The 230,686-nt window shown below is 63.8% G+C and carries 205 protein-coding genes, 6 tRNA genes and 4 pseudogenes (2 of these 215 only partly in view); 68 read left to right on the top strand and 147 right to left on the bottom strand.

Annotated elements, in window-relative coordinates; genetic code table 11:
• On the top strand, window positions 1-255 hold the 3' portion of the coding sequence (locus CJ028_RS19535) for a DMT family transporter (RefSeq protein ID WP_105036817.1). It extends 120 nt beyond the left edge of the window; only the last 255 of its 375 coding nucleotides appear in the window; the start codon falls outside the window, past its left edge; the stop codon is at window positions 253-255.
• Here CJ028_RS19535 and CJ028_RS19530 read toward each other — a convergent pair.
• Both CJ028_RS19530 and CJ028_RS19525 read right to left on the bottom strand, forming a co-directional pair.
• On the bottom strand, window positions 252-2,150 hold the full coding sequence (locus CJ028_RS19530) for a Na+/H+ antiporter (protein WP_105036816.1): 1,899 nt from the start codon (window positions 2,148-2,150) through the stop codon (window positions 252-254). The genes CJ028_RS19535 and CJ028_RS19530 overlap by 4 nt on opposite strands.
• 30 nt (window positions 2,151-2,180) lie before the next feature.
• Window positions 2,181-3,110: an aldo/keto reductase gene (locus tag CJ028_RS19525; protein ID WP_105036815.1), complete on the bottom strand. Its 930-nt coding sequence runs from the start codon at window positions 3,108-3,110 to the stop codon at window positions 2,181-2,183.
• A 367-nt stretch (window positions 3,111-3,477) separates the two neighbouring features.
• Between CJ028_RS19525 and CJ028_RS19520 the strand changes: the two genes are divergently transcribed.
• Window positions 3,478-4,509, top strand: a complete 1,032-nt coding sequence (locus CJ028_RS19520; protein ID WP_105036814.1) for a hypothetical protein — start codon at window positions 3,478-3,480, stop codon at window positions 4,507-4,509.
• Window positions 4,510-5,057: 548 nt separating this feature from the next.
• Here the strand turns inward: CJ028_RS19520 and CJ028_RS19515 are convergent.
• Entirely contained in the window at window positions 5,058-6,392 is a 1,335-nt protein-coding gene (locus CJ028_RS19515; protein WP_205684100.1) for an NAD(P)/FAD-dependent oxidoreductase, read from the bottom strand.
• Window positions 6,393-6,516: 124 nt separating this feature from the next.
• Between CJ028_RS19515 and CJ028_RS19510 the strand changes: the two genes are divergently transcribed.
• The 3 genes from CJ028_RS19510 to CJ028_RS19500 all read left to right on the top strand — a co-directional run bounded on the left by CJ028_RS19510 (window position 6,517) and on the right by CJ028_RS19500 (window position 8,907).
• Complete coding sequence (locus CJ028_RS19510; protein ID WP_148666448.1) at window positions 6,517-7,383, top strand: hypothetical protein; 867 nt, start codon at window positions 6,517-6,519, stop codon at window positions 7,381-7,383.
• Between the two features lie 739 nt (window positions 7,384-8,122).
• Window positions 8,123-8,482, top strand: a complete 360-nt coding sequence (locus tag CJ028_RS19505) for an ArsR/SmtB family transcription factor (protein WP_105036965.1) — start codon at window positions 8,123-8,125, stop codon at window positions 8,480-8,482.
• Complete coding sequence (locus CJ028_RS19500; RefSeq protein ID WP_105036811.1) at window positions 8,479-8,907, top strand: SRPBCC family protein; 429 nt, start codon at window positions 8,479-8,481, stop codon at window positions 8,905-8,907. Before CJ028_RS19505 ends, CJ028_RS19500 begins: the two co-directional genes overlap by 4 nt.
• 207 nt (window positions 8,908-9,114) lie before the next feature.
• Here CJ028_RS19500 and CJ028_RS21790 read toward each other — a convergent pair whose 3' ends face one another.
• The 4 genes from CJ028_RS21790 to CJ028_RS19480 all read right to left on the bottom strand — a co-directional run bounded on the left by CJ028_RS21790 (window position 9,115) and on the right by CJ028_RS19480 (window position 11,458).
• A complete protein-coding gene (locus CJ028_RS21790; RefSeq protein WP_276309406.1) occupies window positions 9,115-9,246 on the bottom strand; it encodes a hypothetical protein in 132 nt (43 codons plus the stop codon).
• Window positions 9,243-9,767, bottom strand: a complete 525-nt coding sequence (locus CJ028_RS19495) for an RNA polymerase sigma factor (protein WP_105036810.1) — start codon at window positions 9,765-9,767, stop codon at window positions 9,243-9,245. Before CJ028_RS19495 ends, CJ028_RS21790 begins: the two co-directional genes overlap by 4 nt.
• Window positions 9,764-10,366: a hypothetical protein gene (locus CJ028_RS19490; RefSeq protein ID WP_105036809.1), complete on the bottom strand. Its 603-nt coding sequence runs from the start codon at window positions 10,364-10,366 to the stop codon at window positions 9,764-9,766. The genes CJ028_RS19495 and CJ028_RS19490 overlap by 4 nt, the downstream gene beginning before the upstream one ends.
• 879 nt (window positions 10,367-11,245) lie before the next feature.
• The gene (locus CJ028_RS19480; protein ID WP_105036807.1) at window positions 11,246-11,458 is read right to left on the bottom strand and encodes a hypothetical protein; all 213 of its coding nucleotides are present in this window, start codon (window positions 11,456-11,458) and stop codon (window positions 11,246-11,248) included.
• A 275-nt stretch (window positions 11,459-11,733) separates the two neighbouring features.
• Here CJ028_RS19480 and CJ028_RS19475 point away from each other — a divergent pair, with 275 nt between their 5' ends.
• The 3 genes from CJ028_RS19475 (at window position 11,734) to CJ028_RS19465 (ending at window position 13,532) form a co-directional block, all read left to right on the top strand.
• Window positions 11,734-12,324, top strand: coding sequence for a TetR/AcrR family transcriptional regulator (locus tag CJ028_RS19475; RefSeq protein ID WP_161499031.1), 591 nt, complete (start codon window positions 11,734-11,736; stop codon window positions 12,322-12,324).
• A 1-nt stretch (window position 12,325) separates the two neighbouring features.
• Window positions 12,326-12,685 (top strand): DoxX family protein, encoded by a 360-nt coding sequence (locus CJ028_RS19470; RefSeq protein WP_105036805.1) that lies wholly within the window; start codon window positions 12,326-12,328, stop codon window positions 12,683-12,685.
• A 298-nt stretch (window positions 12,686-12,983) separates the two neighbouring features.
• A complete protein-coding gene (locus CJ028_RS19465; protein WP_105036804.1) occupies window positions 12,984-13,532 on the top strand; it encodes a hypothetical protein in 549 nt (182 codons plus the stop codon).
• Window positions 13,533-13,958: 426 nt separating this feature from the next.
• Here CJ028_RS19465 and CJ028_RS19460 read toward each other — a convergent pair whose 3' ends face one another.
• Entirely contained in the window at window positions 13,959-14,900 is a 942-nt protein-coding gene (locus CJ028_RS19460) for a DMT family transporter (protein ID WP_105036803.1), read from the bottom strand.
• Between the two features lie 72 nt (window positions 14,901-14,972).
• Between CJ028_RS19460 and CJ028_RS19455 the strand changes: the two genes are divergently transcribed.
• Window positions 14,973-15,890, top strand: coding sequence for a LysR family transcriptional regulator (locus CJ028_RS19455; protein WP_105036802.1), 918 nt, complete (start codon window positions 14,973-14,975; stop codon window positions 15,888-15,890).
• A 124-nt stretch (window positions 15,891-16,014) separates the two neighbouring features.
• Here CJ028_RS19455 and CJ028_RS19450 read toward each other — a convergent pair whose 3' ends face one another.
• The 6 genes from CJ028_RS19450 to CJ028_RS19420 all read right to left on the bottom strand — a co-directional run bounded on the left by CJ028_RS19450 (window position 16,015) and on the right by CJ028_RS19420 (window position 24,624).
• Window positions 16,015-18,876, bottom strand: coding sequence for an FtsX-like permease family protein (locus CJ028_RS19450; RefSeq protein ID WP_105036801.1), 2,862 nt, complete (start codon window positions 18,874-18,876; stop codon window positions 16,015-16,017).
• Window positions 18,877-18,941: 65 nt separating this feature from the next.
• Complete coding sequence (locus tag CJ028_RS19445) at window positions 18,942-19,667, bottom strand: ABC transporter ATP-binding protein (protein ID WP_105036964.1); 726 nt, start codon at window positions 19,665-19,667, stop codon at window positions 18,942-18,944.
• A 35-nt stretch (window positions 19,668-19,702) separates the two neighbouring features.
• Entirely contained in the window at window positions 19,703-20,332 is a 630-nt protein-coding gene (locus tag CJ028_RS19440) for a PadR family transcriptional regulator (RefSeq protein ID WP_105036800.1), read from the bottom strand.
• An 883-nt stretch (window positions 20,333-21,215) separates the two neighbouring features.
• Window positions 21,216-23,390 carry an ABC transporter permease gene (locus tag CJ028_RS19430; RefSeq protein ID WP_105036798.1) on the bottom strand — a complete coding sequence of 725 codons (2,175 nt, stop codon included), beginning with the start codon at window positions 23,388-23,390 and terminating at the stop codon, window positions 21,216-21,218.
• On the bottom strand, window positions 23,387-24,100 hold the full coding sequence (locus tag CJ028_RS19425; RefSeq protein WP_105036797.1) for an ATP-binding cassette domain-containing protein: 714 nt from the start codon (window positions 24,098-24,100) through the stop codon (window positions 23,387-23,389). Before CJ028_RS19425 ends, CJ028_RS19430 begins: the two co-directional genes overlap by 4 nt.
• Window positions 24,097-24,624 (bottom strand): PadR family transcriptional regulator, encoded by a 528-nt coding sequence (locus CJ028_RS19420; RefSeq protein ID WP_105036796.1) that lies wholly within the window; start codon window positions 24,622-24,624, stop codon window positions 24,097-24,099. Before CJ028_RS19420 ends, CJ028_RS19425 begins: the two co-directional genes overlap by 4 nt.
• A 142-nt stretch (window positions 24,625-24,766) precedes the next feature.
• Between CJ028_RS19420 and CJ028_RS19415 the strand changes: the two genes are divergently transcribed.
• From CJ028_RS19415 to CJ028_RS19405, 3 genes are all read left to right on the top strand, one after another.
• On the top strand, window positions 24,767-25,291 hold the full coding sequence (locus CJ028_RS19415; protein WP_105036963.1) for a GNAT family N-acetyltransferase: 525 nt from the start codon (window positions 24,767-24,769) through the stop codon (window positions 25,289-25,291).
• A 427-nt stretch (window positions 25,292-25,718) separates the two neighbouring features.
• A complete protein-coding gene (locus CJ028_RS19410; protein ID WP_105036795.1) occupies window positions 25,719-26,636 on the top strand; it encodes a hypothetical protein in 918 nt (305 codons plus the stop codon).
• Window positions 26,633-27,022 carry a GntR family transcriptional regulator gene (locus CJ028_RS19405; protein WP_105036794.1) on the top strand — a complete coding sequence of 130 codons (390 nt, stop codon included), beginning with the start codon at window positions 26,633-26,635 and terminating at the stop codon, window positions 27,020-27,022. Before CJ028_RS19410 ends, CJ028_RS19405 begins: the two co-directional genes overlap by 4 nt.
• 691 nt (window positions 27,023-27,713) lie before the next feature.
• Here CJ028_RS19405 and CJ028_RS19395 read toward each other — a convergent pair.
• The 4 genes from CJ028_RS19395 to CJ028_RS19385 form a co-directional block, all read right to left on the bottom strand.
• Window positions 27,714-28,319, bottom strand: coding sequence for a GNAT family N-acetyltransferase (locus CJ028_RS19395; RefSeq protein WP_105036792.1), 606 nt, complete (start codon window positions 28,317-28,319; stop codon window positions 27,714-27,716).
• A gap of 650 nt (window positions 28,320-28,969) precedes the next feature.
• Entirely contained in the window at window positions 28,970-29,179 is a 210-nt protein-coding gene (locus tag CJ028_RS20745) for a hypothetical protein (RefSeq protein ID WP_129590549.1), read from the bottom strand.
• 251 nt (window positions 29,180-29,430) lie between these two features.
• A complete protein-coding gene (locus CJ028_RS19390) occupies window positions 29,431-29,643 on the bottom strand; it encodes a P-loop NTPase family protein (protein ID WP_129590548.1) in 213 nt (70 codons plus the stop codon).
• A gap of 130 nt (window positions 29,644-29,773) precedes the next feature.
• Window positions 29,774-30,577, bottom strand: coding sequence for a hypothetical protein (locus tag CJ028_RS19385; protein WP_105036790.1), 804 nt, complete (start codon window positions 30,575-30,577; stop codon window positions 29,774-29,776).
• A gap of 462 nt (window positions 30,578-31,039) precedes the next feature.
• On the opposite strand from CJ028_RS19385, the gene CJ028_RS22115 reads away from it, so the two are divergent.
• On the top strand, window positions 31,040-31,411 hold the full coding sequence (locus CJ028_RS22115; protein ID WP_105036789.1) for a DNA-processing protein DprA: 372 nt from the start codon (window positions 31,040-31,042) through the stop codon (window positions 31,409-31,411).
• 745 nt (window positions 31,412-32,156) lie between these two features.
• Here CJ028_RS22115 and CJ028_RS22010 read toward each other — a convergent pair.
• The 5 genes and pseudogenes from CJ028_RS22010 to CJ028_RS19355 all read right to left on the bottom strand — a co-directional run.
• Window positions 32,157-32,507, bottom strand: a pseudogene (locus CJ028_RS22010) (TnsA-like heteromeric transposase endonuclease subunit); the annotation flags it as partial.
• A gap of 360 nt (window positions 32,508-32,867) precedes the next feature.
• Window positions 32,868-33,125, bottom strand: a complete 258-nt coding sequence (locus CJ028_RS21785; RefSeq protein ID WP_276309408.1) for a DeoR/GlpR family DNA-binding transcription regulator — start codon at window positions 33,123-33,125, stop codon at window positions 32,868-32,870.
• Window positions 33,106-35,496: an ATP-binding cassette domain-containing protein gene (locus CJ028_RS19365; protein ID WP_105036786.1), complete on the bottom strand. Its 2,391-nt coding sequence runs from the start codon at window positions 35,494-35,496 to the stop codon at window positions 33,106-33,108. Before CJ028_RS19365 ends, CJ028_RS21785 begins: the two co-directional genes overlap by 20 nt.
• The gene (locus tag CJ028_RS19360) at window positions 35,459-37,636 is read right to left on the bottom strand and encodes an alpha/beta hydrolase family protein (RefSeq protein WP_105036785.1); all 2,178 of its coding nucleotides are present in this window, start codon (window positions 37,634-37,636) and stop codon (window positions 35,459-35,461) included. The genes CJ028_RS19365 and CJ028_RS19360 overlap by 38 nt, the downstream gene beginning before the upstream one ends.
• A 14-nt stretch (window positions 37,637-37,650) precedes the next feature.
• Window positions 37,651-38,415: an SDR family oxidoreductase gene (locus tag CJ028_RS19355; RefSeq protein WP_105036784.1), complete on the bottom strand. Its 765-nt coding sequence runs from the start codon at window positions 38,413-38,415 to the stop codon at window positions 37,651-37,653.
• Between the two features lie 165 nt (window positions 38,416-38,580).
• Between CJ028_RS19355 and CJ028_RS19350 the strand changes: the two genes are divergently transcribed.
• The 4 genes from CJ028_RS19350 (at window position 38,581) to CJ028_RS19335 (ending at window position 41,278) form a co-directional block, all read left to right on the top strand.
• Window positions 38,581-39,093: an NfeD family protein gene (locus tag CJ028_RS19350; protein ID WP_105036783.1), complete on the top strand. Its 513-nt coding sequence runs from the start codon at window positions 38,581-38,583 to the stop codon at window positions 39,091-39,093.
• Window positions 39,086-40,030 (top strand): SPFH domain-containing protein, encoded by a 945-nt coding sequence (locus tag CJ028_RS19345; protein WP_105036782.1) that lies wholly within the window; start codon window positions 39,086-39,088, stop codon window positions 40,028-40,030. Before CJ028_RS19350 ends, CJ028_RS19345 begins: the two co-directional genes overlap by 8 nt.
• A gap of 3 nt (window positions 40,031-40,033) precedes the next feature.
• Window positions 40,034-40,798: a glycerophosphodiester phosphodiesterase family protein gene (locus tag CJ028_RS19340; RefSeq protein WP_276309405.1), complete on the top strand. Its 765-nt coding sequence runs from the start codon at window positions 40,034-40,036 to the stop codon at window positions 40,796-40,798.
• Window positions 40,799-40,909: 111 nt separating this feature from the next.
• On the top strand, window positions 40,910-41,278 hold the full coding sequence (locus tag CJ028_RS19335) for an RNA polymerase-binding protein RbpA (protein ID WP_105036781.1): 369 nt from the start codon (window positions 40,910-40,912) through the stop codon (window positions 41,276-41,278).
• Between the two features lie 52 nt (window positions 41,279-41,330).
• On the opposite strand, the gene lnt is transcribed toward CJ028_RS19335, so the two are convergent.
• The 9 genes from lnt to CJ028_RS19285 form a co-directional block, all read right to left on the bottom strand.
• Entirely contained in the window at window positions 41,331-42,887 is a 1,557-nt protein-coding gene (gene lnt, locus CJ028_RS19330) for an apolipoprotein N-acyltransferase (protein ID WP_105036780.1), read from the bottom strand.
• Between the two features lie 7 nt (window positions 42,888-42,894).
• Complete coding sequence (locus CJ028_RS19325; RefSeq protein WP_105036779.1) at window positions 42,895-45,354, bottom strand: DEAD/DEAH box helicase; 2,460 nt, start codon at window positions 45,352-45,354, stop codon at window positions 42,895-42,897.
• Between the two features lie 38 nt (window positions 45,355-45,392).
• A complete protein-coding gene (tatC, locus tag CJ028_RS19320) occupies window positions 45,393-46,145 on the bottom strand; it encodes a twin-arginine translocase subunit TatC (protein WP_105036778.1) in 753 nt (250 codons plus the stop codon).
• Between the two features lie 45 nt (window positions 46,146-46,190).
• Window positions 46,191-46,448, bottom strand: a complete 258-nt coding sequence (gene tatA / locus CJ028_RS19315) for a twin-arginine translocase TatA/TatE family subunit (RefSeq protein ID WP_105036777.1) — start codon at window positions 46,446-46,448, stop codon at window positions 46,191-46,193.
• Between the two features lie 46 nt (window positions 46,449-46,494).
• Window positions 46,495-46,809 carry a hypothetical protein gene (locus tag CJ028_RS19310; protein WP_105036776.1) on the bottom strand — a complete coding sequence of 105 codons (315 nt, stop codon included), beginning with the start codon at window positions 46,807-46,809 and terminating at the stop codon, window positions 46,495-46,497.
• Between the two features lie 3 nt (window positions 46,810-46,812).
• Window positions 46,813-48,957: a helix-turn-helix transcriptional regulator gene (locus CJ028_RS21570; RefSeq protein WP_240607429.1), complete on the bottom strand. Its 2,145-nt coding sequence runs from the start codon at window positions 48,955-48,957 to the stop codon at window positions 46,813-46,815.
• 70 nt (window positions 48,958-49,027) lie between these two features.
• Window positions 49,028-49,966, bottom strand: coding sequence for an FKBP-type peptidyl-prolyl cis-trans isomerase (locus CJ028_RS19295; protein ID WP_105036775.1), 939 nt, complete (start codon window positions 49,964-49,966; stop codon window positions 49,028-49,030).
• A gap of 121 nt (window positions 49,967-50,087) precedes the next feature.
• Window positions 50,088-51,089, bottom strand: a complete 1,002-nt coding sequence (locus CJ028_RS19290; protein WP_105036774.1) for a tRNA (adenine-N1)-methyltransferase — start codon at window positions 51,087-51,089, stop codon at window positions 50,088-50,090.
• Window positions 51,086-51,853 (bottom strand): HAD family hydrolase, encoded by a 768-nt coding sequence (locus tag CJ028_RS19285; RefSeq protein WP_276309404.1) that lies wholly within the window; start codon window positions 51,851-51,853, stop codon window positions 51,086-51,088. The genes CJ028_RS19290 and CJ028_RS19285 overlap by 4 nt, the downstream gene beginning before the upstream one ends.
• Before the next feature lie 81 nt (window positions 51,854-51,934).
• Here CJ028_RS19285 and CJ028_RS19280 point away from each other — a divergent pair, with 81 nt between their 5' ends.
• Complete coding sequence (locus tag CJ028_RS19280; RefSeq protein ID WP_105036773.1) at window positions 51,935-52,909, top strand: proteasome assembly chaperone family protein; 975 nt, start codon at window positions 51,935-51,937, stop codon at window positions 52,907-52,909.
• A gap of 47 nt (window positions 52,910-52,956) precedes the next feature.
• Here the strand turns inward: CJ028_RS19280 and mshC are convergent, their stop codons facing one another.
• The 3 genes from mshC to CJ028_RS19265 form a co-directional block, all read right to left on the bottom strand.
• Window positions 52,957-54,294: a cysteine--1-D-myo-inosityl 2-amino-2-deoxy-alpha-D-glucopyranoside ligase gene (gene mshC / locus CJ028_RS19275; RefSeq protein WP_105036772.1), complete on the bottom strand. Its 1,338-nt coding sequence runs from the start codon at window positions 54,292-54,294 to the stop codon at window positions 52,957-52,959.
• 62 nt (window positions 54,295-54,356) lie between these two features.
• The gene (locus CJ028_RS19270; protein WP_105036771.1) at window positions 54,357-55,211 is read right to left on the bottom strand and encodes an undecaprenyl-diphosphate phosphatase; all 855 of its coding nucleotides are present in this window, start codon (window positions 55,209-55,211) and stop codon (window positions 54,357-54,359) included.
• An 89-nt stretch (window positions 55,212-55,300) separates the two neighbouring features.
• A complete protein-coding gene (locus CJ028_RS19265) occupies window positions 55,301-56,650 on the bottom strand; it encodes a M20/M25/M40 family metallo-hydrolase (protein WP_105036959.1) in 1,350 nt (449 codons plus the stop codon).
• Between the two features lie 124 nt (window positions 56,651-56,774).
• Here CJ028_RS19265 and CJ028_RS19260 point away from each other — a divergent pair.
• Window positions 56,775-56,859: transfer RNA gene (locus tag CJ028_RS19260), tRNA-Leu, on the top strand.
• A gap of 94 nt (window positions 56,860-56,953) precedes the next feature.
• Here CJ028_RS19260 and CJ028_RS19255 read toward each other — a convergent pair.
• The 4 genes from CJ028_RS19255 to CJ028_RS19240 all read right to left on the bottom strand — a co-directional run bounded on the left by CJ028_RS19255 (window position 56,954) and on the right by CJ028_RS19240 (window position 60,480).
• Window positions 56,954-57,787 carry an ABC transporter permease gene (locus CJ028_RS19255; RefSeq protein ID WP_105036770.1) on the bottom strand — a complete coding sequence of 278 codons (834 nt, stop codon included), beginning with the start codon at window positions 57,785-57,787 and terminating at the stop codon, window positions 56,954-56,956.
• A gap of 28 nt (window positions 57,788-57,815) precedes the next feature.
• Window positions 57,816-58,802: an ABC transporter ATP-binding protein gene (locus CJ028_RS19250; RefSeq protein WP_105036958.1), complete on the bottom strand. Its 987-nt coding sequence runs from the start codon at window positions 58,800-58,802 to the stop codon at window positions 57,816-57,818.
• Between the two features lie 43 nt (window positions 58,803-58,845).
• A complete protein-coding gene (locus CJ028_RS19245; RefSeq protein ID WP_240607427.1) occupies window positions 58,846-59,997 on the bottom strand; it encodes a LolA family protein in 1,152 nt (383 codons plus the stop codon).
• Window positions 59,998-60,099: 102 nt separating this feature from the next.
• The gene (locus tag CJ028_RS19240; RefSeq protein WP_105036769.1) at window positions 60,100-60,480 is read right to left on the bottom strand and encodes a hypothetical protein; all 381 of its coding nucleotides are present in this window, start codon (window positions 60,478-60,480) and stop codon (window positions 60,100-60,102) included.
• A gap of 94 nt (window positions 60,481-60,574) precedes the next feature.
• Here CJ028_RS19240 and CJ028_RS19235 point away from each other — a divergent pair, with 94 nt between their 5' ends.
• Window positions 60,575-61,453, top strand: coding sequence for a hypothetical protein (locus tag CJ028_RS19235; protein WP_205684098.1), 879 nt, complete (start codon window positions 60,575-60,577; stop codon window positions 61,451-61,453).
• Here the strand turns inward: CJ028_RS19235 and CJ028_RS19230 are convergent.
• From CJ028_RS19230 to CJ028_RS19225, 3 genes are all read right to left on the bottom strand, one after another.
• Window positions 61,450-62,385 (bottom strand): nuclease-related domain-containing protein, encoded by a 936-nt coding sequence (locus CJ028_RS19230; RefSeq protein WP_105036768.1) that lies wholly within the window; start codon window positions 62,383-62,385, stop codon window positions 61,450-61,452. The two genes, CJ028_RS19235 and CJ028_RS19230, sit on opposite strands and share 4 nt — an antisense overlap.
• A 247-nt stretch (window positions 62,386-62,632) precedes the next feature.
• Window positions 62,633-62,797 carry a hypothetical protein gene (locus tag CJ028_RS21115; protein ID WP_167395152.1) on the bottom strand — a complete coding sequence of 55 codons (165 nt, stop codon included), beginning with the start codon at window positions 62,795-62,797 and terminating at the stop codon, window positions 62,633-62,635.
• 103 nt (window positions 62,798-62,900) lie between these two features.
• Window positions 62,901-63,611 (bottom strand): SOS response-associated peptidase, encoded by a 711-nt coding sequence (locus tag CJ028_RS19225; RefSeq protein ID WP_105036767.1) that lies wholly within the window; start codon window positions 63,609-63,611, stop codon window positions 62,901-62,903.
• A gap of 59 nt (window positions 63,612-63,670) precedes the next feature.
• Between CJ028_RS19225 and CJ028_RS19220 the strand changes: the two genes are divergently transcribed.
• Complete coding sequence (locus CJ028_RS19220) at window positions 63,671-64,507, top strand: DUF3097 domain-containing protein (RefSeq protein WP_105036766.1); 837 nt, start codon at window positions 63,671-63,673, stop codon at window positions 64,505-64,507.
• A gap of 309 nt (window positions 64,508-64,816) precedes the next feature.
• Window positions 64,817-65,020: a transcription antiterminator/RNA stability regulator CspE gene (gene cspE, locus CJ028_RS19215; protein ID WP_035840308.1), complete on the top strand. Its 204-nt coding sequence runs from the start codon at window positions 64,817-64,819 to the stop codon at window positions 65,018-65,020.
• 93 nt (window positions 65,021-65,113) lie between these two features.
• Here the strand turns inward: cspE and CJ028_RS19210 are convergent, their stop codons facing one another.
• A complete protein-coding gene (locus tag CJ028_RS19210) occupies window positions 65,114-65,593 on the bottom strand; it encodes an Lrp/AsnC family transcriptional regulator (RefSeq protein WP_092107921.1) in 480 nt (159 codons plus the stop codon).
• Between the two features lie 118 nt (window positions 65,594-65,711).
• Between CJ028_RS19210 and CJ028_RS19205 the strand changes: the two genes are divergently transcribed.
• Complete coding sequence (locus tag CJ028_RS19205) at window positions 65,712-66,914, top strand: trans-sulfuration enzyme family protein (protein WP_205684097.1); 1,203 nt, start codon at window positions 65,712-65,714, stop codon at window positions 66,912-66,914.
• 30 nt (window positions 66,915-66,944) lie between these two features.
• Here CJ028_RS19205 and CJ028_RS19200 read toward each other — a convergent pair whose 3' ends face one another.
• On the bottom strand, window positions 66,945-68,762 hold the full coding sequence (locus CJ028_RS19200; RefSeq protein WP_092340139.1) for a DEAD/DEAH box helicase: 1,818 nt from the start codon (window positions 68,760-68,762) through the stop codon (window positions 66,945-66,947).
• Between the two features lie 81 nt (window positions 68,763-68,843).
• Here CJ028_RS19200 and CJ028_RS19195 point away from each other — a divergent pair, with 81 nt between their 5' ends.
• On the top strand, window positions 68,844-69,632 hold the full coding sequence (locus tag CJ028_RS19195) for an SGNH/GDSL hydrolase family protein (RefSeq protein WP_105036763.1): 789 nt from the start codon (window positions 68,844-68,846) through the stop codon (window positions 69,630-69,632).
• Window positions 69,633-69,697: 65 nt separating this feature from the next.
• Here CJ028_RS19195 and CJ028_RS19190 read toward each other — a convergent pair whose 3' ends face one another.
• Window positions 69,698-70,939 carry a D-alanyl-D-alanine carboxypeptidase family protein gene (locus CJ028_RS19190; protein ID WP_105036762.1) on the bottom strand — a complete coding sequence of 414 codons (1,242 nt, stop codon included), beginning with the start codon at window positions 70,937-70,939 and terminating at the stop codon, window positions 69,698-69,700.
• A 45-nt stretch (window positions 70,940-70,984) separates the two neighbouring features.
• The gene (locus CJ028_RS19185) at window positions 70,985-71,794 is read right to left on the bottom strand and encodes a TrmH family RNA methyltransferase (protein WP_105036761.1); all 810 of its coding nucleotides are present in this window, start codon (window positions 71,792-71,794) and stop codon (window positions 70,985-70,987) included.
• 130 nt (window positions 71,795-71,924) lie between these two features.
• On the opposite strand from CJ028_RS19185, the gene CJ028_RS19180 reads away from it, so the two are divergent.
• Together CJ028_RS19180 and CJ028_RS19175 are read left to right on the top strand one after the other, a co-directional pair.
• Window positions 71,925-72,878 (top strand): Sir2 family NAD-dependent protein deacetylase, encoded by a 954-nt coding sequence (locus CJ028_RS19180; RefSeq protein ID WP_105036760.1) that lies wholly within the window; start codon window positions 71,925-71,927, stop codon window positions 72,876-72,878.
• Window positions 72,879-72,884: 6 nt separating this feature from the next.
• Window positions 72,885-73,538: a histidine phosphatase family protein gene (locus tag CJ028_RS19175; protein ID WP_105036759.1), complete on the top strand. Its 654-nt coding sequence runs from the start codon at window positions 72,885-72,887 to the stop codon at window positions 73,536-73,538.
• A gap of 80 nt (window positions 73,539-73,618) precedes the next feature.
• Here the strand turns inward: CJ028_RS19175 and CJ028_RS19170 are convergent, their stop codons facing one another.
• Together CJ028_RS19170 and CJ028_RS19165 are read right to left on the bottom strand one after the other, a co-directional pair.
• Window positions 73,619-74,692 (bottom strand): glycosyltransferase family 4 protein, encoded by a 1,074-nt coding sequence (locus CJ028_RS19170; protein ID WP_105036758.1) that lies wholly within the window; start codon window positions 74,690-74,692, stop codon window positions 73,619-73,621.
• On the bottom strand, window positions 74,689-75,630 hold the full coding sequence (locus CJ028_RS19165) for an alpha/beta fold hydrolase (RefSeq protein WP_105036757.1): 942 nt from the start codon (window positions 75,628-75,630) through the stop codon (window positions 74,689-74,691). The genes CJ028_RS19170 and CJ028_RS19165 overlap by 4 nt, the downstream gene beginning before the upstream one ends.
• Window positions 75,631-75,746: 116 nt before the next feature.
• On the opposite strand from CJ028_RS19165, the gene treS reads away from it, so the two are divergent.
• The 4 genes from treS (at window position 75,747) to CJ028_RS19145 (ending at window position 79,783) form a co-directional block, all read left to right on the top strand.
• Window positions 75,747-77,444: a maltose alpha-D-glucosyltransferase gene (gene treS / locus CJ028_RS19160; RefSeq protein ID WP_105036756.1), complete on the top strand. Its 1,698-nt coding sequence runs from the start codon at window positions 75,747-75,749 to the stop codon at window positions 77,442-77,444.
• A gap of 122 nt (window positions 77,445-77,566) precedes the next feature.
• Window positions 77,567-78,271 carry a GAF and ANTAR domain-containing protein gene (locus CJ028_RS19155; RefSeq protein ID WP_205684096.1) on the top strand — a complete coding sequence of 235 codons (705 nt, stop codon included), beginning with the start codon at window positions 77,567-77,569 and terminating at the stop codon, window positions 78,269-78,271.
• A gap of 28 nt (window positions 78,272-78,299) precedes the next feature.
• A complete protein-coding gene (locus tag CJ028_RS19150) occupies window positions 78,300-79,013 on the top strand; it encodes a GAF and ANTAR domain-containing protein (RefSeq protein WP_105036754.1) in 714 nt (237 codons plus the stop codon).
• An 83-nt stretch (window positions 79,014-79,096) separates the two neighbouring features.
• Window positions 79,097-79,783: an exonuclease domain-containing protein gene (locus CJ028_RS19145; RefSeq protein ID WP_105036753.1), complete on the top strand. Its 687-nt coding sequence runs from the start codon at window positions 79,097-79,099 to the stop codon at window positions 79,781-79,783.
• Window positions 79,784-79,870: 87 nt separating this feature from the next.
• On the opposite strand, the gene CJ028_RS19140 is transcribed toward CJ028_RS19145, so the two are convergent.
• The 3 genes from CJ028_RS19140 to glgA all read right to left on the bottom strand — a co-directional run bounded on the left by CJ028_RS19140 (window position 79,871) and on the right by glgA (window position 82,334).
• The gene (locus CJ028_RS19140) at window positions 79,871-80,122 is read right to left on the bottom strand and encodes a type B 50S ribosomal protein L31 (protein WP_092107894.1); all 252 of its coding nucleotides are present in this window, start codon (window positions 80,120-80,122) and stop codon (window positions 79,871-79,873) included.
• Between the two features lie 167 nt (window positions 80,123-80,289).
• Window positions 80,290-81,072 carry an ABC transporter ATP-binding protein gene (locus CJ028_RS19135; RefSeq protein ID WP_105036752.1) on the bottom strand — a complete coding sequence of 261 codons (783 nt, stop codon included), beginning with the start codon at window positions 81,070-81,072 and terminating at the stop codon, window positions 80,290-80,292.
• Between the two features lie 80 nt (window positions 81,073-81,152).
• Window positions 81,153-82,334 (bottom strand): glycogen synthase, encoded by a 1,182-nt coding sequence (gene glgA, locus CJ028_RS19130; protein ID WP_105036751.1) that lies wholly within the window; start codon window positions 82,332-82,334, stop codon window positions 81,153-81,155.
• 79 nt (window positions 82,335-82,413) lie between these two features.
• Here glgA and CJ028_RS19125 point away from each other — a divergent pair, with 79 nt between their 5' ends.
• A complete protein-coding gene (locus CJ028_RS19125; protein WP_105036750.1) occupies window positions 82,414-83,658 on the top strand; it encodes a glucose-1-phosphate adenylyltransferase in 1,245 nt (414 codons plus the stop codon).
• On the top strand, window positions 83,655-84,308 hold the full coding sequence (serB, locus tag CJ028_RS19120) for a phosphoserine phosphatase SerB (protein WP_105036749.1): 654 nt from the start codon (window positions 83,655-83,657) through the stop codon (window positions 84,306-84,308). The genes CJ028_RS19125 and serB overlap by 4 nt, the downstream gene beginning before the upstream one ends.
• A gap of 26 nt (window positions 84,309-84,334) precedes the next feature.
• Here the strand turns inward: serB and CJ028_RS19115 are convergent, their stop codons facing one another.
• Complete coding sequence (locus CJ028_RS19115; protein WP_105036748.1) at window positions 84,335-85,045, bottom strand: beta-ketoacyl-ACP reductase; 711 nt, start codon at window positions 85,043-85,045, stop codon at window positions 84,335-84,337.
• Between the two features lie 178 nt (window positions 85,046-85,223).
• Here CJ028_RS19115 and CJ028_RS19110 point away from each other — a divergent pair, with 178 nt between their 5' ends.
• From CJ028_RS19110 to CJ028_RS19100, 3 genes are read left to right on the top strand one after another with little or no spacing between them, the layout of a single operon-like run.
• On the top strand, window positions 85,224-85,517 hold the full coding sequence (locus CJ028_RS19110; RefSeq protein ID WP_105036747.1) for a DUF3099 domain-containing protein: 294 nt from the start codon (window positions 85,224-85,226) through the stop codon (window positions 85,515-85,517).
• 26 nt (window positions 85,518-85,543) lie between these two features.
• A complete protein-coding gene (locus CJ028_RS19105; protein WP_105036955.1) occupies window positions 85,544-85,783 on the top strand; it encodes a hypothetical protein in 240 nt (79 codons plus the stop codon).
• Window positions 85,780-86,628, top strand: coding sequence for an SURF1 family cytochrome oxidase biogenesis protein (locus CJ028_RS19100; RefSeq protein WP_105036746.1), 849 nt, complete (start codon window positions 85,780-85,782; stop codon window positions 86,626-86,628). Before CJ028_RS19105 ends, CJ028_RS19100 begins: the two co-directional genes overlap by 4 nt.
• Before the next feature lie 6 nt (window positions 86,629-86,634).
• Here the strand turns inward: CJ028_RS19100 and CJ028_RS19095 are convergent, their stop codons facing one another.
• The 3 genes from CJ028_RS19095 to CJ028_RS19085 form a co-directional block, all read right to left on the bottom strand.
• Window positions 86,635-87,876 (bottom strand): glycosyltransferase, encoded by a 1,242-nt coding sequence (locus tag CJ028_RS19095; protein WP_240607426.1) that lies wholly within the window; start codon window positions 87,874-87,876, stop codon window positions 86,635-86,637.
• A 59-nt stretch (window positions 87,877-87,935) separates the two neighbouring features.
• Window positions 87,936-89,534: an ABC-F family ATP-binding cassette domain-containing protein gene (locus CJ028_RS19090; RefSeq protein ID WP_104192730.1), complete on the bottom strand. Its 1,599-nt coding sequence runs from the start codon at window positions 89,532-89,534 to the stop codon at window positions 87,936-87,938.
• 107 nt (window positions 89,535-89,641) lie between these two features.
• Window positions 89,642-90,271, bottom strand: a complete 630-nt coding sequence (locus CJ028_RS19085; protein WP_105036745.1) for a TetR/AcrR family transcriptional regulator — start codon at window positions 90,269-90,271, stop codon at window positions 89,642-89,644.
• 236 nt (window positions 90,272-90,507) lie between these two features.
• Here CJ028_RS19085 and CJ028_RS19080 point away from each other — a divergent pair, with 236 nt between their 5' ends.
• Window positions 90,508-92,379: an HNH endonuclease signature motif containing protein gene (locus tag CJ028_RS19080; protein WP_105036744.1), complete on the top strand. Its 1,872-nt coding sequence runs from the start codon at window positions 90,508-90,510 to the stop codon at window positions 92,377-92,379.
• A 90-nt stretch (window positions 92,380-92,469) separates the two neighbouring features.
• Here CJ028_RS19080 and CJ028_RS21040 read toward each other — a convergent pair whose 3' ends face one another.
• Window positions 92,470-92,619, bottom strand: coding sequence for a hypothetical protein (locus CJ028_RS21040; protein ID WP_161499030.1), 150 nt, complete (start codon window positions 92,617-92,619; stop codon window positions 92,470-92,472).
• Window positions 92,620-92,683: 64 nt separating this feature from the next.
• Here CJ028_RS21040 and CJ028_RS21850 point away from each other — a divergent pair, with 64 nt between their 5' ends.
• The 3 genes and pseudogenes from CJ028_RS21850 to CJ028_RS19070 all read left to right on the top strand — a co-directional run.
• On the top strand, window positions 92,684-93,145 hold the full coding sequence (locus CJ028_RS21850; RefSeq protein WP_338064152.1) for a hypothetical protein: 462 nt from the start codon (window positions 92,684-92,686) through the stop codon (window positions 93,143-93,145).
• 34 nt (window positions 93,146-93,179) lie between these two features.
• On the top strand, window positions 93,180-93,557 hold the full coding sequence (locus CJ028_RS21845; RefSeq protein ID WP_338064151.1) for a hypothetical protein: 378 nt from the start codon (window positions 93,180-93,182) through the stop codon (window positions 93,555-93,557).
• Window positions 93,554-96,094 (top strand): annotated as a pseudogene (locus CJ028_RS19070) (polynucleotide kinase-phosphatase); the annotation flags it as partial. The gene CJ028_RS21845 and the pseudogene CJ028_RS19070, both read left to right, overlap by 4 nt.
• A gap of 72 nt (window positions 96,095-96,166) precedes the next feature.
• Here the strand turns inward: CJ028_RS19070 and CJ028_RS19065 are convergent.
• The 5 genes from CJ028_RS19065 to sufB form a co-directional block, all read right to left on the bottom strand.
• A complete protein-coding gene (locus tag CJ028_RS19065; protein ID WP_092107875.1) occupies window positions 96,167-96,496 on the bottom strand; it encodes a metal-sulfur cluster assembly factor in 330 nt (109 codons plus the stop codon).
• A gap of 4 nt (window positions 96,497-96,500) precedes the next feature.
• Window positions 96,501-97,265, bottom strand: a complete 765-nt coding sequence (sufC, locus tag CJ028_RS19060; RefSeq protein ID WP_105036743.1) for a Fe-S cluster assembly ATPase SufC — start codon at window positions 97,263-97,265, stop codon at window positions 96,501-96,503.
• Between the two features lie 63 nt (window positions 97,266-97,328).
• Window positions 97,329-97,655, bottom strand: a complete 327-nt coding sequence (locus CJ028_RS19055) for a non-heme iron oxygenase ferredoxin subunit (RefSeq protein WP_092340113.1) — start codon at window positions 97,653-97,655, stop codon at window positions 97,329-97,331.
• A 2-nt stretch (window positions 97,656-97,657) separates the two neighbouring features.
• The gene (sufD, locus tag CJ028_RS19050; RefSeq protein ID WP_105036742.1) at window positions 97,658-98,905 is read right to left on the bottom strand and encodes a Fe-S cluster assembly protein SufD; all 1,248 of its coding nucleotides are present in this window, start codon (window positions 98,903-98,905) and stop codon (window positions 97,658-97,660) included.
• The gene (gene sufB, locus CJ028_RS19045; RefSeq protein WP_104129095.1) at window positions 98,906-100,324 is read right to left on the bottom strand and encodes a Fe-S cluster assembly protein SufB; all 1,419 of its coding nucleotides are present in this window, start codon (window positions 100,322-100,324) and stop codon (window positions 98,906-98,908) included. It abuts the gene before it with no gap.
• Between the two features lie 354 nt (window positions 100,325-100,678).
• On the opposite strand from sufB, the gene CJ028_RS19040 reads away from it, so the two are divergent.
• Together CJ028_RS19040 and CJ028_RS19035 are read left to right on the top strand one after the other, a co-directional pair.
• On the top strand, window positions 100,679-101,623 hold the full coding sequence (locus CJ028_RS19040) for a COX15/CtaA family protein (protein WP_240607425.1): 945 nt from the start codon (window positions 100,679-100,681) through the stop codon (window positions 101,621-101,623).
• A 95-nt stretch (window positions 101,624-101,718) separates the two neighbouring features.
• Complete coding sequence (locus CJ028_RS19035; RefSeq protein ID WP_105036741.1) at window positions 101,719-102,306, top strand: hypothetical protein; 588 nt, start codon at window positions 101,719-101,721, stop codon at window positions 102,304-102,306.
• 46 nt (window positions 102,307-102,352) lie between these two features.
• Here CJ028_RS19035 and CJ028_RS19030 read toward each other — a convergent pair whose 3' ends face one another.
• Window positions 102,353-103,273 carry a heme o synthase gene (locus CJ028_RS19030; protein WP_105036740.1) on the bottom strand — a complete coding sequence of 307 codons (921 nt, stop codon included), beginning with the start codon at window positions 103,271-103,273 and terminating at the stop codon, window positions 102,353-102,355.
• A gap of 342 nt (window positions 103,274-103,615) precedes the next feature.
• On the opposite strand from CJ028_RS19030, the gene tkt reads away from it, so the two are divergent.
• The 6 genes from tkt (at window position 103,616) to pgl (ending at window position 111,981) form a co-directional block, all read left to right on the top strand.
• Complete coding sequence (tkt, locus tag CJ028_RS19025) at window positions 103,616-105,709, top strand: transketolase (RefSeq protein WP_105036739.1); 2,094 nt, start codon at window positions 103,616-103,618, stop codon at window positions 105,707-105,709.
• A gap of 109 nt (window positions 105,710-105,818) precedes the next feature.
• Window positions 105,819-106,946 carry a transaldolase gene (gene tal, locus CJ028_RS19020; protein WP_105036738.1) on the top strand — a complete coding sequence of 376 codons (1,128 nt, stop codon included), beginning with the start codon at window positions 105,819-105,821 and terminating at the stop codon, window positions 106,944-106,946.
• Window positions 106,946-108,547, top strand: a complete 1,602-nt coding sequence (locus CJ028_RS19015) for a glucose-6-phosphate isomerase (RefSeq protein ID WP_105036737.1) — start codon at window positions 106,946-106,948, stop codon at window positions 108,545-108,547. Before tal ends, CJ028_RS19015 begins: the two co-directional genes overlap by 1 nt.
• Window positions 108,548-108,686: 139 nt before the next feature.
• Window positions 108,687-110,228 carry a glucose-6-phosphate dehydrogenase gene (gene zwf, locus CJ028_RS19010; RefSeq protein ID WP_105036736.1) on the top strand — a complete coding sequence of 514 codons (1,542 nt, stop codon included), beginning with the start codon at window positions 108,687-108,689 and terminating at the stop codon, window positions 110,226-110,228.
• Window positions 110,225-111,187: a glucose-6-phosphate dehydrogenase assembly protein OpcA gene (locus tag CJ028_RS19005; protein WP_105036735.1), complete on the top strand. Its 963-nt coding sequence runs from the start codon at window positions 110,225-110,227 to the stop codon at window positions 111,185-111,187. Before zwf ends, CJ028_RS19005 begins: the two co-directional genes overlap by 4 nt.
• Window positions 111,188-111,189: 2 nt before the next feature.
• Complete coding sequence (gene pgl, locus CJ028_RS19000) at window positions 111,190-111,981, top strand: 6-phosphogluconolactonase (RefSeq protein ID WP_105036952.1); 792 nt, start codon at window positions 111,190-111,192, stop codon at window positions 111,979-111,981.
• 77 nt (window positions 111,982-112,058) lie between these two features.
• On the opposite strand, the gene CJ028_RS18995 is transcribed toward pgl, so the two are convergent.
• The 10 genes from CJ028_RS18995 to uvrA form a co-directional block, all read right to left on the bottom strand.
• Window positions 112,059-112,427 carry an RNA polymerase-binding protein RbpA gene (locus CJ028_RS18995; protein WP_092107849.1) on the bottom strand — a complete coding sequence of 123 codons (369 nt, stop codon included), beginning with the start codon at window positions 112,425-112,427 and terminating at the stop codon, window positions 112,059-112,061.
• A gap of 144 nt (window positions 112,428-112,571) precedes the next feature.
• Window positions 112,572-112,823, bottom strand: a complete 252-nt coding sequence (gene secG, locus CJ028_RS18990; RefSeq protein WP_105036734.1) for a preprotein translocase subunit SecG — start codon at window positions 112,821-112,823, stop codon at window positions 112,572-112,574.
• Window positions 112,824-112,950: 127 nt separating this feature from the next.
• Complete coding sequence (gene tpiA, locus CJ028_RS18985; RefSeq protein ID WP_205684095.1) at window positions 112,951-113,751, bottom strand: triose-phosphate isomerase; 801 nt, start codon at window positions 113,749-113,751, stop codon at window positions 112,951-112,953.
• Window positions 113,742-114,956 carry a phosphoglycerate kinase gene (locus tag CJ028_RS18980; protein WP_105036733.1) on the bottom strand — a complete coding sequence of 405 codons (1,215 nt, stop codon included), beginning with the start codon at window positions 114,954-114,956 and terminating at the stop codon, window positions 113,742-113,744. The genes tpiA and CJ028_RS18980 overlap by 10 nt, the downstream gene beginning before the upstream one ends.
• Before the next feature lie 10 nt (window positions 114,957-114,966).
• Window positions 114,967-115,974, bottom strand: coding sequence for a type I glyceraldehyde-3-phosphate dehydrogenase (gene gap / locus CJ028_RS18975; RefSeq protein WP_105036732.1), 1,008 nt, complete (start codon window positions 115,972-115,974; stop codon window positions 114,967-114,969).
• A gap of 96 nt (window positions 115,975-116,070) precedes the next feature.
• Window positions 116,071-116,697 carry a superoxide dismutase gene (locus CJ028_RS18970; protein WP_105036731.1) on the bottom strand — a complete coding sequence of 209 codons (627 nt, stop codon included), beginning with the start codon at window positions 116,695-116,697 and terminating at the stop codon, window positions 116,071-116,073.
• 124 nt (window positions 116,698-116,821) lie between these two features.
• Window positions 116,822-117,811 (bottom strand): DNA-binding protein WhiA, encoded by a 990-nt coding sequence (whiA, locus tag CJ028_RS18965; protein ID WP_105036730.1) that lies wholly within the window; start codon window positions 117,809-117,811, stop codon window positions 116,822-116,824.
• A gap of 81 nt (window positions 117,812-117,892) precedes the next feature.
• On the bottom strand, window positions 117,893-118,768 hold the full coding sequence (gene rapZ, locus CJ028_RS18960; RefSeq protein WP_105036729.1) for an RNase adapter RapZ: 876 nt from the start codon (window positions 118,766-118,768) through the stop codon (window positions 117,893-117,895).
• 73 nt (window positions 118,769-118,841) lie between these two features.
• The gene (uvrC, locus tag CJ028_RS18955) at window positions 118,842-120,740 is read right to left on the bottom strand and encodes an excinuclease ABC subunit UvrC (protein WP_105036728.1); all 1,899 of its coding nucleotides are present in this window, start codon (window positions 120,738-120,740) and stop codon (window positions 118,842-118,844) included.
• 13 nt (window positions 120,741-120,753) lie between these two features.
• The gene (gene uvrA / locus CJ028_RS18950) at window positions 120,754-123,621 is read right to left on the bottom strand and encodes an excinuclease ABC subunit UvrA (RefSeq protein WP_105036727.1); all 2,868 of its coding nucleotides are present in this window, start codon (window positions 123,619-123,621) and stop codon (window positions 120,754-120,756) included.
• Between the two features lie 135 nt (window positions 123,622-123,756).
• Here uvrA and CJ028_RS18945 point away from each other — a divergent pair, with 135 nt between their 5' ends.
• From CJ028_RS18945 to CJ028_RS18935, 3 genes are all read left to right on the top strand, one after another.
• Complete coding sequence (locus CJ028_RS18945; protein ID WP_105036726.1) at window positions 123,757-124,365, top strand: PadR family transcriptional regulator; 609 nt, start codon at window positions 123,757-123,759, stop codon at window positions 124,363-124,365.
• Entirely contained in the window at window positions 124,362-125,090 is a 729-nt protein-coding gene (locus CJ028_RS18940) for an ABC transporter ATP-binding protein (protein ID WP_105036725.1), read from the top strand. Before CJ028_RS18945 ends, CJ028_RS18940 begins: the two co-directional genes overlap by 4 nt.
• A gap of 71 nt (window positions 125,091-125,161) precedes the next feature.
• Entirely contained in the window at window positions 125,162-127,927 is a 2,766-nt protein-coding gene (locus CJ028_RS18935) for an FtsX-like permease family protein (protein ID WP_161499029.1), read from the top strand.
• Window positions 127,928-128,031: 104 nt separating this feature from the next.
• Here the strand turns inward: CJ028_RS18935 and uvrB are convergent, their stop codons facing one another.
• From uvrB to polA, 6 genes are all read right to left on the bottom strand, one after another.
• Window positions 128,032-130,095, bottom strand: coding sequence for an excinuclease ABC subunit UvrB (gene uvrB / locus CJ028_RS18930; RefSeq protein WP_105036723.1), 2,064 nt, complete (start codon window positions 130,093-130,095; stop codon window positions 128,032-128,034).
• 47 nt (window positions 130,096-130,142) lie between these two features.
• Window positions 130,143-130,790 carry a dephospho-CoA kinase gene (gene coaE, locus CJ028_RS18925; protein ID WP_105036722.1) on the bottom strand — a complete coding sequence of 216 codons (648 nt, stop codon included), beginning with the start codon at window positions 130,788-130,790 and terminating at the stop codon, window positions 130,143-130,145.
• A 48-nt stretch (window positions 130,791-130,838) separates the two neighbouring features.
• Window positions 130,839-133,133, bottom strand: coding sequence for a response regulator (locus CJ028_RS18920; RefSeq protein WP_105036721.1), 2,295 nt, complete (start codon window positions 133,131-133,133; stop codon window positions 130,839-130,841).
• A 307-nt stretch (window positions 133,134-133,440) separates the two neighbouring features.
• On the bottom strand, window positions 133,441-134,895 hold the full coding sequence (gene rpsA / locus CJ028_RS18915; RefSeq protein WP_092448535.1) for a 30S ribosomal protein S1: 1,455 nt from the start codon (window positions 134,893-134,895) through the stop codon (window positions 133,441-133,443).
• Between the two features lie 238 nt (window positions 134,896-135,133).
• Complete coding sequence (locus tag CJ028_RS18910; protein ID WP_105036720.1) at window positions 135,134-136,810, bottom strand: DUF885 domain-containing protein; 1,677 nt, start codon at window positions 136,808-136,810, stop codon at window positions 135,134-135,136.
• Between the two features lie 74 nt (window positions 136,811-136,884).
• Window positions 136,885-139,557 (bottom strand): DNA polymerase I, encoded by a 2,673-nt coding sequence (gene polA, locus CJ028_RS18905; RefSeq protein ID WP_105036719.1) that lies wholly within the window; start codon window positions 139,555-139,557, stop codon window positions 136,885-136,887.
• 53 nt (window positions 139,558-139,610) lie between these two features.
• Here polA and CJ028_RS18900 point away from each other — a divergent pair, with 53 nt between their 5' ends.
• The gene (locus CJ028_RS18900) at window positions 139,611-140,036 is read left to right on the top strand and encodes a hotdog fold thioesterase (protein ID WP_105036718.1); all 426 of its coding nucleotides are present in this window, start codon (window positions 139,611-139,613) and stop codon (window positions 140,034-140,036) included.
• Here CJ028_RS18900 and CJ028_RS18895 read toward each other — a convergent pair.
• Window positions 140,033-143,524, bottom strand: a complete 3,492-nt coding sequence (locus CJ028_RS18895; RefSeq protein ID WP_105036717.1) for a TM0106 family RecB-like putative nuclease — start codon at window positions 143,522-143,524, stop codon at window positions 140,033-140,035. The genes CJ028_RS18900 and CJ028_RS18895 overlap by 4 nt on opposite strands.
• A gap of 118 nt (window positions 143,525-143,642) precedes the next feature.
• Window positions 143,643-144,248, bottom strand: coding sequence for an ANTAR domain-containing response regulator (locus CJ028_RS18890; protein ID WP_105036716.1), 606 nt, complete (start codon window positions 144,246-144,248; stop codon window positions 143,643-143,645).
• Window positions 144,249-144,286: 38 nt separating this feature from the next.
• On the opposite strand from CJ028_RS18890, the gene CJ028_RS18885 reads away from it, so the two are divergent.
• Window positions 144,287-144,369, top strand: a tRNA-Leu gene (locus CJ028_RS18885).
• Window positions 144,370-144,602: 233 nt separating this feature from the next.
• Here CJ028_RS18885 and pyk read toward each other — a convergent pair.
• The 15 genes from pyk to rpe all read right to left on the bottom strand — a co-directional run bounded on the left by pyk (window position 144,603) and on the right by rpe (window position 161,773).
• Window positions 144,603-146,048: a pyruvate kinase gene (gene pyk, locus CJ028_RS18880; RefSeq protein WP_105036715.1), complete on the bottom strand. Its 1,446-nt coding sequence runs from the start codon at window positions 146,046-146,048 to the stop codon at window positions 144,603-144,605.
• 66 nt (window positions 146,049-146,114) lie between these two features.
• Window positions 146,115-147,572, bottom strand: a complete 1,458-nt coding sequence (locus tag CJ028_RS18875; RefSeq protein ID WP_105036714.1) for a glutamate synthase subunit beta — start codon at window positions 147,570-147,572, stop codon at window positions 146,115-146,117.
• A complete protein-coding gene (gene gltB / locus CJ028_RS18870) occupies window positions 147,565-152,142 on the bottom strand; it encodes a glutamate synthase large subunit (protein WP_105036713.1) in 4,578 nt (1,525 codons plus the stop codon). Before gltB ends, CJ028_RS18875 begins: the two co-directional genes overlap by 8 nt.
• A gap of 149 nt (window positions 152,143-152,291) precedes the next feature.
• Window positions 152,292-153,293: a prolipoprotein diacylglyceryl transferase gene (gene lgt, locus CJ028_RS18865; protein ID WP_240607468.1), complete on the bottom strand. Its 1,002-nt coding sequence runs from the start codon at window positions 153,291-153,293 to the stop codon at window positions 152,292-152,294.
• Between the two features lie 105 nt (window positions 153,294-153,398).
• Window positions 153,399-154,247 (bottom strand): tryptophan synthase subunit alpha, encoded by an 849-nt coding sequence (trpA, locus tag CJ028_RS18860; RefSeq protein ID WP_105036711.1) that lies wholly within the window; start codon window positions 154,245-154,247, stop codon window positions 153,399-153,401.
• Window positions 154,244-155,455 carry a tryptophan synthase subunit beta gene (gene trpB / locus CJ028_RS18855; RefSeq protein WP_105036710.1) on the bottom strand — a complete coding sequence of 404 codons (1,212 nt, stop codon included), beginning with the start codon at window positions 155,453-155,455 and terminating at the stop codon, window positions 154,244-154,246. The genes trpA and trpB overlap by 4 nt, the downstream gene beginning before the upstream one ends.
• Window positions 155,456-156,226 carry an indole-3-glycerol phosphate synthase TrpC gene (gene trpC / locus CJ028_RS18850; protein WP_105036709.1) on the bottom strand — a complete coding sequence of 257 codons (771 nt, stop codon included), beginning with the start codon at window positions 156,224-156,226 and terminating at the stop codon, window positions 155,456-155,458.
• 19 nt (window positions 156,227-156,245) lie between these two features.
• The gene (locus CJ028_RS18845; RefSeq protein ID WP_105036708.1) at window positions 156,246-156,467 is read right to left on the bottom strand and encodes a DUF6704 family protein; all 222 of its coding nucleotides are present in this window, start codon (window positions 156,465-156,467) and stop codon (window positions 156,246-156,248) included.
• Between the two features lie 74 nt (window positions 156,468-156,541).
• A complete protein-coding gene (locus CJ028_RS18840) occupies window positions 156,542-157,219 on the bottom strand; it encodes a Trp biosynthesis-associated membrane protein (protein ID WP_105036707.1) in 678 nt (225 codons plus the stop codon).
• The gene (locus tag CJ028_RS18835) at window positions 157,219-158,775 is read right to left on the bottom strand and encodes an anthranilate synthase component I (protein ID WP_105036706.1); all 1,557 of its coding nucleotides are present in this window, start codon (window positions 158,773-158,775) and stop codon (window positions 157,219-157,221) included. The genes CJ028_RS18840 and CJ028_RS18835 overlap by 1 nt, the downstream gene beginning before the upstream one ends.
• A complete protein-coding gene (gene hisI, locus CJ028_RS18830; RefSeq protein WP_105036705.1) occupies window positions 158,772-159,137 on the bottom strand; it encodes a phosphoribosyl-AMP cyclohydrolase in 366 nt (121 codons plus the stop codon). Before hisI ends, CJ028_RS18835 begins: the two co-directional genes overlap by 4 nt.
• Window positions 159,137-159,898: an imidazole glycerol phosphate synthase subunit HisF gene (hisF, locus tag CJ028_RS18825; protein ID WP_105036704.1), complete on the bottom strand. Its 762-nt coding sequence runs from the start codon at window positions 159,896-159,898 to the stop codon at window positions 159,137-159,139. The genes hisI and hisF overlap by 1 nt, the downstream gene beginning before the upstream one ends.
• Window positions 159,899-159,919: 21 nt before the next feature.
• Complete coding sequence (hisG, locus tag CJ028_RS18820; RefSeq protein WP_105036703.1) at window positions 159,920-160,759, bottom strand: ATP phosphoribosyltransferase; 840 nt, start codon at window positions 160,757-160,759, stop codon at window positions 159,920-159,922.
• A 70-nt stretch (window positions 160,760-160,829) separates the two neighbouring features.
• On the bottom strand, window positions 160,830-161,093 hold the full coding sequence (locus CJ028_RS18815; protein ID WP_105036702.1) for a phosphoribosyl-ATP diphosphatase: 264 nt from the start codon (window positions 161,091-161,093) through the stop codon (window positions 160,830-160,832).
• Entirely contained in the window at window positions 161,090-161,773 is a 684-nt protein-coding gene (gene rpe / locus CJ028_RS18810; RefSeq protein ID WP_105036701.1) for a ribulose-phosphate 3-epimerase, read from the bottom strand. Before rpe ends, CJ028_RS18815 begins: the two co-directional genes overlap by 4 nt.
• Before the next feature lie 83 nt (window positions 161,774-161,856).
• Here rpe and CJ028_RS18805 point away from each other — a divergent pair, with 83 nt between their 5' ends.
• From CJ028_RS18805 to CJ028_RS20740, 3 genes are read left to right on the top strand one after another with little or no spacing between them, the layout of a single operon-like run.
• Window positions 161,857-162,297, top strand: coding sequence for a ribosomal maturation YjgA family protein (locus tag CJ028_RS18805; RefSeq protein ID WP_105036700.1), 441 nt, complete (start codon window positions 161,857-161,859; stop codon window positions 162,295-162,297).
• A 38-nt stretch (window positions 162,298-162,335) separates the two neighbouring features.
• Window positions 162,336-162,656, top strand: coding sequence for a hypothetical protein (locus tag CJ028_RS18800; protein ID WP_105036699.1), 321 nt, complete (start codon window positions 162,336-162,338; stop codon window positions 162,654-162,656).
• Window positions 162,656-162,799 (top strand): helix-turn-helix domain-containing protein, encoded by a 144-nt coding sequence (locus tag CJ028_RS20740; protein ID WP_129590547.1) that lies wholly within the window; start codon window positions 162,656-162,658, stop codon window positions 162,797-162,799. The genes CJ028_RS18800 and CJ028_RS20740 overlap by 1 nt, the downstream gene beginning before the upstream one ends.
• Before the next feature lie 108 nt (window positions 162,800-162,907).
• Here the strand turns inward: CJ028_RS20740 and CJ028_RS18795 are convergent, their stop codons facing one another.
• The 19 genes from CJ028_RS18795 to CJ028_RS18705 all read right to left on the bottom strand — a co-directional run bounded on the left by CJ028_RS18795 (window position 162,908) and on the right by CJ028_RS18705 (window position 183,223).
• Window positions 162,908-164,392, bottom strand: a complete 1,485-nt coding sequence (locus tag CJ028_RS18795) for an RsmB/NOP family class I SAM-dependent RNA methyltransferase (protein WP_105036698.1) — start codon at window positions 164,390-164,392, stop codon at window positions 162,908-162,910.
• The gene (fmt, locus tag CJ028_RS18790) at window positions 164,389-165,306 is read right to left on the bottom strand and encodes a methionyl-tRNA formyltransferase (protein WP_105036697.1); all 918 of its coding nucleotides are present in this window, start codon (window positions 165,304-165,306) and stop codon (window positions 164,389-164,391) included. Before fmt ends, CJ028_RS18795 begins: the two co-directional genes overlap by 4 nt.
• Window positions 165,307-167,319, bottom strand: coding sequence for a primosomal protein N' family DNA-binding protein (locus CJ028_RS18785; RefSeq protein ID WP_105036696.1), 2,013 nt, complete (start codon window positions 167,317-167,319; stop codon window positions 165,307-165,309).
• 13 nt (window positions 167,320-167,332) lie between these two features.
• Window positions 167,333-168,526, bottom strand: a complete 1,194-nt coding sequence (gene metK, locus CJ028_RS18780; protein WP_105036695.1) for a methionine adenosyltransferase — start codon at window positions 168,524-168,526, stop codon at window positions 167,333-167,335.
• A gap of 118 nt (window positions 168,527-168,644) precedes the next feature.
• Window positions 168,645-169,871 (bottom strand): bifunctional phosphopantothenoylcysteine decarboxylase/phosphopantothenate--cysteine ligase CoaBC, encoded by a 1,227-nt coding sequence (coaBC, locus tag CJ028_RS18775; RefSeq protein ID WP_105036694.1) that lies wholly within the window; start codon window positions 169,869-169,871, stop codon window positions 168,645-168,647.
• A gap of 37 nt (window positions 169,872-169,908) precedes the next feature.
• Window positions 169,909-170,169, bottom strand: a complete 261-nt coding sequence (gene rpoZ, locus CJ028_RS18770) for a DNA-directed RNA polymerase subunit omega (protein ID WP_092107764.1) — start codon at window positions 170,167-170,169, stop codon at window positions 169,909-169,911.
• Window positions 170,170-170,283: 114 nt separating this feature from the next.
• The gene (gene gmk, locus CJ028_RS18765; protein WP_105036950.1) at window positions 170,284-171,204 is read right to left on the bottom strand and encodes a guanylate kinase; all 921 of its coding nucleotides are present in this window, start codon (window positions 171,202-171,204) and stop codon (window positions 170,284-170,286) included.
• Complete coding sequence (pyrF, locus tag CJ028_RS18760; RefSeq protein WP_240607423.1) at window positions 171,197-172,123, bottom strand: orotidine-5'-phosphate decarboxylase; 927 nt, start codon at window positions 172,121-172,123, stop codon at window positions 171,197-171,199. Before pyrF ends, gmk begins: the two co-directional genes overlap by 8 nt.
• Window positions 172,120-175,407, bottom strand: coding sequence for a carbamoyl-phosphate synthase large subunit (carB, locus tag CJ028_RS18755; protein WP_105036693.1), 3,288 nt, complete (start codon window positions 175,405-175,407; stop codon window positions 172,120-172,122). The genes pyrF and carB overlap by 4 nt, the downstream gene beginning before the upstream one ends.
• Entirely contained in the window at window positions 175,407-176,687 is a 1,281-nt protein-coding gene (gene carA, locus CJ028_RS18750) for a glutamine-hydrolyzing carbamoyl-phosphate synthase small subunit (RefSeq protein WP_105036692.1), read from the bottom strand. Before carA ends, carB begins: the two co-directional genes overlap by 1 nt.
• A gap of 1 nt (window position 176,688) precedes the next feature.
• The gene (locus tag CJ028_RS18745) at window positions 176,689-177,228 is read right to left on the bottom strand and encodes a PH-like domain-containing protein (RefSeq protein ID WP_104192783.1); all 540 of its coding nucleotides are present in this window, start codon (window positions 177,226-177,228) and stop codon (window positions 176,689-176,691) included.
• Window positions 177,221-178,558, bottom strand: coding sequence for a dihydroorotase (locus CJ028_RS18740; protein WP_105036948.1), 1,338 nt, complete (start codon window positions 178,556-178,558; stop codon window positions 177,221-177,223). Before CJ028_RS18740 ends, CJ028_RS18745 begins: the two co-directional genes overlap by 8 nt.
• 4 nt (window positions 178,559-178,562) lie before the next feature.
• Window positions 178,563-179,525, bottom strand: a complete 963-nt coding sequence (locus CJ028_RS18735; RefSeq protein ID WP_105036691.1) for an aspartate carbamoyltransferase catalytic subunit — start codon at window positions 179,523-179,525, stop codon at window positions 178,563-178,565.
• Window positions 179,522-180,064 carry a bifunctional pyr operon transcriptional regulator/uracil phosphoribosyltransferase PyrR gene (pyrR, locus tag CJ028_RS18730; RefSeq protein ID WP_105036690.1) on the bottom strand — a complete coding sequence of 181 codons (543 nt, stop codon included), beginning with the start codon at window positions 180,062-180,064 and terminating at the stop codon, window positions 179,522-179,524. The genes CJ028_RS18735 and pyrR overlap by 4 nt, the downstream gene beginning before the upstream one ends.
• 113 nt (window positions 180,065-180,177) lie before the next feature.
• Window positions 180,178-181,176, bottom strand: a complete 999-nt coding sequence (locus CJ028_RS18725) for a thioredoxin domain-containing protein (protein ID WP_105036689.1) — start codon at window positions 181,174-181,176, stop codon at window positions 180,178-180,180.
• Between the two features lie 89 nt (window positions 181,177-181,265).
• Window positions 181,266-181,685 carry a transcription antitermination factor NusB gene (nusB, locus tag CJ028_RS18720; RefSeq protein WP_092107754.1) on the bottom strand — a complete coding sequence of 140 codons (420 nt, stop codon included), beginning with the start codon at window positions 181,683-181,685 and terminating at the stop codon, window positions 181,266-181,268.
• Window positions 181,682-182,245 carry an elongation factor P gene (gene efp, locus CJ028_RS18715; RefSeq protein WP_092107753.1) on the bottom strand — a complete coding sequence of 188 codons (564 nt, stop codon included), beginning with the start codon at window positions 182,243-182,245 and terminating at the stop codon, window positions 181,682-181,684. The genes nusB and efp overlap by 4 nt, the downstream gene beginning before the upstream one ends.
• Before the next feature lie 106 nt (window positions 182,246-182,351).
• Window positions 182,352-182,786, bottom strand: coding sequence for a type II 3-dehydroquinate dehydratase (locus tag CJ028_RS18710; protein ID WP_105036688.1), 435 nt, complete (start codon window positions 182,784-182,786; stop codon window positions 182,352-182,354).
• A gap of 44 nt (window positions 182,787-182,830) precedes the next feature.
• On the bottom strand, window positions 182,831-183,223 hold the full coding sequence (locus CJ028_RS18705) for a hypothetical protein (protein ID WP_105036687.1): 393 nt from the start codon (window positions 183,221-183,223) through the stop codon (window positions 182,831-182,833).
• Window positions 183,224-183,462: 239 nt separating this feature from the next.
• Between CJ028_RS18705 and CJ028_RS18700 the strand changes: the two genes are divergently transcribed.
• From CJ028_RS18700 to CJ028_RS18690, 3 genes and pseudogenes are all read left to right on the top strand, one after another.
• Complete coding sequence (locus tag CJ028_RS18700) at window positions 183,463-184,860, top strand: GAF domain-containing protein (protein ID WP_129590546.1); 1,398 nt, start codon at window positions 183,463-183,465, stop codon at window positions 184,858-184,860.
• Window positions 184,861-184,948: 88 nt separating this feature from the next.
• Window positions 184,949-186,472, top strand: coding sequence for an acetaldehyde dehydrogenase ExaC (gene exaC / locus CJ028_RS18695; RefSeq protein ID WP_105036686.1), 1,524 nt, complete (start codon window positions 184,949-184,951; stop codon window positions 186,470-186,472).
• A 115-nt stretch (window positions 186,473-186,587) separates the two neighbouring features.
• Window positions 186,588-186,983 (top strand): annotated as a pseudogene (locus tag CJ028_RS18690) (DUF779 domain-containing protein); the annotation flags it as partial.
• A 414-nt stretch (window positions 186,984-187,397) separates the two neighbouring features.
• Here the strand turns inward: CJ028_RS18690 and aroB are convergent.
• The 11 genes from aroB to CJ028_RS18635 form a co-directional block, all read right to left on the bottom strand.
• Window positions 187,398-188,489: a 3-dehydroquinate synthase gene (gene aroB, locus CJ028_RS18685; RefSeq protein WP_105036684.1), complete on the bottom strand. Its 1,092-nt coding sequence runs from the start codon at window positions 188,487-188,489 to the stop codon at window positions 187,398-187,400.
• A gap of 10 nt (window positions 188,490-188,499) precedes the next feature.
• On the bottom strand, window positions 188,500-189,021 hold the full coding sequence (locus tag CJ028_RS18680; RefSeq protein ID WP_240607421.1) for a shikimate kinase: 522 nt from the start codon (window positions 189,019-189,021) through the stop codon (window positions 188,500-188,502).
• A gap of 19 nt (window positions 189,022-189,040) precedes the next feature.
• Entirely contained in the window at window positions 189,041-190,249 is a 1,209-nt protein-coding gene (gene aroC / locus CJ028_RS18675; RefSeq protein ID WP_105036683.1) for a chorismate synthase, read from the bottom strand.
• Between the two features lie 5 nt (window positions 190,250-190,254).
• Window positions 190,255-191,148 (bottom strand): shikimate dehydrogenase, encoded by an 894-nt coding sequence (locus CJ028_RS18670; protein WP_105036682.1) that lies wholly within the window; start codon window positions 191,146-191,148, stop codon window positions 190,255-190,257.
• A complete protein-coding gene (gene mltG, locus CJ028_RS18665; RefSeq protein WP_240607419.1) occupies window positions 191,141-192,328 on the bottom strand; it encodes an endolytic transglycosylase MltG in 1,188 nt (395 codons plus the stop codon). Before mltG ends, CJ028_RS18670 begins: the two co-directional genes overlap by 8 nt.
• A gap of 179 nt (window positions 192,329-192,507) precedes the next feature.
• Window positions 192,508-192,978 (bottom strand): Holliday junction resolvase RuvX, encoded by a 471-nt coding sequence (ruvX, locus tag CJ028_RS18660; protein WP_205684112.1) that lies wholly within the window; start codon window positions 192,976-192,978, stop codon window positions 192,508-192,510.
• A 98-nt stretch (window positions 192,979-193,076) separates the two neighbouring features.
• A complete protein-coding gene (alaS, locus tag CJ028_RS18655) occupies window positions 193,077-195,731 on the bottom strand; it encodes an alanine--tRNA ligase (RefSeq protein ID WP_105036681.1) in 2,655 nt (884 codons plus the stop codon).
• A 106-nt stretch (window positions 195,732-195,837) separates the two neighbouring features.
• On the bottom strand, window positions 195,838-196,071 hold the full coding sequence (locus tag CJ028_RS18650; protein ID WP_105036680.1) for a hypothetical protein: 234 nt from the start codon (window positions 196,069-196,071) through the stop codon (window positions 195,838-195,840).
• A gap of 83 nt (window positions 196,072-196,154) precedes the next feature.
• Complete coding sequence (locus tag CJ028_RS18645; protein WP_105036679.1) at window positions 196,155-196,526, bottom strand: DUF948 domain-containing protein; 372 nt, start codon at window positions 196,524-196,526, stop codon at window positions 196,155-196,157.
• 131 nt (window positions 196,527-196,657) lie between these two features.
• Window positions 196,658-197,287: a 30S ribosomal protein S4 gene (gene rpsD, locus CJ028_RS18640; protein WP_092107727.1), complete on the bottom strand. Its 630-nt coding sequence runs from the start codon at window positions 197,285-197,287 to the stop codon at window positions 196,658-196,660.
• A 201-nt stretch (window positions 197,288-197,488) separates the two neighbouring features.
• Window positions 197,489-198,826 carry a replication-associated recombination protein A gene (locus CJ028_RS18635; protein WP_105036678.1) on the bottom strand — a complete coding sequence of 446 codons (1,338 nt, stop codon included), beginning with the start codon at window positions 198,824-198,826 and terminating at the stop codon, window positions 197,489-197,491.
• 107 nt (window positions 198,827-198,933) lie between these two features.
• Here CJ028_RS18635 and CJ028_RS18630 point away from each other — a divergent pair, with 107 nt between their 5' ends.
• The 3 genes from CJ028_RS18630 (at window position 198,934) to CJ028_RS18620 (ending at window position 201,841) form a co-directional block, all read left to right on the top strand.
• Window positions 198,934-199,734 carry a peptidylprolyl isomerase gene (locus CJ028_RS18630; protein WP_240607418.1) on the top strand — a complete coding sequence of 267 codons (801 nt, stop codon included), beginning with the start codon at window positions 198,934-198,936 and terminating at the stop codon, window positions 199,732-199,734.
• A 111-nt stretch (window positions 199,735-199,845) separates the two neighbouring features.
• Window positions 199,846-201,078 carry a DUF349 domain-containing protein gene (locus CJ028_RS18625; protein ID WP_105036676.1) on the top strand — a complete coding sequence of 411 codons (1,233 nt, stop codon included), beginning with the start codon at window positions 199,846-199,848 and terminating at the stop codon, window positions 201,076-201,078.
• A gap of 124 nt (window positions 201,079-201,202) precedes the next feature.
• Window positions 201,203-201,841, top strand: a complete 639-nt coding sequence (locus CJ028_RS18620) for a type IV toxin-antitoxin system AbiEi family antitoxin (protein WP_105036675.1) — start codon at window positions 201,203-201,205, stop codon at window positions 201,839-201,841.
• On the opposite strand, the gene CJ028_RS18615 is transcribed toward CJ028_RS18620, so the two are convergent.
• The 16 genes from CJ028_RS18615 to CJ028_RS18540 form a co-directional block, all read right to left on the bottom strand.
• Window positions 201,838-204,093 carry a RelA/SpoT family protein gene (locus CJ028_RS18615; protein ID WP_105036674.1) on the bottom strand — a complete coding sequence of 752 codons (2,256 nt, stop codon included), beginning with the start codon at window positions 204,091-204,093 and terminating at the stop codon, window positions 201,838-201,840. The genes CJ028_RS18620 and CJ028_RS18615 overlap by 4 nt on opposite strands.
• Window positions 204,094-204,265: 172 nt before the next feature.
• Window positions 204,266-205,279, bottom strand: coding sequence for a protein translocase subunit SecF (gene secF / locus CJ028_RS18610; RefSeq protein ID WP_105036673.1), 1,014 nt, complete (start codon window positions 205,277-205,279; stop codon window positions 204,266-204,268).
• Window positions 205,279-207,015 carry a protein translocase subunit SecD gene (gene secD, locus CJ028_RS18605; RefSeq protein ID WP_105036672.1) on the bottom strand — a complete coding sequence of 579 codons (1,737 nt, stop codon included), beginning with the start codon at window positions 207,013-207,015 and terminating at the stop codon, window positions 205,279-205,281. The genes secF and secD overlap by 1 nt, the downstream gene beginning before the upstream one ends.
• Before the next feature lie 147 nt (window positions 207,016-207,162).
• Entirely contained in the window at window positions 207,163-207,549 is a 387-nt protein-coding gene (gene yajC / locus CJ028_RS18600; RefSeq protein ID WP_105036671.1) for a preprotein translocase subunit YajC, read from the bottom strand.
• A gap of 119 nt (window positions 207,550-207,668) precedes the next feature.
• A complete protein-coding gene (ruvB, locus tag CJ028_RS18595; protein ID WP_105036670.1) occupies window positions 207,669-208,733 on the bottom strand; it encodes a Holliday junction branch migration DNA helicase RuvB in 1,065 nt (354 codons plus the stop codon).
• Window positions 208,730-209,398, bottom strand: coding sequence for a Holliday junction branch migration protein RuvA (gene ruvA / locus CJ028_RS18590; protein ID WP_105036669.1), 669 nt, complete (start codon window positions 209,396-209,398; stop codon window positions 208,730-208,732). The genes ruvB and ruvA overlap by 4 nt, the downstream gene beginning before the upstream one ends.
• Window positions 209,395-210,036, bottom strand: a complete 642-nt coding sequence (ruvC, locus tag CJ028_RS18585) for a crossover junction endodeoxyribonuclease RuvC (RefSeq protein ID WP_105036668.1) — start codon at window positions 210,034-210,036, stop codon at window positions 209,395-209,397. The genes ruvA and ruvC overlap by 4 nt, the downstream gene beginning before the upstream one ends.
• A 4-nt stretch (window positions 210,037-210,040) precedes the next feature.
• Window positions 210,041-210,805 carry a YebC/PmpR family DNA-binding transcriptional regulator gene (locus CJ028_RS18580; RefSeq protein ID WP_105036667.1) on the bottom strand — a complete coding sequence of 255 codons (765 nt, stop codon included), beginning with the start codon at window positions 210,803-210,805 and terminating at the stop codon, window positions 210,041-210,043.
• 76 nt (window positions 210,806-210,881) lie between these two features.
• Window positions 210,882-211,451 (bottom strand): DUF1697 domain-containing protein, encoded by a 570-nt coding sequence (locus CJ028_RS18575; protein ID WP_105036666.1) that lies wholly within the window; start codon window positions 211,449-211,451, stop codon window positions 210,882-210,884.
• Window positions 211,452-211,526: 75 nt separating this feature from the next.
• On the bottom strand, window positions 211,527-212,171 hold the full coding sequence (gene pdxT, locus CJ028_RS18570; RefSeq protein WP_439099061.1) for a pyridoxal 5'-phosphate synthase glutaminase subunit PdxT: 645 nt from the start codon (window positions 212,169-212,171) through the stop codon (window positions 211,527-211,529).
• Window positions 212,172-212,182: 11 nt separating this feature from the next.
• The gene (gene pdxS / locus CJ028_RS18565; RefSeq protein WP_105036665.1) at window positions 212,183-213,085 is read right to left on the bottom strand and encodes a pyridoxal 5'-phosphate synthase lyase subunit PdxS; all 903 of its coding nucleotides are present in this window, start codon (window positions 213,083-213,085) and stop codon (window positions 212,183-212,185) included.
• Window positions 213,086-213,189: 104 nt separating this feature from the next.
• Window positions 213,190-213,807 (bottom strand): HIT family protein, encoded by a 618-nt coding sequence (locus CJ028_RS18560; RefSeq protein ID WP_205684094.1) that lies wholly within the window; start codon window positions 213,805-213,807, stop codon window positions 213,190-213,192.
• 1 nt (window position 213,808) lies between these two features.
• The gene (gene thrS, locus CJ028_RS18555; RefSeq protein WP_240607465.1) at window positions 213,809-215,794 is read right to left on the bottom strand and encodes a threonine--tRNA ligase; all 1,986 of its coding nucleotides are present in this window, start codon (window positions 215,792-215,794) and stop codon (window positions 213,809-213,811) included.
• 208 nt (window positions 215,795-216,002) lie between these two features.
• A tRNA-Val gene (locus CJ028_RS18550) sits at window positions 216,003-216,074 on the bottom strand.
• A 42-nt stretch (window positions 216,075-216,116) separates the two neighbouring features.
• Window positions 216,117-216,190 (bottom strand) — tRNA-Cys (locus tag CJ028_RS18545).
• Between the two features lie 60 nt (window positions 216,191-216,250).
• A tRNA-Gly gene (locus CJ028_RS18540) sits at window positions 216,251-216,322 on the bottom strand.
• 405 nt (window positions 216,323-216,727) lie between these two features.
• Between CJ028_RS18540 and CJ028_RS18535 the strand changes: the two genes are divergently transcribed.
• A tRNA-Val gene (locus CJ028_RS18535) sits at window positions 216,728-216,803 on the top strand.
• Window positions 216,804-217,976: 1,173 nt separating this feature from the next.
• Complete coding sequence (locus CJ028_RS18530; RefSeq protein ID WP_161499027.1) at window positions 217,977-219,191, top strand: MFS transporter; 1,215 nt, start codon at window positions 217,977-217,979, stop codon at window positions 219,189-219,191.
• A gap of 82 nt (window positions 219,192-219,273) precedes the next feature.
• Here CJ028_RS18530 and CJ028_RS21565 read toward each other — a convergent pair.
• Window positions 219,274-219,462 (bottom strand): annotated as a pseudogene (locus tag CJ028_RS21565) (transposase); the annotation flags it as partial.
• 417 nt (window positions 219,463-219,879) lie between these two features.
• Between CJ028_RS21565 and CJ028_RS18520 the strand changes: the two are divergent.
• The 3 genes from CJ028_RS18520 (at window position 219,880) to CJ028_RS18505 (ending at window position 224,699) form a co-directional block, all read left to right on the top strand.
• A complete protein-coding gene (locus tag CJ028_RS18520; protein ID WP_161499026.1) occupies window positions 219,880-221,883 on the top strand; it encodes a (d)CMP kinase in 2,004 nt (667 codons plus the stop codon).
• Window positions 221,880-223,142, top strand: coding sequence for a phosphoenolpyruvate--protein phosphotransferase (gene ptsP, locus CJ028_RS18515; RefSeq protein ID WP_240607464.1), 1,263 nt, complete (start codon window positions 221,880-221,882; stop codon window positions 223,140-223,142). The genes CJ028_RS18520 and ptsP overlap by 4 nt, the downstream gene beginning before the upstream one ends.
• Window positions 223,143-223,244: 102 nt before the next feature.
• The gene (locus tag CJ028_RS18505) at window positions 223,245-224,699 is read left to right on the top strand and encodes a hypothetical protein (RefSeq protein ID WP_129590543.1); all 1,455 of its coding nucleotides are present in this window, start codon (window positions 223,245-223,247) and stop codon (window positions 224,697-224,699) included.
• Window positions 224,700-224,951: 252 nt separating this feature from the next.
• Here the strand turns inward: CJ028_RS18505 and CJ028_RS18500 are convergent, their stop codons facing one another.
• From CJ028_RS18500 to CJ028_RS20730, 3 genes are all read right to left on the bottom strand, one after another.
• Complete coding sequence (locus CJ028_RS18500) at window positions 224,952-225,935, bottom strand: hypothetical protein (RefSeq protein WP_129590542.1); 984 nt, start codon at window positions 225,933-225,935, stop codon at window positions 224,952-224,954.
• A 202-nt stretch (window positions 225,936-226,137) separates the two neighbouring features.
• On the bottom strand, window positions 226,138-227,292 hold the full coding sequence (locus CJ028_RS18495) for an FAD-dependent oxidoreductase (RefSeq protein WP_105036656.1): 1,155 nt from the start codon (window positions 227,290-227,292) through the stop codon (window positions 226,138-226,140).
• Window positions 227,276-227,668: a hypothetical protein gene (locus tag CJ028_RS20730; protein WP_148666446.1), complete on the bottom strand. Its 393-nt coding sequence runs from the start codon at window positions 227,666-227,668 to the stop codon at window positions 227,276-227,278. The genes CJ028_RS18495 and CJ028_RS20730 overlap by 17 nt, the downstream gene beginning before the upstream one ends.
• Before the next feature lie 840 nt (window positions 227,669-228,508).
• On the opposite strand from CJ028_RS20730, the gene CJ028_RS18480 reads away from it, so the two are divergent.
• A complete protein-coding gene (locus CJ028_RS18480) occupies window positions 228,509-229,222 on the top strand; it encodes a M50 family metallopeptidase (RefSeq protein WP_105036654.1) in 714 nt (237 codons plus the stop codon).
• A 36-nt stretch (window positions 229,223-229,258) separates the two neighbouring features.
• Window positions 229,259-229,912, top strand: coding sequence for an SDR family oxidoreductase (locus tag CJ028_RS18475; protein ID WP_105036653.1), 654 nt, complete (start codon window positions 229,259-229,261; stop codon window positions 229,910-229,912).
• A gap of 28 nt (window positions 229,913-229,940) precedes the next feature.
• On the opposite strand, the gene CJ028_RS18470 is transcribed toward CJ028_RS18475, so the two are convergent.
• Window positions 229,941-230,513, bottom strand: a complete 573-nt coding sequence (locus CJ028_RS18470; protein ID WP_105036652.1) for a hypothetical protein — start codon at window positions 230,511-230,513, stop codon at window positions 229,941-229,943.
• Window positions 230,514-230,601: 88 nt separating this feature from the next.
• A protein-coding gene (locus CJ028_RS18465) for a YqjF family protein (RefSeq protein WP_105036651.1) crosses the window boundary here: on the bottom strand, window positions 230,602-230,686 show its final stretch. Its footprint extends 647 nt past the window's final position; the window shows 85 of its 732 coding nt (coding positions 648-732); its start codon lies off the right edge, out of view; it ends in the stop codon at window positions 230,602-230,604.

Below are 230,686 nucleotides of genomic sequence, written 5' to 3'. Positions count from 1 at the left end.
CTCAGCATGGCAGGTCTGGCCTGGGCGATGCGCGAAATCTCGATTGGGACGGCCTACGCCGTGTGGGTTGGCATCGGCGCAGCTCTAACGGTGGCCTGGGCAATGATCAGCGGGGACACCAGCGTCTCCTGGCTGAAGATCGCTTTGCTTGTCGGGCTCATCGGCTGCGTCGTCGGTCTCAAGCTCGTGGACACCCCGACCGAGGCTGCAGGCCTCGGGGACACGGCCTCTGGCGTGTCGACGAGCACGCGCTAACCGACAATCTCGTCAACGTAACACCAACGCCACAATTCCCGCGGCTCGGCGCTGCACATGGTGGGGTGGCCGGACTCGTGAAAGTGCCGGGTCGCGTGCTGCCCCACGGATGAATCGCAGCACCCCACCTTGCCGCACATTAGGCACATCCGAAGGTGAACCGGGGTGGTACCTTCGCGTACACAATCGGTGCATTCCGGGTTGGGCGGCACTGGATGCTCACCGACGGCCTGTAAGTGCTCGCAGCCGCCAGCGCCCAGGGGGACTCCAGCGGTGTCGGGCCGGATCGCGGAATGGGTTTCAGCGCTGAAATCGATGCCCAGGTCGTCGGGCGAGGTATCCAGCATGGATTCCTCGACATCAAGCATCTCAAGCACCTCGCTGATCACCTCGTGGGCATACTCGCCCGAACGGCGTAATTTCAGAACCCGGGCGCGCTCTGCATCGAGCATCGCCAGCCGCAGTTGTACGTAGCGCTTGCTGGGAGTGCGGTCGGCAAGCTCTGACCGTCCCAGCCGCTCCCAGGCCGCTCGATTGCGTTCCTGGGTGCGGCGTTCGAGCATGTCGAGCACCTCCGGCGGATCGTCGGGCCGGGTGTGTCGGCGCAGGTGTTCTATGCCCGCAGCGGTGGCCTGATCCATTAGCGCGGCCTGGCTGAGCGCATCCGCCTTGGTATCCGGACCACGCACACCCAGGATGCGTACCAGCCACGGCAGGCTCAGGCCCTGCACAACCAGGGTTCCTGCCACCACCCCCAGAGCCGCGAGAACGAGGACGGGACGGTGGGCGACGTCTTCTGGCAGGGCGAACACCGCGGCCAGGGTGACCACACCACGCATGCCGGCCCACGACACAATGGTAGGCAATTGCCAGGGTGGTGCGGGGTCAGCCTTCCGAATTTTTGGTATCAAGCGAGGTAGATAAATGGCCGGGAACACCCAAATGGGGCGCAACACCAGCACCGCGACGAGGATGACAGCACAGGCGCCCCAGACTCGCCCGGCACCGAGCGAGTCGCCGGAAGTTGCTTCAATGATTGACCGCACCTGTAATCCGATCAGCAGAAAAACAGAGTTCTCAAGCAGAAACTGCACCGTGGCCCAGTTGCTGCGCTGGCTCAGTCGCGACGCGCCGCCCGGCATGGCGGGTGTCTTGGTGCCGATCACGAGGCCGGCCACAACGACAGCCAACACGCCAGATGCGTTGATCTCCTCAGCGGGAATATAGGCAACGAACGGGGCCGCTAGCGACATGGACGTGTTGATGGCCACGTTGCGTACCCGTTTTCGGATCTGCAGCAGGATCCAGGCAGCGATCAGGCCGATCAGGACACCCCCACCGGCGGCAAAAGCGAGGTCTGACGCCACTTGCCAGACGGTGACGCTGCCGCCAATGGCGACGATCGCCGTGCGAAGAAGCACCAGTGCGGTCGCATCATTGACCAACGACTCACCCTCCAGAAGGCTCACAACCCGCCGCGGGAGTCCAACTCGACGCGCGATCGTGGTCGCCGCCACCGCGTCCGGGGGAGCCACCACCGCTCCGAGGGCTAACGCCGCAGCCAGGGGAATTTCTGGGATCAACCACCAGACGATCAGGCCGATGGCCACGGTACCAAAAATGACATATCCGACTGACAGCAGGCCGATGGACCGCAGGTTTGTGCGGAATTCAACCAGGGAGGTGCGGATAGCCGCCGCGTACAGCAGCGGAGGAAGAATTCCCACCAACACCAGTTCTGGATCCAACTTCACCGCTGGAATGAACGGCAGGTAGGAACCGATGACACCGACCACCACGAGCAGCAGTGGAACAGAGAGGTTCAAGCGTCTAGCCAGGGCGCTGGCCGCGCACACGACGACGACGAGAGCGAGAAGACCGAGTGAGACATCCATTCTCTACCGCCAAGGGTTTCAGGGGCCAGACTACGGCAAGATATGTCCAGCGGCTGTGAAGAGCCGATACCACTCTTCCCGGGTGAGGGCGATATCAGACCCTGCGGCCGAATCGAGCAGATGGTGCACGCTGGTCGTGCCGAGTACCACCTGCATGTGGGCAGGATGACGAGTGATCCAGGCCACGGCGATGGCAGCCGGGGGAGCATCGTAGGTTCGAGCAAGGTCATCGATGACCTCGTTCAATGCGGAGTAATTTTCTCGATCATTCAGAAAAATACCATCGAAGAAGCCCTTCTGAAACGGCGACCAAGCCTGCAGCGTGATGTTGTTCAGACGGCAGTAGTCGAGAATGCCGTTGTCCCGGTCGATGGACTGGTCCAGGCCAGCCATGTTGGCCGAGACGCCGGCGGCGATCAGGGGCGCATGCGTGATGCTCAACTGCACCTGGTTGACGATGAGCGGCTGGGCCACTGAGCTTTTCAATAGCTCGACCTGCCCCGGAGTGTGATTGGAGACGCCGAAATTAAGTACTTTTCCCGCATCGTACAGAATGTTGAACGCTTCGGCGACCTCGGCGGGTTCCACAAGAGCGTCCGGGCGGTGCAGCAGCAGCATGTCGAGATAATCGGTCTTCAACGCCGTGAGCGACTCATCGACTGAGCTAAGGATATGCTCCCTGGAGAAGTCCCAGAAGCCCGATCGAATACCGACCTTTGATTGGATGGCGACACTGGCCCGATCCTGCGCCGAAAACGTCACAGCGTCCCCGAAACGCCGCTCGCATTCGTGGGGCTCACTGCCATACACGTCGGCGTGATCGAAGAAGTTTATTCCAGCGTCTCTGGACGCTCCAACCAAGGATCGGATTTCTTCGTCGGCGAGAGGAACGATCCGCATTAGCCCCAGAATGATGTTGGAGACTTCAAAGTCTGTATTCGGTAACGCCATTGTCTTCATACCTCCAGTCTGGGTGCAGACGGGCCAGAACAACACCCCCGGTACCTGTCCCGTCTCATCTAAAGTGAGGCAGAGATCGCCGGAATTTCGCCGCTGCCTCATTTTACGAGACACGGAATTCGACCGTCTGTCTCATCTAAGTTGAGGCAGATCGCAGAATCATGGCACTTCCGGTGCCTGGCTACGCCTGAGCGGAACGATCGAATTCTGCGGTGCAAACTGGGCCAAGGGCTGTTGCGTTTGACGCCCGGTCATCGGGCTTAATGTCGGGACACTCAAACGGGCACCGTAGCAATCCGGTGTGGTCAGAACCGCCAGCTTCCGGGGGAGTGTCCGTAGGGGGTCCGGCTTGCGGGCGCCTGAATCCATGTTCGGCAAGACAGCAAATGTTGCGCTTGGCTACTCGGTCGACCACCAGCGAGATGAGCTTCTAACCCTGCAGCTGATCCACCGGGCTGAGGATGCCCAAGGGGGCGAGAGTTGGCTCTCGCCAATCACCGCCGTAGGTTTTGTTCCCACGAGCCAGTTCTTGCTCTGCGACATAATCGGGGGCATGACTTCGATGGATGAGCAAGAGGCCCACCGGGCGGAGTACGAGCGCCTACAGAAGATGCTGAAGAACCATCCTGGCAAGAAGGCCGACCAGTTGATGGCCGATGTTCAGCGGACCTTTCGACCCTGGTACCAACGGTCTGTCGAGCTTCGGGCTCTGCTTCACCACGGCGAAACTGACGAAAATATGCAGAACGAGTTGATGCGAAACATCCCTCCACTGGACGGTCGTGAGCAGTATGTGGGCGCCCTGGACAGTGCGTTAATTGCGTATTTGGGGGCCATGGGAGCTGTCATCGACGTGGCGCGTCGCGTTGCCAAAACGCTTGGCAACCCGTTCGAAGAGAGCTACAACGAGCAGTCAATGCTCGTTCGAGCAATCGATGGGGTGACTGTGCTGCGGGACTTGCGGAACTACATGCTGCATTACGGGTCCGCCCCTTGGCCGTTCAGCGGCCGGATTACGCCTGACACTCGAACGACTGAGGTCGGATTGACTAGCGAGGTACTGGCTGAGTGGAAGGGTTGGAAGGCCGATTCACGGGCTTATCTGAATAGTCGAAAGTCAGTCCGTCTGATCAGCGTTGTCGCCCCTTACGAGGCGGGCATGGTCGCACTCTTCGAGTGGTTCAACATTGAGTTCTACCGGGTAGTTCAGCCCGACCTAGACGCGGCGAACAAACTCGTTCGCCAATTGAATCTTCATCTGACAGGCGGGGTGACGGACGGGAAAGACTGGCCCGAGCGCATGGCGCACATTCAGGAGAATCTGCGGCGAAGCAATGCAGGGTTACCGCAGTTCAACTACGAGACCGGCCTTCCGTTCCCCGACGACGCTAAAAGTTGAGCGAGTGCGCCCGGCGAATCGCGTGGTGAGCGATGCTTGGCCGCCCGCGCCGACCAGTTCGCGAAAGCCACGGCGGTTCTCATCACTCCGGCTGAGAATTCGATCTTGTTGCGTGTCGTTGAAGTCGCGAGTCGGGAGCATCGACGTGTTGGGTAACGGTGTGGCACCCACCGGCATCGAGGCGGGACGCGACAGAATCAACCTGTGCCGCGTGGCGCCATGGCGGATGGCCACACAACGTAGTCTCGACGCTTCCGCACAGTGATTTGACGGCCCAGTCCACAACTGGCTTATGGGACGTTCCGGCGGCGTCTATGAGGGGCTACCTGGATTCACCCGCCGAAGCCTGCATGTCCTCGTGAAGCCGCACAATTGGAACTGCCTACAGCACCACCCAGATTCCATAAGATCCTCACCCGGCTCCGAACCAACGCGCTCATCCAATGCCGGAAACGCAGCAACAGTTGCACTGTCACCGCGGACGGGACACGCGTGACGATCTTCTATGCGAAAGTCCTCGCCCGGCTTCTCCGCCCGCTGATCGCCGCCTAGTCACGCCTCACCCGTAAAAGGCCAAGGCGGCCCAAAGGGCGCCCATAGCCGCGCGCGCTCAGTGCGGCGCCCCGCACGATGGCTTCCTTGTACAGTGCCGCGGGCCGACCGACGAGGACGAATCCGGTGGGGTGGTCGTCAGGGTGGAGGAACTGGATAACACCGTCGCGCCGACCGAGCGAGAGGCATTGGAAGACGTAGCGGAAGCGGAACGGCCGCGGGATTTCCCCACGCAATCGGGCGGCGATGGCAGTTGCCGCGTACTTTCCCATGGGGATCGCGGTGGCGCACGCCATTCTCAGGGGGCGATTGTCCGAACCTTGCGCGGCGCCCGCATCCCCGACGGCATAGATGTCTGGATGAGAGGTCGAACGCAAAGTACCGTCGACCAGTATTCGCCCGTCGGCATCAACGTCGATCCCGGCTTCCCTGGCGATCGGCGAAACACTGAAGCCGAGTGCCCAGATCGCGGCATCGGCCGCAAGCGTCTCGCCGCCGTCCAACAGGAGGCTGTCGTGGCGTACTTCCGTGACGATCACGTCATCGCGAACGACGACCCCTAGCCGCTCGCACACACGATGCAGGCGGCGGGCCGCCCGTTTCGAAAGCCAGCCACCCAGCGGGCGCTGGCCAATCAGCGTCACGCGCAGATTCGGCTGGCTTTCCGCCAGCTCGGCCGCGACCTCGATGCCGGTCGCACCGTTCCCGACAACGACGATATCGGCGTTGGATCCGGCCACTTCTAGCACGCGGTCCCGGATCTTCGTGGCGTTGCTCCAATTGCTGAGGGCAAGGGCGTGCTCAGCCGCGCCCGGAACCGCAGAACACGAACTCATGCTGCCTAGTGCGTAGACCAGCGTGTCATACGGCAGTGTTCGTTCACCACCGTCGATGCGGACACCCACTTCCCGCCGCACCAGATCCACATGGCTCGCGCGCCCGATGACCACGCGGATTCCGGTGTGCGTCAGTAGCGATGCCAGCGATCGTTCCGCGCGTTCCTGGCCGACCGTTCGCTGGTGCATGCGGACCCGCTCGACGAAAAAGGGAGAATCGTTGACCATGGTCACGATCACCTCGCCCTTTCGAAGCCGACGGACGATTCCGGTCGCGGTGGCAAGGCCGGCGTAACCGGCTCCGAGAATGACGATGTGATGCGTCACGAGCCTGCTTTCTTCCCACTTGATTCGTTTTGACGGTTGCTCAATCCCTTTGAGCAGGACCTTGGAAGTGTCCCGGGGATTATGCCGCCATTTCGTTGACGTCGTCGCCAGGCGGCTCGACCGAGCCGCGAGATCGACGCACGCCCGTCCCGCAGATGCGACGTCCACCTGGGAGTTCCAGCGCTCCGATCCAATCGTTCTTCTCGCTCATTCATCCATGGTACGTCAGGCAGACTTAAAGCTGAACGGTGGACACCCACCAAACGTCCGTTCAAGGTTCCCCTTAAGAGACGTGCTGTCGGTATCCCGGTGCGGTTTACGCGTCGGAGTGGTTGGTGAGAGGATCTTTTGTATGGGGGCGACTGAGGACGATGAACTGCGTGGCCTGCAAGCACGGGCCTACGGTCGAAAGGCCGACATCCATCACGACTTTCCAGCACAAGTGCGGCTTCAGGAACTCGAGGACGCGAGACGGCAACTAGCGCCGCAACTTCTCGATGCGGTTATGCCCCCGGAGCCTACCGTCGATCCGATCGACGTGTCCGGCAGCGAAGAAGAGTCCCATCTCGTCGACGACGAGCAGGAACGCCCGACTCACGAATTTTTGAGACGTTTTGCTCGCCTCGCTCTTGCCGTTGGGGATCGACTCGCCCGTGTCCGTCGCTCGACCGTGCTGATTGCGCTCGGTCTCGCCGTCATCGCGAGCGTCATCGCGGCCGCCCTCATTCTTGTCGAGCGGGTCCAGCCCGATCCTCTCCAGACCGGAGCCGACCAGGTCGCCCGACTATCAATCGATCCCAGCTATCAGGTCCCCGGCATGTTCCAGCACATCGCACCTGAAGGCGATGCTGCGCAGGCCTTCCACGAGTTCTACGGGCTTCGTGCAGTCGTCGCGGCCGGCGGCTGGTTCGGTAGCGGCGCAGAGGACGAGTGCCTGAGCGTCTTCTTGGCCGCGGACGGCGAGAACTCCGACTCAAATTCATTCTCGGGGCGGGTCAGGGGCGGTTGTGCAGCGGGACCGTTTCCGGCGATGACCCAGTTGATGGCGGACGACGACGACCTTCCCGGCGAACTGCAGTCGGCGTTCCCGGGACCGACCGCCCTGCAGTTCGTCTACGACAAAGCGAACCAGGAGATCGTGATCTACGCGGGCGAATAACGATACCGAACGGGCCCCCGTGCGAGGCAACGTCCAAGGGTTTAGTGCGTCGAGACACGTCGATATCGCGACGACGATACGGCGGAGATAGGGGGAAAATTGGGCATGTGCTGTCCTGTGCTAGGAGCCTGACCGTAGTCGTAGCCATTTTCGCGCTGACTGGATGCGCAGTCTCGGCTCCAAATGCTGGTGATACAGCATCTGGAACCTCGACGCCGCAAGTGAGTGACGCGCCGGTCGAAATTGACTCTGACACACTCGTCCTTCCGGCCGCGTCTGAAGAATGAGTAGCGACCACCTTGCGCAATGGATTCCGCAGGCGACGGATTGACCAGACATTTGGGCTCGGCGGCCGGGGCTTCTGGCGTCGAGCGTCCGCGATCCCGTCGCGACTCTTGCATGTTGACTCAGCTCGCACGTGACCAAATGGGTCCAGCGCTCCTGCCGTCCCGTAGAGGGTTCCTCAGCGGCACAGCGACGGCGAACTCGGCCGCCGGGTGGTTTAGCCCCAGATCTGTCGCGCTCGACGTCCCGCTTGCGGCATTAGCTAATCACCCGCGAGGGGACAACGATTCTTTATGGTGCGACTCGCGATGTGCTCCGCTGCCTTCTTCGACCCTCGCGTTCCTTCGACCCGGCCCAGAAGAGAGGTGGCCCTGGGCTTGACGGGGAAACGCGCGATGCCTTATATTCAACTTATCAGTTCTATACTAGCCAGTTGAATACAAGATTGGACAACATGCCCACGGACCAGCTCAGCCGCACCTTCGCGGCCCTCGCCGACCCGACGCGGCGCGCCATCCTGGCGCGCCTGGCGGACGGCGAGGCGACAGTTGGGCAGCTAGCAGAGCCGTTCGCGATGAGTTTCGCAGCGGTGTCGAAACACCTCCGGGTGCTCGAAGCCGCGGAACTGGTCAGTCGAGGTCGGAATGCGCAGTATCGCCCCGCGACGCTTGACGCTCGACCGCTGGCGAATGCCTGCGCGTGGATCGGCGACTACGCGAAGTTCTGGGGTGCCAGCTTCGATGCCCTCGGTGACGTCCTCGCTGAGATCACGACCACCGAAACAAGCATGACCGACAAAGGAGAAACCTCATGAGCAACCCCGTCAGCATCACCCGCACCTTCCCCGCAACACCCGAGCAGGTCTTCGACGCCTGGACAACGCCTGCTTCTTTCGCGGTCTGGTTCGGGACGGCCGCGGTCCCGGTCGACGATGTCGAGATGAATGTCCGTGTCGGCGGCGGGTGGAAGGCGACCATGCACCTGCCCGACGGCAGCCTGAAGCACTGGGTTGGCGAGTTCACAGAGGTGAATCGTCCGACGCGGCTCGCCCTCACCCTCACCGACCAGCCCGATGATCCGGCCCGCGAGCCCGTCACCGTCGATATCGTCGCCGTCGACGGCGGCGCCATGATGACAATGGTGCAAACCGCCCAGGGCTTCGACGACGCGTCGAAGGCGGCCCTCACGGCCGGATACACCGCGTTCTTCGACGATATGGAGAAGCTGCTCGTCCGCTAGACGGGCACCCGCCGTGTCAGCGCGTTGCGAGGGCGACACTGACCGCAACCCCACCCCGACCGAGTCGTCAAAGTCGAAGCCCGCAACCAGGTCCGCTCAGGGTTCCACCTACGGGATCTGAACAAAGCTGGCGATCGCCTGCTCAGGCGTCCCGGTCGTCGTTCGCGTTACGGGCGGTGTCCTGCGCCGCGCGCCGGTGCCTGGCGGTCAGGGCGTAAGCCGAGCAGCGCGCCTCAGTCCCGCATCCTGATCGAGCTCGGTATAGGTCGTTGGAATCTCGATCGACGTAGTGCCGGTCAGTTCGACGGCGGCGGGGTCGACCGTCTTGTGGAGTCTCATTGAATGAGCTCGACCTGGCTGCCCAGAACGTGGGCTAATTCCCGCTTCGCGCGATGGTACCGACTGCGGACCGTTGACGCCGGCAACCCCAGATACTGGCTAATCTCCGCCAAGCTAAACCCGTCCCAGTGGACTGCGCGAATGACTTCCGAGAGGTCCGGGTCGAGGCGTTGGATCGCGTCCAGAACGTCCAGAACGTCGAGACCGGCAGCGGCATCGTTGTTGGCAGGCAGCACACCCACTGACTCGCGTAGGCGCTCGGCGAGGCGCGAACGGCGCCGTTCTCCACGTGAGTGGTTGAGGACGACATTGCGTGCGATCCCGAACAGCCACATTCGTGCCTCGACGGGATTGGTCGGGACTCTCGCCGCTCCTTTCCACGCGGCGATCATGGTGTCCGAAAGGGCGTCCGGCGCGTCGTTGCTCCCGACGCGGCGTTCGAGGTACCGCAGCAAGTCTCTCGCGTTCTGGTCTAGTGCGTTGGTGAGGCGTTCGTCGCGTGCCCTACGAACAGCACTCACTGATTCGTGCCCTCGCAGGTGATGACGCCCTCGAAATAAGGTCGCTGAGCGCTGTGGAACCCGTGCTGTTGGAGGTCGGCGTCCAGCTCGTCGGCCATCACACCCACCACCCCCGAAGAGTATCGACGGTCGCGGTCGCCTTCAGGAGTCTGTGCCAGTGTTTCCCCGTGGACGGCAACGACTCGTGCGTCGACCTGCGCAGTCGTCGGAACGGGTGCAGAGGCAAAGAAGGCGCGGGCCGCGTCCATGATCTCGGGATCTGCGTTCTGCAGGTTCCCGATCAGGTACTCGCACTGCGCGCCGCTGGGAAGAGTGATCTGCATCGTCGCGTCCGGCTGTTGCGCCCAGGAAGGCCACTCAAAGTTCGTGACGGCGGCCGCGACCCCGGTACCCGCGAGGACCAGTGCGAGCGCGACGCCGGAAATGGCAAGCCGCCGGCCCAGACGACTCGTGACATCCCGAGCGGCTTCAAAACGCGCAGCTCGAGTGGCTTCCTGCAAGGCTGCGTCTGTCATCAGCGCCGAGAGTGGCGCCGGCGCCGCGGCGCGATCGAGCAGATCGTTGAGTGCATCGTCGCGAAAACTCGAGGACGGATCCATAGGAACTCCTTACATCGGGGATGTCTACACACTGAATATGTCCACCTGGCGCCGAAACGACGACGGCCCACACTCAATTGGACCGCGACTGGCGTCCGCCACGATTTTTCCGTACTGCTCAGCGCGCAAGCGAGCCGATCACGTCCGTCCCGGTGAGGGTTCCACCTACGGGATCTGAACAAAGCTGGCGATCGCCTGCTCAGGCGTCCCGGTCGTCGTTCCCCGTGCGGGCAGAGGACGACCGGCGCCAAGATTGCCGCCAGGTGCTCACCTAGGAACCGAAGTTCGGCTAGGCGGTTGGATCAGCGGGCGCACCGTCTGCTTCAATGGGCCTTCCCGTGGGACGAGCATAGTAAGCCCATGGAAACCACATTGTTCCTATTCGATGCCATCCTTCACCCTCTAATCGGTGTCGGCTGGATCCGAATGCCGCGACTCGGAGGTGTTCCCATTGCTCATTAGATTGGATGACGTCGTGGAAGTACATTCCGTAGCTAATTGAATGCCACCCAGTGCGTCCAGCTTCGGCTAGCGCGTCCATCTCGTCAAACGCCGTCAAGGGATAAAGTCGACGTTTCTGGTCAGAAGAATGAGTGTCGGTACTGTCGAGAACCCGCCCGAATCTCTGCTGAGCTGCTTGCCGACTCATGCCAAGTTGCTGCCCGATGCGCTCCCAGCTCACGCTCGCCTGACGAGCGGATGCGACTGCAAACTGCAAAAGCTGAGCTATTTCCTCAGCGCTCCGGGATGTCAGATCGATGAGGTCAAGATAGGAGTCGGGCTCGTGTTCAAGGCGCCCCGCCAGAGTTGAATCGACTGACGCAATTGCGTCTGACAGGGCGCGACGCAGGCCGTCGTCGGTCTGCTCGGGTTCTTCGTTCACTGGTCGCGGGGTGGCTTGGCGGGTGCGATCACTACTGCAAGGGAAGCCCCCGCTGCGCCGAGCAGCAACACGGCGACGACGATCAATATGCTCTTGATCACAATGGAAGCAACGAGAAGCGTGGAAAGGGCGATGCCAACGGAAGCAAGCGCGATAAATGTAGCGGTGAATGCTGCCCGAGATTTTAGGGCCGAATTGTCGTGAACCATGTGTCAATCTTAGATTGACTGGCGCATTTGTCAACCGTGAATTGACATGCGGCGCTCATTGGTTGCAATCCGTGGACTTTCTGACTCCATCGTAAATAACCTTGACCCGCCGTCCCGCAAGGGGTTCCCCTTTCGGGAACGGACTCAGAGCCAGCGATCGTATGCCCAGGTGTGCCGGTGGACTTCCGGCTTACGGGCGGCACCGAACCAATTCCGTCACCTCGCCGACGACACGATCGCCATATCGCCTTGAAAAGGGGAGCTATAATCTGAACATGTTCACCGAACACGTTCACTCAAGGGCTCAAGCACGCGACACGTCACGCATGAAAGTTCTGAGCGCTGCTGAGGACTTATTTGTGCGGCACGGTTTTGCGTCCACAACCATTCGACAGATCGCCGCAAGCGCTGCGGTCAGCGTTGGCACTGTGATGGCTGTTGCCGACAAGAATGGCCTGCTCGTGGAGATCTTCGATCGGAAGATCGCCAGCATCCAGCCCTCGCCTTATGACGCGCCGATCGCGCAGGACCCTGCTGCAGAGATCATCGACATACTCGGTTCGTTTGTACGATTCTTCGCAGCACAGCCAGATTTGGCGCGCGCTTACACTGCCATTCTTGTTGGCGGGAAACACCCGTCGGTGATCTTTGCCGAGTTGACCGGCGTACTCATAAAACAGGTGTCGGACGTACTCACTCGCGCTGGCCACCCTGCGACAAATGCCTCCGCGACAGCCCGCATCATGCACCGCGCATATCTCGGTGAAGTCTTCATCTGGGCGGGCCAGGGTAATTCAAAACCGGACAGCACCCTGACTGAGCTCGAGAAAACGGTGCGCTACCTCGTCAACGGAAAGGTTGCCTGAAATGGATCCGCTCCCCGAGCCCTGGTGGCTGGAAGTTGCCCTTGCTGCAGCCCTAGCAGTCGACGTCGGCATGTCAATCAAGCCGCCAAAGTTCATCCGCGACTGCTTGAACGGAGTGGGGTTTCCGCGCCAGTGGTGGTGGACGCTCATCGTCATCAAATCCCTCGCCGTCACCGGGCTGCTCGTCGGGCTCGCCATTCCAGGAATCGGCCTAGCAGCCACGGTTGGCGTCATCGTCTATTTCTCGTCCGCAGTCGTAGCCCACATCCGCGCGCGCTTCCTCGGCACAGAGCTATGGATCAATTGCCTGGGCTTCATGGCATTCGCCATCGCGACCCTGCTCTTCGGGTTTCTCTTATGACACGCCCGCAGAGGGTTCGTCTTGCGGGCCGTCCGTGCAGACTGTTGCAGCCGGTCTCCCTGACGATTTCCCCGAACGTGGGGATGTTCAGAGGTCAGTGTGCATCGATAGTTGTGCCGGATGCGTTGAACGTTCTTTAAAGAATGAACTTGCTGGGCAACATCACGTGGAGACGGACGCCCCGTGAAGACCGGATTTTCTCGACCCCGATTGGCCGGGCTCCGGCCTCATGACGTCGCTCTGCTCGAGCGGCTTGAGCGCTTCGTCATCCTTTTCACCCTTTGGGTAGCCTGAGATCATGTGGGACACCATGAGCGCCAGCCGCGAAAAGCGCGAGGAATTACATGAGGCATATGTCCGGGAGTTGAAACCGGCGGAGGCGCATCTTCGGAATCGGTTGAGCGGGCCGGGCGATCCGCAACTTGACGGCAGCGTCGAAAGCCTGGACGCCGTGAACGAATGGTTCCTGATGCACATCAAGGAACCGAAAGAGATGGGAACGGCTGATCTGCCGTCTTGGTGGGACCCGGCAAGACCCACAGCCGAGAGCGGTGTTCCGGGAAGCGGTCCATTCACGTCAAGTCAGCTTGAACTGATCAATGAGGTGCAGGCATATCTCGGTGAAGTGTTGACTACCGCTATCCCCGATGCGCACTGGGTGATTTATAAGGGCCACAAGCGTGATTTCAGGAATGGGTTGACGATGCTGGAGGTGGGGAGAGGGCGACCTCTTCCCGTGCGTGATGTCGTATATAAAGAAGCGCTCGGCATTGTTCTGTCTGGGCGCGAGGTGGCAGTTGACACGTTGTCTTCATGGGTGCGGGAAGAGTTGGCCGCATTGGCCTGAACTCAGGTGGGACGCCATGAGCGCCAGCCGCGTGTGGCGTCATTTTATGGCGAAACGTTGAACGCTTTCCAATGTCGGCGCGAGGTCCCGGTCGAGCGACTCTTCGAACTCGTGCGGACGGTTTTGGCTGTCTGAGGAATTTACATTGCGCGAGTCCGAGCCTTCGATCAGTCGACGTGGTCTGGACGAGCAGCTACGGCTGCGCTGCAGGAGCGCGACCTCTCCGGATTGCCTCCGATTCTCGGGCTCCAGGGCGCCTTCGGTGAAGGGGCCGGGTTGCCCAATCCAGGTCCCTCGGCCGAGATCAGATTCTCAGGGGTTGCTGCCCGTTCAGGGTTCCCTGACTGGGACTGGAACGCGCGCTGGATGACTCGGATGTGCCGATCGCGGACTAGCGTTTCAGACAGTTCCCGCTGCTCGTCCTCTTCATTTTGTAGTCGACACTCGTGACTCTTGGCGGTCGGGTGGGTTGACGTTGAGGCGGTGCCTTTGCTCGATGGAGCGGCCCCACGTTGTTCCGGCGAGGATAAGGGCGATACCGAAATATCCGGCGGGTGCCACGCTGTCGTGAGCGATCGTGATCCCGACGATTGTGGCCCAGATTGGCTCGGTTCCGAGGAGGAGGCTGACTCTGGATGGCGATGTGCGCCGGACCGCCCAGGTTTGTACTAGGAAGGCGAAGACTGTGCAGGCGAGAACGAGGTAGAGGAAGAGGACTGTACGTCTGGCGTCGAGCTGGGCAAGGAAGTGCGGGATCGCTTCCCCGTAGAACAGTGACGTCGCCGAGAAGAGCGTCGCGCAGGTGGCCAGTTGCACCGTGGTGAGGTGAAGCGAGTCCATCGGTTTGTTGATCGTGAGTTTGAACATCGTGGTGACGTGGAGGGCGCGAACGATTGCCGCAACGAGGATGAGTAGGTCGCCAAGGCTCGGCGGTTGGAATGCGCCGTTGCTGGCGAGAAGTGCGACTCCGGTGATGGCAATCATGGCGGCGAAGAAAAACCTGCCGGGCAGCCGTCGACCGGATGCCGCGGAATCAAGAATTGGGGTGAAGACGATCGTCAGGCTGATTATGAGTCCGGCATTCGTGGCTGACGTATGGACTATCCCGAAAGTTTCGAAGGCAAACACAGCAGCCAACACAATCCCGAGGATCACCCCCACCCGCAGCTCTGCTGCGGTCACACGGTTCCGCCTTGCGGCCACGATTGCCGCCATGATGGCAGCGGCGAGCATCATGCGTAGCGCGAGGAGTGCCACCACGGAATTTGGCGTGACCAGTTCTTTGGCTACGAGGTATGTCGATCCCCACGATGCGGCGACCAGGAGTAGGAGCAGGTCGACACGGAATCGGCTGAGTAGAACAGTCATTCCTCAATCGTCCAGTTTGACCTCGCGTAAGACAAGAAAGGAGTTTCGTGACGAATGGTTTAGTTTGAACTTATGGAACTAGGTCAGCTTCGCGCATTGAGAGAGTTGGGTGACCGGGGCAGTATTGCCGCCGTCGCTGCGGCGCTATACGTCACGCCGTCGTCGGTCTCGCAACAGATCAGCGCCTTGCAACGTCACTCAGCCGTCCCGTTGACGTTCAAGTACGGACGGCGGACGGCACTCACCGATGCGGGGCGCGCCCTAGCGTTGGCAGCGATCGATGTGGAAGTGGCGCTCGAACGCGCCGGACAGGCAGTAGCACGCTTTCAGGGCGACCCGTTGGGCACCGTTTCAGTGGCGGCCTTCCACAGTGCGGGCCGGGCGGTCTTCGGTCCACTGATCACCGCCTTGAACAGCTCCGATCAGCCTGACGTCCGGCTGAGCGATTTCGACGTGGCTCAGGAAAATTTCCCCCCTCTCACGGCCGAACATGATCTCGTCCTCGCGCACCGGCTGGTCGGCAGCCCGTCATGGCCAGGGTCCGTGCGTGTGGAACCTCTCCTGTTCGAGCCTCTGGACATTGCCGTCCGGCGCGATCACCGACTAGCAGCGAAAGTTGCGATCGAACCCGCGGATCTCCACGACGAGGCATGGGTGGCAGTGCAGGAAGGCTTCCCGCTCGAGCAAGCTATCACCGTGATTGCGGGCATCGGCGGCAGCGAAGCACGCATCCTGCACCGGATCAACGAGTTCCTCGTTGCTGCCGCTGTTGTCGAAGCAAGCGGCTGCATCGCCCTGATGCCGCGGTACACAACCGACATCCACGACCACCCGGACCTCGTCCTGCGTCCGCTCGCCCATCCCGGGCTGGGCCGGCACATCGACTGCCTCGCTCGACCCGAAACACTCGAGCGAAACAACGTGAAGGCAGTCCTATCGCAGATCAGGACGATCGCCATGAGCCTCACCCGGCGACCGCCTACCGTGTAGCCGGATACGTCTTCAACCTCAGGCGTCCCGCAGAGGGTTCGACTTCGGGCACATCGCAAGACCGCAATGCTGTTGGCGTGTGAAGTAGTTCTGGCGGTTCGCGGGGCGGCCCGACGGGCACCGATTACTCGATTACGGCTCGGTACACCTGAGCTTTTCGACCGGGGAAGAGCCAGCTTACGCAGGCGATGGCAAACGGCAAGAGGATGGCAATGGTGATGATGAGCAGCCACGGCGCCGCGAAGGAGGTTCCGGACCCCGGAAGCGTCAGCGCGATCGGTAGGATTAGCCCGATGGCAGCGCCCAGGACAGCTCCGGTTCCGGCAATCATCACGGCTTGCCAGAATCCGAATCCGCGCTGCACGCGCGGACTGCTACCAACTGCCGCCAGCGTCGCCTGGTCACGACGCCCGTCGAAGCGTGCGAGCCCGATCGCCACGGCAGCCGCGCCGACGGCAATCAGTGCGCTCAAGCCCAGGAGCCCCCAGGACAGGGCGTCTGATGCGGTCGTCGGCCCGCGCTCCACTTCGGCCCAGTATTGACCGGGTTGTTGGATCAGCGTGCCAATCGCCGCGTTGAGCGCATCCGTTTGGCTATCTGTCGGCAGTGAGGTGGTGGAGGCGAGAACTATCGAATCGGCATAGTCGAGCCCGAGCTTCTGAGCGGTCTGCTCGGAGATGAATATGCCGAAGTTGATCGGAAGGGCGGCCTCGTTGACCACCGCGTTGATGCTCACGCTTTTTGCGCCGTCACCCATTCCCTCGCCGAAATGGTCCTCTCTATAGGACTCCTGCCACGATGCGGCCGTCCACCATGCCATCGTCACCTTGCCGTCGGCCAGATACTCCGGATAGAGCGAGACTGCTTCGCCATTCGCCAGCGCATCCTTGGCCGCTTGGGTTGGTTCCGAACCCAGGACGAGCGCCAGATCGGTCTCATCGCCGACCATGATGTGGTCTTGGCCACCAAAAGCAACGATGCCGCTCGTGACGAACGAGTGCTGACACCGCCAGTCGGCTTCCATCTCCTTCAAGGCCTTTCGCGCAGCCTGGTTCGTTAGCGGACCATCCCACGCGGATATGGCGGAGCACCGGTTGGCCGGAGGGAGAGCGAGAGCGGGCACGAGTTGAGCCGCCTCTGTGTCGGACAGTCGAGTGTCCAGCGACACCGGGCGTCGAGGATCCGCGACGCTCATGAGCGTGCGCACCGTGTCGACGTCCACGGAGGCCCGTGCCGCAGCGACGAACGCGTCCGGCTTGGCAAAAGTCGTATCTGTGCGTGTCTCCTGATCCCGATAGTTGAGCGTCAGCCGCACCTGTCCTGGCATGGTCGAATACTGATAGTTGTCGCGGTTGGTCGTTTCGTTACTCGTCATCATCGTCATGGCGAAGACGGCGGCGAATACCGTGGTCATGATCACGGCCAAGGCAGGAATGCTTCGGCCGGTATTGCGTGCGGCATCTCGGGATGCCAGTCGGGCAGCGACTCCTTTTTTCGAGAGCAGTCGCGCGAGGAGTCGGAGTACGAGTCCGCTGCATAGGAGTAGACCGAGCTGAGCCAGGATCGGCCCCGAGAGCAACATTGCGAACAGCGCCCCGTAAAGTACGCCCGTGGAGTCGAGGAAGCCCTGATCGGCCAGAACGATGTTCAGAATGCCGCCAAAGAGCGTTATGGAAATCCCGACCAGCACGGCGATGATGCCAATGATCGGTCGTCGTTTGCTCGGGTTGGAGCGACGTCTGGCACCGCGCAAAGCAGCGATCACGTCGAGTTTCGAAGCGCGGATTGCGGGAACGACGGCGCCGGCCCATCCGATTAAGATGGCGAAGATGGCGATGCCGATCATGGCGGGCCACCAGAGGTGGTAGCCGAAGTACATGGTCGCGCTGCCGTCGTCGGTGAGCAGCATGAACACCGAGCCAGCTCCAATGCCGACTCCTGCCCCCGCGATGCCGCCGAGCGCGCCGAGGACAACGCCATTTGCCGCGATGATCGAGAAGATGGTCGAACGGTTCGCGCCGACGCTGGCGACCGTCGCAAGCGAACGCTCCTGGGCCCTGGCACCTACTGCGAATGCGGCACCCGCGAGGAGCATCACTTCGAGGAGACCGAATCCCATGATCAACCCGGCGACCACGATCCAGGTGCCGAGGGCGTTAACGTCGCTCACGGCGGGAGGCGCGGCAGCCGGAGGCGGATTTTCGAAGACATCACGCGAGAGCGCGACAATGCCGTGCTCGTTCAGCTTTTGAACTTGTGCCCAGTCAACAATCGTGTCTGGAAGGTAGGTGTACGCTCCCGGATTGTTCTCGGCGCCTGTGTCTCCGCCGAAGGTTCCGGGAAATCCGAACAGAGTCTGACCGCTGGAGGGCTGGGTGCGATCATCGAGTTCGCCAACCACAGTGACCGTCTTCTTCACCGGTGCAAGCAGCTCGGCCTCATCGCCGAGGCTAAGACCCAACCGGTCTAGCATCGCTGCGGACACCAGCACCTCGTTCGTGTTTTGAGGAGTCTGGCCAGCCGTCACGTCATAGTGGCCCGCCATCGACGGGTCCCAGGTTTCGCCCTCCACGGCATTCAGTACTGCTACACCGGAGCGGGTTTTCGCCGTCACTGACGTGGGGAAAACGGGGATCATCCGGGTGTCGGCTGGGAACAGTGCGCGCAGTTCGACCGGCTCGGTCTCTTCGCCGATTGAGCCCCTGGACATCATCGAGAACGGGTCTTGTTGGATGCTCCTGCCCGGCATAGAGAGCTGAATCTGAGCTTGTGTGTGCCCGAGGGTGACGGCCAAATGTTCTGCCGTCGTCGCCACCGTGCTCGGGATGATCAGGGCGATGGCGGCCATTCCGGCTACCGGCAGCGCGACCAGCGCGACGATCAGTGCGCTGCGACCCGGAGACCGGGCGCTCGACCGGCGGGCGATTCGCAGGGCGACCGTTGCCCGGCGGAGGGCGGCGAGGAGTCGGGGCGGAGTGCTTGCCATGCTGGGGCCCCGGTGTGGTCCTGCCGGGGCGGCTTGCGCGGGAGCGCGGCGGGTTCCAGAACGTTTCATGTTGTGCGCCGTCCGGCGAGTAGTGATTCGGGATGATCGCGTACGTGCTCGTCCACGATCCGGCCATCTCGGAGGAACACAATGCGATCGGCCCAGGCCGCGTGGCGTGCGTCGTGGGTGACCAGAATGCCGCCGGCACCGGCATCCACCCGGTCGCGCAGCATCCGCAGGACGCCCTCCCCGGTAGCGGAGTCGAGGGCGCCGGTGGGTTCGTCGGCGAGGATCAGGCGTCTGGTGCCGACGATGGCGCGGGCGATCGCGACCCGCTGCTGCTGGCCACCGGACAGGTCATCGGGGAAACGCTGCGCGCGGTCCTTCAGCCCGACCGCCGCGAGTGCGTCGAGGCCGGCCGTGCGCGTCTTCCGGCGAGGCCATCCGTCCAGTTCGAGCGGCAGGGTGACGTTTTCCAGGGCGGTGAGCGTCGGGATCAGATTGAAGTCCTGGAACACGAAGCCAAGCGTTCGGCGACGCAGGACGGCAATTTGCGCGGAGGGCAGGTCGGAGAGCCATTGGCCCTCGATGACGACTTCACCGCTAGTCGGCTGGGTCAGCCCACCGGCGATTGTCAGCAGGGTCGATTTGCCCGAACCAGACGCACCCATGATTGCGACGAGCTCGCCGCGGGATACCGTGAGGTCAATGCCGGAAAGGGCCATGACGGAGGTCTCGCCCTTGCCGTAGTGCATGGCGACCCCGTCGAGGCGCAGAAGTTCATCGGGCATTGTGGGGCGCGTCGAACCAGCGGCGAGGTGCGTGCTCATCGCGAACCAGCGACCTGTGCGTCGTTATCCGCAGCCGCCCTGACCGGTCGGCCGCGTTTCGGCGGTTCCAGCTTGAGCTGCATCGGCGCCATCAGACCGGCGGCGGATGCCCGTGCCAGCCTGGCCTCCGAATGGTCCAGCCAGCGCACCTCGGCTTCTGCGGCGAAGATGAGCGAGTCGACGACGAGCTGCCAGGCGAGGTCTCCGGCGGACTCCGGCTCGCCGCTCGCGTTCTTGGTCTTCGTCAGATCCTGCAGTGTGCGCAGGCTCCCACGGCGCTGCACCTGGATCACTTCGGAGATGTCTACACCGGGCAGGGTGACCGCGATGGCCAGCTTGATCGCGAGCTCGTCACGCGCGGCAGCTGAGCGCACCACGGGAGAGCTGAGCCAGCTCGTGACTTCGGTGTGACCGGCATCCGTGATCTGGTAATAAACGTGGCCGTGATCGTCGGTGTCGCCCTTAGCGACGAGGCCATCGCGCTCGAGTCGGTCGAGAGTGTTGTAGATCTGGCCAACATTCAGCGGCCAGATCGACCCGGTCCGGCGGTCGAACTCCGTTCGCAGCTGGTAGCCGTAGCACGGTCCCTGATTGAGGATTGCGAGAAGGCTTTGACGAACGGACATAGGTGCTCCCTGAAGTTGCGTGTTGCGGTCGCGGAAGAGTAATGCAAACCACGTATCTAGTTACATAGTATTGATATACCGAGAATGCACCAAATCGGCCACGACACGCGGGAAGAGACACGTTCTAGACCGTGTTCTCGACGGTGGCAATGCATTAGCCACGATCGATGTACGGGAGATCCTCGTTTCCGCACCGCACGCGCCAGTCGCTAGCGGTGGGCCTTCCCGTTGAGGGTTCGGCTACGGGCACTGACTCTGTCAGGCTAGTGATTTCTTCAAACGCTTACCCCCGTGTCTGGCAGCACGTACTTTGTCAAGGAGGGGGTACACGAAATGCAACTGCAAAGACCGGCCTTTCCCGTGCTCCTCGCCGTGACTGCGCGGTCCTGGATCCTCGGCATTCCGTCGCTGGCCCTCATCGCCGTGGCTGGGCTTCAGTTCGCGATCATGTCCCATGCGGGTCTCGGAGAATCTTGCTATCAGATCCCCGAGCTAGGTAATCTGGCTCTGCCCCCACCAGGCTGGACTACTGACGGCGCATTTTCGTTCTTCCCCATTGGGGTCCAATGCTCCTATTTCACGAGCGATCATGAACTCCTCCTAGTACATACCCAGAGCAGCGTGTGGGACTGGGGAATCACATTCGCCGCGATCCTCGGAGTCCTGGGCTTTGCTCTCTTTCTGACGGCTCGACTCGCAACTCGACGGTCCTGGCACGAATCTCTCTGAAGAATTAGACCCAGACCGTCCCGTCGGGGGTTCCCCTTGCGGAGCGCGGCCACGTCCTGGCTAGGAGTGTCGAATCTTGGCGCAGATGCGGTGACTTCGAACCGCTGATTACCGCGCGTTTGATCGAGCTGCGCGATATTCGTAGCGGGGCCAACTATTCGTATCGGGTGCTTGTGATGTCTGTGTTCTTTGTGGCGCTGGCGAATGTTGTGAGGACGGAGAGCGTGGCGAGGATCAGGCTGAACGCGATGACGATGTAGTAGGAGGGACCGGGCCAATCGATGGTGCGCACCCCTGGGGAGAGCCCGGTTACGAGTGCCCAGGCGACGACGACACCAAAGCCGATGCATGCAGCAAACACGGTCGCCAGAGGGAGCGCGGTTTCGCTGGCGATGACGCGACGAAGGGTCCTGCTCGGCATTCCCATCAGTCGAAGTAGACCGAACACACGGCGGCGGGCGAGGATACCCGCGATCGTGGCTACGGCGAGGGAGATCACGGAGATGAGCGTGATGATGACGATTCCGATATTGGCGAGGCCGGCGAAGCTGTTCGCCAGGGTCGCCGTGTAGTTGGTTTGCAGCTCTGCGCGTGTGCTCGGCACGTTGTAGGACGCTATTTCGCTGTTGACGGCTGCCGTGCGGGCTCGCTCTAGACCTGCCGCGGTGCCGTCTGTGGCGATTAGAAGGATCGGATTGGCTAGTTCTGATTGCAAGATGTCGGGCGCTGCCGTGACGTTCAGAGGTTCGTTGTTCTCGAAGCCGGGCGTTATGCCGACGTAGTCGGTGGTGATGGTCGCAGCTTCTGCGGCGGTAAGTATGCCGAGGTGCAGGGCGTCGGACCGACTGAGATACGGCCCGTCATACTGTTGCAACGTGAAGGAAGCGAGCCCGACGTGTTCCACGCCGGGGGCGGCCGCGAGTGCCGAGATCTGTTTGTCGGTGGGGTCGGTGAGCGGACGATTGATGAGCGTTGACATGGACAGATGTGCGTCATCGTCGGCGAGAGCGGTCGCTTCTTCTACAGCTGTCACCGCGGTCGCGAAGACCGAGACGAGGAAGAGGGCGAGAACGAGGCCGCTGACGGATCGGAAAGTGGTGCGGGGTAGGAGCCGGATGCGATTGAACGCGATCACACCCGCTGCGGTGCGCGCGTGGCGCGTGGCTATCCGGCTGGTCAGGAAGGTGAGGTAGGGGCCGGCGATCAGTAACCCGATCGTGGTGAGCACGAATCCGGCGATGATGACGAGTTGAGAGTTCGGGATGATGAAGGCGACGCGGGGTGCGAGTGCTGAAGCAATCAACGCGCTGAGCCCGACGATAAGCGGTAGGACCGACACGAGTCGCGGTGTCCGCTCATGCTCTTGGCGTGAAGCACCGAGGGGGCCGAAGCCTGCTCGTCGTGCCCGGTGCCACGCCACGAGGGTGCTCCCGGCGATCGTGATGGCAATGATGACGGTGGCACTGATCGGGTCGACAAGAATGTCGGTAACGAAGAAGGTTAGGCCGTCGATCGGGACCAGCGCGGCCAGGGGCGCTAGCAGAATCGCGAGTATCACCCCGGCTATAGCGCCGAAGAGACTGGTCACCGCAGTCTCGGTCGCCGCGATGCGCGCCACGGCGGCGGGAGCTGCGCCAATGAGGCGAAGAGTGGCGAACCGTTCTCGTCGTTGCGTTGCCCCGAGCGCGGTCACAATGCTCACCAGGAGCAGCACGGGGATGAGGATCGCGATTGCGCCGATGATCGCGAGGGTCAAGTAAGCCCAGTTTCCACCGAACAGCGCTCCGGTGAATGCAGTCACAACGGTGACGTTGGTCTCCGTAGCGAGGCGTTCGGGGGTTTGCCCGACGATGACAACGAGGGAGTCCGGGCTCGCCAATGCGGTCTCCGGGATCTCGCCCTCGGGAGTGCCGTACCGGTCGCCCAGCTCGTTGGAGGGAACCGCAGTGATGAGGTCGATGAGCGCCGGCGAGGCAAAGTATTGTCCGGGCTCGGGGAAGTGGTCCATTCCAGGAATGCGAACAGTTGAGCCAGGTTCTGCGGCGACTGTGACGAGCGTGATGGACTGACCCTGGTAATAATCTCCCGACATGGTGGCAAGGACCTGACCTGACGCCGACGGGCTCGTTTGGTCGGTCAGCTGCACTGCAGAGGGGCCGCCGAGTTGTGTCCACGCGGAGCGGAGTTCTCGCTGGTGTATTCCGTTGTACGCGCCCCAAATCAGCAGCAGGAGTGTGACTCCGACAGCGACTCCGGCCGAGATCCCCAGGAGGCGCTTTTTCGCGTCCCCGTTGTTCACGGTCAGCAGTCTGGTGAGTTGGAAGCTCATAGCCGGAGCGCTTCCGCGCTCTGTCCGGCCGTGATGCGGCCATCCCGGACAATGACCTCCCGATCCGCATACGACGCGGTTCGGGGGTCGTGGGTGATGATCACTACGGTGGTCCCAGTCGCCCGCGCCAGCTCGGTCAGGGTGACCATCACGTTCTCCGCAGCCAGCGAGTCCAAGGACCCCGTCGGCTCATCGGCGAAAACCACTTGGGGTGCCGTGACCAGGGCACGGGCGATCGCGACTCTCTGTGCCTGGCCGCCGGAGAGCTCGCCGGGGAGCTTGTCGCCGTGTCCGTTCAAGCCCAGACGGTCCAGCCAGGTCGCAGCCTGCCGCAGCGCGTCACGCCGTTTCACCCCCGAGAGCATAAGGGGGATGGTGACGTTATCGATCGCGGTCAAATCCGGAAGCAGCTGACCGAACTGAAACACGAATCCGAAGTCGCTCAGCCGTAACGCAGAACGTGCGGCTTCATTGAGCGCTGTGATTTCGACCTTGTTGTAGGTGACGGAGCCGGTATCAGGCTTCAACACCCCAGCCAGGACGTGCAGCAGTGTCGACTTTCCGGATCCCGATGGCCCCATTACCGCAACGATCTCACCGGCATGAATATCGATATTTACGCCCCGCAGCGCTTCGGTGCCGCCGAACGCGACTCGAAGGTCCCGGCCCGATAACAGCGGTCCGGCAGGTTCGTGCAGCTGCATTCTCATGCGCCGGCCACCTGCGCCCGCAACTCGGTCAGGCGAGCGCTTGTGAGGTCGATCCATCGCAAGTCAGCCTCGATGTGGAACATGGCATGGTCGCACACCAGAACCTTGATGAGATCGGCACCGCGTTTTGCCGCTGTCAGTTCCCGAAGTCGTTTCATGTGCTCTGCGCGCTGCCCGTCCAACAGGCGTCCCGCGTCATCACCCAGCAACAACGCGATGACTGTTTTGGCGAACAGGTTTCTCTGCAGTAACGGCTCGGGAGCGTCAGGGGTGAACATCCACGTAGCAACCCGCGCCCGTCCAAGCTCGGTGATCTCATATCGCTTCCGGTCGGGTCCCCCTCCCGGTTGCTCACCGAGCAGATCGATCAGGCCGTCACGTAGAAGACGCGCGAGAGTCGCGTAGACCTGCCCGAAGGCCAGCGGTTTCTCCGCACCGAAGAACCGGTCGTAACCGTGCTTCAAGTCATAGCCGTAGCTCGGTCCGGTACCGAGCAGGCCCAAAAGAGTCTGCGTGTTGTCCATAAACACGACTATACACCACACGTATACTTGAGGTGTATAGACGCACCGTCGTGGTCGTAGTCACCCCGAAACGTGACCGTCCCGTATGGGGTTCCCCTTTGCGGGCGCGGGTGATTTGAGTCGCGTGTGGCAGCATTCTCTAATGCCTGCTACTACTCGACTCATATCCGTCAACGATGTGGAGCGCCTCGCCGACCTTCAGCTATCCAGTCGGCTTTTCTTAGCTCCATGGGACCCAATCCGCGCGGACCCCTACTTCACGGTGGCAGGTCAGCAGGCGGAAGTTGAAAACGCGCTCGCTCGGCACGGCCGAGGCGAGGCCGTGCCACACGTGATTCTCGACGAGGATTCGCAGGTTGTAGGTCGAATCACGTTCAGTGGGATCACCTACGGAGCCTTTCAGTCCTGCAACATGGGCTACTGGGTCGCTCAAGAGAGCAACGGACGTGGCTATGCCACCAACGCAGTTCGAGCGATGACCGCACTGGCATTCAAAGAATTGAGTCTGCACAGAATCCAGGCCGAGACGCTGATCCCCAACGCGCGCTCCCAACGAGTCCTCGAACGCGTGGGCTTCGTGCGCTACGGAACTGCACCCAAATACCTGAAAATTGCGGGCCGGTGGCAGGACCATCTCATGTATCAGCTGCTCACCGATTCCCATTAAACGGGCAACTTCGCCCACGCCGTTCCAAACCCAGTACCGCAAGACGTTCCCTGCGGGCAGGTTTGGGCCGATCCCAGCAAGTCGAGAACTCCACCGAACCCTCCTTGAAGGTGCCGCCTCGAAGAGGTCCAGCAGCAAGCTACCTCGGAAGCACGTCAGTTCAGGCGCGTCGTAAGCGGAGTGCCGCGACGCATCCGCGTTGAGAATGTGTTCTTGCCTGGTTCAGGCGATGACTAGATGCGTCAGCATTGCGTGGGCGCTTGCGTCGGGGCCCGCCCTCCGGAGGACGGCGAGCGATGTACGCGTGGCCCACGCTGTGTGAATGACATGGCGCATTCGCATTGAGCCCGGCCTCACCTGCAACTTGTGGCAATCAGATGATACAGAAGTGTATTGTTCAGGTAATACAGAGGTGAGGGGTGTCGAGATGACTTGGTTTTACTTCGTGGTACTGGGTCCGGTGTTCGCGGGCATCCTTCTCGCCCTGGTGTGGTGGCTGATTTGGGGGCGTAAGAGGCAGCTCGCCGGCGGCGGTGTGGGAGCGTTCACTGTGGCGGCGGGCTTGCTTCTTGGCGGCGGCGCCGTTGCCTTGCTGCTGCTCGGTACCGGGCTGTTTCCGCTACATCTGCCACCTGAATACTTTGTCTGGTATCACAACTACCGATTCACGAGCCCACTTCTGCTCGGGATCGTCGGGATGGTTCTTCTCGCTTTCCCGGTTTACGGTCGAAGCGGGCGGGGCGTTGCGGATCTCACACCACGGACGCCGCTGACTTTTGCGCGAGGCTGGTGGTTCGTCGCCCCTGCCCTGCTTCTGGCGCTCATCTTCAGCGTTACCGTGACGGCCGGTGCCGCCTCCCAGCCGGACCCCAGCACTGGCCAATACACGATGTACCTTGTGGACCTTGGGGGCGGACGTGAAATGGGCTCGAGTATCTACGGGTGGTACAACTCCATTCCGTCGCTGATTCTGATCGGCGTCCTGATCATTGTCACCATCGTGGTCCTGATGCTCATCGCTCGACCCACACCGGCCGCCAACCGCGAGCACGACGTTCACATTCGAACTTTCCGCACGGGAAACGTTCTTGCGATCGGAACCAGTGCCCTACTCATGCACCTCGGGTTCATACTCAGCTCACTCGCCAGCACCGTATCGATTACATCCTCGTTCCCGACCTCGAAGGGAAGTGTGACGTTCTGGACCACGTTTGCTGGGCTACAGCCAGTGTTCGCTGGCGCATCCGCTGTTGCCGCGGTGATCGGGTTAGCGCTGTGCGTCGCTGTCGTCCTCTCAGCGATTCCGGCGCGGCGGTGGGCACCGGCCACGGTCACAACCCGATGATCACCCTGTCAGGATCTGCCCCGCCCACGGAGCAGATCCGCGATCAAATCCGCGGGCTCATCGCGTCGGGTCGACTCGCAGCCGACGAGCGCCTTCCCTCGGTCCGTCAGCTCGCGAAGGACCTCGGCGTCGCCCCCGGCACCGTAGCAAAGGCATACAAGGCGCTCGAAACTGAGGGCTACCTCACGGCCCGTACCGGTGGAGGCACCCGTGTGAGCCGGAGCGCCACGACAATACCGCGGCCAGTGTTGGACGTCGCCCGGCAACTCGCGGCAACCAGCACCCAGGCCGGCATCGGGCTGGACGACACCATCCGTATCCTCCGTGCAATCTGGCCCGAGCAGTCAATTCAACCCCCAACATCGGACGCGTTCAGGGCGCGCTGAGCGAGCCACCCGGGAAAGAGCTCATGACTCGTTGATCGTTCCCTACGCGGAATGAAGCCAGAGTTGTCATTTGACCGTTCGGATGTGGCGGTCGCCGTTTCTAGGGTTTGCCCGACTCTGTCGGGCATCGGTTTCTCGCGCCCGGTCACAAGTGCATTCCTTCGTGTCTGTCAGCGAATACCCTGTTCATAAGGGAGCACACGATATGCAACTGCACAGACCCGCTTTCCCTGTAGCCCTTGCTGTATCTGCGCGGTCTTGGATACTTGGCATTCCTTCTGTCACCCTCATAACCCTGGCCGAGCTTCAGTTCGCGTCTATTTCTCACGCGGGCATCGGCGAATCGTGTTATCAGAATCCTCACCTTGGTAATTTGGCTCTGCCCGCGGCCAGCTGGACCGCAGACGGTGTCTTTTCGTTTTTCCCCATCGCCGTCCAATGCTCCTATTACACGAGCAAACACGAACTCCTTCTAGTGCACACCCAAGCGAGCGTGTGGGACTGGGGAATTACCTGTGCCGGCATCCTTGGACTCCTAGGCGTCACACTCTTCTTGACCGCCCGGCTCGCCACTCGACAGACGTGGAACACTCTGCCCTGATGAATCATGCCGCGGTCGTCCCGCAGAGGGTTCGTCATTCGGAGTGAGGTCCTTGCGAAATCGAGCGGCTGAGCTGGCGATGTGACGCAATTACTGGAGGGACAACTTCCTCGTGGCCAAAGAATGCCGAAGTCCCACGCGCACGGCTGGCCATTCACTAGCAGTAATCGAGAACACGACTGTGTCGCGGAGAGCACCGTCCGGTCCAACCGAGTGACTGCGCAGTACTCCATCTTCCTTGGCGCCTAAAGCGGCTATTGCCTTTCGTGATTGGCGGTTGTGCCAGTGAGTGCGAAACTCTACGGCAATGCACTTCAAATCGTCGAAGGCGTAAGTCAGTTGGAGAAGCTTGGCCTCTCGGTTCGCACCCGTACCTTGAGCGCTTCCAGCCAGCCAAGTAGAGCCGATTTCCAATCGCGGGGCATCAGCGCTCGGATTCATAAAGGTCGTCATGCCAACGATTCGCCCCGTTGACGCAAGCCGAGTGGCCCAAGGGAGCATCTTTCCCCGCTCGTGCAGGCTGAGTCGGCGTTCAACCTCCGCAGCCATCCCTTCCGGGCTCGGTATGGATGTGTACCACGTTCGCCAGAGTTCGCCCTCGTTCGCAGCTTCACACAGCTCGGCTAGGTGATCGAATGAAAGAGGCTCAAGAGTGACGAGCAGTCCTGAGAGCGTGGGCGATTCCAAGAGATCCATGGTCCGACACTATGGCACCGGGAAAACCTATTGCGTTCCGGTTGGCGTGCGCATCAATACTGAACCCGCAGAGGGTTCCTCTACCGAAACAGAACACGAGCCTCGATTGACCGTTCTTATGTCCCGGTCAACGACTATGGCCCGATTGCAGCGTCCATTTGCGAGGCGGTCCCTGGGCAGTTCGTCGGAGTACAGTCTGGGGAACGCAAGCACTACCGACTGGGCTTCGATTGGACGTTACGGTGACTTTCGTTATTGGCGTTCTTTTTGTCGGTGCGGGTCTTGCTTTATCGACGCGTTCGGGGATTCTCGAGGCGCGAGCCGCAGGTGGGCGACAAATCCCGCTGTGGAAAACCGACCCACGATACCGACGCCCGCGGGCCAGCGTCCTTGTGCAAATAGCGGCGACGCTCCTCGTCGGAATTGGAGCAGCCTTCTTACTCATCGTCTGGGGAGCGGGCGCCATTCTCTTGATCTGTTCGGTGTACGTGCCCCCGTTGGTAGTCATCGCGATTCACAACAAATCCACCCGAATTGGCCAGTAGCACGCGATCCCGTGGGACGTTCCCCATTTGGCCACGGTGAGTCTGTCGTGGGCGGAAGCAGTCGGACGTCCTCCGGCCAGACCTGCTAGGAAACCAGAGGCCGTCCTATCCTGCCGAGCCCGTGTTCCGAACTGCCCGGTGGCCGACGAATCCCGCAACGATGAGGCAGATACCGCAGACCGCAGTAAAGTACGGGGCGAGTCGGCTCGGGTCGAAAAAAATGAGCAGCACGTCGGCAACTACAAGGAAAATGCCGACGATGCCGATCGTCAGGAACACCCTTGCTGCTGCGGCGGGGTTCAGTCTTCTGGTCATGGCCACAGGCTAGCCAGCTCTGCGATCGGTGCGCGAGGTAGAACGTCAGTCTCTCTAACCTGTCCTCGATACCGCAGCGCCGGCGGCTGCTCGTTCCTGGTTGAACCCACGCTCCCGCTCCGCTCGTCCCGTAAAGGGTTCCCCTGCGACACAACGTCGGCGAACTCGGGCGCCAGGTAGTTTGGCCCCACACCTGTGGCTTTCGACGTCCGGCTATCGGCCGTCTGCCGGACGGATGGTGGAATCGTCTACTACCGGTCTTCGAGGACTCGGGTGACGATGGCACTGACCGTTTCGGACCTTCCAATTCGGCGCTCCCGAACAAAACTGAGCGGTTGCCATCCGTGGTACCAGGCGGCCATGTCCTTGACTGTGAAATCGACGGTCTTGGAACGAGATCGGTGGCGTTTGATCGTGTCCTCAAGACTGAGGTCGAAAGCGTAGAAGCGGGCATCGTTAGTCATGGATCGAACGCGTGCGAGCATAGGCTAGTACCGGCCTGCATTGAAGATTCCGTCCAGGATCACATGCTGCCCGGCAGCCAAACAGTGTTTCATATGGGGGTTCCTCGCACCATGGCCGTTGAGTTTGTCTTTAAACGTCGGAGTGATTACCAATGGTGCCTGCATGCGGAGGCAACGGTGATGGGTTCACATGATCACCGTGCAGACTCAGATCGGCATCAGGAGCAATTAGCATTGCTTCAAGTTCGCGATTTTCTTGAATTGTCTTGGCGAGTTCGGTCGTGCCTCCGATAACTGTGAAGTTGAAGTCATGATGGTTGGCCATGAACCATGCGCGGTCGTCAGGCCATAACATGTTCGGAGTCAGAGAAGCACCTTTTCCCCACTCGATCACGCCCACTTGCGCAGCCGTCACGAGTTCGGATCTCGGGAAGCGAGCAAGCAGGTATCTTTCGCCTTGTATGACCGCGGTATGGCCGTCGCGGATGAGCGTTGCGGTTTCCGGCCCGAGCGCCGTGCTTCCAGTGGCTAGTGGCTCCCATCCAGCCCAATAAGCGGCCGTGATGCTCCCACTGGTGGTGCTTGCTGACAGGGGCCGTGTAACTGCTGCAAATTCACTGACGCTGAGTAGCCGGTCTTCGGGAGGACGCACGATACGCCCGTCAGGTAGCTGCATGACGCCTTCGGTGTTACCGATGATCGAGGTCCACTGCATAGCGGGGTGCACGGTGGCGCCGGTAGCTTGAGCAACGGCGCCCCAGCTCACTGCGGTGAAGCCTGTTCCTTCCATGGAAATGACCGTTATCGCCACACCAGGGTGAAAAATTCGCAGGTAGGCTTCGTAGCCGCCTGGGACGGTGCCTATGACGCGAGCAGAAAACTCAAGCGCAATATCAATCCAGTCGGCCTCGGCCGCACCGGTTATGAGTTGCACGGTTCCCTCCGTTCGTACGCACAAACCGGTTCGCGTCCACAAAAAGGTGAAGGCCTACTTCGGTTATGCGACATCGTCACGATTCTGGGCCCGAAGTAACCGATACCTTTGCGGTATGTGGCCGCTCATGCGATCACAGGCTGGCACACTTTCCTTTAAGGCGCAGCAGAACCGCCATTCTGAAATGAAAGAACACCGCCATTTCGCGGCAAAAGCCACATGTATGACCTAACTTTTCTTCGGGGCCCGCTGGGCGAGGTTGAAGATCTCGGCCAGGTCGTCTTTGCTCGGTAACGCGTTCGAAAATACGCCGGACGCAGCGGAACGCAACGCTGTTCCCACGGGCCTGGTGCGAGGTTTGTCCGTAGTGGGAACCACCATGAGGGAGACGAATGCGCCGAGGCTCGGGCCCCTGGGTGTAGCTCGTATTCAGATCGAGGAGGCACTGCCCTGACCGAGACCATGGACGACGAGCGCGACGCGAGGATGACGCTCGCGGCACTCTCCGAGCCCGGCGACATCGTCACCGGAACACTGGTCGCCCGGTTCGGCGCAACCGTCGTCGTCGAAGCCGGGCATCGCTCCGGCTCGCTCAACGTCGCCGGGCAAGCCCACTCCCTGGGCCGGCCCGTCGGCGCCGTTCCCGGCCCGGTAACGAGCGCTGCAAGCGCCGGATGCCATCTTCTGATCCAAGAGGGCATCTCGAGCCTGGTCATCGACGCGCAAGATGTGACGGACCTCTTGGACTCCACGGTTGGCTTCTCCGGCGACCGCACGTTCGCGTACTGTCCCACGAGACGGTTCAGCCGGACCGGCCCGGACCTCCGGTTCTAACCGATCACCGCCGAACGGAGGCAGCATTCATGAGCACACCGCGACCGCAGGGCCCCTTCGGCGACGACTCTCGAATGCGATGAGCCCGTAATGCTGTCTTCCGTTCGCCAGTCAGCTGTTTACTTACGCACCGGCGTCGACGAATAAAGTGTCTAAGGACGCAATCGGCAACTTCGCGCGACCTCTCAACCAGCGGCGGAACGCGTCTCGATCATTCAGTAGTGACCGCGAGACCACCCAGGCGGAGTCCTCGACTCTGCGGCCGATGGGTTCAACTGTCGGCAGGATGAGGTATGTTTCGGAGGAGGCGCGACCGCGAACTCCGTGTCGAAGCATCCAATGCAGATGCTCGTTCGCGGCAGGTTCGACCGCTACATTTTCCGGCCAAACTTCCTTCAACCAACCGTCGAGACGTGGCTCGAGCTGTGCAAGCACCTCAGCCAAGAAGTGTCGCTCTGCGACACCGGGAGCGGTTGCACGAATGCGTTCAACATCTCCTGGAAACGCCATGCCGTACTCGGCAGCCCAGGAACACGCCTCCAACAAAGCCCTGTCGGACGCGCTTCTGATCGGCTGGTTCGGAGCCAGTTGAAGCGTTCCAAGAGAACTCGTCTTGTGACCCAATGCGGACATAACCCAGAGGGCGGAAGCCAGAGCTCGACCGTTGACGAACGCAACCTGCCTTATGACCATGGTGCGATGTTACGCCCGAAGCCGTCGGTTGTGCCGGCGGGACGTACGCGAAAACGAGTTGGTCGGCCTCGAACACTCGGGATTCTGGCCGCACGTCGACAACGATGGCGCTCCCGTCCGCGTGGCGGACGAAGAAATCCGGGACATGCGAACTTTGGGGGAGTGACGCCGGCATTTGCATCCGAAACGGTTGGGAGGAGATGCCGGTGACCCGAGGATCGAAGTCCAAGCACATCAGTTGGTCGCGTTCGCACCAGGATTCAAAACCAACGTGACGTTCGTTTGTCGCGCACCACCACAACCCGCCGAAATTCCGTTGCCCCTTATAGGTCGTCGTCGGGCGGGTCGGCGTTTTCGAACGGGACCATCCACCTGTCGTGGAGGCTTCCCTGGGCCGGAGCAGAGGAATACTGTTCCCTGAAGGTCAAGGTTCCTTCACCACATTCACGCCCGGCAACGAGGTCGGACGCCGCCACGGCACGTCCCATGACCAAACAGTAAGCAGAGAATGCCTCAAGTTAGGTGAGACACGCCGCACAATGCCTCAACTTAGGTGAGACAGGAAGGCCTAATGCCTCAACTTACGTGAGACAGGAAGGCCTAATGCCTCAACTTACGTGAGACGGAAAGGCCTAATGCCTCAAGTTGCGTGAGACTGCCTCATGATAGATGAGACAGGACAGTACCGTTGGACGCCACGGGACCGAGGCGACCAGGTCGAGGCGCTCTAATCTCTGCTTGCTGACATAATGTGCATTATCGGTCATGCGGCTGCGCGCTCACGACGCTCAGCGTGGAGTTCGGCGTTGACGACCACGTCGTTGAAATCGGCCAGGTCAGCAACGTGATAGAGACCATTGGCCTGAAACTTGCTGTCGTCCAGCAGCAGCACCTTGCGATCGGCCCGCGCGAGCAGCGCCCGCTTCGTCTCGGCGGCCGCAGTATCCGGGTGAAAAAGGGCGTCATTCTTCTGCCAATGACCGGGCGCGCCGGCGGCCGGGTCAGGCTCCGACGTAGGCAGCGAGATGCTGGCCGGTCAGGGTAGAGCGCCCGGCCACGAGGTCGGCCGGTGTTCCCTCAAACACGATTTGGCCGCCGTCGTGGCCGGCCCCAGGACCCAGGTCGATGATCCAGTCGGCGTGCGCCATGACAGCCTGATGGTGCTCAATCACGATGACGGACTTGCCCGAGTCGACGAGCCGGTCGAGCAGACCGAGCAGATTCTCAACGTCGGCGAGGTGGAGGCCTGCGGTCGGCTCATCCAGAACGTATACCTCGCCCTTGTCGGCCATCTGAGTGGCGAGCTTCAGGCGCTGGCGCTCACCGCCGGACAGTGTCGGCAACGGTTGGCCGAGGCGGAGGTAGCCGAGGCCGACATCGGCCAGGCGCACCAGAATGGCATATGCGGCCGGAATCCGAGACTCCCCCACACCGAAGAACTCCTCGGCTTCGGTCACCGACATCGCCAGAACCTCACTGATGTCGCGTCCGCCCAGGTGATAGTCCAAAACGGATGCCTGAAACCGCTTACCCTCACAGACCTCGCAGGGAATAGCGACGCCGGCCATTATTCCAAGGTCCGTGTAGATGACGCCGGCACCGTTGCAGCTCGGGCACGCCCCCTCGGAATTGGAACTGAACAGGGCAGGCTTCACCCCGTTAGCCTTCGCGAATGCCTTGCGGATCGAGTCGAGCATACCCGTGTACGTCGCCGGATTGCTGCGCCGCGAGCCCTTGATCGCACCCTGGTCGACGGACACCACGCCGTCCCGCCCCGAGACTGATCCGGTGATCAGTGAGCTTTTCCCCGACCCGGCGACGCCGGTCAGCACTGTCAGGACGCCGAGCGGAATATCGACGTCGACGTTGGTCAGGTTATGCGCGCTCGCGCCGCGCACCTGCAGAACTCCCGAGGGCGCACGCACTGTCGGTTTCACGGTCGCGCGGTCATCCAGGTGCCGACCGGTCAGCGTGCCGCTGGTTCGAAGCCCGGCGAGGGAACCCTCAAAGACCACCTCGCCGCCGTCCGTTCCGGCGCCCGGGCCGAGATCGATGACGTGGTCGGCGATCTGGATCATCTCCGGCTTGTGCTCGACAACGAGCACGGTATTGCCCTTATCGCGAAGCTGCACCAGCAGGGCGTTCATACGCTGGATGTCGTGTGGGTGCAGTCCGATGGTCGGTTCGTCGAAGACATAGGTGACGTCGGTGAGGGAGGATCCGAGGTGACGGATCATCTTGGTGCGCTGCGACTCACCGCCGGAGAGAGTACCGGAGGCCCGGTCGAGGGACAGGTAGCCCAGCCCGATCTGCACAAACGAGTTCAAGAGGAGACGCAGGGCTGTAAGCAGGGGCGCGACGGACGATTCGTTCAGACCGGTGACCCACTCGGCGAGGTCGCTGATCTGCATGGCACAGGCATCCGCAATGCTGATCTCGTTGATTTTCGACGATCGGGCACCCTCGTTGAGTCGGGTGCCGTTGCAATCGGGGCAGACAGTGAACGTGACCGCTCGCTCGACAAACGCGCGAATGTGCGGCTGCAGGGTGTCGACGTCTTTGCTGAGCATGGATTTTTGAATCTTCGGAATCAGGCCTTCGTAGGTGAGGTTGATTCCCTCGATTTTGATCTTGGTCGGCTCCTTGTGCAGGAGGTCGGCCAGTTCCTTCGTGGTGAAGTCCCTGATCGGTTTGTCGGCGTCGAAGAAGCCACAACCGTTGAAGATGCGACCGTACCAGCCGTCCATGCTGTAGCCGGGGATCTTCAGTGCGCCACCGTTGATGGTCTTGCTGTCGTCGTATAGGGCGGTCAGGTCGATGTCGGTGACCGAACCCCGCCCCTCGCAGCGCGAACACATGCCCCCGGTGATGCTGAAGCTGCGGCGTTCCTTCACGGTCGCTCCGCCGCGTTCGATCGAGACCGCGCCCGCTCCGCTGATCGAGGCGACGTTGAACGAATAGGCCTGCGGCGAGCCGAGGTAGGGCTGGCCGAGTCGGCTGAACAGGATGCGCAGCAGCGCGTTCGCGTCGGTGGCGGTGCCGACGGTGGAGCGCGAGTTGGCGCCCATCCGCTCCTGGTCGACGATGATGGCGGTCGTCAGGCCGTCGAGCACATCGACGTCAGGCCTGGCCAGGGCAGGCATGAAGCCCTGGACGAACGTGCTGTAGGTTTCGTTGATCATGCGCTGGGACTCGGCCGCGATGGTGCCGAATACGAGCGAGCTTTTTCCGGAGCCGGACACCCCGGTGAACAGGGTCAGTCGGCGCTTCGGAATCTGAACGCTGACATTCTTGAGATTGTTTTCGCGTGCGCCCTGCACGCGGATCAGATCGTGACTGTCTGCGACCTGGCGTTCAGCTGCCGGGGTGCTTGCTGTAGTGGTCTCGCTCATCGGTTCTCCTGTGATTATTGGCACTTGGCAGGTGTCGGGCCCACCAGTCCAGAATAATCTCGAACCGTTGCAAACGGTGCCGGGGGCGACCGGTGCGGCTGAGGTCGTGGTTCTCCCCCGGGAAAACGACCAGTTCGGTCTCCACTCCCCCACGTTTGAGCGCAGCGTAGTAGCGCTCGCCCTGCGACAACGGGCAGCGCAGGTCCTGCGCGGAGTGCAGCACCAGGGTCGGGGTTTTCACCCGGCCGACCAGAAACTGTGGGCTTTGAGTCTGCAGCAGGGCGGCATCCGTCCCGGCGTATTCGTCGCCGAAGAAGTCGCCGATGTCACTGGTTCCGACGAAGCCTTGTGGATCGAGAAAGCCGCGTTCCACGATGGCCGCCGCGAATCGGTGGTCATTGGCGATCGTCCACGCGGTCAGATAGCCGCCGTAAGACCCACCCATGATGCCGACGTGGTGGGCGTCGAGGGCGGGCTCGGCGCTGAGAGCGCCGTCGAGAAAGTCCAGTACGTCGGCCAGGTCGAGGGTTCCCATGCGCTGGCGGATGGCGCGCCCGTGGGCTTCGCCATAACCGGATGACCCGCGCGGGTTGCAGAGGACCACCGCGTAGCCCGCGTCGACGTAGACCTGGGTCTCATCGAGGAGCGCGCCGGTATATTGGGCGTACGGGCCGCCGTGAATGGTCAGGAGCACCGGATGCGGTCCCGGCCCGGCAGGAGTGTGCACCCAGCCGTGCACTGGATAGCCGTCTCGTCCAGTGACCGTGAGTTCGATTCCGGGGACCAGGCCGGTGGCGCGCAGGGGTACCGAGAAATCGGTGAGGCGTTTCGGCGGGGTCTCGGGCGTTCGAGTACCGGAGAGGACCGGGCGAACCAGAACGAGGTCACCGGAGGTACCGGCGGACTGCACCGCGACAACGACAGCGTCGCCGCACGCATCCATAGAGCTGGCGACGGTGGCGCCGCAGTCGAGTGACTGCGCCTGCCCATCCCGCTCGACGCGAATTAGATCAACCCGGCCGCGACTGCCCTGCAGTACGAGCACGGAGCCATCTGCCAATGGACTGATTCCGCCGGTGGCATCGAGGTCTAACAGATCCTGGTCGGTCTGCTGCGGATCCGTCACGCGGATCGGTGCTGAACCGTTGTCGGCGCCACCGCTGCGGTACAGGGCCGTCACCCGGCCGACGAAGTCCAGGCCGGTCGCACCAACGTCGGTTGCGAGCAGCCAGAGGCTACCGTCCTCGGCGCAGGCCAGCGCCGAGATACTGAGGTTCCCGGCCGCTGGCACGACGGTGCGAAGCGGAGCGATGGTGCCGTTTGCAGCGGTATCGGTGCTCTCGCTGAGTGTGAGTTCGACCACTTCGCTGCGGAGGTCGTTGTCCCGGCCCGCATGACGCGCCGAGATGGTGAGGAGACCGGAACCGTCGGGCGAGAAGGTGAGTCCGGAATGATCGAAGTCCCCCTCGGTTAGCTGGCGGGCGACCGGAAGCCCGGTCACCATTCTGGCCGGCTCCGGAAGATCCGGTGTTGGCGCAGTGCCCGGCTCGTTGCCTGACTTTGCCCGGGGTGCGTCGGCCACGGACGGAGCGGCGGCGGGTGTTGGTTCGCCCCAGACATCCGGTACCACGGCGAGGAACACGTGCACGCGGCGGTCGTTGGTGTAGCCGACCCCGTTCGATTTGTAGCGCACGGTATCGAAGCGGCGAGCCGGTTCCGATTCGGCCGACAGACCGGCAACCGTGCCGTACCGCCCCTGCTCGGGGACGCGCGCCAGGAACGCGATCCGGTCACTGGTCGGATGCCAGCGAAAATCGGTCACGCCGAGAGCCGCGTCGGTCATGACCAGGGGCTCGCCCCCGGCCGCATCGACAACGTGCAGCTGCGCGGCGCCGCCGGCATCGGCACGGAGAAACCCGATCAGGTTGCCATCCGGCGAAAACCGGGGTGCCGAGTCACGAAAACCGCGCGTGATGCGACGCGGAGCCGGCTCCCCCATCAGCGCGACGGTCCAGAGCTGGCCGACGTAATCATCCGCTAAAAAATCGGCGTGCACCCGGGAGAACACCGCCCGCGAACCATCGGGATGGATCGTCGGGCGCGACAGCGACCCGAGGAGTGGAAGATCAGCAGCCTTCATCGGTTGATTGCGCGCTACTCGCCGGCGAATCCGGACGTGTCGCCGACCAGGCGAGTGTTACCGGCCGGGACCGGTTCGATCGCGGCCAGGGCGATTTCCGCCGCGAACTCGCTCACGTTGTACAGTCGACCGGCCGCCTCCTTCCGGGCGTCGAGGGCACCCGGGTTGGACCGTTCGAGCAGCGTCGCCGTGATGGTGCCCTCGATCATGTCTCCGGAAACCACGACGAATCCGATACCGGACTCTTCGAGCTGGGGAATGACGGCGCGCAGGGCGTCTTCACCGGCGCGTTTGCTGCGGGCGACCGGCTCATACTCCGACATGGTGGGTGTGGTCTTGATGAAGTGGGCCTGGTGGCTGGTGACGTAGACCACCCGGGAATCGTCACCGAGCAGGGGGATGGCGCCGTTGAGCAGATTGACCTGGGCGTCACGATTGAGCTTGATGGCGTAGTCAGGCGCCATCCCACTCTCCATGCCGCCGGATGCGTTCATCACGAGAATGTCAAGGCCGCCGAATTCGCTCATGATGGTCGCGAACATCGCGGCAACCGATGCCGGATCAGTCAGGTCGGCGCCGACCGTGATGGCGTCTCCCCCGGCGGCGCGAATGGCATCGCGAAGTTTGTTCGCGCGTACCTCCTTATTGCGGTAGTTGATGACGACGCGCGCACCGGCCTCGGCAAAAAAACCGGCGGTGTCGGCACCGATACCGCGGGACGAGCCGGTGACGAGTACGCGCTTGCCCTCGAGTGATCCTGCTGCAAGTGGATTGGTCACGCGTGCTCCTCAAGAATTCGGTCTGTTTGGTCCATGATGAAGGGTGACCTGATCGGCCACTACCTGCGCTTTCGACCTTATCAACAAGCCTCGGCCGCTCCGCCCGCGTATTGTCGCCCGCACCTGCTAGTTTCGAGGTGAAACGGAATGTGGAGGGTGTCACACATGGTCGATCTGACCGACTATCTCTGGATCTTGTGGCTCGTGTTCATTCTCGTGGCCATCACCATCGAACTGCTAAGCCTGGAATTCACGTTCCTGATGATCTCCATCGGCAGCCTGGGCGGTTTGGCCGCCAATTTGCTCGGCCTGGACTGGTGGCTTCAGATCGTCGTCGCCGCCGGACTCTCGGTGCTGCTGTTGCTGACCATCCGACCGTTCCTGTTGCGGGCTCTGCGCAAGGGCGGCGATCCGGCCCTGTCGAATATCGACGCCCTGATCGGAATGAGCGGCCGGGTCCTGTCGACGGTGACCGAAACCGGCGGGCTGGTGAAACTGGCCAACGGTGAGACCTGGACCGCTCGGCTGCTGACGTCCCGCCCCGGGCTTGGCGCCTCCGGTACCGCGAGTAGCGGCACCGCAGCATCCGCTGAACCGGGCCAGCCGGTCACCGTGCACCTCATCGAAGGCTCCACCGCCGTCGTCATCCCCGCCGAAAGGACCCAGAACAATGCTTGACCCCGCAGCTTTCATCGGTCAGATCTTCGTGATCGCCCTGCTCGCCGTGTTGGCGGTGTTCGTCATCGTCATTCTCGTGCGCGCCATTCGCATCATTCCGCAGGGTAACGCCGGGGTGGTGGAGCGCCTCGGCAAGTATCATAAGACGCTGCTGCCCGGTCTGAATCTGCTCGTGCCGTTCGTCGACCGAGTGCGGCCGCTGCTTGATATTCGCGAGCAGGTAGTGTCGTTTCCCCCGCAGCCCGTAATCACCGAGGACAACCTCGTGGTCTCTATCGACACGGTCGTCTACTTTCAGGTGACGGATGCCCGCGCCGCCACCTACGAGATCAACAACTACCTCGGCGCGGTCGAGCAGCTCACCACGACCACCCTGCGCAACGTGGTCGGCGGGTTGAACCTTGAAGAGGCATTGACCAGCCGAGACAACATCAACAGCCAGTTGCGCATCGTGCTCGACGAGGCTACCGGCAAATGGGGCATCCGCGTGGGCCGAGTCGAACTCAAGGCCATCGAGCCGCCCCACTCCATCCAGGATTCCATGGAGAAGCAGATGCGTGCCGAACGTGATCGTCGTGCGCTGATCCTCACCGCCGAGGGCACCAAGCAGTCCGCTATTCTCACCGCTGAGGGCGCCCGCCAGGCCGCCATCCTCGAAGCCGAGGGTGACGCCAAAGCTGCCGTGCTGCGCGCGCAGGGTGAGGCCGAAGCCATCACCACGGTCTTCAAGGCTATTCACGATGGAGACCCTGACCCGAAGCTGCTCGCCTACCAGTACCTGCTCACCCTGCCCAAGCTGGCGGAAGGCAGCGCCAACAAGCTGTGGATTGTGCCGAGCGAACTCACCGAGGCCATGAAGGGAATCGGCAGCGCGTTTGGTGCCAATACCCAGAACCCCTCGACCGCACCCGCCGCATCCGCAACGCCGCAAGCCTAGGCGGTGGTCGAGAACGCCCCGTCAGTATTTCTGGATGCACCGCACCCTAGGGTTTTTGCCCATCGCGGTCTAGCGCAGGAAGCGCCGGAAAACACACTTCTCGCCTTCGTGAAAGCGTTGGCCGGCGGGGCCACCCACCTCGAAACCGACGTACACGTGTCGCTCGACGGTGTGGCCGTGATCAGCCACGACCCCGACTTGACTGCGCTCGGCCGGGACGTGCGCATCGACCAGCTGACCCTGACCGAACTGAAACGCATCAACCTCGGTTTCGGTCAATCGTTCACGTCCCTCGCCGATGCCCTCGAGGCATTCCCATCGGCCCGGTTTAATATTGACATCAAGACGGATGCCGCCGTCGAGCCCGCCGCTCGGGCCATTCGCCACCAGCAAGCCACGCCGCGGGTCCTCGTGACCTCGTTCAACGAACCACGCCGCCGTCGGGTGGTCGATCTGCTGCCCGGCGTGGTGTCCTCCGCCTCATCACCGCTCGTCGTCCGCGCCGTCGCAGCGATGAACTTAGGCCTCACGTCGGTAGTTCGTCGCACGCTGGCGGGCTGCGTCGCCGTGCAGGTACCAGAATGCGCCGGGCCGGTTCGAATCGTGACGCCCCGTTTCATCGCGATGATGCATCGGGTGAATATCGAGGTGCATGTGTGGACAGTGAACGACCCGGCAGACCTGATTCGACTGCTTGATCTGGGTGTCGACGGCGTCGTCACGGATCGCACCGATCTTGCTGTGGCGGCCATTAGTCGTCGAACCTGAGAATTACCTCCCAGAACGGGGGGTCCGGGAAGGTTAACACCCAGCTTGATGGTTTACAAATGTGACAGCATCGTGGTCGAATTGTGATCGCGAGCGAGAGGAGACCACACTATGGCTGACCGCAGTTTGCGTGGCATGAGATTAGGCGCACAAAGCCTACAGAGCGAAGAAGGCGTAACCTTCTCCCCCCGGGTTCCGCACACCTACCGGTGTGAAACGTGTGGGCGTGAGACGGTAATGATTTTCTCGGCCGAAGCCGAGCCTCCGGATGAATGGGAATGCAAATATTGCGCACGGACGGCGACCCGACTGGTCGATTCCCTGCCGGTGATCGTTGACCACTCCGACGAGAAGATTCCTCGGACCCACTGGGACATGCTGCTGGAGCGACGCACCAGAGACGAACTCGAAGAACTGCTCGAAGAGCGCCTCTCCGTGTTGCGCCTGCGCCGTGGTGGCCAGCAGAAGATCGGCGCCTAACCGCCGGTTCCACCCCAGACGACCCCGCACTTCGTGCCGGGGTCGTTGTTGGTTAAAGCCGTGTCAGCAAAGCGGCGCGCGCCAAGCTGCGACGTTGGCATCCAGCGGCGCCGAAGCAGAGCGCCAGCCCGGCCAGGCCGAGCCCCGACACGAGCCACTCGACGCCCCGGCCGGCGACCATCGCCGGCGTGATGCTGTCACTGAGCGGCACCGTTTGCACCATCGCGCCGGCCGTGAAGGTCGGCAAGCTGTCCTGGGTGTGCCCGTCGGGAGTGATGATGGCGCTCGATCCGACCGTGGAGATGTTCACTACAGTACGGGAGGTCTCGATCGCGCGCAGCCGGGCAATTGCGAGCTGCTGCACGCTCTCGTCGGTGTGCCCGAAATCGGCATTGTTTGTTTGGGCGAGAATGATCTGGGCTTTATCGTCGATCATCTCGTGCACCAGCTGGTCGTCGGCGATATCGAAACAGATAGCGATCCCGGCCAGGACCCCATTGATATCGAAGATATTGTCACGGGTGCCGATGCCGTAATCCCGGCCGATGAGGTCGATTAGCTCCGGGGCGAAAGGGCGCCAGAAGGCCCGATCCGGCATATATTCCGCAAAGGGCACCGGGTGCACTTTGTCGTACACGTCGACGGCACCGCGGCCCGCTTTCCACAGCAGCGAGCTGTTGTAGTAGGTGTCCCCCGGCTTGGTGATGGTGCCGGTGATAAGCGGGGCATCCATTTCGGCACTGATGTAGTCGAGCACCTGCGCGGCTGCCTCGGAACGGGTGGGATCGATGTCGCTCGCGTTTTCCGGCCAAACCACGAAATCGACCCTCTCGCCGATCAGCGGCAGGGTGGCCGAGGTATGGTCCTGCAGAATCTGCCCCGGTGAATTCTCCGCAAACAGGCCGGCATCGGCGTTGCCCTGCACGGCGGCGAGGCGAACCTCGCCGCTGTGGATGGTCGGCCAGGACGGGACGGCGAGCACCAGCGCGACGGCACCAACGGCGATGCCCGTGCGCAGCGTGCGCGCCAGCTCGGGTTCGCGGAACAACTGCACGACCAGGGCGCTCAGCCAGACCACGATGAAGCTCAGGCCGGAGAAGCCGACCCAGGCCACGAGCGGTCCGAACGGACTCTCCGACTGGGAGAGCGCAACGCGGCCCCAGGCAAAGCCGCCGTAGGGCCAGACCGCGCTGATTGCCTCCCTGGCTGTCCACAACCCGGCAACGATGACCGGCACCAGACCGAGACGACCCCAGACGCTCGGCCAGACCCGGGGACCGTGCCGCAGAACGACCGCGGTGAGCCCGAGCCCGACGGCGAAGAACAGGCTCTCCAGCCCGCCGAGCGCGAACCACGGCACGAGACCGAGGTACAGGGTGATCCAGAAGATATGAATCAGCCAGAACGATAGTCCGGCGACCAGACCAACGAGTAGCCCGGTCGCGAGGCTTCGACCGAGCAGCGCCAGGAGCATGAGCGCCACCCCCACCGGCGCGAGAAACCACCAGTCGCGATCCGGGAAACCGGCATCGAGAACTGCTCCGGCACCGGCCGCGACCAGGACGGATGCCCACAGCGGCAGGCTAAACGCACGCTCACTCCCCCACATGGCGGGTTCAGGCCACCGAGGAGTAGGCGACAATGCCGCGTCGGATCGCGTCCATCGCGGTGCGTGCTGTCGGCCCGACGTGTCCGTCGCCGGCAATGCTCAGCTGGTCGAGCAGGTCGATGGTCTGTTTGGTCCAGCGCACGAAATCGCCGGCAGCCATCTCAGCCTCGTAGAGCACGTCGGCAAGGGATGCGCCGCGTGCCCACTTCCACATGGCGAGGCTGAGGCCGACCGCGAGCGGGTTGCTGCCGGGCAGTTTGTGGTCACGCTCGAGGTCGTCAATCCGACTCCAGAGGTCTTGCGTCTCGTCCAGCGCCGGGCGGAACGGCCCCGTCGGCAGGTAGCGGGCATCGATGAGTCCCTCTTCGCGTCGCGGTTCGAAGACAAGCGCACAGGCCATCGCTGCGAGGCTTGCGGCATCGAGTTCGTTCCACAGGCCTCGGCGCAGAGATTCGGCGACCAGCAGGTCCCGTTCGGCGTAGATGCGGCGCAGGATACGTCCACTCTCGCTGAGTGCGATCGTGCCGCTGGCATCGGATTGGAGATAGCCATAGCCGAGCAGAACGTCGGTCACACGGTCGAAGACGCGGGCGATGGCTCCGGTGCGCTGCGAGATTTGCTGGTTGAGGGCATCCGTTTGGCGCTTGAGTTTGAACCAGCGTTCCGCCCAGCGGGAGTGTGCTTCTCGATCGGGACAGTGATGGCAGCCGTGGGCGCGCATCTGCTTGCGCAGGCTGGCGACCTCCCGCTGTCGTTTGTCGCGTTCACCGCGCAAGGAGTTGTCGGCTTTGGCACCCTCGCGTTCCACCTCGGTGAGGCGACGGCGAATAGCAGAGTACTCTTCAAAATTACCCAAGTGGCAGGTCATGCTGGTCTTGAACCCGGCCAGGGATTCCTCTTGCTGGCGCACGGAGCGGGCCAGGTCGACGACGGCGCGGTCGGCCTGGAACTGGGCGAACGAGGACTCAAGCACACCGCGAGTACGCGTGACGCCGAACTGGTCGATCAGGTTGACGCCCATGTTGTAGGTGGGTTTGAAACTCGAATTCAGCGGATAGGTGCGCCGGGAGGCGAGCGAGGCTACGGCCTGCGGGTCCAGTCCCTGGGCCCACTGGATGACCGAGTGGCCGAGGGTGTCGATTCCGCGGCGACCGGCCCGACCGGTGAGCTGCGTATACTCCCCCGGGGTGATCGGTACGCGAGCCTCGCCGTTGAATTTCTCCAGTTTGTCGAGTACGACCGTGCGGGCGGGCATGTTGATGCCGAGGGCGAGCGTTTCAGTGGCGAAGACAGCCTTGACCAACTTCCTTTGAAAGAGCTCCTCGACAACCTCCTTGAACGCCGGCAGCAGACCGGCGTGGTGCGCAGCGACTCCGCGTTCGAGCCCGTCGAGCCATTCGAAGTAGCCGAGCACGCCGAGATCTTCGTCCAGCAGGGTGCGGCATCGGTCGTCGACGATCTGGCGGATTTCTTCGCGTTCGTGTTCCTGAGTCAGGCGTACGCCCGAGCGGAGCACCTGCCGAACGGCCTGGTCGCAGCCGACCCGACTGAAGATGAAGAAGATAGCTGGCAGCAGATGTTTACCGTCGAGCATGCGCACGATGTCCCCGCGGTCCATCCGTCCGGCGTCAAACTGGGGGCGTTGCTTGTCATGACCCCGGTACCCCCCGGATTGACTGCCCTGGCGACCGGATCCTCGGCCGCGCCCGCCGGCCGAACGTCCGCCCGCGTGCGCCAGGCGCACGAGTTCGGGATTGACCCGATGCGCGCCGATCAGCCCCGTGGAGTCGAACAGATCGAGCATATTGTTCTTGACCAGCACGTGCTGCTCGAGCGGAACCGGCCGCTCCTCAGAAACGATCACGTCGGTCTCACCGCGGACGGCCTGCAGCCAGTCACCGAATTCCTCCGCGTTCGACACTGTCGCGCTGAGCGATACCATGCGCACCGGCTGTGGCAGGTGGATAATCACCTCTTCCCAGACAGCTCCGCGAAAACGGTCCGCGAGATAGTGCACCTCGTCCATCACCACGAAGGCCAGGTCGGTCAGTAAATCGGAATCGGCGTAGAGCATGTTGCGCAGCACTTCGGTGGTCATGACCACGATGCGGGCCCCCGGGTTGACGTTGCTATCTCCGGTGAGCAATCCGACCTGGTCCGCACCGTACTCGGCCACGAACTCCTGAAACTTCTGGTTGCTGAGGGCCTTCATCGGAGCCGTGTAGAACACCTTTGCCCGGGACCGCTGCATCGCCAGGTAGATCGCGAATTCGGCCACGATCGTCTTGCCAGCTCCGGTCGGGGCGGCAACGAGCACGCTGTTGCCGGCCTCCAGGCACGCGCAGGCTTCACGTTGGAACGGGTCGAGGTCGAAGCCTAAGCCGCTCTCGAAGCCCTGCAGGAGCGGCTTGGCGGCCCGGATGCGCGCAGCCGAGTACCGATCGGCCGGCGATTGCGTGTGCGTCACGTGATCCTAACAATTGCTACAGCGTGTCTCGCGACAGCTTAGAGCGCGAATTCTTTCTCAAAGGCGAGCACTTTTTTGGCCGCGCGTCGATCGTGCAACCAGGCGATACCGTAGGCGGCGAAGTACAACATGACCATGGGAATGGCCAACAGGAACATTGAGACCACGTCGGCGGCCGGGGTGGCGATCGCCGTGAACAGCACGATGACCAGAATGGCGATCCGCCAGGACTTGATGATCGACGCTGCGCTGATGACGCCGGCGAAATTAAGCAGCACGATAAACACGGGCAGCACGAACGCGATGCCGATCGCCACTACGAGTTTAAGCACAAAGTCGAAGTAGCCCTGAGCGTTGATGAACGCGGAATCCTCTGGCGGGGCGAACCCGGTCATGAGCTCGACCACGTGCGGCAAGACGATCCAACCCGCTGCGCAGCCGGCCAGGAACAGCGGAATGGCCGTGAACAGAAACCCGAAGGTGTATTTCTTCTCAGTTCGAGTGAGCCCCGGCACCAGGAAGGCGAAGACCTGATACAGCCACACGGGGCTGGAAACTATCAGACCAACGTAGAGAGAAATCTTGAGTTTGAGGTCGAAGGCACTCGTGATATCGGGGTAGTTGATCTGGGCATTCCGATGCTGCGCCTTGATGATGGCGTAAATCGGTTCCCGCAGCTGATCCCAAACAAAATCGGAGAGGAACCAACCGATAACGGCTCCAATGAGGAGGCCGGCAGCAGCCAGGTAGAGGCGCTTGCGCAGTTCGATCAGGTGTTGCCCCAATGACATCTTTCCTGCTTTGGTCGCACTCCGCTCGGCGCGGACCATGCGGCGCTAAGGCTTCGCGGCGGGGTCGGTTGGGCCGACCGCGGTGGAGCCGGCCGTGCCGGACGCGTCGTCTCCCGTGGTGCTCGTCGACCGAGCAGGGGTGCTGGGGTCGGGATCGACCGCGTCGCTCTTGATCTCACTCTTGAAGATCTTCATGGACTGGCCCAGGCTGCGAGCGAGTCCGGGGAGCTTGGGCGCACCGAAGAGAAGCAGTACGACGACGAGGATGATCAGGAAATGCCATCCGGTCAGGTTTTGCAGCATGAGGGCGTGTCCTCTGTCTTAGCGAGTAGTGCAGCGGGCGTGGCGGTTAGCGGGCGTTCTGGATCAGTTTACCCCGCACGATCCGCCCATCGCGACGCATCTGGTTGCGGTGGGCCCGTTCTGCTCGCAATTGCTCGACCTTTCCGAGCAGCACGGCCGAATCGGCGAATACGGCCAGGTCTCCAGGAGCGGAAGCGGCCGATCGATCGAATTCCCCTGTGGGCAGCTGATCGCGGAGCGATTCCAGCGCTCGCAGGGTACCGCGGGCCTTACGGAACAGCGTTACCGCAAACCAGCCGAGCACAGCGAGCAGTCCCAGAGCCAGAACGCACCAGATGAGCAGCCACGACCACCACGGCATCCGCTACTCCGCCTTCGACCGGCGCTGATGATCGTCGGCGTACTGGGCGAACCCGGCTGCCGCCCAGTCAGCGACCACCTGGCGTGATTCGGCGGGTTCGAGAACGGTGACGATGCCGGCCAGGCCGGTGACCAGGCGCTTGAGCGCGTGGGAATGGGCGACGCGCAGTGTGATGCGAGTGCGTTCGCCCGATCCGACCGGCTCTGCTCGTTCCGGGCGGTAGTCCGCCAGCAACGGCAACGCCGTGGTCGGCAGCTCGAGTCGAACATCGACGTCTCTGGTAGAGGCCTGAAACAGTGTATTGGGCAGAACCAGGTCGGCCGGGTGCGTGCTGCGTGGCACGTCCGTCACGCGCGGTTCGCTCATGCGGTCCAGTCGGAACGTGCGCACGGCTTCGCGAAGATGGCACCAGCCGCGCAAGTACCAGTCGTTATCGACGGACTCAATGCGCAGCGGGTCGACGAGCCGGTGTTCCTGGTCGCCGCGAGCGTTCAGATAGTCGAACTCAACCTGCATCTGCGTGCTGAGCGCCGTCTGCACGATGTTTCGGGTGGTTCCGGCATCGCGCTGTGCGACGGCCACCTGGGTCGGGGGTGCCGATGCGCTGCGGGTCAGCTTGGCCATCAGCGATGCGATGGCGTCGGTATCGGCGTTGTCGGGCAGCGCTGACAGGTATTGCAGGCCGGCGATTAGCGCTGCGGCCTCGCGGGCGGAGAATCGCGGGGAGTCGTCGATTGCGACCTGGTGGGTGAGCACGATCCGATCGTTTGTCTCGAATTCGTCCCACTGAATGTCAAACAGGTCGCCGTGCAGGTACTGGCGTGTTTCCCCGGGGATGCCGGACAGTGCGATCAGGCTGACCAGTGCACGAACTCGTTCCGCCGACAGCCCGAAATGCTCCGCCACCTCGGTGACGGTGACGCTCCCCCGGTCGATGAGGTACGGAACGAGGGATAGCAGCAGCGTGAGCTGGTCACCGGCTACCCGTGGCTGGGAAGCTGCACTCGACCGCGCGCGGAGCGACGGTGTTCGGCGGCGAGGCGTGCTTCCGGAAGAAGCTGCGGGCAGCGGGCCTGAATGAGCGTCCGTGGTTGCGAGCAGCCGATTCTCCACGGCAGTGCGTAAGGCGAGCGGGCTCTCGACGAATACCTCCGGGCCGAATCCGGCTAGTTCGTCGGCGAGGATATTCAGGTCGGTGAAGTGCAGGCTGCGCTCGAGTCCCGTGGACTGCTGGACCGGGGAGGCTGGGTGCTGCATTTCCTGGCGCGCGCCGAGACGCACAGCGGCGTCGGATCCGGGCACCACGACGATGCGGGCGATATTACCCGCCCAGAGGGCCTCGAGCTCGGCCAGGGCTCGAGCGCTGTCGGTCGCACCGTCGATGACCGGACCCGGCGTCACGGTGGAAACGACAGCCGCTGTGCTGACAACTGCGACTGAACCGACGATACGAGCCAGCAGAAACGTGCGCGGTTCGTGAACGGTCTCATCCGCGGCGTACAGGTGCCAGCGGCCTTCGTGCTGCACGAGCGCGCGCGGAGCCACCACACGACGCACCGGCGTGGTTTCCCCCGGCTTGAGGTACAGAAAAGCCACGACCTGCGCACGGTCGAGCGCCTTGCTGAGCGGTTCGAAACTCGCATCGCGCGTTCGCAGCAGGGGCGCGTAGCCGAGTACCGGTTCACTCGACTCCACACCCAACGAGTTCAACTTCATTAGGGCACGGCGGGATTCCCCGGATAGAGATCCTTCGCGCCACACCGTGCCGGCCAGTTTCAGCAGGGAAACCTCGCCGGGCGTGAAGGTCACGTCAGCCGGCAGGTCGTAGAGACCCTTCGGTATTCGATACCGCAGAAAGTGGTTGCTTCCCGGGTCGTCCGGGGGCTCAATCGTCTCGAGCGGAATGCCCAACTCACGCAGGTCGTCCTTGTCTCGCTCAAACTGGCGCTCCAGGCTCTCGTTCGAACCGGAGGATGCATAGCGCTGGCGGTAGCCCTGCACGTTTTGAAGGATATCGGCCTTGGTCAACCCCGAATCCGTTGCCACGAGGGCCAGGACGAGGCTGAACAGTCGCTCAGGAGCCGTGATCGCCGATGGCTTGAGAACGGTTCCCTCGGTCGAATCGGGATGCGGAGGCGTCGAAGTCACGGTGTGATTCTATCGTCCGAACCAGGCGTCAGACGCGGTGGCACGGGCGCGGTGGGTTGAGCCTCGACAATCAGTTGACGCCCAGAATGTCCACCGCATACACCAGCGTTGAATTAGCCGGAACCTGGCCTTGCGCCGCTGCGCCAAAGCCCAGGGCGGGCGGAATAACGACGACCAGCTGCGAGCCAATGGTCTGACCAGAAATCGCGGTCGCCAGGCCCTGGGGAAGGTCGGAAAGTGGCACCACCCGAGGAGTTCTCGTCGCCCAAGTGGAATCGAAGACCTTGTCACTCGCCCATGACAGGCCGGTGTAGTGGATCACGACGGTAGCGTCTGACGCGACTTTCTCGCCAGTTCCCTTCTTGAGCACACCGAATTCCAACTCCTTCGGCACATCAGCGGAAGGAAGGACGATTCCGGGGGTGCCGTCGGCATCCAGGACTACGGCAGGAAGACCGTTGGCGACGGCCTGGTCGGCTCCATCGGCTCGCGGCAGGAATGCCTTCACGATGTCAACGACGAAAACGAGGGAATCCGTCGCGCCAACGCGCAACTGATCGTTGACACCGATACCGTCGTCCGGCGCGATGACGACCGCGATGCGCTCACCCACGCGCGCACAGACCAGACCGGCGACAATTCCCGGAATGGTAGCGTCACCCAGACCGAGCGCTATGGCCGTACTGCCGTCGAAAGCGCTCAGTTGCAGGGGCTCGCCGGTCGTGCCGTTGTACAGGTTCGACTCGACGGAGACCATCTGGCCGGGAAGGATCTTCTGCCCGGAACCCGCGATGATTTCGGTGCGCTGAGTGGTGGATGACTTCAAGGGTGTGGGAAAGCTGACGTCCGGAACTGCGCCAAAGTCCCCGTTCACCGAGACCAGTTTCGAAGCAGCGCCCGAAGGTGCCCCGGTTTCACAGGATGCCTGAGCAGTGCCGGGGGTGGCACACGCCGTCAGTGCCGTCATCACGAGGCCGGCGGTGATGATCAGCGCGGATGCTTTGCGCACAGGTCCTTCTTTCGGTACAGGGTGGTGCGCAGCGTGGATCTGTTGCGCGGGTGTGAGGTGGGTGCGGTTGAAACTGGGGCGCAGGCTTCGGCGTGGTACAACCTGAAGGGCCGAACCTATCCTAACCGGCGTCGAGGTCTCGAGCCTTGGAGAGCTCCGCGCTGGATCCCGCGGCGCGCACGCGTTTGCGCATGACCTTCGCGCTGACGTTGCGCTCACCGAGCGCTCCCGGCGTCCAGGCTTCGACATCGGCGTCGCTGAAGTCCGTCTTCGACGGACGCCGTTTCAATTCGGGCAGGATCGTGTCGGGAGCGAGGCGACGAGCTGTGATCAGGAAGCCGGTGTGGCCGATCATCCGGTGGTCGGGTCGTACCGCGAGACCTTCCACATGCCAACCGCGAATCATCGTTTCGTTGGAATCCGGATTGGTGTACAAGCCGGTACCGCGGATGGCCTCGGCCACGCGAGACAGCTGCGTCACCGTGGCGACATAGCACAGCAGCACTCCACCGGGCTTGAGAGCGTCTGAGACGGCGCCCAGGCATTCCCAGGGGGCCAGCATGTCGAGGACGACCCGGTCGACGCTCTGGGACGGCATGGTGTCGGGAAGCGTCTCGGCGAGGTCCCCGAGCGTGATGGTCCAGTTTTGCGGATCGTTTCCGAGAAAGGTGGCGATGTTGTCGCGGGCGACGTCGGCGAATTCTTCACGCCGTTCAAAGGATGCGAGGCGGCCGGCCGGTCCGATGGCGCGCAGCAGCCAGAGTGAGAGCCCCCCCGAACCGACGCCGGCCTCGACCACGGTGGCGCCCGGAAAGATGTCCGCCTGCGCCAGAATCTGGGCAGCATCCTTGGGATAGATGATGGCGGCACCGCGTGGCATGCTCATCACGAAGTCCACGAGCAGCGGGCGCAGCGCGAGGTGTTCGACGCCGACGTTGTTGGTGACGACCGAGCCGTCCGGCTGACCGATGATGTCGTCGTGCGCGAGAATGCCGCGATGGGTGTGAAAGGTCAGGCCTTCCTGCAGGGTGATGGTGTTCATGCGCCCTTTGGGCCCGGTGAGTTGCACCCGGTCGCCGATGCGGAAGAGTCCACTATTTTGAATAACCTGGTTGCTGCTCATGCGAGTGGTGCGCTTTCGTTGCGGGCGAACCCGATGGGGGCGAGAGGATGAACGGGAGCGGCTGAATCGGAATGCTCCGACGATTGAAACAGCTCCGCAATGTCGTGGATCGTTCGCCCGTCGAGCGTCGACCAGCGAGTGTACACGGCGCTCTCCGGCAGGTCGACCTGGTGGGGAACTGCGATGGTGATGGTGCCAGCAGCGACAGCGGATGCGACACCGGGCACGGAATCCTCGATCGCGATGCATTCCGCCGGGTCGACGCCGAGTCGCGCGGCGGCGACCAGGTAGGGATCCGGATGCGGCTTGCTGTTTTTCACCATGTCGCCGGCGACGACAACGTCGAAGGCGGCGAAATCGATGAGGTCGATGATCTGGCGGGCCATGCGCTCCACCGACATGGTGACGAGCGCGGTCGGTACGCCGGCGATCTTCAGTTGCTGCAGGAGCTCACGAGAACCTGGACGCCAGGGAATACCGTGTTCGGCCAGCTGTTCCTGCACGCGGTCGGTGAGGCGCGCGACGATGGCATCAGGCGTAAGGTCTACGCCTCGGGCTTGCAGGATCGCGGCCGAGTTCCACAACCCGGACCCGACCAGCAGCATTCCGTCATCGTGGGTCCAGACGCCGCCGAATTCGGCCACCAGCTCGGTTTCCGCACGCATCCAATACGGTTCGGTGTCAACGATCGTGCCGTCCATGTCCCACAGAACGGCGGCGGGAAGGGAAGCGGGCGTGGGCAACGGCAGAGGAAAAACATTCACGGGGTTCAAGTGTAGGGCCACCGCCTATCCTTGACTGAAGGCCCTCCACGCGGAAGGCACGAGGAATTGAGGACAAACACGGTGGCTGACGGTAATGGGTTTCTGGGCGGACGGCTGCTGGTCGTTGCTTTCGAAGGCTGGAACGATGCCGGCGAGGCCGCGACCGGCGCGGTTCGCGCGCTGAAAGACCTTCTCGACGTCGAGATGATCACCGAGGTCGATCCGGAGTTGTACTTCGACTACCAGTTCAACCGGCCGACGGTGTCAACGAATGAAGCTGGCGTGCGCGCGCTCGGCTGGCCGAGCGCAATCATGTACGGTCCGACGACCCCCGGTGCGGCGAATGTGCCGCTGGCCGAAGACGCGCAGCTGCGGGTCAGTGGAACGAATGCCGGCAATATCTACCTGCTGATCGGGACCGAGCCGTCGCGCAGTTGGAAGAGTTTTGCTGCGGAGATTCTCGACGCCGCCCTCGCCGCTGACGTGAGCGGCGTCGTGTTCCTCGGCGCGATGCTCGCCGACGTTCCGCACACCCGGCCCATTTCGATCTTCGTGTCGAGTGATAACACCCAGGTGCGCGCCGAGCTGCAAATCGAACGCAGCAATTACGAGGGGCCCGTCGGGATTCTCAGCGTCCTGTCGGACGCCGCCGAGACGGTGGGCATTCCTACCCTGTCGATTTGGGCATCCGTTCCCCACTACGTGCACAACGCACCGTCGCCCAAGGCGATGCTCGCGTTGATCGACAAGCTGGAAGAGGTCATCGACGTGGTGATACCCCGGGGCGCATTGGTGACCGAGGCGGCCGAATGGGAGAGCGGGATCGATGTGCTGGCCGGCGAGGACGAGGAGATGGCCGCCTACATCGCTCAGCTGGAGCAGGCCCGCGACACCGTTGACTCGCCGGAGGCGAGTGGCGAAGCGATCGCCCAGGAATTCGAGAAATACCTGCGCAAGCGCGGCACCGACGGACGCGACGGACGCGACGGACGCGATGGACGTGCCGACGGCCGTCCCGACGGCCCCGGTACCAGGCCAGACGGGCCACGGCACTAAGCACCGGCACTCGACCCCGGTTCAGCGGCACGCGCACGTCGTGGTGCCTACAGGGCGACGCCGAGCAGCGCGCTGATGGCCTGATTGACCAGTCCGACGTCATCGATCGGCTTGGCGACCGCGTCATCGATGAGCTGCAGGGCCGCTGGCGTATCCAGGTCATGGCGGAGCGCCAGGCGGAGATCGCCCACCAGAGCGGCCGCCGAACCAGATGTCGCCGTCACGTCAGCGCTCTCGGAGGCGTTCGCGGCTGCAGTGCCGACCGACGCAGTGCCGACCGACGCTGCGCCGACCGACTCTGCGCCGAAGGCCGCAGACCAAATGGACAGGCGCTCGACGGCCTCATCCAGAAGAGCCGCGGTCCACTCCCAGTCCGTGCGGTAATGGCGGGCCAGCAGAGCGAGTCGAATCGCTCGGGGATCAACATTCTGGGCACGAAGTCCCGAAACCAGAACGAGGTTGCCGAGCGACTTGCTCATCTTCTCGCCGCGGTAAGCGACCATGCCGGTGTGGCTGTAGACCCCGGCAAGCGGATGCCCGGACAACGCCTCGGCGTGCCCGGCACTCATATCGTGGTGCGGAAAGATCAGGTCTGACCCGCCGCCCTGCACGGTGAAGTCCGTGCCAAGTTCCTTGAGGGCGATGACCGAACACTCGATGTGCCAACCGGGGCGCCCAGCGCCCACGGCCGATTCCCAGGCCGGTTCACCGGCACGCGCCGCCTTCCAGAGCAGCGGGTCAAGGCGATCGCGCTTGCCCGCCCGGTCGGGGTCTCCCCCGCGCTCGGCGAACAGGCGGAGCATGCTGGCCTGGTCGAGGTTGCTTTCGTCGCCCAGGGTCCACTCGGTGCTGGCTTCGGCGGCCTGAATGTCGAAGTAGAGGTCGGCGGCGATGGTTCCGTCGGCGCCGGCGATGGCGTCGTCGGTCGGCACCGGGTAGGCCAGTCCGGCTTCCTGCAGCAGCGCGACGGCAGCGGCGACCTCGTCGATGACCTCGGTCACGGCGACAAAGTCGTTCGGCGGAATGATTCCGAGAGCTTGCATGTCGGTGCGGAAGAGTTCAACCTGCGACTCGGCCAGGTCGCGCCAGTCGACACCGGTGGCGCTCGCGCGCTCCAGGAGCGGGTCGTCGACATCCGTCACGTTCTGGGCGTAGTGCACGCGAAACCCGGCGTCGATCCAGACCCGCTGCAGGGTGTCGAAGGCGAGGTAGGTGTTCGCGTGGCCGATGTGGGTTGCGTCGTAGGGCGTGATGCCGCAGACGTAAAGGCGGGCGGCATCGCGCGGTTGGGCCAGCACCAGGCTGTCGGTTTTTGTGTCGTGGAGCCAGGGTGCACCCGACTCGCCGGGGACAGAGTCAATTTCGGGTCGTTCCCATGCACGCATTCAATCAGCCTAGCTTTCCCTGGGCAGCGCTTCGCGCGCCGGCCTGGCCGGGCTCGCTACTGCTAAGCCGAGATGACGTTGGTGCCGAGGAGCACGAATAGCACGATGCCGAGCAGGATGCGATAGATCACGAACGGCAGAAAGCTGCGCTTGGAGATGTAGTTCATGAAGAAGGCGATCACGCCGAGACCCACGAAAAAGGCGATGATCGTTGCCACGAGGGTTTCGAGCGGTCCGAAAATTTCTGGAGTGCAGGTGGTCGCGCCGGCCAGGCAGGGATCGGCGATGGACTTGTAGACCTGGTAAAAGCCGCTGCCGAGCACGGCGGGAATCGCCAGCAGGAAGGCGTAGCGGGCCGCAGCGGCGCGCTCGTAACCGAGGAACAGCCCGGCGGTGATGGTACCGCCTGACCGGGACACCCCTGGGATGAGCGCGAGAGCCTGGGCGAAACCGTAGATTGCGCCGTGCCCGTAGGTGATGTCCTGCAGTCGGCGCCGCTTGGCACCGACTTGGTCGGCGATACCGAGCAGAATTCCGAAGACGATGAGCATGGTGGCGGTGATCCAGAGCGAGCGCAGCACGGTCTCGATCTGATTCTGAAACAGCAGGCCGAGAACGATGATGGGCAGCGAGCCCAGGATGATCAGCCAGCCCATGCGGGCATCCGGATCCTTGCGGGAAACCCGACCGGTGAGAGATTTCGCCCACTGGCCGATGATGCGCACGATGTCACGCCAAAAGAAGATGACGACCGCAGCCTCGGTACCGATCTGGGTGATGGCCGTGAACCGAGCCCCCGGGTCTTCACCGGTGCCGAGAAACTGGCCGACGATGGTGATATGGGCGCTCGACGACACCGGAAGGAACTCGGTCAACCCCTGAACGAGGCCCAGGATGATGGCATTCAGAAAATCCACACGCTTCGCTTTCTCGGATTACTCGGAATATTCGGGCTACTCAAATTGTCCAGCGAGCCCGGACGCACCTGGGTCAGGCAGGGCTCAGGTCAATAGCTGGACAGCAGGTCGGTCAGAACCTGCCTGCCAAACACTAATGCGTCCAGCGGCACCCGCTCATCCACCCCGTGGAACATTGCAGGAAAGTCCAAGTCAGCCGGGAGGCGAAGCGGTGCAAAGCCGTACCCCTTGATGCCGAGGGTACTCAGCGCCTTGTTGTCCGTTCCTGCCGACAACAGGTACGGCAACACCGGTGCCCCGGGGTCGTGGCGCTCCAGGGTGCCCACGACCGCCTCGATCAGGGGTCCGCTGAATTCGGTCTCCAACCCGATGTCGCGGTGCATCGTGACGATCTCTATGTCGGAACCGACAATCTCCTGAATCTGGGCGAGTACGAGGTCTTCCTCGCCCGGCAGCGAACGAATGTCGATGAGCGCTTCGGCCATATCGGGGATTACGTTGTGCTTGTAACCGGCGGTCAGTCCGGTGGGGTTGGCCGTCGTGCGCAGGCTGGCCTGGATGAAACCGGATGCTGTGCCGGTAGCCAGGGCGAGCTCGTCGGGGCCGACCCGTTGCGGATCGACATCGAGAATGCGGGCGATTTCGCCGAGCAGCTGCTCGGTCGTATCGGTCAGGCGAATCGGCCATTCGTGCCGCCCGAGTTTCGCCACGGCCTCCGCGAGCCGGGTGACGGCGTTGTTCGGGTGCATACGGGAGCCGTGTCCGGCCTCACCGCGCGCGACGAGCTTGACCCAGATCAGCGCCTTCTCCCCGGTTTGCAGCAGGTAGGCACGTTTGCCGCCGAGAGTGATCGAGTAGCCGCCGACCTCGCTGATCGCTTCGGTGGCCCCGTCGAACAGGTGCGGATGCGCTTTGACTAGAAAGTGCGAGCCGAGCACGCCGCCCGCCTCCTCATCGGCGAAGAACGCGATGACAAGGTCACGCTCCGGTGCGCCTTGGGCGCCGATCACGTCCTGCAGCGAGGCCAGGATCATCGCGTCCATGTTCTTCATGTCGACAGCGCCACGACCCCAGAGCAGTCCGTCCTTGATGACGCCGGCGAACGGGTCGACGCTCCAGTTGGCCGCGTCGGCCGGTACGACATCGAGATGACCGTGCACGACCAGGGCTGGTCGCGACGCATCGCGTCCCTTCACCCGCGCCACCACACTGGTGCGGCCCGGTTCGGAATCGAACAGCTCGGGTTTCAGGCCGAGGGCGCGCAGCTTCTCGGCCACGTACTCGGCGGCATCCGTTTCGCCGTTGGAACGCCCCTCACCGTAGTTCGTGGTGTCGAAGCGGATGAGATCCCGCGCGATCTTCGCAGTCAGATCAAGTTTCTGGGCGAGCGCTATCGGCGGGCGAGCCACTGATTCAGCGGATTTTGCGGCCGGGGGCATGTTCGAAAGGGAAGCCATGGTCAAACGCTACCCGTCGGCACCGGTGCCGGTGACACAACGGGGGTTCTAATCCGTGCTAAGTTATTACCTCGGCAGCCGGTTCATCCGGAGGCCGTTTCACCCAGTCCGGGTGGCGGAATTGGTAGACGCGCTGGCTTGAGGTGCCAGTGCCCGTTAAGGGCGTGTGGGTTCAATTCCCATCTCGGACACGGAGATTTCTTTCGAGAGATCAACGAGGACTGGTTGAGACAGTTCACAGGGCCGGATCCATTGGATCCGGCCCTGTCTCGTTGCTAGGCTCCGTCAGGACAGGATGTCCTTGGTCACGAACCGGCTGTAGGCCAACGCCCCGAAAATGGCCAGGTAGCACAGCTGCAGGATCGCATTCTGCCCGAACGAGCCGAGGTCGAGAGGCTGCCGCAGCAGGTCAGCGAAACCGAGCCAGTAGTGGCTGAACAGCCACGGGTGCAGCCAGGACAGCTGCGGGATGACATCGAGGATCTGCGCGACCACCGAGACCACGATCGTCGCCGCCATGGCCCCGACGGGAACGTCGGTGAGCGTAGAGATGAACAGCCCGATCATGGACAGGCCCAGCAGGGACACCGTGACATAGGAGGCCACCAGCAGTGAGCGCGCGAGCGATTCGCTGACGCTGATGGTGTCGCCGGAGAGCAGCGTGACTGGACCGACCGGGAACAGTACCGCCCCGATGATCGCTCCGGACACCGTGAGGGTCAGCGTCGCCACCAGGCAGAACAGGGCAGCTCCGGCGTATTTGACGAGCAGGAGCCGCACGCGGCCGGCCGGCGCCACCAGCAGGTAGCGCAGGGTGCCGAGGCCGGCTTCCCCGGCGATGGTATCCCCCGCGACCACTCCAATGGTCAGCGGCAGGAACAGCGGAATGGCAACGACCATCGCGGTGAAGCCGACGAACAGGCCGTTCTGGGTCACTCGATCCAGAAACGGCGGTCCTTCCCCCGGGGCCAGTGCCTCCGACGACAGTCGCACGGCCACAGCGAGCAGAATCGGGATGAGGGCCACGGCGGCCAGCATGGCGCAGGTTCGGCGTCGACGGAACAGTACCGAGATTTCGGAACCAAGCAGCGACCATCCGCTGCTGCTGCGCTTTGGCATTACGCTCGGTCGCGCACCTCGCCGCACGTCACTGGACGACATCGAACCCCTCCCCGGTCAGAGCGACGAAGCGTTCCTCGAGGCTGGGGTCCTCGATCGCGAAGCCGCGAATGCGCACCCCGCCGGCCACGAGAGCGGTCACGATCGCCTCAGGGAGCCAGCTATCACCGACCAGCGGTGCAACCACGACGTTCGGGTCAGGATCGTCCAGCGGAGCGCGCGTTGGCTCCAGCCCCAGGTGGGTCAGTACGCGGAGGGCGCCCGCGGTATCCGGTGTGCGCACGCGTATCCGGGCCTCCCCAACTGCGCGCAGGGCGGCCAGGGTGCCCTGCGCAACGATGCTGCCGGCGCTCATCACTGCAGCGTGCGTGCACATCTGCTCGACCTCGGCCAGCAAATGGCTGGAGACGAACACGGTCGTTCCCTCGGCAGCCAGGGAGCGCACGAGGCTGCGCACTTCCCGGGTGCCCTGGGGGTCGAGGCCGTTTGTGGGCTCATCGAGGATGAGCAGCTCCCTGGGGAGCAGCAGGGCGTTGGCAATGCCCAGCCGCTGCTTCATGCCCAGTGAATAGGCCTGCACCTTTTTGTCGGCGGCGTGGGTGAGGCCCACGCGTTCCAGGGCCAGGTGCACCCGGGCGCGGCGGGTCTGACCTGGCGCGTGCCGATCGGCGGTGTCCAGCCGGCGCAGATTGGCCGCCCCGGAGAGAAAGGGATAGAACGCGGGACCTTCAACCAGGGCGCCGACGCGGGGTAGCACCTCGTGCAGCCCGGCCGGCATGCTCTGGCCGAGCACGGTGATCGTTCCGCTGGTGGCCTGGCTGAGGGCCAGCAGCATACGAATCGTGGTGGTTTTACCGGAACCGTTGGGACCGAGAAAACCAAATACGGAGCCGCGGGGAACAGTGAGGTCGATGCCGTTAACCGCAGTTTGGCGGCCAAACCGTTTGGTGAGACTCCGACTCTCGATGGCGAGGCTCTGGGCGGGCGGGGTGAGCTCCGGGGTGACGCTAGTCACGGTATTGTTCGAAACGTTGCCGTGACGACCGCTGCGATGCGGGTCACTCGGCGGCGGCCTGGAGCTGCGCCAGTGGAACTGCACCGGCGAAGACGCGACCGTCGGCGGCCAGGAATACCGTCAGGAGCGACGTGGTCAGGGCTCGTCCACCCGCGACGGTTTCGGTGAGCTGCTCGAGCATGGGGTTATCGCCTAACTCGGCCGGTACTGCGGTGGCGGGCACCTCGACGATGCTGGACCAGCCCGTGCCCGTGACGACCGGGGAATCCACCGCTGCCGGGCTGTGGTCGCCCGGGTGGCTGTCGGTAGCGCTGTCAGCGCCGTCGGGCCTGGTCGGTAGTGCCTGCTCCGTCACCGCGGCGGTGGCCGGCGGCACGAAATCGAACAGGTCAGCGTTCGGAGCCGCGAAGTCAATGGCGGTGAATCCCACCATCAGAGCCGGAGCATTCTGCCCCTGAGCTTCGACGGTCACCTGCAGCGGCAGGCCGGTCTCAGAGTCCACCGCGATCGAAACGGATGCGACGAGGGTGTCGGTCGTTTTCGGAGTCAGCACCAGCTGATAGACGCTGCGCCCGGCGACCCGGGTGTCGGTGCCGACCGAGACCGTTGTACTCGGGTCTAGGTTTTCAAGAAAACGCTCGGCGACCTGAGCCGGAGTCGACAGGTCGGCCGGGAGCTTCGAGTCGAGTTCAGCGGCCTTCGACTGGGCGGTGGCCAGAAGATCGGCCGGAATGCTCAGGTGGGTCGCCGCGTTGGTGCTCGAGTCGTACAACCAGACGTCGCTGCCGTTGTGCACGACATCGCGTTCAGCCATGCGGTCCTTGATTTGTACGCGGGACTGGCTCTCGCCACCGACGTACACGCGAAACTCGTGGGAGCCGCTGAGCAGTTCGATGGCCGTGCTCACGGCATCGGCCGACGACATCCCGGCACCGGAATCGCTCGTGCCTTTCGGCATGGCCCCTGACATGCCCGCGCCCAGGTCGAGACTGGGCAGGCCAAGATCAGTGGATTGGGCGACCGTTCCCGAGAAGGTCGACACCGTGCTGTCGTTGACCAGGAGCAGAACCTGCTCGGCCGTCTTGTCGGGCAAATCGACGGCAGCACCGGCCGCAAGCGGCACGGCGATGACAGCTGCGACGACGACGGCAGGTACGACGACGGCCGGAAGCCACTTCAATGATTTGCGGGACATGGTCAACGACCCGATGCGTTCAGATTCATACCTGGATCGTACGCCCCTTGCGGTGCCCATCGGCTGCCCGATCAGCGTACTTTCAGCAGCGCGGAGGGCGGGTCAGCTCGGTTCGGGCGGGCTCAGCGCCTCATCGGTGATGCCGATGAACTGGCTGCCGATGCCGTCACACTCGGTGCGGCCAAAGCCGGCGGCCGGTTCGGGCAGTTCATCGAAACCGTGGTTCGAACAACTGATGTAGGTAAACGTCGGCCACCACTTCTTGGGGCGTACAGCTTCGGTGTATCCACAGATCGTGCAGGTCAATTGCACCCAAACGGGCTTCTTTCCGGTGCGATTGGCGCGCGACTGCACCAGCCAGGCCGGCGGTTCGGCCTCGAGTTTGGCGAGTTGGCCCTCGCTGAGGCGCGACGGGATCCCGTGGCGTGCCGCCATTTCCAGCGGTATGTCCAGGCGCAGTGCTACTTCTCGTCGCGTAATCATCTTTCTACAACGATAGGCGTTTGGTTGGCCGGGCGCAGCATCCACTACAAGCTGCGGCCCGATTCAGCTGCGACCCTTGTGGAACAATGGCGACATGCCTGCTCCCCTGCCGCCGCTCGGACTGCTCCTCGATGTCGACGGCCCGATTGCGAGCCCGATCACGCGCACCATTGCGACGCCGAGCATTCTCGCGGACCTGATCACTCTGGCGGCCGGACACGTACCGATCGCATTCATCACCGGGCGTTCAGCCGACTTTATTCGGGAACAAGTTGTCGATCCGCTCGTCGAGGCAGGGCTGCCTGAGACCTTTCGCATGTACGGCGTCTGTGAAAAGGGCGCGGTGTGGTTTCCGATCGGGCCTGACGGCATGGGGGACGTCATCGTCGATCAGAGTGTTGCCCTGCCGGCGTCCGTCATCGACGACGTGCGTCAGCTGGTTGTTGACTCGTTCGCAGCCGAGATGTTCTTTGACGAGACCAAGCAGGCGATGATCTCGGTCGAACAGCGCACAGATGTGAGCCATGCGGACTTTCTCGCCCGCCAATCTGCATTCAACGACGCCGCTTTTGCGCTCATGGTGAACCATGGGCTCGGCGTGCGTCTCGACGATCGCCGGTCGCCCGACGAATCTGGTCAAATTCCGTTTCGGCTGGACCCCACCATCATCTCAACCGATATCGAGTCGGTCACGCTCGACAAAGACCATGCCGCGAAGCGAGCCCTCGCCCACTTCTCCAAGAGCGGCCCGTTGCCCCGACTCTGGCGATCAATGGGCGATTCCCGCAGCGACTATCGCATGGCCGATCACCTGCACGAGGCCGGCTACGACGTATCCCACGTCGACGTACGCCCGTCCGACGGCATTCTGGATCGGCCGTACCCCGTGATCGTGATCGGCGACCAGATCCACGACGAGGCAGGGGCAACCTTTCTGCGGTACTGGGTGAAGAAGCTGGCCCTGCCGGCCTAGGTATTCACGAAGCGGATGCCGTTTTGCAGGGTGCTGCGCAGCTCGAAAACTTTCTCGAAGCTGCCGCGTTCCATACCGGTCAGTCCCTCGCGCAGCACGCCGACCAGGCGGGACCGCGGAATCACAATGATCATCGGTCGCCTGCCCCGCTTGGGCAGCGAGACCGGTCCATCAAGGGTGCCGTCGGGAAGTACGACGATCAGCGCGGTGAAGCGTACCTTCAGCGTTCGACTGATCGAGCGGGCGGCATCCTCGAACTGGTGAATCGGGCGATCCTCCTCCGGCAGTTCATCGCCGACCAGTTCGCCGCGGCGCAACTGCACTTGGCCGCCCCAATCTTCAGAGAGCAGACCGAAGAGTCCGGCCGGGCCGAGGACGATGTGGTCGAGTTTGTCGGTCTGACCCCCGGTGTCGATGTCGTGCCAGGCCGTGAAACCAATGCCGAGATTGGCCACAAGCTGGGCTGTGGCCTCTTCGGCCAGCGCCTTCGCCAGGCAGTGCCGCACAAGTTTCGGGGCGCTGCGAATCAGCGCGGGGGCGTACGGATCGCTAATGACCGTGCCGCGGCCAGCCCATTCGCGCACTAAATCGAGGTATCTCAGGCGCGCCTGGCCGCCTGGGTGGCCGTGCATGCGGGTTTTCAGGCTGGATTTGGTGGCGGGGCCGCGGGCGGAGGGGGCGGCGTAGGCATCCGCCGGAGCGGACTGCTCTGGATCACCGAAGCGGCGACGATCGTAGGCGGCCCGGTTCTCCGGACTGCCGATGCGTTCCCAAGCGAGCTGCACGGCATGGAATTTGGTGGCGCTGCCGCCGACATCGGGGTGGGTCTGACGCAGTAGCAACCGATAGGCGCGACGCAACTCATCCTCGGTCGCGGTTGGGCTCACTCCGAGGACCTCGTAGGGGGTGGATGCGGCCGGGCTGTCTTGCATCCTGGGCGGGACCTCTCGTATTCGACGACAATCGATGCGAAATCGACCGAGAACCCACAATACAGTGCGATTCTGACACTGCGCCGAGCGTGCGCTGTGCGGGTGACCGGTCCATTCTGGACCCGATCAGCCTGTGACCATTGAGTCCTATTGGCCGGGCTCGCGAGCCTCGGCGCCATCGTCGTGCTGCTGCTCGGGACCTCGTGGCTGGGCAGTACAACTAGACGGCCAACCAGCGGGCCTGAGCCTAGTTGCGCAGCAGGTGAAATGGGATGGCCATGGCGATGGCCACGCACAGGATTCCGCCGATGAAAATCGGCGCCATCAGCGAGGTGACCGAGAAGGCCAGGCCGAACAGCCAAAAACCGAAGACGAAGATCGCAAACGCGACGATGAAGGCGACAATGTTCATGGCTGTTCCTTTCAGTGCAGCGCCCGCGCAAGTGTGCAGCCACTGATTTGAACGTACAGAGTATTAGTACTAAATCGAGCGTACCGGTTGGGGCCGAGTGCGATTACATCGAATCGTTGTCGACCGGCTCGATCAGTTCGGGGCCGTTACCCGTTAACGGCGCAACCTGGTAAAAGTTGAGCGATTCCACCACCTCGCGGGACGCCGCCACTGCGGCATCCACCAGGGATTGATCGCCCTCGGTGGCGGGATCCAACCACTGGTCCCACCAATCCTCCGGCAGGGCGACCGGGGTGCGGTCGTGAATCTGCGCGAGCGGGCCCTGGGCCTCCGTGGTCAAAATTGTTGCTGAGAGCACCCACCGAGCCGGATCGGCGTCAGCGGCGGCCGGATTCTTCCACCAGGAATACAGGCCGGCTAACGCGAGCGGCAGGCCATCGTCCGAGTGGATGAAGTACGGCGTTTTGACGGTGCCTTCGGTGTGCCACTCGAAGTAGCCGGTCGCCGGAACCAAGGCACGCCGTGACCTGACACTGGTCTTGAACGTCGGCTTTTCAGCGGCGGTTTCTGCCCGAGCGTTAAAGGTCGGAAATTTCGACGTCGGTTCGGTCGCAAAAGACGGGATCAGCGACCAGCGTGCCGATTCCAAGCGGCGCACGGCCGGGTCGGTGCGTTTGGATTCGAGCACGATCGGAATCTGCTCGGTAGGCCGGATGTTCCACGACGGCTCCGGGAGGTTCTCCCCCTCATGCTCGACATCGAACATGGCCGCCAGATCCGGCGCCGTATCGGTAATGATGAATCGACCACACATATTTTCAGAATACCGCGTCCTACCGGGGCGCAGAGCGGACGTCGGCTAGCGTCGATGCAATGGACGATCGATACAGTGCAGACGTGCTCTCCCCCGGCTGGCGCGACGCCGGCCGCATAATCATTCCGACCCAGGAGGCCACCCGTGACCTGGTCGTCGAAGAAATCGCCACCGGATTCTGCGGTGCCGTCATCCGCGTGGAGAAGAAAATCGTCACACTGGAAGATCGGCACGGCAAACTGCGTCTGTTTCCGCTCGGTTCCGGCTTTCTGATCGACGGGCGCCCGGTCACCCTGATCGCTCCGACAATGGCCGCGGCGCTGGGACGCGTACGCACGGCCTCGGGCTCGACCGCTGTGCCGAACGCTCCGGCCCGGATCGCTCGCGCCAGCCGCATCTTTGTGGAGGGACGGCATGACGCCGAGCTGGTGGAAAAGGTCTGGGGCGCCGACCTGCGCATCGAGGGGGTCGTCGTGGAATACATCGAGGGTGTCGATAATCTCGACGAAATCCTTCGAGAATTCCGTCCGGGCTCGGGGCGTCGGGTGGGAGTTCTGGTGGATCACCTCGTGCCGGGCTCGAAGGAGAGCCGCATTGCCGAAGCGGTGGCGCGCGGGCCGTATGCGGCGAGCGTGCTGGTGGTTGGGCATCCGTTCGTCGACGTCTGGCAATCTGTGAAACCGGCCCGGGTGGGCCTCACGGCGTGGCCGGAGATACCTCGGAGTGTCGAGTGGAAACACGGCATCTGCGACGCGCTTGGCTGGCCGCGCGAGGAGCAGGCCGACATCGCCAGGGCCTGGCAGCGCATTCTCGGCCAGGTGCGCACGTTTGCCGACCTGGAACCGCAACTTCTCGGCCGAGTGGAACACCTGATCGACTTTGTGACAGCCGAGTGACACGCCGGGAACAGTATTTCGCGATGCTCCCAGAGGGCCGGCTGCCAGTGGTAGACCCGGAGTTCACCGTTTTTTTACTGCAAACGTAACGCTTTCATGTCAAAAAAGCTGGGAATTCCGAAACCATCCAGACATGTGGGCTAGTGTTGGACTCGAAGTTGTAGTGCTTGCACGTCTTAAACGCACTGATCGTGATTCATCTGGATCGTAGTCAGTGCGCCACATTCCTTTCGGAAGCGGACGACGAATACCGCGACGAACGGTCCCGACAGTCGGGGCCGGTCTAACACTCCTGGAGGAGTTTTACAAATGGCAACAGGTACCGTGAAATGGTTCAACGCTGAAAAGGGCTTCGGCTTTATCGCACCCGACGACGGAAGCGCCGATGTTTTCGCGCACTACTCCGCGATCGCGTCGAATGGCTACAAGTCCCTCGACGAGAACCAGAAGGTCGAGTTCGAGGTAACCCAGGGCCCCAAGGGTCCTCAGGCCGAGAACATCCGCGCCCTCTAAATAGAGCTTGCGAAGAACGCCTCCCGCTCACGCGGGGGGCGTTCTTGTTTTAAGCGGATGCGCCCGCCCGCTGATGCCGGGGCAGGCCACCGGTTACTTCACCAGGTCCTGCCAGCCATCGCCGTCGACATACTCAAAGATGAGGTTGGTCTCGGTGTGGGCGACTGCCGGATGCTCGGCCAGGTGCTCGAGCACGAAGTCACGCAAGTGGGACGCATCCGCTGCGGCCACGTGCAGCAGGTAGTCGTCGGCACCAGCCGTGTGGAACAGCCCGATCACACCGGGCCAGTGCGGGGCGGCGTTCCGAAAGTCGTCGATCTGCACCCGGGCGTGCTTGGCCAGCCGCACCGAGATAAGCGCCTGCAGGCTGGCACCAAGGGCAGCCAGGTCGATATTGGCCCGGTAGCCACGAATGTGGCCGAGCTGCTGCAGGCGACGCAGGCGCAACGACACAGTGGACTCGGCAACGCCGATTTCACTGGCCAGGGCAGCTCCCGAAGCCCTGGCATTGACCGACAGGGCGCGCAACAGCGCGCGGTCAACCCGATCAAGTTCCGGCTTCTTCGATTCCATCAACAGACTCCCTCGTTACTAAGGAGTTTATGCGATTCGGGTCTTGGATTTGCAAGGGTCTGCAGGGTCACTTGCGCGGGCGCACAGAATCTGTTTCTGTGAGGGCATGCTGCCACCGATGTCACATATTGAAACCCTTGCCGTGCATGCCGGAATGGACGGCCTCACCGAGGCCAGCGTTCACGTTCCGAGTATCGACCTATCCACCACCAATCCGCTGCGCGGCGTGGAGTCCGGCGGTGAGTCGTACGAGAATCTCGCGACCGGCGGAACCCCGAAACCAGGGGACTCGGCCGTGTACCAGCGCCTCTGGCAGCCCGGAGTCGCCCGCTTCGAAAGCGCGCTCGCGGCGTTGGAACAAGCCGAAGGCACAGTCGCCTTCGCGACCGGAATGGCCGCCCTCACCGCGACCCTGATCGCGACGGTCACCGCCGGCAAACCGCACATCGTCGCCCTGCGACCGCTGTATGGTGGGACCGATCACGTCCTGGCGAGCGGGCTGCTCGGCACAACGGTCACCTGGACCGATCTGGTCGGGCTGACCGCGGCCATCCGCTCGGACACCGGCCTGGTCATTCTGGAGACGCCGGCCAACCCGACCCTTGAACTGACCGATATTCGGGCGGTCGTCGACGCGGCCGGCGACGTGCCGGTGCTGGTGGACAACACCTTTGCCACTCCCGTACTTCAGCGTCCGCTGCAGTGCGGCGCCACGCTCGTGCTGCACAGCGCAACCAAGTTTCTCGGCGGACACGGCGACGCCATGGGCGGGACTGTCTCCGGGCCCGACGAGTGGATGGTGCGCCTGCGGCAGGTGCGGGCGCTCACCGGTGGGCTGCTGACCCCGTTCAATGCCTACCTGCTGCACCGCGGATTGCGTACCCTTCCGGTGCGGGTACGCGCCCAGCAGGCGACGGCGGCGGAAGTGGCGAGTCGACTGGCTGGACACCCGGCTCTGGTGCGTGTGCTCTACCCCGGCCTGCCCGGCCAGGATCCGCAGGGGTTGATCGGGCGGCAGTGCTCGGGCGCCGGGTCGCTCCTCGCCCTAGATCTCGGCGGCTACGCGGCGGCCCTGCGTTTCACCGAGGCACTGCGTCTGATCACCCACGCCGTGTCGCTCGGCGGTGTCGACTCCCTGGTGCAGCATCCGGCGTCACTCACGCACCGACCGGTCGCGCCCGACGCCCGGCCGGCCGCCGGGATCGTGCGGATCTCCATTGGGCTGGAGCACGTAGACGACCTGATGGACGACATTCTGACCGCCCTGTTGGTGGCCCGGGTGCCGGTCGGTGCGGGCAGCAGCTACGGTGAAGCCGGCTAGATCGGGCAGCCGCTCGGGAGTTTCGCTGAATCAGCTGCGGCCGAGGCGCCGGCGCAGCAGGTCGATGCGCATCTGCAGCTGGGTGACGCTGGCCTGGGCAACGGCAGGCCCGCCACAGATTCGCCGCATCTCGGCGTGGATCATGCCGTGCGGTTCATTAGCCAGCTTCGACCACATGCCGACCAGGCTCGACAGCAGGGTGCGCTGTTCCTTGAGGGTGCGATACAGGGGCGGCGGCTCAAGCGGGGCGATTTCACCGGTCACCGGGTCTTTGCGCTTATCGGTGGAGCGCTTGGACTGCCGCGACTGGCGTTGCCGAAGCAGCTCAGAGACCTGCTCCGGCTCGAGCAGGCCCGGGATACCGATGAAGTCGAACTCCTCGTCGGTGCCAGGCTCAGCCAGCTCGCCGAATTCATCTCCGTCGAACATGACCATGTCGAAGGTGGCCTGGGAGTCGAGGGCCTGCCAGGTGAAATCGTCCAGGCCGAGGTCATCGGACGCTTTCTCCTCCTTGTTCGCCGCGGCGACCATGGCGTCTTCGGGGTTGTACATGCCGTCGTCGCCGTCTTCACGGTTGCTGCGATCGAGGGCGTGGTCGCGTTCCAGCTCGAGCGCGTTGGCCAGGCTGAGCAGCCCGGGAACGTTCGGCAGAAAAATGGATGCAGTCTCACCGCGTCGCCGCGCCCGCACAAACCGGCCGATCGCCTGGGCGAAGTACAGCGGGGTCGCTGCGCTAGTCGCGTAGACGCCGACGGCGAGGCGCGGAACGTCGACGCCCTCTGACACCATGCGCACAGCCACCATCCAGCGGCGGGTGTTCTTGGAGAACTCATCGATGCGGTCGCTCGCCTCCTTCTCGTCGGACAGCACGATAGTGACCGGCTCGCCACAGATGTCCTCGAGGATGACCGCGTAGGCGCGTGCGGTGGTCTGGTCGGTGGCGATGACGAGGCCGCCGGCATCCGGTATTCCGTGCCGCACTTCGGTCAGGCGCGAGTTGGCGGCACGCAATACGGAGGGGATCCACTGGCCGCTCGGCTCGAGCGCGGTGCGCCAGGCCTGGCTGGTGATGTCCTTGGTATTGCCCTCGCCGAGCTTGGCTTCCATCTCGTCGCCGGCGCGGGTGCGCCACTTCATGTGCCCGGCGTAGACCATGAACATCACCGGGCGCACGACGCCGTCGGCCAGGGCGCGCCCGTAGCCGTAGGCGTAGTCGCTCTGCGACATGCGGATGCCGTGCTTATCGGGCAGGTAGCTGACGAACGGGATGGGCGAGGTGTCCGAGCGGAACGGAGTGCCGGTAAGGGACAGACGGCGAGTGGCCGGGCCGAAGGCCTCGCGGATGGCGTCGCCCCAGCTCAGGGCGTCTCCTCCGTGGTGGATCTCGTCGAGGATGACGAGCGTACGACTCGACTCGGTGAGCTGCTTGTGGAGGGCGGCACGCGCCGCCACCTGCGCGTAGGTCACCACGACGCCGTGGTAGTGGCTGCCGTAACTGCGGTCGGCGTTCTTGAACATGGGATCCAGACGGATGCCCGCGCGCGCCGCGGCATCCGCCCACTGGTTCTTGAGATGCTCTGTCGGCGCCACGACGGTGATGCGATCGATGGTGCGCCGGGACCGAAGTTCAGCAGCGAGTCGCAGGGCAAACGTGGTCTTGCCGGCGCCCGGCGTGGCCGCGGCCAGAAAGTCGCGCGGTTCGTGCACGAAATAGGCTTCAAGCGCCTCGGCCTGCCAGGCACGCAGTTTGCCGGCGGTGCCCCAGGCGGCGCGTTCGGGGAAGGACGGCGACAGGTGTTCGGCTGCACTCGTTCCCTGTGCGGGACCGAAAACCGATGGAGTATTCACTTCTGACAAATCTACCAAAGGCCACCGACGTTCGCGTGCGCCGGGTTCGACCAGCGGGGGCTGTTCAGACAGAATGGGTCGATGACGAAGCAACAGCATCCATGGTCGCGCTACGTCGCGCTCGGCGATTCATTCACCGAGGGCATCGGCGATCCGGAAGAGCAGAGCCCCGGCGGGCACCGCGGCTGGGCTGACCGGGTCGCCGAAATTCTCAGTGACGGCACCGAGGATTTCGCGTACGCCAACCTGGCCGTGCGCGGCAAACTCATCCGGCAGATTGCCGATGAGCAGATCGAACCAGCTCTGGCCCTGCGCCCGGATCTGATCACCATCTCGGCTGGCGGCAACGACGTGATTCGCCCTGGAACCGACCCGGACGTCATCGCGGCCCGCTGTGACGAAGCCATTTCCCGTTTGACCAGCGACGGCGCGACGGTCGTGCTGTTCACCGGCGCCGATGTGGGCTTCTCCCCCGTTTTTCGCAGCATCCGCGGCAAGGTCGCCATCTACAACGAGAACATCCGCGCGATCGCCACGAAGTACGACTGCATAGTGGCCGACATGTGGCAGCTCACCGAGATTCAGGACCCGCGCAGGTGGGCGCCCGACCGATTGCACCTGAACGCGCTCGGGCACCACACGGTCGCGCGCATGGTGTTGCAGACCCTCAACGTGCGCAATTCCCTCGAACCGAGTGAACCCGAGCCGATGCCGGGCACCACCTGGCGACAGGCTCGCACGGAAGACCTCGCCTGGGCTCGGGAATACCTGGTGCCCTGGGTGCTGCGCCGGGTGCGCCACCAGTCCTCTGGCGACCACGTGCTGCCCAAGCGGCCCGATGCCGGCCCGTTCACGCTCCCCCCGGTCTGACCGGAGTTTCCCGCATTCGTTTTGATGCAGTGCGGCGTGAAACGTGCCGGTCGATCGGGTGCGAGTCAGCCGGCCGCGAGTTGGCCGGGGTGCCCCATGCGCCATGCCGGACCGGGGTCGGCCAGGGTCTGGTGGAGTTCGAGCGGCACGGCTATCGTCGTCGGTGTTGCGCCACCGATCGTGAACATCACGTCACCGACCTCGTCACCGGCCCGGCCGAGCTGCACATCATCGGCCGTCACCGCTCCGGTGATCGGTGAATCCGACCAGACCAGAACGGATGCCGCCTTCTCGGCCACGATGTTGCTCTCATCACCCCACTCGGTCGTGTAACTGCCGAACACGGCACCTTCTTCGGCGAGGACCACCTCATGAAAACCGGGCTGCACGCTCTCGATCAGCGCGCCGATTGCCGAGTTGAGCTCGGAGTGCGTGTCACCGCCGAGCACCACCCCGACGAGGGTGACCGTGCTGGTGCCGACCGTGAAATCGGTCGAGAACAGTAGGCAGGCGCCAGCGACATCCGTTGTACCGGTCTTGATGCCGTCAACCCCGTCGCGCCCCAGCAGCTTGTTGGTGTTGGTGATGGTGCCGATGACTGGCAGGACCGCCGAGGGGAGGGCGACGATTTCGGCCAGGGCCGGGTGGCCGACGACCAGTTTGCCGATCTCGACCAGGTCGGCCAGGCTGCTTACGCTCGACGAGGAGAGGCCACTCGTGTCGGCGATACTTGTCCGGCTCAGGTCGTTGTCGGCCAGCCAAGTTTTCGCAGCCGTCAGGTAGTTGTCCACGGATCCGTACGCCCACGCCGCGAGGGAAGATGCATAGTTGTTGGCCGACGGCAGCAGCATCGCCTCAAAAGCCTCACGTTGGGTGAGCACCATTCCAGAGACGACCGGTGCCACCGAACCGTTCTCGGCGATCGCGTCGTAGTACCTGTCCACGTCGGCGTCGGTGAAGGTAATGTCGGGTCCGTCCTCACCGGCAGCGAGTGGCTTGGCATCGAGGATGACCAGGGCCGTGACCATTTTGGTGATGCTCGCGATCGGCACTGTGTCCTGCTCGCCGGTCGAGGCCAGAACGCCGGGAAAACCCACCGCCCCGATGGCACTCTCGCCGAAGGTCGGCCAGGTCGGTGCAGCCGCCGGTTGGGTGAGTGCGGCCGGTTGCACGAGGGCTGCTGCGCTGCCCGGTACGGGGGCCAGGTTGGTGGCGCCGACATAGCCGATTCCGCCCACTACAACGAGGAGAACACTGAAGACGGCCAGCCTTCGGCGCCGGAGGAGGACACGCCGGGAGGGAGACATCCGTTCAGCCTAACTTCTTCGTGGCGCGCAGCCGGCCCGCCGAGATCACGAGCGAACTCGCAGGGCGTAGAGCGCGACCGCGCTCGCTGAGGCGACGTTAAGCGAGTCGACGCCGTGCAGCATCGGAATTGTCACGACCGTGTCGGCGGCAGCCAAAGCGTGCTGGCTGAGCCCGTCGCCCTCGGCACCGAGGATGATGGCGAGCCGTTCGGGTGCCGACTCGGCAAACACGTCGAGCGAGACCGCATTGTCGGCCAGCGCCAGGGCGGCCAGGTGGAAGCCCTCGGCGTGCAGCAGGGGGGTGGCCACGCTCCACTCCGGCAGCCGGGTCCACGGCACCTGCAGTACGGTGCCCATGCTCACGCGCACGCTTCGTCGGTACAGCGGGTCGGCACAGCGCGGGGTGATCAGTACGGCGTCGGCGCCGAGCCCGGCCACCGAACGAAAGATGGCTCCGACGTTGGTATGGTCGACGATGTCCTCGAGAATCACGATCCGGCAAGCCGTCTTGATCAGCGCTTCGACCGATTGCAGTGCGGGGCGGTGCATGGCGGCGAGGGCACCGCGGTGCAGGTTGTAGCCGGTGAGCTGCTCCAGCACGCTAGCCTCACCCACGTAGACCGGCACGTCGGGCCAGTCGGCCAGAAGCCGCTCGGCGTCTGGCATCCACTGTTCCTGAATCAGCAACGACCGCGGCTGATGCCCGGCGTTCAGCGCCCGGGCGATCACCTTGGGTGACTCAGCGATATACAGGCCGCCGGCTGGCTCAAGAACACGGCGGAGGGCGACATCGGTCAAACGCGAATAGTCGGCGAGACCCGGGCTGGACAGGTCGGTGATGCGGGTGATCTGCACGAAAAAGTGCCCTTCGATATGAGAGATTAAGCCCAAGCCTGACAGCTGGGGAGACAAACAGGAAAACAGACGAGTTTAGAATCAAGGGACGAGCAGCTGTTATTGCTCAACAGCTACGAAAGGAGCGCCGATGACCGCCGACTCGGCTCTGCCCAGCGACGCGGCTGCGAACGGCCCTGCCGTGGACGGTACGGTGTTGCTCGACGCGCTCGAGCCCGCCGACGCCCCCGACACCGCCGCGGCGCTCGCCTCCGCGCTCGCGCTCGATTCGGAACGGGTAGTGGATACCGTCGCGGCCCTGCTGCGCGGCAAACGTGCCGCCGTGCTCACCGGTGCCGGCCTCAGCACCGATTCCGGCATTCCGGACTATCGCGGCGCGGGCGCACCGACGCGAACTCCGATGAACTTTCAGACCTTCGTCGCTGATGAACGGTCACGCAAACGCTATTGGGCCGGCAGCCACCTGGGCTGGAAGGTGTTTCATCGGGCCGAACCAAACCTCGGACACCGGTCGCTGGTTCAGCTCGAAAGCGCCGGGGCCATTGCCGGAGTGATCACCCAGAATGTCGACGGTCTGCACACCCGCGCCGGTTCACGCCATGTCGTCGAGCTGCACGGGTCCCTCGACCGGGTCATCTGTCTGGCCTGTGGGCAGGCCTTCGGCCGTGACAGTATCGCCGCGCGACTCGAATCGGACAACCCGGTGCTCCGCAACCCGGACAGCATCCGCATCGCTCCCGACGGCGATGCCGACGTGGGAAATATCGACGACTTCGTCGTTCCAGCGTGCACGGTCTGCGGAGGAATGCTGAAGCCGAACGTGGTCTTCTTCGGCGAGCTCGTTCCGACCGAAACGTTTCTGGAGGCATCCGCTTTGATCCAGAGCGCGGACGCGCTCATTGTGGCTGGGTCATCGCTGGCGGTTAATTCCGGAATCCGGCTGGTCGAACAGGCACGCCGGCGCAAGCTGCCGATCATCGTCATCAACCGCGGCGTGACCAAGGGTGACGGGCGTGCCCTGCACAAGCTCGAGGCCGGCACCTCCGAAACTCTCGCCGCACTCGCCGACCGTCTGCTGGGCTGACCGCTCGTGTCTGCCCAGCGAAGCCCCGATCCATCGGGTGAACCGGCCACGACCACGTTCTCCATCGTGCGTCACGGTCAGACGGACTGGAACCTGCATCACCGCATCCAGGGCAGCACGGACATTCCTCTCAACGACACCGGGCGGTCCGAGGCTGCTGCCGCCGCTGCAAGATTGCAGGACCACCGCTGGGACTCCATTGTGACCAGCCCGCTGCTTCGGGCCGCAGAGTCAGCCCGCATCATCGCGGCAGAGCTCGGGCTGGGCGAACCGCTCATTGTTCCCGCGCTCACCGAACGCCACCACGGTGCCATCGAAGGGCTCACCTTTGTCGAGCGCCAGCACCGCTTTCCCGATGGCGTCGTTGTTCCGGGCTTGGAAACTCGGCGCGACGTCGTCGATCGAGTGCTCGCCGCACTGGCTGCGCTCGCGGCAGGGCGCGCAGGTCAACGGGTGCTCGTACTGAGCCACGGCGGCATCATCGGCACGCTGTTGCGCCACGTCACCGAGGGCGAGCGGCCGCGGCACGGTGAATTCATCGCGAACGGGTCCGTGCACGATTTTCGGTGGGAGAACGACCAACTGCTGCTGACCCACTTCGATGCGACTACTCGGTCTCCCGGTGACCGCGGCGAGGCTGCGGCGTCGCCGGTGCTCTGACCGGTAGCTAACCGCACGGATGCCGCGAGTCACGCTGGACCCGCGTCGTTGCGCAGCTCCCGCGCGGCGTGAAAATACAGCTACGGGGCAGTCGGAACAGTTCCCTCGAGCACCCCGAGCAGGGTGCGGGCGGAGGCCGCCCAGGTGAACCGAGCGGCTTGCTCAATCGAGCGCGCGGAGCGCGCGGCCCACTCCCCCGGCTCCGCCAGACGCCGAACGGCGTCAGCAATGGCCTCCACACAGCGCGGGTCGAAGTACAGCGCGGCATCACCACCGATCTCCCGAAAGATCGGAATGGCGCTGACCACGACGGGGATGCCGAGGCTCATCGCCTCGACCAGGGGAATCCCGAAGCCCTCATCGAGCGACGCGGTCACGAGGGCGGTAGCCGAGCGCACCAGGGCGTGGTATTCCTGATCGGTCACCCCGTCGTGAAAGACCAGCCGAGCTTGCGGAGCCAGGCGGGTCAGCCGGGTCCGTTCGGTCACCGACACCCGGCTGAGCAGGTGCAGTTCGTACTCCGGCAGATCGGCCAGGGCCAGCACGAGAGTGTCCAGGTTCTTGTACGGCATGAAAGAACCCATATAGATCAGACGGGTGGTCGCCGGGATGCTCCGATGGCTGGGAATGCCCGGAACGGTGTCAGCGGCGTTCGGCACCACGGTGACCGGACGCCGGGTGAGATGATGCTCTGTGATCAGTGAACGGGTGGTCTCGGACACCGTCACGATGCCGTCGGCGCCGTTCAGCAGCATCCGTTGTGGCCACCAGGAGAGGTGGTAAGCACGCCAGAGCAGTCGGATGAACGGCGACAGGTCACGCGGGGGCGTGCGATTGCGGTAGTAGATGAGGTCGTGCACGGTCAGGAACAACCGGTACTTTCGGCCCCAGGATCCCATCGTCTGCATCGGACTGAACACGACGTCGGGCTTCAGGCGGTTGACCGACCGGGCGATGAGTGGTTCGAGCAGGCTGGTCGGGGCGCGCACCAGCTGCCATGGCAGCGCCGGCAACATGACGAGTTGACGATGGTCACTTATGAGCATGGTGAGCGGATGCAAGCGGCCCAACTCGGTCACCAGCCCGGCCGTGTAGCGGCTGATGCCGTCATGGTGGTCGAAGCGAACGTACCGGCAGTCGACGACGATTCTCACAGCGCCAGCTCCTCGGCCATGAATTCCCGGATGAACACCGCGGCCGGTTTTGGTTGTTCGTAGTGGATCAGGTGCCCGACGTTGTCGATAACCCGCAACCTGGCGTTGGGAAAGAGCGTCTGCAGTCGATATTGCGCCGCGAGCGGGGTGATGTCGTCTTTGTCGGCCGCGATCAGCAGCGTCGGCTGAAGGATGCAGGCAGCGAACTCGCTCACATCGTGGCTGACTGAAGCCGTGAACGCATTCATAACGACCTGGCGGTTGGCGAAGGCACTGAAATAGCGGTCGTGTTGACTGTGGATCCAGCGGCGCAGAGCCGGATTGCGCGTTTTGGCCATGCTGACGCTCATGATGCGCACGATGGCACGGTTCTGCAGCAGCGCGTAGCCCCAGCGCTCCGGCAATTTCGCCCCAGCCCAGTAATAAAAAACAGCGAGCCGGGTTAGCACCCCACGCGGCCCCGACAGCGCCGGCGCCGCGATCGGATTGACCAGGATGATCTCATCGGCGGTCAGCCTGTCTGCAGCCGCCGCCGCCGCCGCGACCACGATCGAACCGAACGAATGGCCCAGCACCACCAGCCGACCGGTCGGGGCGATCACGCCGAGGAATCCCTGAATCCAGCCGGCGTACGCCGCGAGGGAATGGACCCCGTCGGGGAACGCAGCAGACTCGCCGAAACCGGGCAGGTCGGGTGCCAGGATGCGCAGCGCGGGCGTTTGTGGGTCGCCGTTCAGCAACTCAGCCACGACCAGTTGCAGCCCGTGGTGGTCGCCACGAAAGCCATGCACCAGCACGAGCGTGGTCGCAGCAGCGGGGTCACCGTAGTCCCAGTACCGCGTGTCACTGCTCTGCCCGTCGGTGCCGGGAACGGATGCGGTGAGCTCGCGCACCGGGAGGCTCTGCAGAAGCTTGTCGTATGGAGAAGAAACGATCATCGGCCCTAGTTTAGGCGCGAGACTTCGGCCAGGCTGGACGTGCACCGGGGTGGTCGATCTAGACTCTAGCCACCACTTGCATCGAGAGAGCCCTTTGCCGGGACGGAAGGAAAGCCGTGAGCTTTACCGCACCCATTCAGTTGCCCGGTTTGGCCCTCGATCCGCGGTGGTATCGACGCGCCGTCTTCTACGAGGTAATGGTTCGCTCCTTTGTGGACAGCAATGCCGACGGCTCCGGCGATCTGTCGGGTCTGGTGTCAAAGCTTGATTACCTGCAGTGGCTCGGCATCGACGCACTGTGGATTCCGCCGTTCTTCAACTCCCCGCTGAAAGACGGCGGCTATGACGTTTCCGATTACCGAACCATTCTTCCGGAATTCGGCACCCTCGAAGAGTTCAAGGACCTCGTCACCAAGGCGCACGAACGCAACATGCGCATCGTGATCGACTTTCCGCTCAATCACACGTCCGATCAGCACGAGTGGTTTCAACAGTCCCGCGAAGATCCTGACGGGCCATACGGGGACTTCTACGTCTGGAGCGATACCGACGAGCGGTATCCGAATATTCGCATCATCTTCACCGACACCGAAGAATCGAACTGGGCCTTCGACCCGGTTCGTCGTCAGTTCTTCTTTCACCGGTTCTTCTCGCACCAGCCCGATCTCAACTTCGAGCTCCCGGCCGTGCAGGAGGCCATCTTCGATGTCATTCGCTTCTGGCTCGACCTCGGCGTTGATGGCTTTCGACTGGACGCGATCCCCTACCTGTTCGAATCGGAGGAGGGCAACGGCGAGGGTGAGCCGCCGACCCACGAGTTCGTCAAGCGGCTGCGGGCCATGGTCGACCGCGAGTATCCCGGCCGGGTCATGATCGCCGAAGCGAACCAGTGGCCGCGTGAGGTCGCCGCCTTCTTCGGCACCGACGACGAACCCGAATGCCACATGGCGTTCGACTTTCCGGTGATGCCGCGCATCTTCTATTCCCTACGCTCGCAGCAAGCGAACGAGCTGGTGCGGGTACTCTCCGAAACAACCGACATTCCGGACGGTGCCGGCTGGGGCGTGTTCCTGCGCAACCATGACGAACTCACCCTGGAAATGGTGAGCGAAGAATACCGCCAGGCCATGTATGGCTGGTACGCCTATGACCCACGAATGCGCGCCAATATCGGCATCCGCAGAAGGCTGGCGCCGTTGCTCGATAATTCTCGGGCCGAGCTGGAACTCGCCCACGCCCTGCTGTTCGCCCTGCCTGGCAGCCCGTTTCTGTACTACGGTGACGAAATCGGGATGGGCGACAATATCTGGCTTCCCGACCGGGACAGTTCACGCACACCGATGCAGTGGACTCCCGACCGTAACGCCGGATTCTCGGATGCCGATCCCGGCAAGCTGTTCCTGCCCATTGTGCAATCGCTCGTGTACAACTTCACCCAGACCAATGTGGAGTCGCAGTTGGCCCAGTCCGGGTCACTCCTGCACTGGATTCGCAACGTGATCCACGTGCGTAAGGCGCATCCAACTTTCGGGCTGGGCACGATTCGCGTGCTCACCACCAACCATGAATCAGTTCTGGTGTTCACCCGCAGTTATGCGGGATCCGGCTCAATGTTCGGCGACCAGCCAGAGACCGTCATGTGCGTATTCAGCTTCTCCCACAACCCGGTGGCCTTCACCATCGACGACATCGACATGGCTGGAACCCGGTTGTACGACCTGTTCGGCGGCGCAGTCTTCCCCAGTTTCAATGACGAGGGCTCGCTGACCCTCACTCTTGGCGCACAAAGTTTCTATTGGCTGCACTGCGGCTGACCGCTGGAGCCGCTGGAGTGCCAAGGTGCAACTGATTTCGGCGCGAACTTTCATTGTCGCGGTCGCTTTCACGACGTAGTCTTGGATCAAGCAAGCCATCGCCCAAGGTCTGGAGTCCGGTCGTGGCTGAATGGTCTAGTTCAGAAGGCGGCGTCGAGGACACTGCGGTGTGCGCCCATTTTCTCGACGTCTTACCCGTGACTGGTGCTGCTGTGTCCGTTTTCGGCGGTGCGATGCCCGAATCGATCGTCTGTGCCACCGATCGCCTCGCCGCTCGACTCGATGAACTGCAATTCGATCTCGGTGAGGGCCCCCGTTGGGAGGCAGCCCGAACCCGACTGCCCGTTTTGGAACCTCAAGTCCGTGAGGCAGAGCATCCACTATGGCCGGTCTTTCACACCGCCCTGATGGACACAACGGTCGAGGCGCTCTACGTTTTCCCCCTCATTCTCGGAGCGCTCAACGTCGGTATCGTCGAGCTGTACAGCACGACTGCGGGGGTAATGGATCGCGCTGACCGCGCGAAAGCGCTGGTCCTGGCCAACGAGACCGCCTGGAACCTGCTCGACCATCTGCTCCGGATGCAGGCGGCCGCTGCCGGCGAAACATCGGAGACTTCCACCGCGGACCCGGTCTCCACCGGATCCCCGCTGTCGCGGCGGGAAATTCACCAGGCCACCGGAATGGTGCTGGTGCAGATGAACGTCACACCGACGGAGGCCTTGTTGCTGCTCCGCGCACACGCCTTCGCCCACGGCACGACGGTGCGCGCCATCGCAGGCGACGTGGTGGCCCGACGACTGCAATTCACCCCGGAAACCGACTAAAAATCAGAAAAGGTCTTAGAATTTCTTCATGGCCACTATGACTCGCGCCTCGCTGGTGAGCGCCGCGTTCGTGAAATTGACGGACACTCTGGTGGGCAAATATGACGTTCTCGATGTGCTGCATACTCTGGTCGAGGAGTGCGTCGAGTTGCTCGACGCCACTGCGGCCGGCCTGCTGCTGGCCGACCCGAGCGGAGAACTCCAGGTCGTCGCCTCCACCAGCGAGGAGAGCTACCTCGTGGAGGTTCTACAACAGCAGGCTGGGGCTGGTCCCTGTGTGGACTGCTACCTCACCGGTAAGGTCGTCACCCTCGGAGACATCGCCGCATTCGACAAGACCTACCCGGATTTTGTGGCCGCTGCACTGTCTCAGGGCTTTCGCTCGGTGCACGCCATCCCGATGCGCGTGCGCGATCGGGCAATCGGTGCGCTCAACCTGTTTCGTGAAGCCACCGGTGATGTCACCCCCGAAGACGCCGCGATCGGGCAGGCCATGGCCGACGTCGCAACCATCAGCATTCTGCAGGAACGCACCGTGCGTGAAGACGGCGTCGTCAATGAACAGTTGCAGCGGGCACTGAACAGTCGCATTCTGATCGAACAGGCCAAGGGCGTCATCGCCCAGATCAGCACGGTGAATATGGACGAAGCGTTCAAGCGACTGCGAGCGGATGCCCGCGCGAACAATCGCACCATGCACGAGAGCGCCGAGAACGTCATCAACCGGCGTATACAACTCTGATTTCACACGACTGACCTCGCTGTGAGTCAGAGCACCGGCCGGCCGCGCGGATGGCTGTCGGTGGTCGCCCCTATGGTGGAAGTATGAGCACCTGGAGCGATCACCTCGCCGTATTCGACCTTGAAACCACCGGCATCGACGTGGAAACCTGCCGCATCGTGTCGGCCACCGTTGCCGTTCTCGACGCGAGCGGCACGGCCGTTGAGCGCATCGATTGGCTGGTCGATCCGGGCATCGACATTCCAATCGGAGCTACCAACGTGCACGGCATCACGACGGAGCGGGCCGTGGAACACGGGCGGGTCGCCGCCGAGGCCGTAGCCGAGATCGTCACAGCCCTGCGCGGACACCTGAGCGACGGCCTGCCCATCGTGGCCTACAACGCTCCTTACGACCTCACCCTGCTCGATCGTGAGGCCCTGCGCTACGGCATCGCCCCGTTGGACTCCCCCAGTCCGGTCGTAGACCCCCTGGTTATCGACAAGGCCGTCGATAAGTATCGCAAGGGCAAGCGCACCCTCGAGGTCACGAGCGCGTTCTATGGTGTCGCTCTGGACGATGCCCATGATGCCGGGGCCGACGCGATCGCCGCCGGTCGTGTCGCCCAAGCCATTCACCGGGCCCATGAAGGCGCTCTGCCGGCCACTCTCGACGAACTGCACGCGTTGCAGGTCACCTGGTACCGCCAGCAGGCCGAAAGCTTTCAGGAGTACATGCGGCGCGGTCGCGACCCAGAATTTCTGGCGGACACCGCCTGGCCAAAGCGCTGAGCGCTCCCCGCTGACGGACACACAGAAAAGGCGACCAGCCGCAGCTGGTCGCCTTTCTTGATGAAGACTTCGTTCACAAACCTGGTGCTATTTGCCGAAGCCCTTGTAACGCGAGTTGAACTTCTCCACGCGGCCGGCGGAGTCCATGATGCGCTGCTTGCCCGTGTAGAACGGGTGCGACTCGGAGGAGATTTCCACGTCGATGACCGGGTACGTGGTTCCGTCTTCCCATTCGATGGTCTTCTTGCTGGAGACCGTCGAACGGGTCAGGAAGGTCGCGCCGGAGGCGAGGTCGCGGAACACAACGGCAGCGTACTCGGGGTGAATGTCAGACTTCATGAAGATTTCCTCTTGCACTTCTGGTGAACAGACTTGTAACTGGTCACAGTGCTGTTCAATTGTTGGGCCCCGCCGTCTGGGATAACGACAAGCTGGTTGGCCAGATGGCCAGCCATTTACTTTAGCAGAAAGAGCGCGCCATCGACGGCCGTTCGGGGAGTCTGGGTTCAGACCGCACGCGCCGAGTAGCGGCCGTCGGTCTCGGACAGTTCGACCGCGAGGCCGAAGGTGTCGGTCAACGCTTCGGCGGTCAGCGCCTCAGCAATCGGCCCTGCGGAAACGACCTTGCCGCCTGACAGCAGCAGCACGTGGGTGAATCCGAGCGGAATCTCTTCGACGTGGTGGGTGACCATGATGATGGCCGGAGAGTTTGGTTCCTGGGCGAAACCGCCAAGCAGCTGCAAAAGCGACTCTCGAGCGCCGAGGTCGAGGCTCGCGGCGGGCTCGTCGAGCAGGAGGATTTCCGGGTCGATCATCACTGAGCGGGCAATCTGCACCCGCTTCTGTTCGCCGTCACTGAGGGTGCCGAACTTACGGTCGGCAAGGTGGTCGAGGTTCCATTCCTGCAGCACGCGCTGGGCACGCCGTTCGTCGATGGCCTCGTATTCTTCGTTCCAACGACCGGTGACCGAATAGGCCGCCGTCATGACAACGTCAAGGACCTTCTCGCTGACCGGGACCCTACGGGCCATGGCGGTCGAGGCGAACCCAATGCGGGGCCGCAGCTCGAAGACATCCGTTCCGCCGAGCGTCTCATCGAGCACCTCGGCCTGACCGGTCGAGGGGTGCATGAAAGCGGCGGCGATCTGCAGCAACGTGGTCTTACCGGCGCCGTTCGGGCCGAGGATGACCCACCGTTGATCGTCATCGACGCTCCAATTCACTGAGTCGAGGATGGTGGTGCCACCCCGGACGACCGAGACATCGGTGAAATGCAGAACGTTGACCATACAGCCATGTTATCGGGCGGGGCCGGTGCGGAAAGACGCCGGGCCAGCCCCGGCGGCGTGCCCGGCTTCCCTCACGCCCGTCAGAGCAGAGACGCGTAGATCTCCCGGGTGCGGGTGGCGATCTGGCTCCAGCCGAATTCCCGCTCGGCGCGCAGTCGGCCGGCGCGGCCCATTTCGGCGGCGCGGGCCGGGTCGCTCACGACCTCGGTGAGTGTGCGAGCCAGGTCGGCGACGAACTGATCGGGGTGCAGCGGGGTGCCGGTGCCGTCGGTGAGTTGCTCGATCGGTACCAGACGCCCGGTCTGGCCGTCGGCGACAACCTCGGGGATACCGCCGGTGGCGGTACCGACGACTGCGAGCCCACAAGCCATTGCCTCGAGGTTGACGATTCCGAGTGGTTCGTAGATGGACGGGCAGACGAAAACCGTGCCTTGGGTGAGCACCGCAGCAAGCTCGGGCTGGGCGAGGAGCCGGTTGATCCAGACCACTCCGGAACGCTCGCGTTGCAGCGCCTCGACGCCCGCGGTCACTTCAGCCAGGATTCCTGGGGTGTCGGGTGCACCGGCGCACAGCACGAGCTGCACCTCGGGCGGCAGCAACGCGGCGGCGCGCAACAGGTAGGGCAGGCCCTTCTGCCGGGTGATGCGACCGACGAAGACAACGGATGGCCGGTCAGGATCGATTCCGAGGCTCTGCACAAAATCTTCGTCTCGCGTCGGCTTCCAGCGCTCGAGATCGATGCCGTTGTACACGGTGTGCACCCGACTCGCATCGAGTGCCGGGTAGCTGCGCAGGATGTCGCGACGCATGCCGTCACTGACGGCGATGACGGCATCCGCTGCTTCAAAGGCGGTTTTCTCGATCCAGCTCGACACGCGGTAGCCGCCGCCAAGTTGCTCAGCCTTCCACGGGCGCAGCGGTTCGAGACTGTGTGCGGTAACGACGTGCGGCATGCCGTGCAGCATTTTCGCGAGGTGGCCGGCCGCATTCGCATACCAGGTGTGGGAGTGCACCAGGTCGGCGCCAGCGGCGTCTTCCGCCATCTGCAGGTCAACGCCGAGGGTGCCAAGCGTCGCGTTCGCGGTAGATAATTGTGCTGGAACGTCGTATGCGAAGGTGTCGGGATCGCTGCGCGGCGCGCCGAAGCACCGTACGGACACCTCGATATCGTGTCGAAGGGCACGGACCAGTTCGGTCACATGCACACCAGCTCCCCCATAGATTTCGGGGGGGTATTCCTTGGTCATCAGATCCACTCGCATGGAGCAAAGGTAGCGCAGCCGGGCCCGACCTAGACCCACGGTGCAAGTGGCATTGCCGGGTAGGCCCTACTCTGTACACATGAAGGCCAAGAAGATCTTTGGAATCGTGCTCGCCGGTGGAGAGGGAAAACGGCTGATGCCGCTGACCGAGGACCGGGCTAAGCCCGCGGTCCCTTTCGGCGGGCATTACCGTCTGGTTGATTTCGCCCTCTCTAACCTCATCAACTCTGGCGTCACCCAGGTTGTCGTGCTGACGCAGTACAAGTCACACAGCCTGGACCGTCACGTCTCGCAGACCTGGCATGTATCTGGTGGCTTGTCGAACTCCTACATCGCCTCGGTGCCGGCGCAGCAGCGCCTCGGTAAACGGTGGTTCAGCGGGTCGGCCGACGCCATTCTGCAGAGCCTGAACCTCATTCACGATGAAAAACCCGACATTGTGGTCGTGGTCGGTGCCGACCACGTGTATCGCATGGATTTCAGCCAGATGATCGACGCGCACATCGCGTCGGGACTGGCAGCTACGGTTGCGGCGATTCGTCAGCCGATCGGCCTGGCCGACCAGTTCGGCGTCATCGAAGTGGATGCCGCCACGCCGGATCTAATTAGCGACTTTCGCGAAAAGCCCAAGGATGCCGTCGGACTCGCCGATGCGCCGCACGAGGTGTTCGCCTCGATGGGCAACTACGTCTTCAACACCGACGCCCTGATCGAGGCGGTACTGCGCGACGGTGAGCGCACCGATTCGAGTCACGATATGGGCGGCGACATCATTCCCGACTTCGTCTCACGCGGCGATGCCGGCGTGTACGACCTGAAGCGCAACGAGGTGCCCGGTTCCACCGATCGCGACCGGTACTACTGGCGCGATGTGGGAACCATCGATTCGTTCTTTGAGGCGCACCAGGACCTCATCTCGGCGTTACCTGTGTTTAATCTGTACAACCACGAGTGGCCGATCTTCAGTATGCAGCTGAATTCGCCTCCGGCCAAGTTCGTGCGGGACGCCCACGGCGCCCTGGGGACCATGATCGATTCGATCGTTTCCCTGGGCTGTGTGATTTCCGGTGCTCACATCGAACGCAGCGTGCTGGGCCCGTGGACCTCGATCGGTTCCGCCTGCGAGGTCGTGGACTCGATCGTGTTCGACCGGGTGCAGATCCGGCCGGGAGCCATCGTGCGGCGTGCCATCCTCGACAAGGAAGTCATCGTCGAGGCCGGTGCCACAGTCGGTGTCGATCGCGATCGTGACCTGGCACGAGGCTTCAGTGTGACCGAGTCCGGCATCACCGTTGTCGGTAAGGGCGTGCTCGTTACTCCGTGATCCTCGCTTCTGCTCCAACTTTTCTGGTCGTACTCGACGCCGACTCCACCCTGATCCAGGACGAAGTGATCGAGTTGTTGGCTGATGCTGCTGGCTCACGCGATCTTGTCGCCGACGTCACCGAGCGTGCGATGCGCGGCGAACTCGACTTCGCCGACAGCCTGCGCGAACGGGTTTTGACCCTGGCGGGACTGCCCGACACCGTTTTCGCCGAGGTGGGGCGGCGCATCCGCCCGACCGAGGGAGTGCACGAGCTGATCGCCGGCATTCACGCCGGCGGGGGCGTCGTCGGCGTTGTCTCCGGCGGTTTTCACGAGCTGCTCGACCCGCTCGCGGCTGAGCTGGGTCTGGACCATTGGCGGGCCAACCGACTCGAAGTGCACGGCGGTTACCTGACCGGACGCGTGCTCGGCCCGATTATCGACGCCGAGGCGAAAGCGGTTGCCCTGCGCGAATGGGCCGACCAGCGCCGCATCATTTTGTCGCAGACGATCGCCGTCGGCGACGGCGCGAACGACCTGCGCATGATGGACGCCGCCGGACTCGCCGTCGCGTTCAACGCCAAGCCGCGGGTGAAGCGCGAGGCGGACCTCGTGATCGAGAACTGCAATCTCAGCCAGGTTCTGCCGCTGCTCGGTCTGCGCGGCTGACGGCGCCCGTACGTGCTCGGGTGGGCTTAGTGGCCCATTCCCAGGCCGCCATCGACCGGAATGACGGCACCCGAAATGTATGCGGCGTCGTCGCTGGCGAGCCAGGCGACCACGCGGGCGACCTCTAACGGAGTGGCAAAACGGCCGGCCGGAATATTGCGCTTGTAATCCGCCTGCTGCGCTTCGGGCAGGGCTGCGGTCATGTCGGTTTCGATGAAACCGGGAGCAACGACGTTCGCGGTGATCCCGCGGGCACCGAGCTCACGGGTGACCGAGCGGGCCAGGCCGATCAGGCCGCTCTTCGATGCCGAGTAGTTCACCTGCCCGGCGGAGCCGTAGAGCCCGACGACGCTGGAGATGAGCACGATACGGCCGAAACGAGCCTTGAGCATGCCCTTGCTGGCGCGCTTGACGACGCGGAACGCCCCACTGAGGTTGGTATCGATGACCGAGGTGAAATCATCCTCTGACATGCGCATGAGCAGGGTGTCACGGGTGATACCGGCATTGGCGACTACGACCTCGACCGGGCCGTAGGTCGCCTCGATCTGGGTGTACGCGGCATCGATCGACGCGGCATCCGTCACGTCAGCACGCACGGTGAGGCTGCCGGCCGGCCCGTGACCGGACCGCGACGTCACAGCGACGCGGTGTCCCTGGGCGAGGAATTCTTCCGCGATGGCAAATCCGATGCCGCGGTTGCCGCCGGTGACGAGCACTGTTCGAGCCGTTGTCATGAAGTTCCAAGTCTGTTGATTGCTGGCATTCCGGGCCGCCGGGCGAGGAAGACGAAATACCCGGCAGATTCAAGTTTAAGGCGTGCAACAAACCAGCCGTGCAGTCGTAGGCTTGTTGAGGCGCAATTCTTGCACCCGCGAACCCACTGATGAACCCCCTCACGAACCCGATGGACCCATGAAGCAGCAGTCGATCACCTCGCTCCCCGCCTCCCCGGAGGTCGAACGACGCAACCGAATGATCAAATATTCGATTGCAATGGGCATCCGTGTCGTCTGTATTGTGCTGATGCTCTTCGTTCACGGCTGGTGGCTGGTGGTCTGCGCCATCGGTGCAATCGCCCTGCCCTACTTCGCCGTCGTCGTAGCGAACGTGAAGATCGCGCCGCGCGGCGCCGAAGTGATTCGACCCGGCAGCGTCGAGATCTATACCGGCACCGAAAGCCGCACCTCAGACGACGAGGTCAAGTGAGTGCTCGCGCGGCTGCATCCGGCCCCATGATTGGGCTGGGCGCACCCCTGCAGTCGTCAACCTGCTCCCGGGCTGACTGCCGTGATGCTGGGCGTTGGCGGCTGGACTGGCGCAACCCGCGCATCCATTCGAGCGATCGGGTGAAAACCTGGCTGGCCTGCGATGAGCACGTCGACTACCTGAGTGAGTTTTTGGCCGCGCGCGATTTCCCGCTCGTGGTGAGTCCTCTTGCTGCCGCGCCCGAGCCGGTCGGAGATGCACAATGACGGGCTGGAAGTTTGCCTTCAGCCGTCGCTGGGCCGGGTATCTCGCACTCACCATTCTCTTTGCGACGGTGTGTTCCGGACTCGGCGTCTGGCAACTGGCTCGGCGCGACCAAGCCCTTACCGAACTGTTCAAGATCGATTCCAACTTCGACTCGAACCCGATTCCCGTCACCGAGGCTCTTCCCGAGCTGACCGACTTCGACGAATCACAGAAGTGGATGCCGGTGGAGCTGACCGGCACCTACCTCACCGACGACGAGATGCTCGCGCGCAACCGCCCGCTCAACGTCAATCCGGGTTTCGAAGTGCTGACCCCGCTGCTCCTCTCCGACGGCACGATCTTCATCGTCGATCGAGGCTGGCTGCCTACCGGACAAGAGCAGGATGCTCCGGACACGGTGCCGGCACCGCCGACCGGAACGGTCACCGTCGTCGCCCGGCTCAAGGCCAGTGAACCCGACCTTCCCGGGCGCACCGCCACTGGTGATCAAGTGGCGACGATCAATCTCACCACCATTGCCGCACGCCTCGACCAGCCCACCTATACCGGAGCCTACGGCCTAATGGACACCGAGAGTCCGTCTGCCACCGAGAAACGTCCGACAGCCGTCGCAAAACCAATCCGAGACGAGGGACCTCACCTCTCGTACGCGTTCCAGTGGTTCGTTTTCGGCCTGCTCGCCTTCGTCGGTCTCGGTTGGGCGCTGCGCGAGGAGTATCGCAGCGTGAACGCCGAAGATCCCGACGAGCGCGAACGCGCCGATGAGCGTGCCCGCAAGCGGGCGGCGAAACCGCGCAATGATGCCCAGATTGAGGACGAGCTGCTCGACCGGCAACGGATTTAGCGCGCTTCAGGCGACGGCGCGGTGCTGCTGCCGAACCTCGGACGGCTCATCGAGGAGTGCGCGGTATACCCGAACCAGAGACGCTGCCGAGCGACTCCAGTCCAGCCGAAGCGCATGCTCGCGAGCGGCCTGGGACAGTTCGACCGCCCGCGTCGGGTCGGTCAGGATCTGCGCCATCGCATCGGCCCAAACCTGCGGATCGCGAGAGTCCAGAACGAGTCCGGTGACTCCGTCGACGACCGCCTCGCGCAGTCCCCCGGCCGCCGAAGCGACGACTGGTACGCCGCTCGCTGCCGCTTCCAGTGCCACCAGACCGTAGGTCTCCGAGTGCGACGGTACGAGGACCAGGCGGGCACCGCGAAACAGTTCGGCCAGGTTCGCGTGGGACTGCGGACCGACAAATCGAATGTCTGACAGGCCGGACCGTTCAGCGAGCTGGCGGAGTTCGTCAACGTATCCGGCATAGTCGACCGAGGCATCGCCGGCAATTACCAGCTCGGGTCGGCGGTTCTTTGGAAGCGCTGCGATGGCGTGAATGGCCAGGTCAAGGCCTTTCAACGGCTGGAGCCGGGCCGCGACGACGGCGTAGCCACCGGCGGTCGCATTGGCCGGCGGCTGGTGAAGACGCGCAGGTGAAAACAGCTGGCTGTCCACGCCAGGGAGCACAATGCTGATTCGGTTAACCCGGCCCCCGAGCCGCCCGGAAATCGTTGCGGCCTCTGCCGCACTGATAGCCACCAGGGAATCCGATTCTCGAGCGAGCCAAGCCTCCCCAAGCATCCGTCCCGGCGATTCGGCTCGTTCACCGGCCGACAACGGCGTACCGTCCTCGGCAGCGATGCTGTGAAAGCTTTGCACGTGCGGAATGCCCCAGGTTCGCGCGACCGGCAGCGCGGCCACGCCTGAAAACCAGTGATGCGAGTGGATGATGTCGAAAGGTTCCAGAGCGGCGATCGCGGCCCCGAAGTCCTCGATATACGTCTCGTGGTCGCCCTTGGCGAGGGTAACGGCGGGGCCGGCCTCTAAGAACTGCAGGACGACACCCGGCGCCAGAGACTCCCAGAGCGGCTGCGCCGACGACGAACGCCGGGTAAGGATGGTCACGCTGTGGCCGAGCGCTCCGAGAGCCTCAGCTTGATGACGCACCACCACGTTCATTCCGCCGGCGTCGCCAGAGCCAGGATCAGTGCCGGGTGAGGTGTGCAGGCAGACCAACGCGATGCGTAATGGTTTCTCGAGCGGAAACACGCACGGGTCCTTTTCTTGAGGCGAACCGGCACCACCCCACGCCGAATCGGTGAGGGTGGTTAGGACAACTCAATCAGGTCGAGGTAGTCCTTGTTCCAGTGGTCTTCCGTTCCCTCGGGCATGATCAGCACCCGCTCGGGGTTGAGGGCCTGTACTGCGCCCTCATCGTGGCTGACCAGCACAACGGCACCGGCGTAGTGCGCCAGGGCATCGAGGATCTCTTCACGGCTGGCCGGGTCGAGGTTGTTTGTGGGCTCGTCGAGCAGCAGCACGTTGGCGCCGGAAACGACGATCATGGCCAGGGCCAGACGGGTCTTCTCGCCACCGGAGAGCACACCGGCCGGCTTGTTCGAGTCGTCACCGGTGAACAGGAACGAACCGAGCACCCGGCGAGCTTCCATCTCCGTGATGCTCGGTGAGGAGGAGACCATGTTCTCAAGCACCGAACGCTTGACGTCGATGGTCTCGTGTTCCTGCGCGTAGTAGCCGATGCGCAGGCCGTGGCCGGGTTCAATCGAACCGGTGTCGGACTCATCGACGCCGGCGAGCATGCGCAGCAGTGTGGTCTTGCCTGCGCCGTTCAGGCCGAGAATAACGACCTTGGACCCACGGTCAATCGCGAGATCGACTGCCGTAAAGATCTCGAGCGAGCCGTAGCTCTTGGACAAGTCCTTGGCCATGAGCGGTGTACGACCACAGGGTGCCGGCTCGGGAAAGCGCAGCTTGGCGACGCGTTCAACTGCGCGCACGGCGTCGAGCCCGGACAGCAGTTTCTCGGCACGAGCCACCATCTGGTGGGCTGCGGCGGCCTTGCTGGCCTTGGCCCCGAACTTCGCGGCCTGCAGCTGCAGGGTCGAGGCTTTCTTCTCGGCGTTGGAGCGTTCCTTCTTGCGGCGGTCGGCATCCGCTGTGCGCTGGAGTAGGTAGTTCTTCCAGTTCATGTTGTAGATGTCGATCATCATGCGGTTCGCATCGAGGTAGAACACGCGGTTGACCGTCTCGCCGACCAGTTCGATGTCGTGGCTGATGATGATGACACCGCCCTTGTAGTTCTTGACGAACTCGCGCAGCCAGGCCACCGAGTCGGCGTCAAGGTGGTTGGTGGGCTCATCGAGGATCATCATCTCGGCCGCCGAGAACAGGATCCGGGCGAGTTCGATGCGGCGACGCTGACCACCGGAGAGGGTACTGAGGGCCTGGTCGAGGATATGGTCTGGCAGCTTCAGGTTGCTCGCGATGGAGGCGGCTTCGGCTTCGGCTGAGTAGCCGCCAAGACCGTTGAATTCGTCGGTCAGGCGACCGTATTTCTTCATGGCGGCTGCACTGATCTTGGGATCGGGGTCGGCCATAGCCAGGCTGGACTCGTGCATGCCCAGCGCGATAGTGCCGAGGCCGCGGGCATCGAGGATGCGGGTGCGAGCGAGCATGGTCGGGTCGCCCGCACGCGGGTCCTGCGGCAAATATCCGATCTCCCCCGAATGACTAATCGAACCCTTGGTCGGGTTCGTCTCCCCCGCGAGCGTCTTCGTCAGGGTCGTCTTGCCGGCGCCGTTACGACCGACGAGGCCGATCTTGTCACCGCTCGCGACGCGGAAGTTGACGCCCTCCATGAGCACGCGGGCTCCAACGCGGATTTCGAGATCTTGCACGTTGAGCACAGCAATAGTCCATTCGAAGTGTTTGTACGGGTGTGAAGTGTGAGTGGGCCAGAGCGGTCCAACTCACTAGTATATTTGCCTTCAGGCTGTGCTCGGCACACGGATGCCTAAAGCAGGGCCGCCAGAAGCGACTTTTCCAGCCAGTTCAGGTAGGCCTCGGTCGACCAGCCGAGCGACAAAACGAGCGAGCGATAGGTCTGCGGATGGGCCAGCGCCCACATCGTCGCCGCCGCCTCGTGGTCGCTCAGTCCCCCGCGCAGGCCGCGTTTCTCGCGCAACGCCGCCGCCACCTCACCGAAGCCGTGAAGCCGCGCCGCATCGCGCTTCTGCTCGAACTCCCCCACATCGGGGTCAACGACCGCAGCTTCGCTGACAATGCGCAGAATGCCCGAGGTGCGCTCGTTCACCAATGCGCTTGAACGAGCCAGAATGCGGATGACCTCGGTAGCGGTGCGTGCTTCGGCAATGCGTTCCCTGGTCACTCCCGACAGCAGCGCCGGCGCCCCCGGCTCAGCGGCCACCCGATCCAGCACCGCGGCGAGCAGCTCAGCCTTCGACCCCACCGAGTTGTAAATCGTCTGAACTACCACGCCGGCCTCCCCCGCAATGGCCGCGACCGACGTGCCGACGTAGCCGCGCTCCAGCATCAACCGCCCGGCCGCCATAACGATCTCCGACCGTGTGCTGGCGGCCTGGGCCGTCCGCCGCCGAATCGCTCCGTTTTCCCCTGTATCCATACAACTAGCATAACGTTCTAGTCACTAGATCTAGTTACTAGTAGCAGCCGTTCGGCGTCGAAAGTTCGGTGTACAAGTCGTCTTGAAACTCGAGGAAAATGACCGGTTCCGGTCCGAGGGACAACACTCGCCGGTCTGGGAAACGTGAGTGTCAGTGCGAATTCAGCTTCGCATGGATATCCCAATTTATTTGAGAATGCCTCGACTTCAGGGGTTGGGCTTGGTACACTTGTTCTATGAGCCAGAGCGGCGACACCCCCCAGCCGGGCCTCGTCGATCCGTTCTTCGCCGCCCACGGTTACTGGCCTTCCGCGCCCGAGGAGCGTGCCGAGTTTGATGCGTTCTGGGCGCTGTGTCAGGCCGACTTTCGGGTCGAGATCGCCGAGGGCCTTGGGCAGTTCGCTCCGTACGATGCCCTCGAAGACGTCGATACTGCGCCCGTCAGCCCGGACCCCTTCGTAACGGACCCCTTCGCAGCGAATGCTGTCGGTTCGGAGTCTGTTGGTCCGGAGCCTGTCGGCCGGGCGTCCTACCGCCGTGAGATGCCGGCGGGCCCGCCTCTGCCGGCCGGCCTGGACCTGACCGAGGTCTTTGCCGCTGTGCCGCCCGAGCACCGGTTCGTTGACGACCTGCGTGAGGAGTTCCTCTACATCGAGTACCTCCGCACCGAGCATGACAGTGACGACGAGCCGGGCCAGCCGATACCGTTCGACAGCAGTGCGGCTGACAGTGGTCCGGCCGATAGTGGTCTGGCCGACGTTTTGAGTCCGTTCCAGCGGCATCAGGCGCAGTTCGTTGACCGGGTGCTCTACTTCGAGAGGGTCATCGCGTGGGCGCAGGCGAGCAAGGCTGAGGTTCTCACCGAGGCGTGGGACTACACCACTAACACTGCCGAGACCGGCCGCCCCCAGGCCGGTCGCGAGCATGAGCATGACTGGGACGCGACCTTCGCCGCGCAGCAGGGCCTCGTGGCGGAGATGGCGTGTGCGCTGCGCATTCCGGGCGGTACCGCGTCCGGGCTCCTGCAGGAGAGCCGGCAACTGGTGGTCGAGCGGCCCGATACTCTCACCGCGCTCCGCGCCGGAGACATTTCCCTCCGCCATGCCCGCCGAGTGCTCGAGCAGCTCGGTTCCGTGCCGCAGCCCGCCCGCGCCGAACTCGAGGCGATGTTGCTGCCGCACGCCAAACGCCTCACCGCGACGCAGTTCGACGGCAAAGCCCGCAAGCTCCGGGAACGGTTCCACCCTGACAGCATTACCGTGCGCCGCGCCAAGTGCCTCTCCGATCGCCGGGTGCTGTTCTTCCCCGACAAAGACGGTATGGCAACGCTCTGGTTGCGCGCCGCTGGCGACGACCTGCAAGGTATCTATACCCGGGTCACCGACGCCGCCCTCAGCCTGCAAGGCCCGGGCGAACCCCGCACCCTCAGTCAGCTGCGCGCCGACGTCGCCATCGACCTCCTCCAGCAGGGAGTCACCGGCAGCGGCCTCGGCGCCGGACTCACCGCCAACGTCAACATCACCGTCCCGGTCCTCACCCTCCTGGGAAAAAGCGACGAACCCGGCGACCTCGAAGGCTACGGGCCGATCGACCCGGAAACCGCCCGGCGCCTCGCCGGCACGGCGACGAGTTTCCTGCGCATCCTCACCCACCCGCACACCGGCATTGTCCTCGACGTCAGCGCCACGCCGTTCCGGGTGCCGGCGAGTCTGAAGAAATATCTGCGGCTGCGGGATGGCACCTGCCGCTTCCCCGGCTGTAACCGCTCCGCCGGCCACAGCGACCTCGACCACACCGTCGACAAACAATTCGGCGGCCCCACCACCGCCACCAACCTGCACTTCCTCTCCCCGGCGCACCACAACCTGAAGCACTTCAGCGACTGGACGGCCGTCGCTGACCCCGACGGAACCCTGCACTGGACCAGCCCCGCCGGCAAGCACTACGCCACCGACCCCGCCACCCGAATCAGCCCCCACCTACAACAAACCGCGCCACCAGAACCCCCGCCACCGCCGGGCGCGCCAGCACCACCACTCGTGCCCAACCCGTGGACCTCCGCCTGGGACACCGACAAAGCCGGGAACCCTGACCCCCACCCGTTCTAGTGTCCGTCGACGCAGCACTCACGCTGAGGGCAGCAATGAGGCTGGCGACAGCCAGCATCGTCCATCGGGCAGGCAGTCGGGTTGCCATGCTCAGGCGCGCGTGATCTTGCGACCGAAGGCCGCGAACGCGCCCAGTCCGGCACCGATGGCGGCGAACACGAGTGCTGAATTGCTGAGACCGAGGGCCAGCCCGCGGTCGTCGACGACCTCGTTGTGATCAGTGCCAAGCCACGGGTACATGCGACACAGCCGCAACGGGCATCAATAGACTGGCGGCTACTGTTTGCCTGAAGGAAGGATCCTCGTGCTCGTCACAGTCACCTCGACCGCGCCTGCCGCATCCAATCTGAGCCACCTGCTTCGAAAGCACCCGGACCGTGCGCAGGCATTTCCGCTCAGTGTCGGCACGGCGCACGTTTTCTACCCCGAGGTCTCCGATGAGCGCTGCACAGTGGCGCTGCTCCTCGAGGTCGACCCCATCGGGCTGGTGCGCGACAAGCGCTTCCGGGGAAACGACGCGGCCACGCTCGCCCGTTACGTGAAGGACCGGCCGTATGCGTCCTCTTCCATGATCGCCGTCGCGTTGGGCCAGGTCTTCCGCACTGCTATGAACGGTTCGAGCGAGTCGTTTGCCGAACTCGCAGCATCCGCGTTGCCCCTCGAGATCACCGTGGCGGCCGTGCCGGCCAGGGGCCGCGACGATTATCGGCTGCGATGTCTCGGCGAGCGTTCTCGTCAAGGCTGCGCGAGCGCTCAACCTGCGTGAGGCCAGCGATAGACAGCGCGAAAGGGTGCAGCTCATGCAGTCATCGGTGACGTACCAGGATGACCGCATCGCCGGCCTCGACGCGATCGTGCTGATGGAGGTGATCGAACACGTCGACCTGGATCGGCTCCCAGCCCTCGAGTCGGCCGTGTTCGGAGCAGCCGCGCCTGGCGCGGTTATCGTGACCACGCCGAACTCCGACTTCAATGCTCTGTTTGAGTCGCTGCCCGCCGGCTCGTTCCGGCACCGCGATCACCGATTCGAGTGGTCCAGGGCCGAGTTCGTTGCCTGGGCGACTGAAGTCGCGGCTCGCCGCGGCTACTCGGTCGAGTACCGTACGGTCGGCGACGTCGACGTCAATCTCGGCTCCCCGACCCAGCTCGCCCTGTTCCGAAAGGCCACCCACCGATGATGCGCCTGCCTCTTCCCGAACTGTCGCTCGTGGTGCTCGTCGGCGCCTCGGGCTCCGGCAAATCAACGTTCGCCGCCACCCACTTCGGGCAGTTCGAAACGCTGTCGAGCGACTTCTTCCGCGGACTCGTTTCCAACGACGAGAACGACCAGGCTGCGACGTCCGCAGCGTTCGAAGCGCTGCGGTTCGTGGCGGGAAAGCGGCTGGACGCCGGGCTACTGACCGTCATCGACGCCACCAACGTGCAGCCTGACGCCCGCCGCTCACTCGTAGCGCTCGCGCGAACCCACGACGTCCTGCCGGTCGCGATCGTTCTCGACGTCCCCGAGAACATCTGCGTCGAGCGCAACGCCACGCGCGCCGACCGCGCGTTCGGGGCTTCCGTCATCAAGCGTCAGCACGATCAGCTTCGACGTTCCCTCAAACAGCTCGGCAAAGAGGGCTTCCGCCGGGTGCACGTGCTGTCCGGGCTGGACGAGATCGCGGCCGCGGATTTCATCCGTGAACCCCTTCTCAACGACCGATCCGACGAGGCCGGCCCCTTCGACGCTATTGGCGACGTGCACGGCTGCCGCCGTGAACTCGAGACGCTCCTCGCCAAGCTCGGCTACGAGCTCACCCACGACGCCGAGGAGCGACCCATCGACGCCGTCCACCCTGAAGGGCGCCGCCCGATCTTCCTGGGCGACCTCGTCGACCGCGGACCCGACACCCCCGGCGTACTGCGACTTGCCATGGGCATGGTCGCTGCCGGCCATGCCCTGGCCGTGCCGGGCAACCACGAGGCGAAGCTGGTGCGCGCCCTGGAAGGGAAGAAGGTGCAGACGAGCCACGGCCTCGCCGAGACACTCGCCCAGCTATCGAGCGAGACGGGGGAGTTTCGCCGCGAGGTGCGGCACTTCTGCCGCGACCTGGTGTCGCACCTCGTCCTCGACGACGGCCGTCTGGTCGTCGCGCATGCCGGTCTGATCGAGAAATACCAAGGGCGAGCCTCAGGCCGCGTGCGCGCATTCTCGTTGTTCGGCGACACGACGGGCGAGACCGACGAGTACGGGCTGCCGATACGGCTGCCCTGGGCCGAGGATTACCGCGGAAAAGCGATCGTTCTCTACGGCCATGTCCCCACTCTCAACGCGGAGTGGGTCAACGGCACGATGTGCCTCGACACCGGTTGCGTCTTCGGTGGAAAGCTCAGCGCCCTCCGCTATCCCGAGAAGGAAGTTGTCGACGTGCCGGCGCAGCGGATCTGGTATGAACCAGTCGCGCCCCTGGACGTTCGTGAATCCGGCGGCAGCCTCGCGACAGGAGCCGTGACGCGTGATCCTGGGCTGCTCAGGATCGACGACGTGCTCGGCAAGCAGATCCTCGAGACCCGGGTGTTCGGCAAGGTCGGCATCCGCGAGGACAACGCAGCCGGCGCGCTCGAGGTCATGAGCCGGTTCGCCACCGACCCGCGGCGCCTCGTCTACCTGCCGCCGACCATGAGCCCGCCGCACGTGTCGGATCGCGACGGTATCCTCGAGCACCCGGCCGAGGCGTTCGCCACTTACCGCCGGGAGGGCCTCGATCGCGTGATCTGTGAGGAGAAGCATATGGGCTCCCGAGCGGTCGTGCTACTGACCCGAGACCCCGCACGGTTCGGCGCGCCTGAGGGGTGGCGCGGAGCAGTCCACACGCGCACGGGCCGACCGTTCTTCGGCGAGTCGACGACCGACGACTTCCTCTCGCGTCTCGACAGAGCCGCCGAGACGGCCGGGCTGTGGTCTGAATTCCAGACGTCCTGGTTGCTCTTTGATGCCGAACTGCTGCTCTGGTCGCTCAAAGCGGGCCCAATGATCCGAGAGCAGTACGCGAGCGTCGCAGCGGCCGCGACGAGCGCCCTGCCCGCGGCGTCTCGGATCCTGCAGGCCGCCGCCGACCGGGGTGTCGACGTCACCGATCTCCTCGCGCGCACGAAGCACCGCGCGTCCAATGCCGAGGCCTACCGAGCCTCTTACCGGCGCTACAGCCAGCCGGCGTCTGGACTCAAGGGTGTGCAACTTGCCCCCTTCCAGCTGGTCGCCTCCGCAGGAGCAAGCCACCTGGGACAGGATCACTTCTGGTACCTCGCCATCGCCGACCGTCTAGCCGACGCGGATGAACAACTGATCCGCCGCACCCGATACATCGACGTTGACCTGACGTCGGCCGAGTCGGAGGCCGCGGCCACGACCTGGTGGGAGGACCTCACCGACGCCGGCGGTGAAGGCATGGTGGTCAAGCCGGTGGCGGGCCTCGTTCGCGGAACGCGATCGCTTGCACAGCCGGGCATCAAGGTGCGCGGGGCCGAGTACCTGCGGATCATCTACAGACCGGACTACCTCGATCCAGCCAACCTGGCGCGCCTGGGCGACCGAGATGTCGGGCACAAGCGCTCAATGGCGCTCCGCGAGTACGCGCTCGGAGTCGAAGCCGTCGAGCGTTTTGTCGCAGATGAGCCGCTGTGGCGGGTTCACCAAGCTGTCTTCGGTGTGCTCGCCATGGAATCGGAGCCGGTAGCCCAGGCTCTGAGGCAAAACACGAAGGCCCCGACTGCGGATGCAGGCGGGGCCTTCGGGATAGAGCTGGAGTTACATGGCGAAGCCGAGGGCTCGCATCATGTCGCGGCCGTCGTCAGTGATCTTCTCCGGACCCCACGGCGGCATCCAGACCCAGTTGATTCGGAACTGGTCAACGACGCCATCGAGCGCTTCGGCCGTCTGCTCTTCGAGCACATCGGTCAGCGGGCAACCGGCCGAGGTGAGGGTCATGTGGATGATGAGTGCGTTGTTTTCGTCGTCCCAGCCGAGGTCGTAGATGAGCCCGAGGTCGACGACGTTGATGCCGAGTTCCGGGTCCATGACGTCTTTGAGGGCTTCTTCGATTTCATCGAAGCGAGCCGGACTGAGTGTTGAGGCCATAGGACTAGCCTACGTTCGACGGGACGAGAAAGCGATCGTAGCCCTCGTCCTCGAGGCGGTCGGCGAGCTCGGGACCGCCCTGCTCTGCAATGCGCCCGTTGACGAAGACGTGCACGAAGTCGGGGTGGATGTAACGCAAGATGCGCGTGTAGTGCGTGATGAGCAGAAGACCGAGGCCGGTATTGGCCTTGGCGCGGTTGACGCCCTCTGAGACGATCTTGAGCGCATCGACATCGAGCCCGGAGTCGGTCTCGTCGAGCACGGCGAACTTCGGCTTGAGGAGTTCAAGCTGAAGGATCTCATTGCGCTTCTTCTCGCCACCGGAGAAGCCCTCGTTGACGTTGCGCTCGGCAAAGGCCTTGTCCATCTTCAGACCGGTCATCGCCTCCCGCACGTCCTTGATCCAGGTACGGATCGGCGGGGCTTCACCCTCAATGGCGGTCTTGGCGGTGCGCAGGAAGTTCGTGACGGTCACTCCGGGAATCTCTACCGGGTACTGCATGGCGAGGAACAGACCGGCGCGAGCTCTCGCATCCACTGTCATTTTGAGTACTTCGGCTCCGTCGAGCAGGATGGAGCCGCTCTCGACGTGATACTTGGGGTGGCCGGCGATCGTGTAGGCGAGGGTGGATTTGCCGGAGCCGTTCGGGCCCATGATGGCGTGGATTTCGCCCTCGTTGATGGTGAGGTTGACGCCGCGCAAAATCTGCTTGGTGCCTTGGTCGGTCTCGACGCTGACGTGCAGGTCTTTAATCTCAAGAACAGACATGAATGTCTTATCCCTTTCTAAATTCTAAAGTTGGAGGGCGGTCGGTGCCGGAGTTTGATCGGCTCAGACCGCGACGGTTACAGACGGATCGACGAAGACAAAACCGTCGATGAGTTCCACGTTGTAAACCGGGACCGGGTCGTAGGCCGGCAGGGACAGCGGCTTGCCTGTGGTGAGGGAGAACATCGAGCCGTGGGCCCAGCACTCGAGAGTCTGGCCTTCCACGAATCCCTCCGACAGGGAGATGTCACCGTGCGTGCAGGTATCACCGATGGCGAACACGTCGCCGGCGGCATCACGCACGAGGGCGATGGCGACCCCGTCGATTTCGACCTTGACGGCCTGGTTTACTTCGAGCTCATCGAGAGCGCAGATCTTCGTTGCGGCCATGCTTACTTGTCGTCCGTTCCAATAAGTTCAGCTTCGATTGCGAGTTGCAACCGAGCTTCAAGTTCGGGGGAACCAATCTGCTGCACGACCTCGGTGAGGAATCCGCGCACGACTAGGCGCCGCGCTTCTTCTTCAGTGATGCCGCGAGACTGAAGGTAGAACAGCTGTTCGTCGTCGAAACGCCCAGTGGCACTGGCGTGACCGGCCCCGACGATATTGCCGGTCTCGATCTCCAGGTTGGGGATGGAATCGGCGCGCGTACCCTCGCTGAGTACGAGGTTGCGGTTCTGTTCGTAGCTGTCGGTGCCTGCTGCCTTGTTACCGATCAGCACATCGCCGATCCAGACCGTACGGGCGTCCTGGCCCTGCAACGCACCCTTGTAGTTGACGCGGCTGCGGCTCTTCGGTGCGTCGTGGAAGACATACACCTGCTGTTCCAGGTGCTGGCCTGCATCCGCGAAGTAGAGGCCGAGGAGCAGCGTGTCCGAGCCCGGTCCGGCCAGACGTACAGACGGGTTGACCCGCACGATGCTGCCGCCGAGCGAGACGACGACGTGCTTGAGTCGGGCGTCACGACCGATGGATGCAAAATGGTTGGCCAGGTGCACCGCCGAGTCGTCCCACTCCTGCAGCGAGACGACCGTGAGGTTCGCGGACTCGCCGAGGATGATCTCGACGTTTTCGCTGAGCCGGGCGTCACCGGTGTTCGCCAGAATGACCGTGGCCTGGCTGAACGGCTTGGCCTCGATGATCGTGTGGGCGCCGCGGGCCGTGTTGCCGAGAGCCGATCGGGTCACCGTGATCTCCTTGGCTTCCTCACCGCTGACCGTGATGGCGAGGGCGTCGTCGAAGACGCCCCAGGCGTTGGCGGCGGCGCGTTCTTCCGGCAGTCCCGCGGTGCCGATGCGGGCATCCGACCTGGGCACCCAGTCAACCGAGATATCGGCTGACGGGGTGGACTCGATGAGGTAGCGCGAGCCGTCGAGAGTACCGGCGGTGAGGTCAGTGAATTTCGCGACGGGCGAGTGCTTCCAGACGGCTTCGCGGCCGGTGACGGCATCGAAATCGGCCACGTTGACGCTCTTGAAACGATCAGACCGGGTTTGCACCGGCACGTAGCCGAAACGTCCGTCGGAGTGTTCTTTGATTCCGTGCTGGCCGGGCGTCAAAGTCGACGAGCCGGCAGCGGGTGTGGATGGTGCGGGCACAGTTTTTGAAGCGCTCTTCGAAAGCGCTGAAGCGGCGGACATTTAGCCGACGGATCCTTCCATGCCCATTTCAATGAGCTTGTTGAGTTCGAGGGCGTACTCCATCGGTAGTTCCCGGGCGATCGGTTCGATGAATCCGCGAACGATCATGGCCATAGCTTCATCTTCGGGCATACCGCGACTCATCAGGTAGAACAACTGCTCTTCACTGACGCGTGAGACGGTGGCCTCGTGGCCGAGCTGCACGTCGTCGACACGGATGTCGATGGACGGGTAGGTGTCAGAACGTGACTGGGTGTCGACCAGGAGAGCGTCACAGCGCACGGTGTTGGCGGAGTGGTGCGCGGAGGCATCCACTCGAACCTCGCCTCGGTAGCCGCTGCGTCCGCCGCCACGGGCGATGGACTTGGAGACGATCGACGACTGCGTGTACGGAGCCATGTGGATCATCTTGGCACCAGCGTCCTGGTGCTGGCCGGGGCCGGCGAAGGCCACGGAGAGCGTCTCACCCTTGGCGTGCTCGCCCATGAGGTAGATGGACGGGTACTTCATGGTGACCTTGGAACCGATGTTGCCGTCGATCCACTCCATCGTGGCACCTTCGCCCGCCGTGGCCCGCTTGGTTACGAGGTTGTAAACGTTGTTCGACCAGTTCTGGATAGTTGTGTAGCGAACGCGGGCGTTCTTCTTCACGACGATCTCGACCACGGCGGAATGCAGCGAGTCCGACTTGTAGATCGGGGCGGTGCAGCCCTCGATGTAGTGCACGTAGCTGCCCTCGTCGGCAATGATGAGCGTGCGCTCGAACTGGCCCATGTTCTCCGTGTTGATGCGGAAATAGGCCTGCAGCGGAATCTCTACGTGCACGCCGGGCGGCACGTAGACGAACGACCCGCCCGACCAGACGGCCGTGTTCAGCGCGGCGAACTTGTTGTCGCCGGAGGGGATGATGGTGCCGAAGTACTCTTCGAAGAACTCCGGGTGCTCCTTGAGCGCCGTGTCGGTGTCCATGAAGATGACGCCCTGAGCTGCAAGTTCTTCGTTGATCTGGTGGTAAACCACTTCGGACTCGTACTGGGCTGCGACACCGGAGACGAGGCGCTGGCGCTCAGCTTCGGGGATACCGAGCTTCTCGTAGGTGTTCTTGATGTCGTCAGGCAGGTCTTCCCAAGTCTGGGCCTGCTTCTCCGTTGACCGCACAAAGTACTTGATGTTGTCGAAATCGATCTCGGAAAGATCGGCGCCCCAGGTGGGCATGGGCTTGCGTTCGAACAACTGCAGGGCTTTGAGGCGTCGCTGCAGCATCCAATCCGGCTCGGATTTCAGGTTGGAGATGTCAGTGACAACCTCGGGAGAAATACCACGGCGAGCGGATGCTCCGGCCTTGTCCGAATCGGCCCACCCAAATTCGTAGGTGCCAATCCCCTCAAGGTCGGGACGGTCTAGCAGGACATCCGACATTATTACCTCTTCTCTACCCAGCACAACCCGGATATTAGTCCGGTCATTCCCACGGAGCCTCCGTACTGATGAACTCAGTGGAGACCACGGGGAACGGGTTGTGTGGACAGCTACGTTGCGTACCTAGAATATTCATGGAACTAAAGATGCAGCCGAGCCGGCCAGCGCCTGGTGAAGAGCTGTTCGGTTCCGATTGACAACGCGCAATCACCATGACTGCACGAAGAATCTCCATGGAGATCCTAATTCTACAGGTTGATCAGCAACATACGCGTTCTTGCCGGTCGATTCACATTTGTACAGGGCACGATCAGATGGCGCGCGATCATGAGATTGACAGAGAGAGCAGAACCGGTGAATCCGATATACCAACGGCTACCTAGTGTTATCGACGGACGAATTCGGGTGGTCGCCTGGCTCTCGCTCGTGACGGAAATATTGATTGTGGGAACCGGAGGGGCTGTTCGCCTCACCGGCTCCGGGCTCGGCTGCCCCACTTGGCCGACCTGTGTCGCCGGATCGATCGTGCCGACAGAGGAAATGGGGCTGCACGGGGTCATCGAGTTCGCTAACCGCACGATGACCGGGTTGATCGGCATTATTGCCATCGCGGCCGTTGTGCTGCTCTGGCGTTTGCGCACCGAGCGCAAGGATCTGTTCACTCTCGCGGTGATTCTCGCCGCCGGTGTTCTCGCCCAGGCGCTGGTCGGCGGAGTCACCGTACTGACCGGGCTGAACCCGTTGATCGTCGGTTTCCACTTCACGGTTTCGCTGATCATGGTGTGCATTGCGGCCGTGCTCGTGCACCGGGTCTATCTTGCTCCAGGGCCGCGCGCCCTCGTTGTTCCCGCCGGCTTCGCCGGGCTGGCCCACGCTACGAGTTTCGTCGTAGCGCTGACCGTGCTGATGGGAGTGCTGACCACCGCCTCCGGACCGCATTCCGGTGACGCTGACGCTGGACGCACCGGCTTCAACGCTGAGTTGCTCGAACATCTGCACGCCTGGCCGGGCTATGCGACGCTGGTCTTGACGATCGTGTTGCTCGTGGTATCCGTTCGCGGCAAGCTGCCGGTGCGTTCCTTCGTCGTCGCGCTCCTGGTGATCGAGCTCGTGCAGATCGTGGTTGGGCTCCTGCAGGCCAACCTGGGACTGCCACCGCTATTGGTCGGCCTGCACATGGTTCTGGCCTGCATACTCGCCGCGGCAATGACCGCAGTCGTATTGAACCTCAAGGCTCCGACCGGTGTCACGGCCTCAGTCACAGAGCGTTCCACTGCCAGCGAAAGCAGTAGCCGCTAGCGACGATGGCTCGTTCCAGCCAATGATGTTCGGCCCGGCAGAGTTATCTGCGCGTGCCTCTCCCCCTGCGGTGGCCGCCGGTGTACTCTCCAGACATGCATCTCGCACCGGGAGCCAAATCGAAGCCGCCAGACGACGCGGCCCGCCTTGCCCTGTTCGGCCCTCCGGTCTTCGGGTTCGTGCGTCAGCCACGCTTGCAGGAACGCGGCTGGAGCTGGTACGGCAACCACGGACGCACGCTCGAGGCGCAGGCGCACTATTGGCTCGCCGACCAGTCGGGTAATTTCTGGTTTGAGGATTCCCCGGCCGGTCCGGTCGGCATCGCCGAACTGCGCGGCTTTGTCTTCACCGATGTTCCGGGCTCCACCAATCGCGGCGGCGACCCGATTCGAGACGCACTCAACCAGCACCTGCAGTACATCGTGATGAACTTCGCCAAGAACCCCTACGACTTCGGGTCGCAACTATGGGCCGAACGCCACACGCACCAGCAGTCGGAGATCGAACTCGCGCTGGCGCACCGGTCGAACCTGGTCGTCGACGACACGGCCCTTGCCGCCATCACAGTGACTGCCTTCGACTTCACTGCAACGGCGATGGCCCTGGCCGGCCGAGTGGTCACGGTCGTGATCCATTCGGCCGACGTCGGCAAGATCGACGCCCGACTCACTCGCCGGGTCTGAACACCCAGGGTCTGAGCATCCGCTGCGGGCTCGGCAGGCCCGCGGCCTAGAACGGAAGCAGCGGATCCACTCCAACGGCCACGAACAACAGCGTCAGGTACGCGATCGAGCCATGGAAGACACGCATCGGTGACACATGCTCGTGTCGAATCGCAAGGCTGTACAGCCGATGCGTCTCGTAGATGAACCAGCCACCCGTGACCAGGGCAGTAAAGCTGTAGAGAAGACCCATGTCCGCGATCGGAATCAGCAGCAGAGAGCAGGCGACCGTGGCCCACGCGTACAAGATGACCTGCAGGCCCACCTGTGCGCGACCACGCACGACGGCGAGCATCGGCACGCCGGCAGCTTGGTAGTCCGCGCGGTACTTCATGGAAAGCGGCCAGTAGTGTGGCGGTGTCCACAGGAAGATAATCATGAACAGAATGACCGGTGGCCAGGACAGTTCGCCGGTCACGGCCGCCCAACCGATTAGCACGGGCATGCAACCGGCCACACCACCCCAGACAATGTTCTGCGGGGTACGACGCTTGAGAATGATCGTGTAGAACACGACGTAGAGCAGAATCGCGCCGAACGACAGCGCAGCGGCCAGCCAGTTGGTCAGCAGGCCAAGCCACAGAATGGATGCCGCTCCCAGCGCCCACGCAAAGATCAACGCTTCTCGGTCGCTGAGTTCTCCGGTGACCAGGGGACGATTCTTGGTGCGCTTCATGAGGCGGTCGATATCACGATCGAGGTAACAGTTGAAGGCACCGGCGGAACCCGCACTGAGCGACCCGCCGACGAGCGTCGCGAGGATCAGCCAGAGGCTCGGGATGCCGCGCTCTGCGAGGAGCATGGTGGGTGCCGTCACCACGAGGAGCAGCTCGACCACGCGCGGTTTGGTTAGGGAGACGTAGGCCTTGAGGGTGCGCTTCACTGTGCGCGGTCCGCTCCGGACCGGGGTCTTCAGGGCGACGTCCATTAATCCTCTAACGCTAGGCAAGTCTTCTTATTCTAGGACACGCCTCGAGGGACGCTCCACCCCGGACGAATCCAGATTGTGTCGTCATGCCACGTCAATTCGAGCGTCCCGGGTCATTCGTCCCTATACTTATAGTGCTCCCCACAGTGAATCAGTAGTTCGGCGAGCCCCCGGGTGGGAGATGGCTGCACCAGCAGGCCAACTCGCCGGGGGTGATGTTTCGCTTGCAGTCCCGCGCCGGATGGCGCGGCGTTGCCGGTGACACGGCTGCCGACACTTGCACAACTATCAAAGGATGGGTTGAGCTCAACCCGCCTTCGCTTCAATGAAGGGTTACGTGACGTGGCAGCTTTCCAATGGGATTCCGTTGACGATCAGGCGGTTGACACCGCACGCATTCTGGCGGCCGACGCCGTGGAGAAGGTTGGGAATGGGCATCCGGGCACCGCGATGAGTCTCGCTCCCGCCGCCTACCTCCTGTTTCAAAAGATCATGCGCCGCGACCCGGCCGACAACGAGTGGATCGGTCGCGACCGATTCATCCTGTCGGTCGGCCACAGCTCGCTGACCCAGTACGTGCAGTTATACCTCGGCGGCTACGGCCTCGAGCTGGAAGACCTCAAGGCCCTGCGCACTTGGGGTTCCAAGACCCCCGGCCACCCGGAATACGGCCACACCGACGGCGTCGAGATCACCACCGGCCCGCTCGGCCAGGGACTGGCATCCGCTGTCGGTTTCGCCTACGCGTCGCGTTTTGAGCGTGGCTTGTTCGATCCGGATGCCGCCACCGGCGCCAGCCCGTTCGATCACTTCGTCTACGTCATCGCCGGCGATGGCGACCTGCAGGAAGGCATCACGAGCGAGGCATCCTCCCTCGCCGGCCACCAGCAGCTCGGCAACCTGATTGCCATCTACGACAGCAACCAGATCTCCATTGAAGACGACACCAACATCGCTTTCACCGAGGATGTCGCCGCGCGCTACGCCGCCTACGACTGGCACGTGCAGACGGTGGACTGGAAGAAGACCGGCTCCTATGTCGAAGACGTCGCCGAACTGAATGCGGCAATTGAAGCCGCCCAGAACGAAACAGGCAAGCCCAGCCTGATCATCCTCAAGACGATCATCGGCTGGCCGAGCCCGAAGAAGCAGAACACCGGCAAGATCCACGGCTCCGCCCTCGGGGCCGAAGAACTCGCCGGAGTCAAGACCGTTCTCGGCTTCGACCCGGAAAAGACCTTCGACGTGGCCCCCGAGGTCATCGCGCACACCCGTCTGGCCCTGGCGCGTGGTGCTGCCGCACACGCGGAGTGGACCGTGCAGTTCGACGCCTGGGCCGTCGCCAACCCGGAACGCAAAATTTTGCTCGACCGCGTACTCTCCGGCGACCTGCCCGACGGTGTCGACGACGCCCTCCCGGTGTTCGCCGGCGGCACGCCGGTCTCCACTCGCGCGGCGTCGGGCAAGGTACTCACCGCCCTCGGCGGCGTCATCCCCGAACTGTGGGGCGGCTCGGCCGACCTTGCCGAATCGAACAACACCACCATCGGCGGCGCAGCCTCGTTCATTCCGAGCGAGCACTCCACCGGTGAATGGACCGGAAACCCCTACGGTCGGGTGTTGCACTTCGGCATTCGGGAGCACGCCATGGCCGCCATTCTCAACGGCATCGTGCTGCACGGCAATACACGCCCGTTCGGCGGAACGTTCCTCATCTTCAGCGACTACATGCGCCCGGCCGTTCGCCTGGCCGCGCTCATGAAGGCACCGTCGATCTTCGTCTGGACCCACGACTCCGTCGCGCTCGGCGAGGACGGCCCTACCCACCAGCCGATTGAGCAGCTTGCGACTCTGCGCGCCATTCCGGGGCTCGACGTGGTTCGTCCCGGCGACGCCAACGAGACCGCCTGGGCCTGGAAGACCATCCTGGAACGCCGGGGCGGCCCGGCCGGCATCGCGCTGACCCGCCAGAACATCCCCGTCTACGAGCGCGGCGAGGGCGCAGCATCCGATGAGATTTTCGCCTCCGCGAAGAACGTCGCTCGCGGCGCCTACGTGCTGGCCGAAGCGGCCGGCGGCACTCCCGACGTGATCCTCATCGGTACCGGCTCCGAAGTGCAACTCGCCGTGGATGCCCGCGCCCAGCTCGCCGCCGAGGGCATCAACGCCCGCGTCGTCAGCGCTCCCTGCCTGGAATGGTTCGAAGAGCAGAGCAGCGAGTACCGCGAATCCGTACTGCCCGCCGCAATCACCGCTCGAGTGTCGGTGGAAGCCGGCCTCGCGCTGACCTGGCGGAGCTACGTCGGCGACGCCGGCCGGAGCATCTCGATCGAGCACTTCGGGGCATCTGCTGACTACCAGACGCTGTTCCGTGAATTCGGCATCACCACCGAAGCCGTCGTCGCCGCCGCCAAGGAATCAATCAGCGCAGCTTGACGTTACCCCTGATACGGGGTCAGCACCTTTTTAGCGTCACACCACCGTTCCTCTCCACACACCGCACCAGATCGCTGCCGTAAGCAGCACAACCAGGAGATTTTCACCCATGACAAACGCCACCCCCCTCGCCCAGCTGTCCGCCGCCGGCGTCAGCATCTGGCTTGACGACCTCTCCCGTGAGCGAATCAACTCCGGTGGACTGCAAGACCTGATCAAGAACAGCAACGTCGTCGGTGTCACCACCAACCCGACCATCTTCGCCGGCGCCCTCGCCAAGGGCGAGGCGTACACCGAGCAGGTTGCGACCCTGGCCGCTGCCGGCACCAACGTGACCGACGCCGTCTTCGCGATCACCACGGACGACGTTGCCGCCGCCTGCGACATCTTCCGCCCGGTCTACGACTCGACCAACGGCCAGGACGGTCGCGTCTCGATCGAGGTCGAGCCGAGCCTCGCCCGCGACACAGCCGGCACGGTTGCCCAAGCCCAGCAGCTCTGGAAAAAAGTCAACCGCCCCAACGCGATGATCAAGATCCCCGCGACGATCGAAGGACTGGAAGCCATCACGGCCACCATCGCCCTCGGTATCAGCGTCAACGTCACTCTGATCTTCAGCCTGGAGCGTCACCGCCAGGTCATCAACGCCTACCTGGCCGGACTCGAGCAGGCCAAGGCCGCCGGAATCGACCTCTCCACGATTCACTCTGTTGCCTCGTTCTTCGTCTCGCGTGTCGACTCCGAGATCAACACCCGCCTCGAAGCGATCGGCACCCCCGAAGCCCTGGCTCTGAAGAGCAAGGCCGGCGTCGCCAACGCCCAGCTCGCCTACCAGGTCTACGAGCAGGCGTTCAGCAGTGAGCGTGCGCTTGGCCTGATCAAGGCCGGAGCCACCAAGCAGCGCCCGCTCTGGGCCTCGACCGGCGTCAAGGATGCCAGCCTGCCCGACACCCTTTACGTCACCGAGCTCGTCGCCCCCGAGGTCGTCAACACCATGCCGGAGAAGACCATGAAGGCCACGGCCGACCACGGCGTCATCCCGGCCGACTCGGTCACCGGCTCGTACACCGCGGCGAACGCCGCCCTCGACGCGCTGGCCGCTCAGGGCATCTCCTACGACGACGTCACCCGTCTGCTCGAAGAAGAAGGTCTCTCCAAGTTCGAGGTGTCCTGGAACGAACTGCTGGACACCGTGCAGACCGCTCTTACCGCAGCCTCGACCAGCGCGGCAGTCTAATGAGCTTTCGGATCTCGGTGAGTGGCGCTGCGGCTGACGCCGTTCGCTCCACCGTGCCCACCCTCGTCACAGACCTGGTCGCCTCCGGAATCACCGCACTCGACCCCGCACTCTGGGGACCGGAAGCCGAAGCTGAGGCGGCTTTGCGTCTCGGCTGGACCGAATCTGTAGCCGTGTCCCGCCCTCTCGTGGCCGAAATCGTGGAACTACGAGACACTCTTCAGGCTCGCGGTGTCACCCAGATCGCCCTCGCCGGCATGGGCGGATCATCGCTCGCCCCCGAGGTCATCACCCGCACCGCCGGTGTGAGCCTCACCGTGCTCGACGCCACCGACCCCGGCCAGGTGCTGGCCGCTTTGAACGACAACCTGGTCGGAACGGCCCTCGTCGTCTCGTCCAAGAGCGGCTCAACCGTCGAGACCGACAGCCAGCGCCGCGTGTTCGAACGCGCTTTCCGCGCGATCGGCATCGATCCGGCCGAGCGCATCATCGTCGTGACCGATCCCGGATCGCCGCTCGAGGCATCCGCTCGAGAAGCCGGCTACCGCGTTTTCAACGCCGACCCCACCGTTGGCGGACGCTACTCCGCACTGACCGCGTTCGGTCTCGTGCCGTCCGGGTTGGCCGGCGTCGACGTCGGTGCGCTCCTCGACGAGGCCGAGTCCGTCGCCCTGGCCCTGGCCGTTGACTCGCCCGAGAACCCGGGACTAGTGCTCGGTGCGGCGATCGCCGCCACCAGCCCGCGCCGCGACAAGCTCGCCATCGTATCGGACGGTACCCACATCGTCGGGTTCGCCGACTGGGTCGAACAGCTCATTGCCGAGTCCACCGGCAAGCTCGGTACCGGCATCTTGCCAGTCGTGCTCGAACTGGACGCTCCCGAGCTGACCGAAACGCTGCCGGACGTGCAGCTCGTGCGGGTCGTCGCTGATGCCGGAACCGAACTGTTCCCTGACTCAGGCGACGAGATTCGCGTCAGCGGAACCCTCGGAGCGCAGTTCCTGGTCTGGGAATACGCGACGGTCGTTGCCGGGCGCCTGCTGGGCATCAACCCGTTCGACCAGCCCGACGTGGAGTCTGCAAAGATCGCCACGCGCGGTCTCCTCGATGCCCGTCCCGGGCCGGAGCCGGCCGCGTTCATCGCCGACGGCATCGAAGTGCGTGGCACGCCGCACGTCATCGGAGCGGCAAGCGACCTCGCCTCGGCGATCGACGCGCTGCTCGAGGAGCTCGGCCCCGACGGCTACGTCGCCGTGCAGGCCTACGTCGACCGCCTGGCACTGCCGGAGCTGGCCGAGATTCGCAACAAGCTCGCCGCCCTGTCGAAGCGTCCGGTCACGTTCGGCTGGGGGCCGCGCTTTCTGCACTCCACCGGCCAGTTCCACAAGGGCGGTCCGGCGACGGCGGTCTACCTGCAAATTCTGGCCACGCCGACGGACGACCTCGACATTCCCGAGCGTCCGTTCACCTTTGGCGAACTCATCCAGGCGCAGGCCAGTGGCGACGCGAGCGTGCTCGCCGAGCACGGGCGTCCGGTGCTGACGTTAACCCTGACGGAGCCGAAACAGAATATTTCCACCCTGTTCCAAGCCTTGGCCTAGCAATACCGGAATCGAGAGGCTGGTTGGTTGCTCGCGGATAGACCGCGAGGAATCAACCAGCTGAACGCACTATTCTTTTCCCAGCGCCCGCGCTGTGTGCAATCCCAAACTTTCTGCACTATCCCGTCAAAGGAGCTGCATGTCCCCGGTGGAAATTACTCCGGAGTTTAATCCGCTCAGGTCCCCCTCCGACTATCGACTGACTCGAATCGCCGGGCCCTCCAGCCTGGTGATCTTCGGCGTTACCGGTGACCTGGCGCGCAAGAAACTCATGCCCGCGGTCTATGACCTTGCTAACCGAGGGTTGTTGCCTCCCGGATTCGCCCTGGTGGGCTTTGCCCGCCGCGACTGGGACAACGAAGACTTCATGCAGGTTGTGCACGACGCCGTCAAGGAACACGCTCGCACCGAGTTCCACGAAGACGTCTGGGCACAGCTGGCTGAAGGCATCCGTTTTGTATCGGGCACCTTCGACGACGATGAAGCATTCACCCGCCTCACCCAGACCATAGACGACCTCGATCGCGAACGGGGAACGATGGGCAACCATGCGTTCTACCTGGCCATTCCGCCGAAGGCGTTCCCCCAGGTCACCGAGCAGCTGCGCCGATCCGGCCTGGCCGAACAGAAAAACGGCCAGTGGCGTCGCGTGGTCATTGAGAAGCCGTTCGGCAGCGACCTGAAGACGGCACGGCAGTTGAACGAAGTCGTCGAGTCGGTCTTTCCGCCCGACTCTGTCTTTCGGATCGATCACTACCTCGGTAAAGAGACGGTGCAGAATATTCTGGCGCTGCGCTTCGCCAACGAAATGTTCGAACCGCTGTGGAACGCGAACCACGTCGAGCACGTGCAGATCACCATGGCCGAGGACATCGGAGTGGGCGGTCGCGCCGGATACTACGACGGCATCGGCGCTGCGCGCGACGTGATTCAGAACCACCTCCTGCAGCTTCTCGCCCTGACTGCGATGGAAGAGCCCATCTCGTTCGACGCCGCCGACCTGCGAGCTGAGAAGGAAAAGGTGCTCGCCTCGGTGCGACTGCCCGCCGACCTTGGCCTCGGAACCGCCCGCGGCCAGTACGCCGGCGGATGGCAGGGCGGTGAAAAGGTCGCCGGTTTTCTCGAAGAAGACGGGATGAACCCGGAATCGGTCACCGAGACCTACGCCGCCATGCGCCTGACCATCGACACTCGTCGCTGGGCGGGCGTGCCGTTCTACCTGCGCGCCGGCAAGCGTCTCGGCCGCCGCGTCACCGAGATCGCCGTGGTCTTCAAACGCGCCCCGCAGTACCTGTTCGCCCCCGGCCAGACCGCCGAACTGGGCCACAACGCCCTGGTGATCCGGGTGCAGCCCGACGAGGGTGTGACGATTCGGTTCGGCTCGAAAGTACCCGGCGTGGTCATGCAGGTACGCGACGTGACCATGGACTTCGGCTATGGCCACGCCTTCACCGAGGCGAGCCCCGAGGCCTATGAGCGGCTCATTCTCGACGTGCTGCTCGGCGACCCGCCGCTGTTCCCCCGTCACGAGGAGGTCGAACTGTCTTGGAAAATTCTCGACCCGATCGAGGAGTACTGGGCCACGCAGGGGCAGCCGGAGCAATACCGCCCTGGAACGTGGGGCCCCACATCCGCTGATGATCTACTGGCCCGCGACGGCCGCACCTGGAGGCGTCCATGATCGTCGATCTGCCCAACACCACAACCGCGAAGATCTCGAAGGCGCTCGTGCGTATTCGGGAAGAGGGGGGCGCTGTCGCCCTCGGCCGTGTGCTCACTCTGATCATTGCCTCGACTCTCGGACACGAGGAGGAGGCCATCGAGGCTGCCAACGATGCCTCGCGCGAGCATCCGATGCGCGTCATCGTCGTCTCCACCCAGGAGCCCGGCTCCACCGCGGCCACACCAGACGCACGGGTGGACGCAGAAATTCGTGTCGGCGGTGACGCCGGCGCGAGCGAGGTCATCGTTCTTCGGGTCTACGGCGATGCCGCAGACGACCCGGAGAGCCTCGTCACCGGCCTGCTGCTGCCGGATGCGCCGGTCGTTGCCTGGTGGCCGGGAACAGCTCCGGCTGTTCCTGCGGATTCGCCGCTCGGCCGGATTGCCTATCGGCGGATCACGGATGCGTCCACACAACCGGATCCCCAGTCGGCCCTGCATCAGATCTGCAGCAGCTATCGTCCGGGCGACACCGACTTCGCCTGGACCCGGCTCACACTGTGGCGCGCCCAATTGGCCGCCGTTCTCGACCAGCCGCCCTACGAACCGATCACTGGAATTGAGGTCACCGGCGCCGCGGCATCCCCGTCGACGACCCTGTTGGCCGCCTGGCTGCAAATGCAGCTTCAGGTGCCGGTGGTCTGTGAACTGACGACGGGACCGCAGACGAATGGCGTGCACGGTGTGCGTCTGATCCGCGCGACGGGTGTCATATCGCTCGAGCGTGAGGTTCCCGACATCGCCACCCTCAGCCAGCCGGGACAGCCGGTGCAGGATCTGACGCTCAAACGACGCAGCCTGCGCGATTGCCTGGCCGACGAACTGCGCCGGCTGGATCCCGACGACCTGTATGGTGAGGTCATCACGCGCGGTCTGCCGCAACTCGATGACGTGGTGATCCAAGGAACCGGAGTGTGACCGTGACAAATGATCGACGCGTGCTGGTGCACCAGAGTAAGCAGGCACTGGCCGGGTCGGTCGCTGCCCGATTTCTGACGAACATGGTCGATGTATTGCAGGATCAGGACGAAGCCAATGTTGTTCTGACCGGTGGTTCGGTGGGTATTGCTGTGCTTGCGGCCATCAATGAGTCTGCCGCCCGCGACACCATTGACTGGTCGCGAGTGAATTTTTGGTGGGGAGATGAACGTTGGGTGCCCCGCGCCGATCCCGAACGCAACGAATCGCAGGCCAGAGAGGCACTCCTGGACCACATCGATGTGCCGAAGGAAAACATCCACGCCTTCGGTGCGTCGGATGACCCGACCGATGCCGGTGCCGGTGACGACGCCCTGGAAGCAGCGGCGGCACGGTACACCGCGGAATTGCTCTCCCATGCTCCGGAGGGCGCCCAGTACCCCCGTTTCGACGTAACGTTTCTCGGGGTTGGCCCGGACGGCCATATTGCGTCGCTGTTCCCGCACCGATCCGGCATTCGGGAGCGCGAGGCCAGTGTGATCACCGTGCACGACTCCCCCAAGCCTCCCGCCGACCGTTTGTCCCTCACTCGACCGGTCCTCAACTCCTCGAACCGGGTCTGGCTCGTTCTGGCCGGGTCCGACAAAGCCTCAGCACTTGGGCTGGCGCTTGCGGGTGCGAGCCGCGACGAGGTGCCGGCTGCGGGCATCAAGGGTCGGTATCGCACAATGTTCTTCGTCGACAGTGACGCTGCCGCTCAGGTACCCGAAAATCTCATCACGCCGACGTACTAGCACGGCCAGGCCGCAGCGAAACGAAGAGAAAAGACCGGCCATCGATTTCTCGAGGGCCGGTCTTTGCTAGCTCACAATCAGTTGGTGGGCGACAACTTGCCACGACGAACGCGCAGCTGGTTCAGTGCCTCTTCGAGGAGCGACTCTGCTTCTTCCTCGGTTCGACGTTCCTTGACATAGGCCAGGTGCGTCTTGTATGGCTCAAGTTTCACCACGGACGGAGGATTCTCCTTGTCACGGCCCGCCGGAAGCCCGGACGACGGGCAATCGATGGTCACCGGGATTTCCTCGTCGGGAAGACTCGCGGCAAAGTACCGAACGGTCTCATTGCCGAGTGCATCCCAGTAGGAAACCTTGATGCGATCCGCGTGAAAACCGCGGTCCTGCTCCCCCATGGGGCCTGCGCCGACACGCGAGCCACGAATTGCGCTTCCGCCTGATGCCATCTTGTTCCTCCGTTAGCCCGTGCAGTTGGTGCTGCAGTCGAGCTCTGATTGGTGCTGCTGTTGCCGAGATGTGCTGGTGAAAAACTGGGCCCAGAAGAATTCTGGGTGACTTCGCTTCAGGGTAACTCCGCACAGGGCGAAAAGTTAAGCCCCTGTATCAAATCTGGTGATCAATCCGAGAACCACGATGCAGGAGATCCACAGCAGTCCCAGGATGACAGTGATGCGGTTGAGGTTGCGCTCGGCAACTCCCGAAGCACCGAGGTTGGAGGTTACGCCGCCACCGAACATGTCCGACAACCCACCGCCCCGCCCCTTGTGCAGCAAAATGAGCATGGTGAGCAGGAGGCTCGTAATACCGACGAGCACCTGCATGACGACCTGGAGAATCTCCACACGAAACCTTTCAAAACACGGTGGGCGCAACTCTGGCGCCCAGACATCGTAATTATACCCTTCGCGCAGGAGCGAGGTCGTTGCCGCGGCAACCACCTCGCTCCTGAGATGTCAGGAACGCGTCGGTTTAGAGCCCGACGTGCTTGTGATACCGAATGATGCCGGAGAACTCCACAATATCGAGACTGGCGCCACCGACCAGGGCACCGTCTACGTTGGGTTCCCGCATGAACGCGGCAATGTTGCCGCTCTTGACCGAACCACCATAGAGGATGCGGGTCTTGTCGGCTACGTCCTGTCCCAGAGTCTCGGTGAGAACGCCACGCAGCGCTGCCGCGACCTGTTCGGCCTGATCCGGCGTGGCGGCCTGACCGGACCCGATCGCCCACACCGGCTCATACGCGACGACGATATCGGCGGCGTTCGTGACGCCAGCCAGAGCGGCACGCAGCTGAGCGACGGGAACGGCGCTCGGACCGTGCGTAGCGAGGTCTTCGGCACTCTCGCCGACGCAGATGAGCGGCACGAGGTTGTGCTTCACCGCTGCGGTCACCTTGGCAGCGACCTGCTCATCGGACTCGTTGTGCAGCGTACGTCGTTCGGAGTGACCGATGATGACGTACTGGCACTCCAGCTGGGCGAGGAACGCTCCAGAGATCTCACCCGTATAGGCTCCGGAGTCCCGGGCGGACATGTCCTGCGCACCAAAGGCCAGCGGAAGCTTGTCGGCCGATACCAGAGTCTGCACGCTGCGCAGATCGGTGAATGGCGGGAAAACTGCCACTTCGACCGCGGCGAAGTCGTGGTTGGCGTCTTTGAGGTTCCAGGCGAGCTTCTGCACGAAAGCGATGGCCTGGAGGTGGTCCAGGTTCATCTTCCAGTTGCCCGCAATCAGCGGTGTGCGCCGAGGGTTGATGTTCACTGCCATCCGAGGACCTCCAGTCCTGGTAGACGTTTGCCTTCGAGGAACTCGAGGCTCGCGCCACCGCCGGTAGAAATATGACCGAATTGGTCGTCGTTGAAACCGAGGATGCGCACGGCAGCAGCCGAGTCGCCGCCACCGACCACGCTGAGGCCGGTGACCTCGGTGAGTGCGGCGGCCACGGTTTGGGTGCCTTCCGCAAATGGTGCGAGTTCAAAAACGCCCATCGGGCCGTTCCAGAACACAGTGTTGGACGCCCGAATAATCTGCGCGAAAGCTGCCGCCGTGTCTGGACCGATGTCAAGGCCGAGTCCGGCCGCACCGAACGGGGTGTTCTCGATGCCGTCGGCCGGGGTGATCACGTGCTCGGCATCTGCACCGAACTTCGCCGCGACCACGACATCTGTCGGAAGCACAATTTTCACGCCGAGACGTTCGGCTTCGGCCAAATAACCGCGAACCGTTTCAATCTGATCGCCTTCCAGAAGGCTCGCGCCGACCTTATGGCCCTGGGCGGCCAGGAAGGTGAACAGCATGCCGCCACCGATGAGCAGAGAATTCACTCGGGGCAGCAGGTGACCAATGACACCGAGCTTGTCGCTGACCTTGGAGCCGCCGAGGATGACCGTGTACGGCGCCTCCGGCTTCTCGGTGAGGCGATCGAGTACGTCGAGTTCGGCCGCGATGAGCAGGCCGGCCGCGCTCGGCACAAGCGCGGCCAGATCGAACACGCTGGCCTGCTTGCGGTGCACGACGCCGAAGCCGTCGGAGACGAGAACGTCGCCGAGCAGCGCGAGCTGCTGGGCGAACGCGAGGCGCTCGGCATCCGCTTTGCTGGTTTCACCGGCGTTGAAGCGCAGGTTCTCCAGAACGACGATGTCGCCGTCCTGCAGCGCTGCGACGGCCTGGGTGGCCGAATCGCCGACGGTGTCGGTGGCGAAGGCCACCGGCAGATTCACCAGTTCGCTCAGGCGAGCGGCAACAGGCTTCAAACTGTATTGGGGATCAACGGTCCCGTCGGGGCGCCCGAGGTGAGAAACGATCACCACGCGGGCGCCTTGGGCGACGAGGGCGTTGAGGGTTGGCAGTGACGCCCGCACTCGTCCGTCGTCGGTGATCTGACCGTTCTTCAACGGCACATTCAGGTCGAAGCGGACAATAACCCGCTTGCCGGTAAGTGAACCGAGCGAGTCAATAGTGCGTAACGTCACCGCGCGGCCGTTAGAGTCGCTCGGCGACGAACTCGGTGAGGTCGACGAGGCGGTTGGAATAACCCCACTCGTTGTCGTACCACGAGGCAACCTTGACCTGGTCGCCGATTACCTTAGTCAGTCCGGCATCGAAGATCGACGAGTGCGGGTCGCCGACGATGTCGCTGGAGACGATCGGGTCTTCGGTGTAGCTGAGGATGCCCTTGAGCGGACCGTCTGCTGCGGCCTTGTAGGCAGCGTTGACTTCCTCGACCGTTACCGGGCGTGACGCCGTGAGGGTGAGGTCGGTGATCGATCCGGTCGGAACCGGAACGCGCAGGGCGTAACCATCGAGCTTGCCGACACTCTCCGGGATGACGAGGCCCAGCGCCTTGGCGGCACCGGTCGACGTGGGAATGATGTTGAGCGCGGCAGCGCGGGCACGACGCAGATCGCTGTGCGGGCCGTCCTGCAGATTCTGGTCAGCAGTGTAGGCGTGGATGGTCGTCATGAGACCACGCTCGATGCCGAAGTTGTCGAGGAACACCTTTACGAGCGGCGCGAGGCAGTTCGTCGTGCAGGACGCGTTCGAGATGATGTCGTGAATCGCAGCGTCGTAGGTGTCCTCGTTCACACCGAGCACGAGCGTCGCGACGTCAGCACCCGTTGCGGGAGCCGAGACGATGACCTTCTTGGCGCCGGCTTGAATGTGCTTCTGGGCGTCGACGGCCTTCGTGAAGCGCCCGGTGGACTCGATGACGATTTCCACGCCCAGCGTGCCCCAGGGCAGGTTGGCCGGGTCGCGCTCGGCGAGCACCTTGATGGCCTTGCCGTTGACGATGATGTTGTCGCCGTCGACCTCGACGGTGGCGTTCAGGCGGCCGCCGACGGAGTCGTACTTGAGAAGGTGCGCGAGAGACGCGGGGTCGCTGAGGTCGTTGACGGCGACAATTTCAATGTCGCTTCCCTTGGCGAGGGCTGCTCGGAAGTAGTTACGACCAATGCGGCCGAATCCGTTGATGCCGATCTTTACGGACACAAATAGCTCCTGTTGCTGAAAAGGCGCCGCAAGGCGCGATGAAAAGAATGCGGGAGAAAAACGGCGGTGCCCCGAATTGCTCGGGGCACCAGCCGGCTACGAGAGTAGCAGCAGGCCGTTGGTCTTCTCGCGTGCGACGGTGAAACGCTCCTGCACGTTTGCCCAATTGGCAATGTTCCAGAAGGCCTTGACGTAGTCGGCGCGCACGTTGCGGTAGTCGAGGTAGTAGGCGTGCTCCCAGACATCAAGCATGAGAACCGGAACGGTTCCGGCAGCGAAGTTGGACTGCTGGTCGAAGAACTGCTGGATGATCAGGCGCTGTCCGATGGAATCCCAGGCGAGGACTGCCCAGCCGGAACCCTGCACGCCGAGTGCAGCCGCGGTGAAGTGCGCCTGGAACCTGTCAAAGGAACCGAAGTTGTCATCGATTGCCGCAGCGAGCTCACCGACCGGCTTGTCGCCGCCATTCGGGGACAGGTTGGTCCAGAAGATGGAGTGGTTGACGTGGCCGCCGAGGTTGAAGGCGAGATCCTTTTCTAGCTTGTTCACGTTGGCGAGGCTTCCGCTGTCGCGGGCCTCCGCGAGCTGAGCCAGAGCCGTGTTGGCACCGGTGACGTAAGCCTGGTGGTGCTTGCCATGGTGGAGTTCCATGATGGTGCCGCTGATACTGGGCTCGAGGGCCGCGTAGTCGTAATCAAGGGTGGGGAGGGTGTATTCAGCCATTACTTATCTCCTTGTGAGTTGTGCCGCCGCACCGAGTGCGGCTGCGTTGTAAGCGACGTTTTAGTCTACTCGCGAGGCTTCGGTACCACAGAATTCGTGACCTCACGCGTCTCGGTGGTGTGGTTTACCGGGGTGAAACGTCTTCGGGGTGAACCGGGTAGTCAACGTCGGTTCCTTCGACGCCGAGCTCGACCGCCTTCTTGTCAGCCATGGCCAGCAAACGGCGAATTCGACCGGCGACGGCATCTTTGGTCATGGGCGGATCGGCGTGGTGGCCGAGTTCATCAAGACTGGAGTCACGAAAGTTGAGGCGCAGGTATCCGGCGTAGCGCAGGTGCTTGGGGATGTCCTCGCCGAGAATGTCCATGGCCCGCTGCACCCGAGCGCAAGCGGCGACGGCGGCCTCGGCGGAACGACGCAGGTTGGCGTCATCGAAGTTCACCAGGCGGTTGGCCGTGGCGCGGACTTCGCGGCGCTGACGCAGTGTTTCCCAGTTGAGTACCGTGTTGGTGGCCCCCATGTGCACGAGCATCGCGCCGATGGCGTCACCGTCACGAATGACAACGCGGTGCACCCCACGCACTTCGCGCGCCTTGGCCGCGACACCCAGCCGGCCGGCCGCTCCGACCAGAGCCATGGCTGCCTCGTTGCCGGGGCAGATCACCTCGAGAGCCGCAGAACGACCCGGGTCGGTCAGGGTGCCATGGGCGAGAAACGCTCCGCGCCAGACAGCGGCGATCTCTTCCCGGGAGCCCGTGGTCAGCCGGTTCGGCAGACCGCGAATCGGTCGGCGACGGGCATCCAACAGTCCGGTCTGGCGCGCCAGCGTCTCTCCTCCCTCGATCACCTGTACGAGGTAATGGCTGGACTGACGGATTCCGGTGGCCGCAATGACCTGCAGGGCGCTGCGCACCCCGTACAGCTCGGCGAGATCTTTGCGCACCCTTCGAGCCAGGATGGCAGTGTCGAGTTCGGACTCGATCGCGATGCGACTGCTGATCATGTGTAATCCGCCGGAGAACCGGAGAATTGTGGCCAGTTCGGCCGCGCGCACGGTGGTCTTGGAGACCTCCACGCGCGAAAGTTCATCTTTAACGTCGGCGGTGAGTGCCAATCGCTTTTCCATTCTGTTGATCAGTTGCGTTACATCTGAGTGGTGAAAGCCTGGGGAGCTGGATGTGGCGCCCTGGCTCGCTTATTCGCGTCCGAGGTCGCGGTCCTTGATATTGACCGCGACACCGGGAAGTTTTTCGAGCCGGGAGGCCAGTTCTCTGGCCATCGCAACGGAGCGGTGCTTGCCTCCGGTGCAGCCGATGCCGATGGTGGCGTGGCGTTTATTTTCGCGCTGGTAGCCAGCCAGCACCGGCGCCATGGCGGCGGCATAGTGGTCGATGAAATCGAGGGCACCACTTTGAGCAAGTACAAAGTCTCTCACCTGCGGCTCGACGCCGGTGTGCGCGCGCAACTCGGGGATCCAGAACGGGTTCGGCAGAAAGCGGGCATCCGCGACCAGATCGACGTCCGTCGGTAGGCCGTACTTGAAGCCGAAGCTCATGATGGTTAGCTGCACCCCCGCGCGCCCCTCGGCCGCGAACCGCTCGGTGATCGTCGTCGCGAGCTGGTGCACGTTAAGGTCAGAGGTGTCCACAACGAGATCACTCGACTCCCGAACGGCGAGCAGCCGAGAGCGCTCCGCCGAAATACCGTCGAGAAGAGTGCCGTCGCCTTGCAGCGGATGCGGCCGGCGCACGGATTCAAACCTGCGCACGAGCGCGTCGTCCCTGGCTTCGAGAAAGATAACCTGCACCTGGGTATTGCTACGGAGCTGCTGCACGGTTTCGAGAAAATCACCGAACAGGTCGCGGCCGCGAATGTCCACGACGGCAGCGATCTTGGGTAAATTCGTGCCGGCCCGTTCGACCAGATCGACCAGGGGCCGCAGCATTTGCGGCGGAAGATTGTCGACGACGTACCAGTCCAGATCTTCCAACGCGTTGGCCACGGTGGAGCGTCCCGCCCCGGACATTCCCGTGACGATCAGCACTTCCTGCTTGTCGGGGTCCGTAGTCATTCTTGGAAATCGCCTTAATGAGAAGTTGATGGACTTGCAAGCCTACCGAGCGCTGGCCGGTTTCGGGTTTCGTTCAGGCGCGCAGATGGGCGTAGATCGACTCGGCCAGCACCGGGCCGATACCGCGGACATCCGCTATTTCCGCCACAGAAGCCACCTTGAGGCGCGCTACCGAACCGAAATGTTGCAACAAAACTTTTACCCGGGCCGGCCCGAGCCCCGCGATCTCACCCAAAATCGAGGAGATATCCTTCTTGCGGCGAATGCGCTGGTGGGTGATGGCGAACCGGTGGGCTTCGTCGCGGATGCGCTGGATTAAAAATAGTGCGTCACTGTTGCGGGGCAGAATCACCGGGTAGTCGGAGTCGGGCAGCCAGATTTCTTCGAGCCGCTTGGCTATTCCGCACAGTTGAATTCCTGTGACGCCCGATTCAGCGAGGGCGCGTTTGGCGGCGGCGACCTGCGGCTGGCCGCCGTCGACGATGAGGAGGTTCGGCTGGTACTTGAACTTGGCGCGCTTCTGCTCGACCTGGGCGATGTCGCTCTCGTCGATGTCGGCGGCGTTGAAGGCTGCATCCGCTGAGATCGTCTCGGGTTTCAGATAAGCGAGCCGGCGAGTGAGGATCTGGTAAATCGAGTCGGTATCGTCGGTTGATTCCGGAATATTGAAGCGGCGGTATTCGTCTTTGCGCGGCAGTCCGTCTTCGAATACCACCATGGACGCGACGATGTTGGTGCCGCTGAGGTGGGACACGTCATAGCATTCCATGCGCAGCGGGGCCGCTGGCATCTCAAGGGCTTCCTGAATGTCTTCGAGCGCCTTGGAGCGCGCGACGAAGTCGGAGCTCCGCCGGGTCTTGTAGAGCATCAGCGCCTGCCTGGCGTTGTTGGTGGCCGTGACGAGCAGGGCTGCCTTTTCCCCGCGCCGCGCGGCGACTAGGCGCACCTTGCGACCCGCTATGTCGGCGAGCCAGGTTTCGAGGGCCTCGGCATCGTCGGGCAGTTCGGGCAGCACGATCTCGCGGGGTGGCTTGGTGTCGTTGTTGTACGCCGTCTGCATCATGGAGTCGATAAGTTCACTCATCGTGACGTCGAGTTCTTTGTCGACCATCCAGCCGCGCACACCACGGATACGCCCGCCCCGCACGATGAATAGTTGCACGGCCGCCGCGAGTTCGTCTTGCTCGATGGCGAACAGGTCGATGTCGACGTTGTCGCGCAGCACGACCGCGCTCTTTTCGAGGACGGCGTTGAGTGCCCGCACCTGATCGCGCCGTTTGCCCGCGATCTCGTACTGCTGCGCCGCCGCTGCGTCCTTCATCTCCTGGGTGAGCTCGTTGATGAGCTTCTTATCGTGGCTGCCCATGAAACTGACAAACTCGTTGACGATCGTGCGATGGTCCTCGATCGACACCAGACCAGAGCAGGGGCCGAAGCACCGCCCGATCTGGCCGGCGAAACAGGGCTTTCCGCTCTGCATCGCCCGTTTGTAGTTGGCGTTGTTGCAGGTGCGGATGGGGAAGGCTTTGAGCATGAGCTCGATGGTTTCATGAACGGCCCACACCTTGGGGTACGGCCCGAAATAGCGGGCACCCTTGATGCCCTCGGTGCGGGTGACCAGGGCTCGAGGCGCCTCGTCTGCGAGGGTGACCGCGAGGTACGGGTAGGACTTGTCGTCCTTGAACTGAACGTTGAACGGCGGATCGAATTCGTTGATCCACATCCATTCGAGCTGCAGGGCTTCGACCTCGGTGCCGACGACCGTCCACTCGACCCCGGTCGCAGTGGTCACCATTCGCCGGGTGCGTTCGTGCAGACTGTGCAGCGGGGCGAAGTAGTTGCTCAGCCGGGCCCGCAGGTTCTTGGCCTTGCCGACATAAAGAATGCGGCCGGTCGCGTCGCGAAATCGGTACACGCCGGGGGTCGTCGGAATCTCGCCCGCTTTCGGGCGATAGCTCAGCGCGTCAGACATGCCGTTCGGCCGCCTAGCCGGCCGCCAGGACCTCCTTCAGGAAGGAACCGGTGAAGCTCTTCTTGACCGTGGCGAGGTGTTCCGGCGTGCCGGTAGCAAGCACCTTGCCGCCGCCGGACCCGCCCTCAGGGCCGAGGTCGATCACCCAGTCGGCGGACTTGATGACGTCGAGGTTGTGCTCGATCACGATGACGGTGTTGCCCTTGTCAACGAGACTGTTGAGCACGAGCAGCAGCTTGCGCACGTCTTCGAAGTGCAGGCCCGTGGTGGGCTCGTCGAGTACGTACACGCTGCGACCGTTGGAGCGGCGCTGTAGCTCGGTTGCGAGCTTCACCCGCTGGGCCTCGCCACCGGAGAGGGTGGTGGCGCTCTGGCCGAGGCGCACATAGCCGAGGCCGACCTCGACCAGCGTCTTCAGAAAACGGTGGATCGACGAGATCGGTTCGAAGAAGTCGGCCGCTTCGCTGATCGGCATGTCGAGCACCTCGGCGATGTTCTTGCCCTTGTAGTGCACGGTGAGGGTGTCGCGATTGTACCGGTCTCCCCCGCACACCTCGCAGGCCACGTACACGTCCGGCAGAAAGTTCATCTCGATCTTGATCGTGCCGTCGCCAGAGCAGGCCTCACAGCGCCCGCCCTTGACGTTGAAGCTGAACCGTCCGGGCAGGTAACCGCGAGTCTTGGATTCGATGGTTTCGGAGAACAGGGTGCGGATCTTGTCGAACACCCCGGTATAGGTGGCCGGGTTGGACCGCGGCGTGCGGCCGATCGGCGCCTGGTCGACGTGGATGACCTTGTCGAGCTGCTCCAGGCCGGTGACCCTCGTGTGCTTGCCGGGCAGCTTGCGGGCGCCGTTGAGCCGATTGGCGAGTACGCGGTAGAGGATGTCGTTGACGAGCGAGGATTTGCCGGAGCCGCTGACCCCGGTGACGGCGGTGAACGTGCCGAGGGGGAAGGTCACCGAGACCTTCTGCAGGTTGTTCGCCTCGGCGCCGGTGACGCCGATCAGGCGCTCAGGGTCGATCGGACGGCGGGTCTTCGGCGTGGCGATGGACTTGCGCCCGGACAGGTAGTCGCCGGTGAGCGACTTGGTGTTGGCCAGCAAACCCGCATAGGAGCCCGAGTGCACGACGTGTCCACCGTTGACACCGGCGCCGGGGCCAATGTCAACGATCCAGTCGGCCGTTTTGATGGTGTCTTCGTCGTGTTCAACCACGATGAGTGTGTTGCCGAGATCACGCAGGGTGACGAGCGTCTCGATCAGGCGGCGGTTGTCGCGCTGGTGCAGGCCGATGCTCGGTTCATCGAGCACGTAGAGCACTCCCGTGAGGCCGGAACCGATCTGCGTCGCCAATCGGATGCGCTGCGCCTCACCGCCCGAGAGGGTTGCCGCTGCCCGGGCGAGGTTGAGGTAGTTGAGCCCGACCCGAATGAGAAAGTCGAGGCGAGCCCGAATCTCGCGCAGCACCTGGGCGGCGATGGCGGTCTCGCGCTCGGTGAGAGTGAGCTTGTCCATGAACGCGCGGGCGTCGCTCAAACTGAGCGAGCAGACATCCGCAATGCTCGCGTCGTGCACGCGCACGGCGAGCACCTCTGGCTTGAGCCTGGTGCCCTTGCAGACGTGGCAGTCCACCTCGCGCAGGTATTCGGACCAGCGCTGGCGCTGGCTGTCGCTCTCGGCCTGCAGGTACTGGCGTTCGATGTAGGGCACGACACCCTCAAAGCCAGAGGTGTAACTCATTTCGCGGCCGTAGCGGTTCTTCCACTTGACCCGTACCTCGAAGTTATCACCGCGCATGACGGCGTTCTGCACCTCGCTGGTTAGTTCCCCCCAGGGGGTGTCGAGGGAGAAGTCGAGGTCGCGGGCGAGGCCGTCGAGCAGCTTCTCGTAGTACTGGAACAGGCCCTTGCCCTGGGTGGTCCAGGGCAGAACGACTCCCTCGGCAATGCTCAGATCAGGGTCGCCGAGCAGCAGGTCTTCGTCGACGGACATGCGGGTGCCGAGGCCGGAGCACTCCGGGCAGGCGCCGAACGGGGCGTTGAACGAGAACGTGCGCGGTTCAATTTCGGTCAGCTGCACCGGGTGGTTGTTCGGGCAGCTCAGCTTCTCGGAGTAGTTCTGCCAGGCCTTATCGCCTTCTTCATCGAGAAAGTTGATCTGGACGAGGCCGTCGGTGAGTTTGAGTGCCGTCTCGAGGGAGTCGGTGAGACGGGAAAGTAGTTCGGGGCCGGCGACCAGGCGGTCGACGATGACGGAGATGTCGTGTTTCTGCTGCTTCTTGAGCGTGGGCGGTTCGCTCAGCTGAATCTGGGTGCCATCGACGATTGCGCGGGAGTAGCCGCCGCCGGCGAGTTCCTGGAACAGGTCGACGAACTCGCCCTTCTTCTGCGAAATGACCGGGCTGACCACCTGGTAACGGATGCCTGCCTTCAGCTCCATGAGTTGGTCGGCGATCTGCTGCACGGTCTGGGACTGGATGATCTCGCCGCAGATGGCGCAGTGCGGCACACCGATGCGGGCCCAGAGCAGTCGCATGTAGTCGTAGATTTCGGTGATCGTACCGACCGTGGACCGCGGGTTTCGGTTGGTGGACTTCTGGTCGATCGAGACCGCGGGGCTCAGGCCCTCGATGAAGTCCACGTCTGGCCGGTCAACCTGTCCGAGAAACTGCCGGGCATAGGCCGAGAGCGACTCTACGTAGCGGCGCTGACCCTCCGCGAAAATGGTGTCGAAGGCGAGCGACGACTTTCCCGAACCGGAGAGACCGGTGAAGACCACGAGTGAATCGCGCGGAATCTCCAGATCGACGTTGTGAAGGTTGTGCACGCGGGCTCCGCGCACGCTGAGTTTTGGACCTGTTTCTACCTTGGTAATCGACACTCATTGAGTCTATGCAACGCCACTGACAGCGTATGACAGCAAGCATCGCCGAGAGCGAACACCGACACCTCCCGATATCGTTTCAGAGTATGTATATACTCGATACGTATTAGCCGTTTATGTGCCGGAGGTCGTATGTCTGTTCGCCAGAGTCTGCTCGCCATCCTGAACCAGGGGCCGTGCTACGGCTACCAGTTGCGGGCAGAGTTCGACCGTCGAACTGGGTCGACCTGGCCGCTCAACGTCGGCCAGATCTACAACACCCTCGACCGGCTCGAGCGCGACGGTCTGGTGCAGAAGGCCGATATCGACGCCGACGGTCAAAACTACGTCGAGATAACGACGGCCGGCCGGGCGGAGGTCGCCGAGTGGCTCGGCTCCCCCGTGGTGCGCACCATGGCCACCCGTGACGAGCTCGCCATCAAACTCGCGATCGCAGTAACTCTGCCAGGAGTCGACATCGCCCAGGTCATCCAGGTGCAGCGCACCCAGGCGATGCGCACCCTGCAGGAGCTGACCCGCACCAAGAACGCGACGGCAGACCCGGAATCGTCGGAGCAGCTGGCCTGGTTGCTCGTGATCGACTTGCTCATTTTCGCGGCCGAGGCCGAGGCGCGCTGGCTGGATCACTCGGAACACCGGCTGGCCCGGGCACGGTCGGCCGGCCTGGCGGAACCCTTGCCGCTGAACACCGCGGTACCCAAGCGTGGCCGCCCGGCCAAGACGGTGCAGGCCAGCGCATGACCGGCTCGGACCTTCTCCTAGAGCTCGACGGCGTGTCGATGCAGTACGGTCGCGGCGAGACCGCGATCACGGCGCTTGCGGGAGTTGACCTGTCGGTGAGGCGCGGCGAACTCGTGGCGGTGATGGGGGCATCCGGTTCGGGAAAGTCGACCCTGCTCACCGTGGCCGGCGGACTCACGCCGCCGACGTCCGGCGAAGTCATCGTGGAGGGACACTGGCTCAGCCAGCTTTCGGCGCGCGAACTCGCGACTCTGCGGCGACGCAGCCTCGGCTTCGTGTTTCAGGATTTCAACCTGATTCCCTCGCTGACCGCGCTCGAAAACGTGAGCCTGCCACTCGAACTTGACGGGTGGACGTCAAAGAAGGCGCATCGGCCAGCCCTCGATGCCCTCAACGTGGTCGAACTCGGCGACCGGGCGAATCATTTTCCCTCGGATTTGTCCGGCGGCCAACAGCAGCGCGTGGCGATCGCCCGCGCCGTGGTCGGCGGCCGGTCCTTGATCCTCGCCGACGAGCCCACCGGCGCCCTCGACAGCACGACCGGCGAGCTCGTCTTGCGGATGCTCCGCTCCCGAGTCGACGCCGGTGCCGGCGGCATCTTGGTCACCCACGATGCCCGACACGCGGCGTGGGCGGATCGAATTGTCTTTCTGCGGGACGGGCGGATCGTGGACGAGTCGCGGGCATCCGCTGTGTCGAGCCTGCTGAGCGGGCTGCCGGCATGAGCGTTGAGCCGAGTTCGCTCGCTGGCGGGCGCCCGGGATCCACGCGCATTGCGTTTCGGATTGCTCGGCGCATGGCTGGGCAGTCCCGAGGCCGCAGTGCGCTGATCGCGCTGCTCGTGGCGATTCCGGTGCTGGGGATGGTGGGAATCACGACGGTGACCGCGAGCAATGTCGCGACGCCCGCTGAGCGCGTTGTACTCGAACTTGGGTCGACTGAGGCGCGTGTCCTGATCGCCGCAGCACCCGACCCGAAGTTCACCCAAGACCCGCTGAACGAGGGGCACTGGGGCTACAGCGACGATGCGGCCCGTGCCGATGCCGCGCAGTCCATCGAGCCGACGCCCGTCACGACCGCATCGCTTTTCCCCGCCGACACTCGTTTGCTTTCCATTCGATCGACGGCTGTGGTGGTGGAGACGAAAGACGGGCTCGGGTCGTTTACGGCCGTGCAAGGGCAGCCCTGGGACCCGTCCTTCGCCGGAAAATGGGATGTGACGGCCGGCTCGGCGCCGAGCACTGACCACGAGATCATGGTCACCGCAGCCGCCCTCGAACGACTCGGGGCCCAGATCGGGTCGACGGCCACGTTCGCGGCGCCCACCGCCGAATCGTTCACCATTTCCGGCACGATTCGCACCGCGAGTCTTGACGACGCTGCGGTCGCCTTCTATGGGATGCCCGGCGTCTTCGACGGCGTCATGCCCGACGATGCTGACCTACAGACCGAGTGGTACTTGCCCAACACCCCGCTCACCTGGAGCCAGATCGGGGATCTCAACCCCCGCGGAGCGACCGTGCTGTCGCGTACGGTGCTGCTGGACCCGCCGCCGATCGGCAGTTACAGCTACGCGTCGGGCGGTTCCTCTAGCAGCTTTCAGAATCTGTTCGTCGCCCTGCTCGGCGGATTCGCCCTGTTCGAGGTCGCCCTGTTGGCTGGGGCCGCCTTCACCGTCGGCGCCCGCACCCAGCAGCGCACCCTGGCGACCCTCGCCAGCGTCGGCGGCGACAAACGGATGCTGTTTCGTGTGATGTCCTTCGGTGGCGTCATTCTCGGCGCTCTCGGGGCGGCCCTGGGAACGGTGCTCGGCCTGGCCGGTGCGTGGATCTTCATGCAGATTTCGGCGAATGGAAGCGCGGCCCGGTATCCGGGGTTTCACCTCGATCTGGTGTCGCTTCTAGTCATCGCGGCCTTCGCCGTACTCGCTGGCTGGTGTGCTGCCGCGGTTCCTGCCCGGGCAGCCGGCCGGATCGACGTTTTGGCGGCCCTTCGCGGTGCCCAGCGTCCGCCGCGAACAACTCGTCGCCGCCCGCTGGCCGGGCTTGTTCTGCTCGCCATCGGTGCGGTCATCGCCGTCGCCGGTGGACTGATCGAGCTCGCCGCCTACGTGCCGATCTATCGCCCTGGCCTGGCGACCCTCGGAATTTGGCTCATCGTCGGCGGCCCGGTGATCATGCAAATCGGCGCCGTGTTCGTAGCGCCCCTGATTCTGCGCTGGGCAGCCCGCGTCGCCTCGCGTGTTGGCCCGGGTGCCCGCTTGGCAACGAGGGACGTAGCCCGCAATCCGGGGCGCAGCGTTCCAGCCATTGCCGCGATCATGAGCTGCGTCTTCGTCGCGACGTTCGCGATGAGTCTCGTGGCGACGTTCCAGCTGAATTCGACCAAGAACTACGTTTTCGGTGCCCCGCTCGACACAGCGTCGGTGAGTCTGAGTACCTACCTCGATGAGCCACCGTACGGCTACGTGTTGCAAACCACCGGCCCCGAAGTCGTTGCCGCCGTCGAAAGCAGCTTTCCGAGCGCCCAGGCCCGACTCTTGAGCAGCACCGAGGACCCACCAATGGGATTCGGGGAGACGGACACCAGCAGCGCTGCTGAGCCGACCTTCGCGTTACCGCGGCTCGACCCCGACACGGTCTGTCCGAGCGATGCGAGTCGGCTCGGCTCGAGTCCGGAGGCGGAAAACCGCACCGATATCCGCTGCCCCACGCCCTTTTACCTCGACACATTCATGATGTCGAGCACAAACGACCACATCTGGGTTGGCGACCTGGCGGACTTCACCGCAATTCTCGGCGAGCCCGTCTCGGACGAGTCACGGGCGACGCTCGCCGCCGGCGGGGCCGTCGCAACCTACGCGCAGTACCTGGTCGATGACAACATTCAGATTGACTGGGTCACGGAGTCCAACTCGACTCTCGAGCCGGCGCGCAGTGTCACGTTGGCGGCTAGCGTTCAGGAGCCGGAGCATCCGCTGCCCTACGCCGTTTTCATGCTGGCTTCCACTGCCGACGCTGCAAACCTGGAGTACAGGCCGTCGATGGTCGTCAGCAGTATTGGCGCGGCGCCGACCCAAGCCGAATTCGACCACGCGAAGGGTGCCCTCGCCGCGATTTCACCGAATTTTTCCCTCATCAGCGAATCAGGCCCACAGACTTATGGAGCGTCGTGGACCTGGGCCCTGCTGGGTCTCACGGCCATCATCGCCTTGGTCACAGCGTCGATCACGATCGGACTCGCCCGCGCCGACGGACACCGCGACAATGCCGTGCTCACCTCACTCGGGGCGTCCCCTCGGGTACGCCGGGCCTTCGGGTTCTGGCAGGCCGTCGTGATCGTGGGCCTCGGCAGCGTGATTGGGGTGCTGCTCGGACTGGTGCCGTCGCTCGCGCTGTCGCTGACCCGGGACACCGCTGGGCACTCGCTGCTGCCGTTCACGCCGCCGTGGCTGCAGCTCGCTCTGATCGTGGTGGCGCTGCCAGCGCTCGTGGCGGTCGGCGGTGCCCTCACGGCCGACGGAAACCGCACCCGGTTCAGCAACCGGGCGATGTTCGACTGAGCCGGGTCGGGGCATCCGCTCTCGTGGCACTCGTTAGAGATGGCGGCACTCGTTGCACCGAGTGCCGCGAGAGCGAACGAGTGCCGCGACGGGCGCGGGCGCGGCTACTGCAGGTGGCCGGCCTTCTCCATCTGCCGGAGTTCACGCTTGAGCTCGGAGAGCTCATCGCGCAGGCGGGCGGCGAGCTCGAACTTGAGCTCCCCGGCAGCCTCGAGCATCTGCGAGTTGAGGTCGGCGATGATCGACTCAAGGTCGTTGGCGCCGTTTGCAGCCAGGCCGACCCGACGGTTGGGGGTGGAACCCTTGCGCCGGGCGTCACGGCCGGCCAGAAGTTCGGCGGTGTCGGCCTCTTCGCGGGCGAGCGCCTCGGTGATGTCGCCGATGCGTTTGCGCAGCGGGGTCGGGTCGATGCCGTGCAGCGTGTTGTAGGCGACCTGCTTCTCGCGGCGACGGTCGGTCTCGTCGATCGCCTTCTCCATCGAGGCTGTGAGCCGGTCGGCGTACATGTGCACCTCACCGGACACGTTGCGGGCGGCGCGCCCGATGGTCTGAATGAGGGACGTCGCGGAGCGCAGGAAGCCTTCCTTGTCGGCATCAAGGATGGCGACGAGGGACACCTCGGGCAGGTCGAGGCCCTCACGCAGCAGGTTGATGCCGACGAGCACGTCGTAGATGCCGGCACGCAGCTCGGTGAGCAGCTCAACTCGGCGGAGGGTGTCGACGTCGGAGTGCAGGTAACGCACCCGCACCCCGGCCTCGGTGAGAAAGTCGGTGAGGTTCTCGGCCATCTTCTTGGTGAGCGTCGTGACGAGAACGCGTTCGTTGCGTTCGGTGCGCTTCTTGATCTCTTCGAGCAGGTCGTCGATCTGCCCGGCGCTCGGCTTGACGATGATCTGCGGGTCGATCAGGCCGGTCGGGCGAATGATCTGTTCGACGATGCCGTCGGCGATGCCCATCTCATACTTACCGGGCGTGGCCGAGAGGTACACGGTCTGGCCGACCCGGTTCTTGAACTCGTTGAACTTGAGCGGCCGGTTGTCGAGCGCGCTGGGCAGCCGAAAGCCGTGGTCGACGAGGGTGCGCTTGCGCGAGGAGTCGCCCTCATACATGGCACCGATCTGCGGTACGGTCACGTGTGATTCGTCGATGACCATGAGAAAGTCATCGGGAAAATAGTCGAGCAGGCAGTGCGGGGCCTCCCCCGGTTCCCGCGCGTCGATGTGCCGGGAGTAGTTCTCGATGCCGGAGCAGAATCCGATCTGCTCCATCATCTCGAGGTCGAAGGTGGTGCGCATGCGCAGTCGCTGGGCTTCCAGCAGTTTGCCTTCACGTTCGAGCACCTCGAGGCGCTCGGCCAGCTCGATCTCGATCGTACCGATCGCCCGGCGCATGACGTCGTCACTCGCAACGTAGTGTGAGCCGGGAAAGACCGATACTGCGTCAAGTTTCTTGACGATGTCGCCGGTGAGCGGATGCAGACTGTACAGCCCTTCGATCTCGTCGCCGAACATCTCGATACGAATGGCGAGCTCTTCGTACATGGGGATGATCTCGATCGTGTCGCCGCGAACCCGAAAATTCCCGCGGGAGAAATCGACATCGTTGCGCTTGTATTGCATGGCTACAAATTTGCGCACCAACCAGTCGCGGCTGACCTTCTGACCGACTTGCAGTGCGATCATGGCATCGAGGTACCCCTGGGGCGTGCCGAGCCCGTAGATGCACGACACCGTCGATACCACGATGACGTCGCGTCTGCTCAGCAGGGAGTTGGTCGTGGAATGCCGCAGCCGTTCGACCTCCTCGTTGATCGAGGAGTCCTTCTCAATGAAGGTGTCGGTTTGCGGAACGTACGCCTCCGGCTGGTAGTAGTCGTAATACGAGACGAAGTATTCGACCGCATTGTTCGGCATGAGGTCGCGAAATTCGTTAACCAGCTGGGCTGCCAGGGTTTTGTTGTGGGCCAGCACGAGCGTCGGCCGTTGCACCTGCTCGATCAGCCACGCCGTGGTCGCGGACTTGCCGGTGCCGGTGGCACCGAGCAGCACGATGTCGGTTTCACCGGCGTTGATGCGGGCAGTCAGATCGGCGATCGCCGTGGGCTGGTCGCCGCTCGGCGTGTACTCACTGACCACTTCAAACGGGTTCACAGAGCGCGTGGGTTCCATGCTCCTATTCTACAAAGAGGGTCTGACACTCAGCTTTGCGCGGTCGATCACGGCGAGCGGATGCCGTCGCTCACCCTGCCCAGATCGGTTTCGGCAGTGCGCACCCGCTCCCAGAGCGCGTCAACCTGAAGCAGGGTCGCGTCGAGGCCGCCCGTGTTGTCGATCACGACGTCTGCCAGGGCCAGACGTTCTGCGTCACTGGCCTGAGATGAGATGCGGTGCGTCGCTTCCTCGCGGGTCAGTCCGCGCAGGTCTACCATGCGCTGGATTCTGGTGTCAGCATCCGCTTGCACCACAACGATCAGATCAAAGGTGACCAGGCCGCCGGCCTTGGCTTCGGCCAGCAGCGGAACGTCGTAGACGACGATGGCGTGCGGGTCAGCCGCAGCGGCTGCGGCCACCCGATCGCGAGTGAGTTGCCGCACGGCCGGATGCGTGATGGCGTTCAGCCGCTCCCGCCGCACCGGGTCGGTGAAGATAATGGCGCCAAGCGCCGGCCGGTTCAGATTGCCGTCGGGCTGCAGCAGGTCGGCGCCGAATTCTTTAGCGATCGCTGCCAGTGCCGGCGTGCCGGGTTCCACGACCTCGCGGGCGAGACGGTCGGCGTCGATCACGACGGCACCCAGCTCAGCGAGCCGCTGCGCCACGGTGCTCTTACCCGAGGCGATTCCGCCGGTCAGTCCAATCAGATACATCCCGCCAGACTATCTGTTGCGTCTGCCGAGGGCACCGGGAGCATCCGCTCAGTCGAGAGCCCGCTTGATCTCTGCCAGGAGCGCGTCCCGATTGAAGTCCGGTTTGTTCATTGCCACGGCGGGCTGGGCCGGGTCGCTGTCGATCATGTCCTGTTCCTCCTCGGTAATCTTTCGGGCCGACAGGACCAGCACCGGAATGTGCTGAGTACTGGCGTGGTCCTGCAGCGCCCGCACAATCTTGAACCCGCCGAGGTGCTCCATCATGAGATTGATCAGAATCAGGTCGGGCGTCAACGTGAGCGCATCGAAGATGGCGGCCTCGCCCGACGCCGAGGATTCGACGCGGTAGGCCGGCTCTTCCAGGTACGAAGCGACCCGGTCGACGGTTTGGCGATCTTCATCGACGATGAGGATGCACCGGGTGTGCGCCCGGTCAGGGCGTAACCCCAGCAGGGTGAGCGAGTTCTGCAATTCGGCCCGCTGCAGGGGCTTTTCGAGCACAGCCGCGGCGCCGCGACTCAATGCCATACTCATGTCGGCCAATCCGGCGATGACCACGACGGGGATGGAGGCCAGTTCCGGAGAATCGTGGAGCTTCAGGAGAAACTTCCAACCGTCCATTCCCGGCAGTTGTACGTCGAGGGTGATCAGGCTCAGCGGCACTCTCTGTGCGAGATCGAGCGCTTCCTCGCCGCTCGGCGCTGTAATCACCTGGAAGCCTTCTGCCTCGAGGAGCACCCGAAGGAGCTTGGCGGATTTGGCGTCGTCCTCAACCACCAAAGCCGTCGAGCTTCCGCTCGGGGCAGTAAAACCCGCGACTGCCTCAGCGAGGCCCTGAAGGGCAACACTCGAGTCAGCACTGGTCGCCACGATCAGTTCCTGCGTGGCAGGCTGCAGCAGAGCGTCCCCATTCTCGCCCTCGGGCTCAGGTGAGGCGTCAGAGCCGGTCTGTACTGATTCGAATTCATTGGAGTCTTCCGCGCGGACCTCCGCTCGCCGAGTGCTGCTTTGTGACGTTCGTGACGGTGGGGCCGATGCTGCGGACAGGTCACGGCGCGGTAACCAGACGCCGAAGGTTGCACCCTCGTTCAGGGCACCCTCCACGCCGACCGTGCCCTGTTGCAGCTCGGCCAGCAATTTCACCATGGCCAAGCCCACGCCGTTGCCGCTTGACTTCCATGCGGCGTCGAATTCGCCGTGTCGCAGGGGAAGAAAGAGGGAAGGCAGATCTCCCTCAGAGATCCCGGCACCGGAGTGCGTCACTCGAATTTCCAGGAACTCCTCATAACTCGACTTCGGCAGAGGCGCCGACCAGTGCTGGCGATGGCCGTCGAGGTCGCCGACGGAACTGCGCGGCACGACCCGCGCCTGCACGGATACGCCCTTGCCCTTGCTAGCTGCAACGGCATTGCCCAGCAGGACCGCCAGGATTTGACCGGTGGTTTCGGTGTCGAGTGGAAAGTCACGCAGGTGCTCAGCACCATTGACAGCGACCGAAACTGCGGGGTCGCCGCTCTGGTCGACCAGCGCGACGCTGGTGACCAGAAGGTTGTGCACGTCGACGAGCTCATAGATGAAGTCGACGTTGCCGGTTTCCACCGTCGACATGCTGATGAGTTCCGTAAGTAAGGACAGCAGGCTGGCCGTGTCAGCGCAGATGCCGTCGACCCGGCTCTGCTGCGCCTCTTGCAGCGTACCGTCGGCCCCACGGCTCAGCGCCTTGGCTGTGGAGACGATCGCCTGCAGCGGTCTCAGGACCTCAACCTTCGCGCGAGTCAGAAACTCGGCGCGGGCAACATTCGCCTGCACCATGTCGAAATTCTTCTCGAGGAGGGCCCGCTCGAGCCGTTTGCTCTCGGTCACGTCTCTGGCTGCCGCGAAAACACCCTGCACTCTGCGCTCACGATCCCGCAGAGTGGCCGCGTTGTACGACACGACGGTTTCCGTACCGTCAAAGGATCGCACCGTCAGCTCGTAATCGGTGATCCGGTTCTCCTTCAAGACTCGGGCGATGACAGTGTCGGCCCGCGTCGGATCGGTGAAGAAATTGCGGCACGGAGCACCGATGAGTTCGTCACGCGTGCGCCCGGTCAGGGCTAGCATCTGCTGATTGACGTCGGTAATAACGCCCTTGGTATCGGTCGTCATGAGCGCATCAATGCTTGACTCGATCAGGGATCGAGTATAAAACTGCTGGTCGCGCAATCTCTCGTTGAGCACCTCAACCGACAGCGATGGACTGGAGCCGTCGGGGGCGCTAGGACCCCCCAACGGCGCGACCGGGGGCTGAGAATCGTCTTCGACCCTGTGGTCAGCGCTGCCTGCGGGGTGAACGGTATTCATGGGGCTCTCCGATGGGGCGGTGAAGCTGTCGTGCACGTTCCCACCAGAAACAGGTTGTAACTAGGGAAAACCACATCCGTTGGACAATCTCGTGAATGCCATGATGCTTGTGAAAGAGGACGTTTCCTCACTATCAGGTATACCACGAAGATTTCTGTGAGCCGTGATCGTGGCCAGCTGCCCAACGGATGCTGCGCCCGGTGGCACGACCTCCATCCGTTTGCGAACGTCATACAAAAAACGGGCCGCATCCCGAAGGACGCGGCCCGTTGTGCGCTATCAAACGGCGCGGGATGAAGCTGTGCTGCTAGTTGCCGCCGGAGAGCTTCTCGCGCAGAGCCGCGAGTGCTTCGTCGTCGGCGAGCGTGCCGGCGCCAGCCGACTCGCTCGAGAAGGCCGATCCGGCCGGTGCGACGTCGCTGGGGGCAGCGATCTCGTCGTTCGCGGTGGAAACCTGCTTCTTGTGGGCTTCCCAGCGAGCCTGGGCAGCTGCGTAGTCCTGCTCCCACTTTTCGCGCTGCTCGTCAAAGCCTTCGCGCCACTCGTTGGTCTCGGAGTCGAAGCCTTCGGGGTACTTGTACTGGCCCTTGTCGTCGTACTCGGTGAGCATACCGTAGAGCGCCGGGTCGAACTCGGTGCCGTCGGGGTCGACGCCATCGTTGGCCTGCTTGAGGCTCAACGAGATGCGGCGACGCTCGAGGTCGATATCGATGACCTTGACGAAGACCTCGTCGCCGACCGAGACAACCTGCTCGGCGAGCTCGACGTGCTTGCCGGAGAGCTCGCTGATGTGCACGAGGCCCTCGATGCCCTCGGCAACGCGAACAAACGCACCGAACGGAACGAGCTTGGTGACCTTACCCGGTGCAACCTGGCCGATGGCGTGGGTGCGGGCGAAGACCTGCCACGGGTCTTCCTGCGTCGCCTTGAGCGACAGGGAGACGCGCTCGCGCTCGAGGTCAACCTCGAGGATCTCGACGGTGACTTCCTGGCCAACTTCAACGACCTCGCTGGCGTGCTCGATGTGCTTCCAGCTGAGCTCGGAAACGTGAACCAGACCATCGACGCCGCCGAGGTCGACGAACGCGCCGAAGTTGACGATCGAGGAGACGACGCCCTTGCGGACCTGTCCCTTCTGAAGGTTGTTGAGGAACGTGGTGCGGCTTTCGCTCTGCGTCTGCTCGAGCAGGGCGCGACGCGACAGCACAACGTTGTTGCGGTTCTTGTCGAGTTCGAGGATCTTCGCTTCGATCTCCTGGCCCAGGTACGGGGTCAGGTCGCGAACGCGGCGAAGCTCGATGAGCGATGCCGGCAGAAAGCCACGCAGGCCGATATCGACGATGAGTCCACCCTTGACGACCTCGATGACCGAACCGGTGACAACACCGTCGGACTCCTTGATCTTCTCAACATCGCCCCATGCACGCTCGTACTGAGCGCGCTTCTTGGAGAGGATGAGGCGGCCTTCTTTGTCTTCCTTCTGAAGAACGAGGGCCTCGACCAGGTCGCCGACCTTGACAACCTCGGAAGGGTCAACGTCGTGCTTGATGGAAAGTTCGCGGGAGGGAATGACACCCTCAGTCTTGTACCCAACGTCGAGGAGAACCTCGTCGCGGTCGATCTTCACTACGGTGCCCTCGATGAGGTCTCCGTCATTGAAGAATTTCAGAGTCTTTTCGACCGCGGCAAGAAAGTCTTCAGCAGATCCAATGTCGTTGATGGCGACCTGCTTGGGTGCCCGTTCGGTCGTTGCGATTGTCATGTAGTAGTTGCTCCAGGATGGACATAATCGGGCCACACGCGAAAGGTCGTTCAGGTGTTTTAGTTGTTCCGCGGTATGGAAAACCCGGGGAACGCTCCGCGCATGGCAGCGGATAGGGTGCCACAAATGTGACACTCTATCCTAGCTACCAGACTCCCCCTCGGGCAACTCGACCGGCACGGTTAACTTGACCGGCACGGGTAACTTGGCCAGACTCACCGCACTTTCCATGGATACCCTACTTGAGCAGCGCCGACCGCAGCGTGTCGAGACCCACGCCTCCCAAGTCGAGGGCGGTGCGATGGAATTCCTTGATTGAGAAGGCGTCGCCCTGACTTATCTTCGCGGCGTCGCGGAGTTGCTCCCAAATACGCTGGCCCACCTTGTAGGACGGCGCCTGGCCTGGCCATCCGAGATAGCGGTTGACCTCGAACTTGACGAAGCTCGCGTTCATGTTGACGTTCTGACCGAGAAATTCGAAGGCATAGTCCGCGGTCCATGGGCCGGAACCGTCGGGCCGAGCCTTGCCCAGGTGCACACCGATGTCGAGAACGACGCGAGCGGCGCGCATCCGCTGCCCGTCGAGCATGCCGAGGCGGTCAGCCGGGTCGTCGAGGTAGCCGAGTTGTTCCATCAGGCGTTCGGCGTAGAGGGCCCAGCCCTCGGCGTGGCCCGAGGTGCCGGCCAGCTGACGGCGCCAGGTGTTGAGCTTGGCCCGGTTGTAGACGGCCTGGCCGATCTGCAGGTGGTGGCCGGGCACACCCTCGTGGTACACGGTCGTGAGCTCGCGCCAGGTGTCGAATTCGGTCACACCGACGGGCACCGACCACCACATTCGCCCGGGACGGGAGAAGTCGTCGGTCGGCCCGGTGTAGTAGATGCCACCTTCCTGGGTCGGGGCGATCATGCACTCGATGGTCTTGATCTCGTCGGGGATGTCGAACTGGGTTTCGGCGAGGTCGGCGACGGCCTTGTCGCTGGTGCGCTGCATCCACTCTTGCAGGGCCTGGGTGCCGTGCAGCTTACGGCGCGGGTCCGTGTCGAGGTGGGCGATTGCTTCGAGTACGCTCGCGCCGGGCTTGATCTGGTCGGCGACTTTCTCTTGCTCTTCGACCATGCGGGCGAGTTCTTCGATGCCCCACTCGTAGGTCTCATCGAGGTCGATCGTGGCGCCGAGAAAACGGCGGGAGGCGAGGGTGTAAAGCTCGCGGCCGATCGCGTCGTCGACGGTGGCCTTGCCCTCGAGTTCATCGCGGAAGAAGGTTGCCAGCTTGTCGTAGGCGGCGGCCGAACGACGGGCGCCGAGGCCGAGGTCCTTGGCGAGGGAAGCGGGCAGGGTGCCGCTATCGAGAGACGCGTTCGCTGAGAATTCGGCGAAGAAGCCGTCATTGGCGGCGTGGCGCTGGGCCTGAGCGAGCACCTCACGTACCTGGCGGCGCGCCGGGGTCACCCCACGCTCGATGCCGAGGCGGAGGGTCTCGATGTACCCGTCGATGGCGGCCGGGAGGGTACCCAACCTGCTTGAGATGTTGGCCCAGTCGTCGACGGTCTTCGTGGGCATGAGGTCGAATATTTCGCGGATCTCCTGGGCCGGTGAGGCGATGACGTTGAGGTCGCGCAGTTGCAGCTGTGCGTCTGAACTCTCGACGCTGAGCGACAACTCGCTGCGCAGGTCCGTCTTCGTAACCTCGTCGACACTGTCAACCGGGGCTGCGGCATCCAGCTGTGCGATCGTCTTCTTAGCCTCGTCGACGAAGCGTTCGTGGCCCGCCGGGGAGTAGTCGCCGTAGCGGCCATCACCCTCGGTGCGGCCGATGTAGGTACCCACCGTTGGGTCAAGGTCGACGAGGGTGTCCACCCACTCTTCAGCGATCTGGTCGATGGCCGTGGGAGTGCGCTGGATGTCGTTTGTCATGCGTCGAGCCTAGAACACGACGATTCCAGCCGAACCCCCCAATTGGGGAAAATGGCCGATCAACGCTTACCGGATTAGTGGGCGGCGGCGTCCCAGTTGGGTCCGCGACCGACCTGAACCTCCAACGGAACGAGCAAATCTGCGGCGGATTCCATGTTGTGGGTGACCACCTGGCGCAGCGCATCCCATTCGCCAGGCGCGACGTCGAAGATCAATTCGTCGTGCACCTGCAACAGCATGCTGGACTCCATCGAGGCATCCATCAGATCAGCAGCGATACCGTTCATGGCGATCTTCATGATGTCCGCTGCCGACCCCTGAATCGGCGCGTTGAGCGCCGCTCGTTCCGCGTTGTCGCGCAGAACCCGTTTAGGGCTGGCCAGATCGGGGAATGGGCGGCGGCGACCGAAGATGGTCTCGGTGTAACCGTCGACCTTAGCCTGCTCGACCACGTTGCGCAGGTACGCACGCACCGCACCGAACCGCTCGAAGTAGTCGGTCATGAGCTGTTTGGCCTCTTTGGTGTCGATCCGAAGTTGCTTGGACAGGCCGAAGGCGCTGAGGCCATAGGCGAGCCCATAGCTCATGGCTTTGACCTTGCTGCGCATTTCGCCGGACACATCGGCCGGGTCGACGCCGAAGATGCGGGAACCGACGAAACGGTGCAGGTCTTCGCCAGCATTGAAGGCCTCGATCAGGCCGGCATCTTCGGACAGGTGCGCCATGATGCGCATTTCGATCTGCGAGTAGTCGGCGGTCAGCAGGCTCTCGCTGTCTTGCCCGGCCTGGAAGGCGGCACGGATGCGCCTGCCCTCTTCGGTGCGCACCGGGATGTTCTGCAGGTTCGGGTCGTTCGACGAGATACGGCCGGTTGTCGTACCGATCTGCACATAGGTCGTGTGGATGCGGCCGCTCGTGTCGATAGCTTTGTCGAGGGTTTCCACGATCTGACGCAGTTTGGTGGCGTCGCGGTGCTTCTGCAGCAGATCGAGAAACGGATGCGGGTTGCTGGCTTGCAGGTCGGCGAGGGCACCGGCATCCGTTGAAAAACCGGTCTTGTTCGCGCGGGTCTTGGGCATCTCGAGCTGGTCGAACAGAACGTCCTGCAGCTGTTTGGGCGAGCCAAGGTTTACCTCACGGCCAATCTCGGCGTAGGCGGCGGCGGCGAGGCTCGCAGTGCTGGCACCGAGCTCGGCGGACAGTTCGGCGAGCTGCTCGTGCGAGACGCTGACGCCGGCCAACTCCATGTCGGCCAGGGCGAGCAGAGTCGGCAGCTCGATCTCGATCAGGAGTTTCAGCGAACCGGGGTCGAGGGTCGTTTCAACCGCCGCGAAGACACGCTGGGTATACCAGGCCTGGGCGGGGGCGCCAGCCTGCTGGGTCTCGTCGGGCACGAGCTGGTTGGGGTCGGCGATGGGCAGGGTTTCGTCGAGGTAGCGCGACACGAGGTCGGCCAGGGTCTTGTCGGGGCCACCCGGACGGATGAGCCAGGCTCCGACCAAAGTGTCGAAGGCGAGTCCACTGAACGGTAGGCCGCTGCGGCGAAGCGCCTTCACTTGGTGCTTGGCGTCGTTCATTATCTTCGGTGCCGAACTCGCGAGCCACCCTTCAAGCGGGGCGTAGTCTTTGCGTCCCGGCTGCCACGGCAGGTTGATGGTCTCGGTCGGGCTGGCCAGACCAAAGCCGATTGCCTTGCCGTCCTGCACCTCAACGGTGAGGCCGAGGCCGGCCGGGTGAGCCGCGATGGCACGGTCGAGCCAGGACTGCAGTTCTTCGTCGAGCAGGTCCTGCGCGATGGGGGCCTGCAGAGCAGGTACCTCGTCGATGACGGCGATGGCTGCTTCAACCGCCGGGTCTTCGCCGGCGAGCTTGAGCACCCGGTCGAGGAGGGTCTTGAATTCGAGGCGGGTGAAGATGTCCCGCACCGCGTCGGTGTTCATGGCACCGCGTTCGAGTGCGGCAACGGCCATCGGCAGCTCCAGGTCGGTGACGAGGCGGTTGAGACGGCGGTTGCGAATCGCGTTCTCTTTTTGCTCTCGCAGGTTGTTGCCCACGACCCCCTTGATCTCCTCGGCGTGTTCCAGGATGCCGTCGAGACTGCCGTACAGGCCGAGCCACTTCACGGCGGTCTTCTCGCCGACCTTGCTGATGCCGATCAGGTTGTCGCTGGTTTCACCAACCAGAGCGGCGACGTCGGGGTATTGCTCGGGCTCGATGCCGTAGCGCTCGCGCACCCGGGCCGGGTCGTAGCGGGTGAGGGCTGACACGCCCTGGCTCGCGGGGTACAGCAGGGTGACGGTCTCGTTGACCAGCTGGATGGCATCCCGGTCGCCGGAGACGACGAGCACGTTGTAGCCGGCGGCTGTTCCTTCAACCGACAGTGTCGCGAGAATATCGTCGGCCTCGAAGTCTTCCTTGGTGATGGTGGTGATGTTCATCGCGGCGAGAGCTTCCTGCAGCAGCGGAATCTGCCCGAGGAACTCCGGCGGCGTCGCATTGCGGGTGCCCTTGTACTCGGGGTATTCCCGGGTGCGAAAGGACGCACGGGAGATGTCGAACGCGACGGCGAGGTGGGTCGGCTTCTCGTTGCGCAGCAGGCTGAGCAGCATCGACAGAAAGCCGTGGATGGCGTTCGTATGCTGACCGGCGTGGGTCTGGAAGCTATCCACTGGCAGAGCGAAGAACGCCCGGAATGCCAGGGAATGGCCGTCGATGATCATCAGGGTAGGCTTTTCGGAGTCCAACACTCCCCTAGCCTACAAGCGTCTTCCCGTGTGGGCTCCCCCGACCAAAGGTGATCATGTTCAATACGACCGACGACGCACTCGCCTGGGTTCAGCAGCGCGGTGGCGGAGACCTGGCCGACAAGATGGGGCTGGAGTTCACCGAGTTCACGATTGACCGGGCCGTCGCGCGGATGCCGGTGGCCGGCAACACGCAGCCGGCCATGCTCATGCACGGCGGAGCCTACGTCGTGCTGGGCGAGTCGCTTGGCTCGATGGCCGCGAATTTGCATGCCGGTCCGGGGAAGCTCGCAGTGGGCATTGAGATCAACGCTTCGCACAACCGCTCGGCAACCTCCGGCTATGTGACCGGGGTCTGCACCCCGATTCACCTGGGCCGCACCCTCACCACTCACGAGATCGTCGTCACGGATGATGCCGGACGTCGGTGCTCGACGATTCGCATCACGAACATCATCAAGGATCTTCCACCGCGGGGTTAGATCACGCCTGGCTCGACCAGGCTGATGAACGCGCTGAGCTCGGCGACGCCGGCTGGCGTCACGGGCAGGTAGTCGGTGAGCGCCGGAGAATAAACCAGATAAGCGGCCCATTTGGCCCGCGAGATGGCCACGTTCAGGCGATTCTTCATGATCAGAAATGCCAGGCCGCGCGGCACGTCATCGGCCGAGCTGGCGGCGAGCGTAACGATAGCCACTGCGGCCTCCTGACCCTGGAACTTATCCACCGTCCCCACCCTCACAGAGGCGTAACCTGCAGCGGCCAGCGCCTCGCGGACGAGCCCCAACTGGGCGTTGTAGGGGGTGACGACGATCACGTCGGCTTCGGTCAGTGGGTCATCGACCCGATCAATGGTCGGGTCGGTCCACCGGCGGCCGAGGGCAGCGCGCACGAGCGCGACGACGGTATCCGCTTCTTCGGGTGAAGAAGTCGAGTTACCGGCGTGCACGACCGGGACCGCGTGCAGGCCGGGCGCGATGCCGGCCAACAGGCGGGTCGAGGTGACCGGGTTTGCGCGCAGCAGTCCGCCGTAGGACAGTCGGGAGACCGAGGCAGTGACCTCCGGGTGCATGCGGCGACTCTCGGCGAGAAAATACCCCCGGTCGGCGGGCAGCACATCATGGCCGGCGGCGACCCAGCCCAGGGCAGACTGGTCGATCGGCTCGGGGTGGGTGCCCTGACTGACCTGCGGTAGTTGCTGCGGGTCGCCGAGCAACAAAAGACTGCGCGAACCGACGCTCGCCGCGATGGTCGAGGCGAGCGAGAATTGGCCGGCCTCGTCGACGACGAGCAGATCGAGGCTGTGGCGCGGCACGCGGGCCGGATTGCTGAAATCCCACGCGGTGCCGCCGACGACGAATCCCGTTGCGATGTGATCCACTGCGAAGAGAAGTTGCCTGTCTTTTGGCAGGACGGTGTAGGCGGGCTCTGCCGGGTCGGCGCCGGTTTTGGCGACCTTGCCGACAAGAGCCGGCTCGAGCCCGGCGCTGACGACGGCGTCGAGCAGGTTCTCCACCACCGCGTGGGACTGGGCGACGACACCGATCTTCCAGCCGTGCTGCTGCACGAGCGCGGTGATGACGTGGGCGCCGAGGTAGGTCTTGCCGGTGCCGGGCGGCCCCTGAATGGCGAGATAGGAGTGATCAAGGTCGAGCAGCGTCGCGATGACGGCGTGGATGGTGTCTCCATCGGCGACCGCCACAAGGTTCCCCGTTCGGGTGTGCGGAGGAGTACGGCGCAGAATGTCGACCATGGGGTCGCGCGGCCAACCCGGCCGGGCGTCGATGATGGCGGCTGCCCACTCATCGATGGCGGGCTTCTGCTGCATCGCCCGGGGTGGTGCGGCCGGCGCGAGGGCGCTCGGCCGGCGATCGTATCGGGCAACGTTTTTCAGCAAAGTCTCTTCGACCAGGATGCCGCCGTCGTCGGCGACGCCCAGCACCGTCACGGTGCGGTGGGTGCGCGCGCCTTCCGAGGTGTCGGGGTTCTCAAACGGCCCGGGGTATTCGTAGAGGAGGTAGGGCCCCGCCTGGTCGCCCGGTTTGATGCTGCTGCCCGGCGCGAGTCGACCGCGCAGCCAGAGATGGCGACGGTCGATGCGCTGCTGGCCCTCCCTGAACCAGTCGCGTTCCACGTCGACGCGTTCGACGACGAGTACGTCGCGGGTGTCCTGCCATTCGTCGATCGGGTACTCGAGCCGAAAATAGTGCCCCCACCAAAAGCTTTTCTGCTCCCGCCGGTGGTAGTCGATCGCGGCGGCGGCGAAAGCGGCCGCGGTCTGGTCGGCGCTGCGTGGGGCGTGGGGTGTCGTTGGCGCAGCGATGGCGAGCAGGGCGTCGCGCACCGGTGACGGCTCGAGCGGGTCGGCATCTGTTTCGCTCGTGCTGGCGGACGGGCGGATGCCAGCCCCGCGCGCCAGCGTGAGCAACCAGTCACGCAGGCGCAGCGTTGACACGCAGTCGTAGCGGTTGTAGTCGGCGATGGAGTCGAGCATGCGCTGCGCTTCGGCCTGATCTCCGTGCTCGTGCAGGTCCCGGGCTGCGGCGTATTCAGTGATCGAATCGGCCGCGTTGGTGACCTCCCCAGCCCGCAGCTCGGCACCCATATAGAGCGGTTCGAGCTTCTTGATCGAGTAAGAGTGGGACCCAACGCGCATGGTCTTGCGCACCAGCGGGTAAAGGTCAACGAGCACGTTCTCGCGCAGCAGCTGGTCGATCTGCTCTTCGCCGACGCCGTGCCTCGCGGCGAGGCTGAGCAGGTGGGTGCGCTCGTAGGCGGCGTAGTGGTAGACGTGCAGGCCCGGAAACTGCGCTCGACGCGCGGTGAGGTAAGCCAGAAAGTCGTTGAGGGCCACGCTTTCCTCAGTCCAGGTGTGCGCCCAGAACGCTCGAAAGGATTCGCTGACGTCGACCAGACCGAACAGGTAGTCGAGGCCCCACTGCGTGGTCGAACCCTCGACAGCACCGTCTTCCGTGTAGAGCGGGTCTCCCTCGAAGTCGAAGAAGATATCACTGGGGTTCGGCTCTGGCAGCACGGTTAGCGCTCCGGGGTTGTACAGATCGATCGGCGGGGCTGTGCCAAGGTCCGCCTGAAGCTGCAGCCGCGACTGCGTGCGCAGGGCTGCGAGCGTCGAGTCGGCCATGCCGTTGATGTCGCCCGTGGACGCTGCGAGGTCGTCGATGGTGAGAATGCCCCCGGCCGCAAGTCGCGCCCGCTGAGACAGCCGTAGCCCGGCGACCAGCAACGGATCGCGGTGCTCCGCCACCGCCGCCTCGCAACTGGTACAGCGCCCGCAGATGGTGTAACGCGGGTCGCCCCAGAAAACAGGCTGGGTGGTGTTGAGTCTTTCCGTGATGATCTGCACCAGGCGCTGCTTGCGTTTGCGGTACACCGGGCGAATATCGGCGAGCCGGTGCACGCTCACGGAACCATCCCCGAGCAGTAGCTCGACGGTGACAGCCGCCGTCACACCGATGCGCTCGAGCTGTTCGGCGTAGGCCGCGAGCTGCAACAGCGCCGTGACCCGGGCGTGGCGGGCGAGCTTGGTATCTTGCAGTAACCACGAGCCGTCGCTCTGCCGCACGATGAAGTCGGCGAATCCGAGAAAGGCGATGTCTGCGGTAGCTGGGGCGAAGTCTGGGTCAAAAAAAGTGGCCTGAAATATCACCTCGGCGCTCCCGGTGAAAACCCTTTGCGTTTCGTCGGCGGCATTTATCAGAGCGGAACGTGCCATCCGCTCGGGTCGCCCGATTTCTACGACCGACCGGCTTCGTCGGTATTGCTCAAGCACCCGATACTCGTGCTCGTCGCCGAGCCGAGACGTGCGCTCCAGCATGGCGTCAACCAGGTCGGGCACCGCGTCGATGCGCCCGAGCTTCGCGTCCATGCGATGCAGAAACGCAAACTCGCAGACGGATGCCGCGCTCAGGTCGCTCGCGCTGGTCACCACGCCGCCGTCCAGTAGGAACATGCGCCCGCCCTTCGTCTGTTCGAGCGTATCGGACACCTCCGACACGCCAGCCGGTCAGGGGCGGGGACGCAGAACGGCCCGGCAGAATCTGCCGGGCCGTTCTCTATCTACGGTGCGGCTACTTCTTCGCGCTGAGCTGCTCGATGATGGCCTGCGATACGTCGTGCATGGTGAGGCGACGGTCCATCGAAGCTTTCTGAATCCAGCGGAAGGCTTCGGGCTCGGTCAGGCCCATCTTCTCATTGAGCAGGCCCTTCGCCCGGTCGACGAGTTTGCGGGTCTCGAACCGCTCGACCAGGTCGGCGACCTCAGCCTCGAGTGTGATGATCTGGCTGTAGCGCGAGAGGGCGATCTCGATGGCCGGCAGCAAGTCATTGGGGGTGAAAGGCTTGACGACGTAGGCGAGGGCGCCAGCTTCCGTGGCGCGCTCGACCAGTTCCTTCTGGCTGAACGCGGTCAACAGAACCACCGGAGCTATGTGCTCCTTGGAGAGGCGTTCGGCCGCGCTGATGCCGTCGAGCTGGGGCATCTTGACGTCCATAATGACCAGGTCGGGGCGGAGCTCCCGTGCCAAGGCGACCGCAGTTTCTCCGTCACCGGCTTCGCCGACGACTTCAAAGCCGTTGTCGCGCAGAATCTCGACGATGTCGAGGCGGATGAGGGATTCATCCTCAGCGACGACAACGCGGCGCGGAGGGGTGGGGGTGCTTGCTTGGTCGGTCACGTGCAAAAGCCTACGGTATTCTGAACGAGTAGTTGTAAGCCGGTGTGGCGGAATGGCAGACGCGGAGCACTCAAAATGCTTTGTTCGCAAGGACGTGTGGGTTCGAGTCCCACCACCGGTACAGATTTTCATTAATCAAATCCCTGGTCAAAGAGGTTTTCATCCTTTTTACAGCTTCGCCGACAACAGCCGTTTCCCAGATTCATGACACAGAGTTCCAGAACCACCGAAGAATAGCGCTCCCTCGCGGAGTTTCTGGCTCGCGTCGAGGACGCCATGATGACCGAGTCGTCGATATCGCCCCAAAGCCCCACTCTGTCCAAATCACAGAGTGGGGCTTTCTGGCATTAACCGCTACTTCTTGACGTACGCCGGTGCGACCTCGTTGTGGGCGTCGCCCACGCGGTGCACGCGGATGTCGTTGGTCGAGCCCACGATTCCGGGAGGGGAACCGGAGATGACGACGACCTTGTCACCGATTTCGGCGAGGCCCTGGCCGAGGAGAATGTCGTCGACCTGACCGAACATGGCGTCGGTGTGGGTCACCGGCTCCACCAGGTACGTCTGGATTCCCCAGGTGAGCGCCAGACGACGACGGATGCTCGGCTCCGGCGTGAACGCCAGCATCGGGATCTTCGACCGCAGGCGGGACATGCGCCGGGCCGAGTCACCAGACTCGGTGAAGATACACAGAAACTTTGCATCGACGAATTCGGCGACTTCGATGGCCGCGAGTGTGATCGCACCACCCTGGGTGCGCGGGCGGTTAGTGAGCTTGCCGATGCGCTCGAGACCGTGCACCTCGGTGGACTCCACGATGCGGGCCATGGTCTGCACCGTGACAACGGGGTATTCTCCGACGCTGGTCTCACCGCTGAGCATGACGGCATCCGCACCGTCGAGCACGGCGTTGGCGACGTCGCTGGTCTCGGCGCGGGTAGGCACCGGGCTCAGGATCATGGATTCGAGCATCTGGGTGGCGACGATGACCGGCTTCGCCATACGGCGAGCGATCTCAACGGCCTGCTTCTGCACGATCGGTACGGCCTCGAGCGGAAGCTCAACGCCGAGGTCGCCGCGGGCGACCATGATCGCGTCGAAGGCGTCGACGATCTCCTCAAGGTTGTCGACCGCCTGCGGCTTTTCGATCTTCGCAATAACCGGAACGCGACGACCTTCTTCGGCCATGATCTCGTGCACGCGCGTGATGTCCTCGGCGCTGCGCACAAAAGAGAGGGCGATGAGGTCGGCGCCGAGGCGGAGGCCCCAACGCAGGTCGGCTTCGTCCTTCTCGGACAGTGCCGGCACGTTGACGGCCACGCCAGGCAGGTTAATGCCCTTGTTGTTGGAGACCGGGCCAGCGACGATGACCTTGGTGGTCACGACGACGCCATCCGTTTCAACGACCTGCACCTTGACCTTGCCATCGTCGATGAGCAGGAAATCACCGGGGTGCACGTCCTGCGGCAGACCCTTGAAGGTCGTGCCGGAGAGTTCCTTGGTGCCGAGTACATCTTCAGTGGTGATCTTGAAGATGTCGCCGACGGCGAGCTCGTACGGGCCGCCCTCGAACTTGCCGAGGCGAATCTTGGGTCCCTGCAGGTCAACCATGACGGCCACAGCGCGGCCGGAGTCGTTGGCGGCTTTTCTCACGTTGGCGTAGACGCTTTCGTGCACCTGGTAATTGCCGTGGCTGAGGTTCATCCGGCAGACGTCAACGCCCGCGTCGATGAGCGCTCTGATCTGCTCGTAGCTGGCAGCTGCCGGCCCGAGGGTGGCGACGATTTTTGCGCGTCTCATACTGGTGAATCTCCGATTTCCGCGCTTGTTAAGCGCATTACAACGTGTTGCAGGAAGGCTAGTGGGTTAGAGGGCGAAGGAGCGGTCCGTGGGCTTAACGGGAGACGGCAATTGGGTCTGCCCTTCCAGGAACTGATCGACCGCAGCAGCTGCGGCGCGACCTTCAGCGATGGCCCAGACGATCAGGGACTGGCCGCGACCGGCATCGCCGGCGACGAAGACGCCCTCGTGGCTGGTCTGGTAGTTGCCGTCGCGTTCAACGTTGCCGCGTTCGTCGAACGGAAGCTTCAGCTGGTGACTAAGTTCGTCCGATTCCGGGCCGGTGAAGCCCATGGCGAGCAGAACGAGGTCGGCCGGAATTTCTTTCTCGGTGCCGGCCTTGGGAACGCGGTGTCCGTCAAGGTATTCGGTCTCGGCGATGCGAATGGCACGCACCTCGCCGAACTCGTTGGACAGAAACTCGACCGTTGACGCGAGATACTGCCGGGTGCCGCCCTCTTCGTGGGCGCTGGAGACCTCGAACAGGGTCGGGGACATCGGCCACGGTTGGCTTTCCGTACGGGTCGTGCCCGGCTGCTTGCCGATCGCCAGGTTGGTGACGGATGCCGCCAGCTGGCGGTGGGCGGTGCCGATGCAGTCCGCTCCAGTGTCGCCGCCGCCGAGCACCACCACGTGCTTGCCCTCAGCGTCGATGCGCGCTTCAATGCTTCCGCCGGCGCCGATCTTGTTCTGCTGCACCAGGTATTCCATGGCGAAGTGCACGCCGGGCAGGTCGCGCCCCGGAATGGGCAGGTCGCGGGGCACCATAGCGCCGGTCGCCACCACGACGGCGTCGTACCGGGCGCGCAGGTCATCCCAGGTGATGTCCACGCCGATGTTGACGTTGGCGCGGAACCGGGTTCCCTCCGCCGTCATCTGCGCCAGACGCAGTTCGAGGTGCTTCTTCTCCATTTTGAAGTCGGGGATGCCGTAGCGCAGCAGTCCGCCGATGCGGTCGTCGCGTTCGAACACGGCGACGGTGTGGCCGGCGCGGGTCAGCTGCTGGGCGGCGGCCAGTCCGGCGGGGCCGGATCCGACGACGGCAACAGTCTTTCCGGTCAGGCGCCCGGGCGGCTGCGGCTGCACCCACCCCTTGGCGAAGGCCTGGTCGATGATCGACACCTCGACCTGCTTAATCGTGACGGCGGGCTGGTTGATGCCGAGTACGCAGGACGATTCGCACGGGGCCGGGCAGAGCCGACCGGTGAACTCGGGAAAGTTGTTCGTCGCGTGCAGACGTTCGATGGCCGCACGGCCCTCGTCGCGCCAGACCAGGTCGTTCCACTCGGGAATAAGGTTGCCGAGCGGGCAGCCCTGGTGACAGAACGGCACACCGCAGTCCATGCAGCGGCCGGCCTGACGTTTGAGCACGGCAGCGTCACCCTGTTCGTAGACCTCTTTCCAGTCCATCAAGCGGATGGCCACGGGGCGCCTCGCGGGAAGCTCACGTTCCGTCGTCTTCAGGAATCCCTTCGGATCAGCCATTGGTTACCTCCAGAATTCGATTCCAGACAACGAGACCGTCGGGATCGAGTCCCTCATCGACGGCCGTCTGCCTGGTCTCCAGCACGGCCGCGTAGTCGCGCGGCAGCACCTTGACAAAAGTGTTCATGGTTTCTTCCAGGTTGTCCAGCATGCGCTTGGCAAGTGCTGAGTCGGTCTGGCCCCAGTGTTGTTCGAGCAGGTCGCGCACGATTTCACGGTCGACGCTGTCGAGGGCCAGCAGCCGAAGTTCGCCAGAGGTGAGCGCGTCGCGGTTGACCCGTTCGGCGGTGAGTCCGTAGACATAGGCCGTGCCACCGCTCATTCCCGCTCCGAGGTTGCGCCCGGTCTCGCCGAGGATGACGGCGAGACCCCCGGTCATGTACTCAAGGGCGTGGTCCCCCACACCTTCGACGACGGCGATAGCACCGGAGTTGCGCACCAGGAATCGTTCGCCGACAATGCCGCGGATGAACATGCTGCCCTGGGTCGCCCCGTAGCCGATCACGTTTCCGGCGATGACGTTGTCTTCGGCCGGGAACTGGCTGGCCCGGTGGGGGCGCACGATGATCTGCCCGCCGGAGAGGCCCTTACCGACGTAATCGTTGGATTCGCCTTCGAGCCGCAGGGTGATGCCGCTCGGCAGGAACGCCCCGAACGACTGTCCGGCCGAACCGGTGAGGGTGACCTCGATCGAACCCGCCGGCAGCCCGTTTTCGCCGTGGCGCAGGGTGACCTGGTTACCGAGCATGGTGCCGACGGCGCGCTCGGTATTGCGGATCGGCAGGTCGATCTGCACCGTTCCGCCGTGTTCGAGCACGCATTGGCTGCGCCGGATCAGTTCGTTGTCGAAGTGCTTCTCGAGTTCGTGTTCCTGGGCGCGCGCCCACTTGCGCGGTTCGCTCTCCGAAAAGTCCGGTCCGCTCAGAATGGGCGACAGGTCGAGTCCTTGCGCCTTCCAGTGGGTGAGGGCGCGGTTCACGTTCAGAACTTCACGGTGACCGATGGCCTCGTCGAGGCTTCGGAATCCGAGCTCGGCGAGGTACTCCCGTACCTCCTGCGCGATGAACTCGAAGAAGTTCACGACGTGATCGGCCTGACCGGCATAGCGCTTTCGCAGCTGGGGATTTTGGGTCGCGACACCGACTGGGCAGGTGTCGAGGTGACATACGCGCATCATGATGCAGCCGGAGACGACCAGCGGTGCCGTGGCGAAACCGAATTCCTCGGCACCGAGAAGAGCACCGATCAACACGTCACGACCCGTTTTCAGCTGGCCGTCGACCTGCACGACCACCCGGTCGCGCATGCCGTTGAGCATGAGTGTCTGCTGGGTTTCGGCGAGGCCGAGTTCCCACGGTGTGCCGGCGTGCTTGAGCGAGTTGACCGGGCTTGCACCGGTTCCACCGTCGTGCCCGCTGATCAGGATCACGTCGGAGAGTGCCTTGGCGACTCCGGCAGCAACGGCACCGATACCGGACTGGCTGACCAGTTTGGTGTGGATTCGCGCCTTCGGGTTGGCCCGTTTCAAGTCGAAGATGAGCTGCTTGAGGTCTTCGATCGAATAGATGTCGTGGTGCGGCGGCGGCGAGATGAGTCCGACACCGGCCGTGGCGTGCCGGGTGCGGGCGATCCACGGGTACACCTTGGTCGGCGGCAGCTGGCCGCCCTCGCCGGGCTTGGCACCCTGGGCGAGCTTGATCTGAATATCATCGGCGTGGGTGAGGTACATGCTCGTCACGCCGAACCTGCCGGAGGCGACCTGCTTGACGGCGCTGCGCCTGGTCGGGTCGAGCAGGCGGTCAAGGTCTTCGCCACCCTCACCCGTGTTCGACTTAGCGCCGAGGCGGTTCATTGCAATCGCGAGAGTCTCGTGCGCTTCCTGCGAAATGGAGCCGTAGCTCATCGCGCCGGTGGAGAACCGTTTGACGATCTGGGAGACCGATTCGACCTCATCGAGAGGCACAGGGGGGCGCTGGCCAGGGCTGAGCGTGAACATGCCCCGCAGCGTCATCAGGGATTCGGCCTGATCGTCGACCATCTTCGTGTATTCACGGAAGATGTCGTAGCGCCGCGTTCGAGTGGCGTGCTGCAACCGGAAGATGGTCTCCGGGTTGAACAGATGCGGGGCCCCGTCCCGGCGCCACTGATATTCGCCACCGGTCGCGAGGCGTTCGTGTGCGGTCACGGCGGCATCCATTGGGTAAGCGGATGCGTGGCGCGCCAGGTTTTCGACACCGATCACGTCGATGCCGACGCCGCCGAGTTTGCTCGTGGTGCCGGTGAAGTACTGGTCGACGAACGACTGGGCGAGACCGACAGCTTCGAAGGCCTGGGCACCGGCATAGGACGACACGGTGGAGATGCCCATCTTGGACATGATCTTGAGCACACCCTTGCCGAGGGCCTTGATCACGTTGCGCACCGCCTTTTCGGGCGTGACATTGGTGATGATGCCGCTGCGCACGAGGTCTTCGCAGGTCTCCATGGCGAGATACGGGTTCACGGCAGACGCGCCGTATCCGATCAGCAGGGCTACGTGGTGTACCTCCCTCACGTCGCCGGCCTCGACGACGATGCCGACCTTCATACGGTTTTCCGTGCGAATCAAATGGTGGTGCACGGTAGCGATCATGAGCAGAGACGGAATTGGTGCGAGGTCCTTATTGGAATCGCGGTCACTCAGCACGATGAACAGGGCGCCGGCCTCAATGGCCTCGTCGACCTCCACGCAGATGGCGGCGAGGCGCTTGGACAGCGCGTCCGGGCCCTCTTCGAACCGGTACAGGCCGCGAATGGTCGTGGTGGTGCGGCTGCCGACGACGGGGTCGATGTGCTGGATCTTGGCCAGTTCGTCGTTGTCGATGACTGGGAAGTCCAAGATGACCTGGCGCGCGTGCTCCGGGCCCGCCGTGAGCAGGTTGCGTTCCGGGCCGAGAGCGAGCTTCAGGCTCGTGACCACTTCTTCCCGAATCGAGTCGAGCGGGGGGTTGGTGACCTGTGCGAACTGCTGGGTGAAGTAGTCGAACATGAGCCGCGGACGGTCGCTGAGCACAGCGATGGGGGTGTCGCTGCCCATGGCACCGAGCGGTTCGGCACCGGTGCGCGCCATCGGGGTGAGCAGGATGCGCACTTCTTCTTCGGTGTAGCCAAAGGTGCGCTGGCGGCGCACGACGGATGCCGGCGGGTGCACGATGTGCTCCCGCTCTGGCAGGTCCTTGAGGTTGATGCGGCCCTTCTGCAGCCACTCGCCCCAGGGCTCACTCGCCGCCAGCTCGGCCTTGATTTCACGGTCGTCGATGATGCGGCCAGCCTTGGTGTCGACCAGGAACATCTGGCCTGGACGCAGGCGGCCCTTGCGCACAACGCGGGCCGGGTCGATGCCGAGCACGCCGATCTCGCTCGCGAGCACGACGAGGCCATCGTCGGTGATGAGGTAGCGGCCGGGGCGCAGGCCGTTGCGGTCGAGGGTTGCACCGACGAGGGAACCGTCGGTGAAGACGATCGCGGCGGGGCCATCCCACGGTTCCATCAGCATGGAGTGGTACTCGTAGAAGTCGCGACGTTCGTCGTCGAGGTCGGTCTGGTTTTCCCAGGCCTCCGGCACCATCATCATGATGGCGTGCGGCAGCGACCGACCCGACAAGCTGAGCAGTTCGACGACCTCATCGAAGGATGCCGAGTCGCTCGCTCCCGGGGTGACGATCGGCAGCAGCGGTGCGACGTCGCCGAGCAACTCAGACTCGAGCTGCGACTGGCGCGCGCGCATCCAGTTGCGGTTGCCCTGCACCGTATTGATCTCGCCGTTGTGCGCAATCATGCGGAACGGCTGGGCGAGCGGCCACGACGGGAACGTGTTCGTGGAATAGCGGGAGTGTACGAGGGCCAGCGTTGAGACGAAACGTTCGTCCGACAGATCGGGGTAGAAGGGTTCAAGCTGCAGAGTCGTGACCATGCCCTTGTAAACCAGGGTGCGACAGGACAGCGATACGAAGTAGATCTCGAGTTCGCGTTCGGCGCGTTTGCGCAGCCGAAAGGTCTGCCGATCCAGCGCGATGTCCGAGAGCGGGTCGCCGGATTCGGTCGTGCGAGTGCTCTGTACGAACAGCTGCTGGATGGCCGGCATGTTCGCGCGCGCCTGACTACCGAGGTCTTCGGGGTGCACCGGAACCTCCCGCCAACCGAGGATGGTGAGGCTTTCCTCGTCGGCGATCAGGCTGATGGCACGTTTGATGGCGGTGCGAGCGGTCGGGTCGGTCGGGAGAAAGATGTTGCCGACGGCGTACTTGCCCACCGGGGGGAGCGCGAAATCCGTGACGGCGCGAAGGAACGCATCCGGTATCTGGGTGATGATTCCGGCACCGTCACCGGTGCCGGCGTCAGAACCGACGGCCCCGCGGTGTTCCAGGTTGCGCAGGGCGTCGAGGGCCTGGATGATGATGTCGTGCCCGGCGGTGCCCCGCAGGGTCGCCACCATCGCCAGGCCACACGCGTCGCGTTCGGCCGCCGGGTCATATAGACCGGACGCTTCGGGCATGCTGCTGAAGCGGGAATAGAGAGGTTTCTGCGCCATTGAGACCGTCCTCACGAAATGACTGGCAGTAAGGGACGACGCTGGCCCGAAGGAGATGTGTGCGGAAAACTATAACGCGTGCCCGGTTCGGGTCAGCCCGCTATGGGGCGGCGCTACGTGAATGTTGGCTGGATGTCAGCGAACGAAGTCTACAGACGCGAAGCGCTCGTGCTTGTGGCTGGAGCCTCGGGTGATTCGGTGCGTTCATCGGCTTCATCGCTCTGATCCGCGAAGCTTTGATCAAGATCCGAATCGCTGTCTTCCAATTCTACCCCAGCGTCCGGTCCAATCCATTCCCGGCCCGGCACATAGGGGCTGGGTTCGAGGCCGGGGTGACGGTGTCGCTGCACCAGGATAATGACCAGGCCGACCGCAATGGCCGCGAGGGCCGCCCAGACGTTGGTGCGGATTCCGAAGTAAATCTCGCTCGGGTCAATGCGAATCGACTCAAAAAAGCTGCGACCCAGCCCATACCAGATGAGGTAGACGCCTAGGGTCTGCCCGAAGCGCAGACGGAACTTGCGCTCCAGATAGAGGATGACGGCAACACCGAGCAGGTTCCAAATGATTTCGTAGAGAAAAGTCGGGTGGAACAGCGTGCCATCCGGCAGCCCGACCGGGAATGCGGGGTTGCTTGACTCGATTTCCAGGCCCCATGGCAGGGTCGTGGGAAGCCCGTACAGTTCGTGGTTGAACCAGTTGCCAAGCCGTCCAGTGGCCTGGGCGACGAGCAGCGCGGGTGCGACGGCGTCGGCGAAGGTCCAAAAGCGGATGCCGGCCAAGCGACAGCCGATGTAGGCACCAACGGCACCACCGATCAGCGAGCCGAAGATGGCGTTGCCGCCCTCCCAGATATACAGGGTGCGGAGCAGATCAGCTCCCTCAAAGAAGTAGTCGCCCGGGTGGGTGAGCACGTGGTAAATGCGTGCCCCGACGATACCGAGCGGCACAGCCCAGAGGATGATGTCGAGCACGACTCCCGGCTCGGCGCCGCGCTTGGTGAGGCGGCGCGATGTGATGATCGTCGCGAGGATGATTCCGGCAAGGATGCACAGCGCATAGGCGTGAATGCGGAACGTGGCGAGATCAAAAAAGTGGAGGTCAAAGAAACTCCACTCCGGACTCGGGATGCTCGCGTTCAGAAGACTCAAAAACACCTGGGTACTACCTTTCATCGTGACTCACGTCACCTGGGGCGAATCGATCGCCTCGAACAATTTAGCGCAGAACGCGCCGGGATCTACCTACTCGCGAATTTACCGGGGCGACGACGGCGGGCGAATCTCGTTCGCACCGGCGGCGAGTTCGAGCGCGAGGCGGGCGACGGCGGGTACTCCCCCGTCGGTGAGCGCTTTCACGAGCGCGGAGCCGACGATGGCGCCGTCGGCGTAGCCGAGAATCTCCCGTACCTGCTCGGGCGTGGAGATGCCGAGGCCGACGCAGGCGCTCGTGCAACCGGCGGCGCGCAAGCGTTCCACCAGGATACGAGCGGCGGCATCGACGCCCGCTCGAGCGCCGGTGGTACCCATCGTTGAGACGGTATAGACAAAGCCACGACTGGCTTCGATCGCCTGCACCAAGCGGGCGTCGGAGGAGGACGGTGCCGCCAGGAAGACCCGGTCGAGGCCGGTGCGAACGCTTGCGGCCATCCAGTCGGAGGCCTCGTCGGGAATCAGGTCGGGCGTGATCAACCCGGCACCGCCGGCCGCCCGCAGGTCATCGGCGAAGCGTTCAACACCGTACTGCACGACCGGGTTCCAATAAGTCATGACCAGAACGGGTGCGTCGACCTGGGCGGTGATGGCCCTGATCGCTTCGAAACCGTGGCGCAGCTTGAACCCGTTGGCCAGTGCCTGCTGGGTGGCGGCCTGAATGACCGGGCCGTCCATCACGGGGTCGGAGTAGGGCAGGCCGAGTTCGATGATGTCGACGCCGTTGGCGACGAGGGCCACGGCGGCGTCGATGCTCTCGTTCAGGGTGGGAAAACCGACCGGCAGGTAGCCGATGAGGGCTCCACCGCCCTCGGCGCGGCGGCGGGCAATGGTCTGTTCGACAGTGCTCACGGTTCCCCTTGTTGTTCCATCGCGAAGGATTGGGGTGATCATGACTGTTCCGCGCCTTCGTCGAGCAGGTCGAAGTACCGGCCGGCTGTTTCCATGTCTTTGTCGCCGCGACCGCTGAGGTTGACCAGGATTGTCGCTTCGGGGCCGAGTGCACGGCCGAGTTCGAGGGTGCCGGCCAGGGCGTGCGACGACTCGATCGCGGGGATGATGCCCTCGGTGCGGCTCAGCAGTCGCAGGGCGCTCATTGCCTCATCGTCACTGATTGGCAGGTAGGTGGCCCGTCCGATGCTGGCGAGCCAGGCGTGCTCCGGTCCGACGCCTGGGTAGTCGAGACCGGCTGAGATGGAGTGGGATTCGATCGTCTGACCGTCTTCGTCCTGCAGCAGCATGCTGCGGGCGCCGTGCAGCACTCCTGGGCGCCCCTTGGTGATGGTGGCAGCGTGCCGAGGCGTGTCAATTCCGTCACCGGCCGCCTCATAGCCGAACAGGGCGACATCCGGATCGTCGAGGAAGGCGTGGAAGATGCCCATGGCGTTGGAGCCGCCGCCAACACAGGCTGTGACAGCATCCGGCAGGCTGCCGGTCAGCTCGATAACCTGCTGACGGGCTTCTTCACCGATGATCTTCTGAAAGTCCCGCACCATGGCGGGGAACGGATGCGGTCCAGCCACGGTTCCGAAAATATAGTTGGTGGTCTCAACGTTGGTGACCCAGTCGCGCATGGCGTCGTTAATGGCATCTTTCAGGGTGCGCGATCCGGTCTTGACCGGAACAACTTCGGCACCCAGAAGGCGCATGCGCGCAACGTTGAGGGCCTGCCGTTCTGTGTCGACCTCGCCCATGTAGACGACGCACTCCAGCCCGAACAGGGCTGCGACGGTGGCTGTGGCCACGCCGTGCTGGCCGGCCCCGGTCTCGGCGATCACGCGGGTCTTGCCGATGCGCTTGGTGAGCAGGGCTTGGCCCAGGGCGTTGTTGATCTTGTGTGAGCCGGTGTGATTGAGATCTTCACGCTTGAGAATGATGCGGGCGCCGCCGGCGTATTCGGCGAAGCGCGGCACCTCGGTAATGATCGACGGGCGACCGGTGTAGTTGACGTGCAACTCCATCAGGGCCGCAGCGAAAGCGGGGTCGTTCTTGGCGAGTTCGTATTCCGCCGTGAGTTCATCGAGGGCCGCCACGAGGGATTCGGGCACGAACCTGCCGCCGAATTCGCCGAAGTATGGGCCGGACTGTGTGCGCAAAGACATTTAAACCGCCAAAAACTCGGAAAGGGTTCGGATGGGATCGTTCGTGACGAGCGCTTCGCCGACCAGGACGACGTCGGCGCCGGCGGCACGGTAGTGCGCGACGTCGGCGGCCGTCTTGACGGCGGATTCGGCGACTCGGATGACGCCGGACGGAATCTTGTCGGCCAGGGTGCCGAAGAGATTCTGGTCTAGTTCGAAAGTAGATAGATTGCGCGCGTTGACTCCGACGAGGCTCGCGCCGATGTCGAGTGCGCGGCTCACTTCGTCGCCGCTGTGCGTTTCGACCAGGGCGGTCATGCCGAGCTCGCGAATGAGATCGTGCAAGGAGACGAGGGTTCCCTGATCGAGCGCGGCCACGATGAGCAGCACGAGGTCGGCGCCGGCGGCGCGGGCCTCGAACACCTGGTACGGCGTGCCGATGAAGTCCTTGCGCAAGATAGGAATGCTCACCGCCGCCCGCACCTGCGTAAGGTCGGTCAGCGAGCCGTGAAAACGGCGACCCTCGGTGAGGACGCTGATAGCGCTCGCGCCGCCGGTTTCATAGGAAACGGCCAGAGCTGCGGGGTCGGTAATGGCGGCCAGGGAACCGCGGCTGGGGCTGGCCCGTTTGATTTCCGCGAGGATTTTGACGCCATCGGCCGGGGCTAACGCAGCCAGCGCATCGAGTGCGGGCGCGTTGGCGCGCGCCGCCGCCTCGACGGTCGCCAGCGGGCGAGTCAGGAGGCGTTGTTCGGCATCGGATACCGAGCCAGCGAGAAGTTCTTGAAGCACCAGGTCTCGTTGCAGCCGGTCAGTGGCCGGGCGACGTGGCGCTGACGCCGTAGCCGACCTTGCTGAGTACGTACCCGACGATAACGCCGGCGATTAGCAGCCCAAAGGAGGCCCAGACGAGCCAAACCAGCTCGAAGAAGAAGGCTGTAGTGCCGATGGTGAAGGCAGCCAGCATGATGATGACAGCGGTCCAGGCCGCCGGGGAGTGGCCGTGTCCGGGATCTGACAGATCGATGCTCATGGTTCTCCTCGTAAATACGTTAACACTGTGTGCGTTGACCAGCGGGTCAAGTCTAGCGGAGCGACGGCACGCGTTCAGCGAGCGGTCGGGTCTTCACCGCGACTGAGATCGTCCCAGTCGCCGACGGAGTCGGTCGGTGCGGGCGGCACGTCGCCGGTGAGAGGCGCAGCCAGCACGGAACCGTCAGCTGACGCTACCGGTTCAAAGCGCACGGCCTGGTACTTGCGGGTCGGGCCGGGCCAACGCGCGCTCGTCAGGATCACGATCACTCCGGTGGCGGCCATGAGCACCGCCGCCGCCATGGCGACGAATGGCCACGGCGTGACGATCGTGCCGAGCACGCTCAGCTGAATGGATTCGTGTCCGGCGATTCCAGTGGCTGCGGTGACCGCTGCGGCACTGGCCTGGGACGGATCATCGACCGCGAGGAACGCGGCGAGAAAGACCGACACCCCGAGCAGTACCTCGAGCGCGCCGAGGACGACACGAATGAGTCGACCGGCAATGGTGAGGGCGCCGGCCAGGGCGAATCCGGACAGCGCGAGCGCCGTCAGAGCTGGCGCAGCGATGGCTCCGTCGATCTGCAGTACCTGAGTGCCGGCGTCGGGCAGCCCAACTTCCGCGTGTATCCAGACCTGGGTCCAGGCCAGCAACGCCAGTGCACTGGCGCCCAGAATCGTGAGAATGACCACGAGTTTGAGTCGGTGCGGCGACATCCGCTTGGCCGTGTTTGTCTCGGTGTCGTGCGTCACTAGAACACCCGCCGCATCGCGTTGGCCACGGCAACCGCACGCAGCGGTGCGGCCGCCTTGTTCTGCGACTCCTGGTACTCCGAGGCCGGGTCAGAGTCGGTGACGACGCCGCCACCGGCCTGCACGCGGGCAATGCCGTCCTTGATGGTGGCGGTGCGGATGGCGATGGCGAGGTCGGCGTCACCGGCGAAGCCGAAGTAACCGACCACTCCCCCGTATACGCCGCGCTGGGCCGGTTCGAGGGCGTCGATGATCTCCAATGCCCGCGGTTTCGGAGCACCCGACAGGGTTCCCGCCGGGAACGTGGCGCGAAACACGTCGATCGCGGTTTTGCCTGGAACCAGGTTGCCCTCGACCGAGGAGACCAGGTGCATGATGTGGCTGAACCGTTCGATGCGCATGAACTCGGTCACTTCGACCGATCCGGCCGTGCAGACCTTGAGCAGGTCGTTCCGGGCGAGGTCGACGAGCATGAGGTGTTCTGCTCGTTCCTTGGGGTCTTCGGCCAGTTCGATCGCATAGTCGGCGTCGGCATCCGGTGTGGTGCCGCGGGGTTTCGAGCCGGCGATCGGGTGGGTGAAGACACGTTGGTCTTGTACCTTGACAAGTGCCTCGGGTGAGGAGCCGACGATCCAATACGGGTCGCCGCTCGGCGTTTCAAGGCTCAGCAGGTACATGTACGGACTCGGGTTGAGGCTGCGCAGCACTCGGTACACGTCGATCGGGTGCGCGGTGCAGACCTGGTCGAAGCGCTGGGAGATGACAACCTGAAAAACGTCGCCGTCGACGATGTGCTGCTTGCCGATGTTGACGGCGGCAAGAAAGTCATCGCGGGTGGTGCGATTGCTCGGCGCGCTCGGCGCTTGCAGGTCGACCTCGGCGAGCCAGGCTTCCCCGGGCGCTGCGAGGCGGGTCTGCAGGGAATCCAGGCGAGCCGTCGCATCCGCCCAGAGGGCATCTGGCGTGTCGGTGCCGTCGTTCAGAACGTTGGCGATGAGTTGCACGGTGCCGTACTTGTGGTCGAGCACGACCAGGTCGGCAACGAAGCTGAAGGATTGCCCTGGCACATCGTAGTCGGCTGGCGGTTGATGTGGCAGGCGTTCAATCTGACGGATCGCCTCCCACCCGATGAAACCGACCAGTCCTCCGGTCAGCGGCGGATGTTCGGGCAACCGCGGGGTCTGCCAGCGGTCGAATAGGTAGGCCAGCGCTGCCAGCGGGCCGAGGTGTGCGGCATTACCGAGCGCGCGGTCGACGGAGAGGCCGTAGTCGATCCACCGCGTGGCGTCACCCTCCTGGGTGAGCACGCCGAATGACGACACTCCCACGAAGGAGAACCGTGACCAGATGCCGCCCTGTTCGGCGGATTCGAGCAGAAAACTGCCCGCCAGCCCATTGGCCAGCTTGCGGTAGATGCCGACCGGGGTCTCACCGTCGGCGAAGAGTTCCCGAATCACCGGGATCACGCGGTGCTTTTCGATGAGCGCGTCGAACTGGCCGCGGGTGGTCGAGCCGGCGGTGCGGCCGCCCGTCGCGGCCGGGGTGGTGTCGGTCATTCCTTGGGCCTTTCCATGCTGAGCGCGCCGAGATCACGGCCGTCGAAGCAGGTTCGCGTGCCGGTGTGACACGCCGCTCCAACCTGGTCAACCTGCACAAGAAGGGTGTCGCTATCGCAGTCGAAGGCGGCGGACTGAACATACTGGGCGTGGCCGGAGGTGTCGCCCTTGCGCCAGAATTCCTGCCGGCTGCGCGACCAGAAGGTGACGCGTCCCGAGGTTAACGTGCGGCGAAGCGCTTCCCGGTTCATCCAGCCGAGCATAAGTACCTCGTGGGTGTCCCATTGCTGGATAACGGCCGGCAGCAGCCCGTCGTTACTGAATACAGCGGCGTCCAGCTGATTGGTCAGGTCGTTAGTCATCAGCGCACCAGCATTCCGGCGTCGGCGAGCTCACGCTTGACGTCGCCTATGGTCAATAATTCATTGTGAAAAACGGATGCCGCCAGTACGGCGTCCGCGCCGGCGAGGATCGCCGGCGGAAAGTCCTCGACGCGCCCGGCACCGCCGGAGGCGATCACCGGCACCCGGCTGTTGGCCCGCATGAGCGCGATGAGCTCGGTGTCGAAGCCGGCCTTGGTGCCGTCGGCGTCGATTGAATTGACCAGAAGCTCCCCCGCGCCCAGTTCGATCGCCTGCCGGGCCCAAGCCACGGCATCCAGATCGGTTTCGGTACGACCGCCGTGCGTGGTGACGACGAAACCGCTCTCGGTGCGTTCGGAACGTTTAACGTCGAGGCTCAACACGAGTACCTGAGCCCCGAACCGGTCGGCGATTTCAGCAATGAGGGCGGGTCGGGCAATGGCCGCGCTATTGACGCCAACCTTGTCGGCGCCGCTCGCCTGCAACCGGGAGACGTCTTCGACGCTGCGGATGCCGCCGCCGACCGTGAGTGGAATGAACACTTGCTCAGCGGTGGCGCGCACCACGTCATAGGTCGTCGATCGGTTGTCCACCGTGGCGGTGACGTCGAGAAAGGTGAGTTCGTCGGCACCCTGCTCGTAGTAGCGTCGCGCCAGTTCGACCGGGTCACCGGCGTCGCGCAGGTTTTGAAAGTTGACGCCTTTGACGACGCGACCGTTGGCCACGTCGAGGCAGGGTATGACGCGCACACTCAAACTCATGCGAGTTCTCCTCTCGCCGGGTTACAAACGGGCGTTGTGGATGGTGGTGACCAGGATGGCCCTAGCTCCGAGGGCGTAGAGGGCATCCATCACATTGTTCATGTCCAGACGGGCGATCATGACCCGCACGGCGGCCCATTCCGGGTCGTGAAGGGAGGAAACCGTCGGCGATTCGATGCCGGGAGCAAGGGCTGCGGCCGCATCGAGCAGCGCGACCGGGATGTCGTAGTCGAGCAGCACGTACTGGCGGGCTACGAGCACGCCCTGGAGGCGACGCAGCAGGGTATCGATTCCGGCTTTGTCGTTGGTGGAGCTGATCAGCACGGCGGTGGATTCCAGAATGACCGGTCCGAAGATTTCGAGGCCGGCCTTGCGCAGCGTCGTGCCGGTGGAGACGACGTCGGCGACGGCATCCGCTACGCCGAGTTGCACGGCGGATTCGACGGCTCCATCGAGTTCGACCAGGTCGACCGTCACAGAGTGGGTGGCGAGGAATCGTTCGACCAGGCCGGGGTAGCTCGTGGCGACGCGCAGGCCGTGAAGGTCTTTCAGCTCGGTGAAGCGACCGGCCGGTCCGGCGAAACGAAAGGTGGAGTCGCCGAAGTCGAGGCTGGCGATCTCCACGGCTTTCGAGTGCGAGTCGAGCAGCAGGTCGCGGCCGGTGATGCCGACGTCGAGGGCGCCGGATCCGACGTAGGTGGCGATGTCGCGCGGGCGCAAGTAGAAGAATTCCACGCCGTTGCGGGGGTCGGCGGTGACGAGGTCGCGGGGGTCGCGACGGCCGGTGTAACCGGCTTCGGCGAGCATCTGCGCGGCGGTTTCAGACAGTGAGCCCTTGTTGGGCACGGCAATTCTCAGCATGGGGGGCTCTCTTGGTTTGATTCGTACGACTATTCAGTGACTTCAGGCCAGCATCGGGCGCTGGCGCGGGTCACAGATGTCGGTAGATGTCGGCCGGAGAGAGGCCTTTGGCGATCATCATGACCTGCAGGTGGTACAGCAGCTGGGAGATCTCGGCGGAGGTTTCGTCATCGCTCTGAAACTCGGCGGCCATCCAGACTTCGGCGGCTTCCTCGACGATTTTCTTGCCAATGGCGTGCACGCCGGCGTCGAGTTCAGTCACGGTGCCGGAGCCCTCTGGGCGCGTGCGGGCCTTGTCGCTCAGTTCTACGAAAAGGTCATCGAAAGTTTTCACGACTCTAGGTTACCCGCCCCGTGACTGTGGCTGGCCGCGCGCTCCCGTAGCAGCGCGATCTGCGCGGCCGGATTCTCCGCACCGAACACGCTGGATCCGGCCACGAAGGTGTCGGCGCCGGCCAAAGCTGCAATTTCGATCGTCTGCTCCGTGATGCCGCCGTCGACCTGCAGCCAGACGTCGAGACCGGTCTTCTGTACTTCTGACCGCAACTGAACCAACTTCGGCATGGTCGATTCCATGAAGCTCTGGCCGCCAAAACCGGGCTCTACAGTCATGATCAGCACCTGGTCGAATTCGGAGAGCAGTTCGAGATACGACGCAACATCGGTGCCCGGTTTCAGGGCGATACCAGCGCGCGCGCCGATCTGCCGCAGGCGACGGGCCAGTGCGACCGGCTCAGTGGTGGCCTCGGCGTGGAAGGTCACCGAGTAGGCACCGGCCTCGGCATAGCCCGGCGCCCAACGCTCGGGATCCTCGATCATCAAGTGGATGTCCAGCGGCAGCGGCGATATCTGCTGCAGGCGTTCGACCATTCCAAGCCCGAAGGTGAGGTTCGGAACGAAGTGGTTGTCCATGATGTCGACGTGCACCAGATCGGCCGAGCGGATGCGGCCCAGCTCGCTTTCAAAATTGGCGAAGTCGGCGGCGAGGATGCTCGGATTGATGCGGGTAGCCATCCGCTCAGCCTATCGAGCCGCAGCTCGACGCGTGGTTGCCCTCTGGTTCGTACCGCTTGCAGGCGGTCACCTATCCTCAAGATATGGAACGATCGGTATCCACGGATTCGCGTGGGACGAGACCTACGTCGAAGAGCATACGGAGCCTCCTGGCCTACGGCGCCGTCATCATCGCCACTGGGTTGACGGTTCATTTCACAATCAACGGACCGGTCGGCGATTTCGCTGCGGACGCACTATACGCGGCGCTGGCCTACGTGGTCGTGTCATTCATCGCCCCACGCGTTCGGCCTCAGGTCAGTGCACCAGTGGCCTATCTAGTCTGCGTGGCGATCGAGGCAGCCCAACTGTCCCCCATGCCGGCCGCCCTGGCCGACGCCTTCCCGCCGGCCCGGCTCGTCCTCGGCACGACGTTTGCGCCCGTGGATCTCCTCGCCTACGCCGTGGGGGTGTCAGCCGCTCTGATCTGCGACAGGCTCATTCCACGACGACGCACGCGATCAATCCGGCCAACCGCCAGGTAGCGCCTCGCCCTAGTCGAGCCGCCACATTTCATAGCCGTATGGGCGCTGGCCGCGTCCGGATTCTCGATTCAGACCTCAGGACGGACTGGGGATGGTGGCGCCAGTCGGCAGGCCCAGTTCCGTTCCGTCCGGCACTGACCCGCGGCATCAACCTGACGGCGACCACAATCATCGTCGGCGGCCTCGGCTGGCAGGTGTGCGATGCTGTCGCGGGCGGCCTCGCCTCCTTTCAGGTACTCAGGGCAACCGGGTGGACTCTGGATTTCTGGCCGATCTGGGTGGGCCTGGCCCTGTTCGCCGTCGCCGCGGTATTTCGATACGGGCAGAAGTTGCAAAGAGACTTCGACGAGCTCGTCTGATGCCCGCGCTTCCCGATGAGGACTCCGGTATTCATTGCCGGCTCGACGAGCTGCCCGAGCAGCGTGGTATGACCCTGCGAGCGATCTGTGATGCGCTCGACTGCGATGTAGGAGATCTGCTGGTGGTGGGACCGACGCCCTGACAGCGGATGCCCGCGTGACCGCGCCTGATCTCGGTAGCCGCTACGGTGACGGGCGTAGCGCACACCCGTTTCGGGAGCGCGCATCCGCTGGTCTGGGCGGCGGGGCGCCTACTCGGCGGAACGCTGCAGCAGGGTGATGAACATGGCATCTGTACCGTGGCGGTGCGGCCACAGCTGCACGCTTCCGGTGTCGGCGGGCAGGTCGAGGTTCGCGGCGCTGAAGGACTGCACGACGGCAGCCGTGTCGAGCGCCGTGACCGCGCCACCGGCCTTGCGCACGGCGAGGGCGACAATCGCCCGCGTTTCGGCGGTGTGCGGCGAGCACGTGACGTAGGCGAGGATGCCGCCGGGCTTGAGGGCGAGCAAGGCCGCGTCGATCAGTCCGGACTGCAGCCCGGCGAGGTCGGCGACGTCTTTCGGCTGCTTGCGCCAGCGGGCCTCCGGTCGACGCCGTAACGCGCCGAGGCCGGTGCAGGGAGCGTCGAGCAGGATACGGTCGAAGGTGTCGGGATGCGTCTGGCCGATGGTGGTGCCGTCAATCTCCCAGACCGGAATGGTCTCCGGCAGCGCCTCGAGGGCGGTGCGTACGAGCGTTGCCCGAGCCGGTACGAGCTCGTTGGCCACAAGTTCGGCTCCCCCGGCGCGTGCCTCCGAGGCGAGCAGGGCCGCCTTGCCACCGGGGCCGGCGCAGAGGTCGAGCCAGCGCTCCCCCGCAACGATCGGCCGGGCACGACTGAGTGCCAGGGCCGCGATCTGCGAGCCTTCGTCCTGCACCCGAACACGACCCGCCGTGGCGGTCACGAGGTGGTACGGGTCGCCGGAGTCGAGCACGAAACCGACCGGCGAGAATTCGTCGGCGAGGCCTAGCCGTTCAAGGTCTCCGTCTGTGGCGAGACCGGGCAACGCGACCATGTTAACCTTGGCGGCCATATTGTCGGCGCCGAGCAGGTCGGCGAGCTCATCCTCGTGGCCTTCGGCGCGTAGGGCCTGGCGAAAGGCGCGCACGATCCAGGCCGGGTGCGAGTATTCGGCGGCGAACCGGTCGTCGACGTTGACCGCGCCCTCCAGCACCCGCTCACGCCACTCCTCGGCGCTCGACCGTGAAATCGTGCGCAGCACGCCATTGGTAAAGCCGGTCGCCGAGCGGGAGCCGACCTGCTTGGCGAGCGAGACGGATTCGTTCACCGCGGCGTGGGTCGCGACCCGGGTGGCGAGCAGCTGGTGGGCGCCGAGACGCAGCACGTCGAGAATTGCCGGATCGATGGCGCTCACCGGGCGGTTTGCCGCTAGAGCGATCACACGATCGTAGAAGCCCTGCATGCGCAGGGTGCCGTAGGTGAGCTCGGTTGCGAGGGCGGCATCCGCTGTGCCCAGGGCTGCGCGTTGAATGCGGGTCGGCAGCAGCAGGTTCGCGTACGCGTCGGATTCGCGCACAGCCGCGATCACCTCGTAGGCGATGCGTCGGGCCGGCTGCACGAAGTCGGCCGGGCCCTGGCGGGACCGGGCATTGGCCGACGGTGCCGAGTCGGCCGCGCGGGCCGAGTTAGCGCGAGCCGAATCGGGGCGGGCCGAGCCGGGGCGATCGTCGCTCATGACGCCGTCACCGTCTCTGCTGCCACTCCGCGCCACCAGTCGTTCGCTGTCATTGCTGTCTTTCCGGCTGGTTGCACGCGCAGCAGAATCAAGGGTTCGCTCCGTGTGCCTACCAGCACTGTCTTTTCACGCTGCACAATGGTTCCCGCAGGCAGGTTGGGTTGGTCGACGCTGGGTGCGACCTCGAGAATTTTCAGGACCGCGCCGTTCACGGTCGTGAACGCACCCGGTTCCGGGGTCACTCCGCGAATATGGTTATAGACGGATGCCGCCGGTCGGCTGAAATCGATCCGCGCGTCGTCCCGGACGAGTTTCGCCGCGAGGGTAATCTCGCCGGTCTGCGCCACAGCTAGGGCGGTGCCCGCGGCGAGTTCCTCGACGACCCGCAGCAGCAGATCAGCGCCGCTGTGGCTGAGCTCGTCGAGAAGTATTCCCGATGTGGAATGTGCGCCGAGAGGCTGAGAAAAGCTGCCGAAAACGGCGCCGGCATCGAGTTCTGGTACCAGCTGAAACACTGCGGCGCCGGTCAGTTCATCACCGGCGATGACGGCGCGCTGCACCGGGGAGGCCCCCCGCCAGCGCGGCAGGAGGGAGAAATGCAGGTTGATCCAACCGAGACGGGGAATGGAGAGCAGGGGCTCGCGCACGATGCCGCCGTAAGCGACGATGACGCCGAGGTCAGGCTGGAGGGCGCGGATGGACTCCGTGGCTTCGGCGTCGAGTCGGTTGGTCTTTAGCACCGAATAGCCGAGCTGCGCCGCGGTCTGCGCGACCGGCGAGGGGGTGAGGGTGCGTTTGCGCCCGAGCGGGGCATCCGCTCGGGTAATCACGGAGACAATCTCGTGATCGGTGCCAGCCAGGGCCGTGAGGCTGGGCCGCGCGACCTCGGGCGTACCGGCAAAGACGAGTTTCATTTAGAGCAGCTCCGGGTCGTCGAATCGAACCTTAAGTGTAGGTGCCGCTTGGAACGATCCCGACCTCGGCTTGCGGCGTTTGGCGGCATTCCGCACGACCGCCGCCTTGAGCGTGTGGGCCACTTCATCGCCGCGGGCGTAGCCGAATCGAACGACCGCCCGCACCAGGGGGGCCTCGGTGTCGACCGGGCCCAGTATGTCAAGGCCTGCCACGGCGCCGAGATCGGCGAGGGCAGCGTCGACGTCTGCCGCGGTGCCGCTGACCGAAGCGACGCGCACGGCCGGCGGAAACCGCAGGTGGCGTCGGTCGGCGAGTTCGCTCGCTGCGAAGATGTCTGGCCGCCAGGAGTTGAGTGCCCGGGCGAGGCCACCACCGACACCCGCGAGCAGCACTGGAGCGCCGGGGGCGGCGAGGGCGGCCGCGTTGGCCCACCAGCGTAGGCAGTCCTCGGCGACGCGCAGCGATTCGCGGGCGAGCATCCGCTCGCCGTCGAGGATGAGGATGGCTTGGTAGCCGCCGGTCGGCACCGGTTCGGCGCCCCGGGTGGCGATCACGAGGGCCGGCTGGGCGCCGAGAGTCTGAATCGTGTGTTCGCCGTCGGCGACGATCACCCGTGCCCCCGGAAAAGCGCGGCCGAGTTCTTCAGCGGTGCGCCCGGTGCCGAGGGTAACGACGCGCAGCTTGGTGCCGTCGCAGTGCGCGCAGGTCCAGCCGGCAGCGAGGGCGCCGCACCATCGACAGGACGGCACAGCCGAGGCCGACTTGAGCCCAAGCGGACCCTGGCAGTGGGTGCAGCGGGCGGCCTTCTTGCAGCTTTGGCAGGCGAGCATCGGGGCATACCCGGGGCTCGCAACCTGCACCAGTACGGGCCCGTGCGCGAGAGCCTCGCGGGCAGCCTGCCACGCTGCCGACGGGATACGGGCCGCGCGAGCCTGCTGGTCGGGCTCGGACTGAAAATCAGTAGGGATGATGCGCGGGTGTCGATCAGCGGCCGGATTCACCTCGCTCAGGTAATTCAGCTCGACCAGGCGCTGGGTTTCGACGCTGCGCGAGTGCCCGAGCAGCACGAGAGCGCAGTCGCTGTCCTTCTGACGCACGAGGGCCGCGTCGCGAGTATTGACGTAGGGACTGAGCGGCTCGGAGTAGAGCGGGTCGCCGTCGTCCCAGAGAGCGATCAGGCCAAGATTGTGTGCCGGGGCGTAGACAGCCGACCGGTTGCCGAGGATGATGCGCGGCGCGGGTTCGAGGCAGGCCAAAAAGGCGCGGTACCGGTCGGGGTTTGGCTGGCGGGCATCGACGCGGCTCAGCGGCATCGTCGGGGCGAGCTGGGCCAGGGCGGCTTGTACCTGGTCCTGGTCACGAAAGTCGGGCACGCAAAGAATGGCGCTGTGACCTGCGCTGACGGTGGCGATGGCGAGTTCGGCCAGGGTTTGGGCCCAACGGCCGATCGTGCTGCCGTCGGTCAGCTGCGTGAGTTCGGGGATAGCGGCGACGGCGACGCGGTGATGCTCCATAATCACACTGTCGAGCCGTCCGGTCGGGTAGCCGACGAAGGCGGGGGCGGCCAGGCGGATCGAGACCGGTGACGGAGTAGGTATGGCGGCCTGCGCGGCCAACCAGGCCTTTTCCACGCGCACCTGCCGCGGCGGGACCGCGAGACGGATGATGTCGCTCGCGTTCCCGGCAGCGCGATCCGCCAGCCGGCGCGCCAGTTTCCACACGTCGGGCGTGAGCACGACGGCCGAGGACACGACCGAGTCGAGCGGACTGAGGGCCCCGCGGAAGGCCGCATCCGTTTCAGAGTCGGACGGCCGTCGAGTGGTTCGCGGATCCAGGACCTCGATCACATACGCGTCGACGACACGGCCGCCGGAACGAAACGGCACCTTGACCCGCATTCCCGCCGCAACCTGACCGACCAGTTCGGCGGGTACGCCGTAGTCGAACAGGTGGTCCAGTTGCGGCAGGGGAGATTCAATCAGCACCCGTGCGACGAGGCCGGAGTGCGTCATGACTGCGCCGGCTTCAGAGGCCGGCGGCGCTGCGCAGGTCGTCGACCTTGTCGAGTCGCTCCCAGGTGAAGTCGGGCAGCTCCCGGCCGAAGTGGCCGTAGGTGGCGGTCTGCGCGTAGATGGGCCGCAGCAGGTCAAGCGAGTGGATGATTGCTGCCGGACGCAGGTCGAATACCTCACGAATCGCCGCGGTGATCTCCTCGTCGGGCAGCACGCCGGTGCCGAAGGTCTCGACGTACAGACCGACCGGGGAAGCCTTGCCGATCGCGTAGGCGACCTGCACTTCGAGGCGTTCGGCGAGGCCGGCCGCGACGGCGTTCTTGGCGACCCAGCGCATGGCGTAGGCGGCCGAACGGTCGACCTTGGACGGGTCCTTCCCGCTGAACGCACCACCGCCGTGGCGGCTCGATCCACCGTAGGTGTCGATGATGATCTTTCGCCCGGTGAGGCCGGCGTCGCCCTGCGGCCCGCCGATTTCAAAGCGGCCGGTGGGGTTAATGAGCGTTGCCAGCGAGGACGAGTCGAGGTCGATGCGCTCGAGCACCGGTCGAATGACGAGCTCTTCGACCTCGGCACGCAGCCGCTGGGTAGTCACTGACGGCGCGTGCTGGGTCGACACCACGACGGTTTCAACCGTGCGGGGGATGATGCCGTCGTAGCCGATGGTGACCTGGGTCTTGCCGTCGGGGCGCAGGTAGTCGAGTTCGCCGCTCTTGCGCACGAAGGCGAGACGTTCGGCCAGGCGGTGCGCGATCCAGATCGGGATCGGCATCAGTTCCGGGGTCTCGCGGGTTGCGTAACCGAACATGATGCCCTGGTCGCCGGCGCCCTGCCGGTCGAAGTCGTCGAGGCTGGACTGCTCACGCGTTTCGAAAGCGTTGTCGACGCCCTGGGCGATGTCGGGCGACTGGCCGCCGATGGAGATTTCGACGCCGCAGGACCGGCCGTCGAACCAGACGTCGGAGGAGTCGTAACCGATGTCGGTGATGCACTTGCGCACGATCGACGGAATCTCGACGTACGCCTCGGTGGTGACCTCACCGGCCACGTGCACGAGTCCCGTGGTGACAAGTGTCTCAACCGCAACCCGGCTGTGCGGGTCGTCGGTAAGCAGGGCATCGAGGATGCTGTCGGAGATCTGGTCGCAGATCTTGTCGGGGTGACCCTCGGTGACTGATTCCGAGGTGAAGAGGCGAAGATCGCTCATCTGGCCCGTCTCTGTTCGTTGAAAACGTAGTTTTGAATAAAAAGCGTACAAGTTAATACCGATACCGGCAGGCCGGTACTCGGTTGATTACTGGCTTCTGGTCGAGCTTGTGAGAGAGCTAACCGATCAGGTCCAGTATGCAGTTGGCCACCGACATCTTGCTGCCGGAGCCCTCATTCACTATAACTCCGTGGTGATCGAGCACCGTCACGGTGTTACTCTCCGTGCCGAAACCGGCGTCCACGCCCACCCGGTTCACGACCAGATAGTCGCAGCCCTTCCGGGTGATTTTGGCACGGCCGAGTGCGAGCAGCCGGTCGGCATCCGTTTCGGTTTCGGCGGCGAAGCCGATGATCAGTTGACCTGGCCGACGAGCAGCGGAGAGCCCGGCCAGAATGTCGGGATTCTTGACCAGTTCTAGCGTGAGGGTGTCCCCCACGTCTTCCTTTTTGATCTTGCCGACCTGCACGGACTCGGGCCGATAATCGGCGACCGCAGCGGCCATGATGATGACCTCGGCCGTCTCAGCAGCGCGCGTCATGGCCTCGTGCATCTCGAGGGCGCTGCCGACCAGAACGGTCGTCACGCCAGTCGGAACGGCAACCTCGAGGTTGGCGGCGACGAGGGTGACCTGGGCCCCGCGGGCCAGGGCGGCCTGGGCGAGTGCAACGCCCTGCTTGCCGCTCGACCGGTTGCCAAGAAACCGCACCGGGTCGAGCGGTTCCCGCGTGCCGCCGGCGCTGATCAGTACGCGGCGACCGACGAGATCCTGCCGAACGGATGTCGCGTCCTCGCCAGCCTCCGGCACCCGGTCGAGCACAGCCAGCGCAACCGCCACAATGGTCTCCGGCTCTTCCATGCGGCCAGCGCCGGAGTCGGTTCCGGTGAGGCGGCCGACGCCGGGGCCGACGATGGTCACGCCGCGCGAGCGCAGCACGGCGACGTTCGCGACTGTGGCGGGGTTGTTCCACATCTCGGTGTGCATGGCCGGCGCGATCACGAGCGGCGCTGTGCTGGCCAGAATGGTGTTGCCGAGCAGGTCGTCGGCGAGGCCGGCGGCGAGTTTAGCGATGCTGTTGGCCGTTGCCGGGGCGACGACGATGAGGTCGGCCCCCTGGCCGATGGCCACGTGACGTACCTCGGCGACGCCCTCATAGAGGTCGGTATGCACCGGATTGCGCGAGATGGCCTCGAGCGTGGGCTTGCCGATGAAACGCAGGGCCGCCGCGGTGGCGACCACGTGCACCGAGTCGCCGTTCAACACAAAAGCGCGCACGATGTTGACGGCTTTGTACGCTGCGATGCCGCCGGTGATACCGACGACGATCGTGCGAGGTGTCTTCATCCTGCGCGCTTGAGAGTTTGTCGCTGTTGGGCTAGTACTAGGCCTCGACGATCGGGCGGGAAACGAGCTTGTCGTCATTGATCTCGCGCAGGGCAACCGACAGCGGCTTGTCTTCGACGGTCGAGTCGACGAGCGGTCCGACGTTGTCGAACAGGCTGCCTTCGTGCAGGTCGGCGTAGTAGTCGTTGATCTGACGCGCACGCTTGGACGCGAAGATCACGAGGGCGTACTTCGAGTCGACCTTGGAGAGAAGGTCGTCGATGGGCGGGTCAATGATGCCAGTGGGCTTGTTCGCCATTGGTGTCACACTCCTAATAGAGCACGGCCGAAGGCCAGTGCGAATCTGTTGTTAAACGAAAATATGCGAGGTAAACGTGCCGTACGACACGTAAGAATTCAGCAGAAACGGGCGCTACGAGATGCTGGATGCAGCGCGGATCTCCATCAAGTCTACGACCTCGCGGGCAGCGTCGCCGACATCGTGGTTGATCACGCGGTAATCGAACTCGCCCTGGGCGGCCAATTCCAGCTTGGCGGTCTCAAGCCGACGGGCCTGTTCGGCCGCATCTTCGGTGCCGCGCCCGATCAGGCGGCGCACCAGTTCGTCCCAACTCGGCGGCAGCAGAAACACCAGCCGGGCTTCGGGCATGGCCCGGCGCACGGCGCGAGCACCCTGCAGGTCGATCTCGAGCAGCACGCTGTTGCCGGCGGCGATGGCCGCGTCGACCGGGCCGCGGGGCGTGCCGTAGCGGTAGGCGTTGTGCACCTTGGCCCACTCGAGCAGTTCGCCGGCCTCGACCATGCGGTCGAATTCGTCGTCGGAGACAAAGTAGTAGCTGACCCCCTCGGTCTCCCCCGGGCGCGGTGCGCGCGTCGTCGCCGAAACGGAGAGCAGCACGTCGGGGTAGTTCTCGCGAATGTAGCCCGCGACGGTACCCTTACCCACCGCAGTGGGGCCGGCGAGAACGATGAGTTTGGAGTCAGCAACGCCGTGCCGCAGCGTGGGCCGTTCAGAGAGAAAGTCCCGCAGCCGGTCGCGCTGGTGCCGGCCCAGGCCCCCGAGGCGTTTGGACGGCGAGATTTCAAGCCGGTGGATGATGCGCTGCATCTTGGTCACACCGATGGCCGGAATACTCACGAGCAGCTCGGTCACCCGCAGCCGGCCCTCAACCCCGATCGGGTCTTTGATCGCCGTAGCGAGCACCTCCAGTGCAGTTCGTTCGCCGGAGGCGACCTCGGCTTTGACCTTGGCGCGGGCTCGCCTGGCAGCGACGGCGGCGCGCGACGCAGCCACGCGGTCGACTTCGGGCGGTGTGGGACGGTTTTCAGCCACGGACGGCACCTACTTCGGCTACTCGGCGCTCAATGGCTTCTTCGATCCGGTGAGGTCCGGCCGAGAGCACACTGCGCGATTCACTCACGATAACTCCTCCAGCGTATTCACCATATATCCCGGGAAGATCCATAATATTCCCTCCCTGGTGTCCGAAACCGGGTGCGAGCACCGGTGTTCGAAATTCGCCGGGAGCCTGCCGCACGTCGATGCCAAAGTCCGCCAGGTCGAGAGTGGCTCCGAGCACGACGCCGATCGACCCCAGACCGGTCGCTGGCCGAGCGGATGCCGCCCCCGCGTCAGCCGCGCCGGCCCTGGCGTTACGCGCTCCGACGTCATCGAGAATGGCACGAGCGACGGTGGATCCTGTGTAGGGGCCGTCGGCCACGATTGCCCGCTGAATGTTTGCTGCCTCGGAGTTCGAGGTCGCCGCGAGCAGGAACACCCCCTTACCGTTGGCTGCCGCGAGGGTAAGCGGTGAGTCGAGCGATCCGACACCCATGTAGGCGGCGAGGGTGAGAGCATCCACTTCGAGCGGGGAACCGGGCGTGAACCAGGCTTGCGCGTAGGCTTCGACGCTGGTGCCGAGGTCGCCGCGTTTGGCGTCGCCGATCACGAGCAGGCCGGCCTGCCGGGCATCGGCCAACACGCGTTCGAGCGCCAAAAACCCCGCCGAACCGAAGCGTTCGAAGAACGCGACCTGCGGTTTGACGATGCCGACCCGGCCGGCCGCAGCGGCGACGACCGCGCGACCGAACGATTCGACGCCGGCCGCTGTGTCGGGGAGGTTCCACTCCCCGAGCAGCCAGGAGTGCGGGTCGATGCCCACGCACAGCTGACCCTGGGTGTCGAACACCTGCTCGAGCCGGTCGCCGAAGGTGACGACCGGCCCGCCCGTCACGGCAGGGCCGGCGTTCACAGCAGAGCGGTTCGGGCCGTGGCGTATTCCTGAAGCGAGGTCACCTCGAACCCGTCGCGAATCGAGTCGATCGAGGCGACCGCGGCACTGAGCTCGGCGATCGTGGTGAACAGCGGCAGGTCGCCGGCGACCGCGGCCGCGCGAATCTCGTAGCCGTCGGCGCGGGCGGTGCTGCCGCCGGGGGTGTTGATGACGATCTGGATCTCTTCGCGCCGAATGAGCTCGACGATCGAGACGTCATCCTCCCCCGCTTTTTCACTGAATTTGGTCACGATGCGGGCGCGAATGCCGTTTCGCTGCAGCACCTCGGCGGTACCGATCGTCGCCGCGATCTCGTAGCCGAGCTGCTGCAGCCGCAGCATCGGCAGAATGATCGCGCGCTTGTCACGGTCGGACACCGACACGAAGACGGTGCCGGAGAGCGGAATTCCGCCGTAGGCGGCGAGCTGGCTCTTGGCGAAGGCGCGGGGGAAGTCGCGGTCGATGCCCATGACCTCGCCGGTGGAGCGCATCTCCGGGCCGAGGATGGAGTCGACGACAAGTCCTTCGGGGGTGCGGAACCGGTTGAACGGCAGCACGGCCTCTTTCACGGCGACCGGTGCTTCGATCGGAACGCGGGAGCCGTCGATGAGCGGCAGCTTGCCCTCGGCCTTAAGCTCGGCGATGGTCGTGCCGACCATGATGAGCGCTGCGGCTTTGGCGAGGGTGATGCCGAGTGCTTTGGCGACGAACGGCACCGTGCGGGAGGCGCGCGGGTTGGCTTCGAGCACGTAGAGCACACCGGCGCCGATGGCGAACTGAACGTTGAGCAGTCCTTTCACCCCGATACCGCGGGCGATTCCGAGGGTCGCTTCGCGCACGCGGTCGATTTCGGCGCGCCCGAGGGTGACCGGCGGCAGGGTGCAGCTCGAGTCGCCGGAGTGGATGCCGGCCTCCTCGATGTGCTCCATGACACCGCCGATGTAGAGCTCGTGACCGTCATAGATGGCGTCGACGTCGATCTCAATCGCGTCATCGAGAAAACGGTCCACCAGAAGCGGATGCCCGGCCCCGATGATTCCCTGCCCGGCCATGCGCTGAAAGTAGTCGGCGAGGGACGGGGAATCGTAGACGATCTCCATGCCGCGGCCGCCGAGCACGTAGCTCGGGCGCACGAGCACCGGGTAGCCGATTTCTTCGGCCACCACGACAGCGCCGGCAAAGTCGATCGCCGTTCCGTTGCGGGGAGCGAGCAGGCCAGCGTCGTCGAGGATCTTCGAGAACAGGCCGCGTTCCTCCGCGAGGTCGATCGCGTCGGGGGTGGTGCCGAGAATGGGGATTCCGGCCGCTTCGAGGCCGCGGGCCAGGCTGAGCGCGGTCTGCCCGCCGAGCTGCACGACCACGCCGACGAGTTCGCCGCTCTGGCTTTCGGCGTAGATGACCTCGAGCACGTCTTCGAGGGTGAGCGGCTCGAAGTAGAGCCGGTCGCTCGTGTCGTAGTCGGTGGAGACCGTCTCCGGGTTGCAGTTGATCATGATGGTCTCATAGCCGGTCTCGGAGAGGGCGAACGAGGCGTGCACGCAGGAGTAGTCGAATTCGACGCCCTGTCCAATGCGGTTCGGCCCGGACCCGAGGATGACAACTTTGCGGCGATCGCTGGCGACGACCTCCGTCTCATCGTCGTAGCTGGAGTAGTGGTACGGGGTAAGGGCCGGGAACTCCCCCGCGCAGGTGTCGACCGTCTTGAACACGGGGCGCACGCCGAGAATGTGGCGCACGGTGCGGACATCCGCTTCGCCGAAGCCGCGCAGTTCGCCGATCTGGGCGTCGGAGAAACCGTGGTCCTTGGCGAGGATCATGACGTCGCGGTCGAGCCGGTCTGCCTCCTTGACCTGGTCGGCGATCTCGTTGATCAAAACGATCTGATCGAGGAACCACGGGTCAATCTTGGTCGCGGCGAAGACCTGGTCGATGGTCGCGCCACGGCGGAGCGCCTGCTGCACGGTGACGATGCGGCCGTCGGTGGGGATCTCGGCCGCGGCGAGCAGTTCCTCGACCGTGCGCGTTTCCGCGCCCCAGTGAAAGCTCGAGCCGCGCTTCTCGAGCGAGCGCAGTGCCTTCTGCAGAGCGGATGCGAAGCTGCGACCGATGGCCATGGCCTCACCTACCGACTTCATGGTCGTGGTCAGGCGCTGGTCGGCGGCCGGAAATTTTTCAAACGCGAAGCGCGGCACCTTGACCACGACGTAGTCGAGGGTCGGCTCGAAGCTCGCCGGGGTGACCCCGGTGATGTCGTTGGGGATTTCGTCGAGGCGGTAGCCGATGGCGAGCTTGGCGGCGATCTTGGCGATCGGAAAGCCGGTCGCCTTGCTGGCCAGGGCGGAGGAACGGGAGACCCGCGGGTTCATCTCGATCACGATGACGCGGCCGTCGGCCGGGTTGATCGCGAACTGGATGTTGCAGCCGCCGGTGTCGACACCGACGGCACGGATGATGTCGATCGAGATATCGCGCAGGTGCTGGAATTCCCGGTCGGTCAGGGTGAGGGCCGGGGCGACGGTGATCGAGTCGCCGGTGTGCACGCCGACCGGGTCGACGTTTTCGATGGAGCAGACGACCACGGTGTTGTCGGCCGTGTCGCGCATCATCTCGAGTTCGTACTCCTTCCAACCCAAGATGGATTCTTCGAGCAACACCTCGGTGGTGGGGCTGTGGTGCAGGCCGTCGGTAACGATGCGACGCAGTTCCACCTCGGTGTAGGCGAAGCCCGAACCGAGGCCGCCCATGGTGAAGGAGGGGCGCACGACCAGCGGGTAGCCGAGGTCGGCGGCGTAGCCGACGGCTTCCTCGACAGTACGGGCGATGAACGAGCGGGCCACGTCGGCGCCGGCGTCGAGCACGAGCTGCTTGAAGATCATGCGGTCTTCGCCCTTGTTGATGGCGTCGAAGCTCGCGCCGATCAGTTCGACGTTGTACTTTTCGAGGATTCCGCGCTCGTGCAGCTGGATGGCCGCATTGAGGGCGGTCTGCCCACCCAGGGTCGGCAGAATGGCATCCGGTTGTTCCTTGGCGATGATGGTTTCGAGGATCTCGGCCGTGATCGGTTCGATGTAGGTGGCATCGGCGAAGTCGGGGTCGGTCATGATGGTGGCCGGGTTGGAATTGACCAGGATGACGCGCACGCCTTCCTCGCGCAGCACGCGGCAGGCCTGGGTGCCGGAGTAGTCGAACTCACAGGCCTGGCCGATGACGATCGGGCCGCTGCCGATGACAAGAACACTGTTGATATCGTCGCGCTTGGGCATTATTTGGTCTCTCCTGCATCGGCTGACTGCGCAGCCAGAACAACGTCTCTGAATCGATCGAAAAGGTGGTTGGCGTCGTGCGGGCCAGAGGCGGCCTCCGGGTGATACTGCACCGAGAAGGCGTTGATGTCGAGGCAGCGGATGCCTTCGACCACCTGGTCGTTGAGGCTGTAGTGGCTCACTTCGACCCGTCCGAAGCCGGCGCGCGAGTCGTGGATTCCCTCGATGGGCATGTCAACGGCGAAGCCGTGGTTCTGCGAGGTGATCTCGACCCGGCCGGTGGTCTTGTCAAGCACCGGCTGATTGATGCCCCGGTGCCCGAACGGCAGCTTGTAGGTGCGGAACCCGAGTGCCCGGCCGAGCAGCTGGTTTCCGAAGCAGATGCCGAAGTAGGGAATGCCCGCGCGCAGCACTTCCTGCAGCAGGGTGACATGAGCGTCAGACGCGGCCGGGTCACCGGGTCCGTTGGAGAAGAACAGGGCGGAGGGCTTCAGCGACAGAACGTGTTCGGCGGTGACCGACTGCGGCAGCACGAGCACCTCGAAGCCGCGTTCGGCGAGGTAGGTGAGGGTGCTGGTCTTCACTCCGAGGTCGAGCACCGCGACCGAGCCGATACGTTCGCCTTGTGCTGGGATCGAGAAGGGTTCGACGGTCGAGACCTCGAGCGACAGATTGCGGCCGCGCATGGCCGCACCAGAACGCACCCGTTCGAGTTGTTCGCTCTCGGACAGGCCGAACACGTCGCCGGAGAAGATGCCGCTCTTCATGGCGCCCGCGGAGCGGATGTGGCGGGTGATCGCCCGGGTGTCGATGCCGCTGATCCCGACCACTCCCTGCGCTTCGAGGTCGTCGTCGAGGGTGCGGGTGGCACGATGATTCGAGGCGATCCGCGCCGGTTCCCGCACGATGAAGCCGGCCACCCAGAGCTGGCGGGACTCCATATCCTCGTCGTTCATTCCGGTGTTGCCGATGTGCGGGGCAGTCATAAGCACGATCTGCCCGGCGTAGGACGGGTCGGTCAGGGTCTCCTGGTAGCCGGTCATGCCGGTAGCGAAGACGATCTCGCCGAGCGTCTGGCCCTCGCTGCCGTAGCGGCGGCCCACGAAGCGGCGGCCGTCTTCCAGAACGAGTACGGCCGGGCCGGGGCGGTCGGTAACCGAGAAGGTGCTACTGCGTTCAGGCGATGCGCCGGCAGCGGATGCGACGGCGTCGGTCGGTGAGGCATCCGTTGGAACAGCCTGGATTGCTTCTGCCTGGTCTGGAGCGGTCGAGTCGGGCATGTCAGGCCTCGCTTTCATCTTGATGGGCCGTGGCGGCAATGGTTCGAATCGTGTCGACGAGGCGAGCACGATCATTCGGATCAATGATGCGAAAGAAGCTGTCAACGGCGCGGCGGTCGTCGGGCCCGGAAGCGCTACCCGTGGCCAGACGCCAGCTCAGGCGCACCAGGCCATCAGTTTCGACTACCCGGTCGATGGCCACCTGGGCCGCACCAACCGCGTCGATAGCACTGCCTGGAATGAACACCGGCTGGTTACCATCGAGGTCGAGCGTTACGCCGGCCTCGGTCACGGTGACAGCGGCGCGGGCACGAAAGCCTAGCCCGCCAATGGCCAGGCGCTCAAGGGGCGCATCGCGGGGAGTGGTCGCCACATAATAGGTCTCAGCACCGGCCAGTGCGGCTCCGGAATTATCCGGCATCGGATAGCCGGCGGTGAGAGCGGCATCGCGTCGACTGCGCTTTCGCCAACTGCGCCACATGAGAACGAGAACGCCGAGCAGAACAAGCCCTGTGATGATGGCGGGAATGGACCTATCCATGGGTGACTACTCCGCTCGCGTGGCCGGCTATCTCGAGGCTGCTGCGAACCGCGCCGTCGAGCATCGTGGCGTAGCCACGATGGAATGTTGCTCGCACGTCGCCGGGCAGCGTCATCGACAGATACGGCGAGTTCGAGCTCGTACCGGCCAGGTCGGCGCGGCCGAATACTCGGGTCGATGCCGGATCGTAGAGCGCCAGTTCGGCCGGTGAACCGACCGCGATCGGGTTGCCCTGACCAACAAGGCGCCCGATACGGGCCGGAGTGCGCGACAGAACGCGTTCGATGTCAGCCCAGTCAAGCAGCCCGGTCGCGACGACCGCCGCGTGCACGACCGACAGGGCCGATTCCAGCCCCACCATGCCGTTGGCGGCGGCATCCCACTCGCAGTCTTTGCTTTCGACTGGGTGCGGGGCATGGTCGGTGGCGACGATGTCGATGGTGCCGTCGGCAAGTCCGGCGCGGAGCGCTTCGACGTCTTCGCGGGCTCGCAGCGGCGGGTTCACCTTGAAACGGGCGTCGTAGCCGCGCACGAGGTCTTCGGTGAGCAGCAGGTGGTGCGGCGTGACCTCGGCCGTCACGTTGATACCGCGGGCCTTGGCCCAGCGGATCACGTCGACCGAGCCGGCCGTTGAGACATGGCAGACGTGCAGGCGTGAGGCGACGTGTTCGGTCAGCAGCACGTCCCGGGCGATGATCGACTCTTCGGCAACGGCCGGCCAGCCGACCAGGCCGAGTTCGCCGGAGAGAGCGCCCTCGTTCATCTGCGCTTTTTCGGTGAGGCGCGGTTCCTGGGAGTGCTGGGCGATGACGCCGTCGAAGGCCTTCACGTATTCCAGGGCGCGGCGCATAAGCAGCGGGTCAGAGACGCAAAAACCGTCGTCCGAGAACACCCGCACCCGGGCGCGGCTCGACGCCATGGCGCCGAGTTCGGCGAGTTGTTTGCCGGCGAGGCCCACGGTGACGGCGCCGATCGGCTGCACGTCGACGTAGCCGGCACTTTCGCCGAGGGCGAGCACCTGTTCGACCACCCCGGCGGTGTCCTGGGCCGGCTGGGTGTTGGCCATAGCGAACACGCTCGTGAAGCCGCCGCGGGCTGCGGCGCGGCTGCCGCTCAGCACGGTTTCGCTGTGCTCGTAGCCGGGTTCACGCAGGTGGGCGTGCAGGTCGACGAGGCCGGGCAAGGCAATGAGCCCGTCGGCGTCGATGACGCTCGCGCCGCTCTGCGACAGGCCGGTCCCCAGCTCGGTGATATTCCCACCGTCGAGACGAATGTCGGTGCCCGTGCCGTCAGCCAGGGTTGCCCCACGAATAAGCCAGCTTTGGGCCATTCCGTCAATCGACATTCTTTGATTCCTTCCGATCACCGGATAAGAGCAAGTAGAGCGCGGCCATCCGCACGGAGACACCGTTCGTGACCTGTTCGAGCACGGTGGAATTAGCGGAGTCGGCCGCCGCCGAAGAGATCTCCAGGCCACGATTCATCGGGCCAGGGTGCATAACAATGCTAGCCGGACCGAGACGCCCGAATCGCGCGTCGTCGAGGCCCCAAACCCGGGAATACTCGCGAGTGCTGGGAAAGAAGGCCGCGCTCATCCGTTCCGTCTGGATGCGCAGCATCACGACCACGTCGGGGCCGGCATCGATGGCATCGTCGAGGTCGAAGCTGAATCGCGCCGGCCAGAGCGAGGTGTCGCTCGGCAACAGGGTGGGCGGGGCGACGAACGTGATCTCGGCACCCAGGGTGGTGAGCAGCCACAGGTTGGAGCGAGCTACCCGGGAGTGCAGCACATCACCCACGATGGTGACGGTGACCCCGTCGAGGCCCTTGCCGCGCGAGACCGGGCCGTGAATGCGGCGGCGAATGGTGAAAGCATCGAGCAGGGCCTGGGTGGGATGCTCGTGGGTGCCGTCACCGGCATTGATGATGCCGGCGTCGATCCAGCCGCTCGCGGCGAGTACCGCCGGGGCCCCGGAGGCCGGGTGACGGATGACGACGCCGTCGGCACCGATCGCCGCGAGGGTCTGCGCCGTGTCCTTCAGGCTTTCCCCCTTCGACACGCTCGACCCCTTGGCGCTGAAGTTGATCACATCGGCGCTCAAGCGTTTCGCGGCGGCCTCAAACGAGATGCGGGTGCGGGTGGAATCCTCGAAGAACAGGTTGACGACAGTCTTACCACGCAGGGTCGGGAGCTTCTTGACCTCCCGCTTTGCGACATCCGCCATGTCTTCGGCAATGTCGAGCAGGTTGATCGCTTCATCCCGGGAGAGATCTTTAGTCGAGAGCAGGTGCCTCATCGGTTGATCCCGCCGTCGATCGAGACGAATTCGTCGCCGTCGATCTCTTCGAGGTGCACGTTGATGCGCTCGTCTGTGGCCGTCGGCAGGTTGCGGCCGACGAAGTCGGCGCGAATGGGCAGCTCACGGTGGCCGCGATCGACGAGAACCGCGAGGCGCACGATGGTGGGGCGGCCGTGATCGCCGAGTGCATCGAGGGCGCTGCGGATGGTGCGGCCCGAGTACAGCACGTCGTCAACGAGCACGACGGTGGCACCGTTGATACTGCCGGGAACTTCGGTCCGGGACGGAGTGCGCGTGCGGCCGTGGGCGAGGTCGTCGCGGTACAGCGTGACGTCGAGCGATCCGACCCGCACGATTGTTGCTGCGGGTTCGATGCTCTGGATGATCTCGGCGATGCGGCGGGCGAGGATGACCCCGCGCGTCGGGATGCCGAGAATGACGAGGTTGTCCGGGCCCCGATTGGACTCCAGAATCTCGTGAGAAATTCGAGTCAACGCGCGGGTGATGTCAGCCTGAGTGAGCACAATGTGCGCCAAATGCCGACCTCCTTCCCCGTCTCACAGGACGGATATTTAAAGGATGTCTGAATAGGTTCAGCTTAGTCGTTGGAACGCCCTTCGGGCGCACCAACGACTCTCGTGCGATCGAACTAGAAGGCAGCGGCGACGAAGGCTTGGAATTCGGCCAGATCGGTGTTGCTGCCGGTGTAATGCACGCCGTCGACGAGCACGGTGGGAGTGCCGGCAACCGACGGAATGTCGGCCCCATCGATCTTGGTCAGCGCGGCCTCGGTATTCTGCTGGGACCAGCCCTCGTAGTCCCCGGAGTCGAGGCAATCAGCGATGCTGATCGGGCCCGGCACGAGGTCGGCGAGTTGGTTATTACTGAGCCCGGTCGTCTGCTCGGCGGGCTGGTTGGCGAACAGCGCCGCCAGAAAGGTGAGGGTCTCGTCGGGGTTCAGGGTGGCCTGGCAGGTCAGTGCCGCTGAGGCGCGGCTGGAGTAGTTCGTGCCCTGTGAGCGCGAATCGAGAAAGGTGAGGGAGTGCACGCGGAGCGTGATGTCGTCGCTGTCTACGCCGGCGGCCAGGAGGGCTCCGTTGGTCTGCTCGAACTGGGCGCAGAACGGGCACATCGGGTCGACGTATTCGTCGATGATCACAGCACCGGTGCCGAATTCGAGATAGCCCGCGTCAAAGTTGGCGGCGCCCAGCTGACCGGTCGGCAGCGGCGCGGGCGCTTCGGGAGTCGGCGACGACGTCGGCGAGCCGGACTGAGGGGAGCTCGAGTTGGAGTCGATAGCTACGAAGAACGCCCCGATCGCGGCGGCGAACACGATGAGCAACACGACGAGAACGGCCGTCAGAGCAACCATGAAGTACCCGATGATGAGGCCCGCCAGCGCGAAGCCGCGGCCCAGTTCGCCGCGGGCACGAATCTGCGCCAGCGAGATGTGGCCCGTGATGATAGCGACGAGTCCGATGAAGAACGACGACACGAACGACACTATGGCCAGGGTGTTGGTCTTCGGTGCTGTGACGAACGGCGCAGGCACGAACGGCGCGGTTGCCCCGCCTGTCGGCGGCACCGGCTGATATGGATTCGGCGGACTCGGCTGATCGCGGGGTACGTCTGGTCCGGTGTTATCCATGTGCGTGTCCTTCGGTGGCTTCGAGGCGAACCCTGAACGTGCCGAGTCTGTCGGGTCGATGTGCCGACTGGTGATCGACCGACCGGGGATCAGGCCGACGGGGCGGTTTGGGCGATCTTGCCGAGCAGTCCGTTCACAAAGCCGGCCGAGTCATCCGTGGAGAGAATCTTGGCGGCTTCGACGGCTTCGTCGATGGCGACGGCGTGCGGTACGGCGTCGTTGTAGAGAATCTCCCAGATTCCGATGCGCAGAATGGCGCGATCGATGTTGGGCATGCGGGCGAGCGACCAGCCCTGCGAGTAGGTCTCGATCAGTTCGTCGATCTCTTCGCGGTGATCCACGACACCATCGACGAGTTCACGGGCGTAAAGCCACGAGGCCAGGCGGGCCGGCTCGCTCGCGGCACGCTCAGCCTCGGTTGCGAGCGACTCCGGAATGCTGATCTGACGAACATCCGCTGCATACAGGATGTCGATGGCGCGCTTGCGAGCCTTGGTACGTGCGCTCATTCGTTGACGCGACCGAGGTAGTCGCCGGTGCGGGTATCGACCTTGACCTTGGTGCCCTGTTCGAGGAACAGCGGAACCTGAATCTGGTAGCCAGTCTCGACCGTGGCGGGTTTGGTGCCGCCGGTCGAGCGGTCGCCCTGCAGGCCCGGCTCGGTGTAGGTGATTTCCAGGGTCACGGATGCCGGCAGCTCAACGTACAGCGGGTTGCCGTTGTGCAGCGCCACGGTCACGGCCTGGTTTTCGAGCATGAAGTTGCTGGCATCGCCTACGACTGCGGCGGACACGGTGATCTGGTCGTAGTCGGCGACGTCCATGAAGACGTAGGCATCGCCGTCGTTGTAGAGGTACTGGAAGTCGCGACGATCGACGTTCTCGGTCTCGATCTTGGCGCCGGCGTTGAAGGTACGATCAACGGTTTTGCCCGAGACGACGTTCTTCATTTTGGTGCGAACGAAGGCGCCACCCTTGCCCGGCTTGACGTGCTGAAACTCGACGACGGCCCAAAGCTGGCCATCCATATTGAGTACGACGCCGTTTCTGATATCAGCGGTAGAAGCCATGGGAGGGGTGTTCCGTTCAATTGATAAGGTGCGCGGGTGCAAATGGCACCGTGTGGAGTCTACGTGCCCAAGCCTCAGGCTCCAAAGGCAATACGGTGCCGGAACGTCACGGAGCGGTGACGAAGTCCAGTGCCAGCCGGTAGGAGTCGAAGCCGAGACCGGCGATGACACCGGTCGCGATGGCGCTCACCACACTCGTGTGGCGGAACGTCTCGCGAGCGTGCGGGTTGGAGATGTGCACCTCGATCAGCAGCAGGCCGGCTTTTGTGACCAGGGAAGCAGCATCCCGCAGGGCATAGCTGTAATGGGTGAACGCGGCCGGATTCAGGATTACCGGCATCCGCTCGTCGACCGCTTCGTAGAGCCAGTGAATAAGTTCTGCCTCGTCGTCCGTCTGGCGCAGGTCGATACTCACGCCTTCGCGAGCGGATGCGACGAGCAGCTCGCGCAGGTCGACGAGGTTCGCCGACCCGTAGACATCGGGCTCGCGACTGCCGAGGCGCCCGAGATTCGGACCGTTCAGAACCAACACTGTACTCATTCACACAGCCTAGGCCGTGGGGCTCACCCGAGCGGGCAGCCGGTTCAGGGAGCGAGAATCGCGATGCCGTCATCGTGCGCGACGAACAGACCGGAGATGCGCATGAGCTTGCCGAAGGACTCGGTCAATTCGAGGGCCCAGGCCTGGTCGGGGGCGGTGAGGGCAGCTGACCCTGGCCGTTCCAGCGTCACGATCAGGCTGCCTCCCGGGGCGTCCCGCGCCACGATCTCGTTGATCCTGACGGCGAAGGGTCGCACCGAACCCGGTTCGGGGCGCACTGGTATTCCGTCGATCGGAATCAGCAGCGAAAGCTGTTGCCCGTGGGCGTCGAGCACCATGAGCCAGATCTGCGGCTGGATCGCGTGGCCGATCAGGTCGTAGACCCGAGCTCTGGCCTGTTCCAGAGTGAACACGGGCGGGGAGTCTTCAATTTTCATTGACAGTGTCATGGGCCCAGAATGAATCAGAGTTGCGGGGACGAAAGGTTATCCCCAGAAATTTCGTGAACTCGCTCCGCTGTGGAGAACTTCCGGCGCCGGCTCGGGGTTCACCGGCACCCTGGCTGCTGTGAATGACCGCGCACGCCGGCCGACCGCTGGAGCGGTGCCCCTAGAATGAAATTCCGACGGTGGCCGCGACCGCCTCGCCCGACCACTGCTAACGGAGGCAGACGCTGATGGGACACGGCTTGAAGAGCACGTCGTCGGTTCCCTCCGGTCCCGCGCGGGAAAGCCTGGTCGCCCTGGAACGAGCCCACGAATCCGCCGTCACTGACCGGGTATTCCAATCCGGCGTACGCAAGCTCGTGCAGGACTCCTGGCGACGCTCGCTCTCTCTCAGCCTCGACCCCGCAAGCGTGGCACCCGAGCGGGCGCTGACCGACGCCGAACTGCGGGACCTGCGCAACCAGCATCCGCTCGCCGCGGTGTTGCCGGTCGTGCACAACCTGCTCATTCGCCACGCCTTCGACGCCGAGTTGCTGGTGGCGATCGGCGATGAGTCCGGCCGACTGCTCTGGATCGACGGCGATCGGGTGCTGCGCCGCCAGGTCGAGGAGATGCTGTTTGTCGAGGGGGCGGACTGGTCGGAGAAACGGGTCGGAACGAGCGCACCCGGCACCGCCCTCGCCCTCGACCGGGGCATTCAGATTCGGCGCGCCGAACACTTCAACGCGCTCGCCCACCCGTGGAGCTGCACCGCAGTGCCCATTCACGACCCGGATACCGGCAAGATCCTCGGCGTGATCGACATCACGGGCGGAGATCAGGCGGTCGCGCCCCAAACACTCCCCCTCGTTGAAGCGGCTGTCGCCGCTATGGAGGCGGAATTGCGTATCCAGCGCCTCGACGGCCACCGCACGATTGCGTCCGACCGAACGGATGCCCGCGCCCCGCGACGACGCTCCAGCATGGCCCTGCTCCCGGCCCCAGGCCGCAACCTGGTGCCGGTGGGGTTCGGCGTGCTGGGCAGCGACTACGGACACCTCGAGTGCGGCGGAATGGCTATCGATCTCAGCCCGCGGCATGCCGAAATTATCACCCTGCTCGCCTGGCACCGCGAAGGACTCTCCGCGGACCGGCTGGCCTTTCTGCTGAGCGACCAGACCGGCAGCGGCCAGGTCAACGGCGTCGACACGCTGCGGGCCGAGATGGTGCGGGTCCGCAAGGTGTTGGAGCAGGTCAGCCCGCCGGTCATGATCGGATCTCGGCCCTATCGGCTGCAGTCACCGCTCGAACTCGATGCGCAACGCGTGCTGGCGTTCCTGGAACGCGGCGCCCACCGGGTGGCCCTCGCCGCCTACCCCGGACCGGTTCTGCCCAATTCACTGTCCCCCGGGATCATCGATATCCGCATCGAGGTCAGTGCGCGCCTGCGTGAGGCGATGCTGACGGATGCCTCGGTCGACCTGCTTCTCGACTATGCCCGGTCGGAGGAAGCCACCTACGACTCCGAGGTCTGGCGTGCCTGCCTGGAGCTGCTCCCGGCGCGCTCCCCCAGACGCGCCACGGTGGTCGCCCGGTTGAAGCGCATCGACGACGAGCTGGGCGCCCGGCGCAACAATTCTCAACGCTAACCGGCTCGCAACCTTTTGCAACGTTTGCACTCCTACTCTGAGGACACCGCAGAACGCGGACCGACATCGTCGTCGAAATAGGAGTGACATGACCGTCTATTCAGTTCCAGGAACACCCGGCTCAAAAATTACCTTCAAGTCTCGGTACGAGAACTGGATCGGCGGCGAATGGGTCGCCCCGGTCAAGGGCCAGTATTTCGAGGACATCACCCCGGTCACCGGGAAGCCGTTCGCCGAGGTAGCGCGCGGAACCGCCGCAGACATCGAATTGGCTCTCGACGCTGCCCACAAGGCCGCACCGGCCTGGGGCAAGACCAGCGCCACCGAGCGTGCTGCCGTGCTGAACAAGATCGCTGACCTGATCGACGCCAACGTCGAGATGCTTGCCGTCGCCGAGACCTGGGACAACGGCAAGGCCGTTCGCGAGACGATCAACGCCGACATCCCCCTCGCCGCCGACCACTTCCGCTACTTCGCCTCGGCGATCCGCGCCCAGGACGGCGACCACGCCCAGCTCGACGGCGACACCGTCTCTTACCAGTTCCACGAGCCGCTCGGTGTCGTCGGCCAGATCATCCCCTGGAACTTCCCCATTCTTATGGCCGTCTGGAAGCTCGCTCCAGCCCTTGCCGCCGGCAACGCCATCGTGCTCAAGCCCGCCGAGCAGACCCCGGTCTCGATTCTGGTGCTGATGGAGCTCATCGGCGACATCCTCCCCCCGGGCGTGGTTAACGTCGTCAACGGCTTCGGCCTCGAAGCCGGCAAGCCGCTCGCCTCGAGCAACCGCATTCGCAAGATCGCCTTCACCGGTGAGACCACCACCGGTCGCCTCATTTTGCAGTACGCGTCGGCCAACATCATCCCCTCGACCGTTGAGCTGGGCGGCAAAAGCCCGAACATCTTTTTCAGCGACGTGGCCCAGGAAAAGGACGCCTTCTACGACAAGGCACAGGAAGGCTTCGTACTGTTCGCCTTCAACCAGGGCGAGGTCTGCACGGCCCCGAGTCGGGCGCTCCTGCAGAAGCCGATCTACGACAGCTTCCTCGGCGACGCTGTCACCCGCGCCAAGAAGATCATCCAGGGCAACCCACTCGACACCGACACCCAGATGGGCGCGCAGGCCAGCAACGACCAGCTCGAGAAGATCCTTTCCTACATCGATATCGGCACCAAGGAGGGCGCCAAGCTGGCCCTCGGGGGTGAACGCGCCGACCTCGGCGGTGACCTCACCGACGGCTACTACGTGCAGCCGACCATCTTCGAGGGCCACAACAAGATGCGTCTGTTCCAGGAGGAGATCTTCGGCCCGGTGCTCGCCGTGACGAGCTTCACCGACTACGACGATGCCATCTCGATCGCCAACGACACCATCTACGGTCTTGGCGCCGGTGTCTGGTCGCGCAACGGCAACGTCGCCTACCGGGCGGGCCGCGACATCCAGGCCGGCCGGGTCTGGGTCAACAATTACCACGCCTACCCGGCCGGGGCGGCCTTCGGCGGGTACAAGAGCTCGGGCATCGGCCGGGAGAACAACAAGCTCGCGCTCGGGCACTACCAGCAGACCAAAAACCTGCTGGTGTCGTACTCGGAGAACAAGCTCGGCTTCTTCTAAACAGCACCTCGTTACCAGCGGATGAGTTCGTTGTAGGTCTGGCCCGGGGGCTGCCAAAGACGTAACGTCGAAGGCAGCCCCATTTTCATCGTTTCTTCTGTAGAAAGGTCCGTCAATGTCGACACCCACGATTACCGCGTCGGTCACGATCGCCAGCGAAACCGTTCCCCGCGTCGAGCTCACCCCGGTCGCGGTCGATCTGCTCCGCAGCCTGTGGGAGGAGCACGGCCCGCTCATGTTCCATCAGTCCGGCGGATGCTGCGATGGCAGTTCACCCATGCTGTTCATGGCCGGCGAGTTCATCACCTCAGACCAAGACGTACGGCTCGGCCAGTTCGATCTGGCCCCGGCCGGTGAGCCCGCTCAGCCGCTCGACTTTTGGATGTCGGCCGAACAGTTCAACTACTGGAGCCACACGTTTCTCACGGTCGATGTCGTGCCGGGCCGTGGCAGCGGGTTCAGCGCGGAAGCTCCGCGCGGCGTGCGCTTTCTGATCCGCTCCGAGCTGATGACCACGATGACCCCGTTCGCGGCCGCGGCTGACTCCGGCGAGCCGGTCGAAGCGGATGCCGTCGCCCCGCCCGCCTCCGCCCCGATGCCGGCATAACGACCGAACGATCGTGAGGCTCCGGCCCAGTGACACTGGTCAAGCGCGCCTAGTCAACCAACGCGGGCCGTGGGCGGAACTGAGCGGCGGGCATCCGCTCGGGCGCACCACGCCACGCGGGAGAAGCGCCAGTACGCGGGACGTACGGAACCGCGGGGATCGCCAAAGACCACGCTACGCGGGACCTGAGCCATTCCGCGGGACATCCGGCCTGGCCAGGACTCCCGCGCTACACGTCGCGCTGGAGCTGCGCCAGTGCGTGCGAGTTGCGCTTACCGCGCACTGGCGCGCCTCCCGCGCCAGCGCGCGGCGAGGTTGCTACTGGCCGATGGCCTGGTAGGCGCTGAACAGCAGCGAGGCGTCCGGTCCCTCGAGAATGGTGGGCTTGCCCACATCGTCGAGCACGACGAAACGAAGCATTCCGCTGCGAGTCTTCTTGTCGCGCTGCATCGTGGCGAGCAGGGTCGGCCAGCGGCCCACCGGGTAGCCGGTCGGCAGGGTCAGTGATTCCAGGATGTTGCGGTGCCGGTCGACGACCTCGACCGAGAGTCGTCCGCTGAGGGCTGCGAGTTCGGCCGCGAACATCATGCCGACGGCGACGGCCGCACCGTGGCGCCAGCCGTACCGTTCGGCGTGCTCGACCGCGTGGCCGAGGGTGTGCCCGTAGTTCAGGATCTCGCGCAGGCCGGCCTCTTTGAAGTCCTCGCCCACGATGCGAGCCTTCATAGCGATCGAGAGTTCGATCAGCCGGCGAAATTCGGGGGTGGTCGGGTCGGTGGCACGGTCGACATCCGCTTCGATGATGTCGAGGATTTCGGGAACCTGAATGAACCCGGCCTTCACGATCTCTGCGAAACCGGCCAGGATCTCGTTGCGCGGCAGGGCATCAAGCAGGTCGAGGTCGCAGAGCACGGCGGCGGGCGCGTAGAAGGTGCCGACGAGATTCTTGCCCTCGGCGGTGTTGATGCCGTTCTTTCCGCCGACGGCCGCGTCGACCATGCCGAGCACGCTCGTGGGGATTTGAACGAGTTTCACGCCGCGCAGCCAGGTGGCCGCGACGAAGCCGGCGAGGTCGGTGACGGCGCCGCCGCCGAGGCCGATGACGGCGTCGGTGCGACTGAAGTCGGATTGCCCCATGACGCCCCAGCAGAACGCGGCGACCTCGACCCGTTTGGCGGCTTCGGCGTCGGGAATCTCGGCGAGCAAAACTTCGGAATAGGTCTCGAGCAGGTTGTCCCGGAGGGCGACAGCACGCGCCCCGACCGTAGAGGTGTGCACGATGAGTACCTTGTTGACGCCGCTGCCGAGCTGGTCGGCGACAGTAGCGACGAGTCCACGCCCCACGCTAACCGGATAGCTGTCGACCCCGGTCACGGTGATCACGGTGGTGGCGGGCGTCGGGTCGGTCATGCTTGAAGTTTCAGTCATCATTTCTTTCTTGTACCCAATTCACGATTTCATCGGCAATGCCGCTGATCGGTCGGTTGGAGGTGTCCAGGTGAATCGTCGCGAGCGCCTCATAGGTCGGGCGACGCAGGTTGTAGATGCGTTCCCAGTCGGCGATGCCGCCGGTCAGGAGCGGCCTTCTGCTGCCGCCCAGGCGTGCCTGCACGGCAGCGCGAGTGACACTTAGGTAGACGACCGTCGCGTCTTGGAGATCGGCCTGAGTGTCGGCATTCAGTACCGCTCCCCCGCCGAGCGACACGATGGCCGGCTCGCCGAGCGCCCAATCCACGGCTTCACGCTCGATGATGCGAAAGTACTCTTCGCCCTCGCGCACAAAGATCTCCGAAATGGGCCCGTAGCTCTCCACAATGCGCTTATCGGTGTCGATGAAGGGCACGTTCAGGCCGCGTGCCACGCGACGACCGATCTTGGTTTTACCGGCGGCCATTGGCCCGATGAAGACGATCGGCAGCAGCGAATTGCGCAGGCTTAGCATCGCTTCAGCCAAAAAGTCGTCACAGTGTTGCGTCGCTCGACGCGCCCGTTCGCAGGTTGGCCGGAATGTGGGCCAAATACGACTCGAGGTTGCGGCGGGTCTCTTCGATCGAGTCGCCGCCAAACTTCTCGAGCACGGAGTTCGCGAGCACGAGCGCAACCATGGCCTCGGCGACAACTCCGGCTGCCGGAACCGCGCAGACGTCGGAGCGCTGATGATGCGCCGGTGCTGGTTCGCTCGTAGCGACATCGACCGTGCGCAGTGCCCGCGGAATCGTAGCGATCGGCTTCATCCCGGCGCGAACGCGCAGCACCGTGCCGGTGCTCATTCCGCCCTCTGTACCGCCGGCCTTGTCGCTGACCCGCTGAATGGCGCCATCCGCCTGTACGAGTTCGTCGTGGGCGTCTGAGCCGCGGCGGCGGGTGGTTTCGAAACCGTCGCCGACCTCGACGCCCTTGATCGCCTGGATGCCCATGAGGGCAGCGGCGAGCTGAGAATCGAGGCGTCGGTCCCAGTGCACGAAGGATCCAAGGCCAGGGGGAAGGTTGTAAGCGAGCACCTCAACGACGCCGCCGAGGGTGTCGCCGTCCTGGTGAGCGGCATCCACTTCAGCCACCATCAAAGCGGATGTCGCGGCGTCGAAACACCGCAGCGGGTCGGAGTCGAGGGCGTCGACGTCGCCAGGCTGCGGCAGCGGCGTTTCGTCCGGCACGCGCACCGGACCGATGGCGATGGTGTGACTGACCAGCTGGATTCCCAGCTCGTTCAAAAATGACCTGGCCACGGCGCCGAGCGCCACCCGAGCGGCGGTCTCCCGAGCGCTGGCACGCTCGAGCACCGGGCGGGCTTCATCGAAGCCGTACTTCTGCATGCCGGCCAGGTCGGCATGACCGGGTCGGGGCCGGGTCAGAGGTGCGCCGCGGCCTCGGGTGAGCGTGGCCGGGTCCACCGGTGCGGCGCTCATCACGTCGACCCATTTGGGCCATTCCGAGTTACCGATGCGCAGCGCGACCGGACCTCCGAGGGTGACGCCGTGGCGCACTCCGCCGGAGAGGGTGAGGTCATCCTCTTCAAATTTCATGCGCGCGCCGCGGCCGTAGCCGAGCTTGCGGCGCGCAAGGTCGAGACGGATCGAATCAAGGGTGACCGGAATCCCAGCGGGCAAACCCTCGACAATGGCGATGAGTTCGGGGCCGTGAGATTCTCCGGCGGTGAGCCAACGAAGCATGGTTCCTATCCTTCCACAGCAATGTGGGGGCCGGTTTCATTCGGGCCAGGGTCGCGGGTCAGTGCCCCGCGCATGGCTGCGAGCACGGCCGGCTCGTCAGGCAACGGCTCGAACGGGTCGGCAGTGACGAACACCCGCACCTGGATGAGGGCCTGATGCAGCAGCATTCCGAGCCCGTTCAGCACGGTGCCGCCCGCCGCCTGCCAGGATGAGGCGACGCCGCTCGGCCACGGTGAATAGGCCACATCGAACAAGACAGCACGTTCGCGCAGTTCGAGGGGCAGGGGCGTAGGCAGCACGGTTCCCCCGGGCAGGGTGCTGATCACGACGTCGCTGTCGACCCGAGTGACGCCACTGAAATCCTGCAGGTCAACGACCACGCCGAGTGTCCGGCCGAGCTCGATCAGCGGCTGTGCCTTCACCGCGTCCCGCATGAGTACGGTGACAAATTCAGCGCCGAGTTCCGCCGCCGCCATCAGCGCGGAGGCCGCCGTCGCGCCGGCTCCGAGCAGGATCACGTGCGCCGCCTGGGTGACACCGCTTTCGGCAAGGGCGCGCACCAGACCCGCAACATCCGTGTTGTAGCCGCTCAGCGTTCCCCGCCCCTTGACCCGGCGCAGCAGCACGGTGTTGACCGATCCGGTCAGCTGTGCCACCCGATCGCAGTCGTCGATGAACGGCAGAACCTCCTGCTTGAGCGGCATGGTCAGTGACAGGCCGCGCCATTCCGGTCCGACTTTGCTCAGAAACATGGCCAGGGAGCCTGCCTTCACCTCGACAGCGTCGTAGGACCAGTCCAAACCCAGCTGTCGGTAGGCGGCCCTGTGCAGTAGCGGCGAACGGGAATGCTTGATCGGCGAGCCAAGCACCGCGAGGCGGTTGGACGGGAGGCTATCCATATTCGGGGTGCTCCCTCATCCAGTTCTGCCAGACGACGACCGCAGCATCATGCTCGGCCACTGTCGTAGAAAAGACCGTCTCTCGGGTATCGAGGTTGACTGTCACGAAGAACAGCCAAGACCCGTCGGCCGGGTGCAGGGCGGCGTCGATGGCGACGTCGCCCGGGTTCGAGATGGGACCGACGAGCCTGCCAGGATGCACGTACGTGTTGTAGGGATTACCGGCATCGCCGCGTTCGGCGTTGGTCGTGGTCACGAGATGGGTCTTGCCGGTGCCGTAAGCGACGGTCGCGTCGGACTGCAACAGGCCGCTCTCCCATTGCGCCGGATCCAGCCGGTTCAGGAAAACCCGCGACACCTTGTAGAAGTCGTCGCTCACCCCGGCCTCGCGCTGAATCAGCGAGGCAAGAACGATCGTCGACCACCGATCGGCGACGGCGACCCCGGCCGAGTCGAGGGCTTCGAACTGCCGGTTCACCATGGCCTGTAGAACGGTCTGGGCGGTGTCGTCCGGGGAGAACGGGTACGTGGCGGGAAAGAGAAAACCTTCGAGCGTGGTGGCCTCGGGGGGCAGACCGAACGAGCCCACGTTCGCCGCAGCAGCCTGCAGGTCGGCGAGGGGAATGTCGGTTCCCTCCGAGATCGACTGGAGCACATCCACGGCCGCGGTGCCTTCGGGCACGACCACGGTCTGATTCAGTCTCGCGTCGTCAGTTAAAAGGGCATCGAGGGCAGTGCTCGCGACCATTTTTGTCTTGAGTTGATAGGCTCCGGGCTGAAACACCGGCTCCGGGGTCGTCTGCAGCAGAATCGTGTAGAACGCATCGAAGCTTTTCACGACGCCCCGGTCGACGAGGGTGCTCGTAATCTCCGAGCCGCCGTCACCGTCGTGAATCATGACGATGACGTCCTCACCGGTGGCGGCTTCCTCGACCGTGAAATCGGCGGGGCCCTGCGTGGCCGCGACGATTTGCGAGATGGGACCCTGGAGAAAGAAGTAGGCGCCGGCCACGAGGGCTGCCAGCACGACGAAGACGATCAGGCAGCCCCAGGCGCCCTTATGGCTGCGCTTTTCTCGCGGCGGTTCGTCGGCGAGCAGCGAGCGTCGGTTGGCACGATCGCGGCCGGAATCATAGCTCTCGGTCGCCGTCAGAAAGTCGGTGGCAGTATTCGCGGGCACGGCTGCCTCGCGTGACAGTCGCGGGAGAAGCGGTGGTTCCGCCGCGACGGCAACACGGGGGGGTACAGCCTGGAGTTCACCCGCGGCCGCCTGTTCGGCCGCTGCGTCCGCGGCGACCTGTTGCGCGCGCAATTCCCGACGGCTCGGCAGGGGCTCTTCCGGGGTGGAACTCGGCACGGTTACGGCCTCTCGGTCGGTTCGACGGGCGACCCAGGCGGCCGCCCCGAGGCACGCTCGCTGTCGAGCGCGTGTTGCAGAATGATAGTCGCGGCCACCTGATCAATCACTGGTCGTTGCGTTCTCGCGGAGCGACCTGATGCCCGCAGCGCCGATTGTGCCGATACGGTCGAGAGTCGTTCGTCGACCAGGCGCACCGGCACCCCGAGTGTTCGGGCCAGCCGGTCGGCGAAGTCGATCGCGTCGTCGGTTGATGCGGTCACGTTTCCCGACAGTGCCAGAGGCAGGCCGACGATGACCTCGACGGCTTCAAGCTCCTGCACGACGGCCCGAATGCGCGCGAAATCGCTCAGCCCGGACGGGTCGCGGGCGACGGTTTCGACCGGTGTGGCGAGCATGCCGTGGGTGTCGCTGCGCGACAGGCCGATGCGCACCTTGCCGACGTCGACACCGACCCGCACCCCGGAGCGCATGGCGGGCACGAGCGATGCCTCTGGAAGCGCAACGTCACCCGCCCCTACCGCAGACCGGTCGGTCTGGGTATGGGACGATCTATGGTCGGAGCGCATCGTTAGCGACTGATCATTGTGACGACGGCCTGCAGCGCGGCCGGAATGGCATCGCCGTTGGGGCCACCGCCCTGGGCGAGGTCGTCCTTACCCCCGCCGCCGCCGCCGAGAATTCCGGCAACGGTCTTGGCGAGGGCACCGGCCTTGTGGCCGGCATCCCGAGCAGCCTGGTTTGTGGCGACGATCACAACGGGCTTGTCGGCAGCGATCGCCGAGAGCGCCACCACGACAGCGTCGGTGCCGAGGCGTTCCCGGGTGGCGAGGGCCAGCATCCGTACGTCGTCCGGGGAACCGAGCACGCCGAGGTCTTCGGCCACGACGGTCACGGCACCGACCCGGCGGGCCGTGGCCAACAGGGCGGGAACCCGGTCGGTCAGGCCCCGAGCCTCGAAGGCCGCAATCTTCTTCTCGGCCGCCTTGAGACTCGTGACGAGGTCGTTGATGCGCTCGGGGAGCTGGTCGCGCGGCGTCTTCAGGCTCGAGCTGAGCTGCGAGACCAGGGCACGCTCGGTGGCCAGATCGCGGAAGGCCTCGAGGCCAACGAGCGATTCAACCCGCCGGTTGGTCGACCCGACCGACGCCTCGCTGATCAGATTGATCATGCCGATCTCGGCGCTACTGCCCACGTGGGTGCCGGCGCACAGTTCGCGCGACCAGGGGCCGCCGATGTCGACGACGCGCACGACGTCACCGTACTTCTCCCCGAACAGGGCCATGGCGCCGAGCGCCTTGGCCTCGTTGAGGGGCAGTTCCCGCGTGGCGACCGGCAGGTTGTCTCGGATGGCGTTGTTGGAGATCTCTTCGATCTCGGTGCGGGTCGCCGGTGACAGCGCCTGGTTCCAGGAGAAGTCGAGGCGAAAGAATCCGGCCTTGTTGTACGAGCCGGACTGGTGCGCGTTCGGGCCGAGCACCTGACGCAGTGCGGCGTGCAGAACGTGGGTTCCGGAGTGCGCCTGGCGGGCGCCGCGGCGCCAGCTCTCGTCGACCACGCTCGTTGCGCGCTCGCCCACGCCGACCTCGCCGGACTGCACGAGTACCTTGTGGCTGATCAGGCCCTTGACCGGCTTTTGCACGTCCAGAACTTTGAGCTCGTAGCCGGGCCCTACGATAAGGCCGGCATCCGCTTCCTGTCCGCCGGATTCAGCCCACAGGGCGGTCTCGGCGAGGATGACTTCGGCAGTTTCACCGGCGACCGCGTTCGTGACGGACTCGCCGTCCACGATGAGGCCGAGCACGCTGGACTCATTCTGCAGGTCGTCGTACCCGGTGAAGACCGTCTCGCCGAGGGCGCGGAAGGCGCTGTAAACGCCGAGGTCGGCCAGCGTCGTCTTCTTGGACTTCGCGTCGGCCTTGGCCATGGTGCGCTGCTTGGTCATGAGCACGTCGAAGGCGTCCCGGTTGACGCTGAGGCCGGCCTCTTCGGCGATCTCGAGGGTGATCTCGATCGGAAAACCGTAGGTGTCGTGCAGCAGAAAAGCGGTCGGGCCGGCCAGTTCGGTCTTGTTGGCCTTCTTCGTCTTCGCCACGGCCAGGTCGAGCACGGCGCTGCCGCTCGCGAGGGTGCGCAAAAAGGTTTCCTCCTCAGCGAAGGCGGCCTGGCTGATGCGCCCGAAGTCGCTTTTGACCTCGGGGTAGGCAGCGCTCATCGCGTCGCGGGAGACGGGCAGCAGGTCGGGCAGGCTCACGGTGTCGACGCCGAGCAGGCGCATGGCGCGCACGCTGCGACGCAGCAGGCGGCGCAGGATATAACCGCGACCCTCGTTGGACGGCATGACGCCGTCGCTCATCAGCATGAGGGAGGAGCGTACATGGTCGGCGACGATGCGCATGCGCACGTCGTCGCCGTGGTCGGCGCCGTAGCGTCGGCCCGACAAGGCCGCCGCACGGTCGAGCACCGGGCGAACCTGGTCGATCTCGTACATGTTCTCGACGCCCTGCTTGAGGAACGCCACGCGTTCAAGGCCCATGCCGGTGTCGATGTTCTTCTTCGGCAGGTCGCCGAGAATCTGAAAATCGCTCTTGCCGGTGCTTTCTCCGCGCAGGTACTGCATGAAGACGAGGTTCCAGATTTCGACGTAGCGGTCGTCGTCGGTGGCCGGGCCGCCGTCGGCGCCGTAGGCGGGGCCGCGGTCGAAGAAAATCTCCGAACAGGGACCGGCCGGTCCGGGCTGGCCAGTGGACCAGTAGTTGGACTCCATGCCGAGGCGCTGGATACGATTGTCCGGCACGCCGATGGCGCGCCAGTAGCGGTAGGCCTCGTCGTCGTTGAGGTAGATGGTGACCCAGAGGTCGCTCTCCCGAAAACCGTAGCCGCCCTGGTTCTCCGGGGTGGTCAGCAACTCCCAGGCGAAGCCGATGGCTTCTTCTTTGAAGTAGTCGCCGAAGCTGAAATTGCCGTTCATCTGAAAGAAGGTGCCGTGCCGCGGGGTCTTGCCGACCTCTTCGATGTCGTTGGTGCGGATACATTTCTGCACGCTCGTTGCACGCGGGTACGGCGCCGGAACGAGCCCGGTGAGGTACGGCACGAACGGCACCATGCCGGCCACGGTGAAGAGAAGGGTGGGGTCGTCGCTCACCAGCGACGCGGACGGCACAACGGTGTGTCCACGATCGGCGAAGAAGTCGAGCCAGCGCCCGCGAATGTCAGCAGTCTGCATGGTGTCCGTTTGTTGATGTTAAGTGAGTGCGGTGATGGTGCATGAATGCGGTGTTCAGCGTGAAAATGGTCGTGCGAAAAACTGTGGTGCGCTTTTCAGCGGATGCCTACGGCGCGCTGGTCGCCGGTGCGTCACCCGCGGCATCAGCAGTGACGTCGCCGAGCACGGCGTGCAGCTCGGCCTCGCGTTGACGGTAGCCCTCGGAGATGGCCTCGCCGAACTCGCGGGCCTTGGTGTCGAGTTCGGTGAAGAACTGCTTGCCCTGCTGGGTCTTGTTGACCTCGTGGGCCACCACGAAGCCTGCGGCCACGCCGATGACCAACCAGATGACGTTCTTCATGGCACTTCTCCCTGAATCTGGGCTAGCCGTAGCTATCGATATGTCGGGCGCGAGAATATCAACGCCGTCTCCAGAGTAGCCGGTCAACCACGATTACGCCGAGGCCGAGGCCGTCCGGCGCGAAAGGCCGCCCGTACGCCGGCTGAGAAACCGGCGAGCTTGATCAGCGGCCCGCCGACCGTCGCCGCGAACAACGCGACCAGCGCCGAGGCGTTACCGGTGGCATCCGCTACGTTGCTCGTTATGGTGTCCACCCGCGCCAGTTGCTGGTTGGTAGAACGGATGGTCTCGGTCGTCTCGGTCAGCATCGGGGCGATTCCCTCGCTGAGTTCGTGGATGGCGGCGGTGGTCTCATCGAACACGCGGCCCAGTTTAACCAGTGGAATGGCGATGACTGCGACCAGAACCGCGAACACGCCGGCAGCGATGAGACCGGCAATATCTCCACCTGACACGGTGACTCCACTCCGTTGGTGGGCTCGTCGAGAGCCCGGGTATGCAAAAAGGGCGGATCACCCTGAGGTGATCCGCCCTTCAGCGTACCGGTTTCAGACAGCCGGGAGGCTGCCATCCATCGGTCGACTACCTAGCGAGCTGCGTAGTACTCCACGACGAGCTGAACTTCACAGGTCACGGGGATCTCGATACGCTTCGGGGCGCGCACGAGGCGGGCCTGAAGCTTGTCGAGCTCGACCTCGAGGTACGGCGGGAGCTTGGGAAGCAGGTCGACGTGGCCGCCGGCTGCTGCAACCTGGAAAGGCTCCATGCCCTCGCTGCGAGCCTTGACGTGCATGAGCTGGCCCGGCTTCACGCGGAAGGAGGGCCGGTCAACGAGCTCTCCGTCGACGAGGATATGACGGTGCACGATCATCTGGCGAGCCTGGGCGGTGGTGCGGGCGATGGCCGAACGAACGAGGAGGGCGTCGAGACGGGTCTCGAGGATCTCAACGAGGTTCTCACCGGTCAGTCCCTGACGACGACGAGCCTGCTCGAAGGCGATCTTGAGCTGGGCTTCGCGGATGCCGTACTGGGCGCGTAAGCGCTGCTTTTCGCGGAGGCGCACGGCATAGTCTGAATCGGTCTTGCGCTTGGTGCGGCCGTGCTCACCGGGTGCATAGGGGCGCTTCTCGAGGAAGCGGGCTGCCTTCGGCGTGAGGGCGATGCCCAGGGCGCGCGAGAGACGAGTTTTACTGCGGGTACGTGACTTGGTAGACACGGTTTCCTTTCAATCGGACTCAATAACAGGGATACCAGGGCGAGTGCGCACAGAGTGCACACAGGTCATGGGAGATCAGAGGATTGGGTGCCACGGGACATTCGGCTACAGAACGATTCCCCTCCAAACCGGAATCGGACGCAGCCGCATGCCGAAACCAGTTGTAGGCAGAGACAAGGCTAGCACACGCGTGCTCTGCTACTAGTTGCGGACTATCCGCCGGATCTTCAGCAGGCGGGCCGAGATGTCGCGCTCATGGCCGTGCTCGGTCGGTTCGTAGTAGCGGGTGGTTTTCAGCTCGGTCGGTGGGTACTGCTGGGTGACGACGCCGAGGGGGTCGTTGTGCGGGTAGACGTAGCCCTTGCCGTGGCCGAGGCGTTTGGCGCCGGGGTAGTGCGCGTCGCGCATGCCCTTGGGCACGCGGCCCATCTTGCCGGCGCGAACATCGGCGATTGCCGCGTCAAGAGCCATGTAGGCGGCGTTGGACTTGGGGGCGGTCGCCAGGTGTACGACGGCCTGGGCGAGCGGAATGCGACCTTCCGGCATGCCGATCAGAGCCACGGCGTCGGCGGCGGCGACAGCGATCAGCAGGGACTGCGGGTCAGCCATGCCGATGTCTTCTGAGGCGAGAACGATGATGCGGCGGCAAATGTAACGCGGGTCTTCGCCGGCCTCAATCATGCGCGCGAGATAGTGCAACGCGGCGTCGACATCACTGCCCCGCACCGACTTGATGAAGGCGCTGATCACGTCGTAGTGCTCATCGCCGTTGCGGTCGTACCGCAGCAGTGCACGGTCGACGGCGAGCGAGACGATGTCGGTCGTGATCACGGGCTTGCCGGTCGCGCCGGGCTCGAGGGTCGTTTCCGCCGAAACGGATGCCGCCTCCAGCGCGGTCAGCGCCCGCCTCGCGTCGCCCGACGCGAGGCGAATAATCGCGCCACGAGCCTCGGGCTCGAGTTCGAACCGATCGGCCAGGCCACGCGCATCGGACACGGCGCGATCCACGACGATGCCGAGGTCGTCATCGCTGAGCACTTCGAGGGTGAGGAGCAGGGACCGAGACAGCAGCGGGGAGATGATCGAGAACGACGGGTTTTCGGTCGTCGCGGCGACCAGAATAACGACGCCGTTCTCAACCCCCGGCAACAAGGTATCTTGCTGGGCCTTGGAGAAACGGTGAATTTCGTCGAGGAACAGCACGGTGGAGAGGCCGTACAGGTCGCGGTTCGTGCGGGCGTCCTCCATCACCTGACGTACGTCGCGCACACCGGCGGTCACCGCGGACAGCTCAACGAAGCGACGCCCGGAGCTGTGCGCGATGGCTTGCGCGAGAGTGGTCTTTCCGGTGCCGGGAGGACCCCACAAAATGACCGAGACGCTGCCACGCTCCCCCGTCTTGTCGCTGGCGAGGCTCACGAGCGGCGAACCCGGCGTCAGCAGGTGACGTTGGCCCGCAACCTCATCCAGGGTTTTTGGGCGCATTCGTACCGCGAGGGGGGTTGCGCCACTGCGCAGACCCGGTTGAGCATCCGACATTCTTCCAGCGTAGTTTGTGAGAGAGTTCTACGAGGTCGGCCGTGATGGCGTACGGCCCTGTTATTGTGCGGTCGTCGCCAACCCCGACGGCCCTGGAGGGGTTCTCAGTGGCTTCGAATTACAAGTTTGAGCGTGCGGCACGTGAAGAGCGCGGCCGTGTTCGTTCCTACCAGGCCCGCCGGGCCGTGCATGAGCACCAGCAGAAGCGGCGCGTGCGCGACAACCTGATCGCCGGTGGCGGACTGCTCGTGGTGCTGACCCTGATCGTGGTCGCCCAGGTGTTCTACTTCGACGGCGGCCCTGGCACCCCCGCCCCCACGGCGGCCGCAACGGCCACTCCACCGCCGACGACCACGCCTGCTGCCGGTGCCAATACCGGCGACGTGCCCGCCAGCACTCTGGCCGAGGGGCGCACCTGGACCGGTACTCTGACCCTTAACGACGTCAACCTGGGCATCGAACTCGACGGCGCGCTCGCCCCACAGGGCGTCTCCTCCACGATCAGCCTCGCCGACAGCGACCTCTACACCGGCACCACCTGCCACCGTCTCACCAACGGCGGCTTCTTCGTGCTGCAGTGCGGCGACCCAGCCGGCGACGGATCCGGCGGTCCCGGTTACAGCTATGGTCCGGTCGAAAATGCTCCAGCCGACAACATCTACCCGGCCGGTACCCTCGCCATGGCTCGCCAGGGCGGCAATGGTTTCAGCATGGGCAGTCAGTTCTTCGTGGTTTACGACGACACGACAATCCCCTCCGACGCGGGCGGCGGCTACACCGTACTCGGTCACGTCACGAGCGGATTGGACGAGCTCAAGGCTCAAATCACGGATGCCGGAACCGCGGACGGCTCCGCAGACGGTGCCCCGAAGGTACCCACGACGATCACAGGCCTAACACTTCAGTAGGATCGATCGTTACCCCTCTGCTATTGCAATAGGCTTACCAGGGTATTTCTTAGGTTCCGCACTCTCTTCTCCCGCGGATCCACACACAACAACTCAGCAAAGGTGAGGCTCTTGACTACGACAGATCAGCAACCATGGGGTCGCGTAGACGAAACCGGCACGGTTTACGTGCGCGAAGCAGACGGTGAACGCGCTGTCGGTCAGTACCCGGATGCCACTCCGGAAGAGGCCCTCGCCTACTTCGAGCGTAAGTATGTTGAGCTCAACGGGCAGGTCACGCTGCTCGAGCAGCGTGCGAAGGGTGGCGCTCCGGCCGCAGACATCGCCAAGTCGGTTGCCAACCTCAAAATTGCCGTCGCCAATGCCAACGCCGTCGGAAACCTCGCCGCCCTGGCTGAACGCCTCGGCGCTCTCGGCGGTGCCGTCAGTGAGCTCACCGAGCAGCAGAGCATCGAGACCAAGGCAGCATCGGCTGCCGCCGTCGCCGAGCGAGCCGAAATCGTGACCGAAGCCGAGCGCCTCGCCGCCGAGGATCCGGCCAAGACGCAGTGGAAGCAGACCAGCGCCGCTCTCGACGCGCTGTTCGCCAAATGGCAGGCGCACCAGCACGACGCCCCGCGCATTCCCAAGGGCGAGGCCAACGACCTGTGGAAGCGCTTTCGGGCCGCACGCACCACGATCGAGCAGAACCGTAAGGCATTCTTCGCCGAGCTCGACAGCGCTCACAAAGACGTTCGCACCAAGAAACAACACCTGATCGAACAAGCTGAGGCCCTCGCCCCCCAGGGTGCTGACGGAGTTTCGGCGTATCGCAACTTGCTCGATGAGTGGAAGAAGGCCGGCCGCAGCGGTAAGAAGCAGGACGACGCCATGTGGGCCAAGTTCAAAGTTGCCGGCGACGTGCTCTATTCCGTCAAGAGCGAGGTCGAAGCTCAAGACAACGAAGAGTTCTCCGCGAATCTGGTACTCAAGCTCGAATTGCTGACGCAGGCAGAGACCCTGCTCACCACCACCGACCGCAATGCCGCTCGCGACACGCTCACCACAATCCAGCGCAAGTGGGATGAAATCGGCAAGGTCCCGCGGGATCAGGTAAAGCCGATCGAAGATCGCCTCCGTAAGGTGGAAGCCGTCGTTCGCAAGCTCGATGACGACCACTGGAAGCGCAACAACCCCGAGACCAAGGCTCGCACCGAGGGCCTCGCCGGTCAGCTGAACGACGCGATCGCGAAGCTCGAGGCCGAGCTGGTCACGGCTCAGAACGGCCAGAACGCCCGGGCCATCAAGGATGCTACCGAAGCGCTCGAAGCCCGCAAGGCATGGCTCAAGGCCATCGGCCAGTAGCCAGCACAGCGAGTACGCCGGTCGTCACCGCTCGCGGTTATCCACGGGCGTGGGCACCACGCCCTTTCTCCACAGATCAGGCTCCGTCGGGGGCCTGGACCTGGTTAAGCGACACTCTGGTGTCATGACGCATCCACCGGTACGACCGCTCACCCTCAACGACCTGCCCCTGGCCGAGCTCTACGCCGCCCGCCTCGACGGCCAGGTCTTTCAAATCGCCGACTCCTGGTGCGTGATCGATGAAATAGACGGATGCGATACGCGGGCGATGGCCGCCAGCCAGTTGGTCCCGCCCCGCGCGATCGCCGAGCAGCTCACCGCCGCGTGGATCTACGGCGTCGCGCCGGAGCCGCGGCGCCACCAGTTCTGTGTTCTGATCGGCGCGCGTGCCACCGCGCTGTGGTCGGCTCGGGTTCAGGTGCGTGAAATTGTGCGAACGCCAGATGACGTCCACACGATCTCGGGGGTGCGGGTCACCACTCCCCTGCGAACCGCCGTCGATCTCGCCCGCTACACGGTGTCATCAATGTCGCTGCCATCGCCGTCCCTATCATCACCGACGACCCCCGAGCTGACCGCTCTGCTGGCCCGTCTCCTGCACTTCGGCGAGTACCCCGACGTGTCAGCCGCCATACGCCTCTGCAAGCGAGGCAGCCCCGCCCACAGCGCACTCGCCGTCGCCCGATTCGCGGCCGTCAACGCGGCCCTGTATGCGCTGCGCCAGCAGGGCGAGTCGGGCGGCGCGCGCAGCGCCGCAGGTTAGCCGTCGCTGACCCGGTAGACGTCGTACACGGCATCAATCCGACGCACAGCATTCAATACGCGGTCGAGGTGGGTGGTGTCGCCCATCTCGAACACGAACCGGCTGAGCGCCAGACGGTCGCTGGAGGTGTTGACGGTTGCCGAGAGAATGTTCACGTGGTGCTCCGAGAGCACGCGGGTCACATCGGAGAGCAGGCCGGAGCGGTCGAGGGCTTCAATTTGAATGTGCACGAGGAACAGGCTCTTTGAGGTGGGCGCCCACTCCACCTCGATCATGCGCTCTGGCTCCTTGAGCAGAGACTGCACGTTGTGGCAGGCGGCCTGATGCACCGAGACACCAGCGCCGCGCGTGACGAAACCGACGATTTTATCCCCGGGTACCGGGGTACAACAGCGGGCGAGCTTGACCAGAATGTCGGGCGCACCGCGAACCAATACTCCGGAATCTTGATTGCGGGTGGTCTGCGGCCGACCGCGAGCGGCGACCGGAAAGTCGTTGCTGTCGTTGTCTTCGATGCTCTGCACCGAAGAGACGACCTTTTCGAGCACCGACTGGGTCGAAACGTGACCTTCACCGACGGCGGCGTAGAGCGCCGACACATCTTCGTACTTGAGCTGGGCTGCGACCTCCGCGAAGGAGTCCTGGTTCATCAGTTTCTGCAGCGGAAGGTTTTGCTTGCGCATGGCCCGGGCGATCGCGTCGCGGCCCTGCTCGATGGCCTCGTCGCGGCGTTCCTTGGTGAACCACTGCCGAATCTTGTTGCGGGCTCTGGGGCTTTTGACGAAGTTCAGCCAGTCTTTGCTCGGGCCGGAGTCGGGATTCTTCGAGGTGAACACCTCGACCACGTCGCCGGTGATCAGTTCGCTCTCCAGCGGCACCAATCGACCGTTGACCTTGGCCCCCATGGTGCGGTGACCCACCTCGGTGTGTACCGCATAGGCGAAGTCGACCGGGGTTGCGCCGGAGGGGAGACCGATGACGCGGCCCTTCGGCGTGAAGACGTAGACCTCTTTGGCACCGATCTCGTAACGCAAGGAGTCGAGGAATTCGCCGGGGTCGGCCGTTTCGGCTTGCCAGTCAGAGATGTGGGCGAGCCACGCCATGTCGGTGTCGCTCTGCGGACCGGGGCCGCCGGCGCTCTTGCCATTGACCTGTTCCTTGTACTTCCAGTGCGCGGCCACGCCGAATTCAGCACGCTGGTGCATCTCGGTGGTGCGAATCTGAATCTCCACGGCGCGACCGCTCGGGCCGAGCACGGTGGTGTGCAGGGACTGGTACAGGTTGAACTTTGGGGTGGCGATGTAGTCCTTGAATCGGCCGGGCAACGGCGTCCAGCGAGCATGGATGGATCCCAGCACCGCGTAGCAGTCCCGCACCGAGTTCACCAGTACGCGAATGCCGACGAGGTCGTAAATCTCATCGAACTCGCGGCCGCGCACGACCATTTTCTGGTAGATCGAGTAATACTGCTTGGGGCGGCCGGCTACCTTGCCCCGAATGCGCGCCGATTTGAGATCGTCGTTGATGGTGTCGATGACCTGTTGAACGAACTCTTCGCGCTGCGGCGTGCGCTGCTTGACCAGGCTTTCAATTTCGGCGTACAGCTTGGGGTACAGCACCGCAAAGGAGAGGTCCTCGAGTTCCCACTTGATCGTCTGGATCCCCAGACGATGCGCGAGGGGGGCGTAGATCTCCAGGGTCTCAGTGGCCTTGCGCACGGCGGATTCGTTGGGGACGAAACCCCAGGTGCGGGCGTTGTGCAGCCGGTCGGCGAGTTTGATGATGAGTACGCGTATGTCTTTAGACATCGCGACGATCATTTTGCGTACGGTCTCGGCCTGGGTCGAGTCGCCGTACTTCACCTTGTCGAGTTTGGTGACCCCATCGACGAGCATGGCGATTTCATCGCCGAAGTCGGCGCGCAGCGCGTCGAGCGTGTAATCGGTGTCTTCGACGGTGTCGTGCAGCAGGGCCGCCGCGATGGTCTTGGTGCCGATACCGAGGTCGGCCAGAATCTGAGCCACGGCGACCGGATGAGTGATGTACGGCTCGCCGCTGCGACGCAGCTGCCCGTCGTGCGCTCGCTCGGCCGCGGTGTATGCACGTTCGATGATCGACAGGTCGACCTTCGGGTGGTTCAGGCGAACTGTCTTGATCAAGCGGTCAACAGCGCCGGCGGGCTGGGCCCGGGAGAAGATGCGAGGAACCAGACGGCGCAACGAGGCCGGGGAGGGGGTCGTCGTGTCCGTCATAGTCTCACCTCGTGCGTCACGCCCGGTGGCTGTCCATGGGCGGGCTTGCGTACTGTCAATTATGCCGGTTTCGCCGGGGCAGTCCGTACGCCCGCAGCAGAACGCAGCGCGGGACCTGCAGGAACGGCCAGCCCGCAGGGGCTGGCCGTTCTCGGTGTGCGGGTGATTCTGACTAGGCGGTGACGCTCGCAGCGGCCGGGGTAGAAGCCTTGGCGCGAGCAGCGAGGGCTTTCTTGTCGTGCTTGCGAATGGCATCCTCACCGTTTCGCAGCTGGGCATACAGCGGCGACGCGATGAAAATGGTGGAGTACGTACCGACCAGAATTCCAATCAACAGAGCGAGCGAAATATCGCGCAGGGTACCGGCGCCCAAAACGAACGCTCCGATGAACAAAATGGATGCGACGGGCAGGGCGGCAACGATGGAGGTGTTGATGGAACGCACCAGCGTCTGGTTGACGGCGAGGTTGACCGACTCAGAAAAGGTTCGGCTCGAGCCTGACCCATCAAAGTTGGTGTTCTCACGAATCTTGTCGAAGACCACGACCGTGTCGTAGAGCGAGTAGCCGAGAATCGTCAGAAAACCGATCACCGCGGCTGGTGTGATTTCGAAACCGGTGATTCCGTAGAACCCGGCGGTGATGACGAGGTCGTGCAGCAACGCGACCATGGCTGCCACCGACATCTTCCAGGTGCGGAAGTAGATCGCCATGATGATGCCGGCGAGAACGAGGAACACGACCAGGGCGCGCAGGGCCTGCCCCGTGATGTCCTGACCCCACGTGGCCCCGATGAACGACGTCGCTACTTCAGTGACCGGCACGTCAAAAGCGGCGGCGAGAGCATCCCGCACTCCCGTTGTCTCGGTCTCCGAGAGCTGGTCGGTCTGCACCCGCACGCCGTCGGAGCCGACTGTGGAGACCTTTGGAACGGCGTCGGGAACGACGCTCGCGACGGCATCCGTTGCAATGCTCTCGGACTGGCTTGTGGTCTGCGAGACGACGAACTGGCTCCCGCCGGTGAACTCGATACCGAAGACGAATCCGCCGCGCAGCAGGAATGGGCCGATCAGGGCGATGAGGATCATGCCGCCGGCGATCAGGTACCAGAGTTTGCGGCGCCCGACGATGTTCAGCGAACGAGCGCCCGTGTAGAGATCATTTCCGAATTTCGAGAAGCTGGCCATCAGGAATCCTTCCCGTCCGTCGATCGATCAGTGCTGGTACCAACGAGCTTGGTGCCTACAAGCTCAGACGCCTTGCGCTCGGCGATGGTTTGTCGTTTGGCGGCTTCCTTGCTCGAGGAAGAGACCTTCGTCGGCGATATGGACGCCGAGGGCTCAAAGCGAGCCCGTCCGCGGTAGACGGCACCGAGGGCGCGGGGATCGAGTCCGCTCAACTTGTGGCCCTCGTTGAAGAATTTCGTTTTCGCGATCAGCTGCAGCATCGGGTGCGTGAACAGGCTGACCACGAGGAGGTCGACGATGGTGGTGAGGCCGAGGGTCAGGGCGAAGCCCCGCACGTTGCCGACCGCGAGCACGAACAATACGGCGGCGGCGAGGAAGTTGACGACGTCCGAGGCGACGATGGTGCGGAATGCGCGCTTCCAGCCGGCTTCAACCGACGATTCTAGCCCGCGGCCATCACGCAATTCGTCGCGCACACGTTCGAAGTAGACGATGAACGAGTCGGCGGTGATACCGATGGCCACGATCAGACCGGCGACACCGGCCAGCGATAGGCGATACCCCTCGCGCCAGGACAGAATCGTGATGAGCAGGTAGGTGATCACCGCTGCGACACCGAGCGAGGCGATGGTGACGAGGCCGAGCAGTCGGTATTGAGCGAGCGAGTACAGGACTACGAGGATCAGACCGATCAGGCCGGCGATGAGGCCGTTGATCAGCTGGGTCGAACCGAGCGTGGCCGAGATGGTGTCCTGGCTCTGCACCGTGAAGCTGATCGGAAGAGCACCGAATTTCAGCTGGTCGGCGAGGGCCTTGGACGTCTCCTGGTCGAACGAGCCGGTGATCTGCGGCTTGCCGTCCAGGATCGCGGCCTGCGTGGCCGGGGCCGAGATCACGTGCCCGTCGAGCACGATCGCGAACTGGTTCTGCACACCGGTGAGGTTGAACAAGCGCTGGGTGACATCGGCGAACTTCGCGGTTCCGTCGCTGTTGAAGACGATGTTGACAGCCCACTCGCCGGTAGTCGCGCCGCTTTGCGTGGTGCGCTGGCCATTGGTCGCGTCAGCGATCGTAGATCCGTCTACCTCGACCGGGCCGAGAATGTACTTGAACGAGTCGTTCGCTTCGCAGGTGATGAGCGGATCATTGGCCGGTGCCACGTTGGTCGTGTTGATCTTGCTGCAGTCGAAGGCGTCGTATTCTGCCTGGAGCGCGGGGGTGACGTAGTTGAGGTCGCTCGCGTCGGTCGGTTCGACGGCGGGTGTGGTCGACAGGGTCGGATCGACAGTCGCCTCCGGCGCCGGCGTAGCGGTGCCGTCTGCGCCGATCGTTTGTCCGGACGGCTGGCCCGCGACGAGCACGGCGCGAAACTCGAGCTTGGCAGAGGACTTGATCCGTTCCAGGGTGGCGTCATCGGGGGTACCGGGGATCGATACCACGATGTTCTGGCCGCCCTGGGTGTTGATCTCCGACTCGGAGACCCCAGAGGAGTCGACGCGCTGGCGAATGATACCAACGGCTTCGCTCAGTTGCTCCGACGTGACCGTCTGGCCGCTCTCGAGCTGCGGGGCGAGGATGATCTGCGTTCCTCCCTCGAGGTCGAGGGCCAGTTTCGGCGTCCACGATCCGTTCTGGGTGAACACACCGAACGCGTTGAGGGCGATCAGGCCGACGATAATCACGCCAAGCCAGGTCAGGGAACGCCAGGCCTTCTTGGCCGGAGACGACTTAGCCACCTATGAACTCAGCTTTCTGTTGGCGCCCACACCAAACTGTGTGGACGCACCGCGTGATGCAGTACTTGCATTTCGTGCAATAAAAGACGTGCCAAGCGAGTATGCCCTACGAAATGGACCGTACTGAACTAAGCCTGCCGAAAACGACTACGCGTCGCCCTTTTTGGGCTGGTCGGTCGGGTCGGTGTCAAGATCGGCAACGCGCTGGCCGAATTCCGGCTCGTTCAGCGAGTCGATGGCCTCGACGCTCTCGTCGTCGAGTTCGTCGGCGACAACCGGCTCGACGACGCGAGCGATGGTCTGGCGGTGGATCTCGACGATGACGCCGGGTGCGATCTGCAGTTCGACCTTGTTGGCTTCTTCATCGATGGCAATGATCGTGCCGTACATGCCGAAGTTGGTCATGACGTCGGCGCCGGGAACCATGGTGGCCTGCAGAGCCTCCTGATCTTTCTTGCGCTTGCGGCCGTTGCGGAACATGAAGAAGACGAGTACGGCCAGAACGGCCAGCATAACGAGAGTCAGATTATCCATGGAGCAGTGAAACCTTTCGATTGCGGCGCGGGTGGCCGAAGTGTGTGGGTGAATGCCCGATCGCTGTACGAGCAAATCCGTTCGGAAATATTCGGTCTGGACAGATGGGCCAAATTGAATTATAGGTCAAGTAAGGTCGCACTTCCCTGTGGAGTCGAGCCAACAGGTGGTACCAGACCAAAATGTTGCCAGGCCGCGCTGGTCGCAACACGGCCGCGCGGGGTGCGCGTGAGGAAGCCTATCCGTACCAGGAACGGTTCGACGACCGCTTCGACCGTTTCGGACTCCTCGCCGACGGAGACGGCCAGGGTGTTGAGCCCGACCGGTCCGCCGCCAAAGCGGGTCAGAATGATCTTCATGACCTCCCGGTCGAGCCGATCAAGGCCGATCGCGTCGACGTCGTAGAGCTCGAGGGCCGCGTGCACCGCCGCGATATCGGCCGCTCCCCCGTGCACGAGCGCATAGTCGCGTACACGGCGCAGCAGGCGGTTCGCGATACGCGGTGTGCCACGGCACCGTCCGGCAATCTCCGCGAGGGCATCCTTTTTGATCGGCAGGTCGATCAACTGCGCTGCCCGGGCCAGCACCTGCTCTAGCTCGCTCTCAGCGTAGAACTCCAAGTGGGCCGTGAAACCGAAACGGTCACGCAAGGGGTTCGGCAGCAGGCCAGATCGGGTCGTGGCACCGACCAGGGTGAACGGGGCCAGGTCGAGTGGAACGGAGGTGGCGCCAGCACCCTTGCCCACCATGATGTCGATGCGAAAGTCCTCCATGGCGAGGTAGAGCATCTCCTCGGCGGAGCGTGCCATGCGATGGATTTCATCGATGAACAGCACCTCACCGGGTACCAGGGATGACAGCACGGCCGCGAGATCGCCGGCGTGCTGAATGGCCGGACCGCTCGACATGCGCAACGGACGGTTGCCCTCGTAGGCGACGATCATGGCCAGGGTGGTCTTGCCGAGGCCGGGAGGGCCGGCCAGGAGGATGTGGTCTGGCGTGCGATTCTGCATGGTCGCGGCGGTCAGCAGCAGCTGCAACTGCCCGCGCACCTTCTTCTGGCCGACAAATTCGGCCAGACTCGCCGGGCGCAGGGCACCCTCGAAGGCCAGCTCGGACTCGCTTTCGAGCGAAGGGCTGACCAGCTTGATGGCGGAATTTTCGATGGCGGGATCGGTGGTCATGAGCGAGCCGTACCAGTGCTTTCGGCCGCCGCCGACCCGGTGGCGTGGTGTGCCGCCGGACCGAGGCGGCCGAGGGCCAGCCGGAGCACAGCGGCCACCGCCGGCGGCGCAGGGGCGTCACCGGCGGCATCCGCCAGCTCGGTGAGGGTGTCATCGACCGCCTCGGCCGCGACGCGTTCAGACCAGCCGAGGCCGATCAGCGCAGCCTGAACGCTGGCAGCGACCGACGTGGCCGCTGGCAGGCGGGTTGGAGACATCGCCGCAGTGACGGCCAGCTTGCCGGTCAGGGACAGCACAATGAGTTTGGCAGTTTTCGGTCCGATACCGCTGACCTTGCGGAACGCGCCGTCGTCGTCGGCCGAAACGGCTTGCGCGATCTGGTTCGGGGTGAGCACCGCGAGCACACCGAGAGCAGATTTGGGGCCGACCCCGGTCACGCCCACGAGCAGTTCGAAGACGGCGAGCTCGTCAGCGGTGGGAAAGCCGTAGAGGGTCAGTGACTCTTCGCGCACGATCAGGGTGGTCATCAACAGGGCTTCGTCACCACTGCGCAGGCCGAGTGCGGTGGCTGGTGTCACCTGCAGTCCCAAGCCGACTCCCCCGACCTCGATCACTACGGTTGAGCCCACGGCTGACAGGACAAGGCCACGTACGGAAGAGATCACCTCTTAAGACTACGGGGCACCGCTGACACTCCTCGCACAGACACAGCGTGCACCGACCCGCGTTCGGCGTCGCGCCACGCTCTCTGGGCCGGCGTCAGCACGCCCGTCGTGACCGTGGCAGCTTTCACCGAGGCGACGGTCGGCAGGGTGCCACCGGAGGCTCCGGTGCGCCAGGCGTGGCAAATCGCGAGGGCGAGGGCATCCGCTGCATCGGCTGGTTTGGGTATCTCGGCCAGCCCGAGGATGCGGGCGACCATGGTGCCAACCTGCTTCTTATCGGCGGCGCCGTACCCGGTGATGGCGGCCTTCACCTCGCTCGGGGTGTGCAGGGTTACCGGCAGTCCGCGCTGTGCGGCGAGCAGCAGGGCCACACCGCTGATCTGGGCGGTGCCCATGACGGTGCGCACGTTGTGCTGGGCGAAGACCCGCTCAATGGCGATGAACTGCGGCCGATGTCGGTCGAGCATCTCTTCGAGGCCCCGGGCCAGCAGGAGCAGCCGCTGCTCGAGGGGCAGGTCGGGTGCGCTGCGCAGCACGGTCACGTCGACCAGGCGGGCGGATCGGTTCCCTTCGACGTCGACCACGCCCACACCGCAGCGGGTGAGGCCCGGGTCGATGCCGAGAACCCGGACCGCCATCGAACTACTCGGACTCGGCTGCGAGTGCGGCCTGTGCCTCGGCCGACAGGTCGTAGTTGGAGTACACGTTCTGCACGTCGTCGAGGTCTTCCATCGCGTCGATCAGGTGGAACACCTTGCGGGCGGTTTCGGCGTCAACCTCGATCTTGAGCGAGGGAATGAACGCGATGTCGGCCGACTCATAGTCGATTCCGGCGGCCTGCAGCGCGGTGCGGGTGGCGACCAGGTCGCTCACGGAAGAGTGGATCTCGAAGGTCTCACCCTCATCGATGACCTCTTCTGCGCCGGCATCGAGAACGGCGAGCATGATGTCGTCTTCGGTGAGGGTCGGCAGGTGCTTGACCACAACGACGCCTTTACGGTGAAAGTTGTAGGCGACACTGCCCGGGTCGGCCATGGCTCCGCCGTTGCGGGCCATCGCCGTACGTACCTCGGCTGCGGCACGGTTTTTGTTGTCGGTGAGGCACTCGATCATGATCGCGACGCCGTGCGTGGCGTAGCCCTCGTACATGATGGTCGTGTAGTCGACCTGCTCGCCCGACAAACCGGCACCGCGCTTGACCGCGCGGTCAATGTTTTCGTTGGGCACCGAGGTCTTCTTGGCCTTCTGAATGGCGTCAACCAGCGTGGGGTTACCCGAGAGGTCAGCGCCGCCCAGCCGGGCCGCGACCTCGATGTTCTTGATGAGCTTGGCGAACGCCTTGGCGCGCCTGGAGTCGGTGACCGCCTTCTGGTGCTTGGTGGTGGCCCATTTGGAATGCCCGGACATACATCTCCCGTTGTTGTGCTACGTCAAAATTAAGTGATCGCTGCGTGGTCGGTGCACGCATAGGTGCCGAGTCAGTCTATCCCGGTGTGAGTTCCAGCAGCTTGTGCAGGGTGTGCAGGTTGCGGGTGGTCGTCGTGTCGCGGTACTTGAGCTTGGCGCTCTTCTTACTGAAGGCGCTCTTGATGCCAACAGCCTTGCGCACCTCCCAGTACAGCACGCCGTGGCCGAGTTCGATGCGTTCGTCGGCGGCGTCGAGCTCCCTGGCGTGACCGGCCAGTTCGCTGAGATGCCCGGGGTCTGAGGAGAACATGACATAGGAATGCCAGCCGTCATGATCGGCGGTGTATGGGTAGGAACGCACAATTCGGTCGAGCGATTCGGCGTCGACCAGCACGATCCAGGCTTCGTATTCGAACCGGGCGGTCAGGGCCGCTTCAATGCGGGACTTGAGGGCGGCGGCATCCACTTTGTTAGCCAGAGGAGTATCGGCGAGCGGACTGTCGATGCTGAAGATGACGTTGCCGCTTGCCAGCACGGTTTTGACATCGGTGTAACCGAGGTCGTGAAAGGTGTCGGCGAGATCGGCCATGGCGATGGTGATGCCGTTGACGTTGATGCCGCGGAGTAGTGCTACATAACGGGTCATCGTTGACCACCGGTTGTCTGAGTCATGTCTGAACCCTAGCCACACTCTCGCGCCCGGCACAATTCAGCCAAGCGCTCACCGGGCAGCGGCGACCAGTTTCTGCAGGAAATACTGGTGAAAACGGTATTCGCCGGTGATTTCCGGGTGAAAAGAGGTTCCGAGCAGGTTGCCCTGCTGCACAGCGACGCACCGCCCGTCGTCGAGGACGGCCAACGCCGTGGCTCGCGGGCCGACGGTCTCGACGACCGGAGCCCGGATGAATACGGCGTGCACCGGCAGCTCGCCGAGCGCCGGAACGTCGAGGTCGGTTTCGAAGGAGGCCGTTTGGGAGCCGAACGCGTTGCGGCGCACCGCGATATCCAGACCGCCGAGACTCTGCTGCCCGTTCATGCCGTCGAGAATGGTATCGGCGAGCATGATCAGGCCGGCGCAGGTGCCGTAGACCGGCAACCCGCCCGCTATCGCGGCCTTGAGCGGGTCGGCCAGCCCGAACGTGCGGGCGAGTTTGTCCATGACGCTCGATTCGCCACCCGGAATGACCAGACCGTCAATGCGGTCGAGCTCTTCCGGACGGCGCACCAGGTCGACTTCTGCTCCGAGCTCACGCAAGACCTGCGCGTGCTCACGAAAATCGCCCTGCAGGGCGAGAACGCCCACCCGCAGACCCGCCGGTATGGCGGTTTCTGCCGGTCGGGTGCCCACGCTGGAGAGAATCGTCACGAACGGATGCGCTACCAGCCGCGGGTGGCGAGGCGGTGCGGCTCGGCGATGTCGGACACGTTGATGCCGACCATAGCCTCGCCCAGGCCGCGCGAGACATCCGCGATGACCTTGGCGTCGTCGTAGAACGTGACGGCCTTCACGATGGCCGCTGCGCGCTGCTCGGGGTTTCCCGACTTGAAGATGCCGGAGCCGACGAACACGCCGTCAGCACCGAGCTGCATCATCATGGCGGCGTCGGCCGGGGTGGCCACGCCTCCGGCAGTGAACAGCACGACGGGCAGCTTGCCGGTGGCGGCAATCTCGGCGACGAGCTCGTAGGGAGCCTGCAGTTCCTTGGCGGCAACATACAGTTCGTCGCGGCTCATCGAGGTGAGACGCTTGATCTCGCCGTTGATGGTGCGGATGTGCTTGGTGGCTTCGGAGACATCGCCGGTGCCGGCTTCGCCCTTGGAACGAATCATGGCCGCGCCCTCGTTGATGCGGCGAAGCGCCTCACCGAGGTTGGTGGCGCCACAGACGAAGGGGATGGTGAAGTTCCACTTGTCGATGTGGTTCGTGTAGTCGGCCGGGCTGAGCACTTCGGACTCATCGATGTAGTCGACGCCGAGCACCTCGAGAATTTGCGCTTCAACGAAGTGACCGATGCGGGCCTTCGCCATGACCGGAATGTTGACCTCGGCGATGATGCTGTCGATGAGGTCGGGGTCACTCATGCGAGCCACGCCACCCTGCGAGCGGATGTCGGCGGGAACGCGTTCGAGCGCCATGACGGCGACAGCGCCGGCGTCTTCAGCGATACGAGCCTGGGCAGCGGTGACGACGTCCATGATGACGCCGCCCTTGAGCATTTCGGCGAGTCCACGCTTGACGCGGCTCGAGCCGAACTGCTCGGCGGAGGTTGATTCAGTCATAACTACGATCCTATTCCTTGCACGGTGGTGGTCTGGTCGGAGGCTGGTGAGTGTGAACGGAACGGGCCGGGGCGCACCAGCACGCGCCCGGCCGTTGGGGAAAGCTAGAGAGTGCCTGGGGCTGCAGCCTCAGGCGTCACGGGCCGCGGCCAGGCTTCGGCGATTTCCCGACGCACGTCGCCGAGCAGGCGCGGGATGGCCTTGGTGCCGGCGATGATGGGAAAGAAGTTGGAATCGAGCGCCCAGCGGGGCACGAGGTGCTGGTGCAGGTGCTCGGCGATGCCGGCCCCGGCAATGCGCCCCTGGTTCATACCGATGTTGAAACCGTCGCAGTTCGACACCTCGGCCAGCACGCGCATGGCAATCTGGGTGAGTTCACCGATCTCAGCGATCTCCTCCACAGTGGCCTGGTCGTAGGTGGCGACGTGCCGATACGGGCAGACCAGTAAATGGCCGCTGTTGTACGGAAACAAATTGAGCAACACATAGGCGTGGGTGCCCCGCGCCACGATCAGCGCCTTCTCATCACCCAGGGTCGGCGCGATGCAGAACGGACAGTCGTCGGAGTGCGGCTGCTGACCGTCCTGAATGTAGACCATCCGATGCGGTGTCCAGAGCCGTTGGAAGGCATCCGGAACACCGGCAAACTCGGCCGACGACTCCCCCGCGCCCGCGTCGGCGGCGTCAGAGCCCCGCAGTCGATCAGCCGGAAATGCCGCCATGCTACGCCTGCACTTCGGCCACGGCGGGACTGATTGCGGCGACCGGGGTGGTCACGATCTGGGCGCGGGTCTCGATCGATTCCACGATGAGCCGCACAGCTTCGGCAATGGGCACCCCGTTCTGCTGCGTGCCGTCACGATAGCGAAAGCTCACCGCCCCGTTGGCCTGGTCGTCCTCACCCACGATCAGCTGGTAGGGCACCTTGGCCTTGGTGTGGGTGCGAATCTTCTTCTGCATGCGGTCGTCAGAGTGATCGACCTCGGCGCGCACGCCGGCCTTCTTCAGGGTCGCAATTACGTCATCGAGGTATGGGCCGTACTGCTCGGACACGGGAATTCCGACAACCTGCACCGGTGCCAGCCACACCGGAAATGCCCCGGCGTAGTGCTCGGTGAGTACGGCGAAGAAGCGCTCGATCGATCCGAACAGGGCGCGGTGAATCATCACCGGACGCTGGCGGCTGCCGTCGTTCGCGGTGTATTCGAGGTCGAACCGTTCGGGCAGGTTGAAGTCGAGCTGAATGGTCGACATCTGCCAGGTGCGCCCGATAGCGTCCTTGGCCTGCACGGAGATCTTGGGGCCGTAGAACGCGGCTCCGCCCGGGTCGGCGACCAGATCGAGACCGGATGCCTCGGCCACCTCGCGCAGCGTTTCGGTGGCTTCTTCCCACGCCTCGTCGGTGCCAACGAACTTCTTCGGATCCTTGGTCGACAGCTCGAGATAGTAGTCCTTGAGGCCGTAGTCGGCGAGCAACTGCAGCACGAAGTTGAGGGTGCTGGTGAGCTCCTCTTTCATGCCTTCCTTGGTGGTGTAGATGTGCGCGTCATCCTGCGTCATGCCGCGCACGCGGGTGAGCCCGTTGAGCACACCGGACTTCTCGTAGCGATAGACCGAGCCGAATTCGAACAGGCGCATCGGCAGTTCGCGATAGCTGCGACCGCTGGATTTGAAGATGAGGTTGTGGAACGGGCAGTTCATCGGCTTCAGGTAATAGTCGATGCCCTGACGGGTGACATGGCCGGTTTCGTCGCGTTCCTCGTCGAGGTGCATCGGGGGGAACATGCCCTCGCGGTACCAATCGAGGTGGCCCGAGGTCTCGAACAGGGTGGACTTGGTGATGTGCGGAGAATAGACGAAGTCGTAGCCGGCCTCGGTGTGGCGTTTGCGGGAGTAGTTCTCCATCTCCTGCCGGATGATGCCGCCCTTGGGGTGGAACACAGCCAGGCCAGAGCCAATCTCTTCCGGAAAGCTGAACAGGTCCAGCTCGGCGCCAAGCTTGCGGTGGTCGCGTTTAGCTGCCTCTTCCTGGCGAGTCTGATATGCGCGCAGTTCGTCCTTGGTGGGCCAGGCCGTGCCGTAGATGCGCTGCAACTGCGGGTTCTTTTCCGAACCACGCCAGTAGGCAGCGGCCAGACGGGTGAGGGAGTAGCCGTTGCCGATCATGCGGGTGTTCGGCAGGTGCGGGCCGCGGCAGAGGTCTTTCCAGAGAGTCTCCCCCGTCTTCGGGTCGACGTTGTCGTAGATGGTGAGCTCAGCGCCGCCGACCTCGACCGATTCTTCGTCGGCGGTCGGGCTGTTGTTGGCGGCAGCATCGCCGCCCTCGCCGGGTCCTCCCTTGATGCCGATGAGTTCGAGCTTGTAGGGTTCAGCAGCAAGTTCAGCGCGGGCCTCGTCGTGGGTGACCACGCGACGCACGAAACGCTGGCCCTGACGGATGATGCGATCCATGGCCTTTTCGAGCGACTTGATGTCGTCTGGGGTGAACGGGTCTGCCACGTCGAAGTCGTAGTAGAAACCGTCGGTGACGAACGGGCCGATGCCGAGGCGGGCGGCCGGGTTGACGGTCTGCACGGCCTGGGCCAGCACGTGGGTGGCGGAGTGGCGCAGAATGTTGAGTCCGTCGGGAGAATTTATGCTGACCGGTTCGACAGCATCCGTCGGCAACACTGTGGCCGCCAGATCTTTCAACTCACCGTTGACGCGCATCGCCACAACGGATCGATCGGTGAAAAGCGCAAAGCCGTCAGCCACGTGTATAACTCCCTATTGATTACCTACCGTCAACTTTAGCGGCGTGCGCGGCGGAGTTCGTCGGCGGACAGAGCGCGGGCACATTTCTCCATGCACCGTCGCGATTTTGGGCACAAAAAAGCCCCAGCGAACCGGGGCTTTGTTGTGAACGGAAAATACTCTGTGGGCGATACTGGGATCGAACCAGTGACCTCTTCCGTGTCAGGGAAGCGCGCTACCGCTGCGCCAATCGCCCAAGATTCTGGGAACTACTTATCCTACGAAAGTGCACGAAGAATGGAGGTGGATACGGGATTCGAACCCGTGTTAACGGCTTTGCAGGCCGCTGCCTCGCCTCTCGGCCAATCCACCAATTGGGTTCATACCAAACGAATTGGAACCGCACCCGAAGGTGCGATTCCAGTTCATTCGAGCGGATGACGAGATTCGAACTCGCGACCCTCACCTTGGCAAGGTGATGCGCTACCACTGCGCCACATCCGCAACTGTCCGCATTTCTGCGTACTCAGAGACTCTAGCTGAATAGCAAGACGGAAACCAAACCGAGCCGTTTACGGCGTGTTGCGCCGTGTGTTGCGGGCACCCTCTGGCCTGCTTGGCTGCCTGACAGCGCCTCCGGGCAGGCGCGGGAGTTGCGCCAGACTGCGGGAGTTCGGCCCTGGCCGGAAACCCCGCGTAATGCGAGGCGCGGGACGTACGCCAATGCGCACCAGTTCCGCCTCGCGCGCAGCGGCGCAGCTCCCGCGCGCCCTATGGTCGACCGTGCCTTCCATAGTGGCTGGGCAGGCCCCGGGGCGCACGCGCCACTCCCGGTGCGGCATGGATGTGCGGCGACGCTCCAGTCTGGGCTAGTATCAGTAGTCGCAACTTCGGTGGCGAATATAGTTTGGGCGATTGGCGCAGCTGGTAGCGCGCTTCCTTCACACGGAAGAGGTCGTGGGTTCAAGTCCCGCATCGCCCACCAAGCAAAACCCTCGGTCAACGGGATTTTTTTCGCCCACGTGTTGCTTTTTGGCCGCGAAATGGGCTTGAAAAAGCGCCGAAAAAACACAAAATATACTGAACCTTGTTTTGTGCGTCTTTTCGCTTTCGCTTATTCGCCAAAAAATGCACAGATAAACACGGGCCTCGTGGCCTGTTTTGACGGCGGCCCACTCCCCCGCACGGGATCTCTCGGTCGTGGCAGGGCCCGCCCGCAAGCCGCCGCCCAAGCGCTTCCAGATGGGTTCGTTGGCCACCTCTGCTCGTGGCGCTACACAAGGCTCAGACGCCGGGCTGAGCCTCCTGGTGAGCGGGGAAGGGATGCGGGTCGCGTGCAGAACTCGCAATCCAGTGAGAGCGAGGTCACATTTAGAATTGGCGGCCGTCGCCGGCATCTAAAGCTCGGGTGGAGCTAGGAAATCAGTTCGGGAAACGCCGTCTCCCAAACCTGTTGGCAGCGTGCGGGCAATATGAGTGCCGGCCAGATCGCGACCAAGAAACTTTGTTGAGGAGCGACTCCTGCTGAGCTGTCGACCCCGTTCGAATAACAGCCTGATACGTCTTGGCCTGCTGCCACTCCTCGGAGAGATCGATGATCCGGTCAGGGGCCCCAGTAGACGTCAACCGGCAGTTCGATGATGCCGGCCTGTGGACCAGTCAGGGCCTCGAGCGAAGAAGGCACACGTTGACGAAGCAGCACTCAAGAGCGGGAAACCGCACCACTCACAGGGACGAAGCCCGGCCCTCTTCTGGGGTTGTCTACGCTTGAACGTGTCGCGTAGCTTCGGGGACGTGGGTTTGATGATCGACGATCATGCTGACGTGGCCGCGCAACCGACGCTGCGCTCGCGCGCTCCCGCCTACTCCGTGATGCAAAAGTGCCTGCGGATCCAGGCCACCGCCCCGCCCCAAGCGCGGGCCGCAAGAGATGGTCACCTGGATTGCGCGGACATACCATCGCAGGCGTCGCCAACGCCGGCTCGGACGCCTCACCCCGATCGAGTTCGAGATACTAGACACAGCCCTCATAGCTGCCTGAACCACCCCACACCGCAACCGAAAACTAAAGCCTCAGCAGTCCCCTCCACCCCTCACCGCTCCAACCAGGATGAAAGCTGGACGCATTGTGCATGATGAAACTCAACCCAAAGCCTCGATGCGATGGGTCATGCTGGCCGTGATAGCGTTCGGGACGGTTGCGATGACCTTCAACTGGTTTGTCATGCCGCCGACCTTCGGAGGTGTGGCCGCGGCGTATTCGATAGATCTCCCCCAGCTGGCGCTGCTCATCTCCGGCTTCGTAATTGGATACGGCATCATGCACATCCCCGCAGGATTCCTCGCCGCGAAGTTCGGGATCCGCGCCACTGTGGTTACCGGCCTGGTTCTGGAGGGTACACTCACGTCGTTGGCAGGCATCGTCGACGGGTACCCGGCGCTGCTCATCACGCGCATCCTCGCTGGTGTCGCCGCTTCGATCTATGCCGGCATCAGCATCGCCGCAGTGAGCGTCTGGTTCAAGAACCATGAGCACGCCGTCGCGCTCGGCGTCGTCTCGGCCTCGTTCAGCACCGGGGTCGCCGTTGGCCTCTACGCCTGGACACCGGTCGTCGAGGGCCTTGGGTGGAGAGGGGCACTCGTTCTCGCCGGTCTCGTCACACTGGCCGCTGGCCTTGTCGTACTGTTGGTCTACCGCATCCCGAAAGGCATTCCCAGCCTGCTCGGTGTGAAACTCAGCGGTTCCGCCATCGCCGCGGTTCTCCGCAACCGCTTCCTGTGGCGCTACGGGCTCGCGTTCTTCGGTGGTTACGGTGCCTACTTTTCGGCCTCTCAGCTCATCGGTGTGTACGCAGCGGCCGACCGGGGCTTCTCAGGGGGAGTCGTTGCGATCGCTGGCCTGTTGGTGGGAATCGCGGGTATTCCGGGCAGCATCACGGCGGGCGTTCTCGCCGACCGAGTGATGAGCGCTCGTGCGACCTTCCTACTCTTCCTGGCCATCCAGGGACTCGGCATCCTGTCACTGCCGGTCGCTGGGCCCGACACACTATGGCTGTCCGCCGCCGTGATCGGATTCGGTTTCAACGGCTGCTTCGCTGTGTGGCTGACCGCGCCGGGCAACGACCGCAGCGTTCCGCCTGAACTGATCGGTACCGCTGTCGGGTTGCTCTTGACTATCACGGCAGTCGGCGGATTCGTCATGCCATGGGTGTTCGGTGAGATCGCAGCCTCGGCAGGCTACGCAACGGCCTGGATCGTAATCGGCCTCCTGACCCTCGTCTTCGGAGTGTTCGTTCTGACGGCCAGCCGCAGACGTCGCGGCGAAGCGTTCCCGGCCACAGCAGAGCAGAGCCCCGTGACGTCCCGCCGCTGAGCACCGCGCGTCGATGGTGCTGGCACCCACCCACACGGGCTCTTCGCGTTCCGTGGTGAATGCGGCCCGCTGAGGTTGATGTTCATGCCGCGCGGCGGGCGGCGCTGGCGAGCAGGATACGGGTGCGGTAGTTGGTCTCGTTTCGAAAGCTCCGGTCGGTGCGTTTCAGCTGCTTGATCGAGGTGTTCGCGGCCTCGGTGCGGGCTTTGGTGACGCCGGCGACGATGAGGACTTCGATCTGTTCCCACCAGTCGCTGACCATCTCGAAGAGGCGCGTGGCCTCGGCATGTCAGCGGCGAGCACGGCCATGCCGAGGCGCATCTTGGCCTCGTGGGCGGCCTCGAGGCTGCCGGCCTTGAGCAGCATGCGGAGGTGTACCTTCACGCCCCAGGCGGCGCCGAGTTCTCCGGTCGCATCGTCGTGGTGGAACACCCGGTTCAGCCGGGCCCAGGCCCGCTGACTGAGGGTGTCGGCGCCGCGCAGCAGCAGCAGCCGGTTCGCCCACGACGCATCCCTGCGCCGGCCGCATCGTCCCTTGGCGTCGCGGGTGACGCGCTGCCGCACGGCGGACCAGGTGCGCCGAGCCGACGACATCGCCAGCATAGCTGCCAGCCTAGACCGACGCTACCCCTAAGATCGGTAGCATACTCACAAACATGCGCGCGAAACCGTCCTTCTGGGGAGTTCCTTGCTGATTACAATCGATGGCACAAATGGCCAGGGAAAATCCACCGCCGGACAGATGCTCGCCGATCGACTCGGCATATCCTTTTTCTCCACCGGGTTGGTGATCCGATTTCTGGCGCAGGCATACCAGCAGTTGGCGGATCGCGGCGTCAGCCACGAAGAAATCATGCCGTCGCTCTATGCTCGCGTCTCCTCTGACACGATTCTACACCTGCAGAACCGAGACAATGCCGACTTGTATGACGATGGGTTAGTGAAATATTTCGCGTCGATCACCGGTGATGGCGAGATGTTAAATCATGTGAACACTGCATTGGACGACTACCGTCGAGGCCGGGCCCTTGTCATGGACGGCCGCAACCTTTTTGAGATCTTCCCCGACGCAGAATTCAAGTTCTATTTCGAATCCACGTCCGAGAGGCGAGCCGAGATACTCCAGCTCTCGAAGAGCATCACGAGATCCGAGGCTCTCGCGCGACAGCGGTTGAGGGATGACCAAGAGCGAACCTTCACTGTTCCGCGCGGAGAACTGATCGTGCTGGATCCTCTGTCACGTACTCTGGACGACCTCATCGATACCATGCACCAGAGAGTCGCAGACGGAGCGAGTGAAACAACTCTCTTCGAACTCCTAGACTCCGCGGATGCAGAGATGAAGGCGAATGAGGACGCGTTCTTCGACCTGTGGAATAGGTCGATACGCACGAACCTTCGTTGCAGCGACTCGTTCAGAATTCAGGATCACGTCAGCAAATACGGCGGCTTTCGGCTCGGACTGGCCGAGGTCGACCAGCTTGCACCGGCGCTGCGGGACTTCTTCGGGCGCCGCGGCCACGTGGAGGGCGGCACCGTCTGGCTGCGCGGATATACCTACTACGAATGCGATCCGCAAATGCACAAAAAGCGGAGCGACCCGACTGAATTCGCCCTGTGGCAAAACTTCTGCAGCCGCTGGGGGGCCTATTCTGAGCCAGCCTTCGCGTGCGACGGAGAGCCGTGGAGGTCGAACGCCGTGGACTGGATCGGCATGCTCTCGTACCTAGAGTACGTATTCAACGATCTGACGACCATGCTTTGGTTCGTGTACTCGAATGAGTCGGGAATGGACGGCATACCCGGCAGACCGCAGATCGCACCCACAATCGAGGCCTGTGTAAGCGAAATCGCCGAAATGATAGCGAGTCTGTTGCTGTTTCGATTCCCCGCATCGACAGACAGCTTTCAGCAGAGGATCGCCGATGTCGTGCTCAACCAGACCATCTCGGCGTTCATCGACGAATCGCTGCGTATCTCCCAGCTTGCGCCCGGAAGCGTTCGTGCCGTCCGCGAGGGCGATTCGTTGGCGGTGCTCTTTGCCGCTTACACGACAAAGTTGGCCGCTTTCGGCGAAAGTCTCGAACCGAAGCGTGTCCTTATTCTGAGCAACGCGTTCGGGGCCTTGAACTTGGGTGTGATATTCCAGAGTTTGGCCTCCGATCGGTTGCAGGTTGAACATCTCAATGTGCAGTACTCCCAACATCGGGCCAATGGCCCGGACTTGGGGGAAAGATCAGGAATCGTCCGGGCATTCGGCGGAGGGTCCGTGGCGCGGGTGGTCGACGATTATCGTGACGGGTGCGTGATCGTCGTCGATGACTGCATCTTCACGGGGAAGAGCTTCCATGAGATTAGAGACATTTTCGACCCCAGCACCGAGGTATTGTCATTGCCCTTGATGCTTGATACTCAATCGCTCAAATACTATGAGCGCGAGACGAGGGATCCCCAGAAAACATTTAGGACCGCGTCGGTCGCCGTCATGAGGGCTCGCGAGCTGGGTGACCGATTCCCTGTTTTCCAGGCGTTTTGGGACTGGAGCAGTCAGGCGCCCACTGCCGCACAAAATGAGGCATCGGAGTTCGACGAAGTCATGGCGGGTGGCGACATCCTGCTCAGGACGTTGTGGTCGAGATTCAGGCAGCAGATACTCGTATCACCAGTGAAGGAAAGCCAGCAGTGGGCATGATCGCCGCCCGCGGAGCTTCGTTGAACGAGGGCATCAGGTTCGGCCGAATCTTCTACTATTCCGAAGAAATGGGGCACGCGGCGTTCGACGCCATCAAGGAACCCACTATCGTCGTGGCGATCGATCTCACGCCGAGAGATACCCTCCGGTTCGGCAGGCTCAACGTCGTCGGCCTGGTTGTGAAGAACGCGGGACCCAGCTCGCATACCGCCATCCTGTCTCGGACAATGGGTTTGCCGGCTCTGAGCAGCGAGGATGTGAGCGCGCAGTGGCACGGTATGCCTGGCATCATCGATGGCCGCGGCGAGTTGATTGTCGATCCCGACGAGCCGGCGCGGTTAGGGTACGCGCTCAGGGCGGATGAATTCGATGCTCGACAACGAGAGTTGGCGAGCGTGTCCCGCGGCCTGTCGGCGGTGACCAAGTCGGGCAAATCTATTCTGATCTACGCCAACATCAATGCTGCTTCCGATGTGGAGAACGCCGTCGCGAATGGTGCCGCAGGGATCGGGAATTTCAAGACGGAATTTATGTTCATGGAGGCGTCGGAATTACCCGGGGAGGAGGAGCAGTTTCAGGTCTACAAGTCCATGGCGTCGCGACTAGGCAAGGGCAAGTTCGTCATTCGGACTCTCGACATCGGCGCAGACAAGACCCCAAGCTATCTTCACCTCGAGCCGGAGGAGAATCCCGCGCTAGGGTATCGCGCAATCCGGATTTCCCTGGATCGCCTTGACATCTTCGTGCCTCAAATTCGGGCGATATTGCGAGCCAGCGCCTTTGCGGACGTGGCCATCATGTATCCCATGATCGTGTCGGTCGATGAGGTAATCCGCATCAAGGAGATCGTCGGAAAGGTGATGGAGGACCTGACTGGGGAAGGTGTTCCGTTCAACAGGGATATAGAGCAAGGGATCATGATCGAGACACCTGCCGCGGTGCTCATCAGCGACGACCTCGCGACACTCGTCGACTTCTTCAGTATCGGAACCAATGATCTGACCCAGTACATGCTCGCCATCGATCGGACGAACGCAAAGCTTGCGGACCGGTACGGGCCGTACCATCCGGCGATACTTCATTCGATCAAGCTGGTAGTGGAGAATGCCCGCAATGCCGGAACTTGGGTGTCGATCAGCGGCGAACTTGCTGCGGATGAAGCGCTCACCAGCACGTTCCTGGAGTATGGGGTCGACGCGCTGACGGTCTCGCCGTCGAAGATTCCGCAGCTGAAAGTGGCGGTGAGCAATATTGACTGATCGCTTGCAGAGTGGAGCTACGTTCGGCGATTCTGACGTGCCCCATGGTTTGGTTACCCGAAGTGGTCTGTTTGACCACTACTTCACGAAAGGCCAGTAGTCATGGAAGACCCGGGTGCCCTCGACCAACACAAGCGGCTCTACAACCTGGTGCGCCATCGTGTCCTGAGACCCGGCCTCTATGGAAAACAAGACGGTATGGTCGTCTTCGATCCGATCAGCGTGGAGGACTATGAGGATCGCATAGGGAGTAACGAAATGGAGCCACTCGCGTTTCATACCTGGTCCATGCGGAGAGGGATCTTCACTGTTGGGCGTGATGGCCAACTCGTCAACTATAAGGGCGTGGACTGTAGAGCCGTCGCCGATGACGTGAAGACGTGCGACATCTCCAGCGTTCTCGGCAGGACCCAGAAACGACATGAAATTGTGGTCACGTATTTTGAGCATGGTTCGTATCAGGGGCACAAGAAGAACCCTCAAATACGCGTGCGGGGTGCCTCGCAGCTACATGACCTAATCGGCGAACACGACAAGCTCGCGAAATACTACGGAAATTCCGTGCTTAAAATCCCGCCGATCGTGGACATCCAGGCATTTCCGGAGGAGTTCTGTCTGAGGTACAACCTGCCTCTTCATTCAGAGGTATCTGAAGAGTTTCTCACTGGCCTGAGGGCAAGTGATGAGGATGATATGCGCAGCGGCAACTACGGAAAACTAAGGATACCCGGCCTGGTGAGGATGCAGGAAATGGGGGTACCCTATTCAACGAGATTTCAGAAATGGGCGGAGTACTTTTCAACGCTCCCGCCCAAGGAGTCGTCGACCCTCTTGGATATCTCAGGTTTTCAGGCGGCCGTACTTGAAGAAGATAGGCGTTACAGCCTAGGGGCAGCGTTTGGTCAAGCCACAAGGATATTGGAAAATCCTTTTAGGATATCGGACTTGGCCCATTACGTCGACACGAGAGACGCAAGCAGCGTGAAGCTGATTCTCGATTATTCACGACCCAATGGTAACGACAGCTACCTGCTCTCTTATGCCACCACCATGGGGAGAAATGCTGCCGGTCTCATGAATGAGCACTTGGCGAATCATCTTTGGTCACATAGACAGGACTTCGGCCTATCGGGAGAGATGTGCGATGAAGCTATCAACGACGTCACCCGGAATCTAACGAGAGACGACCGAATACCTGTTGGGGGCCTGAGGGCGAAGGAGTTGGCGAGCACTATCATGACCGACAAGGTCAAGTTCTACTCCCAGGTCTATTTGCTCGCCTCGAACATGAAAGTAATTGAAGATGCCTGCAGGCTAGTGGGAAACGAAGTACCTGACAGATACGACGACGCATTTATCAGTCAGTTCCTTGCTTTGTTGCAGAACAGAAAGGCTACCATCGCGACAGTCCTCTCATGGGGTGACCGACTCTTCGGAGAGTCAGGCGGGCTGCCACAGTATCTCGGTGTGAGAGCGCAAAACACGATGAGAGGATTTGAGCAGTATGTTTCCGACTTCGCGGGGAGGCTGAGGACCATGGGATCGGGGTGGCGCTAACACGGCGACCTTAGGTCGGCTCGTCAGTCAGTCCATGTCGCTAATCGTTCTGTTAGGTTAAAGGACTTTCGACGGCGAGACCGCCGCCTTGGCCGGCAGCGGTCGGCGCCGCTCACCGCGACATGATCCTCGTCCACGATCCGACCGCACGAGGCCCTGTCATGGAACCGCCCACTGAAGGTCCAACTCGGCCTCGCAGACCCGCGCATCCCCGAGGCAAAAGGGTCCCATCTACTTGACACGGTACACATTTCAGGACGCAGCGGAATATTCTTCACTCTCGAACACGAAGTCATACATGTCGAGCGGGCTACACCCGGAGTCGCCCGATTCGAAATAGATTTCGGTCCCAGGTCGTACGTGGCAGTACCAGCAGTTGACGGTGCAACGAATTTCCCTGGTCCAGTGGAACCAACTCGACGTGCAGACCGTCATCTGCCCGTCTGGTCCCTTCATCTGCATGTACTGATGCGGATCGGTCCAATTGTCGAGCACGTGGGATGACAGAGCGATCAGCTTTGCGAATGAGACATCGCCCTTGGTCACGACGCCGCTCTTCTTGAAGCCCTCGAGCTTCACGTACCCATCGACGAGATCGAAGTCGAACCCCAGCGCTTCCAAGACGTCCAAATTGCTCGGATCCGAGTTCTCGAACGTGCTATCAACTTTTCCAGTCACGATCGCCACCATGGACGAGCACCTCGGGGCATCGTTGATGCCCATTTTCGCGCAGAGCGCTTTGATGTCCGCTTTCAGACCGTCGTAGTTGTACTTTTTACCAGCGACTTCATTGGGGTCGAGATATCCGCCGTGCTTCAGGTACCTGTTTCCTTGGGCAGCCATTTCGATGATGGGAGTGAGGACCTCCATGGAGTCGTTCATGCCCGGAATCAACGGTCGGAGGTTCAACACGGTCTTCGGAAACTTCTCGCACACCCGGAGGTAGTTGTCGAATCGAGCTTGAAGCGGCACTTTACTCTCGCCGAGACCGGTCACTCCGCACATGATCCAGATGTTCGAATTGACGGAACTCAACACGTCGATCTGTTCGTCCTTGAGGATGGACTTCGTCGACACCTCGATCTCGCCTTGATAGCCCTGTTCCGTGAGATAGGTGACCTTTTGCAGCGTGTCCGGCCATTGGTCGCGTTGGAACGGATCGCCAAATGATGTGTTGATTGTGACGGGCAAGTTCGCTAGCACCTGCCGCGCGCGGTTCTTAAGGTCGTTCTTCACAATGGTCTTCTCCCAAGACATAGGTGAATATCCGTGGTACTGCGAATGTGGGGTGCTTTTGTGGGTGCGCGCCTTAGCCTACTGCGCTGAGAGACTCTGGTATTAGCCAGTCGCGGGGATTCAGCTGGAACGGGGCGAACCACCTGCTCGACTCATCGATCCCGAGCTGCCCCGTCGGCGTCCAGTTGCCCACTCGACAGGATCAGACCGCGGCCGACCGGAACGGTGCGATGCCCGTCGGGGTGGTCATAGCGGCGCGCAGGCGGTTGCGCCCGAAATCGGCCGATGCCCCGAGCGCCCCCAGAAACGTCGTGCGAACCGACTCGGGGAGATCATTCAACTGCGCCACCCCCGTCGAGAAGTTCTGCGTGTACTCGATCAGCGGCCGCTCGGTCTCCTCCCAGAGCCGAAGCCGATCCGGGATACCGCCCCCGCCGACGGTGACGGCGTGCGCGAGGCCGACGGCGTTCATCATCGCGCAACCGCCGCCTTGGCCGAGATAGGGAGGCTGCGCGTGCGCGGCATCGCCGAGCACCGCGACGCGGCCGGCTGACCATCGCTCGAGCGTGATGTGCTCGAACTCGGCCCAGTGGAGTTCATACCCATCGAGATGGGCGAAGAGCGCGGCCAGCTGGGGGAAGTCGTCAGTCCAGACCACCGGGTCGAGCCGGGGCGCCACGGAGGGGTGCCCCCTCGGCGATACGAGTGAGATGTACAGCGACGCGTCGCTGATCGGCGTCCACAGCACGAAGCGCCGTCCGGCCATCCATTCGATGTATTTCGGCTCGTCGGCGTCGGGGAGAAGTCCCGGAGTCCGCGGGATCAGGGCGCGGGTGCCCATCTGCCCCAGGCCGACCCGGGACTTCGTCAGCGCGAGCCCGTCACGGATGCGCGAGTTGACCCCGTCGGCGACGACGACGAGGTCCGCCGTCGCTTCCGTCCCGTCTGCGAACGACACCGAGCCGTCCGGGTGGGCGGAGACGCCTTCCATGTCCGTTCGCACGTCGACGCCGAGGTCCCGGCACGCTCTCGCGAGTGCGTCGATCAGCCGACTCCGCGTCGCGGTGAGCACCGTGGTCGGCTTGCCGCGGCCGGTCTGGACCGTGGCCATGACCTCGTCGGCGGCGTTCCGCGTCTCGATCGCCGGACCGTAGTGGGCGCCTTCGATCGCCTCGTCGAGGACGCCGAGGTCGGCGAGCACCGCGAGCCCGTTGCTCCACAGGTAGATGCCGGAGCCATGCGCCCGCAGCGTCGACTCGCGTTCATAGAGCGTGACGCTCCACCCCCGCTTCGCGAGCGACGCCGCCGCCGTCAGGCCGCCGATGCCGCCGCCGACGATACTAACCGAGCCGAGCATGTCCGACCCCGGAGAGCGAGATGATCGACGCTGCCGCCTCGGCCGGGCTCTCGAGCGTGAGGAAGTGCGTCTTGCTCGGGATGTGGATCGGCTGGAACCCGGGGTGCCGGGCCAAGCGCGCCTCCTGGAAGGCCCGGTAGGCCGGTAACCGGATCATTGGTGTCATCGCGGTTATGACGACAGCGTCCAGATTCTTACGTGGATTCTCCAAAGTCATAGTCACGACCGGGTCACCATCGAGATCGACAATTTCAATCAAAAATCGCAGAGGAGCTTTTCTCGTTAATTTCGGTCGCCGCAGGGCAGCAGCAGCAGCAGCAGCAGCAGCAGCAATACGCCCTCCAGCGGCGACGGTCGGACCAATTATTCCATCCATGTACAGATCGTACTGAGCATTACGCGCGTCGACCAATCTATGAGGAGAAGTCGCTGTAGGGTCTCAGCGTGGGCCAAGGGCTCTGACGCATCAAGGATCGCACTTTCGTTTGCCAGCACCAGCTACAACCCGTCGAACTTGAACTCTTCGACACGACGAGCCGAATGATGGGCTGAGCGATAGGTGGGCGCCGCGGCTGTGCTTAAGCGATCTCTGAGTATGTGGCGGACCGAGATATGCCCAAATGTTTTCGCACCCGGCCCACGTCGTCCGACCACACGACCAATCAAGTCGACAGCATTCCGCTTGGTCGGGCATACGGCTACATCGCCGCAAGCCGGGCTGCTGCGAAAGAAAAAGCGCACAAAAAGCGCAGTATTTTGTGAACCCCACTGAAGAGCACTGACTTAGGCTGATCTAAAACCGCGGAATCATGCGGAAGTGCTCACACTTACGGGGGTCATTTCTGGTAGCGCGCTTCCTTCACACGGAAGAGGTCGTGGGTTCAAGTCCCGCATCGCCCACAGGTAAAACTCCCGGCCACCGGGGTTTTTTTTAGCGGAACTTTATTTGGCGTCAGCATCTGAGCCCGAATGATCGTCGGCCCTCAGCTCCAGGGTTCACGTCCCGAGTCGTTGGCAGCACCGGGTTCCTGGTTCGCTTTCGTCGCGCTGCCCTCAGAGATGACGTTGGACGTGACTATTTCCGGCTGAGGGCTGTGCCGGCATCGGTGGTCGGTGCAAGCACCACTTCATACGTGCGCCCAGACCATCCGTGGCCCCCGCTCGGTAACATTGATGCTGATCGCCTCTCGCGGTCGGGGCACCTACTCTGGGACGCATGGACGTGCTTCTCGATATCTGGCTCCGCATGACGACACCGCATGCCGCGCTGGAGCCCCTCACGGCGTGGCTGACCCTGGCAGCGGCCACCGTGATCGTTCTGTTTCCGCCGGTCTGGCGCCTGGCCCGACACGCCATCACGATTGTGCACGAAGGCGGGCACGGGGTCGTCGCCGTGCTCTGCGGGCGGCGACTGGGCGGCATCCGCTTACATTCGGACACCTCAGGCCTCACCGTGAGCCGCGGGCGTCCCAGTGGCCCGGGCATGATCTTCACACTGCTGGCCGGCTACCCGGCCGCCGCGCTGCTCGGCCTCGGCGCCGCCTGGCTGCTCAGCCAAGGGTACGACGTGGGACTGCTCTGGGCGTTGCTGGCCGCGCTGGCCCTGCTGCTCGTGCAGATTCGCAACTGGTTCGGTCTGTGGTCGGTCGCCGTCACCGGCGCGATCGTCTTTCTCGTGTCGTGGTTTGGCTCTCCAGAGGTGCAGGGTGTGTTCGCCCTCCTGGTCACAGCGTTTCTGCTGTTCGGTGCGCTGCGTACGTCCCTCGAGCTGCAGCAATCTCGCTCGCGGCGGGCGGGCTCCTCGTCGGACGCCGACCAATTGGCCCGGCTGACGCACATTCCCGGCATTTTCTGGGTCGGAGTCTTTCTCGCTGTGCAAGTGATCTGTGTTGCACTGAGCGCTCGGCTGCTCGGCTTCGTCCAAATCTGAGTACCACACGACGACAATCGTGGCAGTGTTGAACACATGACAAAAATTGCGATCATCGGAGGGCACGGAAAAGTTGCTCTCCACCTGGCCCGCCTGCTCACGGCTGCCGGCGATGAGGTCAGCTCCCTCATCCGCAACCCCGACCAGGCCGCCGACGTCTCGGCGACCGGCGCCACACCGTTAGTAGCGGATGTTGAGAACCTGTCCACCGACCAGCTCACGACCGTACTGGCCGGCCACGACGCCATCATCTGGTCCGCGGGAGCTGGCGGGGGAAGCGCGGAGCGCACCTACGCGGTCGACCGGGATGCAGCCATCCGCTCGATCTACGCCGCAGCTGAGGCTGGCATCTACCGCTACGTGATGGTGTCCTACAAGGGATCGCGCGCCGATCACGGAGCCTCACCAGACGACGGCATGTTCGCCTACTACGAGGCCAAGGCAGCCGCCGACGACTACCTGCGGGCAACCTCGCTGAACTGGACCATCCTCGGACCGAGTGCGCTGACCCTCGACTCCGCCAGCGGCTCCATCAACGTGGGTTCCGACTCAGCGGGCGGAAACACCTCACGCGAAAATGTGGCGCTCGTCGCCGCCGCCGTGCTGGCAAGCGACAACACCATTGGCAAGTTCATCGAGTTCACGGACGGCGACGTTTCCATCGGCGAGGCCATCGCCGCCATCCGCTAACCGCTTTCGGGGAATCGGGTCTGCGAGATCAGAACCCGAAGTCTCCGCCGAAATCACCTCCGAAGTCGCCACCGGAATCGCCGCCGGCATCCGCGTTCGGATCGCTCGCCGAGTCGGCGTTGGTTTCGGTGTTGGCACCGGCGTCTGTACCGCCGCCGTCCATCGGCATGAAGGCGCTCACCAGCGCTGAGCCGATAACGAAACCGGCCACCGTGCCCAGGAGCGAACCACCGACCATGCTGCCGAAGCCCGTGCCGTTCTGGTTGCCGAACGATCGGGTGAGCGTGCCTGGCTCTCCGAGCTCGGCCCTCGTCGCGGCCTGGGCCAGGTTGGCCGGTGCGGCATCCGCTGGACGCTCACTCGGTTCGAGATTTTCGGTGAGCTGGCGAAAGAGAATATCGCGCTGCTCCTCGGTGAGCTTGGCGAACGCCTCAGCGTGCACCTTCTCGATCGTCTCCGGCGGTGCGGTGCGCAACAAGTATTGGTAGCGCTCAACGGCGATCTCGTCGTCGCTGCGCGCCGGAACGTTGTTTGGCTGGTTCGACCGGTCGCCGGTCGGTGACTGCTCCTTGCGGCCGAGCAGAAAGTCAAGAAATCCCATGCTGCTTACTCCCTCTGTCATCTGGATGTTGCTGTCATCTGATCGTTGACCGTATTTTTTCAGAACTTTCTGAGTGCCGCGCGCCGAGTCAGTTGCCCCGGCCGAACCACGTCGTCACGCCCGGCGAGTACAGCACGGAGTCGGGAGATCGATCGGCCAGACCGACGAAACCG

Source organism: Cryobacterium aureum (genome assembly GCF_002954245.1).
GTDB classification, from domain to species: Bacteria; Actinomycetota; Actinomycetes; order Actinomycetales; family Microbacteriaceae; genus Cryobacterium; species Cryobacterium aureum.
Note: the sequence above shows the minus strand (reverse complement) of the source record. Positions and strands in the feature narration are given on the sequence as shown.

Bases quoted from the DNA above. Each gene is read 5' to 3' on its own strand.
- CJ028_RS19530 (WP_105036816.1), bottom strand. From the start codon at position 2,150: ATGGATGTCTCACTCGGTCTTCTCGCTCTCGTCGTCGTCGTGTGCGCG.
- CJ028_RS19525 (WP_105036815.1), bottom strand. From the start codon at position 3,110: ATGAAGACAATGGCGTTACCGAATACAGACTTTGAAGTCTCCAACATC.
- CJ028_RS19520 (WP_105036814.1), top strand. From the start codon at position 3,478: ATGTTCGGCAAGACAGCAAATGTTGCGCTTGGCTACTCGGTCGACCAC.
- CJ028_RS19505 (WP_105036965.1), top strand. From the start codon at position 8,123: ATGCCCACGGACCAGCTCAGCCGCACCTTCGCGGCCCTCGCCGACCCG.
- CJ028_RS19500 (WP_105036811.1), top strand. From the start codon at position 8,479: ATGAGCAACCCCGTCAGCATCACCCGCACCTTCCCCGCAACACCCGAG.
- CJ028_RS21790 (WP_276309406.1), bottom strand. From the start codon at position 9,246: ATGAGACTCCACAAGACGGTCGACCCCGCCGCCGTCGAACTGACCGGC.
- CJ028_RS19490 (WP_105036809.1), bottom strand. From the start codon at position 10,366: ATGGATCCGTCCTCGAGTTTTCGCGACGATGCACTCAACGATCTGCTC.
- CJ028_RS19480 (WP_105036807.1), bottom strand. From the start codon at position 11,458: ATGGTTCACGACAATTCGGCCCTAAAATCTCGGGCAGCATTCACCGCT.
- CJ028_RS19475 (WP_161499031.1), top strand. From the start codon at position 11,734: ATGTTCACCGAACACGTTCACTCAAGGGCTCAAGCACGCGACACGTCA.
- CJ028_RS19470 (WP_105036805.1), top strand. From the start codon at position 12,326: ATGGATCCGCTCCCCGAGCCCTGGTGGCTGGAAGTTGCCCTTGCTGCA.
- CJ028_RS19465 (WP_105036804.1), top strand. From the start codon at position 12,984: ATGTGGGACACCATGAGCGCCAGCCGCGAAAAGCGCGAGGAATTACAT.
- CJ028_RS19460 (WP_105036803.1), bottom strand. From the start codon at position 14,900: ATGACTGTTCTACTCAGCCGATTCCGTGTCGACCTGCTCCTACTCCTG.
- CJ028_RS19455 (WP_105036802.1), top strand. From the start codon at position 14,973: ATGGAACTAGGTCAGCTTCGCGCATTGAGAGAGTTGGGTGACCGGGGC.
- CJ028_RS19450 (WP_105036801.1), bottom strand. From the start codon at position 18,876: ATGGCAAGCACTCCGCCCCGACTCCTCGCCGCCCTCCGCCGGGCAACG.
- CJ028_RS19445 (WP_105036964.1), bottom strand. From the start codon at position 19,667: ATGCCCGATGAACTTCTGCGCCTCGACGGGGTCGCCATGCACTACGGC.
- CJ028_RS19440 (WP_105036800.1), bottom strand. From the start codon at position 20,332: ATGTCCGTTCGTCAAAGCCTTCTCGCAATCCTCAATCAGGGACCGTGC.
- CJ028_RS19430 (WP_105036798.1), bottom strand. From the start codon at position 23,390: ATGAGCTTCCAACTCACCAGACTGCTGACCGTGAACAACGGGGACGCG.
- CJ028_RS19425 (WP_105036797.1), bottom strand. From the start codon at position 24,100: ATGAGAATGCAGCTGCACGAACCTGCCGGACCGCTGTTATCGGGCCGG.
- CJ028_RS19420 (WP_105036796.1), bottom strand. From the start codon at position 24,624: ATGGACAACACGCAGACTCTTTTGGGCCTGCTCGGTACCGGACCGAGC.
- CJ028_RS19415 (WP_105036963.1), top strand. From the start codon at position 24,767: ATGCCTGCTACTACTCGACTCATATCCGTCAACGATGTGGAGCGCCTC.
- CJ028_RS19410 (WP_105036795.1), top strand. From the start codon at position 25,719: ATGACTTGGTTTTACTTCGTGGTACTGGGTCCGGTGTTCGCGGGCATC.
- CJ028_RS19405 (WP_105036794.1), top strand. From the start codon at position 26,633: ATGATCACCCTGTCAGGATCTGCCCCGCCCACGGAGCAGATCCGCGAT.
- CJ028_RS19395 (WP_105036792.1), bottom strand. From the start codon at position 28,319: ATGGATCTCTTGGAATCGCCCACGCTCTCAGGACTGCTCGTCACTCTT.
- CJ028_RS20745 (WP_129590549.1), bottom strand. From the start codon at position 29,179: ATGACCAGAAGACTGAACCCCGCCGCAGCAGCAAGGGTGTTCCTGACG.
- CJ028_RS19390 (WP_129590548.1), bottom strand. From the start codon at position 29,643: ATGACTAACGATGCCCGCTTCTACGCTTTCGACCTCAGTCTTGAGGAC.
- CJ028_RS22115 (WP_105036789.1), top strand. From the start codon at position 31,040: ATGGACGACGAGCGCGACGCGAGGATGACGCTCGCGGCACTCTCCGAG.
- CJ028_RS19365 (WP_105036786.1), bottom strand. From the start codon at position 35,496: ATGAGCGAGACCACTACAGCAAGCACCCCGGCAGCTGAACGCCAGGTC.
- CJ028_RS19360 (WP_105036785.1), bottom strand. From the start codon at position 37,636: ATGAAGGCTGCTGATCTTCCACTCCTCGGGTCGCTGTCGCGCCCGACG.
- CJ028_RS19350 (WP_105036783.1), top strand. From the start codon at position 38,581: ATGGTCGATCTGACCGACTATCTCTGGATCTTGTGGCTCGTGTTCATT.
- CJ028_RS19345 (WP_105036782.1), top strand. From the start codon at position 39,086: ATGCTTGACCCCGCAGCTTTCATCGGTCAGATCTTCGTGATCGCCCTG.
- CJ028_RS19335 (WP_105036781.1), top strand. From the start codon at position 40,910: ATGGCTGACCGCAGTTTGCGTGGCATGAGATTAGGCGCACAAAGCCTA.
- lnt (WP_105036780.1), bottom strand. From the start codon at position 42,887: ATGTGGGGGAGTGAGCGTGCGTTTAGCCTGCCGCTGTGGGCATCCGTC.
- tatC (WP_105036778.1), bottom strand. From the start codon at position 46,145: ATGTCATTGGGGCAACACCTGATCGAACTGCGCAAGCGCCTCTACCTG.
- tatA (WP_105036777.1), bottom strand. From the start codon at position 46,448: ATGCTGCAAAACCTGACCGGATGGCATTTCCTGATCATCCTCGTCGTC.
- CJ028_RS19310 (WP_105036776.1), bottom strand. From the start codon at position 46,809: ATGCCGTGGTGGTCGTGGCTGCTCATCTGGTGCGTTCTGGCTCTGGGA.
- CJ028_RS19290 (WP_105036774.1), bottom strand. From the start codon at position 51,089: ATGAGCAGCAACCAGGTTATTCAAAATAGTGGACTCTTCCGCATCGGC.
- mshC (WP_105036772.1), bottom strand. From the start codon at position 54,294: ATGCGTGCATGGGAACGACCCGAAATTGACTCTGTCCCCGGCGAGTCG.
- CJ028_RS19265 (WP_105036959.1), bottom strand. From the start codon at position 56,650: ATGCCCCCGGCCGCAAAATCCGCTGAATCAGTGGCTCGCCCGCCGATA.
- CJ028_RS19255 (WP_105036770.1), bottom strand. From the start codon at position 57,787: ATGCCAAAGCGCAGCAGCAGCGGATGGTCGCTGCTTGGTTCCGAAATC.
- CJ028_RS19245 (WP_240607427.1), bottom strand. From the start codon at position 59,997: ATGTCCCGCAAATCATTGAAGTGGCTTCCGGCCGTCGTCGTACCTGCC.
- CJ028_RS19240 (WP_105036769.1), bottom strand. From the start codon at position 60,480: ATGATTACGCGACGAGAAGTAGCACTGCGCCTGGACATACCGCTGGAA.
- CJ028_RS19235 (WP_205684098.1), top strand. From the start codon at position 60,575: ATGCCTGCTCCCCTGCCGCCGCTCGGACTGCTCCTCGATGTCGACGGC.
- CJ028_RS19230 (WP_105036768.1), bottom strand. From the start codon at position 62,385: ATGCAAGACAGCCCGGCCGCATCCACCCCCTACGAGGTCCTCGGAGTG.
- CJ028_RS21115 (WP_167395152.1), bottom strand. From the start codon at position 62,797: ATGAACATTGTCGCCTTCATCGTCGCGTTTGCGATCTTCGTCTTCGGT.
- CJ028_RS19225 (WP_105036767.1), bottom strand. From the start codon at position 63,611: ATGTGTGGTCGATTCATCATTACCGATACGGCGCCGGATCTGGCGGCC.
- CJ028_RS19220 (WP_105036766.1), top strand. From the start codon at position 63,671: ATGGACGATCGATACAGTGCAGACGTGCTCTCCCCCGGCTGGCGCGAC.
- cspE (WP_035840308.1), top strand. From the start codon at position 64,817: ATGGCAACAGGTACCGTGAAATGGTTCAACGCTGAAAAGGGCTTCGGC.
- CJ028_RS19210 (WP_092107921.1), bottom strand. From the start codon at position 65,593: ATGGAATCGAAGAAGCCGGAACTTGATCGGGTTGACCGCGCGCTGTTG.
- CJ028_RS19205 (WP_205684097.1), top strand. From the start codon at position 65,712: ATGTCACATATTGAAACCCTTGCCGTGCATGCCGGAATGGACGGCCTC.
- CJ028_RS19195 (WP_105036763.1), top strand. From the start codon at position 68,844: ATGACGAAGCAACAGCATCCATGGTCGCGCTACGTCGCGCTCGGCGAT.
- CJ028_RS19190 (WP_105036762.1), bottom strand. From the start codon at position 70,939: ATGTCTCCCTCCCGGCGTGTCCTCCTCCGGCGCCGAAGGCTGGCCGTC.
- CJ028_RS19180 (WP_105036760.1), top strand. From the start codon at position 71,925: ATGACCGCCGACTCGGCTCTGCCCAGCGACGCGGCTGCGAACGGCCCT.
- CJ028_RS19165 (WP_105036757.1), bottom strand. From the start codon at position 75,630: ATGATCGTTTCTTCTCCATACGACAAGCTTCTGCAGAGCCTCCCGGTG.
- CJ028_RS19150 (WP_105036754.1), top strand. From the start codon at position 78,300: ATGGCCACTATGACTCGCGCCTCGCTGGTGAGCGCCGCGTTCGTGAAA.
- CJ028_RS19145 (WP_105036753.1), top strand. From the start codon at position 79,097: ATGAGCACCTGGAGCGATCACCTCGCCGTATTCGACCTTGAAACCACC.
- CJ028_RS19140 (WP_092107894.1), bottom strand. From the start codon at position 80,122: ATGAAGTCTGACATTCACCCCGAGTACGCTGCCGTTGTGTTCCGCGAC.
- CJ028_RS19135 (WP_105036752.1), bottom strand. From the start codon at position 81,072: ATGGTCAACGTTCTGCATTTCACCGATGTCTCGGTCGTCCGGGGTGGC.
- glgA (WP_105036751.1), bottom strand. From the start codon at position 82,334: ATGCGAGTGGATCTGATGACCAAGGAATACCCCCCCGAAATCTATGGG.
- CJ028_RS19125 (WP_105036750.1), top strand. From the start codon at position 82,414: ATGAAGGCCAAGAAGATCTTTGGAATCGTGCTCGCCGGTGGAGAGGGA.
- CJ028_RS19115 (WP_105036748.1), bottom strand. From the start codon at position 85,045: ATGACAACGGCTCGAACAGTGCTCGTCACCGGCGGCAACCGCGGCATC.
- CJ028_RS19110 (WP_105036747.1), top strand. From the start codon at position 85,224: ATGAAGCAGCAGTCGATCACCTCGCTCCCCGCCTCCCCGGAGGTCGAA.
- CJ028_RS19105 (WP_105036955.1), top strand. From the start codon at position 85,544: ATGATTGGGCTGGGCGCACCCCTGCAGTCGTCAACCTGCTCCCGGGCT.
- CJ028_RS19100 (WP_105036746.1), top strand. From the start codon at position 85,780: ATGACGGGCTGGAAGTTTGCCTTCAGCCGTCGCTGGGCCGGGTATCTC.
- CJ028_RS19085 (WP_105036745.1), bottom strand. From the start codon at position 90,271: ATGGATACAGGGGAAAACGGAGCGATTCGGCGGCGGACGGCCCAGGCC.
- CJ028_RS19080 (WP_105036744.1), top strand. From the start codon at position 90,508: ATGAGCCAGAGCGGCGACACCCCCCAGCCGGGCCTCGTCGATCCGTTC.
- CJ028_RS21040 (WP_161499030.1), bottom strand. From the start codon at position 92,619: ATGTACCCGTGGCTTGGCACTGATCACAACGAGGTCGTCGACGACCGC.
- CJ028_RS21845 (WP_338064151.1), top strand. From the start codon at position 93,180: ATGCAGTCATCGGTGACGTACCAGGATGACCGCATCGCCGGCCTCGAC.
- CJ028_RS19065 (WP_092107875.1), bottom strand. From the start codon at position 96,496: ATGGCCTCAACACTCAGTCCGGCTCGCTTCGATGAAATCGAAGAAGCC.
- sufC (WP_105036743.1), bottom strand. From the start codon at position 97,265: ATGTCTGTTCTTGAGATTAAAGACCTGCACGTCAGCGTCGAGACCGAC.
- CJ028_RS19055 (WP_092340113.1), bottom strand. From the start codon at position 97,655: ATGGCCGCAACGAAGATCTGCGCTCTCGATGAGCTCGAAGTAAACCAG.
- sufD (WP_105036742.1), bottom strand. From the start codon at position 98,905: ATGTCCGCCGCTTCAGCGCTTTCGAAGAGCGCTTCAAAAACTGTGCCC.
- sufB (WP_104129095.1), bottom strand. From the start codon at position 100,324: ATGTCGGATGTCCTGCTAGACCGTCCCGACCTTGAGGGGATTGGCACC.
- CJ028_RS19035 (WP_105036741.1), top strand. From the start codon at position 101,719: ATGCATCTCGCACCGGGAGCCAAATCGAAGCCGCCAGACGACGCGGCC.
- CJ028_RS19030 (WP_105036740.1), bottom strand. From the start codon at position 103,273: ATGGACGTCGCCCTGAAGACCCCGGTCCGGAGCGGACCGCGCACAGTG.
- tal (WP_105036738.1), top strand. From the start codon at position 105,819: ATGACAAACGCCACCCCCCTCGCCCAGCTGTCCGCCGCCGGCGTCAGC.
- CJ028_RS19015 (WP_105036737.1), top strand. From the start codon at position 106,946: ATGAGCTTTCGGATCTCGGTGAGTGGCGCTGCGGCTGACGCCGTTCGC.
- zwf (WP_105036736.1), top strand. From the start codon at position 108,687: ATGTCCCCGGTGGAAATTACTCCGGAGTTTAATCCGCTCAGGTCCCCC.
- CJ028_RS19005 (WP_105036735.1), top strand. From the start codon at position 110,225: ATGATCGTCGATCTGCCCAACACCACAACCGCGAAGATCTCGAAGGCG.
- CJ028_RS18995 (WP_092107849.1), bottom strand. From the start codon at position 112,427: ATGGCATCAGGCGGAAGCGCAATTCGTGGCTCGCGTGTCGGCGCAGGC.
- tpiA (WP_205684095.1), bottom strand. From the start codon at position 113,751: ATGGCAGTGAACATCAACCCTCGGCGCACACCGCTGATTGCGGGCAAC.
- CJ028_RS18970 (WP_105036731.1), bottom strand. From the start codon at position 116,697: ATGGCTGAATACACCCTCCCCACCCTTGATTACGACTACGCGGCCCTC.
- rapZ (WP_105036729.1), bottom strand. From the start codon at position 118,768: ATGACTACGGACCCCGACAAGCAGGAAGTGCTGATCGTCACGGGAATG.
- uvrC (WP_105036728.1), bottom strand. From the start codon at position 120,740: ATGTCTGACGCGCTGAGCTATCGCCCGAAAGCGGGCGAGATTCCGACG.
- CJ028_RS18945 (WP_105036726.1), top strand. From the start codon at position 123,757: ATGTCTGTTCGCCAGAGTCTGCTCGCCATCCTGAACCAGGGGCCGTGC.
- CJ028_RS18940 (WP_105036725.1), top strand. From the start codon at position 124,362: ATGACCGGCTCGGACCTTCTCCTAGAGCTCGACGGCGTGTCGATGCAG.
- CJ028_RS18935 (WP_161499029.1), top strand. From the start codon at position 125,162: ATGGCTGGGCAGTCCCGAGGCCGCAGTGCGCTGATCGCGCTGCTCGTG.
- uvrB (WP_105036723.1), bottom strand. From the start codon at position 130,095: ATGGAACCCACGCGCTCTGTGAACCCGTTTGAAGTGGTCAGTGAGTAC.
- coaE (WP_105036722.1), bottom strand. From the start codon at position 130,790: ATGTATCTGATTGGACTGACCGGCGGAATCGCCTCGGGTAAGAGCACC.
- CJ028_RS18920 (WP_105036721.1), bottom strand. From the start codon at position 133,133: ATGAATACCGTTCACCCCGCAGGCAGCGCTGACCACAGGGTCGAAGAC.
- rpsA (WP_092448535.1), bottom strand. From the start codon at position 134,895: ATGACAATCGCAACGACCGAACGGGCACCCAAGCAGGTCGCCATCAAC.
- CJ028_RS18910 (WP_105036720.1), bottom strand. From the start codon at position 136,810: ATGACAAACGACATCCAGCGCACTCCCACGGCCATCGACCAGATCGCT.
- CJ028_RS18900 (WP_105036718.1), top strand. From the start codon at position 139,611: ATGTTCAATACGACCGACGACGCACTCGCCTGGGTTCAGCAGCGCGGT.
- CJ028_RS18895 (WP_105036717.1), bottom strand. From the start codon at position 143,524: ATGTTCCTACTGGACGGCGGCGTGGTGACCAGCGCGAGCGACCTGAGC.
- pyk (WP_105036715.1), bottom strand. From the start codon at position 146,048: ATGAGACGCGCAAAAATCGTCGCCACCCTCGGGCCGGCAGCTGCCAGC.
- CJ028_RS18875 (WP_105036714.1), bottom strand. From the start codon at position 147,572: ATGGCTGATCCGAAGGGATTCCTGAAGACGACGGAACGTGAGCTTCCC.
- gltB (WP_105036713.1), bottom strand. From the start codon at position 152,142: ATGGCGCAGAAACCTCTCTATTCCCGCTTCAGCAGCATGCCCGAAGCG.
- trpA (WP_105036711.1), bottom strand. From the start codon at position 154,247: ATGATCACCCCAATCCTTCGCGATGGAACAACAAGGGGAACCGTGAGC.
- trpB (WP_105036710.1), bottom strand. From the start codon at position 155,455: ATGTCTTTGCGCACACAGTCCGGCCCATACTTCGGCGAATTCGGCGGC.
- CJ028_RS18845 (WP_105036708.1), bottom strand. From the start codon at position 156,467: ATGAGCATCGATCTGTCAGATCCCGGACACGGCCACTCCCCGGCGGCC.
- CJ028_RS18835 (WP_105036706.1), bottom strand. From the start codon at position 158,775: ATGACCGACACCACCCCGGCCGCGACGGGCGGCCGCACCGCCGGCTCG.
- hisI (WP_105036705.1), bottom strand. From the start codon at position 159,137: ATGACTAACGACCTGACCAATCAGCTGGACGCCGCTGTATTCAGTAAC.
- hisF (WP_105036704.1), bottom strand. From the start codon at position 159,898: ATGAGTTTGAGTGTGCGCGTCATACCCTGCCTCGACGTGGCCAACGGT.
- hisG (WP_105036703.1), bottom strand. From the start codon at position 160,759: ATGCTGAGAATTGCCGTGCCCAACAAGGGCTCACTGTCTGAAACCGCC.
- rpe (WP_105036701.1), bottom strand. From the start codon at position 161,773: ATGGCTACCCGCATCAATCCGAGCATCCTCGCCGCCGACTTCGCCAAT.
- CJ028_RS18805 (WP_105036700.1), top strand. From the start codon at position 161,857: ATGGAACGATCGGTATCCACGGATTCGCGTGGGACGAGACCTACGTCG.
- CJ028_RS18800 (WP_105036699.1), top strand. From the start codon at position 162,336: ATGGGCGCTGGCCGCGTCCGGATTCTCGATTCAGACCTCAGGACGGAC.
- CJ028_RS20740 (WP_129590547.1), top strand. From the start codon at position 162,656: ATGCCCGCGCTTCCCGATGAGGACTCCGGTATTCATTGCCGGCTCGAC.
- CJ028_RS18795 (WP_105036698.1), bottom strand. From the start codon at position 164,392: ATGAGCGACGATCGCCCCGGCTCGGCCCGCCCCGATTCGGCTCGCGCT.
- fmt (WP_105036697.1), bottom strand. From the start codon at position 165,306: ATGAAACTCGTCTTTGCCGGTACGCCCGAGGTCGCGCGGCCCAGCCTC.
- CJ028_RS18785 (WP_105036696.1), bottom strand. From the start codon at position 167,319: ATGACGCACTCCGGCCTCGTCGCACGGGTGCTGATTGAATCTCCCCTG.
- metK (WP_105036695.1), bottom strand. From the start codon at position 168,526: ATGAGCGATCTTCGCCTCTTCACCTCGGAATCAGTCACCGAGGGTCAC.
- coaBC (WP_105036694.1), bottom strand. From the start codon at position 169,871: ATGAAGACACCTCGCACGATCGTCGTCGGTATCACCGGCGGCATCGCA.
- rpoZ (WP_092107764.1), bottom strand. From the start codon at position 170,169: ATGGCGAACAAGCCCACTGGCATCATTGACCCGCCCATCGACGACCTT.
- carB (WP_105036693.1), bottom strand. From the start codon at position 175,407: ATGCCCAAGCGCGACGATATCAACAGTGTTCTTGTCATCGGCAGCGGC.
- carA (WP_105036692.1), bottom strand. From the start codon at position 176,687: ATGCCCGACTCGACCGCTCCAGACCAGGCAGAAGCAATCCAGGCTGTT.
- CJ028_RS18745 (WP_104192783.1), bottom strand. From the start codon at position 177,228: ATGGATAGGTCCATTCCCGCCATCATCACAGGGCTTGTTCTGCTCGGC.
- CJ028_RS18740 (WP_105036948.1), bottom strand. From the start codon at position 178,558: ATGGCCCAAAGCTGGCTTATTCGTGGGGCAACCCTGGCTGACGGCACG.
- CJ028_RS18735 (WP_105036691.1), bottom strand. From the start codon at position 179,525: ATGAGGCACCTGCTCTCGACTAAAGATCTCTCCCGGGATGAAGCGATC.
- CJ028_RS18725 (WP_105036689.1), bottom strand. From the start codon at position 181,176: ATGGATAACACCGGACCAGACGTACCCCGCGATCAGCCGAGTCCGCCG.
- nusB (WP_092107754.1), bottom strand. From the start codon at position 181,685: ATGAGCGCACGTACCAAGGCTCGCAAGCGCGCCATCGACATCCTGTAT.
- efp (WP_092107753.1), bottom strand. From the start codon at position 182,245: ATGGCTTCTACCGCTGATATCAGAAACGGCGTCGTACTCAATATGGAT.
- CJ028_RS18710 (WP_105036688.1), bottom strand. From the start codon at position 182,786: ATGAGTACAGTGTTGGTTCTGAACGGTCCGAATCTCGGGCGCCTCGGC.
- CJ028_RS18705 (WP_105036687.1), bottom strand. From the start codon at position 183,223: ATGAAAATTGAAGACTCCCCGCCCGTGTTCACTCTGGAACAGGCCAGA.
- CJ028_RS18700 (WP_129590546.1), top strand. From the start codon at position 183,463: ATGGGACACGGCTTGAAGAGCACGTCGTCGGTTCCCTCCGGTCCCGCG.
- exaC (WP_105036686.1), top strand. From the start codon at position 184,949: ATGACCGTCTATTCAGTTCCAGGAACACCCGGCTCAAAAATTACCTTC.
- aroB (WP_105036684.1), bottom strand. From the start codon at position 188,489: ATGACCGACCCGACGCCCGCCACCACCGTGATCACCGTGACCGGGGTC.
- CJ028_RS18680 (WP_240607421.1), bottom strand. From the start codon at position 189,021: ATGCTAAGCCTGCGCAATTCGCTGCTGCCGATCGTCTTCATCGGGCCA.
- aroC (WP_105036683.1), bottom strand. From the start codon at position 190,249: ATGCTTCGTTGGCTCACCGCCGGAGAATCTCACGGCCCCGAACTCATC.
- CJ028_RS18670 (WP_105036682.1), bottom strand. From the start codon at position 191,148: ATGGATAGCCTCCCGTCCAACCGCCTCGCGGTGCTTGGCTCGCCGATC.
- ruvX (WP_205684112.1), bottom strand. From the start codon at position 192,978: ATGCGCTCCGGGGTGCGGGTCGGTGTCGACGTCGGCAAGGTGCGCATC.
- alaS (WP_105036681.1), bottom strand. From the start codon at position 195,731: ATGCAGACTGCTGACATTCGCGGGCGCTGGCTCGACTTCTTCGCCGAT.
- CJ028_RS18650 (WP_105036680.1), bottom strand. From the start codon at position 196,071: ATGAAGAACGTCATCTGGTTGGTCATCGGCGTGGCCGCAGGCTTCGTG.
- CJ028_RS18635 (WP_105036678.1), bottom strand. From the start codon at position 198,826: ATGTCGGATGCTCAACCGGGTCTGCGCAGTGGCGCAACCCCCCTCGCG.
- CJ028_RS18620 (WP_105036675.1), top strand. From the start codon at position 201,203: ATGACGCATCCACCGGTACGACCGCTCACCCTCAACGACCTGCCCCTG.
- CJ028_RS18615 (WP_105036674.1), bottom strand. From the start codon at position 204,093: ATGACGGACACGACGACCCCCTCCCCGGCCTCGTTGCGCCGTCTGGTT.
- secF (WP_105036673.1), bottom strand. From the start codon at position 205,279: ATGGCCAGCTTCTCGAAATTCGGAAATGATCTCTACACGGGCGCTCGT.
- yajC (WP_105036671.1), bottom strand. From the start codon at position 207,549: ATGGATAATCTGACTCTCGTTATGCTGGCCGTTCTGGCCGTACTCGTC.
- ruvB (WP_105036670.1), bottom strand. From the start codon at position 208,733: ATGACCACCGATCCCGCCATCGAAAATTCCGCCATCAAGCTGGTCAGC.
- ruvC (WP_105036668.1), bottom strand. From the start codon at position 210,036: ATGGCGGTCCGGGTTCTCGGCATCGACCCGGGCCTCACCCGCTGCGGT.
- CJ028_RS18580 (WP_105036667.1), bottom strand. From the start codon at position 210,805: ATGTCCGGGCATTCCAAATGGGCCACCACCAAGCACCAGAAGGCGGTC.
- CJ028_RS18575 (WP_105036666.1), bottom strand. From the start codon at position 211,451: ATGACCCGTTATGTAGCACTACTCCGCGGCATCAACGTCAACGGCATC.
- pdxS (WP_105036665.1), bottom strand. From the start codon at position 213,085: ATGACTGAATCAACCTCCGCCGAGCAGTTCGGCTCGAGCCGCGTCAAG.
- CJ028_RS18560 (WP_205684094.1), bottom strand. From the start codon at position 213,807: ATGGCGGCATTTCCGGCTGATCGACTGCGGGGCTCTGACGCCGCCGAC.
- thrS (WP_240607465.1), bottom strand. From the start codon at position 215,794: ATGCGCGTCAACGGTGAGTTGAAAGATCTGGCGGCCACAGTGTTGCCG.
- CJ028_RS18530 (WP_161499027.1), top strand. From the start codon at position 217,977: ATGCGATGGGTCATGCTGGCCGTGATAGCGTTCGGGACGGTTGCGATG.
- ptsP (WP_240607464.1), top strand. From the start codon at position 221,880: ATGATCGCCGCCCGCGGAGCTTCGTTGAACGAGGGCATCAGGTTCGGC.
- CJ028_RS18505 (WP_129590543.1), top strand. From the start codon at position 223,245: ATGGAAGACCCGGGTGCCCTCGACCAACACAAGCGGCTCTACAACCTG.
- CJ028_RS18495 (WP_105036656.1), bottom strand. From the start codon at position 227,292: ATGCTCGGCTCGGTTAGTATCGTCGGCGGCGGCATCGGCGGCCTGACG.
- CJ028_RS20730 (WP_148666446.1), bottom strand. From the start codon at position 227,668: ATGGATGGAATAATTGGTCCGACCGTCGCCGCTGGAGGGCGTATTGCT.
- CJ028_RS18480 (WP_105036654.1), top strand. From the start codon at position 228,509: ATGGACGTGCTTCTCGATATCTGGCTCCGCATGACGACACCGCATGCC.
- CJ028_RS18475 (WP_105036653.1), top strand. From the start codon at position 229,259: ATGACAAAAATTGCGATCATCGGAGGGCACGGAAAAGTTGCTCTCCAC.
- CJ028_RS18470 (WP_105036652.1), bottom strand. From the start codon at position 230,513: ATGGGATTTCTTGACTTTCTGCTCGGCCGCAAGGAGCAGTCACCGACC.